Annotated in this window: 230 protein-coding genes, 3 tRNA genes and 1 pseudogene (1 of these 234 cut by a window edge); 124 read left to right on the top strand and 110 right to left on the bottom strand. The window is 65.7% G+C overall.

What is annotated here, in order from left to right:
• On the top strand, positions 1-121 hold the end of the coding sequence (locus N539_RS0102185) for a hypothetical protein (protein WP_028968941.1). 374 nt of this gene lie to the left of the window's left edge; only the last 121 of its 495 coding nucleotides appear in the window; the start codon falls outside the window, past its left edge; it ends in the stop codon at positions 119-121.
• Here the strand turns inward: N539_RS0102185 and N539_RS0102180 are convergent.
• Positions 114-1,457, bottom strand: a complete 1,344-nt coding sequence (locus N539_RS0102180) for a hemolysin family protein (RefSeq protein WP_028968940.1) — start codon at positions 1,455-1,457, stop codon at positions 114-116. The two genes, N539_RS0102185 and N539_RS0102180, sit on opposite strands and share 8 nt — an antisense overlap.
• A 126-nt stretch (positions 1,458-1,583) precedes the next feature.
• Between N539_RS0102180 and N539_RS15000 the strand changes: the two genes are divergently transcribed.
• Positions 1,584-2,249 carry an OmpA family protein gene (locus tag N539_RS15000; protein ID WP_037551711.1) on the top strand — a complete coding sequence of 222 codons (666 nt, stop codon included), beginning with the start codon at positions 1,584-1,586 and terminating at the stop codon, positions 2,247-2,249.
• Positions 2,250-2,252: 3 nt separating this feature from the next.
• On the opposite strand, the gene N539_RS0102170 is transcribed toward N539_RS15000, so the two are convergent.
• Both N539_RS0102170 and N539_RS14995 read right to left on the bottom strand, forming a co-directional pair.
• The gene (locus N539_RS0102170; protein ID WP_037551709.1) at positions 2,253-2,705 is read right to left on the bottom strand and encodes a nucleoside deaminase; all 453 of its coding nucleotides are present in this window, start codon (positions 2,703-2,705) and stop codon (positions 2,253-2,255) included.
• A gap of 49 nt (positions 2,706-2,754) precedes the next feature.
• Positions 2,755-3,033 carry a hypothetical protein gene (locus N539_RS14995; RefSeq protein WP_051531183.1) on the bottom strand — a complete coding sequence of 93 codons (279 nt, stop codon included), beginning with the start codon at positions 3,031-3,033 and terminating at the stop codon, positions 2,755-2,757.
• Positions 3,034-3,234: 201 nt separating this feature from the next.
• On the opposite strand from N539_RS14995, the gene rpmB reads away from it, so the two are divergent.
• Entirely contained in the window at positions 3,235-3,528 is a 294-nt protein-coding gene (gene rpmB / locus N539_RS0102160; protein WP_028968938.1) for a 50S ribosomal protein L28, read from the top strand.
• 219 nt (positions 3,529-3,747) lie between these two features.
• Here rpmB and cobT read toward each other — a convergent pair whose 3' ends face one another.
• Genes cobT through N539_RS0102145 form a run of 3 tightly spaced genes read right to left on the bottom strand, consistent with a single transcriptional unit; the run spans position 3,748 to position 7,288 of the window.
• Complete coding sequence (gene cobT, locus N539_RS0102155) at positions 3,748-5,562, bottom strand: cobaltochelatase subunit CobT (RefSeq protein WP_028968937.1); 1,815 nt, start codon at positions 5,560-5,562, stop codon at positions 3,748-3,750.
• Positions 5,563-5,568: 6 nt separating this feature from the next.
• Entirely contained in the window at positions 5,569-6,576 is a 1,008-nt protein-coding gene (gene cobS, locus N539_RS0102150) for a cobaltochelatase subunit CobS (protein ID WP_028968936.1), read from the bottom strand.
• A gap of 31 nt (positions 6,577-6,607) precedes the next feature.
• Positions 6,608-7,288 carry a winged helix-turn-helix transcriptional regulator gene (locus N539_RS0102145; protein WP_028968935.1) on the bottom strand — a complete coding sequence of 227 codons (681 nt, stop codon included), beginning with the start codon at positions 7,286-7,288 and terminating at the stop codon, positions 6,608-6,610.
• Between the two features lie 91 nt (positions 7,289-7,379).
• On the opposite strand from N539_RS0102145, the gene N539_RS0102140 reads away from it, so the two are divergent.
• The 9 genes from N539_RS0102140 to N539_RS0102100 all read left to right on the top strand — a co-directional run bounded on the left by N539_RS0102140 (position 7,380) and on the right by N539_RS0102100 (position 12,785).
• Positions 7,380-7,772, top strand: coding sequence for a DoxX family protein (locus tag N539_RS0102140; RefSeq protein ID WP_051531304.1), 393 nt, complete (start codon positions 7,380-7,382; stop codon positions 7,770-7,772).
• A gap of 42 nt (positions 7,773-7,814) precedes the next feature.
• Entirely contained in the window at positions 7,815-8,261 is a 447-nt protein-coding gene (locus tag N539_RS0102135) for a VOC family protein (protein ID WP_028968933.1), read from the top strand.
• A 15-nt stretch (positions 8,262-8,276) separates the two neighbouring features.
• Complete coding sequence (locus N539_RS0102130; protein ID WP_028968932.1) at positions 8,277-8,954, top strand: glutathione S-transferase family protein; 678 nt, start codon at positions 8,277-8,279, stop codon at positions 8,952-8,954.
• Positions 8,951-9,688 (top strand): DUF1428 domain-containing protein, encoded by a 738-nt coding sequence (locus N539_RS19155; RefSeq protein WP_028968931.1) that lies wholly within the window; start codon positions 8,951-8,953, stop codon positions 9,686-9,688. The genes N539_RS0102130 and N539_RS19155 overlap by 4 nt, the downstream gene beginning before the upstream one ends.
• Before the next feature lie 37 nt (positions 9,689-9,725).
• Positions 9,726-10,565, top strand: a complete 840-nt coding sequence (locus tag N539_RS0102120) for a VOC family protein (protein WP_051531181.1) — start codon at positions 9,726-9,728, stop codon at positions 10,563-10,565.
• 88 nt (positions 10,566-10,653) lie between these two features.
• Positions 10,654-10,983: a DoxX family protein gene (locus N539_RS14990; protein ID WP_197018317.1), complete on the top strand. Its 330-nt coding sequence runs from the start codon at positions 10,654-10,656 to the stop codon at positions 10,981-10,983.
• Positions 10,983-11,480 (top strand): VOC family protein, encoded by a 498-nt coding sequence (locus tag N539_RS0102110; protein WP_028968929.1) that lies wholly within the window; start codon positions 10,983-10,985, stop codon positions 11,478-11,480. The genes N539_RS14990 and N539_RS0102110 overlap by 1 nt, the downstream gene beginning before the upstream one ends.
• Positions 11,473-12,135 carry a dihydrofolate reductase family protein gene (locus tag N539_RS0102105; RefSeq protein WP_028968928.1) on the top strand — a complete coding sequence of 221 codons (663 nt, stop codon included), beginning with the start codon at positions 11,473-11,475 and terminating at the stop codon, positions 12,133-12,135. The genes N539_RS0102110 and N539_RS0102105 overlap by 8 nt, the downstream gene beginning before the upstream one ends.
• Complete coding sequence (locus tag N539_RS0102100; protein ID WP_028968927.1) at positions 12,132-12,785, top strand: glutathione S-transferase family protein; 654 nt, start codon at positions 12,132-12,134, stop codon at positions 12,783-12,785. Before N539_RS0102105 ends, N539_RS0102100 begins: the two co-directional genes overlap by 4 nt.
• Here the strand turns inward: N539_RS0102100 and N539_RS0102095 are convergent.
• A complete protein-coding gene (locus tag N539_RS0102095; RefSeq protein ID WP_028968926.1) occupies positions 12,782-13,351 on the bottom strand; it encodes a J domain-containing protein in 570 nt (189 codons plus the stop codon). The genes N539_RS0102100 and N539_RS0102095 overlap by 4 nt on opposite strands.
• Positions 13,352-13,373: 22 nt before the next feature.
• On the opposite strand from N539_RS0102095, the gene N539_RS0102090 reads away from it, so the two are divergent.
• Positions 13,374-13,676, top strand: coding sequence for a BolA family protein (locus tag N539_RS0102090; protein ID WP_028968925.1), 303 nt, complete (start codon positions 13,374-13,376; stop codon positions 13,674-13,676).
• On the opposite strand, the gene N539_RS14985 is transcribed toward N539_RS0102090, so the two are convergent.
• Both N539_RS14985 and N539_RS0102080 read right to left on the bottom strand, forming a co-directional pair.
• A complete protein-coding gene (locus N539_RS14985) occupies positions 13,633-14,265 on the bottom strand; it encodes a DUF6445 family protein (protein WP_037551706.1) in 633 nt (210 codons plus the stop codon). The genes N539_RS0102090 and N539_RS14985 overlap by 44 nt on opposite strands.
• A 95-nt stretch (positions 14,266-14,360) precedes the next feature.
• Positions 14,361-17,345, bottom strand: coding sequence for an autotransporter outer membrane beta-barrel domain-containing protein (locus tag N539_RS0102080; RefSeq protein ID WP_028968924.1), 2,985 nt, complete (start codon positions 17,343-17,345; stop codon positions 14,361-14,363).
• Between the two features lie 245 nt (positions 17,346-17,590).
• Between N539_RS0102080 and N539_RS0102075 the strand changes: the two genes are divergently transcribed.
• From N539_RS0102075 to N539_RS0102050, 6 genes are all read left to right on the top strand, one after another.
• Complete coding sequence (locus N539_RS0102075; RefSeq protein WP_028968923.1) at positions 17,591-18,487, top strand: pirin family protein; 897 nt, start codon at positions 17,591-17,593, stop codon at positions 18,485-18,487.
• Entirely contained in the window at positions 18,484-18,936 is a 453-nt protein-coding gene (gene nusB, locus N539_RS0102070; protein ID WP_028968922.1) for a transcription antitermination factor NusB, read from the top strand. The genes N539_RS0102075 and nusB overlap by 4 nt, the downstream gene beginning before the upstream one ends.
• Positions 18,937-18,998: 62 nt before the next feature.
• The gene (locus tag N539_RS18065; RefSeq protein ID WP_081774132.1) at positions 18,999-19,385 is read left to right on the top strand and encodes an endonuclease domain-containing protein; all 387 of its coding nucleotides are present in this window, start codon (positions 18,999-19,001) and stop codon (positions 19,383-19,385) included.
• Positions 19,382-20,344, top strand: a complete 963-nt coding sequence (thiL, locus tag N539_RS0102060; protein WP_028968920.1) for a thiamine-phosphate kinase — start codon at positions 19,382-19,384, stop codon at positions 20,342-20,344. Before N539_RS18065 ends, thiL begins: the two co-directional genes overlap by 4 nt.
• Positions 20,345-20,509: 165 nt before the next feature.
• A complete protein-coding gene (locus tag N539_RS0102055) occupies positions 20,510-22,633 on the top strand; it encodes a sodium-translocating pyrophosphatase (protein ID WP_028968919.1) in 2,124 nt (707 codons plus the stop codon).
• Positions 22,620-23,972: an MFS transporter gene (locus N539_RS0102050; protein WP_231462819.1), complete on the top strand. Its 1,353-nt coding sequence runs from the start codon at positions 22,620-22,622 to the stop codon at positions 23,970-23,972. The genes N539_RS0102055 and N539_RS0102050 overlap by 14 nt, the downstream gene beginning before the upstream one ends.
• On the opposite strand, the gene N539_RS0102045 is transcribed toward N539_RS0102050, so the two are convergent.
• The 4 genes from N539_RS0102045 to N539_RS0102030 form a co-directional block, all read right to left on the bottom strand.
• Positions 23,969-26,281 carry a CDC48 family AAA ATPase gene (locus N539_RS0102045; RefSeq protein WP_028968917.1) on the bottom strand — a complete coding sequence of 771 codons (2,313 nt, stop codon included), beginning with the start codon at positions 26,279-26,281 and terminating at the stop codon, positions 23,969-23,971. The two genes, N539_RS0102050 and N539_RS0102045, sit on opposite strands and share 4 nt — an antisense overlap.
• 93 nt (positions 26,282-26,374) lie before the next feature.
• Complete coding sequence (locus N539_RS0102040; RefSeq protein WP_156029701.1) at positions 26,375-26,749, bottom strand: hypothetical protein; 375 nt, start codon at positions 26,747-26,749, stop codon at positions 26,375-26,377.
• 253 nt (positions 26,750-27,002) lie between these two features.
• The gene (locus tag N539_RS0102035) at positions 27,003-27,758 is read right to left on the bottom strand and encodes an SDR family NAD(P)-dependent oxidoreductase (RefSeq protein ID WP_028968915.1); all 756 of its coding nucleotides are present in this window, start codon (positions 27,756-27,758) and stop codon (positions 27,003-27,005) included.
• Between the two features lie 79 nt (positions 27,759-27,837).
• A complete protein-coding gene (locus N539_RS0102030; RefSeq protein WP_028968914.1) occupies positions 27,838-28,305 on the bottom strand; it encodes a peptidylprolyl isomerase in 468 nt (155 codons plus the stop codon).
• 115 nt (positions 28,306-28,420) lie between these two features.
• Between N539_RS0102030 and mgtE the strand changes: the two genes are divergently transcribed.
• The 3 genes from mgtE to N539_RS0102015 all read left to right on the top strand — a co-directional run bounded on the left by mgtE (position 28,421) and on the right by N539_RS0102015 (position 31,157).
• A complete protein-coding gene (gene mgtE / locus N539_RS0102025; RefSeq protein WP_028968913.1) occupies positions 28,421-29,842 on the top strand; it encodes a magnesium transporter in 1,422 nt (473 codons plus the stop codon).
• Between the two features lie 40 nt (positions 29,843-29,882).
• A complete protein-coding gene (locus tag N539_RS0102020) occupies positions 29,883-30,278 on the top strand; it encodes a DUF1489 family protein (protein ID WP_028968912.1) in 396 nt (131 codons plus the stop codon).
• A 207-nt stretch (positions 30,279-30,485) separates the two neighbouring features.
• A complete protein-coding gene (locus N539_RS0102015; protein WP_081774166.1) occupies positions 30,486-31,157 on the top strand; it encodes a CADD family putative folate metabolism protein in 672 nt (223 codons plus the stop codon).
• Here N539_RS0102015 and N539_RS0102010 read toward each other — a convergent pair.
• From N539_RS0102010 to dinB, 4 genes are all read right to left on the bottom strand, one after another.
• Positions 31,151-31,855 (bottom strand): GIN domain-containing protein, encoded by a 705-nt coding sequence (locus tag N539_RS0102010; RefSeq protein ID WP_028968910.1) that lies wholly within the window; start codon positions 31,853-31,855, stop codon positions 31,151-31,153. The two genes, N539_RS0102015 and N539_RS0102010, sit on opposite strands and share 7 nt — an antisense overlap.
• A 34-nt stretch (positions 31,856-31,889) precedes the next feature.
• The gene (locus N539_RS0102005) at positions 31,890-32,615 is read right to left on the bottom strand and encodes a head GIN domain-containing protein (RefSeq protein WP_028968909.1); all 726 of its coding nucleotides are present in this window, start codon (positions 32,613-32,615) and stop codon (positions 31,890-31,892) included.
• A 120-nt stretch (positions 32,616-32,735) separates the two neighbouring features.
• Entirely contained in the window at positions 32,736-33,269 is a 534-nt protein-coding gene (locus N539_RS0102000; RefSeq protein ID WP_028968908.1) for a CarD family transcriptional regulator, read from the bottom strand.
• Between the two features lie 163 nt (positions 33,270-33,432).
• The gene (gene dinB, locus N539_RS0101995; protein ID WP_028968907.1) at positions 33,433-34,515 is read right to left on the bottom strand and encodes a DNA polymerase IV; all 1,083 of its coding nucleotides are present in this window, start codon (positions 34,513-34,515) and stop codon (positions 33,433-33,435) included.
• 31 nt (positions 34,516-34,546) lie between these two features.
• Between dinB and sucC the strand changes: the two genes are divergently transcribed.
• From sucC to N539_RS0101980, 3 genes are all read left to right on the top strand, one after another.
• Positions 34,547-35,752: an ADP-forming succinate--CoA ligase subunit beta gene (gene sucC / locus N539_RS0101990; RefSeq protein WP_028968906.1), complete on the top strand. Its 1,206-nt coding sequence runs from the start codon at positions 34,547-34,549 to the stop codon at positions 35,750-35,752.
• Positions 35,753-35,845: 93 nt separating this feature from the next.
• Positions 35,846-36,592: an electron transfer flavoprotein subunit beta/FixA family protein gene (locus N539_RS0101985; protein WP_028968905.1), complete on the top strand. Its 747-nt coding sequence runs from the start codon at positions 35,846-35,848 to the stop codon at positions 36,590-36,592.
• Positions 36,589-37,518: an electron transfer flavoprotein subunit alpha/FixB family protein gene (locus tag N539_RS0101980; RefSeq protein ID WP_028968904.1), complete on the top strand. Its 930-nt coding sequence runs from the start codon at positions 36,589-36,591 to the stop codon at positions 37,516-37,518. The genes N539_RS0101985 and N539_RS0101980 overlap by 4 nt, the downstream gene beginning before the upstream one ends.
• On the opposite strand, the gene N539_RS0101975 is transcribed toward N539_RS0101980, so the two are convergent.
• Positions 37,515-38,990 carry a M20/M25/M40 family metallo-hydrolase gene (locus N539_RS0101975; RefSeq protein ID WP_028968903.1) on the bottom strand — a complete coding sequence of 492 codons (1,476 nt, stop codon included), beginning with the start codon at positions 38,988-38,990 and terminating at the stop codon, positions 37,515-37,517. The two genes, N539_RS0101980 and N539_RS0101975, sit on opposite strands and share 4 nt — an antisense overlap.
• Before the next feature lie 173 nt (positions 38,991-39,163).
• On the opposite strand from N539_RS0101975, the gene N539_RS0101970 reads away from it, so the two are divergent.
• The gene (locus tag N539_RS0101970; RefSeq protein WP_028968902.1) at positions 39,164-40,141 is read left to right on the top strand and encodes a UDP-glucuronic acid decarboxylase family protein; all 978 of its coding nucleotides are present in this window, start codon (positions 39,164-39,166) and stop codon (positions 40,139-40,141) included.
• Between the two features lie 7 nt (positions 40,142-40,148).
• Here the strand turns inward: N539_RS0101970 and N539_RS0101965 are convergent.
• The 6 genes from N539_RS0101965 to N539_RS0101945 form a co-directional block, all read right to left on the bottom strand.
• Positions 40,149-40,224: transfer RNA gene (locus N539_RS0101965), tRNA-Phe, on the bottom strand.
• Positions 40,225-40,265: 41 nt separating this feature from the next.
• Positions 40,266-40,457, bottom strand: coding sequence for a DNA gyrase inhibitor YacG (locus N539_RS18060; protein ID WP_081774130.1), 192 nt, complete (start codon positions 40,455-40,457; stop codon positions 40,266-40,268).
• Positions 40,441-41,397, bottom strand: coding sequence for a hypothetical protein (locus tag N539_RS0101960; RefSeq protein ID WP_028968901.1), 957 nt, complete (start codon positions 41,395-41,397; stop codon positions 40,441-40,443). Before N539_RS0101960 ends, N539_RS18060 begins: the two co-directional genes overlap by 17 nt.
• Positions 41,390-41,962 carry a Maf family protein gene (locus N539_RS0101955; RefSeq protein WP_028968900.1) on the bottom strand — a complete coding sequence of 191 codons (573 nt, stop codon included), beginning with the start codon at positions 41,960-41,962 and terminating at the stop codon, positions 41,390-41,392. Before N539_RS0101955 ends, N539_RS0101960 begins: the two co-directional genes overlap by 8 nt.
• A 1-nt stretch (position 41,963) precedes the next feature.
• A complete protein-coding gene (infA, locus tag N539_RS14980) occupies positions 41,964-42,212 on the bottom strand; it encodes a translation initiation factor IF-1 (RefSeq protein ID WP_037551703.1) in 249 nt (82 codons plus the stop codon).
• A gap of 78 nt (positions 42,213-42,290) precedes the next feature.
• Positions 42,291-43,262 carry a quinone oxidoreductase family protein gene (locus N539_RS0101945; protein ID WP_028968899.1) on the bottom strand — a complete coding sequence of 324 codons (972 nt, stop codon included), beginning with the start codon at positions 43,260-43,262 and terminating at the stop codon, positions 42,291-42,293.
• Between the two features lie 197 nt (positions 43,263-43,459).
• On the opposite strand from N539_RS0101945, the gene N539_RS0101940 reads away from it, so the two are divergent.
• On the top strand, positions 43,460-44,101 hold the full coding sequence (locus N539_RS0101940) for a methyltransferase domain-containing protein (protein ID WP_051531298.1): 642 nt from the start codon (positions 43,460-43,462) through the stop codon (positions 44,099-44,101).
• Here N539_RS0101940 and N539_RS0101935 read toward each other — a convergent pair.
• Positions 44,098-45,270, bottom strand: coding sequence for a phospholipase D-like domain-containing protein (locus N539_RS0101935; RefSeq protein WP_028968897.1), 1,173 nt, complete (start codon positions 45,268-45,270; stop codon positions 44,098-44,100). The genes N539_RS0101940 and N539_RS0101935 overlap by 4 nt on opposite strands.
• A 100-nt stretch (positions 45,271-45,370) precedes the next feature.
• Between N539_RS0101935 and rpoZ the strand changes: the two genes are divergently transcribed.
• Positions 45,371-45,712 (top strand): DNA-directed RNA polymerase subunit omega, encoded by a 342-nt coding sequence (gene rpoZ, locus N539_RS0101930; protein ID WP_028968896.1) that lies wholly within the window; start codon positions 45,371-45,373, stop codon positions 45,710-45,712.
• A 101-nt stretch (positions 45,713-45,813) separates the two neighbouring features.
• A complete protein-coding gene (pdeM, locus tag N539_RS0101925; protein ID WP_028968895.1) occupies positions 45,814-46,476 on the top strand; it encodes a ligase-associated DNA damage response endonuclease PdeM in 663 nt (220 codons plus the stop codon).
• On the opposite strand, the gene N539_RS0101920 is transcribed toward pdeM, so the two are convergent.
• Positions 46,473-46,706, bottom strand: a complete 234-nt coding sequence (locus N539_RS0101920) for a hypothetical protein (protein WP_028968894.1) — start codon at positions 46,704-46,706, stop codon at positions 46,473-46,475. The two genes, pdeM and N539_RS0101920, sit on opposite strands and share 4 nt — an antisense overlap.
• Positions 46,707-46,784: 78 nt before the next feature.
• Here N539_RS0101920 and N539_RS14975 point away from each other — a divergent pair, with 78 nt between their 5' ends.
• The 7 genes from N539_RS14975 to N539_RS0101885 all read left to right on the top strand — a co-directional run bounded on the left by N539_RS14975 (position 46,785) and on the right by N539_RS0101885 (position 51,885).
• Positions 46,785-48,044, top strand: coding sequence for a dipeptidase (locus N539_RS14975; protein ID WP_037551700.1), 1,260 nt, complete (start codon positions 46,785-46,787; stop codon positions 48,042-48,044).
• Positions 48,041-48,718: an MBL fold metallo-hydrolase gene (locus N539_RS0101910; protein WP_028968893.1), complete on the top strand. Its 678-nt coding sequence runs from the start codon at positions 48,041-48,043 to the stop codon at positions 48,716-48,718. Before N539_RS14975 ends, N539_RS0101910 begins: the two co-directional genes overlap by 4 nt.
• A gap of 129 nt (positions 48,719-48,847) precedes the next feature.
• Positions 48,848-49,027, top strand: coding sequence for a 50S ribosomal protein L32 (gene rpmF / locus N539_RS0101905; RefSeq protein ID WP_028968892.1), 180 nt, complete (start codon positions 48,848-48,850; stop codon positions 49,025-49,027).
• An 18-nt stretch (positions 49,028-49,045) separates the two neighbouring features.
• A complete protein-coding gene (gene plsX, locus N539_RS0101900) occupies positions 49,046-50,092 on the top strand; it encodes a phosphate acyltransferase PlsX (protein ID WP_028968891.1) in 1,047 nt (348 codons plus the stop codon).
• Positions 50,089-51,048 carry a beta-ketoacyl-ACP synthase III gene (locus N539_RS0101895; RefSeq protein ID WP_028968890.1) on the top strand — a complete coding sequence of 320 codons (960 nt, stop codon included), beginning with the start codon at positions 50,089-50,091 and terminating at the stop codon, positions 51,046-51,048. The genes plsX and N539_RS0101895 overlap by 4 nt, the downstream gene beginning before the upstream one ends.
• 107 nt (positions 51,049-51,155) lie before the next feature.
• Positions 51,156-51,491, top strand: coding sequence for an integration host factor subunit alpha (locus N539_RS0101890; RefSeq protein WP_051531296.1), 336 nt, complete (start codon positions 51,156-51,158; stop codon positions 51,489-51,491).
• A 7-nt stretch (positions 51,492-51,498) separates the two neighbouring features.
• Positions 51,499-51,885 (top strand): MerR family transcriptional regulator, encoded by a 387-nt coding sequence (locus N539_RS0101885; RefSeq protein ID WP_028968888.1) that lies wholly within the window; start codon positions 51,499-51,501, stop codon positions 51,883-51,885.
• Here N539_RS0101885 and N539_RS0101880 read toward each other — a convergent pair.
• The 3 genes from N539_RS0101880 to N539_RS14970 are packed head-to-tail and all read right to left on the bottom strand — an operon-like array spanning position 51,882 to position 56,147.
• On the bottom strand, positions 51,882-52,400 hold the full coding sequence (locus N539_RS0101880; RefSeq protein ID WP_028968887.1) for a SixA phosphatase family protein: 519 nt from the start codon (positions 52,398-52,400) through the stop codon (positions 51,882-51,884). The two genes, N539_RS0101885 and N539_RS0101880, sit on opposite strands and share 4 nt — an antisense overlap.
• Complete coding sequence (locus tag N539_RS0101875) at positions 52,397-55,096, bottom strand: ATP-dependent DNA helicase (RefSeq protein WP_028968886.1); 2,700 nt, start codon at positions 55,094-55,096, stop codon at positions 52,397-52,399. The genes N539_RS0101880 and N539_RS0101875 overlap by 4 nt, the downstream gene beginning before the upstream one ends.
• A gap of 43 nt (positions 55,097-55,139) precedes the next feature.
• Complete coding sequence (locus N539_RS14970; RefSeq protein WP_037551697.1) at positions 55,140-56,147, bottom strand: cupin-like domain-containing protein; 1,008 nt, start codon at positions 56,145-56,147, stop codon at positions 55,140-55,142.
• A 49-nt stretch (positions 56,148-56,196) separates the two neighbouring features.
• Here N539_RS14970 and N539_RS0101865 point away from each other — a divergent pair, with 49 nt between their 5' ends.
• The gene (locus N539_RS0101865) at positions 56,197-57,774 is read left to right on the top strand and encodes a lysine--tRNA ligase (protein ID WP_028968885.1); all 1,578 of its coding nucleotides are present in this window, start codon (positions 56,197-56,199) and stop codon (positions 57,772-57,774) included.
• A 54-nt stretch (positions 57,775-57,828) separates the two neighbouring features.
• Here N539_RS0101865 and N539_RS18055 read toward each other — a convergent pair whose 3' ends face one another.
• Positions 57,829-58,638 (bottom strand): RcnB family protein, encoded by an 810-nt coding sequence (locus N539_RS18055; protein WP_081774128.1) that lies wholly within the window; start codon positions 58,636-58,638, stop codon positions 57,829-57,831.
• A 21-nt stretch (positions 58,639-58,659) separates the two neighbouring features.
• The gene (locus tag N539_RS14965) at positions 58,660-59,184 is read right to left on the bottom strand and encodes a (2Fe-2S)-binding protein (RefSeq protein WP_051531179.1); all 525 of its coding nucleotides are present in this window, start codon (positions 59,182-59,184) and stop codon (positions 58,660-58,662) included.
• 47 nt (positions 59,185-59,231) lie between these two features.
• Between N539_RS14965 and N539_RS0101850 the strand changes: the two genes are divergently transcribed.
• The gene (locus N539_RS0101850) at positions 59,232-60,011 is read left to right on the top strand and encodes an alpha/beta fold hydrolase (protein ID WP_028968883.1); all 780 of its coding nucleotides are present in this window, start codon (positions 59,232-59,234) and stop codon (positions 60,009-60,011) included.
• An 8-nt stretch (positions 60,012-60,019) separates the two neighbouring features.
• Here N539_RS0101850 and N539_RS0101845 read toward each other — a convergent pair whose 3' ends face one another.
• The gene (locus tag N539_RS0101845; RefSeq protein WP_231462816.1) at positions 60,020-61,078 is read right to left on the bottom strand and encodes a pepsin/retropepsin-like aspartic protease family protein; all 1,059 of its coding nucleotides are present in this window, start codon (positions 61,076-61,078) and stop codon (positions 60,020-60,022) included.
• A gap of 112 nt (positions 61,079-61,190) precedes the next feature.
• Entirely contained in the window at positions 61,191-61,982 is a 792-nt protein-coding gene (locus tag N539_RS0101840) for an enoyl-CoA hydratase (RefSeq protein ID WP_028968881.1), read from the bottom strand.
• Between the two features lie 248 nt (positions 61,983-62,230).
• Between N539_RS0101840 and N539_RS0101830 the strand changes: the two genes are divergently transcribed.
• Positions 62,231-64,528: a bifunctional salicylyl-CoA 5-hydroxylase/oxidoreductase gene (locus tag N539_RS0101830; RefSeq protein WP_028968880.1), complete on the top strand. Its 2,298-nt coding sequence runs from the start codon at positions 62,231-62,233 to the stop codon at positions 64,526-64,528.
• On the opposite strand, the gene N539_RS0101825 is transcribed toward N539_RS0101830, so the two are convergent.
• A complete protein-coding gene (locus N539_RS0101825) occupies positions 64,525-64,803 on the bottom strand; it encodes a PilZ domain-containing protein (RefSeq protein WP_037551954.1) in 279 nt (92 codons plus the stop codon). The two genes, N539_RS0101830 and N539_RS0101825, sit on opposite strands and share 4 nt — an antisense overlap.
• A 218-nt stretch (positions 64,804-65,021) precedes the next feature.
• Here N539_RS0101825 and N539_RS0101820 point away from each other — a divergent pair, with 218 nt between their 5' ends.
• Positions 65,022-65,249 (top strand): KTSC domain-containing protein, encoded by a 228-nt coding sequence (locus tag N539_RS0101820; RefSeq protein WP_028968878.1) that lies wholly within the window; start codon positions 65,022-65,024, stop codon positions 65,247-65,249.
• On the opposite strand, the gene N539_RS14960 is transcribed toward N539_RS0101820, so the two are convergent.
• Genes N539_RS14960 through N539_RS14950 form a run of 7 tightly spaced genes read right to left on the bottom strand, consistent with a single transcriptional unit; the run spans position 65,229 to position 75,317 of the window.
• Entirely contained in the window at positions 65,229-67,754 is a 2,526-nt protein-coding gene (locus N539_RS14960; protein ID WP_037551695.1) for a CehA/McbA family metallohydrolase, read from the bottom strand. The two genes, N539_RS0101820 and N539_RS14960, sit on opposite strands and share 21 nt — an antisense overlap.
• A complete protein-coding gene (locus N539_RS0101810) occupies positions 67,751-68,461 on the bottom strand; it encodes a CoA transferase subunit A (RefSeq protein ID WP_028968877.1) in 711 nt (236 codons plus the stop codon). The genes N539_RS14960 and N539_RS0101810 overlap by 4 nt, the downstream gene beginning before the upstream one ends.
• The gene (locus N539_RS0101805; RefSeq protein WP_028968876.1) at positions 68,458-70,032 is read right to left on the bottom strand and encodes an aldehyde dehydrogenase family protein; all 1,575 of its coding nucleotides are present in this window, start codon (positions 70,030-70,032) and stop codon (positions 68,458-68,460) included. Before N539_RS0101805 ends, N539_RS0101810 begins: the two co-directional genes overlap by 4 nt.
• Positions 70,029-71,204, bottom strand: a complete 1,176-nt coding sequence (locus N539_RS0101800) for a DmpA family aminopeptidase (protein ID WP_028968875.1) — start codon at positions 71,202-71,204, stop codon at positions 70,029-70,031. The genes N539_RS0101805 and N539_RS0101800 overlap by 4 nt, the downstream gene beginning before the upstream one ends.
• Complete coding sequence (locus tag N539_RS14955) at positions 71,201-73,267, bottom strand: oxidoreductase (protein WP_037551689.1); 2,067 nt, start codon at positions 73,265-73,267, stop codon at positions 71,201-71,203. Before N539_RS14955 ends, N539_RS0101800 begins: the two co-directional genes overlap by 4 nt.
• Complete coding sequence (locus N539_RS0101790; RefSeq protein ID WP_028968874.1) at positions 73,264-74,595, bottom strand: aspartate aminotransferase family protein; 1,332 nt, start codon at positions 74,593-74,595, stop codon at positions 73,264-73,266. The genes N539_RS14955 and N539_RS0101790 overlap by 4 nt, the downstream gene beginning before the upstream one ends.
• A 32-nt stretch (positions 74,596-74,627) precedes the next feature.
• A complete protein-coding gene (locus N539_RS14950) occupies positions 74,628-75,317 on the bottom strand; it encodes a helix-turn-helix domain-containing protein (RefSeq protein WP_051531178.1) in 690 nt (229 codons plus the stop codon).
• A gap of 127 nt (positions 75,318-75,444) precedes the next feature.
• Here N539_RS14950 and N539_RS0101780 point away from each other — a divergent pair, with 127 nt between their 5' ends.
• From N539_RS0101780 to N539_RS0101740, 9 genes are all read left to right on the top strand, one after another.
• Entirely contained in the window at positions 75,445-77,436 is a 1,992-nt protein-coding gene (locus tag N539_RS0101780; RefSeq protein WP_028968873.1) for a serine hydrolase domain-containing protein, read from the top strand.
• Positions 77,436-78,452, top strand: a complete 1,017-nt coding sequence (locus N539_RS0101775) for a dipeptide epimerase (protein ID WP_028968872.1) — start codon at positions 77,436-77,438, stop codon at positions 78,450-78,452. The genes N539_RS0101780 and N539_RS0101775 overlap by 1 nt, the downstream gene beginning before the upstream one ends.
• Entirely contained in the window at positions 78,449-79,780 is a 1,332-nt protein-coding gene (locus N539_RS14945) for a peptide MFS transporter (RefSeq protein ID WP_051531176.1), read from the top strand. The genes N539_RS0101775 and N539_RS14945 overlap by 4 nt, the downstream gene beginning before the upstream one ends.
• Positions 79,773-80,903, top strand: coding sequence for a dipeptidase (locus N539_RS0101765; protein ID WP_037551687.1), 1,131 nt, complete (start codon positions 79,773-79,775; stop codon positions 80,901-80,903). The genes N539_RS14945 and N539_RS0101765 overlap by 8 nt, the downstream gene beginning before the upstream one ends.
• 62 nt (positions 80,904-80,965) lie before the next feature.
• Positions 80,966-83,323, top strand: a complete 2,358-nt coding sequence (locus tag N539_RS0101760; RefSeq protein ID WP_081774165.1) for a TonB-dependent receptor — start codon at positions 80,966-80,968, stop codon at positions 83,321-83,323.
• 33 nt (positions 83,324-83,356) lie between these two features.
• A complete protein-coding gene (locus N539_RS0101755; protein WP_231462813.1) occupies positions 83,357-84,406 on the top strand; it encodes a DUF1611 domain-containing protein in 1,050 nt (349 codons plus the stop codon).
• Positions 84,394-85,374: a class A beta-lactamase gene (gene bla / locus N539_RS0101750; RefSeq protein WP_028968868.1), complete on the top strand. Its 981-nt coding sequence runs from the start codon at positions 84,394-84,396 to the stop codon at positions 85,372-85,374. Before N539_RS0101755 ends, bla begins: the two co-directional genes overlap by 13 nt.
• Entirely contained in the window at positions 85,371-86,537 is a 1,167-nt protein-coding gene (locus N539_RS0101745) for a YkvI family membrane protein (RefSeq protein WP_028968867.1), read from the top strand. The genes bla and N539_RS0101745 overlap by 4 nt, the downstream gene beginning before the upstream one ends.
• Before the next feature lie 3 nt (positions 86,538-86,540).
• Complete coding sequence (locus N539_RS0101740) at positions 86,541-88,127, top strand: serine hydrolase (RefSeq protein ID WP_037551682.1); 1,587 nt, start codon at positions 86,541-86,543, stop codon at positions 88,125-88,127.
• Positions 88,128-88,138: 11 nt separating this feature from the next.
• On the opposite strand, the gene N539_RS0101735 is transcribed toward N539_RS0101740, so the two are convergent.
• Both N539_RS0101735 and N539_RS14940 read right to left on the bottom strand, forming a co-directional pair.
• Positions 88,139-88,231, bottom strand: a tRNA-Ser gene (locus tag N539_RS0101735).
• Positions 88,232-88,299: 68 nt separating this feature from the next.
• On the bottom strand, positions 88,300-89,178 hold the full coding sequence (locus N539_RS14940; protein WP_037551680.1) for an aldose 1-epimerase: 879 nt from the start codon (positions 89,176-89,178) through the stop codon (positions 88,300-88,302).
• Between the two features lie 127 nt (positions 89,179-89,305).
• Between N539_RS14940 and N539_RS0101725 the strand changes: the two genes are divergently transcribed.
• Positions 89,306-89,629 carry a hypothetical protein gene (locus N539_RS0101725; protein ID WP_028968865.1) on the top strand — a complete coding sequence of 108 codons (324 nt, stop codon included), beginning with the start codon at positions 89,306-89,308 and terminating at the stop codon, positions 89,627-89,629.
• Between the two features lie 3 nt (positions 89,630-89,632).
• On the opposite strand, the gene msrB (N539_RS0101720) is transcribed toward N539_RS0101725, so the two are convergent.
• Positions 89,633-90,115 carry a peptide-methionine (R)-S-oxide reductase MsrB gene (gene msrB / locus N539_RS0101720; protein ID WP_028968864.1) on the bottom strand — a complete coding sequence of 161 codons (483 nt, stop codon included), beginning with the start codon at positions 90,113-90,115 and terminating at the stop codon, positions 89,633-89,635.
• A gap of 74 nt (positions 90,116-90,189) precedes the next feature.
• Here msrB (N539_RS0101720) and N539_RS0101715 point away from each other — a divergent pair, with 74 nt between their 5' ends.
• A complete protein-coding gene (locus N539_RS0101715; protein WP_028968863.1) occupies positions 90,190-91,920 on the top strand; it encodes a cytochrome c biogenesis protein DipZ in 1,731 nt (576 codons plus the stop codon).
• A 2-nt stretch (positions 91,921-91,922) separates the two neighbouring features.
• Here the strand turns inward: N539_RS0101715 and N539_RS0101710 are convergent.
• Positions 91,923-92,013: transfer RNA gene (locus N539_RS0101710), tRNA-Ser, on the bottom strand.
• An 88-nt stretch (positions 92,014-92,101) separates the two neighbouring features.
• Here N539_RS0101710 and N539_RS0101705 point away from each other — a divergent pair.
• From N539_RS0101705 to N539_RS0101695, 3 genes are read left to right on the top strand one after another with little or no spacing between them, the layout of a single operon-like run.
• A complete protein-coding gene (locus N539_RS0101705) occupies positions 92,102-92,512 on the top strand; it encodes a metallopeptidase family protein (RefSeq protein WP_028968862.1) in 411 nt (136 codons plus the stop codon).
• Complete coding sequence (locus N539_RS0101700; RefSeq protein ID WP_028968861.1) at positions 92,509-93,060, top strand: ABC transporter ATP-binding protein; 552 nt, start codon at positions 92,509-92,511, stop codon at positions 93,058-93,060. Before N539_RS0101705 ends, N539_RS0101700 begins: the two co-directional genes overlap by 4 nt.
• Complete coding sequence (locus tag N539_RS0101695; protein ID WP_028968860.1) at positions 93,057-93,674, top strand: heme exporter protein CcmB; 618 nt, start codon at positions 93,057-93,059, stop codon at positions 93,672-93,674. Before N539_RS0101700 ends, N539_RS0101695 begins: the two co-directional genes overlap by 4 nt.
• Here N539_RS0101695 and N539_RS0101690 read toward each other — a convergent pair.
• From N539_RS0101690 to coxB, 10 genes are all read right to left on the bottom strand, one after another.
• Positions 93,671-94,531, bottom strand: coding sequence for a class I SAM-dependent methyltransferase (locus N539_RS0101690; protein ID WP_028968859.1), 861 nt, complete (start codon positions 94,529-94,531; stop codon positions 93,671-93,673). The two genes, N539_RS0101695 and N539_RS0101690, sit on opposite strands and share 4 nt — an antisense overlap.
• Positions 94,528-95,754, bottom strand: coding sequence for a M16 family metallopeptidase (locus N539_RS0101685; RefSeq protein WP_028968858.1), 1,227 nt, complete (start codon positions 95,752-95,754; stop codon positions 94,528-94,530). Before N539_RS0101685 ends, N539_RS0101690 begins: the two co-directional genes overlap by 4 nt.
• Positions 95,751-96,350: an SURF1 family protein gene (locus N539_RS0101680; protein ID WP_037551678.1), complete on the bottom strand. Its 600-nt coding sequence runs from the start codon at positions 96,348-96,350 to the stop codon at positions 95,751-95,753. The genes N539_RS0101685 and N539_RS0101680 overlap by 4 nt, the downstream gene beginning before the upstream one ends.
• Positions 96,347-96,703, bottom strand: a complete 357-nt coding sequence (locus tag N539_RS0101675) for a DUF983 domain-containing protein (RefSeq protein WP_028968856.1) — start codon at positions 96,701-96,703, stop codon at positions 96,347-96,349. Before N539_RS0101675 ends, N539_RS0101680 begins: the two co-directional genes overlap by 4 nt.
• A gap of 7 nt (positions 96,704-96,710) precedes the next feature.
• The gene (locus N539_RS0101670; protein WP_028968855.1) at positions 96,711-97,529 is read right to left on the bottom strand and encodes a cytochrome c oxidase subunit 3; all 819 of its coding nucleotides are present in this window, start codon (positions 97,527-97,529) and stop codon (positions 96,711-96,713) included.
• A gap of 49 nt (positions 97,530-97,578) precedes the next feature.
• Positions 97,579-98,112 carry a cytochrome c oxidase assembly protein gene (locus N539_RS0101665; protein ID WP_269319417.1) on the bottom strand — a complete coding sequence of 178 codons (534 nt, stop codon included), beginning with the start codon at positions 98,110-98,112 and terminating at the stop codon, positions 97,579-97,581.
• Entirely contained in the window at positions 98,109-98,240 is a 132-nt protein-coding gene (locus N539_RS19095; RefSeq protein ID WP_269319416.1) for a hypothetical protein, read from the bottom strand. Before N539_RS19095 ends, N539_RS0101665 begins: the two co-directional genes overlap by 4 nt.
• Positions 98,237-99,145: a heme o synthase gene (locus tag N539_RS0101655; RefSeq protein WP_037551676.1), complete on the bottom strand. Its 909-nt coding sequence runs from the start codon at positions 99,143-99,145 to the stop codon at positions 98,237-98,239. The genes N539_RS19095 and N539_RS0101655 overlap by 4 nt, the downstream gene beginning before the upstream one ends.
• Before the next feature lie 123 nt (positions 99,146-99,268).
• Entirely contained in the window at positions 99,269-100,945 is a 1,677-nt protein-coding gene (ctaD, locus tag N539_RS0101650) for a cytochrome c oxidase subunit I (protein WP_028968853.1), read from the bottom strand.
• An 18-nt stretch (positions 100,946-100,963) separates the two neighbouring features.
• On the bottom strand, positions 100,964-102,043 hold the full coding sequence (coxB, locus tag N539_RS14935; RefSeq protein ID WP_231462810.1) for a cytochrome c oxidase subunit II: 1,080 nt from the start codon (positions 102,041-102,043) through the stop codon (positions 100,964-100,966).
• A gap of 155 nt (positions 102,044-102,198) precedes the next feature.
• Here coxB and pyrE point away from each other — a divergent pair, with 155 nt between their 5' ends.
• From pyrE to N539_RS0101620, 5 genes are read left to right on the top strand one after another with little or no spacing between them, the layout of a single operon-like run.
• The gene (gene pyrE / locus N539_RS0101640) at positions 102,199-102,783 is read left to right on the top strand and encodes an orotate phosphoribosyltransferase (RefSeq protein WP_028968852.1); all 585 of its coding nucleotides are present in this window, start codon (positions 102,199-102,201) and stop codon (positions 102,781-102,783) included.
• Complete coding sequence (locus N539_RS0101635; protein WP_028968851.1) at positions 102,780-103,508, top strand: pyridoxine 5'-phosphate synthase; 729 nt, start codon at positions 102,780-102,782, stop codon at positions 103,506-103,508. The genes pyrE and N539_RS0101635 overlap by 4 nt, the downstream gene beginning before the upstream one ends.
• Complete coding sequence (acpS, locus tag N539_RS0101630; protein ID WP_028968850.1) at positions 103,505-103,912, top strand: holo-ACP synthase; 408 nt, start codon at positions 103,505-103,507, stop codon at positions 103,910-103,912. The genes N539_RS0101635 and acpS overlap by 4 nt, the downstream gene beginning before the upstream one ends.
• Before the next feature lie 3 nt (positions 103,913-103,915).
• Positions 103,916-104,788, top strand: a complete 873-nt coding sequence (gene lepB, locus N539_RS0101625; protein ID WP_028968849.1) for a signal peptidase I — start codon at positions 103,916-103,918, stop codon at positions 104,786-104,788.
• Positions 104,788-105,885, top strand: coding sequence for an AI-2E family transporter (locus tag N539_RS0101620; protein WP_028968848.1), 1,098 nt, complete (start codon positions 104,788-104,790; stop codon positions 105,883-105,885). The genes lepB and N539_RS0101620 overlap by 1 nt, the downstream gene beginning before the upstream one ends.
• Before the next feature lies 1 nt (position 105,886).
• On the opposite strand, the gene N539_RS0101615 is transcribed toward N539_RS0101620, so the two are convergent.
• Together N539_RS0101615 and rpsU are read right to left on the bottom strand one after the other, a co-directional pair.
• Positions 105,887-106,387 (bottom strand): FKBP-type peptidyl-prolyl cis-trans isomerase, encoded by a 501-nt coding sequence (locus N539_RS0101615; RefSeq protein WP_028968847.1) that lies wholly within the window; start codon positions 106,385-106,387, stop codon positions 105,887-105,889.
• Positions 106,388-106,402: 15 nt separating this feature from the next.
• The gene (rpsU, locus tag N539_RS0101610; protein WP_028968846.1) at positions 106,403-106,615 is read right to left on the bottom strand and encodes a 30S ribosomal protein S21; all 213 of its coding nucleotides are present in this window, start codon (positions 106,613-106,615) and stop codon (positions 106,403-106,405) included.
• A gap of 249 nt (positions 106,616-106,864) precedes the next feature.
• On the opposite strand from rpsU, the gene N539_RS0101605 reads away from it, so the two are divergent.
• Entirely contained in the window at positions 106,865-107,527 is a 663-nt protein-coding gene (locus N539_RS0101605) for a murein L,D-transpeptidase catalytic domain family protein (protein WP_037551674.1), read from the top strand.
• Positions 107,528-107,577: 50 nt separating this feature from the next.
• Here the strand turns inward: N539_RS0101605 and N539_RS14930 are convergent, their stop codons facing one another.
• Positions 107,578-108,942 (bottom strand): L,D-transpeptidase family protein, encoded by a 1,365-nt coding sequence (locus N539_RS14930; protein ID WP_197018315.1) that lies wholly within the window; start codon positions 108,940-108,942, stop codon positions 107,578-107,580.
• Between the two features lie 214 nt (positions 108,943-109,156).
• Between N539_RS14930 and N539_RS14925 the strand changes: the two genes are divergently transcribed.
• From N539_RS14925 to N539_RS14915, 3 genes are all read left to right on the top strand, one after another.
• On the top strand, positions 109,157-109,462 hold the full coding sequence (locus N539_RS14925) for a PilZ domain-containing protein (protein WP_051531165.1): 306 nt from the start codon (positions 109,157-109,159) through the stop codon (positions 109,460-109,462).
• A gap of 13 nt (positions 109,463-109,475) precedes the next feature.
• Positions 109,476-109,784: a PilZ domain-containing protein gene (locus tag N539_RS14920; protein ID WP_197018314.1), complete on the top strand. Its 309-nt coding sequence runs from the start codon at positions 109,476-109,478 to the stop codon at positions 109,782-109,784.
• A 126-nt stretch (positions 109,785-109,910) separates the two neighbouring features.
• Positions 109,911-110,144: a hypothetical protein gene (locus N539_RS14915; protein WP_037551672.1), complete on the top strand. Its 234-nt coding sequence runs from the start codon at positions 109,911-109,913 to the stop codon at positions 110,142-110,144.
• A 14-nt stretch (positions 110,145-110,158) separates the two neighbouring features.
• On the opposite strand, the gene N539_RS0101580 is transcribed toward N539_RS14915, so the two are convergent.
• Positions 110,159-111,040, bottom strand: coding sequence for a peptidylprolyl isomerase (locus N539_RS0101580; RefSeq protein WP_028968844.1), 882 nt, complete (start codon positions 111,038-111,040; stop codon positions 110,159-110,161).
• A gap of 60 nt (positions 111,041-111,100) precedes the next feature.
• Between N539_RS0101580 and purT the strand changes: the two genes are divergently transcribed.
• Together purT and N539_RS17525 are read left to right on the top strand one after the other, a co-directional pair.
• A complete protein-coding gene (gene purT / locus N539_RS0101575) occupies positions 111,101-112,273 on the top strand; it encodes a formate-dependent phosphoribosylglycinamide formyltransferase (RefSeq protein WP_028968843.1) in 1,173 nt (390 codons plus the stop codon).
• An 11-nt stretch (positions 112,274-112,284) separates the two neighbouring features.
• Positions 112,285-112,692: a hypothetical protein gene (locus N539_RS17525; protein WP_051531161.1), complete on the top strand. Its 408-nt coding sequence runs from the start codon at positions 112,285-112,287 to the stop codon at positions 112,690-112,692.
• A gap of 15 nt (positions 112,693-112,707) precedes the next feature.
• On the opposite strand, the gene N539_RS0101565 is transcribed toward N539_RS17525, so the two are convergent.
• The 4 genes from N539_RS0101565 to galE all read right to left on the bottom strand — a co-directional run bounded on the left by N539_RS0101565 (position 112,708) and on the right by galE (position 115,985).
• A complete protein-coding gene (locus N539_RS0101565; protein ID WP_028968842.1) occupies positions 112,708-112,977 on the bottom strand; it encodes a hypothetical protein in 270 nt (89 codons plus the stop codon).
• A gap of 62 nt (positions 112,978-113,039) precedes the next feature.
• Positions 113,040-114,749 (bottom strand): ATP-binding cassette domain-containing protein, encoded by a 1,710-nt coding sequence (locus N539_RS0101560; protein ID WP_028968841.1) that lies wholly within the window; start codon positions 114,747-114,749, stop codon positions 113,040-113,042.
• A gap of 20 nt (positions 114,750-114,769) precedes the next feature.
• A complete protein-coding gene (gene ykgO, locus N539_RS0101555; RefSeq protein ID WP_006833921.1) occupies positions 114,770-114,895 on the bottom strand; it encodes a type B 50S ribosomal protein L36 in 126 nt (41 codons plus the stop codon).
• A gap of 97 nt (positions 114,896-114,992) precedes the next feature.
• A complete protein-coding gene (gene galE, locus N539_RS0101550; protein WP_028968840.1) occupies positions 114,993-115,985 on the bottom strand; it encodes a UDP-glucose 4-epimerase GalE in 993 nt (330 codons plus the stop codon).
• 321 nt (positions 115,986-116,306) lie between these two features.
• On the opposite strand from galE, the gene N539_RS14905 reads away from it, so the two are divergent.
• From N539_RS14905 to gpmA, 3 genes are all read left to right on the top strand, one after another.
• A complete protein-coding gene (locus tag N539_RS14905) occupies positions 116,307-117,581 on the top strand; it encodes a calcium-binding protein (protein WP_051531157.1) in 1,275 nt (424 codons plus the stop codon).
• A gap of 147 nt (positions 117,582-117,728) precedes the next feature.
• Complete coding sequence (locus N539_RS14900; protein ID WP_051531155.1) at positions 117,729-118,892, top strand: M14 family metallopeptidase; 1,164 nt, start codon at positions 117,729-117,731, stop codon at positions 118,890-118,892.
• Positions 118,892-119,572, top strand: a complete 681-nt coding sequence (gene gpmA, locus N539_RS0101530) for a 2,3-diphosphoglycerate-dependent phosphoglycerate mutase (protein ID WP_028968839.1) — start codon at positions 118,892-118,894, stop codon at positions 119,570-119,572. Before N539_RS14900 ends, gpmA begins: the two co-directional genes overlap by 1 nt.
• On the opposite strand, the gene N539_RS14895 is transcribed toward gpmA, so the two are convergent.
• Positions 119,569-120,147, bottom strand: a complete 579-nt coding sequence (locus N539_RS14895) for a GGDEF domain-containing protein (RefSeq protein ID WP_197018313.1) — start codon at positions 120,145-120,147, stop codon at positions 119,569-119,571. The genes gpmA and N539_RS14895 overlap by 4 nt on opposite strands.
• Positions 120,148-120,338: 191 nt before the next feature.
• On the opposite strand from N539_RS14895, the gene purE reads away from it, so the two are divergent.
• Positions 120,339-120,821 (top strand): 5-(carboxyamino)imidazole ribonucleotide mutase, encoded by a 483-nt coding sequence (purE, locus tag N539_RS0101520; RefSeq protein ID WP_028968838.1) that lies wholly within the window; start codon positions 120,339-120,341, stop codon positions 120,819-120,821.
• Complete coding sequence (locus N539_RS0101515) at positions 120,818-121,876, top strand: 5-(carboxyamino)imidazole ribonucleotide synthase (RefSeq protein ID WP_028968837.1); 1,059 nt, start codon at positions 120,818-120,820, stop codon at positions 121,874-121,876. The genes purE and N539_RS0101515 overlap by 4 nt, the downstream gene beginning before the upstream one ends.
• 10 nt (positions 121,877-121,886) lie before the next feature.
• On the opposite strand, the gene N539_RS0101510 is transcribed toward N539_RS0101515, so the two are convergent.
• On the bottom strand, positions 121,887-124,679 hold the full coding sequence (locus N539_RS0101510; RefSeq protein ID WP_028968836.1) for a M16 family metallopeptidase: 2,793 nt from the start codon (positions 124,677-124,679) through the stop codon (positions 121,887-121,889).
• A gap of 224 nt (positions 124,680-124,903) precedes the next feature.
• Between N539_RS0101510 and N539_RS0101505 the strand changes: the two genes are divergently transcribed.
• On the top strand, positions 124,904-125,170 hold the full coding sequence (locus N539_RS0101505; protein ID WP_156029697.1) for a hypothetical protein: 267 nt from the start codon (positions 124,904-124,906) through the stop codon (positions 125,168-125,170).
• A 6-nt stretch (positions 125,171-125,176) separates the two neighbouring features.
• Here the strand turns inward: N539_RS0101505 and msrB (N539_RS0101500) are convergent, their stop codons facing one another.
• The 6 genes and pseudogenes from msrB (N539_RS0101500) to N539_RS0101475 all read right to left on the bottom strand — a co-directional run bounded on the left by msrB (N539_RS0101500) (position 125,177) and on the right by N539_RS0101475 (position 129,241).
• Positions 125,177-125,662 carry a peptide-methionine (R)-S-oxide reductase MsrB gene (gene msrB, locus N539_RS0101500; protein ID WP_028968834.1) on the bottom strand — a complete coding sequence of 162 codons (486 nt, stop codon included), beginning with the start codon at positions 125,660-125,662 and terminating at the stop codon, positions 125,177-125,179.
• Between the two features lie 226 nt (positions 125,663-125,888).
• Positions 125,889-126,881: pseudogene (locus tag N539_RS14890) on the bottom strand (anion permease); the annotation flags it as partial.
• Between the two features lie 5 nt (positions 126,882-126,886).
• On the bottom strand, positions 126,887-127,528 hold the full coding sequence (locus N539_RS0101490) for a DUF47 domain-containing protein (protein ID WP_028968833.1): 642 nt from the start codon (positions 127,526-127,528) through the stop codon (positions 126,887-126,889).
• Between the two features lie 107 nt (positions 127,529-127,635).
• A complete protein-coding gene (locus N539_RS14885; RefSeq protein WP_156029695.1) occupies positions 127,636-127,875 on the bottom strand; it encodes a WGxxGxxG family protein in 240 nt (79 codons plus the stop codon).
• A gap of 90 nt (positions 127,876-127,965) precedes the next feature.
• Positions 127,966-128,850, bottom strand: a complete 885-nt coding sequence (locus tag N539_RS0101480) for a PhzF family phenazine biosynthesis protein (RefSeq protein WP_028968831.1) — start codon at positions 128,848-128,850, stop codon at positions 127,966-127,968.
• 10 nt (positions 128,851-128,860) lie between these two features.
• Positions 128,861-129,241: a Rid family detoxifying hydrolase gene (locus N539_RS0101475; RefSeq protein WP_028968830.1), complete on the bottom strand. Its 381-nt coding sequence runs from the start codon at positions 129,239-129,241 to the stop codon at positions 128,861-128,863.
• 75 nt (positions 129,242-129,316) lie between these two features.
• Between N539_RS0101475 and N539_RS0101470 the strand changes: the two genes are divergently transcribed.
• On the top strand, positions 129,317-129,622 hold the full coding sequence (locus N539_RS0101470; RefSeq protein ID WP_028968829.1) for an ArsR/SmtB family transcription factor: 306 nt from the start codon (positions 129,317-129,319) through the stop codon (positions 129,620-129,622).
• A 73-nt stretch (positions 129,623-129,695) separates the two neighbouring features.
• Here N539_RS0101470 and N539_RS14880 read toward each other — a convergent pair whose 3' ends face one another.
• Positions 129,696-132,089, bottom strand: coding sequence for a PAS domain-containing protein (locus N539_RS14880; protein WP_051531151.1), 2,394 nt, complete (start codon positions 132,087-132,089; stop codon positions 129,696-129,698).
• A 115-nt stretch (positions 132,090-132,204) separates the two neighbouring features.
• Here N539_RS14880 and N539_RS0101460 point away from each other — a divergent pair, with 115 nt between their 5' ends.
• The 10 genes from N539_RS0101460 (at position 132,205) to N539_RS18320 (ending at position 138,758) form a co-directional block, all read left to right on the top strand.
• A complete protein-coding gene (locus tag N539_RS0101460; protein WP_028968828.1) occupies positions 132,205-132,507 on the top strand; it encodes a GIY-YIG nuclease family protein in 303 nt (100 codons plus the stop codon).
• Between the two features lie 84 nt (positions 132,508-132,591).
• Positions 132,592-133,416, top strand: coding sequence for a hypothetical protein (locus N539_RS0101455; protein ID WP_028968827.1), 825 nt, complete (start codon positions 132,592-132,594; stop codon positions 133,414-133,416).
• Entirely contained in the window at positions 133,406-133,594 is a 189-nt protein-coding gene (locus tag N539_RS0101450; RefSeq protein WP_028968826.1) for a hypothetical protein, read from the top strand. The genes N539_RS0101455 and N539_RS0101450 overlap by 11 nt, the downstream gene beginning before the upstream one ends.
• Entirely contained in the window at positions 133,591-133,875 is a 285-nt protein-coding gene (locus N539_RS0101445; protein ID WP_028968825.1) for a hypothetical protein, read from the top strand. Before N539_RS0101450 ends, N539_RS0101445 begins: the two co-directional genes overlap by 4 nt.
• Before the next feature lie 39 nt (positions 133,876-133,914).
• Positions 133,915-134,187, top strand: coding sequence for a DUF6894 family protein (locus tag N539_RS0101440; protein ID WP_231462806.1), 273 nt, complete (start codon positions 133,915-133,917; stop codon positions 134,185-134,187).
• A gap of 191 nt (positions 134,188-134,378) precedes the next feature.
• Positions 134,379-135,455 carry a DNA cytosine methyltransferase gene (locus tag N539_RS0101435; protein ID WP_037551662.1) on the top strand — a complete coding sequence of 359 codons (1,077 nt, stop codon included), beginning with the start codon at positions 134,379-134,381 and terminating at the stop codon, positions 135,453-135,455.
• A gap of 3 nt (positions 135,456-135,458) precedes the next feature.
• Positions 135,459-135,914, top strand: coding sequence for a very short patch repair endonuclease (locus N539_RS18050; RefSeq protein ID WP_081774121.1), 456 nt, complete (start codon positions 135,459-135,461; stop codon positions 135,912-135,914).
• On the top strand, positions 135,915-137,417 hold the full coding sequence (locus N539_RS14875) for an ATP-binding protein (protein WP_051531149.1): 1,503 nt from the start codon (positions 135,915-135,917) through the stop codon (positions 137,415-137,417).
• Complete coding sequence (locus tag N539_RS0101425; protein WP_028968822.1) at positions 137,414-138,430, top strand: O-methyltransferase; 1,017 nt, start codon at positions 137,414-137,416, stop codon at positions 138,428-138,430. The genes N539_RS14875 and N539_RS0101425 overlap by 4 nt, the downstream gene beginning before the upstream one ends.
• 175 nt (positions 138,431-138,605) lie before the next feature.
• Entirely contained in the window at positions 138,606-138,758 is a 153-nt protein-coding gene (locus N539_RS18320; RefSeq protein WP_156029693.1) for a hypothetical protein, read from the top strand.
• Between the two features lie 146 nt (positions 138,759-138,904).
• On the opposite strand, the gene N539_RS0101415 is transcribed toward N539_RS18320, so the two are convergent.
• Together N539_RS0101415 and lepA are read right to left on the bottom strand one after the other, a co-directional pair.
• The gene (locus tag N539_RS0101415; protein ID WP_028968821.1) at positions 138,905-139,213 is read right to left on the bottom strand and encodes a DUF6481 family protein; all 309 of its coding nucleotides are present in this window, start codon (positions 139,211-139,213) and stop codon (positions 138,905-138,907) included.
• Positions 139,214-139,427: 214 nt separating this feature from the next.
• Entirely contained in the window at positions 139,428-141,263 is a 1,836-nt protein-coding gene (gene lepA / locus N539_RS0101410; RefSeq protein ID WP_028968820.1) for a translation elongation factor 4, read from the bottom strand.
• Between the two features lie 126 nt (positions 141,264-141,389).
• Between lepA and N539_RS0101405 the strand changes: the two genes are divergently transcribed.
• Positions 141,390-142,157, top strand: a complete 768-nt coding sequence (locus tag N539_RS0101405; protein ID WP_028968819.1) for a CsgG/HfaB family protein — start codon at positions 141,390-141,392, stop codon at positions 142,155-142,157.
• Between the two features lie 122 nt (positions 142,158-142,279).
• Here N539_RS0101405 and N539_RS0101400 read toward each other — a convergent pair whose 3' ends face one another.
• The 3 genes from N539_RS0101400 to N539_RS0101390 are packed head-to-tail and all read right to left on the bottom strand — an operon-like array spanning position 142,280 to position 143,989.
• On the bottom strand, positions 142,280-143,314 hold the full coding sequence (locus tag N539_RS0101400) for a zinc-dependent alcohol dehydrogenase family protein (RefSeq protein ID WP_028968818.1): 1,035 nt from the start codon (positions 143,312-143,314) through the stop codon (positions 142,280-142,282).
• A gap of 20 nt (positions 143,315-143,334) precedes the next feature.
• Positions 143,335-143,574: a tautomerase family protein gene (locus N539_RS0101395; protein ID WP_028968817.1), complete on the bottom strand. Its 240-nt coding sequence runs from the start codon at positions 143,572-143,574 to the stop codon at positions 143,335-143,337.
• Positions 143,575-143,578: 4 nt separating this feature from the next.
• The gene (locus N539_RS0101390) at positions 143,579-143,989 is read right to left on the bottom strand and encodes a (R)-mandelonitrile lyase (RefSeq protein WP_028968816.1); all 411 of its coding nucleotides are present in this window, start codon (positions 143,987-143,989) and stop codon (positions 143,579-143,581) included.
• Between the two features lie 183 nt (positions 143,990-144,172).
• Between N539_RS0101390 and N539_RS0101385 the strand changes: the two genes are divergently transcribed.
• The 6 genes from N539_RS0101385 (at position 144,173) to N539_RS0101360 (ending at position 149,948) form a co-directional block, all read left to right on the top strand.
• A complete protein-coding gene (locus N539_RS0101385) occupies positions 144,173-145,066 on the top strand; it encodes a LysR family transcriptional regulator (RefSeq protein ID WP_028968815.1) in 894 nt (297 codons plus the stop codon).
• A 74-nt stretch (positions 145,067-145,140) separates the two neighbouring features.
• Positions 145,141-146,343, top strand: coding sequence for a hypothetical protein (locus N539_RS14870; RefSeq protein WP_051531145.1), 1,203 nt, complete (start codon positions 145,141-145,143; stop codon positions 146,341-146,343).
• A gap of 78 nt (positions 146,344-146,421) precedes the next feature.
• The gene (locus N539_RS0101375) at positions 146,422-146,715 is read left to right on the top strand and encodes a hypothetical protein (protein WP_156029691.1); all 294 of its coding nucleotides are present in this window, start codon (positions 146,422-146,424) and stop codon (positions 146,713-146,715) included.
• A 177-nt stretch (positions 146,716-146,892) separates the two neighbouring features.
• Positions 146,893-148,524 carry a histidine kinase gene (locus N539_RS0101370; protein WP_028968813.1) on the top strand — a complete coding sequence of 544 codons (1,632 nt, stop codon included), beginning with the start codon at positions 146,893-146,895 and terminating at the stop codon, positions 148,522-148,524.
• Entirely contained in the window at positions 148,521-149,162 is a 642-nt protein-coding gene (locus tag N539_RS14865; RefSeq protein ID WP_051531144.1) for a response regulator, read from the top strand. The genes N539_RS0101370 and N539_RS14865 overlap by 4 nt, the downstream gene beginning before the upstream one ends.
• A gap of 96 nt (positions 149,163-149,258) precedes the next feature.
• Complete coding sequence (locus tag N539_RS0101360; RefSeq protein ID WP_028968812.1) at positions 149,259-149,948, top strand: NADPH-dependent F420 reductase; 690 nt, start codon at positions 149,259-149,261, stop codon at positions 149,946-149,948.
• Here the strand turns inward: N539_RS0101360 and N539_RS14860 are convergent.
• Both N539_RS14860 and N539_RS0101350 read right to left on the bottom strand, forming a co-directional pair.
• Positions 149,945-152,173, bottom strand: coding sequence for a putative bifunctional diguanylate cyclase/phosphodiesterase (locus tag N539_RS14860; protein WP_197018311.1), 2,229 nt, complete (start codon positions 152,171-152,173; stop codon positions 149,945-149,947). The two genes, N539_RS0101360 and N539_RS14860, sit on opposite strands and share 4 nt — an antisense overlap.
• Before the next feature lie 198 nt (positions 152,174-152,371).
• A complete protein-coding gene (locus tag N539_RS0101350; protein ID WP_037551658.1) occupies positions 152,372-154,282 on the bottom strand; it encodes a M1 family metallopeptidase in 1,911 nt (636 codons plus the stop codon).
• A 133-nt stretch (positions 154,283-154,415) separates the two neighbouring features.
• On the opposite strand from N539_RS0101350, the gene N539_RS0101345 reads away from it, so the two are divergent.
• From N539_RS0101345 to N539_RS0101335, 3 genes are read left to right on the top strand one after another with little or no spacing between them, the layout of a single operon-like run.
• A complete protein-coding gene (locus N539_RS0101345; RefSeq protein WP_081774164.1) occupies positions 154,416-155,588 on the top strand; it encodes a sensor histidine kinase in 1,173 nt (390 codons plus the stop codon).
• Complete coding sequence (locus N539_RS0101340; RefSeq protein WP_028968809.1) at positions 155,588-156,391, top strand: LytR/AlgR family response regulator transcription factor; 804 nt, start codon at positions 155,588-155,590, stop codon at positions 156,389-156,391. The genes N539_RS0101345 and N539_RS0101340 overlap by 1 nt, the downstream gene beginning before the upstream one ends.
• Positions 156,392-156,404: 13 nt before the next feature.
• Positions 156,405-156,791 (top strand): response regulator, encoded by a 387-nt coding sequence (locus N539_RS0101335; RefSeq protein ID WP_037551655.1) that lies wholly within the window; start codon positions 156,405-156,407, stop codon positions 156,789-156,791.
• Here the strand turns inward: N539_RS0101335 and N539_RS14855 are convergent.
• From N539_RS14855 to N539_RS0101290, 9 genes are all read right to left on the bottom strand, one after another.
• Positions 156,788-157,792 (bottom strand): sensor histidine kinase, encoded by a 1,005-nt coding sequence (locus tag N539_RS14855; protein WP_051531141.1) that lies wholly within the window; start codon positions 157,790-157,792, stop codon positions 156,788-156,790. The genes N539_RS0101335 and N539_RS14855 overlap by 4 nt on opposite strands.
• A gap of 135 nt (positions 157,793-157,927) precedes the next feature.
• On the bottom strand, positions 157,928-159,472 hold the full coding sequence (locus N539_RS0101325) for an OprO/OprP family phosphate-selective porin (RefSeq protein WP_081774120.1): 1,545 nt from the start codon (positions 159,470-159,472) through the stop codon (positions 157,928-157,930).
• A gap of 104 nt (positions 159,473-159,576) precedes the next feature.
• Positions 159,577-160,614, bottom strand: a complete 1,038-nt coding sequence (locus N539_RS0101320) for a substrate-binding domain-containing protein (RefSeq protein WP_037551653.1) — start codon at positions 160,612-160,614, stop codon at positions 159,577-159,579.
• Positions 160,615-160,731: 117 nt separating this feature from the next.
• Positions 160,732-161,424, bottom strand: coding sequence for a phosphate regulon transcriptional regulator PhoB (phoB, locus tag N539_RS0101315; protein ID WP_028968805.1), 693 nt, complete (start codon positions 161,422-161,424; stop codon positions 160,732-160,734).
• Positions 161,425-161,426: 2 nt separating this feature from the next.
• Complete coding sequence (gene phoU, locus N539_RS0101310) at positions 161,427-162,122, bottom strand: phosphate signaling complex protein PhoU (RefSeq protein ID WP_028968804.1); 696 nt, start codon at positions 162,120-162,122, stop codon at positions 161,427-161,429.
• 14 nt (positions 162,123-162,136) lie between these two features.
• On the bottom strand, positions 162,137-162,883 hold the full coding sequence (gene pstB, locus N539_RS0101305; protein WP_051531290.1) for a phosphate ABC transporter ATP-binding protein PstB: 747 nt from the start codon (positions 162,881-162,883) through the stop codon (positions 162,137-162,139).
• 242 nt (positions 162,884-163,125) lie between these two features.
• Complete coding sequence (gene pstA, locus N539_RS0101300) at positions 163,126-164,379, bottom strand: phosphate ABC transporter permease PstA (protein WP_028968802.1); 1,254 nt, start codon at positions 164,377-164,379, stop codon at positions 163,126-163,128.
• Entirely contained in the window at positions 164,372-165,751 is a 1,380-nt protein-coding gene (gene pstC, locus N539_RS0101295) for a phosphate ABC transporter permease subunit PstC (protein WP_051531139.1), read from the bottom strand. Before pstC ends, pstA begins: the two co-directional genes overlap by 8 nt.
• 16 nt (positions 165,752-165,767) lie before the next feature.
• Positions 165,768-166,805, bottom strand: a complete 1,038-nt coding sequence (locus N539_RS0101290; protein WP_037551651.1) for a substrate-binding domain-containing protein — start codon at positions 166,803-166,805, stop codon at positions 165,768-165,770.
• A gap of 166 nt (positions 166,806-166,971) precedes the next feature.
• On the opposite strand from N539_RS0101290, the gene N539_RS0101285 reads away from it, so the two are divergent.
• The 3 genes from N539_RS0101285 (at position 166,972) to N539_RS0101275 (ending at position 170,203) form a co-directional block, all read left to right on the top strand.
• Positions 166,972-168,630, top strand: coding sequence for a dipeptidyl-peptidase 3 family protein (locus N539_RS0101285; protein ID WP_028968799.1), 1,659 nt, complete (start codon positions 166,972-166,974; stop codon positions 168,628-168,630).
• The gene (locus N539_RS0101280; protein WP_028968798.1) at positions 168,630-169,373 is read left to right on the top strand and encodes an isocitrate lyase/PEP mutase family protein; all 744 of its coding nucleotides are present in this window, start codon (positions 168,630-168,632) and stop codon (positions 169,371-169,373) included. Before N539_RS0101285 ends, N539_RS0101280 begins: the two co-directional genes overlap by 1 nt.
• An 83-nt stretch (positions 169,374-169,456) precedes the next feature.
• Entirely contained in the window at positions 169,457-170,203 is a 747-nt protein-coding gene (locus N539_RS0101275) for an isocitrate lyase/PEP mutase family protein (RefSeq protein WP_028968797.1), read from the top strand.
• Here N539_RS0101275 and N539_RS0101270 read toward each other — a convergent pair.
• Both N539_RS0101270 and N539_RS0101265 read right to left on the bottom strand, forming a co-directional pair.
• On the bottom strand, positions 170,200-171,411 hold the full coding sequence (locus N539_RS0101270) for an ABC transporter permease (RefSeq protein ID WP_028968796.1): 1,212 nt from the start codon (positions 171,409-171,411) through the stop codon (positions 170,200-170,202). The genes N539_RS0101275 and N539_RS0101270 overlap by 4 nt on opposite strands.
• A complete protein-coding gene (locus N539_RS0101265; RefSeq protein ID WP_028968795.1) occupies positions 171,408-172,358 on the bottom strand; it encodes an ABC transporter ATP-binding protein in 951 nt (316 codons plus the stop codon). Before N539_RS0101265 ends, N539_RS0101270 begins: the two co-directional genes overlap by 4 nt.
• 45 nt (positions 172,359-172,403) lie before the next feature.
• Here N539_RS0101265 and queG point away from each other — a divergent pair, with 45 nt between their 5' ends.
• On the top strand, positions 172,404-173,477 hold the full coding sequence (queG, locus tag N539_RS0101260) for a tRNA epoxyqueuosine(34) reductase QueG (RefSeq protein ID WP_028968794.1): 1,074 nt from the start codon (positions 172,404-172,406) through the stop codon (positions 173,475-173,477).
• Here queG and N539_RS0101255 read toward each other — a convergent pair.
• Positions 173,438-173,794, bottom strand: coding sequence for a hypothetical protein (locus N539_RS0101255; protein ID WP_028968793.1), 357 nt, complete (start codon positions 173,792-173,794; stop codon positions 173,438-173,440). The two genes, queG and N539_RS0101255, sit on opposite strands and share 40 nt — an antisense overlap.
• Positions 173,795-173,887: 93 nt before the next feature.
• Between N539_RS0101255 and N539_RS0101250 the strand changes: the two genes are divergently transcribed.
• On the top strand, positions 173,888-174,883 hold the full coding sequence (locus tag N539_RS0101250; RefSeq protein WP_028968792.1) for an adenosine kinase: 996 nt from the start codon (positions 173,888-173,890) through the stop codon (positions 174,881-174,883).
• Here N539_RS0101250 and N539_RS0101245 read toward each other — a convergent pair.
• Positions 174,880-176,523: an amino acid permease gene (locus tag N539_RS0101245; RefSeq protein WP_037551649.1), complete on the bottom strand. Its 1,644-nt coding sequence runs from the start codon at positions 176,521-176,523 to the stop codon at positions 174,880-174,882. The two genes, N539_RS0101250 and N539_RS0101245, sit on opposite strands and share 4 nt — an antisense overlap.
• 79 nt (positions 176,524-176,602) lie before the next feature.
• Complete coding sequence (locus tag N539_RS0101240) at positions 176,603-176,980, bottom strand: histidine triad nucleotide-binding protein (protein ID WP_028968790.1); 378 nt, start codon at positions 176,978-176,980, stop codon at positions 176,603-176,605.
• A gap of 75 nt (positions 176,981-177,055) precedes the next feature.
• On the opposite strand from N539_RS0101240, the gene N539_RS17520 reads away from it, so the two are divergent.
• The 5 genes from N539_RS17520 (at position 177,056) to fumC (ending at position 181,642) form a co-directional block, all read left to right on the top strand.
• The gene (locus tag N539_RS17520) at positions 177,056-177,799 is read left to right on the top strand and encodes a LytTR family transcriptional regulator DNA-binding domain-containing protein (RefSeq protein WP_028968789.1); all 744 of its coding nucleotides are present in this window, start codon (positions 177,056-177,058) and stop codon (positions 177,797-177,799) included.
• A 63-nt stretch (positions 177,800-177,862) separates the two neighbouring features.
• Positions 177,863-178,789 carry a TolB family protein gene (locus N539_RS0101230; RefSeq protein WP_028968788.1) on the top strand — a complete coding sequence of 309 codons (927 nt, stop codon included), beginning with the start codon at positions 177,863-177,865 and terminating at the stop codon, positions 178,787-178,789.
• 38 nt (positions 178,790-178,827) lie between these two features.
• A complete protein-coding gene (locus tag N539_RS0101225; RefSeq protein WP_028968787.1) occupies positions 178,828-179,676 on the top strand; it encodes an LpqB family beta-propeller domain-containing protein in 849 nt (282 codons plus the stop codon).
• Positions 179,677-179,731: 55 nt separating this feature from the next.
• Complete coding sequence (locus tag N539_RS0101220; protein WP_028968786.1) at positions 179,732-180,214, top strand: SspB family protein; 483 nt, start codon at positions 179,732-179,734, stop codon at positions 180,212-180,214.
• Positions 180,215-180,247: 33 nt separating this feature from the next.
• A complete protein-coding gene (fumC, locus tag N539_RS0101215) occupies positions 180,248-181,642 on the top strand; it encodes a class II fumarate hydratase (protein ID WP_028968785.1) in 1,395 nt (464 codons plus the stop codon).
• Here the strand turns inward: fumC and N539_RS0101210 are convergent.
• Together N539_RS0101210 and N539_RS0101205 are read right to left on the bottom strand one after the other, a co-directional pair.
• The gene (locus N539_RS0101210) at positions 181,639-182,154 is read right to left on the bottom strand and encodes an acyloxyacyl hydrolase (RefSeq protein ID WP_156029686.1); all 516 of its coding nucleotides are present in this window, start codon (positions 182,152-182,154) and stop codon (positions 181,639-181,641) included. The two genes, fumC and N539_RS0101210, sit on opposite strands and share 4 nt — an antisense overlap.
• A gap of 57 nt (positions 182,155-182,211) precedes the next feature.
• Entirely contained in the window at positions 182,212-182,769 is a 558-nt protein-coding gene (locus N539_RS0101205) for a DUF2585 family protein (protein WP_028968783.1), read from the bottom strand.
• A gap of 67 nt (positions 182,770-182,836) precedes the next feature.
• On the opposite strand from N539_RS0101205, the gene N539_RS0101200 reads away from it, so the two are divergent.
• From N539_RS0101200 to N539_RS0101190, 4 genes are all read left to right on the top strand, one after another.
• On the top strand, positions 182,837-183,814 hold the full coding sequence (locus N539_RS0101200; RefSeq protein ID WP_028968782.1) for a magnesium transporter CorA family protein: 978 nt from the start codon (positions 182,837-182,839) through the stop codon (positions 183,812-183,814).
• Between the two features lie 76 nt (positions 183,815-183,890).
• The gene (gene acnA, locus N539_RS0101195; protein WP_028968781.1) at positions 183,891-186,569 is read left to right on the top strand and encodes an aconitate hydratase AcnA; all 2,679 of its coding nucleotides are present in this window, start codon (positions 183,891-183,893) and stop codon (positions 186,567-186,569) included.
• Positions 186,485-186,832 (top strand): CBU_0592 family membrane protein, encoded by a 348-nt coding sequence (locus tag N539_RS19150; RefSeq protein ID WP_443027618.1) that lies wholly within the window; start codon positions 186,485-186,487, stop codon positions 186,830-186,832. Before acnA ends, N539_RS19150 begins: the two co-directional genes overlap by 85 nt.
• Entirely contained in the window at positions 186,793-187,461 is a 669-nt protein-coding gene (locus N539_RS0101190; protein ID WP_028968780.1) for a cyclase family protein, read from the top strand. The genes N539_RS19150 and N539_RS0101190 overlap by 40 nt, the downstream gene beginning before the upstream one ends.
• Here the strand turns inward: N539_RS0101190 and ygfZ are convergent.
• Positions 187,443-188,207 carry a CAF17-like 4Fe-4S cluster assembly/insertion protein YgfZ gene (ygfZ, locus tag N539_RS0101185; protein ID WP_028968779.1) on the bottom strand — a complete coding sequence of 255 codons (765 nt, stop codon included), beginning with the start codon at positions 188,205-188,207 and terminating at the stop codon, positions 187,443-187,445. The two genes, N539_RS0101190 and ygfZ, sit on opposite strands and share 19 nt — an antisense overlap.
• A 22-nt stretch (positions 188,208-188,229) precedes the next feature.
• Between ygfZ and pyrC the strand changes: the two genes are divergently transcribed.
• Positions 188,230-189,252 (top strand): dihydroorotase, encoded by a 1,023-nt coding sequence (gene pyrC, locus N539_RS0101180; protein ID WP_028968778.1) that lies wholly within the window; start codon positions 188,230-188,232, stop codon positions 189,250-189,252.
• Between the two features lie 46 nt (positions 189,253-189,298).
• Positions 189,299-189,799: a type VI secretion system tube protein Hcp gene (locus N539_RS0101175; protein ID WP_028968777.1), complete on the top strand. Its 501-nt coding sequence runs from the start codon at positions 189,299-189,301 to the stop codon at positions 189,797-189,799.
• A gap of 5 nt (positions 189,800-189,804) precedes the next feature.
• Here N539_RS0101175 and N539_RS0101170 read toward each other — a convergent pair whose 3' ends face one another.
• The 4 genes from N539_RS0101170 to N539_RS0101155 all read right to left on the bottom strand — a co-directional run bounded on the left by N539_RS0101170 (position 189,805) and on the right by N539_RS0101155 (position 193,069).
• On the bottom strand, positions 189,805-190,563 hold the full coding sequence (locus N539_RS0101170) for a Crp/Fnr family transcriptional regulator (protein ID WP_051531134.1): 759 nt from the start codon (positions 190,561-190,563) through the stop codon (positions 189,805-189,807).
• An 84-nt stretch (positions 190,564-190,647) separates the two neighbouring features.
• Positions 190,648-191,571, bottom strand: coding sequence for a Gfo/Idh/MocA family protein (locus tag N539_RS0101165; RefSeq protein ID WP_028968775.1), 924 nt, complete (start codon positions 191,569-191,571; stop codon positions 190,648-190,650).
• The gene (locus tag N539_RS0101160) at positions 191,568-192,197 is read right to left on the bottom strand and encodes a 2-dehydro-3-deoxy-6-phosphogalactonate aldolase (protein WP_051531133.1); all 630 of its coding nucleotides are present in this window, start codon (positions 192,195-192,197) and stop codon (positions 191,568-191,570) included. Before N539_RS0101160 ends, N539_RS0101165 begins: the two co-directional genes overlap by 4 nt.
• Positions 192,194-193,069 (bottom strand): 2-dehydro-3-deoxygalactonokinase, encoded by an 876-nt coding sequence (locus N539_RS0101155; protein ID WP_231462805.1) that lies wholly within the window; start codon positions 193,067-193,069, stop codon positions 192,194-192,196. Before N539_RS0101155 ends, N539_RS0101160 begins: the two co-directional genes overlap by 4 nt.
• Before the next feature lie 83 nt (positions 193,070-193,152).
• On the opposite strand from N539_RS0101155, the gene N539_RS0101150 reads away from it, so the two are divergent.
• The 3 genes from N539_RS0101150 to dgoD are packed head-to-tail and all read left to right on the top strand — an operon-like array spanning position 193,153 to position 196,485.
• Positions 193,153-194,016 carry an SMP-30/gluconolactonase/LRE family protein gene (locus tag N539_RS0101150; RefSeq protein WP_197018310.1) on the top strand — a complete coding sequence of 288 codons (864 nt, stop codon included), beginning with the start codon at positions 193,153-193,155 and terminating at the stop codon, positions 194,014-194,016.
• Positions 194,017-194,050: 34 nt separating this feature from the next.
• Positions 194,051-195,337 (top strand): family 1 glycosylhydrolase, encoded by a 1,287-nt coding sequence (locus tag N539_RS14845; protein WP_051531131.1) that lies wholly within the window; start codon positions 194,051-194,053, stop codon positions 195,335-195,337.
• Entirely contained in the window at positions 195,334-196,485 is a 1,152-nt protein-coding gene (gene dgoD / locus N539_RS0101140; RefSeq protein WP_028968771.1) for a galactonate dehydratase, read from the top strand. The genes N539_RS14845 and dgoD overlap by 4 nt, the downstream gene beginning before the upstream one ends.
• 9 nt (positions 196,486-196,494) lie before the next feature.
• On the opposite strand, the gene paaD is transcribed toward dgoD, so the two are convergent.
• The 3 genes from paaD to hppD are packed head-to-tail and all read right to left on the bottom strand — an operon-like array spanning position 196,495 to position 199,257.
• Positions 196,495-196,959, bottom strand: coding sequence for a 1,2-phenylacetyl-CoA epoxidase subunit PaaD (gene paaD / locus N539_RS0101135; protein ID WP_028968770.1), 465 nt, complete (start codon positions 196,957-196,959; stop codon positions 196,495-196,497).
• Between the two features lie 10 nt (positions 196,960-196,969).
• Positions 196,970-198,172, bottom strand: a complete 1,203-nt coding sequence (gene pcaF / locus N539_RS0101130) for a 3-oxoadipyl-CoA thiolase (RefSeq protein WP_028968769.1) — start codon at positions 198,170-198,172, stop codon at positions 196,970-196,972.
• Complete coding sequence (hppD, locus tag N539_RS0101125) at positions 198,169-199,257, bottom strand: 4-hydroxyphenylpyruvate dioxygenase (protein ID WP_051531284.1); 1,089 nt, start codon at positions 199,255-199,257, stop codon at positions 198,169-198,171. Before hppD ends, pcaF begins: the two co-directional genes overlap by 4 nt.
• 203 nt (positions 199,258-199,460) lie before the next feature.
• Here hppD and N539_RS0101120 point away from each other — a divergent pair, with 203 nt between their 5' ends.
• Both N539_RS0101120 and N539_RS18315 read left to right on the top strand, forming a co-directional pair.
• A complete protein-coding gene (locus N539_RS0101120; protein ID WP_051531129.1) occupies positions 199,461-199,712 on the top strand; it encodes a 4a-hydroxytetrahydrobiopterin dehydratase in 252 nt (83 codons plus the stop codon).
• A 94-nt stretch (positions 199,713-199,806) separates the two neighbouring features.
• Positions 199,807-199,965: a Flp family type IVb pilin gene (locus tag N539_RS18315; protein WP_028968766.1), complete on the top strand. Its 159-nt coding sequence runs from the start codon at positions 199,807-199,809 to the stop codon at positions 199,963-199,965.
• A 540-nt stretch (positions 199,966-200,505) separates the two neighbouring features.
• Here the strand turns inward: N539_RS18315 and N539_RS17515 are convergent.
• Positions 200,506-201,186 (bottom strand): hypothetical protein, encoded by a 681-nt coding sequence (locus N539_RS17515; protein ID WP_051531126.1) that lies wholly within the window; start codon positions 201,184-201,186, stop codon positions 200,506-200,508.
• Positions 201,187-201,431: 245 nt separating this feature from the next.
• On the opposite strand from N539_RS17515, the gene N539_RS14840 reads away from it, so the two are divergent.
• From N539_RS14840 to N539_RS17510, 10 genes are all read left to right on the top strand, one after another.
• Positions 201,432-202,235 (top strand): phenylalanine 4-monooxygenase, encoded by an 804-nt coding sequence (locus N539_RS14840; RefSeq protein WP_051531124.1) that lies wholly within the window; start codon positions 201,432-201,434, stop codon positions 202,233-202,235.
• Positions 202,236-202,242: 7 nt separating this feature from the next.
• Complete coding sequence (locus N539_RS0101095; protein ID WP_028968764.1) at positions 202,243-202,758, top strand: flavin reductase family protein; 516 nt, start codon at positions 202,243-202,245, stop codon at positions 202,756-202,758.
• 20 nt (positions 202,759-202,778) lie between these two features.
• On the top strand, positions 202,779-204,038 hold the full coding sequence (gene serS, locus N539_RS0101090; RefSeq protein WP_028968763.1) for a serine--tRNA ligase: 1,260 nt from the start codon (positions 202,779-202,781) through the stop codon (positions 204,036-204,038).
• Positions 204,039-204,040: 2 nt separating this feature from the next.
• Positions 204,041-204,730: an alpha/beta fold hydrolase gene (locus tag N539_RS14835; protein ID WP_051531121.1), complete on the top strand. Its 690-nt coding sequence runs from the start codon at positions 204,041-204,043 to the stop codon at positions 204,728-204,730.
• Between the two features lie 101 nt (positions 204,731-204,831).
• Positions 204,832-205,716, top strand: a complete 885-nt coding sequence (locus tag N539_RS14830) for a UDP-2,3-diacylglucosamine diphosphatase (RefSeq protein ID WP_081774116.1) — start codon at positions 204,832-204,834, stop codon at positions 205,714-205,716.
• Positions 205,713-206,801, top strand: coding sequence for a glycosyltransferase family 4 protein (locus N539_RS14825; protein WP_051531117.1), 1,089 nt, complete (start codon positions 205,713-205,715; stop codon positions 206,799-206,801). Before N539_RS14830 ends, N539_RS14825 begins: the two co-directional genes overlap by 4 nt.
• Before the next feature lie 32 nt (positions 206,802-206,833).
• A complete protein-coding gene (locus tag N539_RS18690; RefSeq protein ID WP_231462803.1) occupies positions 206,834-207,559 on the top strand; it encodes an ImuA family protein in 726 nt (241 codons plus the stop codon).
• Entirely contained in the window at positions 207,483-209,024 is a 1,542-nt protein-coding gene (locus tag N539_RS0101065; protein ID WP_197018309.1) for a Y-family DNA polymerase, read from the top strand. Before N539_RS18690 ends, N539_RS0101065 begins: the two co-directional genes overlap by 77 nt.
• On the top strand, positions 209,024-212,305 hold the full coding sequence (locus N539_RS0101060; protein ID WP_028968761.1) for an error-prone DNA polymerase: 3,282 nt from the start codon (positions 209,024-209,026) through the stop codon (positions 212,303-212,305). The genes N539_RS0101065 and N539_RS0101060 overlap by 1 nt, the downstream gene beginning before the upstream one ends.
• A gap of 67 nt (positions 212,306-212,372) precedes the next feature.
• Positions 212,373-212,762: a DUF2147 domain-containing protein gene (locus tag N539_RS17510; protein WP_051531111.1), complete on the top strand. Its 390-nt coding sequence runs from the start codon at positions 212,373-212,375 to the stop codon at positions 212,760-212,762.
• Here the strand turns inward: N539_RS17510 and hutH are convergent.
• The 4 genes from hutH to hutI all read right to left on the bottom strand — a co-directional run bounded on the left by hutH (position 212,755) and on the right by hutI (position 217,822).
• On the bottom strand, positions 212,755-214,263 hold the full coding sequence (hutH, locus tag N539_RS0101050) for a histidine ammonia-lyase (RefSeq protein ID WP_037551644.1): 1,509 nt from the start codon (positions 214,261-214,263) through the stop codon (positions 212,755-212,757). The genes N539_RS17510 and hutH overlap by 8 nt on opposite strands.
• Positions 214,264-214,338: 75 nt before the next feature.
• A complete protein-coding gene (gene hutU / locus N539_RS0101045; protein ID WP_028968759.1) occupies positions 214,339-215,997 on the bottom strand; it encodes a urocanate hydratase in 1,659 nt (552 codons plus the stop codon).
• Positions 215,998-216,009: 12 nt separating this feature from the next.
• Complete coding sequence (locus N539_RS14810) at positions 216,010-216,624, bottom strand: Pr6Pr family membrane protein (RefSeq protein WP_037551643.1); 615 nt, start codon at positions 216,622-216,624, stop codon at positions 216,010-216,012.
• Complete coding sequence (hutI, locus tag N539_RS14805; protein ID WP_037551641.1) at positions 216,611-217,822, bottom strand: imidazolonepropionase; 1,212 nt, start codon at positions 217,820-217,822, stop codon at positions 216,611-216,613. Before hutI ends, N539_RS14810 begins: the two co-directional genes overlap by 14 nt.
• Before the next feature lie 39 nt (positions 217,823-217,861).
• On the opposite strand from hutI, the gene N539_RS0101030 reads away from it, so the two are divergent.
• Complete coding sequence (locus N539_RS0101030) at positions 217,862-218,740, top strand: arginase family protein (RefSeq protein ID WP_028968758.1); 879 nt, start codon at positions 217,862-217,864, stop codon at positions 218,738-218,740.
• On the opposite strand, the gene N539_RS0101025 is transcribed toward N539_RS0101030, so the two are convergent.
• Complete coding sequence (locus N539_RS0101025; RefSeq protein WP_028968757.1) at positions 218,725-219,315, bottom strand: alpha-ketoglutarate-dependent dioxygenase AlkB; 591 nt, start codon at positions 219,313-219,315, stop codon at positions 218,725-218,727. The genes N539_RS0101030 and N539_RS0101025 overlap by 16 nt on opposite strands.
• Positions 219,312-220,322 carry an ATP-dependent DNA ligase gene (locus N539_RS14800; RefSeq protein WP_269319419.1) on the bottom strand — a complete coding sequence of 337 codons (1,011 nt, stop codon included), beginning with the start codon at positions 220,320-220,322 and terminating at the stop codon, positions 219,312-219,314. Before N539_RS14800 ends, N539_RS0101025 begins: the two co-directional genes overlap by 4 nt.
• Positions 220,323-220,350: the final 28 nt, after the last annotated feature.

Genomic DNA, 220,350 nt, shown 5'->3' with positions numbered 1-220,350 from the left:
GGACGGGCAGCTCGGCGCATTCCGCGGCCGCATCTCGCGCGACCGCATCGTCGAGCAGGCCGACTATCTGGCGCGCAACGACCGCGACGGCTTCGAGCAGAGGTTTGGCGCGCTCAGCTGACCTCTGCGGTTTCAGCCTCGGGCTTCTTTTTGCGCGGCCGCGACACGATCAGCTTGTCGATCTTGCGCCCGTCGAGGTCGATGATCTCGAACGACCAGCCGTCGTGCTTGAAGGTCTCGCCCGTCTTGGGGAGGTGCTTGAGCACCGACAATGCAAAGCCCGCCACGGTCGCATAGTCGCGGTCGTTGGGCATTCGAACCCCGAGCCGGTCGGCCAGCAGGTCGGCGCTCGCCGCCCCGGACACCAGCCAGCTGCCGTCTTCGCGCTCGAGCAACGGCGGCTCCTCGCCCTGCTCCACATCGTGGGCGAAGGTCCCGGCGAGCGCCGCGAGGATGCTGCCCGGCGTCACGATGCCCTCGAGATGGCCATATTCGTCGTGGACCAGGGCAAGCGGGACGTCGGCGCTGCGCAGCACCGCAAGCGCGTCCATCGCGTCCATCAGGTCGGGAATGACCGGCGCCTTGCGGCACAGGCGATTGAGGTCGATCGGATCGCCCCGCAGCGTGCAGGCGAGGACGTCGCCGGTCTGGATGACGCCGACGATATTTTCGATCGTCCCCTGCGCAACCGGAATGCGGCTATGGACGGTGTCGATCAGCGCGGCGCGCACCTCATCTTCGGTCGCGTCGACGTCGATCCAGTCGACGTCCGTCCGCGGCGTCATGACTTCACGCACCGGCCGGTCGGCCAGCCGCACGATGCCCGAGATCATCGCCCGCTCGTCTTCCTCGAGCACTCCGGCGGTCTGCGCTTCGGCGACGACCAGGTGCAGCTCCTCGGCAGTCACGTGGTTCCTCGATTCCCGGTCGAGGCCGAGAAGGCGGAAGATGAGCGAGCTCGATTTGTCGAGCAACCAGACGAACGGGGCGGTCACCACCGAAAGCCAGCGCATCGGGCGCGACATGGCCACCGCGATCGGCTCGGGCGAGCGGAGCGCGATCTGCTTGGGCACGATCTCGCCGATCACCAGCGTGGCGAAGGTGGTGAGCACGATCACCACGCCGAAGCCGACGGTGTGCGCGGTGTCGGGCTTGAGGCCGAGCAGTTGCAAGCGTTCGGCGGTGGGCTCGCCAAGGCTGGCTCCCGAAAAAGCGCCGGCGATGACCGACATGAGCGTGATCCCGCTTTGTACGGTCGAGAGAAAACGGCCCGGATCGGACGCGAGCTCGAGGGCGCATTCGGCGCCGCGGCTGCCGCCCTTGGCCAGCGCTTTCAGCCGTGCGTCGCGGGAGGAGACGATCGCGAGCTCACCCATCGCCAGCACGCCGTTCACCAGAACGAGGGCGAAGATGATGAGGACGTCGATCCAGGGAAAGGGTGCCAGATGGTCGCTCATAGGCGGCTGACCGCATGCTTAGCCTCGATTGACGGGCTGCGACAAGTTTGGCAGCCGATGACCCCCGGAACCATGTGGTTCGGGCGCCGGTTTCACGGGTGAGAAATTCTGCTTTGGAGCGGTGAGATGCAGTTTCGACGCTTGTTGTCCGCCGCTGCCATCGGATGCGGGCTGATCGCCTTCGCCTCCTGTTCGACCGCACCACCGCCCGCCCCGATCCTGCCGCGCCCGGCCGAATTCACGCCGCTGGGGCTCGGCGCGCGCTACCTCGCGGGCGACGTCATCGGCGGGCTAAAGGCGCGTTCCGCCAAGATGCGCGCCGCCAAGATCCGCCCGCTCGGCGCATCCGCCGCCGCGCAATATCTGGCATCGACGGAAAGCGAGCTGCGCAGCCAGACGGCGGGTATCGGGCTCGACGTGCTTCGGGTTGGCGACAGCATCCTCATTCGAATCCCCGCTGCGCTGACGTTCGATTCGGGGAGCTCGGCGGTAAAGCCGCAGTTCGACGCGACCCTCAAGGAGATCGCGCGCACTGTCCGCACCCGCAACCAGAGCTTCGTCGACGTCTTCGCGCATACCGACACGTCGGGAACGGAGGCGGGCAACCTGGCCTTGTCGCAAAAGCGCGCGACGGCGGTCGCGACCTATCTTGCCGGTCACGGCGTCGCCAAGGCGCGCATCGCATCCAGGGGCTACGGCGAGAGCGCGCCGCTCTACAACCCCGATGTGACGGAGGGTCAAAAGGCGGCCAACCGGCGGGTCGAGATTCGCCTCGTCGCCTACCGCTCCTGAGCGCTAGCGGCGCTCGGCGAAGAAGTTGCGCAGGAGCTCCGCCGACTCCTCCCCTCCGATCCCGCCGAGAACGTCGGGCCGATGATGACAGGTCGGCTGGGCGAAGATGCGCGCGCCGTGGACCACGCCCCCGCCCTTGGGATCCTCGGCGCCGAAACGCAGCGCCTTGAACCGGGCGAGTCCGATCGCCGCGGCGCACATCGCGCAGGGCTCCAGGGTGACCCACAACGTGCAGTCGTCGAGGCGCGATGTGCCGAGCTTGGCCGCCGCCGCACGAATCGCTTCGATTTCCGCATGCGCGGTCGGGTCGTTCGAGGCGCGCATCGCATTGCGGCATTCCGCAATGATCGCGTCGCCCAAAGTCACTACCGCGCCGACCGGCACGTCGCCGCCCGCGGCCGCCTCGGCGGCAAGGTCGAGCGCGCGGCGCATCGGCGGGGGCAATGGAAAGGTCATGCATCCGCGCCGCTACCGCAGCAGTGCGCGGCTGTCAGCCGAATCGCCGTTACTGGGCGTTGTTGGTCACGGGCGCCGCGCGGTTCTGCGGCGCCTGGACTTCGACGCTGGGGACTTTGACCGTCGCATCCTTGGCCCCGACCTTGACCGATCCGGTCTCGACATCGAACGCCGGCGCCTGGCCGCCCTTCGCGGTGACCCCGTTGGTGGTCGCGGATATGTCGGGCGCCCTGGCGCCGCGGATCTGGTTGATGTTGACAAAACCGGTCGCGACCGCGGCGATGGCGGCGACAATCAATATGATCAGGATGAGGATCAGGGTTCGCATGTCTTTCGCTCAAATTTCGTGACGGGGCACATGGGCTTGTCGCCTGTCCGACAGTTTGTCGAGATTTTATCAACGCAAACATTGTCGTTCGGTTGCCGTCGTACCAAGTGGCGTAACGTTGACGTGGGCGCCCCGAGCCGCTAACGGGCGGCGCTCTTCGGGCCTTGGCTTTAAGGCTCGTTTCAAAATCAGGATTTGACCATGTCGCGGGTTTGCGAGCTGACCGGCAAGGGCCGGCAGGTGGGAAACAACGTTTCCCACGCCAACAACAAGACGAAGCGCACGTTCCTTCCGAACCTGCAGAACGTCACTTTGATTTCCGACGCCCTCGGGCAGGGCGTGAAGCTGCGCGTATCGACGCATGGCCTGCGCTCGGTCGAGCATGTCGGCGGCCTCGACAATTGGCTGATGAAGACCGGCGAGGACAAGCTGTCGCCCAAGGTCCGCAAGCTGAAGCGCGAGATCGCCAAAAAGGCTTCCGAACAAGCCGCTTAGGCTTCGCTCGGCGGCATTGTAAGCCGCTGAAACGCCGCCGAAAATCCTGAACCGCCGCTGCAAGCCGCGTTCAGCACCGATAAGCCGCGATTCGCGCATAACCCTGTCAGCCGGCGGGGTTTCCCCCTTTTCCCCGTCCGTCATAGTTCCCTCGCGTCGCGTATCGAGGGGGGCCCGGTGCGCGTTGTTGCATCGGGCCCATTTTTTTTGGGCTGTCGCTCAGGGGCTTTCGAACAGCATCGCCAACTGGTCGACCATGGCGCCGGCCAGCTGGTCGGCGTCCATGATCGTCACCGCGCGGTCGTAATAGCGGGTCACGTCGTGGCCGATGCCGATCGCGATCAACTCCACCGGCGACTTGCGCTCGATCCACTCGATCACCTGGCGCAAATGCTTTTCGAGATAATTGCCGCCGTTGGCCGAAGCGGTCGAATCGTCGACCGGCGCGCCGTCCGAGATAACCATCAGGATGCGGCGCTCCTCGGCCCGCCCGATCAGCCGGTTGTGCGCCCATAGCAGCGCCTCGCCGTCGATATTCTCCTTGAGCAGCCCCTCGCGCATCATCAGGCCGAGATTCTTGCGGGCGCGGCGGTATGGGTCGTCGGCGCGCTTGTAGACGATGTGCCGCAGATCGTTGAGCCGGCCCGGATTGAGCGGGCGTCCGGCGGCGAGCCACGCCTCGCGGCTTTGCCCGCCCTTCCAGCCGCGGGTGGTGAAGCCGAGGATCTCGGTGGCAACTCCGCAGCGCTCCAGCGTGCGGGCCAGAATGTCGGCGCAGATCGCCGCGATCGCGATCGGCCGCCCGCGCATCGAGCCTGAATTGTCGATGAGAAGCGAGACGACGGTGTCGCGAAACTCGGTGTCGCGCTCGATCTTGTACGACAGCGAATGAGCGGGGCTGACGATGACGCGGGCCAGCCGCGCCGCATCGAGCAGCCCCTCCTCCTGGTCGAAGTCCCAGCTGCGCGCCTGCTGCGCGAGCAGCCGCCGCTGGAGCCGGTTGGCAAGGCGCGTGACGACGTTCTGCAGCCCGCCCAACTGCTGGTCGAGATAGGCGCGCAAGCGCCCCAGCTCGTCCTCGTCGCACAATTCATTGGCCTCGACGGTCTCGTCGAACCGCGTCGTGAACGCTTTGTATTCGGTCTCGGGAGAGGTCTCCCAGTTGCGCCGCCCGGGGGATGCGAAAACGCTTTCGCCGAGCTCGTCGCCGGCTGCGGCGCCCTCGTCGTCCGCCTCCATCTCGGCGGCCTCGCTGTCGTCGCCGGTGCCGTCGTCGGCTTCTTCGCCCCGCGCCTCGACGTCGGAGCCCGGCGAGCTCGCCTCGTCGGACTTGTCGGCGGAATCCTCGCCGCCGTCCTCGTCGGCCTCGTCGTCGTCGCCGCCCTCCTCGGCTTCCTCATCGAACGGCTCTTCGGCGGCAGCGAGGTCGAGGTCCTCGAGCAACCGCCGCGACAGCTTGGCGAAGGCGGCCTGGTCGTCCAGCGTCAGCGCCAGAGCGTCAAGCTCGGCCGCGGCTTTCTCCTCGATCCACGGCGCGACCAGCTTGAGCCCGGGCAGCGCGGCCTTGGGCGGCGCGTCGCCGCTCAGCCGCTCGCGGGCGATCAAGCCGACCGCGCTGGCCAGCGGCACCTCTTCCGCGCTTCGGGCGCGGACCAGCGCATCGCCGCGCACGCGCGCTTCGGTGAGGTGGGTGAGGTTCTGGCGAACTCCGCCCATTGAGCGCGCGCCGAGCGCTTCGACCCGCGCCGTTTCCAGCGCGTCGAACACCGCGCGCGCATCCACGTCGGCGGGCGCGGTCCGCGCATGAAGCCGCGGATCATGGAAGCGCAGGCGAAGCGCAACGGAGTCCGCGGCGCCGCGCGCTTCGGCGACCAGGCGAGGCTCGAGCGCCGGCCCTGGCGAGGGAACGCGTGCGGTCTTTCCCGACGACGGCGCGGCCTCGCTCGCAAACACCACGTCGACGTCGGGATCCTTGGCGATCGCTCGCGCGGCGCCGGCAAGGGAACGGCGGAAAAGGTCGATGCGCTCAGCCATTGCGGCCTAGCCCGCGTTGCCGACCACGCTTTCGGGCAGGTCCTCGCCGAACACGCGCTGGTAATATTCGGCGACCAGCGGCCGCTCGGTCTCGTCGCATTTATTCAGGAATGAGACGCGGAAGGCGTAGCCGACGTTGCCGAAGATGTGCGCGTTCTGCGCCCAGCTGATCACCGTGCGCGGGCTCATGACGGTCGAGATGTCGCCGTTCATGAAGCCTTGCCGCGACAAATCGGCGACCTTGATCATCTTGTCGACGATGTCCTTGCCGCCGGGCTCGTCATATTCGCCCGACTTGGCGAGCACGATCTGCGCCTCGACCGCCGCCGGCAAATAGTTGAGCGTGGTGACGATGTTCCAGCGGTCCATCTGGCCCTGATTGATCGCCTGGGTGCCGTGATAGAGCCCGGTGGTGTCGCCGAGGCCGACGGTGTTGGTGGTCGCGAACAGGCGGAACCAGGGGTTGGGACGGATCACGCGGTTCTGGTCGAGCAGGGTTAACTTACCCTCTGCCTCGAGCACGCGCTGGATGACGAACATCACGTCGGGGCGGCCGGCGTCATATTCGTCGAACACGAGCGCGACCGGATGCTGCAGCGCCCACGGCAGCAACCCCTCGCGGAACTCGGTCACCTGCTGGCCTTCGCGAAGCACGATCGCGTCGCGGCCGACGAGGTCGATGCGGCTGATGTGCGCATCGAGGTTGACGCGGATCATCGGCCAGTTGAGCCGCGCCGCGACCTGCTCGATGTGGGTCGACTTGCCGGTGCCATGATAGCCTTGGACCATCACCCGCCGGTTTTTGGAGAAACCGGCGCAAATGGCGAGCGTCGTGGTCGGGTCGAAGACGTAGGTCGGGTCGAGGTCGGGGACCCGCTCGTCGGCTTCGCTGAACGCCGGCACCTCCATGTCCGAGTCGACTCCGAACAGCTCGCGCACCCTGGCGATCTTGTCGGGTGAGGCCATCAGGGTGTCGGCGCGCGATTCGGGCTGAACGTTGGGGAGGTCGGTCATAGGGGGGCCTTAGAAGAAGGCGTCGCTCGCCTCAACCGACCGCGACTTTCTCCGGTAGAGGGAACAGCGTCCGGAAGCGCTCCGCCAGCTCGAGGTCGCCCTCGACTTTGATCATTTCGATGGGCGCCCCGCCATGGATTACGGCGGCAATTTCGCTCGGCGAACCAATGAATGTGACATCGCAATCGTCCGCATCGCGCCGCTCGACGTCGAGAGCGCCATCATGGACCGTCGTCACGTAACTGGTGTCGCCGAAGCGGAAGCCGACTCGCGCATCGAAGCCCTTGGCCCGCTCGGCCGAAATCAGCGTCTGGAGCGACATCACCACCGACACGTGGCTCATCCGCAGCTCGGGATTGTGCAGCGGACTGCGCGCCGCCCATTTGCCGAGCGAGGCGATGACCGGAACAGCCTCGAGCCCCCATCTGGTCGCTTCATAGACCTGGACCGCGGCCGGCGGCGGCAGCTTCGTCTTGCGCACCAGGCCGCGCGCTTCGAGCTCGGTCAGGCGCTGGGTGAGAACGTTCGCGCTAATTCCTTGAAGGTCGTGCTTGAGATCGGAGAATCGGCGCGAGCCATAGGCCAGCTCGCGCAGCACCAGCATCGCCCAGCGCTCGCCCAGCAATTCCATCGCGTGGGCGAGGCCGCAGGCGTCGTCGAACCGCCGTTTCTCCTCGTTTCCCCGTGCTTTAGTTAGTTTTTGTAACTGCATGGTTGCAATTTATAACCGAGTCGTACAAAAAGCAAGCGAATCGAGTCGCAAGGAGGAAAAAATGGCAACCGCAGCAATCAATGAAGCGCCAATGAGAACGTCGACTTCCAACAAGCTAGGCTGGGCACTCAGCGGCCTTGCCATCCTGTTTCTGGGAACGGACGCGGGGGCGAAGATCGTGGTCCCCGCACTGATGGCGGCCTATACCCCACCGCAGCTCAAAATCCCGACGGACCCTGACTTCTATCGGCTGCTCGGGACGATCCTGGCGTTCAGCACCGCGCTCTATGCGGTCCCGCGCACCGCCGTTCTCGGCGCGCTGCTGGTGACCGCCTACCTCGGCGGCGCGGTCGCGACCCACCTGGCGGCCGGCAGCCCGCTCCTCAGCAGCACATTGTTCGGAGTCTATCTCGGCCTCGCCGTCTGGGGCGGCCTGTGGCTCCGCGAACCGCGCCTGCGGACACTGCTGCCGCTGCGCGACTGACCCCCAACTCCAGCTCAGAGCTCACACATGAAAGGAACGACCATGTCCCGGATGATTTTCGTCAACCTGCCCGTCGCCGACCTCGCGCGGTCGCGCGCATTCCTTGAAGCGCTCGGCGCCGTGAACGAGCCGCGCTTCACCGACGAGACCGCCGCCTGCATGACGCTGTCCGAGAGCATCCATGTCATGCTCTTGACGCACGACAAGTTTAGGCATTTCACGCCGCGGCCGATCGCTGACGCAACTGCGGGGTCCGAGGTATTGCTGTGCCTGTCGTCAGATAGCCGTGAAAGCGTCGACTCGACGGTAGAACAAGCTGTAGCGGCTGGCGGCGCTGCTGATCCGTCGCCCAAACAGGACTATGGGGTGATGTACGGACGTAGCGTTGCCGACCCCGATGGTCACATCTGGGAAATCATGTGGATGGACCCCGCCGCCGCCGCGCAAGGCGCGAGCGCTGTCCATGACGCCATTGCAACCGCGCTTTAAGGGAGGGCTCTCAAGATGCCGATCAGTCCCAATGCCGACATCGAGATCACCGCGTTCCGCTGGGTCCCCGAGTTCGCCCAGGGTGTCGTCCGCGACCTCCGCGCCCGCTGGGCGCTCGAGGAAGCCGGCCTCGACTATAAGGTCCAGCTGCTCGACCAGCAGCGCCCGCCTGAATATCTGAAGGAGCAGCCGTTCGACCAGGTCCCGATCCTTCGCCACGGCGACCTCCAGATCTTCGAGAGCGGCGCGATCGTCCAATATATCGGCGAGAAAAGCGAGGCGCTGCTGCCGCGCGATTCCAAGGGCCGTTTCCGCGCGATCCAGTGGACCTACGCCGCGCTCAACAGCGTCGAGCCGGCGATCCTCAACCTGCTTCTCATCGACGTATTCTACAATGGCGAGGAATGGGCGAAGCTGCGCCGTCCGGACGCCGAGGATTTCGCCAGGCTGAAGCTCAAGCGCCTGTCCGCATGGCTCGGCGACAAGACGTGGCTGGAGGGTGACCGCTTCACCATCGGCGACCTGGTCATGACGACGACTCTGCGCTTCCTGCGCCACTGCGGCCTCGTCGCGGAGTTCCCCAATCTCGTCGAGTTCCTCAAGCGCGCCGAGGCCCGCCCCGCATTTCAGCAAGCCTTGTCCGATCAGCTCGCGACGTTCCGCGAGCACCAACCCGAGGGAGTTGCAGCATGACCTACTTCGAAGGATTCATCGCGCCGGTGCCGGAAGCGAACCGCGACGCTTATGTGAAGCATGCGAGCGAATTCGCTTCGCTTTCGCCCGAGTTCGGAATCGGACGGCATTTCGAAGCGTGGGACGACGACGTCCCCGAAGGCAAGGTCACCGACTTCCACAAAGCTGTCGATGCCAGGCCGGACGAGAAGGCGGTGCTCGCGTTCTTCGAATATCCGAACCGGCAGGCGCGCGACGCCGCGAACGAGAAGTTCATGAGCGACCCGCGCATGGCGGACATGGGCAAGAACATGCCGTTCGACGGCAAGCGCATGATCATGGGCGGGTTCGAGGCCATCGTCGAAGAAGGCTCGGGCGGCGGCAGCTACACCGACGGCTTCGTCGTGCCAGTCCCTGAAGCGAACCGCGATGCCTATCGCGAGCTCGCTTCGAAAATGGCCAAGGTGTTCCGTCAGAACGGTGCGACTCGCGTCGTGGAAGCTTTCTCCGATGACGTGTCGAAAGGCGAAGTCACCGACTTCTATCGCGCGGTGAAGGCCGAGGACGGCGAAGGCGTGGTCTTCTCGTTCATCGAATGGCCGGACAAGGCCACGCGTGACGATGCGTGGAAGGCAATCATGTCCGACGAGAGCCTCAAGCCCGAAGGCATGCCCTTCGACGGCAAGCGCATGTTCTGGGGCGGCTTCGAGAAGATCGTCGACACCGCCGACGCTCGGACGCCCATCAACGCCTGACTCGCCGACACATTTTTAGAAACGAGGAGATCGAACCATGACTGACGTTCGGGACGCTGCAACCACGACCTCGACCAATGACAACGGGCCGAATCCACCGGGCGACTACATCTGGTACGAGCTGATCACGCCCGATCCGGTCGCAGCCAAGGCGTTCTACGACGCGGTCGTCGGCTGGACCATCGAGCCCCAGCCGTCGGGCGAGATGGATTATCGGATGATCGGCCGAAGCGACGGCAGAATGGCCGGCGGCGTGATGCGGCTGACCGGCGAGATGGTGTCGCACGGCGCGCGCCCGATCTGGCTCGGCTATCTCAACGTCGACGACGTCGACGCGACCGTTGCATCGATCGAGCAGGCTGGCGGCAAGGTGCTTTTGGCAGCGTTCGATATTCCGAATGTCGGCCGCATCGCGATGGTCGCCGATCCCCAGGGTGCGCCGTTCTATGTAATGAAGCCGATTCCGCCCGCCGGGCAGGAAAAGCAGGCGAGCGACGTCTTCTCGGTCGACAAGCCGCAGCATGTTCGATGGAACGAACTCGCGACCACCGACCCCGACGGCGCCATCGCCTTCTATCGCGACCAGTTCGGCTGGAGCCAGGAGGGCGACATGGACATGGGCGAGATGGGCAAATACCGCTTCATCCAGAGCCACGGCACGAACATCGGCGCCGTCATGCCCAAGCCGCCGCAGCTGCCGGTCACCAAATGGACCTATTACATCGGCGTCGATGACATCGACCGCGCCGCCGAGGCGGTGAAGTCCGGCGGCGGGCAGGTGGTCAACGGACCGATGGAGATCCCCGGCGGCGAGTTCGCGGCGAACGCGATCGACCCTCAGGGCGCCTCGTTCGGCCTCGTCGGCCCGCGCAAGTAGGCGGCGAGATGAAAACCGCCGCAATCCTGGTCGCGAGGCTGATCTTCGCATTCGTCTTCGGCATGGCCGCCGCGTTCAAGTCGCCCTGATGGGCATGGACGCGACGGCCGCTCAGATCGCAGGAGCGGGCTTCCCCTTCCCGCTCCTGCTGGCCTGGGTCGCGGCGTTCTTCGAGGTTGCGCTGGCGCTCGCGTTCCTGACCGGCCTGTACTTCACCGAGGCCGCGATCGTGGCGATTGCCTACGTGCTGTTTCTCGGCGTGTCGTTTCACGGCCCGGACCGGTGGAGCAACAACCCGATGGAGTTCGGGTTCTTCATAGATCACTTCACCTTCATTGCCGGCCTGTTGTTCGCCGCCGTCCACGGCCCCGGCAACACGCTCGTCCTTCACGCCAAACGCAATTCTAGGAGGAAATAATGACCAGCAAACTCACGACCTGCCTGTGGTTCGACAAGGGCGAAGCCCGCAAGGCCGCCGAATTCTACGCCTCGGTCTTCCCGGACACCCATGTCGGCAAGCCTCATTCGGCGTCATCGGACTTTCCCGGCGGCGAACAGGGCGACGAGCTGACCGTCGACTTCGCCGTCCTCGGCCAATCGTTCGTCGGCCTCAACGGCGGCCCCAACTTCAAACCCAATGAGGCGGTGAGCTTCATGGTCGTCACCGAAGATCAGGCGGAGACCGACCGCTACTGGAACGCGATCACGCAGAACGGCGGCGAGGAAAGCATGTGCGGCTGGTGCAAGGACAAGTGGGGCTTCTCGTGGCAGATCACTCCGCGCGTGCTTCTCGAAGCCATGGACAATCCCGACCGCGCCGCTGCCAAGCGCGCGTTCCAGGCGATGATGGACATGCGCAAGATCGACGTCGCGACGATCGAAGCCGCGCTCGCCGGCGAACCCGCCGATGCGTAAGCTGACCGGCGCCGTCTTCCTGTCGCTGGACGGCGTCATGCAGGCGCCGGGCGGGCCCGAGGAGGACCCGTCCGACGGCTTCAAGTTCGGCGGCTGGGTTCAGCCCTTCTGGGACGAGCACATGGGGCCGTTCGAGCAGATCATCGGCGGCGACTACGACCTGCTGCTGGGCAAGCGGACCTACGACATCTTCGCCGCTTACTGGCCCTACAACCAGGACAATCCGATCGGGGAGAAATTCCAGCGCATCAACAAATATGTGCTGACCCATTCGGATGCGCCGCTGGACTGGGACAATAGCCACAGGCTGTCGGGCAACGGCGTCGACGCCGTCGCAGAGCTCAAGCGAAGCGAAGGGCGCGACTTGCTCATCCAGGGCAGCAGCACGCTCTATGTGCCGCTGCTGGCCGCCGGGCTCATCGACCGGCTGGTGCTGATGACCTTCCCGGTGCTGCTGGGCGAGGGCAAGCGCATCTTCGACGGGTCCGCGGGGCCGGGCGCGTTGAAGCTTGTCGACCATTTCGTGTCGGGGACGGGCGTGGTCACGACGATCTATGAACCGGCTGGAGAGGTTCCGACCGGCAGCTTCGAGACCAAGCCGCCGAGCGAGGCGGAGCTTGAGCGCCGCGGCAAATGGGCGAAAGAGGAGGCATGAGCCTTCAACTCTTCGCGCACCCTTTCTCGTCCTACTGCCAGAAGGTGCTGATCGCGCTCTACGCCAACGGGACTCCCTTCGAGTACAAGCTGCTCGAGCAGGACCATCCGGAGAATTTCGAGGAGCTGAGGCGTCACTGGCCCTTCGGCAAGTTCCCCATCCTCCTCGACGACGGAGAGCCGATCATCGAAACCACGCCGATCATCGAATATCTCGACGCCCATTATCCGGGCGAGAACCGGTGGATTCCGCCGGGCGAGATGGAGCAGCGAGTCCGCTTCCTCGACCGCTTCTTCGACCTTCACGTGATGGAAAACATGTCCAAGATCTCGACCGATCCGCTTCGGCCGGAAGGCAGCCGTGACCATTACGGCGTGGAGAAAGCGCGCGAGAGCCTCAACGTCGCTTATGACTGGATCGAAGGTCAGCTCGGCGACCCGTGGGCGGTTGGCGACAAATTCACTTTGGCGGACTGCGCAGCTGCGCCGTCGCTTTTCTATGCCGACTGGGTGGAGCCGATCCGGGATCAGCAGCCGCAGCTCGCCGCCTACCGCGCGCGCCTGCTCGCCCACCCCGCAGTCGCCCGCGTGGTCGACGAGGCACGCCCGTATCGTCACTATTTCCCGCTCGGCGCGCCCGACCGCGATTAGGCGAAAGCCGCCGCTTTCCTCAGCAACTGATAGGCCTCGATCACCGCGCCGAGGCGTGCCTCGTGCGAGCGGTCGCCGCCGTTCCGGTCCGGGTGATAGCGCCGCACCAGCTGCGAATAGCGCTTGCGCACGGCATGGCGATCGGCGTCCTCGCCCAGGCCCAGGACCGACAGCGCCTGCCGCTCCGCCTTGCCGAAGCGCGATGTCTGGCCGTCCCGCATGCGGCCGAACCGCGTCGAAATCGCATCGAGCGGGTCCGAAAAATCGCTCCACCGCGGCGGCGGGTCGGCGCCGTTGGCCGCGAACTTGCGGCTCGGCAGGTCCCAGCCGGCCAGCGGGCCTTGCGCCTCGCTGATCTCGTCCGGGCTCATGCCCTCGAAGAAATTATACTTCGTGTTGTGCTCGCGAACATGGTCGAGACAGAGGAAGCGCCAGCTTCCAGGCCCATCGAAATCGGATGGCGCCAGCGGCGCCTTGAACTCGCCCGGCGCGCGGCATCCCGGGACCGCGCAATGCGCCCTCGCCCCTTCGACCCGGCCGTGTAATTTGGACTGACGCGATGCCATCGAACCTCCCTATATAAGGGCGATGAACGCTGCGCACCCCGGCCCGGTCGCAACCGAGATGCTCGAGCGGCTCAACTCGGCGCTTTCGCCGACCCGCATCCAGCTGGTCGACGACAGCGAGCAGCATCGCGGGCACGGCGGCTACAACCCCGCCGGCGAGAGCCATTTCTCACTGACAATCGAGAGCCCCGCCTTCGCCGGCAAGTCCCGCGTTGAGCGCCAGCGCATGGTCTATGCCGCGCTCGGCGACCTCATGCGCGAACGCGTCCACGCCTTGTCGATCAAGGCTTCCGCGCCTGAGGAGGATGCAGCGGGGCCGGCCTGAAGAAGAACATGAGGTAGACCAGCCGACCGTTTTCGGCTGAATCCCCGAAGCCGGGACCGGAGGTGTGCCAGAGCCAAGGCCTCAACAGCACCAGGCGGTTGTACCGCATGGGAACCGTCATCGTGAGTTCCCATTTCGATCGGTCGCCCCCGTCCTTCTCGAGTATCTGATGACCCATTTCCGCCGAGGCCGCGTATCCCAGGGCATTGATTTGCTCGACCTTCCTTGGAACCTCGTCCGTGCCCGTTGGAATATGCCGATAGAATTCGGTGCCCCCACGGCAATCTTCGGGACGGCTGAGATAAAGAATTCCCGACCAGACGCTCGGGTCGACGTGGATTCGTCCGGGCTCGTTGTCGCTCGCGAGCGTTAGCCGGCACTTGGCGTGCGATTGCGGCGGAGTTGGCTCACACAGGCGTTCCCGAACGATGAAAGAAACCTCATCCGCGAGGCTTTCGATCTTGATCCGCTCGATCGAGTTGCGTCCAGGATAAGTCCCGGCATTTTCATATTTGAGGCTGAGCGCCCTTTGCCGGAGCACCTCCGGTTCCGCGAGAAAATCGTCGATGATGATGAGCGACATTGCCATTTCGCTACGAACGTAGCGCGAAGGGTTCGATTCCGCCAAGGCAGTCGCGCCGAACGAGTAAGGGGCGGCGATAAGCGCCGCCCCCACCGGCCGGGCTAGAACTGGAAGCTGACGGAGACTCGGCCGCCCATCGACAGCTTGCTCTGCTGCTCCTCGGCGCTGCCTTCGACCGCGACCGACACCGGGGAACCGCCAGCAATGAAGCGGGCCGCGCCGCGCCAGCCGCTGGTGCGCTGCTCGGGGTCGAGGGTGAACGGATCGCCGGTGCCGAACGAGGCGGTGGTCGAGCCGAGCTTGCCGCTGAGGATTTCGCGGCGCCCGCCTTCGAGCTCGAACCTCATCATCCCCGCCTCGGGGTCGCCACTGAAGTCGTAGCCGACGGCGAGCAGGGCGTTGGCCGCAGTCTCGTCGCTCGACCGCTTGCGCACGGTGAGGTCGAACGCCCCGCCGCCGCCGGTCTCGGTGTAGCCCTTCTCGGTCAGCTTCAGATATTCGATCGAAGCGTGCGGGCGCAGGCTGAACCGTCCCATCCGCATGTCATAGGCGATTCCCGCGCTGCCGGAGTAGAGATCCCCGTTCCACTTGCCCTTGGACGTGCGGTTGATGATCGTGCCGCCGACGGTCGAGGCGAAGTTGCGGGTGCTGTCGAAGTTGACGCGCCCGGCAGTCGCCCGGCCCCACAAGCGGAGCGGCCCGGTGCCGCCGCGGAAATAGACGCCGCCCTCATAATGGTTGCTGAAGAGCTCGGTGCCGCCCTTTTCATCGCTTGCCGTCAGCCAGGTCGCGCTCAGGCCGACGCTGCCCACCTTGCCGATCGGCAGGTCGTAGCCGCCGGTGAAGCCCCACCCACCGATGTTGTAGCTGGCGGTGTCGCGGATCGCTTTGCTCGAGCCCCAGACAACCTGCTGGATCCACAAATTGTTGAGCGGGGTCGGGTCGGCGAGGAAGTCGCCGGACAGGCGCGTGCCCTTGGTCGCCGCCTCGAAGGCGCCGCCGGCATGGTCGGGCATCAGTTGCTGAAGCGTGCTCTTGATCGTGCCGCTGTCGCCCGCGGCGAGGAACACCGCGGCAATCGCATTATCCGCATCCGCAGCATCGAGCGCGGCGCCGAGGATCGCGGCCTCGGACCGGTTGAGGCCAAGCTCGCCACTGCCCTTCAGGTGCACATTGAGCTTGACCGCGGCATTCGCCGCATCGGCCGTCAGCGTGCTGGTGAACAGGAACGGCAAAGTGACGATCGAGCTGGTGAGGTTCTCGAACCCGGTCAGCGTTTCCGCATCGATGATCGTGTAGGTCCCCGACGCGGTGCCGACATGGTCGAGCGTCACCAGGATCTTGGTTCCCGTGCCAAAGGCCGCCGCACCGCTGATATTATACAGCGTGTGGCCGTCCTCGCCGATGGTGACGCCGAGCTGACCGCCCGCGGCCGTGGTCAGCGAGGCGAGATTGACCGCCTCCAGGTTCTTGAGGTCGAGGGTGGAGCCGGTCCCGACGGTCACGGCGGCGCCGGCGCTGTTCAGCAGCGTCCCGCGAAACAGTGATGCCCCGGTCAGGCTAAGAACGTCCGCGCCGCCGCCGAAATCGACCTTGCCGATGACCTTGCCGGCCTGGATGTCGAGCGTGTCGTTGCCGGTACCGAACAGGATGCTGCCGGAGATGAGCGGCGCCGCGCCGCCGCTGGCCGCGGCAATCTGGCGCACGACCGCCCCGGTCGCGGTCGCGCGGACGTCGATCGCCGTCGCGTTATCGCCGATGTCGGCGGCGTTGGTGATGCCGATCTGGCCGTTGTTCTGGATCAGGCCCAGCGTTCCCGAGTGATCGACGATGGCCGCGGCAGTGCCGCTGCTCCCCGAGCGGGTCGCGGCGATCGTGCCGCTGTTGGCGATCACGTTCACGGTTGCTCCAGCGTCGATCACGATCGCCTGAGCCGCCGAGCCGCTGGTCCCCGCGCCGGCCGCGGTGACCGTGCCGTTGACGTGAATCTGCGGGACGGTCGCGCCGGCGCCGATATGAATGCCCGTCGCGTTCGTATCGAGCGAGGTCGCGGCCACACCGCCGGTCACCGTCAGGCCCCCGGTGACGTTTACGGCGTGCCCCATTCCACCGATCGAAAGGCCGGTGCCGCTGACTCCGGCATAGACACCGGCGCCGCCGACCGCTCCTTTGATCACGATTCCCGCGTCCGTCGTCGGAACCAGCGCGATATTGATGTCCTGCGTCGCGGATCCGATCACCATCGCCGGTGCCGCGCCGAAGGTCGTGATCGTAGCTGTGCCGTCAATCAGCGCGCCGCCGCCGACGCTGCCGCCCACGACCAGGGCCGAGCCGCCCTGGAGAAGGTCGTCGGCATCGAGCTTGGAAACGTCGGTCGGCGCCGTCGTGCTGCGGTAGCCGGTGGACGCGATGGTTCCCTGGACGATGAGGACACCGCCAATATCGCCGCCGATCTGGGCGCCGACGGAATTCTGGCCCTGGACGGCAATCGCGTTCGCACTTCCGAAGACGACGTTGCCGGCGACAGCGCCGGTGTGGATGCCAAAGCTGTTGTCGCCGAGGACCGTGATCTTGCCGTTCTGGCTGAGCGACCCAAACAACGTGCTGTCGACCGCGATACCGGCAGACTGATTCCCTTCGATCGTGATCGTGCCGCTATTGGCGATGTTGCCGGTGAACAATCCGCCGCCGAGGACATGGATGCCGAAACGGCCGCTGCCCTGGGCGAATGGCCCGTCGAGATCGCCGTCCGTGTCGGTGTCCGTCGGGGTAAAGTCTTCGTCCAGGGTGATCGTGCCGCTGTTGGTGATGTCGCCGGCAAGGTTGGTGTTGGCGAGAATCCCCGTCGAGCCGTTGGCGCCCTTGATCGCGATCGTGCCTTCATTCTTGACGGTGTTCGAGGAGTCGATCGTAACTGCGGCTCCCCCGCTCGGCTTGACCGAGCCGGTGCTGGTAATGTGAATATCGTTGCCGCCGGTCGAAACCGGGTTGGTGACCGCAGTGCTGATCGTCGTCTCGGCGGCGAGGGCGGGGGCAGAGAGTGCGGAGAGCGTGCCGATGGCGGTCGAAGCGAGAAGAAGGCGCATGTGAAAATCGGTCCCTTGTTGGCGTGCGGGTCCGCGTTCCGCGCGGCATGGGGTGCCGGCAGGCAGCGAAAACGGGTTGTATGGCGAGGGAAGAGCAGCGGCCGCCGCCCTCCGTTAGTCCCCCGAAACAACAGCTAAAGCTCAGTTGAGCCTGAAGCCCAGATGAACGATTGTTAAGCTCCTGTAATGTTTGCGGGAACTCGCGGCGGCTTTCGCCCGGCCCATTGCCGGGCTAAGCGCGCGGCATGGATTCCAACTTCGAAATGACGATCGCGCCGGTCACCCACGACCTCGGCGCGTTCAGGGTTCATCGCACCCTCCCATCGCGCCAGCGAACCATGGTCGGCCCGTTCATCTTCGTAGATGAATTCGGCCCGGCGCGCCTGCCGCCCGGGCAGGGCATGGATGTGCGGCCACACCCCCACATCAACCTCGCGACCGTCACCTATCTGTTCGAGGGAGCGATCGAGCATCGCGACAGCATCGGCTCTCACGCGGTGATCGAGCCCGGGGCGATCAACCTGATGACCGCGGGATCCGGCATCGTCCATTCCGAGCGGTCGCCGGAGGCCGTGCGCGCGGACGGCCCGAGCCTTTACGGCATGCAGACCTGGCTTGCTTTGCCCGACGGCAAGGAAGAGCTCGACCCCGCCTTCGATCATGTCGCCGCGGACGGGCTCCCGGTCGTGGAGGATGGCGGCGCCCGCGCTCGAGTGCTCATGGGAAGCCTGTGGGGCGCCACCGCCGCAACGCCCTGCCACTCACCGACGATCTACGCCGATATCGAGCTTGGAGCCGGATCCGACCTCCCAATCGAGGCCGAAGCCGACGAGCGAGCGGTGATGGTGGTCGGCGGCGAAGCGACTCTCGACGGTGCACGCCTCGAGGCGTTCACTCTCTACGTACTTCGACCAGGCCACCAGGCGCGTCTGTCGAGTGACGGCGGCGGCAGGCTGATGCTGATGGGCGGCGGCGCATTTTCGACGCCGCGCCACGTCTTCTGGAACTTCGTCTCCTCGTCGCGCGACCGGATCAACCAGGCCAAAGAGGATTGGAAGGCGCAGCGCTTCCCCCTGATTCCGGGCGACGACCAGGAGTTCATTCCACTGCCGGAGGTTCCGAAGACGGTGAGCTACCCGTGAGCGCAACCGCTCGTTCGAGATCGCGGTCCGCTGCTCGTCTTGCCGCTGTCCAGGCGCTGTACCAGCAGGAAATGGAGGGCACGCCGGTCGCGCGGCTGCTTAAGGAATTCCACGATCATCGCCTCGGGGCGACCATAGAGGACCAGCGATATCACGATGCCGAGCGCGATTTCTTCGACGACATCGTCAGCGGGGTCGACGCTCGGCGCGTAGAGCTCGACCGCCTGATCGCCGCTCGCCTCGCCGAAGGCTGGTCGCTCGAGCGCCTCGACCGGCCGATGCGGGCGATCCTTCGCGCCGGGGCCTATGAGCTGATCGCGCGCCCGGATGTGCCGGTCGGCTCGGTGATCAGCGAATATGTCGACGTCGCCCACGCCTTCTACGACAAGCGCGAAAGCGGCTTCGTCAATGGCCTGCTCGACGCAATCGCGAAGCAGGCGCGGGCATAAAAGCCCTCCCCCTCGATGGGGGAGGGTTGGGTGGGGGTGGCGTCCGTCGTAAAGCGCGACCGATGAAGTATCGCCCGGCAATCGGCTCAACCACTCGCGCTCGCGAATTGCGCGCGAACATGACCGATGCCGAGCGAGCCATGTGGCGATCGCTTCGTGAGAGCTTTTCCACGGCTCGGTTTCGCCGGCAGGTCCCGATCCGCTCTTTCGTCGCCGATTTCGCCAGCCACCGTGTCCAAATCGTCATTGAGATTGATGGCGGTCAGCACACTCAGGAATCCGATAGACATCGAACCTCGCTGATCGAAGCAGAAGGCTATCAGGTTCTGCGATTTTGGAACAATGATGTGCTTGGCAATCCTGACGGTGTGCACTCGGTTCTTGCCGCGGCCCTGCTCGACCGCCACCCCCACCCCACCCTCCCCCATCAAGGGGGAGGGAAGAAGTGAGAGAAGCCGAGGTCATTGCGCGGCTGCAGGCGATCGCCACCGATCCGGCGGCTCGCCACCTGACCGACGATGTAGCCGTCCTCGACGGTCTGATCATCACCCACGACAGCATTGCCGAAGGCGTTCATTTCCTGCCCTCCGACCCGCCGGCGAGCGTCGGCTGGAAGCTGGTCGCGGTCAATCTGTCGGACCTTGCCGGCAAGGGCGCGACGCCTGCCGGGGCGCTGCTGTCGCTGACGATCTGCGGCGACGACGAGTGGGAAGCCGAGTTCCTGACCGGAATCGAGGCCGCCTGCGAGAGCTATGCGCTACCGTTGATCGGCGGCGACACCATCGCGCTGCCAGCCGGTGCTCCGCGCGTGCTCGGCCTGACCGCGCTTGGGCGCGCGGGCGAACGCGTGCCTCACCGCGCCGACGGCAAGCCAGGCGACCGGCTGTGGCTGGTTGGGACGGTGGGCGATTCGACCGCCGGGCTCGCGCAACTTCATGGGGATCCGCGCGCGACTGGGCCGCTCGTCGACGCCTTCCGCCGACCGATCCCGCAGCTCGGCGCCGGCCAGGTTCTCGCACCGCATGCCCATGCAATGATGGACGTATCTGACGGCTTGCTGCTCGACGCTCTGCGAATGGCCGAAGCGAGCGGCTGCGCGGCGGTCGTCGATCTCGACGTTCTGCCGCTGTCCGCCGACTTTCGCGCCGTCCGCGGCGAATCTCGAGAGGAGCGGCTGTTCGCGGCGACCGGCGGCGACGATTATGCCTTGCTCGGCGCCTTTGACCCCGACTTCGACCCTTCAACGCTTAATTTACCAAAAGGCACGAGAATCACCGCGGTCGGGGCGTTCGAAGCGGGCGACCCCGCGATCCGGCTGATCAGCAATGGTCGGCCGGTCGAGCTGCCGGAGAGGTTGGGCCATGAACATCGCGGGTTATCCTCTGCGCCAATGGCTGATCGGCCTTAGCGGGCTGGTCTCGGGCATGACGCTCGCGCTTCTGATCCACTAGTCGCGGTTCAATTCGCGCGGTTGCAAGCCGCGCAAACCACCCCTAAACACGCGCCGATTTCCGGGCGGCCGCCGTTTCTCCGGCCGCGTCCACCTGCCTGCGAAACAGGGAAAATTGAACCGATGAACGTGCTTTATATTGCAATGGCCTGCGGCCTTATCGCGGTCCTTTATGGGATTTTCACAAGCCGCCAGGTGCTCGCCATGTCGGCCGGCAACCAGCGCATGATCGAGGTCGCGGCCGCGATCCAGGAAGGCGCTGGCGCCTACCTCCGCCGCCAGTACACCGCGATTACCATCGTCGGTGTGATCGTTGCCGCCATCATCTTCTTCTTTCTCGGCGGCCTCAGCGCCGCCGCGTTCGTGCTCGGCGCGATCCTGTCGGGCGCCACCGGGTTCATCGGCATGAACATTTCCGTGCGCGCCAACGTCCGCACCGCCCAAGCCGCTCGTCACAGCCTGCAGAGCGGCCTCACCACGGCGTTCCGTGCCGGCGCGATCACCGGCATGCTCGTCGCCGGGCTGGCCTTGCTCGCGATCACCGGGCTGTTCTTCTACCTGATCGGTCCCGCGGGCTTTGCGCCGAATGACCGCCCGGTCGTCACTGCTTTGACCGCACTCGCGCTCGGTGCATCCCTGGTCTCGATCTTCGCCCGTCTCGGCGGCGGCATCTTCACCAAGGCCGCCGACGTCGGCGCCGATCTCGTCGGCAAGGTCGAGGCCGGAATCCCGGAGGACGATCCGCGCAACCCGGCGGTGATCGCGGATAACGTCGGCGACAATGTCGGCGACTGCGCCGGCATGGCCGCCGATTTGTTCGAGACCTATGTCGTCACCGTCGGCATCACCATGGTGTCGGTCGCGCTGGCGCTCGGCTCATCGCCCCTGCTGCTGCCGTTGATGACCCTCCCGCTGCTGATCGGCGGCGTGTGCATCATCACCTCGATCATCGGCACCTACTTCGTGCGTCTCGGCGCCAAGGGCTCGATCATGGGCGCGCTCTACAAGGGCTTCTGGGTCGCGACGATCGGCGGCGCCATCCTGATTCCCGCGGCCATCTGGTATGCGCTGGGCGGAAACCTCAACCAGACGATCACGACGTCGAGCGGGCTCAGCTTCCCGGCGACGAATATCATCTGGGCCAGCTATGTCGGCCTTGCGGTGACCGCGCTGATCGTCTGGATCACCGAATATTACACCGGCACCAACTACCGCCCGGTGCAGTCGATCGCTCGCGCCAGCCAGACCGGCCACGGCACCAACATCATCCAGGGCCTGGCCATCAGCCTCGAATCGACTGCGCTGCCGACCATCGTCATCATCGTCGGCCTGATCGCCAGCTTCCAGCTCGCGGGCTTCCTCGGCGTCGCCTTCGCCGCGTCGGCGATGCTTGCGCTGGCCGGGATGGTCGTCGCGCTCGACGCCTACGGCCCGGTCACCGACAATGCCGGCGGCATCGCCGAAATGGCCGGTCTCGAGGAGGAAGTGCGGCACAAGACCGATGCCCTCGACGCGGTCGGCAACACGACCAAGGCGGTGACCAAGGGCTACGCGATCGGTTCGGCGGGCCTTGCCGCGCTGGTGCTGTTCGGCGCCTACACCGCCGATCTTCGCGAGTTCGGGGGCTCGATCGGCGTTACGTCCGACCTCGACACCCTGTTCAGCCTGTCGAACCCGTACGTCATCGTCGGCCTGCTCCTCGGCGCGCTGCTGCCGTACCTGTTCGGTGCGATGGGCATGACCGCCGTCGGCCGCGCCGGCGGCGCCGTGGTCGAGGAGGTCCGCCAGCAGTTCCGCGACAATCCCGGCATCATGGATGGCTCGGTGCGGCCCAATTATGCGCGCACCGTCGACCTCGTCACCAAGGCCGCCATCCGCGAGATGATCCTCCCGTCCCTTCTTCCGGTGCTTGCCCCGATCGTCGTCTATTTCGCGATCGGCGCCGTGGCCGGCAAGGAGAACGGGCTCGCCGCGGTCGGCGCTCTGCTGCTCGGCGTGATCGTCTCCGGGCTGTTCGTCGCCATCTCGATGACCAGCGGCGGCGGCGCCTGGGACAATGCAAAGAAGTATATCGAGGACGGCAATTACGGCGGCAAGGGCTCGGAAGCCCACAAGGCCGCGGTGACCGGCGACACGGTCGGCGACCCCTACAAGGACACCGCCGGTCCGGCCGTCAACCCGATGATCAAGATCACCAATATCGTCGCTTTGCTGCTGCTCGCGGCGCTGGCGGGTGGCGCTCACTAGGCCGCTGAATGCGCGCCGCTCCGGTCCGTCCGGAGCGGCCGCATCGCATATCGCAGGCACGCGCGGCGTCGGCGCCTCGGCGCTGACCACGTCGCACTTCCTACTTCTATACGCGGCGATGCTGGTCGCAGCGGCGGGCAACACCGCTCTGCAATCCGTCATGCCGGCGATCGGCCGCTCCATCGGCATCGACGATTTCTGGGTCGCCATCGCCTACACCTGGTCGGCGGTGCTGTGGGTCGCGCTCGCGCCGTATTGGGCCGAAAAAAGCGATCATCACGGCCGCAAGGCGCTGACCATCATGGGCGTCAGCGGCTTCATCGTTTCGATGGTGCTGTGCGGCATCGCCTTATACGCCGGCCTTCACCGGTGGATCGGCGGCGCACTCACCTTCGGCCTGTTTGCGATTCTCCGCGCGATCTACGGCGGTCTCGGCTGCGCGACCCCTTCGGCGACGCAGGCTTACCTGGCTTCAAGGACGCGGCGCAGCGGCCGGGTCGCGGCGCTTTCGGCTTTGTCCTCCTCATTCGGCCTCGGCACGATCATCGGCCCGGCCGTCGCGCCCTTGTTCGTGCTTCCGTTGGTCGGCCTGGCCGGGCCCCTGTTCGCCTTCTCGCTGATCGGTCTGGCGGTCGTCATTTCGATCATCCTGTGGCTGCCCAATGACCGGAAAGGCCGGCGCTCCGGGCATGGTGCCGCCATGAGCTATCCGTCGCTGGCGACGCCGCCGACCGGCGCCAGCGTGCTCGCCGCCACGGCGCCGCGCCGCACTCGTCGGCTCAAGTGGAATGACCAGCGAATCCGCCCGTGGATCATCGCGGGCGTGGTCGCCGGCCATGCCCAGGCCGCGATTCTGACCTGCCTCGGTTTCTTCGTCATCGACCGGCTACGCTTGCCGCCATGGGGCTCGGAGGGGCCGATCTCGATCGTCATGATGGCCGGCGCCGCAGCGACGCTGGGGGCGCAGTGGGGCCTGATCCCGCGGCTCAACCTCCGCCCGCGCGCGCTGATCCTCTGGGGAGCCCTCATCGGCGCCGCCGGCCTGGTCGGGACGATGCTGTCGCACGACCTCTACGGGATCACGCTCGGTTTCGCCCTCGCGTCGGTTGGATTCGGCTTCACCCGGCCGGGCTTCACCGCCGGCGCGTCGCTTGCTGTGCCGTTGTCGGAGCAGGGCGCCGTCGCGGGGGTGATCACCGCCGCCAACGGCATCAGCTATGTGCTGGCGCCGACGGTCGGCATCCTGCTTTACGGCCTCAACCACGATCTGCCGTTCGCCGTCTTCGCGCTGATGTTGCTCGGCCTCGCCTGGTTCGGGCGGGCGCGGCTCGCCGGCTAATCCGGCTTGCCGCCTGCCCGTGGGTGGAGCATGCCCGGAAGGACGAAGCCGATCCCGCCCAGCGGGCGCGTCGCCTCGCTCTTCAGCGTCTCCTGAATGCTCTCATATTCCTCGAGCATCTCGGGCGTCACCGATGCCCGGGTCTCGGTCATGGCGGCATCGAAGTCGGCCATGGTGACGGTGGCCGAATCGAGCCCGCGGCGGAGCGCGGTCAGCCCGGCCCGGCGGACAAGGTCCTCGAGGTCGGCGCCGGTGAACCGTTCGCTCCGCTTCGCCAAAGCATCGAGATCGACGTCCTTCCCCAGCGGCATGTTGCGAGTATGGATCGCCAAGATTCGGCGTCGTCCAGCCACATCCGGGGTGCCGACGTAAATCAAATCGTCGAACCGGCCCGGACGAAGGAGCGCCGGGTCGATCAGCGTCGGCCGGTTGGTCGCTCCGATCACGACGACATTCTGCAGTTCCTCGAGCCCGTCCATCTCCGACAATATGGTGTTGACCACCCGCTCGGTGACTTGCGGCTCGCCAAGACCGCCGCCGCGCGCCGGCACCAGGCTGTCGAGCTCATCGATGAAGATGATCGTCGGCGCCACCTGGCGGGCGCGATTGAACAGCCGCGCGATCTGCTGCTCGCTCTCGCCATACCATTTGCTGAGCAAGTCCGAAGACTTGGTGGCGATGAAGTTCGCCTCGCTCTCCCGCGCCGCCGCCTTGGCCAGTAGCGTCTTGCCGGTGCCCGGCGGGCCGTAGAGGAGGAACCCCTTGGCCGGGCGGATGCCGAGGCGCTTGAACGCTTCGGGATGCTTGAGTGGCAGCTCGACGCCTTCGCGCAGGCGATCGCGCGGCTCGTCGAGCCCGCCGATGTCGTCCCAGCCGACGGTCGGCGCCTCGACCATTACCTCGCGCATCGCCGAGGGTTGCACGCGCTTCAGCGCATTGTCGAAATCGCGCAGCTCGACGGATAGCGCATCGAGGATTTCGGTCGGGATCACGTCCTCGGAGAGGTTGATCTTGGGCATGATCCGACGCACCGCCTCCAGCGCGGCTTCGCGGCACAGCGCGGCAAGATCGGCACCGACGAACCCGTAGGTGCGCCGCGCCAAATCATCGAGATTCACGTCCGACCCCAGCGGCATGCCGCGGGTATGGATGCCGAGGATCTCGCGCCGCCCGGGCTGATCGGGGACGCCGACGATGATCTCGCGATCGAGGCGGCCGGGACGGCGAAGCGCCTCATCGATCGCTTCCGGACGATTGGTCGCCGCGATGACCACGGTGTTCTGCCGCGGTTCCATTCCATCAAGCAGAGTGAGCAGCTGGGCGACCAGCCTCTTCTCCGCCTCGCCCGTGACCTGGCCGCGCTTGGGCGCGATCGAATCGATCTCGTCGATGAAGATGATCGAGGGCGCCGACTGCGCGGCCTGCTCGAAGATCTCGCGCAGCCGGCGCTCGCTCTCGCCATAGGCCGAGCCCATGATCTCGGGGCCGGCGATGCTGAAGAACTTGGCCGCGCTTTCGTTGGCGACGGCCCGGGCCAGAAGCGTCTTTCCGGTCCCGGGCGGGCCGTGGAGCAGCACGCCCTTGGGGGGGTCGACCCCCAGGCGCTGGAACAGCTCGGGATGGCGCAGCGGAAGCTCGACCATCTCGCGCAGCGCGTCGATCGTGTCGCGCATGCCGCCCAAGTCATCATAGGTGACGTCGGCGCGGCGCTGGCCATCCTCCGCTTTATATTCGGGAAGCAGCTCGACGATCGTCTTGGCGTCGATATGGACGATGCCCTTGGGCGTCGTTTGCGCGACGACCAACCGAAGCTCCTGGAGCGAGAAGGCGGGCGCATTTAGCAACTGCCTGATATGCTCGGGCATGTCGGCATTGACGCGTTGATGGCCCGCCGTGGCGACCGTGTCGCCCTCGACCAGCGGGCGCCCGGCGAAGGTCCGCTTGAGCGCGTCGGTCGAGCCCTGCAGCCGGATGTTGGCCTGCGCCGGCGCGAACACGACCCGGGTTGCCGCCTTGGATGCCGCCTTGCGCACTTCGACATAATCGGCGGAGCCGACACCGGCGTTGGCGCGCTGCAAGCCGTCGAGCCGAATGATGTCGATGCCTTGGTCCTCGCCATAGGGCGGGATCGCCCGGGCCGCGGTTGCCCGCTTGCCGGTGATCTCGATCACGTCGCCCTCGGCAAGCCCGAGTTCTTGCATCAGCGATTCGGGCAATCGAGCCAGCCCGCGGCCGCTGTCGGCCGGCGGCAGGCTGGCGACCTGGACCTTACGGCTCTTCGCTCGGTCGATGGTGTCTGCTTCAGGCATAAGCTCTCCTGCCCCGGGCCCCTATGAGAGCCTAAAATAGGGAAGGAAAGCGGCGCTACCAGTCGGAAGGTTCCATCGAGCGTCTGTCGGTGGTCACATGCCGCAGCTCGCGGCTTCCATGTACGGCCTGTCCGGGCACCGCAGGAATCCGCGAATAAAGCCAAGCCGCATTGAAGTCTGCCCGGCGACTTTTTCGTATGCGGCAAGCGCGTCCTCGACCTGCTTGCGATCCTTGCGGACAAATCCGAGGTTGGCCGCGACATAAGCCGACCATTCGGCCGCGCTGTCCCGACTGACCGCACTCTCGAAGTGCGGAATGGCTTCCCGTTCACGACCAGACATCGCCAGCGCCTGGCCTACGTGGAAACTGAGCTCGTCGCGCTGCTGAGACGTCATCCGCCCGGCGTCCGCCTTCCGGTAGGCTTGCAGCGTCGCAACCGCGGCATCGACGCAGCCCCGGTCGAGCAAGGATCGCCAGGCGCACGGCGCGCCGCTTGTGTCGAAAGCGTCATAGTCCAGCCCGAAGAGCTCGGAAGCCGGCCTTCCGGGGCACGCTGCGGCGGGCGGGCTGCTCGGCGAGGCCGCCGGCAGAGCAAGGAGGACTGTTAAGCCAAGCAATCCCTTCATCGGCTGGGATCGTGGTCGAAGATCGGCGGGGGTAAAGGTTGAAGGGACGAAGTGATCAGCCGTTAGTCGAAACGGCGCGTCGACGGACGGCGCCTCAGTATTTGATCGATCCCGCTATTTTGCGAGCGATCGGGCGCGGCGCGAAGCGGGTGCTCGCGGCCACCAGCTTGTTCATCCAGCCGGCGACGACCACTGCGCGGTTTCTGTCGAGACCTTTGAGCCCCGCTTCGACGACGTCCTTCGCGTTCATGGCGACGCGATCGAACAGGCCGTTGCCGCCGAACCCGGCGACATCCCCGAACTCGGTCCGCGTCGGCCCGGGGCACAGACAGCTGACCTTGATCCCGTGCGGCTTCAATTCCTCGTGCAGCGCCTCGCTCAGCGACAGCACGAACGCCTTGGTCGCAAAATAGACCGCCATCTTCGGCCCGGGTTGGAAAGCCGCGGTCGAAGCAACGTTGAGGATCGCGCCTGATTTGCGCGCGATCATTCCGGGCGCGACGGAGCGGCACAAATCGGTCAGCGTTCCGACATTGAGGTCGATCATCTGTCGAAGGCGCTCGGCGTCGAGTTCGGCAAATTGTCCGATGAGCCCAAAGCCCGCGTTGTTGACCAGGATGTCGACCTCTTCGCCCGCCGTTTGAATCTCGGCCATGAGCTTTGCGGCAGCGCTCAGTTTCGATAGGTCGATCCCGACGGCGCGTGCGTTGCCGAGCTCCTTCGCCAGCGCGTCGAGCCGATCCGTGCGGCGGGCGGCGAGGACAAGTCGATGCCCGCGCTTCGCCAGGCGCCGGGCAAACTCGATCCCGAGGCCAGCCGACGCGCCGGTGATCAGCGCGACCCTCGTCATTGCGAGCAGCCACAGGCTGCGCGGCAATCCAGTTGCACAAGGCTGGATTGCTTCGCTGCGCTCGCAATGACGATTTCAGTCATTCGCCGGCCTTGTGAGCCGTCGCCTTGAGGATTTTGCCGGGCTCGCGCGGCGGCTCTCCGACCGGGAGCGCGTCGACATATTCCATGCCGCTCTCGACTTCGCCCCAGACGGTATATTGATTGTCGAGGAAGCCGGCGTCGCCGAAGCAGATGAAGAATTGGCTGTTGGCGCTGTCGGGGTTGCTGGTCCGCGCCATCGAGCAGGTCCCGCGCACATGCGGCTCGTCCGAGAATTCGGCCTTGAGGTTGGGCTTGTCGGAACCGCTCGTCCCCGTGCCGGTCGGGTCGCCGCCCTGGGCCATGAAGCCGGGGATGACGCGATGGAAGGCGACACCGTCGTAAAAGCCGCCGTTGGCGAGATCGGTGATCCGCGCGACGTGGCCGGGCGCAAGATCGGGCCGAAGCTTGATGACGACATCGCCGCCGGTCGAAAGGTTGAAGGTCAGGCGGTCGGCGTTGGCCATGGGAAAGCTCCGTCACGAGAGGATACGATGAGCGCGATTTAGGCAGCCGAGGCTGCTTGCGCCAGAGCGGTCGCGACCATAGGAGGGCGCGACCGGTCGCAACGAGGGAAGGCGTATGAGCGAGAGCGATCACATCGCCGCCGCGCCCCCCGTCGACGCGGACCGGGCCAATTCCGTCATGGACGACGAAACCCGGCTCCGGCCGGAGTTCGTCGACAAGGTGCTCGATGCGGTCGAGGCCGGCGACGACGAAACCGCCCGCAAACTGGTGGAGCCGCTTCACCCCGCCGATGTCGCCGACCTGATCGAGGCGGCCGCGCGCGACGAGCGCGAGGGGCTGGTCAAGGCGCTCGCCGGCATCGTCGACGCGGACGTGCTGGCGGAGATGAACGACTGGGTCCGCGAGGGCCTGCTCGACGAGATGGAGCCGCAGCAGGTTGCGGACATCGCCGGCCAGCTCGACACCGACGACGCCGTCGCGCTGATCGAGGACCTCGACAAGGACGAGCAACAAGCGGTGCTCGAGCGGATGGAGCCGGACGACCGCGCCGCGGTCGAGGAAGCGCTCAGCTACCCGGAAGAATCCGCCGGCCGCCTGATGCAGCGCGACGTCTGCGCAGTCCCCGAGCATTGGAAGGTCGGCGAGGTCATCGACTATCTGCGCTCCACGCAGGAGCTGCCCGACGATTTCTGGGAAGTGTTTGTCGTCAACCCCAGCCACCACCCCGTCGGCACCTGCAAGCTCTCGACCATCCTGCGCACGGCGCGGGGGCAAGCGGTCAGCGACATCATGGTCCCGGATCAGACGCTGATCCCGGTCGACATGGACCAGGAAGACGTCGCGCTGCGCTTCCAGAAATATGCGCTCGTTTCGGCCGCGGTGGTCGACGACGACAACCGGCTGGTCGGGATGATCACCGTCGACGACATCGTCCACATCATCCAGGAAGAAGCGGGCGAGGACGTGCTGCTGCTGTCCGGCGTCGGCGACGAAGGCGACATCAACGAGCCGGTGGTCGAGAGCTATCGCTCGCGCGTGCGCTGGCTCGTCGCCAACCTCATCACCGCGCTAGCCGCGGCGACCATCATTCGCCAGTTCACCGACTCGATCGAGCATCTCGCCGTGCTCGCGGCGTTGGGCCCGATCGTCGCCGGAGTCGGCGGCAACGCCGGCACCCAGACGCTCGCCGTGACCGTCCGCGCCTTCGCCACCAACCAACTCACCGGGTCCAATCGCTGGCGCGCCGTGGGCCGCGAGATCCGCGTCGCGATCCTCAACGGGCTGACCATCGCGCTCCTGCTCGGCCTCGGCGTCAGCCTCGTCCTGCAAAGCGTTCCCCTAGGGCTGGTGATCGGGGCCGCGATGATGGTCAATATCATTACCGCGGGCCTCGCCGGCGTACTGGTCCCGCTGACGCTCGAGCGCGCCGGCGCCGACCCCGCCGTGGCGAGCAGCGTGTTCCTGACCATGGTCACCGATTCGATGGGCTATTTCGCCGTGCTCGGCCTCGCCACGGCGTCGGGAATCGTCCACTAAGTCATTGCGAGTTCACGGGCCGCACGCCACTTGGCGCGATGTGCCTAATCTCCATCTGACCAAGGTCGCGTTTGGCTGCCGCACCGTCGAATCGCTCGAAAAGCGCGTCGCCGCGCGCACTCAGGACAGCGAAATGCGGGTCGCCACGCGGATGCGGCCAAAACGGATGGAGGAGCTGATCGGCGGCTCGCTCCACTGGATCGTCAAGCACCGCCTGATCGGCCGCCAACGCATCCTCCGCTTCGAGGATCGCAAGGACGGGCGGATCGACATCGTCCTCGCGGGACAACTCGAGCTGATCCCGCCGGCGCCGAAGCGTGCGCACCAGGGTTGGCGCTACCTTGTCGCCGAGGATTTACCAGTCGATGCCGGCGACGGTCTCGCCGATCTTCCGCCGCGTCTCTACGTCCAGCTCGCCGCACTGGCGCTGGTGTGACCGTTCGCTGCTTACCTGAACAGGATGACCAGGATGATGATCAGCAAAATCAGGCCGCCAATACCGAAATACATGGTTTCACTCCCTTGTTGGTCGATTGGAACTGAAACGAATCCGCGGCGGCTTTGTGCCGCGGATCAAGCGAACGTCGGCTTGCCGACTCCGTGGCCTGTTACTATCGGCGGCTAATCAGCTGAGGAGATGCACATGACAATGGTTTCAACGGCAATCGACACGAAGGTCGCTGACAAAGCCATGCTCAAGCATCCCTTTTACCAGGCGTGGACTGAAGGCCGGCTGCCGCTCGACACACTGCGCGATTACGCCCGCCAATATTTCCACCACGTCGAGGCATTCCCGCGCGCGGTGAGCGCTGTGCACAGTGCCTGCCCCGATCGCGATGGCGGGCGCATGCTCGCCGAAAACCTCGCTGAGGAAGAGGGCCTCGAAGCCGGCAAGCAGGACCACGCAACCTTGTGGCTGATGTTCGCCTGCGGTCTCGGCGAGAGCGAAGAGGCGGTTCGCGCCCAAGAACTCAACCCCGAGACTCAAGGATTGATCGATACGTTCCGCAAGCTTTCACATCGGTCCTACGCGTCGGGCCTCGGCGCGCTCTATGCCTATGAAAGCCAGTTCCCCGGGGTTGCCAGCGCCAAGATCGAGGGACTGATCGAACGCTACGGCATCCGCGACGAGGAGACGCTGCGCTTCTTCCGCGTCCACGAGAGCGCGGACGTCGAGCACAGTGCGGTGTGCCGTGCCCTGCTCGATCGACTTCCTGAGGACCAACGGGCCGAAGCCGTCGCCGCGGGCGAGGAGCTCGCCGGTGCGCTGTGGAATTTCCTGTCGGGTGTGGAGGCGCGCGCCTCAGTTCATTGAGTAGAGCGGCACCCGCTGACGCTCGCCGAGCCCTGCACCTTCAGGGTGCAGGCCGGGCGGCCGCTGAACCTGACCGTCGCCGGCCCCCAAGCGCTGACCTTGGCGGTGTCGGTGACGTTCGCGTCGATGGTCCCGGCGCCGTCGGCGTCGATGTCCGCACTCGGCGTCGCGAGCTGCCCCGCGTTGAGCGATGACACCCCGCGGACGAGAGCGGTGAGCTTGCCCGCTTTGCCGGCAACCAGCGCGGCTGCCGTGCCCTCGAGCGAGATGTTGAGCTCGTCGATCGCACCGTCGTGAATTTCGCCGGCCCCCGATCCCTGGACGGTCAGAGCGAATTTCTGCGCCTTCACGTGATCGATCACCAGGGAGCCGGACCCGATCAGCGAGGCAAAACTGAGCTCGTGCGTCCCGATCGCGACCTCGACGGGCCCCGGATCGGCGCCGGCATAGCCGCCGCCCCACGCCGGGCTCGACTGGACCACCAAAGTGTCGCCGCGGACCTCGACCGCGACGCGGTCGAGCGCGGCCGGAGAGCCGCTGGCCCGCGCGAACGGCGCTACACCCGTCGCCAGCGTAACCCGGTAAGGGCCGCTCACCCGCACCTTGGTGAAGCCGGTGATTCCGAAATTGCGGGTGGCGGCCTCGCTCGGCGCGCTCAGCGCGACGGCGACGACGATGGCAAGAAGGCGGGCGGTCATCCGCCCACCTTCCACGCTCATGGTTAACAGCTCTCTAAGAGCAGCGGACGTCGCCCGAGCCCATCTTGCTTACCGAGCATTTGGCGCCGCCCTTCACCTCGACGTCGCCCGAGCCCACGATGTCGACCTTCGCTGCCCGCGTCGCATGCGCCCGCACATTGCCCGACCCGGCGATGCTGACCTTCAGATCCTCGACGACGATGCGCTCGGCGTCGACGTCGCCGGACCCGGCGATATCATAGTCGGCGCTGCCGGCCTTGCCGGTGCCGGTGACGCTGCCGGCGCCGGCGATGCTGACCTTGAGGCTGCCGACATCGAGCGACTGAATGCTGAGATCGCCGGAACCGGCAATGTCTCCGTCGAAGCTGTCGCCCTGGACCTTGTCGATGTTGATCCCGCCCGATCCGGCCAGCGACGCCGCGCGGAGCTGCGGGACGGTCACGACGATGTCGGCCTTGCCGCGGAGGCCGTGCCAGCCGCCGAACCAGCCATTCTTCTTCTCGGGATGGATCTTGAGCGTGTTGCCGTCGACCTCGACCACCAGCTTGTCGATCAGGCTTTGATTGCCTTTCGCCTGGACACTCGGCCTCGCGCCGGTTCGGACGGTGACGTTGAACGGGCCGGCGGCCTCGAGCTCGGTGAAGTTCCCGACCTGGTAAGCGCGCGCAACGACCGGACCTGGATTTTCGTCACGATCATGGCTGCAGGCCGCGCTCGCGGCGGAAGCGGCAATCAGGGCCGCGGCGATCGACTTGCGCATATTTTCCCTCCGTTACGCTGTATTATGCAACTAATACACAATCGGCGAAAATGGGGCAAGCGCAAAAAGAAAGGGCGCCCCGCGAGGGACGCCCTTTCCGATTTCTCAAGCCAGCCGAGACTATGCGGGCTCTTTCACCGCATGATGGATCACCGCAGCTTTATTGAGGATCTCGAGGATCTTGGCGAGCGCCGACTTCTCGTCGGTCTGCTCCATCGCCCCGAGCTCGCGCGCCAGGCGCGACGAGGCGGCCTCGAAAATCTGCCGCTCCGAATAGCTCTGCTCCGGCGCATCGTCGGGACGGAACAGGTCGCGGGTCACTTCGGCGATCGAGGTCAGGTCGCCCGAGTTGATCTTCGCCTCATATTCCTGGGCGCGGCGCGACCACATGGTGCGCTTGACCTTCGGCTTGCCGGTGAGGGTCGCGAGCGCGTCCTTCATCGTCTTGTCCGAGGAGAGCTTGCGCATGCCGACCGAGTCCGCCTTGTTGACGGGCACGCGGAGCGTCATCTTTTCCTTCTCGAAGCGAAGGACGTAGAGATCGAGACGGCATCCGGCGATTTCGGTGCTTTGCAGCTCGACAACGCGGCCAACGCCATGCTTGGGGTAAACAACATAATCACCGACGTCGAAGCTGAGCGCCTTACTAGCCATTGCTAACCTTTCTGTTGCGGCGGACGGAGCCGACACGTTCGCGTCGCCCCCCAGAACGACCGTTGGTCGTGGCTCGTCGCCTATTTCGAAGCTTCCTTAGAATTTAAGGGCCACAGCTGAATCGCGTGCGGCCCCGTATGACAATTTTATATCACAACCGACCTCAAATTGCGAGTCCGAGTTGAACGGGTGATTCGACCTCGCCCTCGACGAGGTTGTGAAGGCCCAGGCCGAGCAGCCGGATGCCCTTGGGAAGCGGATGGAGGGCAGCGAGCAGCCCGTGCCCGGCGGCCGTGAAAGCCGCCTGGTCGGGCACGTTCGACGCGAAGCTTTTCGACCGGGTGATGATGCTGAAATCGCCGAACTTGACCTTGAGCGTCACCGTGCGCCCGGCGACCTCGGCGCGCTCGACCCGCGCCCAGGCATAGCCGGCGATCCGCTCGAGCTCGGCGGCGAGCCGGTCGGCATCGCGCAAATCCTCGTCGAACGTCCGCTCGGCGCTGACCGACTTGTACGGCCGGTCGGGCCGCACCTCCCGCTCGTCGATCCCGCGGCAGATGCGCCAGTACCAGGAGCCGGAACTGCCGAATTGCGCCTCGAGCGCCGGCAGCGTCCATTCGCGAAGATCGGCGCCGGTCTGGATCCCCAGCCGCTCCATCTTGCGCGCGGTCACCGGGCCGACGCCGTGAAAGCGCGCGACCGGGAGCGAGGCGACGAAGTCCGCGCCCTTTTCCGGCGTAATGACGCACAGCCCGTCGGGCTTGCGATGATCGGAAGCGAGCTTGGCGATGAATTTGCAGTAACTGACTCCGGCCGAGGCGGTGAGCTGGCATTCCTCGCGGATGCGCCGGCGAATGTCCTCGGCGATCGCCCGCGCGCTGCCGAGACCCAACCGATCCTCGGTCACGTCGAGATAGGCCTCGTCGAGGCTCAACGGCTCGACCAGGTCGGTATAGTCGCCGAAGATGCCGCGGATCTGCTGCGAGACCGCTCGATAGACGTCGAACCGCGGCTTGACGAAGATCAGCTCCGGGCAAAGGCGCTTAGCGGTGACCGACGGCAAAGCGGACCGCACCCCGAACGGCCGCGCCTCGTAGCTCGCCGCCGTGACCACGCCGCGATGGCCGCCGCCGACCGCGACCGGCTTGCCCTTCAGCGCCGGGTCGTCGCGCTGCTCAACGGACGCGTAGAAGGCATCCATGTCGACATGGATGATCTTGCGTAAGGGCCGGTCGTTACTTTGCATCACCGCGAGCTTCTGATTAAGGGCGGCGCCAATGAACATCCACGAATATCAGGCGAAAGAGCTCCTCGCGAAATATGGCGTGCCGGTGCCGGCCGGCTATGCCGCGATGAGCGTCGAAGAGGCGGTCGAGGCGGCGCAGAAGCTTCCGGGGCCGCTATGGGTGGTCAAGGCCCAGATCCATGCCGGAGGGCGGGGCAAGGGCAAGTTCAAGGAGCTTGGGCCGGACGCCAAAGGCGGCGTCCGCCTCGCCCACTCGATCGACGAAGTACGCGAGCATGCCGCCGAAATGCTCGGCAAGACCCTGGTTACCATCCAGACCGGGCCGCACGGCAAGCAGGTGCAGCGGCTCTACATCACCGACGGCGTTGACATCGCCAAGGAATTCTATCTCGCGCTGCTGGTCGACCGCGAGACCGGCCGCATCGCGATTGTCGCCTCGACCGAAGGCGGCATGGATATCGAGGCGGTCGCCCACGACACGCCCGAGAAAATCGAGACCATGACCATCGATCCGGCGACCGGGTTGATGCCGCACCACGGTCGCGCGGTTTCCGCCGCGCTCGGCCTGACCGGCGACCTAGCAAAGCAAGCCGGCAAGGTGCTCGCGAAGCTCTACGACGCGTTCCTCGGGACCGACGCGTCGCAGATCGAAATCAACCCGCTCGCAGTCACCGACAAGGGCGAACTGCTGGTGCTCGATGCCAAGGTCGGCTTCGACAACAATGCCGAGTTCCGCCATCCCGACCTCGAGCAGCTGCGCGACCTCAGCGAAGAAGAGCCGATGGAGATCGAGGCGTCGAAATACGACCTCGCCTACATCAAGCTCGACGGCAACATCGGCTGCATGGTCAACGGCGCCGGCCTCGCCATGGCGACCATGGACATCATCAAGCTGGAAGGCGGAGAGCCTGCCAATTTCCTCGATGTCGGCGGCGGCGCTTCGAAGGAGAAGGTCACCGCGGCGTTCAAGATCATTCTCAGCGACCCGTCGGTGCAGGGGATCCTCGTCAACATCTTCGGCGGCATCATGCGCTGCGACATCATCGCCGAAGGCATCGTCGCCGCCGCGCGCGAAGTGCAGCTCAACGATCCGCTGGTGGTCCGCCTCGAAGGCACCAACGTCCAGCAGGGCAAGGACATCCTGGCGAACAGCGGGCTGCCGATCATCGCCGCCAACGATCTCGGCGACGCCGCGAGGAAGATCGTCGCGGAGGTAAAGCAGGCGGTGCCGGCTTGAACTTCCATTGGTCATCCCCGCGAAAGCGGGGACCCAGACGAACAAAGAATCTAGGTTCCCGCTTTCGCGGGAATGACGAAAGAGAGTGAACCGATGAAGTTACTCGTCGCGGTCAAGCGCGTCATCGATTTCAACGTCAAGCCGCGGGTCAAACTGGACGGCTCGGGCGTCGATCTCGCCAACGTCAAGATGAGCATGAACCCGTTCGACGAGATCGCGGTCGAGGAAGCGATCCGGCTCAAGGAAAAGGGCGTCGCGACCGAAATCGTCGCGGTGTCGATCGGCCCCGCCAGAGCGCAGGAGACGCTGCGCACCGCGCTGGCGATGGGCGCCGACCGCGCGATCCTGGTCCAGACCGACGAAGAGGTCGAGCCGCTCGCGGTCGCCAAGATTCTTGCGAAGATCGCGGACGAGGAGAAGCCCGAGCTGGTCATCCTCGGCAAGCAGGCGATCGACGACGACAATAATGCGACCGGGCAGATGCTCGCGGCGTTGCTCGGCTGGCCGCAGGGTACCTTCGCCTCGAAGATCGAGATTGCCGATAGCGCGACCGTCACGCGTGAGGTCGACGGCGGACTCGAAACCGTAAAGCTCAACCTGCCGGCGGTGGTCACCACCGACCTTCGCTTGAACGAGCCGCGCTACGCCTCGCTGCCCAACATCATGAAGGCCAAGTCGAAGCCGCTCGCGATCAAATCCCCGGGCGATTACGGGGTCGACGTCGCGCGGCGGCTGGAGACGCTGAAGGTCGTCGAGCCGGCCAGACGCCAGGCGGGAATCAAGGTCGGCAGCGTCGACGAGCTGGTCGAGAAGCTCAAGGGTATGGGGATTGCGAAATGAGCGTTCTGGTCCTGGTCGAGCACGACGGCAAAGCCGTTAAGGACGCGACTTTGGCGACGGTGACCGCGGCCGCTCAACTGGGCGAGGTCCACGCGCTCGTTGTCGGCAATAACACCGACGCGGTCGCCGCCGAGGCGGGAAAAGTCGCCGGGGTGGCCAAGGTCTATGCGGCGAACTCGCCCGCGCTCGAGCACCAGCTGGCCGAAGCCGTCGCGCCCATCGCGGCGAAGCTGATGGAGAGCCACGACGCCTTCGTCGCGCCGGCGACCACGACCGGCAAGAACATCGCGCCGCGCGTCGCCGCTTTGCTCGACGTGATGCAGATCACCGACATCCTCTCGGTCGAAGGACCCGATACCTTCACCCGCCCGATCTATGCCGGCAACGCGATTGCAACGGTGAAGTCGAAGGACGCTAAGAAGGTCATCACCGTCCGCACTACGGCCTTCGAGAAAGCTGCCCGCGAGGGTGGCTCCGCGTCGGTCGAGCAAGTCGACGCCGGCGGCGATCCCGGCACGAGCAGCTTCGTCTCGCTCGACGCGTCCGAGAGCGAACGCCCGGAGCTGACCAGCGCCAAGGTCATCGTCTCCGGCGGCCGCGCGTTCGGCTCAAGCGAACAGTTCCACGGGCTGCTCGACCCGCTCGCCGACAAGCTCGGCGCCGCGGTCGGCGCATCGCGCGCCGCGGTCGACGCCGGCTATGCCCCCAACGACTACCAGGTCGGCCAGACCGGCAAGATCGTCGCGCCGCAAGTCTATGTCGCGATCGGCATTTCGGGCGCGATCCAGCATCTCGCGGGCATGAAGGATTCGAAGGTCATCGTCGCGATCAACAAGGACGAGGACGCGCCGATCTTCCAGGTCGCCGACATCGGCCTCGTCGGCGACCTGTTCAAGATCGTTCCGGAGCTGACGGAGAAGCTTTAGCGCATCTCCATGATCGCGGCGGCGACGTCGATCGCTCGCCACAAATTGCCGAGCCGCAAATTCTCGTCCTCGGCGTGCTGGTTGTTGTCGTAGTTCGCGAGGCTCACGGTGACCGTCGGCGCGCCGAGCGTCTCGCGGAACACGAACAGCGGCAGCGATCCGCCCGTCGACGGAAGAACGACCGCGCCGAACGGCTTCGCCGCAGCCGCGACGCTCTTGGCCAACGGATCGTCGAGCGGCGTGCGCTCGGCATTGTACCCGGGGCCTACGGTCACCATCGCGATTCTCGGAAAGCGTCGCCGCTCGTCCATCGTCGGCTCGCGGTCGAGCACGGTGAAGCCCTGGCCCTGGATATGCTGGACGAGCTTGTCGACCTGGCGCTTCCAGTCGTTGCCCTTGACCAGCCTGAGGTCGAGCGTCGCCATTGCGACCGTGGGAATGACGTTGCGCGCCTTGTCCCCGACGTCGGCCGCGCGCATCCCGTTGATGTTCAGCGACGGCTGCTGAATCGCGTCGAGCAGCGACAGGCCGTTGCCCTCGGTCCAGCCGAGTCCGAGCTCGGACTTGAGCTGCGCGTCGGCCGCCGGGACCGCACGGATCGCCGCTTGCTCGGCTTCGGTCAGCGGCACGACATCGTCGTACCAGCCGGCAACGGTCACGCGACCGTTCGAGTCTTTCATCGATGCCAGCAGCTGGGCCAGCGTCATGGCCGGATTGGGCGCCCAATTGCCGTAGTGGCCGCTGTGCAGCGGGCGGACGGGGCCATAGACGGTCAGGTCGACATTGACGTCGCCGCGCACGCCGAGCGACACTAGCGGCGCACCGCTCGGATGCGACGGCCCGTCGAAGATCACCCAGCCGTCCGACTTGAGCGTTTCGCGATGCTTCGCGAGCAGCGCCGCGAGGTGCGGCGAGCCCTGCTCCTCCTCGCCCTCGAAGAAGATCTTGAGGTTGTATGCCGGGCGCTTGCCCGCCGCCTTCAGCGCGGCGACCGCTTCGAGGATCGCCATCACCCCCAATTTGTCGTCCGACGCCGCGCGCCCGTAGACGCGCCACTCGTCGGCGATCGGCTGACCGCTCGCCGGAAACGGAAGCGGTTTCCCGCCGCGGTCGAGCCGGTCTGAGTAGAACTTGGGCTCGAACGGCTGGGTCGCCTTCCAATCCTCGGGCGTCACCGGCTGGCCGTCGTAATGGGCGTAGAGCACCAAAGTCCGCTTCGCGCCCGGGACCAGCCATTCGCCGTAGATCGCCGGCGGAACGTCGGCGCTGTCCCCCTCGAGTAGGCGCGGCTTGAGCCCGCGCTTCTCCATCATCGCCATGATGTGGTCGGCATTCCTGCGGATGTCGGGAATGCTCGTCGCGACATTGGGGATGGCAAGCAGCTCACTGAACTCCTTGAGCTGCGCCGCACGATCCGCGGCTTGGACCGGAGCGGCCAGCAGCAGTGCGGCGAAAGCGATCATGACTCTCATTCAAATCCCCCCAGGAACTCGGCGACATTGGCACCGAGCGCTTCGGGCGCGTGGGCCCGTTGGCGCTGGTCCCGAAAGCATCGCATCCATTCCGGTTTAGCGAGCGGACCGAGCCGAGGGAACGCTTCCGCTTCGCAAGCGCTTCCGCCCCCGGGAGTTGAGGGAGTCGAAGCGTGAAGCGCGGTGCACAAGTTGCCCTCGTCGCCGGGGGCGCAGGGTTCATCGGGTCGCACATTTGCGACCGGCTGATCGACGCCGGCGCCTATGTCGTCTGTCTCGACAATTTCCTCACCGGCCGCCTCGAAAACATCGCCCACCTCGAGGGCAATCATCGCTTCAGCCTGATCGAGCACGACGTCGTCGACCCGCTGCCGCGCTGGGCGATGCGCTTCACCCACGTCTTCAACTTCGCCTGTGCGGCCTCGCCGCCGCATTACCAGGCCGACCCCGAACATACTTTGCTCACCAATGTCGTCGGCACGCGCAATCTGCTGCAGGTGGCCGAGCAATGCGGCGCGCGCTTCCTGTTGGCCTCGACCAGCGAGGTTTACGGCGACGCCGAGCAGCATCCGCAGCGCGAGGACTATCGCGGCGCCATCAACTGCACCGGGCCCCGCGCCTGCTACGACGAAGGCAAGCGCGCCGCCGAGGCGCTGACCTTCGACTTCGTCCGCGCCGGCCGGTGCGAGGCGCGGGTCGCCCGCATCTTCAACACCTACGGGCCAAGGATAAGTCCCGACGACGGCAGGGTCATTTCCAACGTCATCTGCCAGGCGCTCGAGGGCCGCGACATCACCATCTACGGCGACGGATCGCAAACCCGCAGCTTCTGCTTCGTCGACGACACGGTCGAGGGATTGCTACGGTTGATGGACAGCACCGGCCCCGCCGCGCCGGTGAATCTCGGCAACCCGGAGGAGGTTTCGGTCCAGGCCCTGGCCGAGCGAATCCTCGCCCTCACCGGGAGCAACTCACGGATCGTCGGACGTCCATTGCCGGAAGACGATCCGCGGCGGCGGCGGCCCGACATCGGCCGCGCGCGGCAGCTTCTGGACTGGCAGCCGACCGTGACCCTCGACACGGGTCTGACGGCAACCATCGCCTGGCTCGAATCGCAGGTCGCGTCCGGGGTGCTGCTCGCCGCCGAATGATCAAAAGTGGTGCCCAGGGGCGGGATCGAACCACCGACACCGTGATTTTCAGTCACGTGCTCTACCAACTGAGCTACCTGGGCTCTCGCATCCGGACCGATCGCCCGTTGGAGCGGAGCGCTCCCTAACTCTCGCCCTCTTCGCTGTCCACCCGGAGATGCTGGTCGTCGGCGGGCGGGCCGGGGATGCGATAGCCGTCGCCGAGCCATTTCAGCAGGTCGCGGTCCTTGCAGCCCTGGCTGCAAAAAGGCGCGTGATCCGGTGTCGGCGGCTTACCGCACAGCGGGCATCCCTTGGATTTAGTTGCTCGTCGCATAGCCACCGGAGATGGTGAGAGAAGGATCGGCCCGCAACCCGATCGCGCCGCCGCACTGCCGGGCGAGCGCATCCAGCCATTCGCGCTTCCCTTCGAGCACCGCGACCACGGCGGGGTGCGCGACCAGTGTCTTCGGCCCCGCCGGCTCGAACGACGCGCGCCGCAGCAACGCCCGCGCCTCGAACGCCGCGCGGTCCTGCGCCAGCTCGAGCAGCGAGGCGCGCCGCCGCGGCCGCACGATCTGGACGAAGCCGAAGCCGTTCACCGCCGTCCGCTCGAACGGCTGCGGCAGGATGGCGTCGATCGCCTCGGCCGCGCGCTGGCGCGCGGTCCGCGACTTGGACGTGGGCAGGTCGATTCCGATCGACCCTCCGATGTCGAGCCGCTGGATCGCCCGCGCCGCTTGGGAGGCGCCAAGCACGGCCAGTTCGTCCGGCGCGAGAGTCCCATCGACATCGATGAGCGTCATCGCCGGCGTTGGCGAGATGCGCAACTCACCGCCGGCGAAGCTGGTGATCCCGGTTCGTGCTTCATCGACAAGATCGCCCCAACCCCCGAGCCGATCGGTCGGAGCCGGGAACTGCAGCTCGAGCGCGTCCGGTTCGAACGCCGGACCAGGTCGCGGAGTATCGTTCGAAACGCGCGCGAGCGGCCGCTTCCACGGCTCGCCGCCGGGGATGGCCTCGCGTATGACCTCGATCGTCAGCGACGCGCCTTGAGTTACGCCGGGTGCGCCGCGCGGAAGCAGGAATTCGATGCCGCCGTCACCAACCGCGATGGCGTTGAGGCCGTCCGTGCCAAGGCTCGCGAGGCGTGCCGGGACGATGCTTCCAGCGGCGATGACCCCATCCAGCATGATGCGCGCTTCGATGATCTCACCGCTGTCGACCAGCACCGCTCGAGTCTCGCCGATCCCGCGCTCGATGAGCCACTCAGGCAAGCGGGTACCCCGCCGACTTCAACAGCACGCGCGTCTCGGCGAGCGGCAGGCCGACGACGTTCGAATAGCTGCCGGCGATGTGCCGGACATAGACTTCGCCATAGCCCTGGAGCGCGTAGCCGCCGGCCTTGCCGCGCCATTCGCCGTGCGATGCGTAATGGTCGATCTCCGCATCGGTCAGGCGCTTCATCGCGATCGTCGTCTCGACCAGCCGCTCGCGAAGGCCGCCACCGGGAAGGACCAGCGCGACGCCGGTGAGCACGCGATGGCGGCGGCCCGACAGCAGCCGCATGCAGGCGCGCAAGGTTGCCTCGTCCTCGACCTTGGGCAGGATGCGCCGGCCGACCGCGACCACCGTGTCGGCGCCCAGCACCAGCGCATCGGGCGCCTTCGTCGCGACCGCCTGCGCTTTTTCCCGCGCCAGCCGCAGCGCATGGTCGCGGGGCAGCTCGCCGCGCGGGACGCTCTCGTCCACGTCCGCCGCCACGACGGCATCCGGAGTCACGCCGATGCGGGCGAGCAGATCGAGACGGCGCGGGCTCGCCGAGGCGAGGACCAGCTTCATCTCATGGGTAGCCGGGCGGTCCTGCGCGTCCGGGCATGAAGCGATAGGTGATACGGCCCTTGGTCAGGTCGTAAGGCGTCAACTCGACCAGCACTTCGTCGCCGGTCAGTACGCGGATGCGGTTCTTGCGCATCTTGCCGGCGGTGTGCCCAAGGATCTCGTGGCCGTTCTCGAGCTCGACGCGGAACATCGCATTGGGCAGCAGCTCGACCACCTTCCCGCGCATCTCGAGTAATTCTTCCTTGGCCAAAAGATCTCCTATTCGTTCCAGGCAAAAAGTCGCGGAGCCTTACTCTGCGATGCGGCGAAAGGGAAGGCGGGCGCGGCCTCAGATGGTGAGGATCGTCGACCCGGTCGTGCGGCGGGCCTGCAGCTCACGGTGCGCCTCGGCGGCATCGGCCAGCGGGAAGCGCTGCTGGACTTCGATCTTGACCTTGCCGCTGGCGACCATCTCGAACAATTCGCCGGCGCTCTGCTCGAGCTGCTGGCGGCTCGCGATATAGTGAAAGAGCGTCGGCCGGGTCAGGTAGAGCGAGCCCTTCTGGGCCAGCACATTGGGCGGGAACGGGTCGGGCGCGCCCGACGCATTGCCGAAGCTGACCATCAGGCCGCGGACCTTGAGGCAATCGAGCGATTTCATGAAGGTATCGCGGCCGACCGAGTCATAGACCACCGGCAGCTTCTCGCCGTCGGTGATGCGCTGCACCTCGGCGACGAAATCCTGCTTCGAATAGACGATCGGGTGCACGCAGCCGTGCGCCCGGACGAGCTCGGCTTTTTCCTCGGTGCCGACGGTACCGATCACGGTTGCGCCCAGCGCGGCGGCCCACTGGCACATGATCAGCCCGACCCCGCCGGCCGCGGCGTGGATCAGGATGGTGTCGCCTTCATGGACCGGGAACACCGAACGCAGCAGCATCTGCGCCGTCATGCCCTGCAGCATCATCGCCGCGGCATGCTCGGCGTCGATCGAATCGGGGAGCTTCACGACGCGGTCGGCATCAATCAGCCGTTCCTCGGCATAGCCGCCGATCGGGCCGGCGTAGGCGACGCGATCCCCCACATTCACATTGGCAACGCCCTCGCCCACGCTTTCGACGGTCCCCGCGCCCTCGACGCCCGGCGTGAATGGCAGCGGCTGCGGATAGAGGCCGGTCCGGTGATAGACGTCGATGAAATTCAGGCCGGCCGCTTCCTGCTTCAGCTTGATCTGGCCCGGGCCGGGCTCCCCGACCTCGACGTCTTCCCACTGAAGGACCTCGGGCCCGCCGACTTCATGGATTCGAATGGCGTGTGGCATTTGCGCGCTTCAACCGCCTTCGAGCGCAAAAGTGAAGCCCATCGGCCATGAATTTCTTTCGCCCCTTCGTCGCGGAAATGGCGCGCTTCACGGCTGTTGGGTGGAACGCCGACGAGGCGTCCGCCTTGGGTAACTTGCAAAGCGGCGGCGCTTTTGCCAACGCTCCGCTCCTTGCCCAGCGCCCAGACGGAGCATCAATGTCCACCTCACCCGCGCGAACGTTGAAAGGTTCACGCCGACTTCAGCGCCGCCACGACCGCCGTTCACCGAGCCCGCAATGGCAATTCCTGCGCGGGTTCCTCAAGAATCCGGTGATGGTCGGCTCGATCATTCCGTCGAGCAAGGTGCTGATCGAGAAGATGCTCGGCCCGGTCGATTGGGCCAACACCCGGGTGTTCGTCGAATATGGGCCCGGCGTCGGGACCTTCACCCGGCCGGTGCTCGACCGGCTCGGTGCCGATGCGACGCTGGTCACCATCGACACCAACCCGGACTTCACCCGCTACCTCAAGGAAGCGATCGACGATCCCCGCCTGGTCGCGGTCCACGGCTCGGCGGCCGATGTCGAAAAGATTCTCGCTGAGCGGAACCTCGGCTCCGCGGATTATGTGCTCTCGGGCCTCCCCTTCTCAACGCTTCCGCCGGGCGTCGGCGAGGACATTGCCGAAGCGACCGCGAACGTGATCCGGCCGGGGGGCGCTTTCCTGGTGTACCAGTTCAGCCCCAAGGTCCGGCAATTCATCGCGCCTTACTTCGATCGTCTGGTGCGCGGATTTGAATGGATCAACGTCCCTCCGGCCGTGCTGTTCTGGGCGTACAAGGGCGAGCCCGCGGCCTAACGTTCCCCGCGGAAGTTCAGCCGCCGGGTCACCGTATAATCCGCGATGTTGACGAGGAAGTGGGAGATTGCCCACTTGATCCGCCGCCACGGGCTGGCGCGCCGCTTGTGGAGCTCGGGCGTGATCCATTTGCAATCCTCGAGCTCGCGTTCGAAATAGGCGCGCATGGCGGCGGCGAAACTCGCGTCCTTGATCCGCAGCATCACCTCGAGGTTGATGTAGAAGCTGCGGTAATCGAAATTCGACGAGCCGATGTGGACGATGTCGTCGACGATCGCGAGCTTGGTGTGGAGCTTGGCCGGCTGATATTCGTAGATCTGGACGTGGCGGCGAAGCAGCCGGCTGTAGCTGTGCCGGGCGGCGGCGATGGTCGCGTTATTGTCGGATTTGGCCGCGACGATGATCCGCGCCCGGCCGCGCCGGCCGATCCGTCCAATCCGCCGCAGCATCGCGCCCGGCGGCGCGAAATAGGCGAACTCCATGTCGAGCCGCGTCGCGCCGTTCATGTCGCGGCCGATGCTCCGCCACCAGCTGTTGCGCATGCTCAAGGGCCCGCTGAACTTCCACTGCAATGGCCCGCGCCATTCGTTATATTCGCCGATCATCCGGCGCAGCGAGCGGAGCGTGGTCCGCTTCCGCTTCGACCAGCGGAAGACCGCGTCGAAATAGCGGCTCCCGACCATTGCCTCCGAACCCTCGATGCGCAGCCACAGGTCGCGCCAATGCTTGGGCCCGACGTCGGTCAGATAGGTGTCGTCGATGTTGGCGCCGCCGAAGATCGCGATACTGTCGTCGGCAATCACCAGCTTCTGGTGGTTGCGCAGCAAATAGCGGCGGCCGTAGCTCGGGTTGAAGACGCAGTATTCGCCGCCGGCCTGGTCGAGGTCGGCGAAGAACTGGGGTCGCGCGTCCGAACCGAAGCCGTCGATCAACAGCTTGACCTCGACGCCGCGCCGCGCCGCCGCCAGTAATGCATCGTGGACCAGCCCGCCGACGTGGTCCGGGTTGAACATGTACATCAGCATCTTGAAGCTGCGCTCGGCGTCCGCGATGAGCTGGAGCAGCGCGTTCAGGCGGGCAGCGCCGGTTTCGATCACCTCGATGCGGTTGCCGGCGATTTCGGCGCGGATCGGCGGATCGGTTACCGGCTCGGTCGGATGGTCCGCCATTCCGGGAGCTTTCCTTGACTTTGCGAGGGACCGCAAGCTATTGGCGCGGCCTTCCTGACATCCCATATTCCCCTTCGGAATAGATTTTTCGGAGCAGCCAATGGCGCGCGTTACAGTTGAAGATTGCGTTGATAAGGTCTCGAACAGGTTCGATCTGGTCCTGATCGCGGCCCAGCGCGCGCGGCAGATATCGGGTGGGGCCGACCTCACCCTTGACCGCGATCGTGACAAGAATCCGGTCGTCGCTCTGCGCGAGATCGCCGAGGAGACGGTGAAGCCCAAAGAACTCGGCGAAGCGATCGTCACCAACCTCCAGAAGGTGCGCATCGACGAGGAAGACGAGACGGAAGAGCTGGCCTCGCTGAGCGATGCGGCCGAGGCGCTGCGCCTGACGGCAGCGGCGCCGCCGCGTCCGACTCCGTCGGGCGGCGATTACGAGTAAGCGCCAAAACACTCGTCATTGCGAGCGTAGCGAAGCAATCCAGTAGCCTCGCTTCAGAATCTGGATTGCTTCGTCGCTTCGCTCCTCGCAATGACTGACTCATGGTTCCCTTTTCGTTCGCAGGCGAAACATTCTTCGCGACCCCCGGCGGGGCCCTGTTCTGGCCCGAGCAAAGCGCGCTGCTGGTTGCCGACCTGCACCTCGAAAAGGCGAGCTGGTTCGCGCGGCTCGGCCAGTTCCTTCCGCCCTATGATTCGCACGCGACCCTGACTGCGATCGGGGATGCCGTCGAGCAGACCGGCGCCGCCCGCCTGTTTTGTCTCGGCGACAGCTTCCACGATTCCTTCGGCTGCGACCGCCTGCCGGCGAATGCCCGCGACCTACTGACGACGTTGACGGCGAAGCTCGACTGGACGTGGATCGTCGGCAACCACGATCCCGGCATTGCCGACCATTGCGGCGGGCGCATCGCGAAGGAAGTCGAGCTCGCCGGCATTATCCTGCGCCACGAAGCCGTGCGCAGCGATCCCCGACCCGAAATGTCGGGCCATTATCACCCCAAGCTCCGCGTTCACCTGCGCGGCCGGCAGGTGTCGCGCCGCTGCTTCGTGGTGTCGCCGACCAAAGTAATCTTCCCCGCCTTCGGAGCGCTGACCGGCGGCCTCGACGCGCACCATCCTGAAATCCTGCGTTCGGTGGGAAGCAACGCTGCGGCGCTGGTGCCAGTCTCCGACCGGCTGCTCCGTTTCCCCCTCGCCGCCTAATCGGCCCGCCGGATCTCGATCGCCATCGCCCCGGTCGGCGACAGCAGCAGCCGCGCGATCGCCGGGTGGCGCTTGCCGAAGGTCGCCGCCTGCAGCTCGTTGCGCGCAGCGTGGCGGTCGAACTTGAAGCCCTGGTTTTCCGCCGAAGTCTTGAGACGGTCGAGATGCATGTCGAGATCGGCGATCCCCTCTTCGGGATCGAACCGCATCACTTCCTCGAGGTCTGTCATCGGTCTCTTCATTGTCGGGGCGGCGACAAAGGGCAAGTACGATTGCGCAGTGCTGCGGCTGTTCCTACACCCCCGTGCATGAAGACAGCCATCCTGTTCGCGGCGACGCTCGCCGCCATCGCCGTCCCTGCGTCCGCTCAGCAGATCGATCCCAAGGTTCGCGCCCGGATCGATCGCATCCTCAAAGCGACGCCGTTGATCGACGGTCACAACGACTTGCCCGGCCAGCTCGGCGATTACTACAAGTCGAGCGTCGAAGGTCTCGCCAGCGGCACGGACAAGCGACCGACCCCACTGATGACGGACATGGCGCGGCTCCACGAAGGAGATGTCGGCGCGCAATTCTGGTCGGTCTTTATCGACGCCGACATCCACGGCGATGAAGCCATCCGCGATACGATCCAGCAGATCGACGTCGTCAAGCGCCTGGTCAAAGCATATCCGGGCGACCTCGCCCTCGCCGGCACCGCGGACGATATCGTGCGCATCCACAAGACCGGGCGCGTTGCCTCGCTGATCGGGATCGAGGGCGGCCATCAGATCGGCGGCAGCATGCCCGCACTGCGCCAGTTCTACGATCTTGGCGCGCGCTACATGACGCTCGCGCATTTCAAGAACAACGAGTTCGCCGACAGCGCCAACGACGACCCCAAATATCACGGGCTCAATGCCTTTGGGGAAGCCGTGGTTCATGAAATGAACCGCATCGGCATGCTGGTCGACCTCAGCCACGTCAGCGCCGACACCATGCGCGCAGCGATCAAGATCAGCCGCGCCCCGGTGATCTTCTCGCACAGCGGCGCGTTCGCGATCGATCACCACCCGCGCAATGTCCCCGACGACGTCCTTCGCCTGCTGCCCGCCAACGGCGGGGTGGTGATGGCCAATTTCTACGCCGGCTACGTCTCCGATGAGTTTCAAGCCTGGAATGTCGCCAAGTCGACCGAGGAAGAGCGCCTCAAGCTGGCGATGCTCGGCCAGCCCAAGGAACGCGAAGACGCGCTGAAGGCGTGGGTTCAGGCCCATCCGGCGCCGGTCGTCACCGTCGCTCAGCTCGCCGATCATGTCGATCACATCGCCCAGGTCGCCGGTTACGATCATGTCGGGATTGGCGGCGATCTCGATGGCATTCCATATGACGAAGCGCCCGCGGGCATGAACAGCGTCAGCGGCTATCCCTTGCTGTTCGCCGAGCTGATCCGCCGCGGCTGGTCGGACGCCAACCTCGCCAAGCTCGCCGGCGGCAACGTCCTTCGCGCGATGCGCCAGGCGGAGGCGGTCGCTGCCTCGATGAAGGACGAACCGCCATCGATGGCCACGCTCGAACCCGCCAAATGAACGAGCCGCCGCTCAAGGATCCTCCTTTGCGAGCGGCGATCATCCCGGTGACGCCGTTGCAGCAGAATTGTTCGCTCCTGTGGTGCACCGCGACGATGCGGGCGGCGTTCGTCGATCCCGGCGGCGACTTGCCGCGGCTCAAGGCCGCCGCCCAGCAGGCTGGGGTGACAATCGAGAAGATCCTCCTCACCCATGGCCACATCGACCATTGCGGCTCGGCCGGCATCTTCGCCGAGGAGCTCGGGGTTCCGATCGAAGGACCGCACGAGGACGATCTGTTCTGGATCGCCCAGCTCCACGAGGATGGCATGCGCTACGGCATCAACGGGCGACCGTTCACTCCCTCGCGCTGGCTGGTCGATGGCGACCAGGTGACGGTCGGCGAGCTGACGCTCGATGTCGCCCATTGCCCGGGCCACACGCCGGGCCATGTCGTCTTCCACCACCCGGAATCGAAGCTCGCATTGGTCGGCGACGTGCTGTTCCAGGGGTCGATGGGTCGGTGGGACTTCCCGCGCGGCAACCAGCAGCAGCTGATCCGCTCCATCATCACCCGATTGTGGCCAATGGGCGACGAAACGGCGTTCGTCCCCGGCCACGGCCCGATGTCGACCTTCGGCCACGAACGCCGGACCAATCCGTTCGTCGGCGACAGGGTTTTGGCCGCCGTCTGACTTGCAACCTCGGGCACAACCGCTATAGGAGCGGCGGTTCGCGACGATCCGGCCGCCGCCGCGGGGTCAGCCCCGCCGGGACATGGCGCAGATCGTCGCAATTTTTATTGATTTCAAAGGTGTGCCGCAATGGCTGTCCCCAAGAGAAAAACCTCGCCGTCGAAGCGCAACATGCGCCGCAGCCATCATGCGCTGACCCCGACGAAATTCCAGGAATGTCCGAATTGCGGCGAATTGAAGCTGCCGCACAACCTGTGCGCGGCGTGTGGCCATTATAACGGCCGCGAAATCGTCCCGACCGAGGCCTAAGCAGCGGACGGCCTCGAGATGGCCGGGGGCCCGCGCATCGCAATCGACGCAATGGGAGGCGACGGCGGCCCGGCCGCGATGCTCGCCGGAGCGTCGCGTGCGCGCCGCCGCGACCCGACGCTCCAGTTTATCGTCTTTGGCGACGAGCGGCGCGTCGGGGATGAGTTGCAGCACCACGGCAACCTCCAAACCGGCGTGATCGTCGTCCATTCGCCGGAAGAGATCGCGGCCAGCGAGAAGCCGACCCAGGCGATCCGCCGTGCGCGCACGACATCGATGGGTATGGCGATCAACGCGGTGAAGGAAAATCAGGCGGATGCCGCTTTGTCCGGGGGCAACACCGGCGCGATGATGGCGATGGCGAAGCTTGCGCTGAGGACCATGCCGGGGATCGACCGCCCGGCGCTCGCCGCCTTGCTACCGACGCTCGGCGAAACCGATATGGTCATGCTCGACCTCGGTGCGAACACGGAGTGCGACGCACAGAACCTCGTCCAGTTCGCGGTGATGGGCGCGGCCTACGCCCGCACCGGGCTGAGCATCGCCAAGCCGCGGGTCAAGCTGCTCAACATCGGGACTGAAGAGCTCAAGGGCACCGACGAGCTCAAGGAGGCTGCAGGCCTGCTGCGCGAGGCGGACTATCTGCCGTTCCGCTTCGACGGCTTCACCGAGGGCGACCAATTGTCGCGTGGCCACGTCGACGTGGTCGTCACCGACGGCTTTTCCGGCAATATCGCGCTGAAGACCGCGGAAGGCACGGCGCGCTTCGTGACCGACCTGCTGCGCCGCGCCTTCAAGAGCTCGCTGCGCTCGAAGGCTGGCTTTGCCCTGTCGCGCCCGGCGCTCAACCTGCTCAAGCACCATCTCGACCCCAACAATCATAACGGCGCGGTTTTCCTCGGGCTCAACGGCCTGGTCGTGAAAAGCCACGGCAGCGCGACTCCCAAGGGCGTCGCCAACGCGATCGGCGTCGCCGCCCGGATGGTTCTGAACGACATCACGCGCAAGATCGGCGAGGATCTCGACAATTTCCGCGCGCACGCCTTCAATGAGGCCGCCCAATGACTCGCCGATCGGTCATCGCCGGCGTCGGCAGCGCGCTGCCCAGCCGCCGCGTCAGCAACGAAGAGCTGGCCCAGACCGTCGACACCACCGACCAGTGGATCGTCGAGCGCACCGGGATCCGCAGCCGCTACGTCGCGGCGGAGGGGGAGACCACTGCCACCCTCGCCACCGACGCCGCTCGCCGCGCGCTCGAGCATGCCGGGCTCCAGGCCACCGACATCGACCTCATCGTGCTCGCCACCGCCACCCCTGACCAGACCTTCCCGTCGTCGGCGACCAAGGTCCAGGCGGCGCTCGGGATCGACGATTGCATCGCTTTCGACGTGCACGCCGTATGCACCGGCTTCCTCTATGCGCTGGCGGTCGCCGATTCGATGCTGCGCTCCGGCAACGCGACCCGGGCACTGGTCATCGGCGCGGAGACGTTCAGCCGCATCCTCGACTGGGAAGACCGCGCGACCTGCGTCCTGTTCGGCGACGGCGCGGGCGCGCTGGTGCTGAGTTCGGAGGAGGGCGAGCGCGGAATCCTCGCCACCAAGCTCCACGCCGACGGCCGCCACAACGACTTATTGTTCGTCGATGGCGGCCCGTCGACGACGGGCACCGTCGGCAAGCTCAGGATGAAGGGCCGCGAGGTGTTCCGCCACGCGGTGGTCAACCTCGCCGGGGTGCTCAACGAAGTGCTGGCGGAAGCGGGCCTGACCACCGCCGAGGTCGATTGGGTCGTACCCCATCAGGCGAATGCGCGAATCCTCGATGCGACCGCGAAGAAGCTCGGCCTTCCCCCCGAGAAAGTCGTGGTGACGGTTGGCGAACATGCCAATACGTCCGCGGCATCCGTCCCTCTTGCGCTCGACACCGCGGTGAAGGATGGGCGAATAAAGCGCAACGATATCGTCGTCCTGGAAGCGATGGGCGGTGGCTTTACGTGGGGAGCGGCTGCGCTCAGGTATTGAAAAATCTCGGATATTCGTGAAAATGTCGAATTGCCGACAGGACTAAAAAACGTTACGAAACTGTAATTGAAATGCCGGGGGGCGCCGGCGCTGCGGGAGAATATTCGATGGCGGATCTCGGGATCGCGCGCCTGAACAATAAAGACTCTGATGCCAACGGGACTTTGACGCGCGCTGACCTGGCGGATGTCGTTCACCGCAAGCTCGGACTGTCGCGGGCCGAATCGGCCGGCCTCGTCGAGCGCGTCCTCCATCACATGTGCAACGCCCTCTCCGAGGGCAAGAATGTGAAGGTCTCGGGCTTCGGCACCTTCATTCTGCGCGACAAGGGGCAGCGCATCGGCCGCAACCCCAAAACCGGCGTCGAAGTGCCGATCGCGCCGCGCCGGGTGATGACCTTCCGCGCCAGCCAGATCATGCGCGACCGGATCGCGAAGGGCTGAACGACGGGTGGCGACCGGAGAAAAAGACCCGGGCGCTCTAAAGACGATTGGCGAATTGTCGCAGGAATTGGGCGTCGCCCAGCACATCCTGCGCTACTGGGAAACGCGCTTTTCGCAGCTCCGCCCGATGCAGCGCGCGGGGAACCGGCGCTATTACCGGCCCGCCGACGTCGAGCTTGCGCGACGCATCCACCGCCTGCTCGATCAGGAAGGCTATACCGTTCGCGGCGTGCAGAAGGTGCTGCGCGACAAGGAAGCGCAAGCGGTCGAGGTCGCCCATGCCGCGCGCGAGACTGCGCACCCGACCAATGAGGCGCCTGACGAGGGCCAGTCGGTCGACGTCTTTCGCTTGATCACCCTGCGCGACCGGCTCGCGGCGGCGCTGGACACCTAATCGGCCAGATCCGCCGGGTAGATCAGCTCGACGATTCGCCCATTCTCCGGCTGAAGATCGGCCCAGCTCTCGACCGGGAGCTCGATCGCGGCCAGCGCCGCGGTCGGAAACTTCTCCTCGACCCGCCTCCGCAAGCCGCCGTCGTCATCGGCCGACAACTTCGCGACCAGCCGCTCCGCCGAGGTATTATGCCCGACCAGCAGGGCGCTGCTCACCTCGTCGGGGATGGTTGCGAGAAGCTCGAGCAGCTCGGCAACGCGCGCCATGTAGATGCGCGGCTCAATCCGAATCGGGACGTTCAGCGGACAATTTTCCTGCACGCCTTCGAGGGTCTCCCGGACCCGGGCAGCCGGGCTTGCGAGCACGATATCGAAGCGTAGCCCGCGGTCCTTCATCTCGAGCCCCACCCGCCGGGCGGCCTTGCGTCCGCGCCCGTTGAGCGGGCGATCGAAATCGTCGATCCCGCGATCCTTCCAGCTCGACTTGGCATGCCTGAGGACCGTCAGCCGCTTCATTCCACCCCCTCCATTTGCCCGGCGGGCTGCACCGTCTGGGCGAGCCTTTCTTCGACTCGCTGGATCGCAATGTCCAGCGGCACGCGGCGCACGGTGACGCCGGGCGGAAATGCCGACAGCAGGCGCGACGGCATCGCCGCCGACAAGATGACGAACAGGCCCTGGTCGCCCTCGCGCCGGATCAACCGCCCGAACCCCTGGGCCAGGCGGGCGCGGACGACGCGGTCGTCATAGGCGCTGCCGCCGCCCGCCATGCGCCGCGCCGCGTGGAGTACCGTCGGGCGCGGCCAGGGAACGCGTTCCATCACCACCAGCCGCAGCGACTCGCCCGGCACGTCGACTCCGTCGCGCAGCGCGTCGGTGCCGAGCAGGGACGCGCGCGGGTCGTCGCGAAAGATGTCGACCAGCGTCCCGGCGTCGATCGGGTCGACATGCTGGGCGAGCAGCGGGTGCCCGCCCCGTGCCAGCCGGTCGGCGATTCGCGCGTGGACGGCCTTCAGGCGCTGGACCGCCGTGAACAGCCCTAGCGTGCCGCCTCGCGCCGCCTCGATCAGCCGCGCATAGGCGCCGGACAGCGTGGCGATGTCGCCCGCCTTCACGTCGGTGACGATCAGCACCTCGGAGCAGCCGGCGTAATCGAACGGGCTGTCGGCTTCGAAGTGCTCGACCGGGCCGGCGACATGCGCGGCGCCGGTCCGCGCCTCGGCCGCCGGCCAGTCCTCGCCGCCGCGCAGCGTCGCCGAGGTAACCAGCACGCCATCGGCTTGCCTGAACACCTGCTCGGCGAGCGGCTTGGTTGGGTCGAGGCAGTGCCGGTGGATGGCGACGTCATACTCGCGCCCGTCGATCCGTTCGACTGCGAGCCAGTCCACGAACTCGGGATCTGCCTCGCCGCCGATACGGCCGAGCAAGGCGATCCACGCCGCAAGCGTCTCTCGCCGCCACGCCAGCCCACGGATTGCGCCCTCGACCCGTGCCCGCGCCTGGCTGTCGAGCCAGTCGGGAGCAGCCTCCAGCACGGCATCAAGCCGCCGCGCCAGAGCGGCGAGCGGCTTTTGCAGCTGGTCGAGGGATTCGCTCGCGGCCACGGCCGCGGACACCAACGCCCCGTCGGGGTCGGCCAGTTCGGTCTCCAGCCCGTAGCCCGCTTCCTGCGCCTTGGCGCGTGCATAAACCATGCCGCGCACCTCGCTCAGCAAGGCTTCGATCGGGCCGAACGGGGACCCTTCGACTAGTCGCTGCAGCCAACCGTCGGAGACGAGGCCGCGCGCCGCTTCGATCGCCGCCTCGAGCGCTCGGCCGCCCTCCTCGTCGTAAGAGGCGACATCCATGAGTCGGGCGGCGAGCCCGCGGCGCCGCCCGCGGGACCGGCCCTCCGGCCCGACGATCCAGCGGCGCAATTCGATCACCTCCTGCCCGCCGAAGGTGATGGAGAAGGTCGAATCGGCGGCATCGAACAAATGATGGCCCTCGTCGAACAGGATCCGGCCCGGCGCGTCCTCGCGGCCGCGCGCGGCATTGACCATCACCAAGGCGTGGTTGGCGATGACGATGTCGGCCTCGCGGCTGGCGTGTTCGGCGCGCTCGATGAAGCAGCGGCGATAATGCGGGCAGCCGGCATAAACGCATTCGCCGCGGCGGTCGGTGAGCGCGGCGGCGCCGGCGCGGCGGAACAGGCTCGGCAGCCAGCCCGGCAGGTCGCCGCCGACCATGTCGCCATCCTTGGAATAGGCCGCCCACCGGCCGACCAGATGCGCGAGGATCGCGGCGCGCCCGGCGAACGCGTCCTGAAGCGCATCCTCGAGGTTGAGCAGGCAGAGATAATTCTCCCGGCCCTTGCGCACGACGATCCGGCGAGCACGCTCCTGCGCGTCGGCGAACAGCTTGGGACCCTCATCATCGAGCTGGCGCTGAAGCGCCTTGGTGAAGGTCGACACCCACACCGTTCCGCCCGACCCCTCGGCCCACAGCGAAGCAGGCGCGAGATAGGCGAGCGTCTTGCCGATGCCCGTGCCCGCCTCCGCAAGGAGCAAATTGGGGACGTCCTTCGCGCGCTTTGGAGCGAACACCGAGGTCGCCGCTTCGGCCATCGCGCGTTGACCTTCGCGCGGCTCGGCGCGGCCGGTCAGCTGGTCGAGCCGGCGCGAGGCTTCGCCTGGATCGACCCGGACCGGGCGCGGGAGCGGCCGCTCGCCCGCCTCCTCCCACTGCTTCAGTCGCGAAAACAGCATCCGCTCGCCCTGGCTGGGCCGCTCGAGCCGGGCGCCGATCAGCGGCGACCATCCCCAGCCGAGCCGATGCAGCGTGACATTGCTGATCCACGCCCCCTCGCGCTCGCGCCACTCCGAATCGGCAAGCACCGCGAGCAAGCGCTCCGCTGTGGTTCGCAACGCCGCCGCCGCCTCGGCCTCGCTCGACGGCGGCTCGAGACCCAGCACACGGCTGAGCCCGGCCGCGGTCGGGACGGCGAATCGTGCCGGGTGAAGGAAGGCGAACAGCTCGAGCAGGTCGAGCCCCGACAATTCGGGATAGCCGAGCCGCTGTCCAACCAGCGGTGCGTTCAACAGGATGTGCGGCGTCTCGGCGGCACGCGCGATCGCCTCGCCCCGGCTCGCCTCACGCACCTCGCCATCGCCGCTCGCCAACCAGATGCCGGCATGGGTTGCGTGGAGGGCTGGGAGCGGGAGAAGACGCACGCACGCACCTTACGGCAAAGCGGAACGAAAATGGAACGCGAAATCAGCCGCTCAGCGCGTCGATCAACAGCTTTTTCACCCGCGCGACCAGCTCCGGCGTGCGCTTGCCGAGCACTCCGCGCGCGTTCTCGGGGAGGTGCTCGACGGGATCGCTGTTCTCGCCGAAAATGTAATGGCCGAACATGTTCCGCCACGCCGCCAGCTCGTGCGGCGGCAGGTCCCGCATCGTGATCACCGCGTGATAAAGCGCGTTGAGCGGGGTCAGCAGCGGCGGCTCGGCGTCGCGCCACCAGAAATTGATCAACGCCCCGAAATCGTCGAGAGAGAGGACGTCGTGCCACCACATCGCCGGAATGTAGAGCGCATCACCGGGACCCAGCTCCGCTCGCAGCGCGGACTTCAGCGCCTCGCTGAAGCGCGGGTAGGTCGCGAGATCGGGGGTGTCGATGTCGACGAGACTGATCGGCTGTCCGGCCAGGGTGAAATCGAGCGGCCCGACATAAAGGTTCTTCAGCTGCTCGGGCGGGAATAACGTAAACCGCCGCCGGCCTGCGACGACGCAGGCGAGATTCTGCGACTGGTCCCAGTGGGTGGCGGTGTGTGTCCGGTTCCCGAGCCACAGCGAGATGAGCGTCTCGCGCGTCATATCGAGCATCGTCACCGGAATATTCGGAATGAGTGGAGGCAGGTGCTTCTGGATCGGAATCCCGCCCGCGTACATTGAATGGGGTTTGTCGTGCCCGAGCTGGCGCAGCAGCAAATCGAGCAGCTGGTCGACCGTCGCCAGCTTCCGCTCGAAGTTGAAGCCGCTGAAGTCGGCATTGTAGTTGAAGCGGCCATCGACCTCAGGCGGAGCAAACCATGCCTGGAACGGCTCGTCGGTCGCGGCGAATTGGAGCATTTGAGCGAGGGCTTCGGGCCCGTCGTTGCCGGCTTTGACCAGTGGCCAGTCGGCGACCAGCCCGCGCAGCACCGCCGGCTCGCCCTTCGGCACGATTTCGCGCTCGAAGCGCTCCCGATCCATCGGTTCATATTCGGCGATCGGCCGCATGTCCTTCGGCTAGCAGCGCCGCCGCCCGTTCGCTAGGAGCGCGGGGCAAATGTCCGACGTCCCCGATCTCCGCAACGCCGCGCTGGCGTCCAAGGCTTGGCCCTATGAGGAGGCGCGCAAGCTGCTGAAACGCTGGCCTGAGGGCAAGCCCGCGGACCAACCGATGATCTTCGAGACCGGCTACGGTCCCTCGGGGCTGCCCCACATCGGTACCTGGAACGAGGTCGCCCGGACGACCTTCGTGCGCCAGGCGTACGAGGAGCTGACCGGCGGCGGCGCCACGCGCCTGATCGCCTTCAGCGACGACATGGACGGACTGCGCAAGGTTCCCGACAATGTCCCCAACCAGGAACTGCTCACCGAGAATCTGGGGCGCCCGCTGACCAGGATTCCCGACCCGTTCGGCACCCATGAAAGCTTCGCACACCACAATAATGCGATGCTGCGCTCGTTCCTCGACCGCTTCGGTTTTGAATACGAATTTGTCTCGGCGACTGATTGCTATACCAGCGGCGAATTCGATGCCGTGATCCGCAAGGTCCTGCACGGCTGGGACGCGATCATGGGCGTGATGCTGCCGACGTTGCGCGAGGACCGCCGCAAGACATATTCACCGGTCCTTCCGATCTCGCCGACGACCGGACGCGTTCTGCAAGTTCCGGTCGAGGTGATCGACGCCGAAGCGGGGCTCGTCGCCTTTGATGACGAGGACGGCGGACGAATCCAGCAATCGGCGTTCGGCGGCCTCGCCAAGCTGCAATGGAAGGTCGACTGGGCGGCGCGGTGGGTGGCGCTCGAGGTCGATTATGAGATGTCCGGCAAGGACCTAATCGACAGCGTCGTCCAGTCAGGCAAGATCGCCCGCGTCCTCGGCGGCCGCCCGCCCGACGGCTTCAATTACGAGATGTTTCTCGACGAGAAAGGCGAGAAGATCTCCAAGTCCAAGGGCAACGGCCTCAGCCTCGAGGATTGGCTGCGCTACGGCAGCGAGGAGAGCCTCGCTTTCTACATCTACCGCGAGCCGAAGCGCGCCAAGAGCCTGCACATCGGGGTCATCCCGCGCGCGGTCGACGAATATTGGCAGTTCCGCGGCAATTATCCGGGCCAGCCGATCGAACAAAAGCTCGGCAACCCCGTCCACCACATCCACAACGGCAAGGTACCCGAAGGCACGCTGCCGCTAACCTATGGGCTGCTGCTCAACCTGGTCAGCCTGCCCGGCGTCGCCGACAAGGACACGGCGTGGCGGTTCGTGCAGCGCTACGCGCCGGGTACGTCAGCCGAAACCGATCCCGAGCTCGACCAGCTAATCGGTCTCGCCGTCAATTACGCCCGCGACTTCGTCGTCCCCGAGCTGCGCCGCCGCCCACCCAACGCGATGGAAATCGAAGCGCTGCGCGACCTCGATTCGGAGCTCGCTACACTTCCGTCCGAAGCCGACGGCGAAGCCATCCAGCACGCCGTGTTCGAGGTCGGCAAGCGGCACCCGTTCGAGAGCCTCCGCGCCTGGTTCCAGGCGCTTTACGAAATCCTGCTCGGCTCGTCCCAAGGGCCGCGCCTGGGCAGCTTCATCGCCCTCTACGGCATCGACAACAGCCGCAAGCTCATTGCCGAGGCGCTTGGCTGACAAGAAAGGGCGCCGCGGCTTCCCGCGACGCCCTCAACCTTGTTACGAAATGACCTACCAGAAGAAGTTGTAGATCACGTCCACGACCTGGCCGCTCCACGTGTCGACGAGAATGGCGTCGTCATAGTAGCGGACCCACCGCGTTCCCGGCGGCGCATAGGGCAGGCGATAGTACCACGGATCGTTGATCCAGAACCGGCTGCTGTAATAGTTCGGCCACATCCGCCACCCGATCTGAAACGGGTTATAGCCCCAGCCAAACGGGTCGTAATAGAAACCGAGGTGGAAGAGCGACCGGTGATGCCGGCGGTGATTCTGCCAGTCGTAGCGGTTGTTGTTACGCCAGTTGCTGCTCCACTGGACCGGCGCGCGGTTGCGCTCGACCCGAAGCGGCGGCTGGGTGCCCGGACGCGGCACGTTGCTGACCACCGGCGGGCGGGTGTGCAGCACCCGCGGCGTCGGCCGCGACGATTGGCGCAGCTCGCGATTGTCGCGCAACTGCTGAAGCCGCTCGGCACGCTGGCCGGCGCGCTCGCTCCGGTCGGCCTGGAGCTGCTGACGCTGGACAGGCGGAGTGTTGGCGCCGCCGCCGAAGTTCGCGTGCCCCTGGCGCTCATATGCAGGCTGAACCTCCTGACGCTCGACCGGCGGCTGCTGGCGCGGCTCGATGTTGCGCGGCTCGGGCCGGCTGTTCGACTCGCTCTGGTTCGACGACGAACGGTCCTCGCGGGCCGACTGGCGATCCTCGCGCGCCTGCTGCCGCTCGGCGCGGGCCTGCTCGCGGTCGGACGGATCGGGACGCTCGGCAAGTGCCGGCGATGCGGCCGCGCTTGCCAGCAAAAGGGAGATCAGGACTTTACGCATGACAGTGACCTTTCAAGTTCATTACAACGGTTTCTGCTCCATTTCAGATGAGCCGCCGCTTAACCGTTTCGGGTCCGTTTGTTCAGGTTTCGAGGACGCCGCCGCCGCTCGCGCGGCGCGCGCGACGGCCTTGCGGATCCGCGGATAGGCGCCGCAGCGACAGATGTTGGGCAAAGCCGCAACCTGCTCGTTTGAAGGATTGGCGGTCGCATCGAGCATTGCGGCGATGGCCATGATGAAGCCCGGCTCGCAATAGCCGCACATCGTCACCTGCTCGGCGAGCCAGGCCTGCTGCACCGGGTGCGACCCGTCCGGTGACAGGCCCTCGATGGTGGTCACGACCGCGCCCTCGAGCGCGCCGATGGCGACGCTGCAGCTGGTCACCGCCGTGCCGTCGATGATCACCGTGCACGCCCCGCAGTCGCGGCTGTCGCAGCCGTATTTGGTGCCGGTCAGGTTCGACGCGTCGCGCAGCGCCCACAACAAAGGTGTCGCCGGGTCGAGCCTGTAGTGAATCGCTTCGCCATTGACGGTCATCCGGGTCATGGCGGTCAGGCTAGCGCGCGCGGGACCCGGCTGCCAAGATGTGAAGCATGGGGCGGGTCCAGACGAGCGCGGGCTATTCGATCGGCTATGACCAAGCTGGCGGTGGCGACGCGACCCCGATCGTCTTCCTGCACGGAGTCGGCTCGGACAAGTCGGTATGGCATCTGCAGCTCCGGCACTTCGCCGCCGAGCGGCGGGCGATCGCCTTCGACTATCCCGGTTACGGCGACAGCGATCCCGCTCCGCGCAGCACCACGCGCGACGATTATGCCACCGCGATCCTGTCCGCGCTGACCGCGCTCGGGGTCGAGCGAGCACATGTCTGCGGCCTGTCGCTCGGCGGCGTGGTCGCCATTGCGCTTCACCATGCGGCGCCCGAACGATGCGCCTCACTGATCCTGGCCGACACCTTCGCCAGGCATCCCGACGGGACCGCAATCTATGAGCGGTCGGTCGCCGCGAGCGAGGACATGCGGGCGTTGGCGGAAGGGCGGGCCGACGTGCTGCTCGCCCAGCCCGCCGATCCGGCGATTCGCGAGGAGGTGGTGGAGACCATGGCGCGGATCGATCCCGCCGCCTTCTGCATCGGCGCCGAGGCAGTGTGGCTCGCCGATCAGGCCGGCCGCGCCGCGGCCATTCAGGCGCCCGCGCTGATCCTGTGCGGCGCCGAGGATAAGGTCACGCCGCCCGAGCTGTCCCGCGAGCTCGCACACATCGTCGGCGGTTCGCGTTATGATGCGATCGAGCATGCCGGGCATCTCACCAATCTCGAACAGCCTCACGCGTTCAACCGCATCGTCGACGAGTTCATCCGGGGGTTCGACTGACGGCGAGCTTAGCTTTGGCAGGCTTCCCGTTCGTTCGCTGACAGACGCGCGAACCCGGCATCCGGAGCGGTGCTGATTGCCACACCGCTTGACGCGCAGCTTTTCAGCAGGAAGCGGACCTTGCGCGCGCGGAAGTCGAGCGAGACCCGGCGGAACGTCCCCAGCAAGTCGGTTCCGAGCAGTAGTGACGGCTGCTTGGAAAGGCCGAATACTTCGAACGGCGGCACGTCGGCAAACGCGATCGGCACATTGTGCAAGGTGATCGGGCCGATCTTGAGCTCGCCGATCAGCGCCATTTGCATGTTTCGCGTCACGCCCGTGACGCCGGTCGCCTCGACCGTCCAGAATTTGTCGCGATTGCCGCGGATGAGCTTGTTGCGCAGCGCGACGTTGCCGATCGTGACTTCCGATCCGGTATCGACGACCGCGTCGAGCGCCAGGCCGGCGGCCTTGACCTGGGTCAGGATCAACTGACCATGCCGGCGGCGCGCGATGATCACGATGGCTCCGGGATCGTATCTCTCGGGAAGCCGCGCGTCCTCGATCCTGACGACCTTCTTTTCGAAATCCATCATCAGCCGCTGATTGACGAGGGCGTCGATCCCAACCATGCCCTCGCCGCCGAGGTCCTGTTCTCGCAGCGCCGGCAGTTCGAGGTCCGTAATCGCGGTCCGGCCGAGCGCCAGCTGGGCGACCTTCACGCGATCGACGATGCTGCGGTCGGTCGTGCCGTTGAGGATTGCGGGCGTGCCGAGCGGCAGCGCCAGATCATGAGCGATGCGAAGGCCGACGACGGACGTGTCGGCGCCGCTATCCACGACGAAGCGATAGGGGCCGCGGCCGTTGACATGCGTGTCCACGGTCATCCTCGTGCCGACCTTGCGCGCGCGGATGTCGTCTCCGCCGATGTCGAGCTTATTGTCGAACGCCGCCCGCGGGAGCGGCGGCACGGTCGACGGCCCGGGCGGGGCCGGCCTGGGCTTGGCGATTTGCGGCGCCTGCGCGGCGGCCATCGCCGACCCGACAAGCGTCAATGCCAGGAGCAAACTGAACCGACGCCCGCGCACTCGCACCCCTTCCCACAATCCCCGCCAGCGTAACCGAGTCAGCGCTGCTGTCCATCGATATAGACGGCACAGGCAGACTGTTCGATGAATGTCAGCAAGTCGTCGAGGATGGCTACTGTTCGCGCCAGACCGGACGACGCTTTTCGAAGAAGGCGTCGATGCCCTCCTCCGCATCGGCAGCCAGCATGTTCTCGATCATCACCCTCGACGTGTGCTCGTACGCGTCCGCCAGTCCCATCGCCGCTTGCGTGCGCACGGCTTTTTTCCCGAGCCGCACCGCGGTCGGCGACTTTGCCGCAATCCTGTTAGCAATTTCCACGACAGCTTCGCTCAGCCCCTCTCGCGGCACGATCCGGTTCACCAGCCCGAATGCCAGCGCGGTTTGGGCGTCGATCATCTCCCCGGTCAGCAGCATTTCCATCGCTCGCTTGCGGTTGATGGCGCGCGTCAGCGCGACCGCCGGAGTCGAGCAGAACAGCCCGACGTCGATCCCGTTCACGCCGAAGCGCGACTGGTCGGAGGCGATGGCAAGATCGCACGACGCAACAAGCTGGCATCCTGCCGCGGTCGCGACCCCGTCCACTTCGGCGATGACCGGCTGCGGCAGGTCGACGATCGATTGCATGAGCCGCGCGCACGCCGCGAAGGTGCGCTCGAAGAACGCCTTGCCGCCGTCGGCATCGGCGCGATGGGCGGTCATCTCCTTGAGGTCGTGACCGGCCGAGAACAGTTTCCCCGCCGCGGCGATGACGACAACGCGCACGGATTTGTCCCTGCCGGCCGCGTCGAGCTCCGCCTGAAGCGCTTCCATGACCCCGAGCGAGAGAAGATTCGCCGGCGGATTCTCCAGCGCCAGCCGAAGCACTGCCCCGCGCCGCTCGGCACCGATCAATGTGTCACTCATTCCCGACAGCTACCTCCGGCGACGTCGGCTTGCCACCCGCAGCAGACATTCCACTGTCCTACAGCCGCGCGGCTGTGGCATGCAGGGGCAATGTCCTTTCGTGCTTACCGATTGAAGATCGTGCCGCCGTCGCGGGTCGCGCACGCGGGCGCGCGCACGCGTACGTTCGCTGCAATCGCTGCGTTTCGACGCTGGCGGTCCCGCGCGCATGATGGCGTCAACTTCGTCAACTTCGTAGGATTTGCGGCGTGAAGATCGCCTGCATCGGCGCCGGGCCGGCGGGACTTTATTTCGCGATCTCGATGAAACTGCGCGATCCTTCGCACGAGATCGAAGTGTTCGAGCGCAACGCGCCGGGCGTGACCTTCGGCTGGGGCGTCGTCTTCTCCGACCAGACCGTCGAGAACCTCACCGCCAACGATCCCACGTCCGCGAAGATCATCGCCGACGAGTTCGCACATTGGGACGACATCGACGTCCACATTCACGGCGAGACCATCACGTCATCGGGCCACGGCTTCATCGGCATCGGCCGCAAGCGCTTGCTCGAAATCCTGCAGGACCGCGCCCGTGAGCTCGGCGTCGAATTGCATTTCAACCAGGAATGCGATCCCGCCGACGTGAAATGGCGCGTGTACGACCTGGTCATCGCATCGGACGGCGGCAACTCGCGCTTTCGCGACGCGCAAGCAGAGGCGTTCGGCGTCGACATCGACGTACGCAAGAACAAGTTCGTGTGGCTCGGCACGTCCAAGGCGTTCGACGCCTTCACCTTCGCGTTCGAGGAGACCGAGCACGGCTGGATCTGGGTCCACGCCTACCGCTTCGCGCCCGATTGCTCGACCTTCATCGTCGAATGTTCCGAAGAGACGTGGCAGGCCTTCGGGTTCGACCGCATGTCGCAAGACGAAAGCATCGCCGCCTGCGAGACTCTGTTCGCCAAATATCTCGACGGCCACCGGTTGCAGTCCAATGCCTCGCACCTCGTCGGCTCGGCCGCCTGGCTCAACTTCCGGCGGATCAAGTGCGAGCGATGGAACGCCGGCAACGTCATCCTGTTGGGCGACGCCGCGCACACCGCGCATTTCTCGATCGGCTCGGGCACCAAACTCGCGCTCGAAGACGCGATCAAGCTCGCGCAGGTTTTGAACCGTTCGGGGCTCTCGCTCGAGGCAGCCCTCGACGAATATGTCGGCGAGCGGAACCTCGAAGTGCTCAAGCTCCAGAACAGCGCGCGCAACTCGACCGAATGGTTCGAGACGCTTGACCGCTATCTCCATTTCGAGCCGCTGCAATTCGCTTACTCGCTGCTCACTCGCAGCCAGCGCATCAGCCACGAAAACCTTCGCCTCCGCGACCGCGAATGGCTCGAGACCGTCGAGCGCTGGTTCTGGGAGAAGGCCGGCGTTTCCGGCAAATCAGCCGCGCCGATATTCGCTCCGTTCAAGCTGCGCGAATTGACGCTCGAAAACCGTGTCACCGTCTCCCCGATGGCGATGTATTCGGCAGTCGACGGCGTGCCCAACGACTTCCACTTCGTCCATTACGGCGAGCGGGCGATCGGCGGTGCGGGGCTGCTCTTCACCGAGATGACCTGCGTCTCGCCCGAGGGCCGCATTTCACCGGGCTGCACCGGCATGTGGAACGCCGACCATGTCGCGGCGTGGAAGCACATCGTCGATTTCGTCCACGCAAATTCGAAAGCAAAGATCTGCCTCCAGCTTGGCCATTCGGGAGGCAAGGGTTCGACGCGCGTGGGCTGGGAAGGGAACGACGTCCCGCTCAATGACGGCAATTGGCCCGTGATGAGCGCGAGCGACGTGCCGTGGTCGCCGGTCAACCAGGTGCCGCGCTCGATGACCCGCGCCGACATGGATGCGGTCCGCGACCAGTTCGTCGCGGCCGTGCGTATGGGGCTGGAATGCGGCTTCGACATGGTCGAGCTCCACGCCGCCCACGGCTATCTTCTCTCCAGCTTCATCACGCCCCTGCAGAACCGTCGCAGTGACGAATATGGCGGCTCATTGGAGAACCGTCTGCGCTACCCGCTCGAAGTGTTCGCCGCGATGCGCACCGCCTGGCCATCGGACAAGCCGATGTCGATCCGCATCTCCGCCAATGACTGGGCCGGCGACAACGGCATCACCCCCGACGACGCGGTCGCGATCGGCGAAGCCTTCGCACGCGAAGGCGCGGATTTGATCGACGTCTCGGCTGGGCAGACCTGGGCCGACGCGCAGCCGGTCTACGGCCGCATGTTCCAAACGCCCTTCAGCGACAAGATCCGCAACGAAGGCAAACTCGCGACGATGGCGGTCGGCAATATCTACGAGCCCGACCATGCCAATTCGATCCTGGCCGCGGGCCGCGCCGACTTAGTCGCGTTGGCGAGGCCGCACCTCCTTGACCCGATGTGGACTCTCCGCGCGGCCGCCGCGCTCGACTATCGCGACATCCACATCCCGCCGCAGTATCTCAATGGCATGAGCCAGCTCGCCCGCAACCTGAAGCGCGAGGCCGAAGCGGCTGCGGCGCTGAGGGTTTAGAGAGCCACCGCGTCGAGCAGCACGCCGCCCGCTTCGAAGCCGTCGGTCCAGCGCACCTCGGCGCGAACAGGCGGATATTTCGGCACGGTCAGGTAGATGTCGTCGCCCTCTTTCAAAGCCACATACGTGCGGACGCGGAAACCGTGCGCCGAAAGGTTCAGAATCTGTGCGGCGATGTCGGCGCCGCCGAGCTCGATGAGCGCATCATAATAGACGTCGATGCGCGTCGGCCGGCGTGCAATTTCCCGGCCTTCGATCTTTCCTTCGAACTTCATCTCGGCCTTGCCCTTCACGCAAAATGCTCACGTCCGCGACGCCGCGCGTCGCCAGCAGATTTTCATGGATGGGAACGGCGTCCACTCCGTTCGCATCGATTCCACGCGAATGGGACAATGACGCAATGGCTTTAACCGCCTGCTCAACAGACAAGGTTTGCGCGGCGTTTACCTCGATCTTGGGCGGAGCGGCTTAAGCGCCTAAACGTTGTGCGGTCATGGTCATGGTCGAGTCCGAAGCCATCGCGGAGATCGATTACCATCCGCCGAGCGACACACTGTGGGTGCGGTTCGTCGATGGCGACTGGTACAGCTACTTCGACGTCCCGCCGCTGGTCCACGCCGCTTTCGTGGCCGCAGAGTCTCACGGCCGCTTCTTTCAGGAGAGGATTCGCCCCAACTACGATTATCGCCGCGGCAAGATCTTACCGTCGAACGACAATTAGGTTCGCATAGCGATTCCGCGCCTTGCGCAGATAAGCGAGCACCATGTCCCGCTCCCCGGCGCTGCGGAAGTCCTTTCGAGCGCCGGCATCGGCAATGACGCGGTCGAGCCAGGCGATGAAATAGTGCGCATCGTCGGGAGCGGCCGGCATTCCGCCCGGAAGCTCGACATAGACCGGGCTGGTCGTCGCATAGAGATAGATGTCGAGCACCTGCGGGTCGGCGCCGTCGTTCCATGCCCGCAGCAGGATCCAGCCGGAGGTGTCGGCGTCAAGCTCGCCCCGGGCGTCGAAATTGCGGCGGTCGCCGGCGAGCGCGAACGCCTTCACAACCTTGCCGTTCTGCACCAGCTCGAGATGGTCGACCGCGACCGGCGAGCGAAGCGCGATGCGGTAGGCGATCTTGCCCGGCGCCGGGCGCGCGATGGTGGCGCCGGGATGCTTGCCGTCCAGCTCCAGCCCGAGCAGCGGCCCGTTGCTGGCGAAGGTGCGACCGGCCTTGAGCGCTGCCTTGAGCGCCGCCGGGCTGGCATCACCTCCGGTCTCGAGGAACACCCGGTTCATCCCGACCGGGCCCCGCGGCGAGGCATAATTGGCCATGGCGTCGGTGCCTGCGCCTGCCGGGATGCGGAAGCCAAGATTGAGCAGGCGGTACCAGACTTGCGCGGTCGACTTGTGATCGGAGAAGCCGACGATCTCCATATAATCGACCTTGCCGTTGGCGACGTCGGCCGGAAGCTCATTGCTGAGCGACTTGTCGTTGACGGGATCGGGAACGGTGTCGAATGGGTGGACGTAGCCGACCAGCGCGCCCTGCGCATGCGCAAGGTCAGCGATCGCGCCATTGTCGGGCCAGGCGCTGGCGAGCGGGCTGTTCTGGTAAGCGACGAAGCCGGGCGTCAGATAATGGTCGGATAGCCCAAGCAAGCCGAGATGACCCCAATAGCTGGTGTGGTATTCCTGGCTGTGCAGGATGGTGACCCCATCGCCGCTGGCGGGGTCCGGATCGGGTTGGAAGTAAGCGATGTCCGGAACCCGCTCCTCCTTGTTGACGAGGAGGTTGTAGATCACCCCGAGATCCTCGGCACGCGCCTGGCGGGCGAGGTTCCCCGGCGTGTTGCGATAATGCCCGCCGTAATTCATGTGGACGTGAAGGTCGGCGCTGGTGAACTTGCCGAACGACGGCGGAAGGTCGTTGAGCTGAAGCGTCACCGGAAGGGTGACAGCCCCTTCCGCGAGCTTCACTGTCTGCTGCCACGGCAGATAGCGGAAGCCGCGCTGAACCCAGACCTTGGTATCGCCCGCGAGAGCCTCGATGGTGCAGGTCGAAGCGCAATCGAAATAGTGGGTTTCGGCCGACTGCAGCGCGCGGTCGAAGCCGTCGTCGGCGTGCATCCAGACGTCGGCCGGCGCTGCGGCGCGCAGATCGCTGCCAAGCACCGCCACCCGCGCCGAGACCGCCCGGCCTTGTTCGTCGCGGATGTCAAGCGTGAAACGGGCACGTGGCACGCTGTAGCGGCGCGTCTTGGCGACGATCGGGATCGTTGCCCCGCCCGCCACAGTCTGCACAATCAGTCTGGTGTTGCCGTGCTCGTTGTCGACGTAGGCGATGCGCTTGCCGTCGGGGGACCAGCGCGCGTTCCAGCGGTCGAACTCGCCGAAGCTCAGCGGCAAGGGCGCGGCGCCACCGGGGGTCGTCACCCACAGCTGCTTCCACTGCCGCCCGTGATAGCTGGCGAACAGCACCAGCTTGCCGTCGGGCGATGTCTCGGGACGCGCGTTCCAGCTGGTCTCCTCTCCGTAGACTTTGCGGCGGTCCGTCGGATTGTCGACGGCGACTGACCAGATGTCGCCCGTGCCCCACGCCACTTCGGGGTTGGAGACGTAGAGGATGCGCTTGCCGTCGGGCGTCCACGACGGGTTCAGCGCATGGTCCCACGTCGAATAATAATAGCGCGAGATCTTGCTCTGCCGGTCGCCGAGGAGCGCGTGTGCATTGTGGATGCCGCCAGCGTCGAGGTCGGCGATGCACAGGTTGAAGTGACCCGTGCCCTGGGTCGAAACCCATGCAATCCGTTTGCCATCGGGCGACAGCCGCGGCTCGACATTGACGTCGCTGCCTAAGGTCAGCTGACGCTCGGCGCCGGTTCCGAGATCGAGGCGCCAGAGCTCGATCCCGTCGCCGTTGTAGCTGCTGAAGACGACGCTTCTCCCGTCGGCGGAAACATCGGGCTGATAGTCGTAGGCGCCGCGCGGATGGGTCAGTTCCGTCGCTTCGTCAGAGCCGATCGCCTGCCGCCACAGCGACCCCGCCATGCTGTAGATCAGCGCCGTGCCGTCGGGGGTGAAGCTCACGCTCGACGGGCCGGTCGTCAGCTGCGGAATGTACAGCTCGCGCCAATAGTAATTGTGCGGCAGGTCGACCTGCTTGAGCACCGGCTCCCGTCCCGCGGCAATCGCCGCGCTCGCCGCGAACAGCAACGCAGCAAAGGCCGCAAACCTCTTCATGCGACCGGGTCTCGCGCCCGCACCGTGCGGAATTCGATGCGCTTTTCGTTGATCGTGCTGCGGACGATCCGGTGCACGAAGATGCCCGGCGTGTGGACGCAGTCGGGGTCGATCTCGCCGGCGTCGACGATCTCCTCGGCCTCGACCACCGTGACCTCGCTCGCGGTTGCCATGATCGGGTTGAAGTTGCGCGCGGTCTTGCGGAACTGGAGGTTGCCCGTCGCATCCGCGCGCCACGCCTTGATGATGGCGAGATCGGCGCGGAGCCACGTCTCGCGGACATACATCCGTCCCTCGAATTCCTCCTGCGGCTTGCCGTCGGCGACCATTGTCCCCGCCCCGGTCGGCGTGAAGAAGGCCGGAATGCCTGCGCCGCCGGCACGGATGCGCTCGGCCAGCGAGCCTTGCGGATTGAGCTCAAGCTCCAGCTCGCCCGACAGATATTGCTGCTCGAACAGCTTGTTCTCGCCGATGTAGGACGCGACCATCTTGCGGATCTGGCGGCTTTCGAGGAGGTGCCAGAGGCCGAAGCCGTCGGCGCCGGCATTGTTGGAAATGACGGTCAGGTGCTTGACGCCCGAGGCCTGGATCTCCGGGATCAGGCTTTCCGGATTGCCGGACAGGCCGAACCCGCCCGACATGATGGTCATTCCATCGCGCAGCAGGCCGTCGAGCGCGGCCTTCGGCGAATCGTAGAGCTTGTTCACAGCGCCCCGAACAGGGTGTGGCTCTGTTCGCGCATGAATTGCGGCACGTACCAGCTGCCGAGCCCGCCTTTGCCCGATGTTCCCGAGCCCTTCCAGCCGCAGAAGGTCTGGAAACCCGGCCAAGCGCCGGTCGTCGCGCCGCTCGCGCGGTTGGCATAGAGGACGCCGGCTTCGATGGTGCCGAGGAAACGGTCCAATTCGGCCTCGTCCTGGGTGTAGATGCCGGCGGTGAGGCCGTAGGCGCTGCGGTTGGCGTCGGCGATCGCATCGTCGAGATCGTCGAACTCGAGCACGCTCAGGAACGGCGCGAACAATTCATCGCGGTTGATCGGATGATCGTGCGGCAATCCGGTGACGATGGTCGGCGCGGCATAAGGGCCGCGGTCGAACAACCCCCCTTCGAGCTGCTTGCCGCCGGCGAGGACGTCGCCGCCCGAAGCCGCCTTCGCACAGGCCCCCGTGTAGCGGTCGAGTGCTTCCTCATTGATCACCGGGCCCATGAACACATCGGCGCGGCGCGGATCGCCGACGACGAGCTTGTTCGTGGCCTCAATTAGCGCCTCGAGGAAAGCGTCCGTCGTGCCTCGCGCAACGTAGGCTTTGGACAAGGCGCTGCACTTCTGCCCCGAAAGGCCGAACGCCGAACGCGCAACTCCGCTTGCGGCAATGGCGAGGTCCGCGCTGGCCGTCACGAACGCCGGATTCTTGCCGCCCATTTCGCACAGCACCGGCCGCATCGCCTGCGCGGACGCCGCCGCGCGCATGATGGTCATGCCGACGGCATTGGAGCCGGTGAAAGCGAAACCGTCGATTTGTGAGTGGCCGACCATCGCCTCGCCCGTCTCGCGCCCGCCCTGGACCAGGTTCAGCACGCCGTCCGGCAGTCCGCCGACCGCCAGCGCTTCGACGACCAGCCGTCCGGTCAGCCCGGCGGAATCGCTCGGCTTGAACACCACACTATTTCCCGCGACCAGCGCCGCCGAGATCATCCCGACCGACAGGGCAACCGGGAAATTGAACGGCGCAATCACGCCGAACACGCCGAACGGCTTGAGCTCGACATAACAACGCTCGGCCGACGAGGCGCCGGCGCGTTCTTCGCGGAAGCCGCCGGTGCGCTCCATTTCATCGCAATAGTGGCGGATGAGGTCGATCGCTTCCTCGACTTCGCCGACGGCTTCCATCCGCGATTTGCCGACCTCGATCAGACACGCGACCGACACGTCCCACTTACGCTGTTCAAGCACGTCCGCGCCTGCGCGGAGGATGGCGGTGCGCCGGGGCCAGCCGAGCTCGCGCCAGGCAGGATATGCCGCGCGCGCCGCCTCCACCGCTTCGTCGACCAGCGCGGGACCGGCCTGCGGAAATTCGCCGAGCAGGATTTCGCGGTCGATCGGGCTGTACGCCTCGACGACCACCCCCTCGTTCCGGTCGCGGCCGCCGATGAATGCCGGACGCGATTTGCCGAGCAACCTTGCCTCGATCTCGGGAATGATGGCGTCGAGATGCGCGTGGACGCCCGAAAAATCCTCGCGGGTGTTCGAGTATGTTACCCGCGGAAGGTCGGTCATCGTGCCGCCCCGTCCAGCCGGTTGTAGCGCTTGAGGATCGCGCGCAATTCGTCGTGCGGGATGCCGAAGATTCGTGTGCCCCTGAAGCCCGTCATGGTCCGGGCGGCGACGAGGGCGTTGACCACCGCTTCCTCCGTCGCCTGCACGGTCGCTTCGAAGATCGGGTTGATCGCCGCATTGGCAACCGGAGTGATTGCGCTCGGTCGCTTCTGGTCTTCGCCATTCACTTCGGCCGGCACCGTCGAGAAGGTGACGATCAGGTCGCCCGAGGAATTGCCCGCGTAGGAGCCGAGACGAGCAAGGCCCATTGCGGCGCGCTTGGCGACGCGGTTCAGCTGAAGCGGGATCAACGGCGCGTCGGTGCCGACGACGATGATGATCGAGCCTTGATCGGGTGGCGCATGCTGCTGCGACGGATCGGCCTGGCATGGTTTCAGGTCGCCATCGCCCTTTCCGAGCTGCGGATCGAAGCACGGCAGCCAGCGCTCGGCCGACTCCTGCCCGACGGGGACGCCGGCGATGCGCAAGGTTTTGCGATCCCCGCTATTGCATTGGACGAGCACGCCGACCGTATAGCTGGCCCCGCCGGCCGAGACGACGCGCGAAGCGGTGCCGATCCCGCCCTTGAAGCCGAAGCAGACCATGCCCGTGCCGCCGCCGACATTGCCCTCCTCGACGGCACCCGGTTTGGCGGCGTCGAGCGCGGACGTCGCCGTGTCAGGGGTGACATGAAAGCCTTCGATGTCGCTCAGGTAGCCGCTCCAGGTCTCGGCCACGACCGGCCAGGTCGCCACGCCAAACGTCTTTGACGACCATATCTGGGTACCCGCATAAACCTGGCCGATCGCATTGGTGTCGCTGATGCCGATCGGGCCCTGGACGATCCCGAAATCCTCCAGATATGCCCGCCCGGTCATCTCGCCGTTGCCATTGAGGTCGAAAAAGCCGCCGTACACGGGCTTGGGATTCGCATGGCCACGCGGAAAGATCACGGTGACGCCCGTCCGAACGTTCGATCCCTCGATCAGCGTCTTTTGGCCGACCTCGACGCCCGGCACATCGGAGATCGCATTCAGCGGCCCCGGCTTCCCCTCGAACGGAACGCCAAGATCGCGGGCGCGTGCACCAGCCTGACTCGCTGCCAGCGCAAGAAGCAGAGCGAGCACTCTCATTCCGTCATCTTCAGGCGACCGGATTCGATCATCGGCAATTCCCGTGGGATGAGGATTTCCGGCGCTTCATCGAGCTCCCGCGCCCATTTGTGACCGCTGTAAACGGCCTGCTGGATCGTGCTCGGGGCCCAGCAGTCGCCGATCCGGGTGACGCTCGCAATGCCTGCCTCGGCCCATCGGTCGCGCAGATCTTCGAACAATCCGTCGATGGGAAGGCGTCCGGTGACGGTGACGAGTGCCGCGGCCGGGCGATCCGTTGTTTCACCCGTGAGAACGCTGGTGAGCGTCGCCGAACCGCCCTCGAAACCGGACACGCTGGTGTACGGAACCACCTCGACACCCATGCGCGCCATGCGCTTGGCGATGGGCAAGGCCTCGAGCGTGTTGACCGTCCATGCCGAGACCGTGGCGGCGGTCGTCACCAACACGACTTCGTGGCCGGCGTAGCGGCACAGCTCGGCGATGACCCCGCCCATGTAATAATGGTCGTCGTCCCAGATGATCACCGGCCCCCCTTCGGGGTCCCGGCCGGACATGATGTCGTCGGGGGTATAGACGAGTGGGCCGTCGAAGATCGGAAAGCCGGAATCGCGGCCGACACCGTCGCGCCGCCACACCGACCCCGTCGCAATCGCGACGTGGCGCGCCCCGAACTCCAGCACGTGCTCGGCTTCGAGCGCGCTGTCGCGATAGATCGAGACGTTGTCCATGCGCTCGAGCTGGTCGACGCGCCAGTCGCGCACCCGGGCCCATTCGGCGAGGCCGGGGAGCTTGCTTTCGCGGGTAACCCGGCCGCCGAGCTCCGACGTCGCCTCGGCAAGGTGCACCTCAAACCCACGCCGGGCCGCTGCGAGCGCGGCTTCCAGTCCTGCGGGCCCAGCACCGACCACCAGCACCGATCCGTCCGACTTCTTCGGCGGGATGATTTCGGGATGCCAGCCGCGGCGCCACTCCTCGCCCATCGTCGGGTTCTGGGTGCAGCGCAGGTTGGTCGAGGTGTAATCGCTCGACACGCAGATGTTGCAGCCGATGCACTCGCGGATGTCGTCGATCCGACCTTCCTCGATCTTCTTGGGCAGGAACGGGTCGGCGATCGAGGGTCGCGCCGCTCCGATGAAATCGAGCACGCCGCGCTTGATCTGCGACACCATCGTATCGGGCGAGGTGAAGCGGCCGACGCCGACTACCGGCTTGGTCGTCAGCTGCTTGACGAAGCGCGTATATTCCTCCTGGAACCCCTCCTTCGCGAAGCGCGACGTCTGGCTGTCGTTGGGCCAATTGGAGATGTTGACGTCCCACAGGTCGGGCAATTCGGCGAGCATCCCGATCACGTCGCGCGCTTCGCCGTCGTGGGTCAGGCCGGCATCGCCCATCAGCTCGTCGGCGCAGAAGCGGACCGCGACGGCGCAGGTGTCGCCGACGGCCTCCTTAGTGTCCTCGATCAATTCGCGAAGCAGCCGCGCGCGATTCTCGAGGCTGCCGCCATATTCGTCGGTGCGGTCGTTCTTGCGCCGCTCGAGGAACTGCTGGGCGATCGAAAGATCGTGAGTCGCATAAATATAGACGATGTCGAAGCCCGCTTTCTTCGAGCGTAGCGCGGCGTCGCGGTGCCAGCGGCGAAGGTCGCGGATGTCCTGCTTGTCCATCGCCCGCGCCTGAACGGGATAATTGTAGATGATCGGCCGGTGCGACGGTGCCATCGGCGCGAGCCGCGTCCCCCAATTCGCGACCGAGCCGCCATGGTGCATGATCTCGATCGCCGCGAGCGCGCCATGTTCGTGGATGGCATCCGCGGTCATGGCGAGCGCGGGGATGTCGCGGTCGTCCCACAGCCGCCCCTCGTGGAACGGCTCGCAGTCGGCACTCGGGTGGATCTCGGTCTCTTCGGTAGCGACGACCGCCCAGCCGCCTTCGGCCTTGATCCCGCGCAGCCGGGCCAGCGTCTCCGGCTGGGTCCAGCCGATCCCCGTGCAATGCGGCACCTGGTAGAAGCGGTTGCGCGCGGTGACAGGACCGATCCGCACCGGCTCGAACAGGATGTCGTAACGCGGATCGCGGCTCATGACGGGAGTACCGCGTCGATCGTCTCGCCTAGCAGGTCGACGATCATGTCGAGCTCGCCGTCGGTGACATTGTAGGGCGGCGCGAGCAGGATGTGGTCGCCCAAGCGGCCGTCGGCGGTTCCTCCGCTCGGATAGATCAGCAGCCCGCGCTCAAAGGCGTCCTCCTTCGCGCGTTGGTGCGTGGTGAGAGCCGGATCGAACGGCGCCTTGGTGGAACGGTCGGCAACCAGTTCAAGCGCGAGGAGGAGCCCCCGGCCGCGGATGTCGCCGATGTTCGGATGATTGCCGAAGCGCTGGTTGAGGAGGTCGGCCAGCCGGTTCCCCGCCTGTCGCACTCGATCAAGCAGTTGCTCTTCCCGGATCACTCGCTGGACCGCGAGCGCAGCCGCGCAGCCGACCGGATGCGCATTGTAGGTCTGCCCGTGCTTGAGCGCGCCCGAGCCGTTGGCGACCGCCTCGTAAACAGCGCGGGTGCAAACCACCGCCCCGATCGGCTGGTAGCCTCCGCCGAGGCCCTTCCCCAAGGTCACCATGTCCGGAACGACATCGTCTTGCTCGCACGCCAGGAACGTGCCGGTCCGCCCTGAGCCGGACATCACCTCATCGAGGATGAGCAGCACGCCGTGTCGGTCGCAAATTTCGCGAACGCGCTTGAGATAGCCCGGTACCGGCGGGACGGCGCCGGCGGTAGCGCCGACGACGGTCTCGGCGACGAACGCCATGACGGTCTCAGGGCCCAGTTCGAGGATTTCCTGCTCGAGTGTATCGGCCGCCCTTTGGCCATAAGCCTCCGGGGACTCTCCGGGCTCGGCAAAACGGTATTCGAAGCAGGGGGCGACCAGCGAAACGTCGATCAGCAGCGGCTGATACGGCGCGCGCCGCCAGGCGCTGCCGCCGGCCGCAAGCGCGCCAAGCGTATTGCCGTGATAACTGAGATGGCGCGCGATCACGCGGCTGCGCGCCGTCTCGCCGCGCTCGAGATGATATTGCCGTGCCAACTTGAGCGCCGCCTCGATCGCCTCAGAGCCGCTGCCCGTGAACCAGACGCGGTCGAGGGCGCCTGGGCACATCTCCGCGATCGATGTCGCAAGCTCCTCAGCGGCATCGGTCGTGAAGAAGCCGGTGTGAGCATATTCGAGTTGGGCGGCCTGTTCCGCGATCGCGGCAACCACGGCCAGATGGCGGTGGCCGAGACAGGATACCGCCGCGCCTCCGCACGCGTCGACATAGCGGCGGCCATCGGCGTCGATGAGGAAGATGCCATCGCCACCAGCGGCAAGCGGAGGCCGCGACCCCGTCGAACGATGAAAAACGTGCCCCCCGGCCATTGCGCCACCCTAACGTCCGTGGCGTGCTTGAGCTAGGCGGCCGTTCGTCTCAAGCGCCGTACGCGAAATGAAGCAGGGGCGGGGATTTCCGTGCGATCATGAGCAAGCGTGGGCTCGTGAATGGTCATGAGCGAGTCCATCAGCCCTTCGTCCGCGCTCGAGCAGACGCCGAGCACGAGTGCCTCGTCGCAACCTTCCGCCGCGACGTACGCGTGGCCCATGTTCGAATCGATGTAGATGCCCTCGCCCGCATCGAGCGTCACCGGGTCGTAGAATTCGCTGTGGACGATGATCGCGCCTTCGAGGACGTGGATATATTCCTCTCCCGAATGCCGCACGAGGTCGCCGAATTCGCTCAGTGATTTCGCGCGGATGCGGGTGAGCACGGGAATCATCCGCTTCCGCCGAAGCTCTGTGCACAAATAATAATAATCGTAGTTGGGCGTCGTCACGCGCACCGAATCGTCGATCCTGCCGATGCTCCGCCGCGCGGTGACGCTTTCCTCCGCCGCTTCGCTTTCTGCGAATAATTCGGACATGCGAATATTCAGCTTTTGGCTGAGCTGGAGCAGTTTGTCGTAGGTCAGGGTAAGCCGGTCATGCTCGACCTTCGACAGCGTCGAGACCGGAATTCCCGCCCGTTCACTCATCTCTTTCAGCGTCCACCCGCGGTTGGCGCGAAGCTCGCGCAGGATCCGCCCGAGGGTCGGATGCCCGCTCACTTTGGCGGTCCTGCAACTGGAATTGACAAGTTTCTAATCAGGATCATATGGTCCCCATCAGGCCAATTGATATACGATAAGGCCAACCGCCCGCATGGGCAAACATATAGGTTGGGGAGAGCCTGAAATGAAGAAATTCGCGCCGCTTGTCGCTGGCGTCCTGGCAGCCTTGGGCCTGTCAGTCGCAATCGCACAACCGACTCTGGTCCCCGCTCCGGCGGCGAAATCGGCCGAGGTCGCGACTGCGCCAGTCACCACCGCCACGGCCGCCGCTCCACAGCTCACCGCGACCGACGTCGATGCCTGGCTTGACGGCTTCATGCCCTATGCGATCGCCAGGGGCGATATCCCTGGTGCCGTCGTGGTCGTCGTGAAGGACGGTCAGGTCCTGGCCGAAAAAGGCTACGGCTATGCGAACGTCGCCAAGAAAATAAAGGTCGACCCGAAGACGACGCTGTTCCGCCCCGGATCGATCTCGAAGCTCTTCACCTGGACGGCGCTGATGCAGCAGGTCGAGCAGGGCAAGGTCGACCTCAACGCCGACGTCAACCGATACATCGATTTCAAGATTCCGCCCCGCGAGGGCAAACCCGTCACCGTCCTCAATCTGATGACCCACACGCCGGGCTTCGAGGAAGCGGTCAAGGACCTGATCACGCTCGGGCCAAAGGAAGTCCCGTTCGAGACGCTGTTGAAGCGTGGAGCGCCGGCTCGAATCTACGCACCGGGCACGACACCCGCCTATTCGAACTACGGCGCGAGCCTTGCCGGCTATATCGTCCAGCGCACCTCGGGCGAGCCGTTCGACGCCTATCTCGAGCGCCACATCTTCGGGCCGCTCGGCATGGCCCACTCGACCTTCCGCCAACCGCTGCCGGCGAACCTCGCCCCACTCATGTCCGAGGGTTATGTCCCAGGCAAGGACGAGCCGAAGGGCTTCGAATTCGTGAACGCCTCCCCGGCCGGCGCCTTGTCGGCGACGGGCGACGACATGGCCAGGTTCATGATCGCGCACCTCCAGAACGGCCAATTCAACGGCCAGCAGATCCTGAAGCCTGAAACCGCCCAACTCATGCATGCGCGCGCGAACTCGCCGTTCGCGGCGGGGGACGGCATGGCGCACGGCTTCTATGAGACGAACATCAACGGGATGCGCGTGATCGCTCATGGCGGCGACACCGAGGCGTTCCACAGCGACCTTCACTTGTTTCTCGATAAGAATGTCGGGATCTATGTGTCGCTGAACAGCGCCGGGAAAGAGGGAGCGGCTCAGCCGCTCCGCGACACTTTGTTCGCGGATTTCGCCGACCGCTATTTCCCGGAGCCGGCGAACGCCGTCAAAGTCGATCCGGCCAACGTCAGGGCTGACGCCGAGAAACTCGTCGGGACCTATTCGACGACCCGCGCCGGGCGCACCAACTTCCTCTCCGCGCTCGACCTGCTCGGCCAGACCAAGGTCACCCTCGACAAGGACGGCAATCCCGAGATTACCGACGCCAAGAATCTGGGTGGCCAGCCGCGCAAGTGGATCCACGTCGGACCGATGACCTGGCGCGATTCCGAGGGCCATGACCTGCTCACCGCCAATGTCGCCGGCGGCAAAGCCACGCGCTTCAGCTTCGGCGAGCTGGCGCCGATCATCGATTTCGATCGGACCCCGACGTACCGCTCGTCAGCCTGGATCCTGCCGCTGCTCTATTTCTCGCTTGCGATCCTGCTGATCACGGCGCTGCTGTGGCCGACACGGGCCCTCGTGCGGCGCAAGTACAAGGCGGAGTTCGGGCTCGAGAAGCGCGAGCTGTGGGCCTATCGCTCAACGCGGATCGCATCGATCGCGATCGTGGCGCTGCTGGTCGGCTGGCTTGTGGCGGCGCAGACGATGCTTGGCGACCTAGCCAATCAGGCATCGTTCAACACGCTCCTCCTCCCGCTCGAGCTGCTCAGCATCATCATTTTCATCGGCGGCTTCGCGGTCATGCTGTGGTACGCCTACACCGCGTGGCGGAATGGCTGGCGCTGGCCGGGCAAGCTTTGGAGCACCCTGCTCGTCATCGCGGCGGGGATGGTTCTCTACATCGCCCTGGTGTTCAAGCTGATCTCGCTCACCACGAGCTATTGATGGCCCGGTTCAGCCTCCACTACCGCGTCGAGACTCATCGTCTCTCCGCGCCGTTCCGGATTTCGGGGTTCACCTTCGAAACTTCGGACGTGGTGGTGGCTGAGCTCTCCGACGGTGAGTTCACCGGAAGGGGCGAAGCCGCCGGCGTTTATTATTTTGGCGACGATTCCGACCACATCGTCGCCGAGATCGAAGCCCACCGGCACGCCATCGAGGACGGCCCCGACCGCGAGGATCTGCGCCGGCTGATGCCCGCCGGCGGCGCCCGCAACGCGGTCGACTGCGCGCTATGGGACCTCGAAGCCAAGCGCGAGGGCGTGCCTGCGCATCGCCTCGCCGGCATCGCCGATCCCAAGCCGCTGATCACCACCTTCACCCTTGGCGCCGATGAGCCGGAAGTGATGGCCGAGGGTGCCCGGCGTTATGCGGACGCGCGCGCGATCAAGGTCAAGCTGACCGGCGAGCTGCGGCTCGACATTGCGCGGGTCGAAGCGATCCGCGCGGCGCGGCCCGACGTGTGGCTCGGCGTCGATGCGAACCAGGGATACACCCGGGATCAGCTCGATCCGCTGGTCGAAGCGCTGAACACGCATCGCGTGTCGCTGCTGGAGCAGCCGCTGGCGCGCGGGCGCGAGGCCGATCTCGAAGGCTATCGTTGTCCGATACCGATCGCCGCGGACGAAAGTGCGCTGACGCTCGACGACGTGGCGGGCCTCGTCGCGCGCTTCGACGTGATCAACATCAAGCTCGATAAGTGCGGGGGCCTGACCGAGGCGCTTCTGATCGCACGGGAAGCCAAAAGCCTCGGGCTCGGGGTGATGGTCGGCAACATGGTGGGGACCAGCCTCGCCATGGCGCCGGCCTTCATCGTCGGCCAGCATTGCGACGTCGTCGACCTCGACGGTCCGACCTTCCTCATCGCCGACCGCGAGCCGAGCGTCGAATATCGCGACGGCATGATCCGCTGCCCGGACGACGTCTGGGGATCGCGCGCCGCACTGCCCGCTGCCGCATGAGCGCGACGGCTCAACCCTCGAGTTGGTTCGGCCAGCCGCGGGGGCTGACCGTCCTCTTCCTCACCAACATGTGGGAGCAGTTTTCCTACTACGGAATGCGAGCGCTCCTCGTTTACTACATGACCTCGACGCTGCTGTTTGGCCAGGAGAAGGCCTCCAGCATCTACGGTTTCTACACGGCTTTCGCCTACTTCACGCCGATCATCGGCGGCACGATCGCCGACCGCTGGCTGGGAAAGAAACGCGCCGTCATCATTGGCGCGGCGGTGATGGCCGCGGGCCATTTCATGATGGCGATCCAGCCGGCGCTCTATTTTGCGCTGGCCACCATCGCGATCGGCAACGGCCTGTTCCTCCCGACCCTGCCTAGCCAGATCAACGACCTCTATCGCGCCGACGACCCGCGGCGGCCGTGGGCTTACAACGTCTATTATGTCGGCGTGAACGTCGGCGCGTTCCTGGCCCCACTCGCCTGCGGTTTCCTCGGCGAGACATACGGCTGGCACTACGGCTTCGGCGCGGCCGGCGTGGGGATGCTCACCGGCCTGATCCTCTATCTCGCCGGGCAGCGTTACCTTCCGCCGGAGCAGGCGGCCGCCGCCCCTGAGACGGATCGGCGCCCCAGTCATCGCGGCCGCGATACGGCGCTGTTGCTGCTCGGCATCGGCCTGGCAGTGACCGTGTTCCGCGCGTCGTACGAGCAGATCGGCAACACCATTGCCCTGTGGATGCGCGACGATGTCGATCGCGTGATCGGCGGCGTCGAAGTCGGCGCGGCGATGTTCTTCTCGCTCAATCCGCTGCTGGTGATGGTCGTGACGCCGTTGTTGCTGGCTCGCTGGCGGCGCCAGGCGGAGCGGGGACGCGAGCTTTCCGTGATGCAGAAGATGGCCGTCGGCGCGCTGCTGGTCGCCGCCTCTTATCTGCTGGTCGCGGCCGCCGAAGCATTTTCCGGCGGCGGTCGCGCGCACTGGCTGTGGCTGCTCGGCTATTTCCTGATCTTCACCGTCGGCGAGCTTTACATCCTGCCGAACGGTCTCGGCATCTTCGCGCGGCTGGCACCGCCTAAGCTCGGCGCGAGCACGGTCGCCGCCTGGTACTTCGCGATCTTTGGCGGAAGCCTTGCGGCGGGCCAGGTCGGCCGACTGTGGAGCCGCGTCGACCACGTCAGCTTCTTCGTCGTGCTGGCGGCAATCGCGACTGCGGCTGCTTTGTTCCTTTACCTGCTCGATCAGCCGACACGGAGGATCCTCGCAAGCGCGGACGCCGACCGTGGCGACGACCTCACCGACGTTGCCGAAGGCATTGCGAGGCCCCTGAATGCGTAAGTTGACCCGCCGCCGAGTCTTGCAGGGCGCGCTTGCAGCGAGCGCTTTCCCGATGATCAACCGCGGCAGCTTCGCCTTTGCCGCGGCGCCTGGCCGGACCTATTCGGCGCGCGCGATCAAGGTCGTCCACGACAGCCTCGTCATCGACATGCTCGCGCCGCTCAAGCTCGATTTCGATCCCAAGTTCTTCGACCAGCCGTTCGGACCCAAGGACATCGCCGAGTTCAAGGCTTCGGGGATTACCGGCTTCCATCACAGCATCGGCATCGGCGCGCCGGGCGCGAAGACCCAGGCGCTTGATTTCCTCGCGTCATATCAAGGCTGGGTCGGGCGGCAGGCGGATTATTTCACGCTGGTCGGCACCGCGGCGGACATCGACCACGCCAAGGCCGAGGGCAAGTACGCGATCATCATGGGGCTGCAGAACGCCGACCAGTTCGAGACTGCCGAGGACGTCAAATATTTCTACCGCCTCGGGCTTCGCTGCGCGCAGCTCACCTACAACAGCCAGAATTTGATCGGCTCGGGATCGACGGACCGCATCGACGGCGGCGTCAGCGACTTCGGCCAAGAGATCATCACCGCGATGAACAAGACCGGCATGCTGATCGACACATCGCATTCGGGCGAGCGAACCACGCTCGACGCGATCGCGCTGTCCGCTAAGCCGATCGCGGTCACCCATTCCAATTGCAAGGCGCTCAATCCGCACCCGCGCAACAAGAGCGACGAAGTGATCCAGAAGCTCGCCGCCAAGGGCGGAGTAATGGGCATCACGGGCGTTCGCATGTTCATCAAGGCGACCGATCCGACGACGGTCTCCGACATGGCCGACCACGTCGATCATGTCGCGAAGCTGGTCGGGATAGAGCATGTCGGCATCGGCTCGGACGCCGACTTGAACGGCTACGACGACATGCCGCCGGACCAGTACAAGCAGCTGAAGGCGGGCTACAAAGCGAGCTACGCTTTCCGCGACAAGATCGACATCGACGGCTTCGATCACCCCCAAAAGATTTTCGACCTAACCGAGCAGCTGATCAGGCGCGGCTACTCGGACGACAATATCCGCCTGGTCCTTGGGGGAAATTTTCGCCGGTTGCTCGGCGCGACGTGGAGCTGACGCTCGATGGGCGCGAAATGAAGGGGAGAATGGGAATGCTAGTGGGAACGAAAACGCAGCTGATGGCATCCGCCGCGGCGGGTCTCGCCGTCTGCACGCCGGCCTATGCGCAGGACGCTCCGTCGTCGCCGGCGACGGCGGTCAGCGAAGCGACCAACGCGACGCCCGCCAACCAGAGGGTCACGGATGACAATTCGCAGGGCATCATCGTCACCGCGCAGAAGCGCGCACAGGTGCTACTCGAGGTTCCCTCTTCGGTGACGGTCATCGGCGGAGATACACTGGAGCGGCATCAGGCAACCAATTTCCAGGACTATCTCTCGCTCGTCCCGGGATTCAGCATCAATGGAAGCACCGCCGGCGTGACGCGCATCACGTTGCGCGGCGCGAACACCGGAGGAGTTGCCTCGACCGTCGCCATATTCATGGACGATGTGCCATTCGGATCGAGCACCGGACTAGCGAACGGCGCCATTCTTTCGGGCGACTTCGATCCGTTCGACCTCAATCGCATCGAGGTCCTCCGCGGCCCGCAGGGCACTTTGTACGGTGCAAGCTCGTTTGGCGGCGTTCTGCGGTACATCACCACTGCGCCCAAACTGGGCCGGTTCGAGGCGCGCGCCCAGACTGGCATCGAGACCACCGCGCACGGTGGAATGGGATACAACGGTGCCGCGGTCGTGAACGCTCCGCTCGGCGACAAGGCCGCCATTCGCATCAACGGATTCTACCGTAAGGATCACGGATACATCGATTCGATCGGCAACAACCCGATCGCGAACTTCCTCGGCGGAGAACTCGGTCGCACCCTCGTCAAGGACGACATCAACGACAAGAAAAGCTTCGGCGGCCGCGCCTCGCTGCTGTTGAGTCCGACCGAGGCGGTTTCGGTCCGTCTGACAGCATTCGCGCAGAACTTGAATTCCGGGGCAAGTGACGCGTTCGAAGCCGATCCGGATACCTTGAAACCGCTTTACGGCGACTACGTCCAGTCACGCTATCAGCCCGAGCCGACGCGGATCAAATATCGGGTCTACAACGGGACGCTCGACTGGGATCTCGGTTTCGCCAACCTCTTCTCATCGACCGCCTATTCCACGTTCTCCGAGAAGTTGGAAACCGACGCGTCGTTCATTCAGGACCTCGCGGCAACGATCAGCTTCCTGGCGGCGATCGGCAATCCGCTGGTCGTCGATGCGCCGGTTACGCGCCCGCTTGGCCTCGAGCTCTTCCAACAGACGGCGACGGACAAGTTCACGCAGGAATTTCGTTTATCGTCGCCCAACAACGAGCATTTCGAATGGCTGATCGGCGCTTTCTACACGCATGAGAAGTCGGCCATCGATCCGCAAAACTACTTCGCGACGGAATTCGGCACGGACATCATCGCGCCCGACGTGAAGCAGATCGCGAACATCTTCCTTCATTCGAAATATACCGAGACCGCCGGCTTCGCGAACGCGACCTGGCACGCGACCCCGCGCTTCGACGTGACGGTCGGCGGCCGGCTCGCCCACAACAAGCAGCGGGCGGACCTGCTGATCGATTCCGACCTGCTCGGCAACGCCGAGGGCAACGACCTTCACTCTTCCGAGACGGTGTTCACTTACTCGGTAGCGCCGCGATATGAGCTGAGCGATCACGCGTCGGTCTATGCACGGGTGGCCAGCGGCTATCGCCCCGGCGGCCCGAACGTCATACCTGTAGGAAGTCCGCCCGGCGTGCCGGCGACCTATGACGCCGATCGCCTCACCAACTGGGAGGCGGGGATCAAGGCTGAAGCCCCCGATGGCCGGCTGTGGTCGGCGGAATTGGCGCTCTACCACATCGACTGGAGGAACATTCAGATCTTCGCCCGCGTCAACGACACAGGCATCAACGGCAACGGCGGCAAGGCACGGGTCAACGGTCTCGAGTTTTCGGGCGCACTGCGGCCAGCGCCCGGGCTCACCCTGACTACCAACGGCGCATATACGAACGGCAAGCTCAAGGAAGACACGCCGGAGGACACGGGCGGATTACGCGGCGACCCGCTTCCGTGGGTGCCGAAGTGGAGCGGTGCTCTCCACGCCGACTACGAATTCTCGCTGGGAGGCGGCACCGAGGGCTTCGTGGGCGCGAGCGCCAACTATGTCGGGAAGCGGACCACGGAGTTCGGCGAGCGGCGTGAAGACGGCTCGCTGGTCAAGATTCCGAGCTATACCGAGGTCGATCTTCGCGCCGGTGTGACCATTGACCGGTTCAGGATTGAAGCGTTCGCGCACAACCTGTTCGACAAGCGCGGGATCACAGACGCCTTCGCGTTCCCCGACTTCATTCCGCCGATCAATTCGCCCAGCTTCCCGAACAACGCCGCCGCGGTTTCCGTCATCCGTCCGCGGACCATCGGCCTCACTCTCACGGCCAATTTCGATCGTTAGGATCAGTCAAGTGCAAGCAGGAAGCAGGAGGTAGTGGCAAGCGTGCGGAGCCTGGGCTCGCCAGCATCTGACGAGCTGGACCTTCCCCAGCCCTACCTCCTGTTCTTGGGGGATACGACCGAACCCGGTTACGCCAAGACCGCGTTCGGGCTTCGCGACTGGGCGGGGGACAAGTGCGTCGGGGAGTTTGCGTTGCCTAGCGCGACGGTGACGACAGGCCTCCCGCGCCTGTCGCCCCGGGAAGCCAAGGCCGCCGGCGCGCAAGCGCTGGTGATCGGTGTCGCAAACTCCGGCGGGTTCATTGCCGACGCTTGGCTTGCGGCCCTTGTCGAAGCGCTGGAAGCGGGCCTCGACATCATCAGCGGGATGCACGCGCGGTTGGGCGACTTGCCCGCGCTTCGCGATGCCGCGGCCAAGTCGGGGCGACAGCTGATCGACGTTCGCCGGCCGCCCGCCCGAATCCCGATCGCAACCGGATTGAAGCGCGGCGGCAACCGGCTGCTGACGGTCGGGACGGATTGCGCCCTGGGCAAGAAATATACGGCGCTCGCGATCGCCCGCGCGCTTCGTAAGCGCGGCATCGACTCCGACTTTCGCGCAACCGGGCAGACCGGGATCATGATCGCCGGGCGCGGCATCCCGCTGGACGCGGTGGTAGCGGACTTCGCCGCCGGCGCCGCTGAAATGCTCAGTCCGGAAGCGGCGGACGATCATTGGGACGTGATCGAGGGCCAAGGCTCGCTGCTCCACCCGGCTTTTGCCGGCGTCTCCCTCTCGCTGCTCCAGGGAAGCCAGGCGGACGTCTTCGTCGTCTGCCACGACCCGAGCCGGGAGCGCCTGCTCGGCGATGAGGCGTTCGCGGTACCGAGCGTCGAGGAGATCATCGACCTGACGATCATACTTGGTTCGCGCACCAACCCTGCGATCCGCCTCGGCGGCGTCAGCTTTAATACGGCTTCGCTCGACGCGGACGAAGCGCGCCAGCTGATGGAGCAGGAAAGCTTGCGCTTAGGCGTGCCTGTCGCCGACCCGATGCGCGGCGGAAGCGAGTTCGAAAGGCTGGTCGATTCATGCGTACGTTGATCCTCGCGCTGATGATCGGTTTCTCGTCACCGGCCCTGGCGGCCGAGCCGACGCAGGCGCTGCAGTCGGAGCTTTCGCATCTAGCGAAGCCCGCCGAAGGCGTTGTCGGCATTGCCGCCTGGCGGCTCGATGGCGCGGGGCCGCGCGTGCTCGTCAACGCCGACCAGGGCTTCCCCATGGCGAGCACTTTCAAGGTCGCGGTCGCGGGAAAAATTCTGGCGGATGTCGACGGTGGAAAACTCTCGCTCGACCAACTCGTGCCGGTTCCGCACGCGATGATGGTCGAGTCCGAAGGACTTGCCTCGACCTTCCGCTACGACGGCGTCAGCGTGTCGGTCAGGAACCTGCTCGAGTTGATGCTGACGGTCAGCGACAACACCGCGACCGATGTACTGACCAAGCTCGCCGGCGGCCCCACCGCAGTCACGGCATGGGTGCGCTCCCAGGGCATCGAAGGCCTGCGTGTCGATCGCGACACCGCGGGTCTCATCCGCGACTTTTACGGCCTGCCGCCGGGCCCGTCGTTCCCCGAATCGCTCGAAGCAGGCTTGAAGGCGAATCCCAAGCTCGAAGACATCGGCGACAAGCCCGATCCCAAGTTCGACAAGGATCCCAAGGATACTGCGACGCCACTCGCCATGGGCACGCTCCTCCAGCGCATCTTTACCGGCAAGGCGCTGAGCTCTGCGAGCACCAAGCTCCTGACCGGGATCATGGAGCGCAACACGACGGGCAAGGCGCGCATTCGCGCCCGGCTGCCTGAGGACACCGTGGTCGCCGAGAAGACCGGGACGATCGGCGGCTCGGTCAACAATGTCGGGCTGGTCACGCTGCCGGGCGACGGCGGCAAAGTGATCATGGCGATCTTCATCAAGGAAAGCCGACAGCCGTTCGAGGTACGCGAGCGAGTGATCGCCGACGTCGCCCGGGCGCTATACGATTATTTCCTGTTCGGGGCCGCGCGATGAGCGAGCGGCCGAGCTGGTTCAATCGCCTCCTCCTCCCCGGCCTCGGCGTCAAAGCCGTTGTGATCGGAGGCGGCTACGCGACCGGCCGCGAGCTTGCCGAGTTCTTCCTCTCAAACGGGCCTTGGGGCGGGCTCTATGCGATCCTGTTCGCAACCTTGCTGTTCAGCATCTTCTGCGCGCTCACCTTCGTCCTCGCGCGGCGCTTCCAGACCTTCGATTACCGGAGCTTCTTCAAGCGGCTGATGGGCCCCGCCTGGCATTTGTTCGAGCTCGCCTATGCCCTTTTCGTGGTGCTGATCCTCGCGGTTTACGGCGCGGCGGCCGGAGCGATCGGCAATGCCGTCTTCGGTGCGCCGGTGTGGGCCGGGACGGTCGTCCTCGCGGCATGCATCGCGGGCGTCGTCGCGTTCGGCAACAAGGCCGTCGAGCGGCTGTTCCGCGACGTCTCCTACTATCTGTACGCGATCTACGCGGTGTTCATTGTCCTCGCCTTGTGGAAATTCGGCGCGCGCGTCCCGGGCGGCTTCGCGACACATCCGCAAACGTCCGGGTGGGCGCTGAGCGGGCTCACTTATTTCGGCTACAACATTATCGGCGCGGCCGTGATCCTCCCCGTGTTGCGGCACCTGGTCAGCGATCGCGATGCGGTCGTTGCGGGCGTCGTCGCGGGCCCACTCACGATGATCCCTGCGCTTCTCTTCTTCATTCCGATGGTGGCCTTCTATCCCGAGGTCCAAAGCGCGACCCTGCCCGCGGACTTCATGCTTCAGCGCATCGGCATTCCAGCCTTCCACCTGTTGTTCCAGCTGATGATTTTCTCGGCTCTGCTCGAGAGCGGGACCAGCTCGGTCCACGCCATCAACGAGCGGATCAACCATGTCGTCCTCGCTCGCCGCGGCGAGCCTTTGTCGCGTCGTGCACGCCTCGCCATCGCGCTCGTCCTGCTCGTCGGCTGCATGTTCCTCGCGAGCCGCTTCGGCCTCGTCGCGCTGATCGCCACGGGGTATCGCGCGCTGGCTTACGCGCTACTTGCCACCTTTATCCTTCCGCTGGTCACGATTGGGATCTGGCAGCTCTCACACACCAAGGAAGTGCTTGGAACCGCTCCCGATCCCGACGCCCCGACCCCGCGTCCCCACGGCGTTGCCGAAGCCCAGGAGTAAATCATGCTGAAACCCGCCGGTTTCGCCCGCGCGTCCATTGCCCTTGCCGCGTCCTTGCTCGCCTCGGTCGCGGCGGCCGCGCCGCCGGCCGGGTTCGAGCAGCGTGTCGAGCAGCTGCGAAAGCAGTTCGGCGTCCCCGGAGTGACGATCGCGATCGTGGAGGACGGCCAAGTCACGCTCGCCCACGGCTGGGGCGTCCGCGACATCTCGACCAACCAGCCGGTGGACGCCGACACGATCTTCTTCACCGGATCGACCGGCAAGGCCTTCACCAACGCGGCGCTCGCGACCCTGGTCGATGCCGGCAAGCTCAAATGGGACGACAAGGTCATCGATCACATGCCCGATTTCCGCATGTGGGACCCGTGGGTGACGCGCGAGATGACGATCCGCGACCTCCTCGTCCACCGCAGCGGATTGGGTCTCGGCCAGGGCGACCTGCTGTTCCTTCCGAACAGCACCTTGTCGCGCAAGGAGACGGTGCGGCGCATTCGCCATTTGAAGCCGGCAACCAGCTTCCGCAGCGATTATGCCTACGACAACATCCTCTACATGGCGGCGGGCCAGTTGATCGAGGAGGTCAGCGGCGAGACCTGGGAGCAATATGTCCGGAACCGCGTCTTCGCTCCGCTCGGAATGAGGAATTCGACCGACACCGACGCGGATTATCAGGCGAACCCCAACCATGCCCGGCCGCACAGCCGCTTCGGCGGGGCGATCGTCGGGCTCGGCACGCAGACGCCGCTCGATGAAAATGCGACCATCGCGCAGAACTCCGCGCCGGCCGGCGGCCTCGCCATCAGCGCCAACGACATGAGCAAATGGCTGCTGACCCAGCTCGGCCGCGGCAAGATCCCGGGCAGCGACAAGCGGCTGTTCTCCGAGGAACAGTCCGACGTGATGTGGACGCCGTTGGTGATCCAGCCGATCCCGCATTATCCGGCGGAGTTCGCGGCGGCCCAACCGCACTACAACCTCTACGCTTTGGGCTGGGACCGGACCGACTATCGCGGCGCGCATTTGGTGGCGCACGATGGTGCCGTGCTCGGTTCGCAAGCGACCGTGACGCTGATTCCGGACAAGAACGTCGGGATCTACATCGCGGCGAATAGCGAAGATGGGGAGATCATCCGCGGCCTCGAGTACGAGCTTCTCGACCACTATCTCGGACTTCCACGGTACCAGTGGCCGGAGAAGTGGCATGACTACAAGATCGACAAGCTCAACCAGGCCGCGAAACAGGTGCAGGCGGCCGCAGCGAAGCCCGCGGGCGTCGGCCCTTCGCTTACGCTCGATCGCTACGTCGGCGACTATGCTGACCCGTGGTACGGCACGATCAAGGTGCGCCAGGCCGGCGCGGGCCTGACCATCGACTTCCCGCACTCGACCGGCATGCAGGGGCCGCTGACCCACTATCAATACGACACGTTCAAGACGAACCCGGCGCTGAAATGGGTCGAGCCCGCTTATGTGAGTTTCTCGATCGACGCGGACGGCAAGGTCGACCGGGTAACGATGAAGCCGGTGTCCCCCACCGCCGACTTCAGCTGGGATTATCAGGACCTGCTGTTCACCCGCGAAGGGTCCTGACGCGCGCTAAATGGCGGAGACGGAGGGATTCGAACCCTCGGTAGGGGAATACCCCCTACGGCGGTTTAGCAAACCGCTGGTTTCAGCCACTCACCCACGTCTCCGTTAAGCGGCCCCCGATTGGGGAGACGCGCCTATATAGGCGAGATTCCCCGGCTTCAACCTGAACGGCTCAGGCAGCGACAACCTCCAGCCGCAGGTCGAGCCGCATCGCTTCCCCCGGCTCGAGTACTCGCATGCCGAGCTCGGCCCATTGCTCCTCGGGCGCGTTGAGCGCGGCATTGGCGTGAGTCACCGGCTCGGCGACGAAAATGCCCCCATCGACCGGCGAATAAAGCTGGAAGAAGCGCGCCTCGAGCGAGGACAGCGTCACCGCGTAGGGCCAACCTGGATCGGTCAGCCTTGCTTCCCCGTTCCACCCGCCGAAGCCGTTGTCGAGGTCCTGGCCGCACACCAGGCGCTCCCGCAAATCGTAGCGGCCGTCAGCGACAACCTTGTCGACCGGCAAGACATGCTGATCGATCGTCCACGCATGAGTCACGCGGGTGTCCAGCTGCGTCTCCGGACCGCATGGGAAATACGGGTGCTGGCCAAGCCCGCAGGGCATCGGTTCCTGGCTCCGATTTCGGCAGATCAGTCCCACCGAAAGGCCCGTCTCGTCGAGCACGAACTCCTGTTGCGCGTCATACTCCCACGGCCATTCACCGGCGGGGTGATGAAAGCTCAGCAGGGCCCGATCTTCCCTTGCCTCTTCGACTGTCCAGGAATTGAGCCAGCCCTGGCCGTGCAGCGGACTGGGGTCGCCCGGCATGTTGGGCGCGATCCGCACCTGCCGGCCGCGGAAAGTGAAACGCCCCTCGCGGATTCGATTGACGTAGGGCACGAGGGGAAAGCTGGCGGCTTCGAGGACGTTTTCGGAACCGCTGTGGCATTTGCGCAATATGGGTCGCGCGTTATCCCCATCGTCCCATTCAAATGCCGAAATACTGCCACCGACTGAAGGACTTAGCGCCAGTCGCAGCCGGCCGCACGACAATGTGAGCCGATCCATTCCTGCAGGTTGCCTTTCAAAACTATTCACAAGGAGGAAACTTCGTTGGGGATAAATCGGCTCCCAGCATTGCGCGCCGAATCGCGCCAAAGGTATTTAACGCCCCGGGGGCCGGGGAGGGTCACGAATGAGTAGACGCGTCAAAGAGTTCGTCGATATCGGCGATCATGTTCCGCTCGACGAGCTGATCGAAAAACTTGCTGAAGTGCGCGGCAGCCTTCCCGACCATGCCGAAGCCGAGCTGAGGCTGCGCGGCGACGACGTGTTCGGCCGCCGGATCACCATCACCTACATGCGCGATCAGACGGCGGAAGAGGCGGAGTGCGAGAAGCGCTACGCCGAGGCCGAGAAAGAGGCCAAGGCGAAGGAGCTCGAGCGGCTCCAGGCCGAGCTGGGCGTGGTGTGCTACGCCGCGCCGGGTAAGCGCGGGAAACTGCGCATCGTCGGCTGACGCTCAGGCTGGCCTGAACTTCAGCGCCAGCCCGTTCATGCAATAGCGAAGACCGGTCGGCCTTGGCCCATCGTCGAAGACGTGGCCGAGGTGGCCGCCGCAGCGCGCGCACAGCACTTCCGTGCGCTCCATCAGCAGGCTGCGATCGGCGCGCTCGACGACGGCGTGCGGCAACGGCCGCCAGAAGCTTGGCCAGCCGGTGCCACTCTCGAACTTCGTCGCCGAATTGAACAGCGGTAGCGCGCAGCCCGCGCAGACGAACGTGCCCTTGCGGTGCTCGTTCAGCAGCAGGCTGGTGAACGCGCGTTCGGTCCCCGCCTCGCGCAGCACGTGATACCGCTCCGATCCGAGGATCTGCCGCCATTGCGCGGGGCTGCGGTTGACGGCGAAATGCAGGTTCGCAGCTGCGCCGCTCGATCGGCCGAACAGCAGCAGGCTGACCGCCCCCGCGCCGGCAATGCCCAAAAACATCCTGCGGTCGTTCATTCTTGGTTATAGCTCCGAAACGTTATGCGTCCGTCGACTAGCCGACTCGACCTGAATGGAGCCAGACTCCCCATATGCTGATCATCCTTCTCGCCTATCTCGGCGGCATCCTCACCATTGTCAGCCCGTGCATCCTGCCCGTGCTGCCGTTCGTCTTCGCGCGCGCCGGACGGAGCTTCGCCCGCAGCACGCTGCCGATGCTCGTCGGCATGGCCGCGACCTTTGCGATCGTCGCCACGCTTGCCGCGGTCGGCGGCGGCTGGGCCGTGCGTGCCAATGAGATCGGGCGCTGGGCGGCGCTGATCCTCCTCGCCCTGTTCGGCATTGCTCTCGTCTTCCCATCCATCTCGGACCGCATGACCCGGCCGCTGGTTGCGCTCGGCTCGCGCCTGTCGGAGCGGCAGCCCGGCGAAAAGGAGAGTATCTGGTCATCGGCCGTGCTGGGCGTCGCCACGGGCCTGCTGTGGGCGCCGTGTGCGGGTCCGATCCTCGGCATCATCTTCACCGCCGCGGCATTCCAGGGGGCCAGCGCCACGACGTCGCTGTTGCTGCTGGCCTATGCGCTCGGCGCCGCAACCTCGCTCGCCCTTGCGCTGCTGGTCGGCGGCACCGTGTTCGCGCGGATGAAGAAGTCGCTCGGGGCCAGCGAGCGCATACGCCAAGTGCTCGGCGTCCTCGTGCTCATCGGCGTCGGCGCAATCGCGCTCGGTTTCGACACCCGAGTCCTGTCCAAGCTGTCGAGCGCCCAGACGGCGAGCCTCGAATCAAGCCTCGCGCGCAAGCTCGGCGCGAGCCAGCAGATGAACGAGACGACTGCTCGAACGGGCAAGATGGGAGAGCTGATCCTCCCGGTCGAGGGCGCGCTTCCCCCACTCGACGGGCTGGGACCATGGTTCAACACCAGCCCGCTGACCCGCGAGCAGCTCAAGGGCAAGGTCGTGGTGATCGACTTCTGGACCTACAGCTGCATCAATTGCCTGCGCTCGTTGCCATATGTGAAGGCGTGGGACGAGAAATACCGCAAGGACGGCCTCGTCGTCATCGGCGTCCATGCGCCGGAGTTCGCCTTCGAGCGTGAGCCGGCCAATGTCGAGCGAGCGATCCACGACCTCGGCGTCCGCTACCCTGTCGCGCTCGACAATGGCTATAATTTGTGGCGCGCGCTCAAGAACAACTATTGGCCCGCGCATTACTTCGTCGATGCGCAGGGGCGCGTTCGCTACCATCATTTCGGCGAAGGCGATTATGCGATGTCGGAACGCGTCATCCGCCAGCTTCTTGCCGAGGCCGGTCACGCGCCCGCAGGCTCGCTGACCGGTATCAGCGCCGCCGGCGCCGAGGCGGCGGCGGCTCGCAACGACATCGGCTCACCCGAAACCTATATCGGCTATGCCCGCGCCGACCGCTTCGTCTCGCCGGGCGGGCTCGTTCACGACCAGGCGAAGAACTACGCCGCGGCGCCGCTGGCCCGGAACGACTGGACATTCGAAGGCCAGTGGTTGGACGGACGGCAGAGCGCGCGATCGCTGGCGGCGGGCGCGAAGATCAGCTTCCGCTTCCACGCCCGCGACCTTCACCTCGTGCTCGGCTCGGCGAGCGGCAAGCCGGTGCGCTATCGCGTCACCCTCGACGGTCAACCGCTCGGCTCCGACACAGGCATGGACGCGAAGGCCGACGGTTCGGGCACAGTGACAGCTCAGCGCCTCTACCAGCTGGTCCGGCAGAAAGGCCCGATCCGCGACCGCACCTTCACGATCGAGTTTCTCGATCCGGGCGCCGAGGCCTTCTCCTTCACCTTTGGCTGAAGTGGCGGAGCGGGAGGGATTCGAACCCTCGATACGGTTTTGCCGTATACTCACTTTCCAGGCGAGCGCCTTCGACCACTCGGCCACCGCTCCGCATATCGCTGGAAGCGCGTTCCTCTAGGGATCGACGTTCGGCTGGGCAAGGTTGCCGGGCCTAGCGACGCTCCCTAGTTGCGCATCCATGACACCCGCCGAGCGCCTCTCCGGCCGAAGGCCGAACGACGACGAGATCGAGGCGATTGCGAGAGCCACGCTCCGGCGCCTGCCGTCGCCCTTTCGCGAGAGCCTCGGCGAGATTCTGCTGTTCATTGAGCCGGTCGCCGATGCCGAGACTGCGCGCCGCGTCGGCTTGCGGCATCCGATGCAATTGAGCGGCCTCTACGAAGGCGTGCCCCTCAACCATCAAAGCGTCAGCTACCCCACCATCCTGCCCGAGCGCATCACCCTCTACAGCCGGCCGATTCTCGCCGAGTGGCAGGGGACCCGGGTCAGCCTCGATCAGCTCGTCTCGCACATCGTCATCCACGAGGTCGGGCACCATTTCGGATTTTCCGACGACGACATGCATGCGCTCGAGGACAGCGCCGAGTGACGCCGCTGCTGCGCTTCGAAAATGTCGCGTTGCGCCGCGGCGGGCGGCTGCTGTTCGATGGCCTCGATCTCGAGCTCGGGCCCGGCGAGCGGTTGCAGGTGGCGGGCCCGAACGGAAGCGGCAAGTCAAGCCTGATCCGCCTTGCGGCCGGGCTGCTGCACGCCGAGGCCGGCGGGGTCGAGCGCTCGGCGGTCGCGCTAGATGATGACCATGTGGCGCTCGACCGCGACCTGCTCCTGAGGCACGCTTTGGGGTTCTGGGGTGGCGGTATCGAACAGGCGATGGTCGCGCTCCGCATCGATCATCTCGCCGAGATTCCGATCAGGCTGCTGTCGTCCGGACAGATCAAGCGCGCGACGCTGGCCCGCGTCGCCGCCTCGGGCGCGCCGTTATGGCTGCTCGATGAGCCCCTCAACGCGCTGGACACCGACGGCAGGAGGCGGCTGGGCGCACTGGTCGAGCGGCATCTCGAGGGCGGAGGAGCGGTCCTCGCAGCTTCACATCAGCAGCTTGGCGGCGACTGGCGCAAGCTGGAGCTCGGCCGATGATCTGGGACCTGATCACTCGCGACCTGCGCCGCGGCTTTACCGGCGCGGCGTGGCTGCCGATCGCCTTCTTCCTCCTGGTGGCGACGCTCATCCCGTTCGCGATCGGGCCGGACGCGCGGCTGCTGGCGCGCATCGGTCCCGGCGTCCTGTGGATCGCCGCGCTGACCGCCGCGCTGTTGCCGATCGAGCGCCTGGTCGAGCCCGACCGCGCCGACGGAGTGCTCGACCAGCTCGCGCTCCACGGCCTCGCCGAGGAGAGTGTCGCCTTCGCCAAGATCGCCGCGCACTGGCTGACCTTCGCGCCGCTGCTGATCATCGCGGCGATCCCCGCCTCGGCGCTGCTGGCGACGGACGGCGCATCGCTTGCCAAAGCCGAACTCGCGCTGGCGATCGGAACTCCAGGTCTTGCAGCGCTGGCGGTCGCGGTGGCCGCGGTCACTGCCGGCCTGCCGCGCGCCGGCTCGCTCGCCGGGCTGCTGCTGCTTCCGCTCGCCGTCCCGTTGCTGATCTTCGGCGCGGCGAATGCTTTGCTGCTCGAAGCGGCCGTGTCGCTGCTGCTCACTGCCGGCGCGCCGTTCGTCGCCGGCGCCGCGATCCGCGCCTCCAGGACCTAGCGGCTCCACCTCGCGAAAATGGCGGTCGGCAGCAGCAATCCGCGAGATTCCTCGCGCACCGCCATCTCGCCCATTTCGACCATTCCGCCCAGATCAGCGAGAGTCTGCTTGACCAGCTCGCCGATCGCCAAGGCCGACATGCGAACGGCATAGATCGTCAGCACGAGGAAGCGGCTGTCTGCGTCGAGCAGCTTCCGGCAATCGGCGAGCAGCGGCGCCAGATTCTCCTCCAGCCGCCACACCTCGCCTTCTGGGCCTCGGCCGAACTTCGGCGGATCGAGCAGGATTCCATCGTAGCGGCGCTTGCGGCGAACCTCGCGGGCGGTGAACTTGCCGGCGTCATCGACGATCCAGCGGATCGGGCGATCGTCGAGGCCCGAGAGCTTCGCATTCTCCCTGCCCTGTTCGACAGACTTCTTCGATGCGTCGACATGGACCAGGCTCGCGCCGGCGTCGCTGAGGAGGAGCGACCCGACGCCCGTGTAGCCGAACAGGTTCAGAACGTCGGCATCCGCCGCTCGCTTTCGCATCCAGTCCCACTGCGGCGCCATGTCGGGGAAAAAGCCGAGGTGGCGGAATGGCGTCAGCGATGCGTTGAAGGTGACGCCGTCCCGCGCGAGCTGCCACTGCCGCGGGACCGGCCGGTGCTCGACCCAACGGCCCCCGCCCTCCTCGTCCGAGCCGGGAACGAAGGTAGCGTCGGGATCCCAATCGTCGCGCCCCGGCCGCCACATCGCCTGGGGTTCCGGCCGAACGACCTTGAACGGCCCGTAGCGTTCTTGCTTCAGGCCGTTGCCGCAGTCGATCAGCCCCCAGTCCGCCCACGGCTCGGCGACGATGGTGGAGAGATCGCTCACGCCGCACGGACGGCGGGAACGCCGATCGTCGCCGTCGCGCGGGGCCCGCCGAGCATCCTCCCACCCGCCGAGCAAACCTCCTGAAGCGTCACCTTGGCAAGCTGCACCAACACTTCCGCGGGCTCGACGAGCCGGCCGTACACCGCCAGCTGCCGCGCCGCGTAGGAGGCCTGTCCCCACGGCGTCTCGAGATGCATCAGCAGGCCCGCCGCTGCACGGGTGCGCACTCGCTCGACCTCGCGCTCGGCAATCGTCTCGACGCTGTCGCGAAGGATTTCGCCAATCAGGTGTGACGTGGCGGCAGCTTCGCGCGGCGAGGTCGAGGCGTGAACGTAGAACAGCCCGACATCGCTGAACGGGTGGAGCGACGCACCGACACTGTAGGCGAGCCCGCGTTCCTCGCGGACCTCGTGGAACAGCCGTGACGAAGCGCCGCCACCGATGACATCGGCGAACAGACGGGCCGCGAAATAATCATCCGCGCGTTCGGCCGGGCCTTCGAACCCGAAGGTAAGGTGTGCCTGCTCGCTTGCCACGCGGCCGATCCGCACGCCGCCGGTGAAATTGGCCCGCTCGCCAATCTCCGCCTGGCCGGTCGGAAGCTCGCTAAAGTGCCGCTCGGCAACTTCGACCAGCGCGTCGTGCGACACCTTCCCGGCGGCGGCGAGAATCAGATCCTGCCCCCGATATTGCTGTTCGCGCCAGTCGTGGAGGTCGGCCGGGGTAACCCGCCGAATGCTCCCTTCCTCACCGAGGATCGAGCGGCCGAGCGGCTGGTCGCCGAATGACGCTGCCCACAGCTCGTCGAAGATCAGGTCCGACGGGGTGTCGCCGACCTCCGCCAATTCCTGCAGCACGACCTCTTTTTCGCGCTCCAAATCGTCGGCTGAAAAGTGCGGACGGAGCAGCAGGTCGGCGATCAGCTCGACCGCCAGTGGCACATGCTCGGCCATCACCGCCGCAGTGAAGGACGTGCCGTCGCGCTCGGTAGCGGCGTTGAGCTCGCCGCCGACGTCCTCGATCGCTTCGTTCAGCTCGCGCGCCGAGCGGCCGCCCGCGCCCTTGAACACCATATGCTCGAAGATATGCGCGAGCCCGTTCAAGTGGGCAGGCTCGTCGCGGGCACCGCAGCGCGCGAAGACGCCCACCGAGGCGGTTTCGAGACCCGGCATGTCGCGGCTCACCACACGCAAGCCATTATCGAGAGTGGTCAGCTTCATCATTGGGGAGGCGGCGTTTCCTTCAGCCGTTTCCTCACCGCCAGCGCGTAAATCAGCAAGGCGATTGCGGCGAACGCAAACCATTGCACAGCATAAAACCGATGATTGTTGGGGATCGCCGATAAGGACGGCGGCGCGCTCGGCTCGAGCCCCGTCGGCGCGCTTCCCGCCACCAGCCGCATCGCCGTCCGCCGGTCGGGCGCGATGACCCCGCTGACTGGTCCGCCGGGCCAATTGACCCTGGCGTTCGGATTCTTCGACCAGCCGACCTCCACGCTCATGCCCGGCCCTTCGGCGCCGGTCACGCAGTCGACGATATGGACATAACCCGGCTCGCCTGCACGATTCTCGCCCGCAACGGCGCGCTGGCCGACCGGCCTCAGGCAGACGCCCGTCGCATGACGGAACAGCGGGAGCAGGTCCTGGCGGAGCGGCACCGTCGGCCACACGATCGGCGGCTGGCGGTCGGCGTTGGCATAGCGGGCGAGAAGCCCCTCTTTCCATCTCGCGCGCTGGATCTGCCAGAACCCCAGCCCGACCATCAACGCCGCCGCGGCAACGACAACGATCGTTGGCAGGATGGGCAGGCGGCGGATCATTCGCTGATGCGCCCTTCGCGCGCCCGGTGCTGATATTCCTGGCCCAGCAGCCACGCCTTGCCGAGCCCCAGGCCGAAGATCGTCAGGCCGGTCGCGACCGGAATCCACACCAGATGCACCCACCACGGCGGCTCGGCGGCAAGCTCGAGCGTGATCGCCCCAATTGTGACGATCGCGCCGACGATCAGGATCAGGAACGCCGCTGGCCCGTCGCCGACGTTAAAGCTGTGAAAGTCTAGCCCACAGGCCCGGCACTTGGGCGCGAAGCGGACGAGGCCGTCGAACAGGCCGGGCGCTCCGCACTGCGGGCAGCGTCCGCCAAGCGCTAACGCAACAGGCGACGGCTCCGCCATCGCATCCCTAGCCGTGGACCGGCGCGCCCCAGCCGCCCCAGACGTAGATCGAGGTGAACAGGAACAGCCAGACGACGTCGACGAAATGCCAGTACCAGGCGGCCGCCTCGAACCCGAAATGCTGCCTCGGCGTGAAGTCGCCCTTGTAGGAGCGGATCAGGCACACGCTCAGGAAGATGGTGCCGACGATCACGTGGAAGCCGTGGAAGCCGGTCGCCATAAAGAAGGTCGCGCCGTAGATATTGCCTTTGAAGGCGAACGGCGCGTGCGCATATTCCCACGCCTGTATGCTGGTGAACAGCAGGCCGAGCAAGATCGTCATCCACAGCCCGAGCTTGAGCCCGGCGCGGTCGCCGTGGATCAGCGAATGGTGCGCATAGGTGACCGTCGTACCGGAGCACAGCAGGATCATCGTGTTGAGCAGCGGGAAGCCCCACGGGTTCAGCACTTCGATGCCCTTCGGCGGCCATTGCCCGCCGACCGCGTCCACCGCCGACGGGAACAGCGAGCTGTCGAAGAACGCCCAGAACCAGGCCAGGAAGAACATCACCTCGGAGGCGATGAACAGGATCATCCCATAGCGCAGGTGAAGTTGGACGACCGGTGTATGATAGCCGGTGTGCGCCTCGTCGATGGTATTCTTCCACCAGCTGATCATGGTGATGATCACGCCGGCGAAACCAAGAACCATGACGGGGACGCCGTAGCGGTTGGAGTGGAACCACATCACGGCCCCGCTGAACAGCAGGCCGCCGCAGATCGCGCCGATGATCGGCCACGGATCCGGGTCTACGAGATGGTAGTCGTGGTTCTTCGTCGCGGCCATTTATGCGGCTTTCCCTCGTTGCTCGGCACGGCTCTAGCGGCCCGTTTGCTCAACTTCCAGTCGGGTAGAAAGTGTAGCTCAGGGTAATCTCGTCGATGTCCTTGGTGTCCGGATCCTTGGTGATCTGGGGATCAACGAAGAAGACCACCGGCATGTCCTTGGCCTCGCCCGCTTTGAGCGTCTGCTCGGTGAAGCAGAAGCATTGGATCTTCTTGAAATATTTGCCGACCTGGTCGGGGCTGACGTTGAACACGGCCTGCCCGGTGATCGTCTTCGCGCTGAGGTTCTGGGCGCGATAGAAGATTTGCGTCCGCGCGCCGGGCTTGACCCGGACAGTGGTCTGCTCCGGCTCGAACCGCCACGGCAGGCCGGGGTGGACGTTGGCGTCGAAGCGCACGCCGACCTGGCCGGCCACCGCGCCCGGCGCCTTCTCGGCCCGCTGGGGGGTGCCGGCAAATCCCGTCGCCTCGCAGAAGATGCGGAACAGCGGCACGCTGGCGAAGGCCAGTCCGATCATCGCGGCGACGATCACGGCCATGATCAGCGCAGTCTTGGTATTCCGGTTGTGGGCGAGTGCGGTCACCAGTTGATCCCCGTCTTGGCGATGGTGATGAAGAACAACAGGACGACGAAGCCGCCGAGCAGCCAGGCCATGATCCTCGCTCGCTCGCGCTGGCGCTTGCGGACGACCTCGTCCTCGAGCCTGGTCATGCGAGGAACCGGTCGACCACGAGCACCATGAACAACGCGAAGAGATAGAAGACGGAATAAGCGAACAAATGCTTCTCCGGGCCCATCTGGGCGGGCTCGGTCGACCGGTTGCCCATGACGCGCGCGGCGAGCACGACAAACACCAAACTCAGGATTGCCGCACTGATTCCGTAGATCGGCCCGGCGAGTGCCATCGGCCACGGCGCGAGCGCCGCGGCCGTCATCACCAGGCTGTAGGCGAAAATCTGGCGACGCGTGTTCTGTGGCCCCGCCACCACCGGCAGCATCGGAATTCCGGCCGCCGCATAATCGGAGCGCACGAACAGCGACAGCGCCCAGAAGTGAGGCGGAGTCCACAGGAACACGATCACGAACAGCAGCAGCGGAAGCACGTCGACACGCCCGGTTGCGGCGACCCATCCGATCAGCGGCGGAAAGGCGCCCGCCGCTCCGCCGATGACGATATTCTGCGCCGTGCGCGGCTTCAGCCACACCGTGTAAACCAGCACGTAGAACAGGATCGACACCGCCAGCAGGACGGCCGCCAGCCAATTGGTCGCGAGGCCCATCAACAACACCGAGAAGGCGCCGAGACCAACCCCGAACTGCAGCGCGACGTCGCGGTCCATCCGCCCGGCGGGCAGCGGACGTTTGGCCGTGCGCCGCATCTTTGCGTCGACATCGACCTCGTACCATTGGTTGAGCGCGCCGCATGCGCCCGCCCCGAGCGCGATGCAGAGGATCGCGGTAAAGCCGAGCGCCAGCGGCGGCGTGACCGGCGCGGCGAGCATTCCGCACAATCCCGTGAACACGACCAGGGACATGACGCGCGGCTTGGTCAGCGCGAGGATATCGCGCCAGTCGGCCGGAAGCGCGGCTGGATTGCTCATCTCAATGGCGGGCATTGACGCGCCCTATAAGGGCTTGGGCCAGAGGCGAAAAGCCCCTCCCACCACCTCTCCTGCACGCGGCGATAAGAAAACGCCCCGGCCAACGGACCGGGGCGCTCTTGAACACGTTCGCTTTGCCTAGTCGATCTTCGGCAGCGTCGAATATTGATGGAACGGCGGCGGGCTCGGCAGCGTCCACTCGAGCGTCGTCGCGCCCTCGCCCCACGGATTGTTCGGCGCTTTCTTGCCGGCCGCCAGCGACCAGAACAGGTTGACGAAAAACACCGCGACCCCGGCGATCGTGATCATATAGCCGATCGTCGCGACATAGTTCCAATAAGCGAAGGCCGGCGTGTAGTCGGGAATGCGCCGCGGCATTCCGTCGAGGCCGAGGAAGTGCATCGGGAAGAACACGACGTTGACGCCGATGAACATCAGGAAGAAGTGCACCTTGCCGAGGAACTCATTGTACATCTTGCCGCTCATCTTCGGGAACCAATAATAGAAGCCGCCGAAGATCGCGAACACCGCGCCGAGGCTGAGCACGTAGTGAAAGTGGGCGACCACGTAATAGGTGTCGTGCATGTAATTATCGACGCCGCCGTTGGCGAGGATGACGCCGGTGACGCCGCCCACGGTGAACAGGAAAATGAACCCGATCGCCCACAGCATCGGCGTCTCGAAGGTGATCGAGCCGCCCCACATGGTCGCGATCCAGCTGAAGATCTTCACGCCCGTCGGCACGGCGATGATCATCGTCGCCGCGGTGAAGTACATCTTCTCGTCGACGTTCATGCCGGTCGTGAACATGTGGTGGGCCCAGACGACGAAGCCGATCACGCCGATCGCGACCATCGCGTAAGCCATGCCGAGATAGCCGAACACCGGCTTGCGGCTGAACGTCGCGACGATCTGACTGACCATGCCGAAGCCCGGCAGGATCATGATGTAGACCTCGGGGTGGCCGAAGAACCAGAACAGATGCTGGTAGAGGACGACGTTGCCACCGCCCGAGGCGTCGAAAAAGGTCGTGCCGAAATTGCGGTCGGTGATCAGCATGGTGATCGCGCCGGCGAGCACCGGCAGCGCGAGCAGGAGCAGGAAGGCCGTGACCAGGATCGACCATACGAACAGCGGCATCTTGTGCAGGGTCATGCCCGGCGCGCGCATGTTGAAGATGGTGGTGATGAAATTGATCGCGCCGAGGATCGAGCTGGCGCCGGCGAGGTGGAGCGAGAAGATTGCCATGTCGACCGCGGGGCCCGCCGAACCACTGGTCGATAGCGGCGCATAGACGGTCCAGCCGGTGCCGGCGCCAAGGCCGCTGCCGCCGGAGACGAAGCTCGAGCCGAGCAGCAGGCAGAACGCCGGGATCAGCAGCCAGAAACTGATGTTGTTCATGCGCGGGAACGCCATGTCCGGCGCGCCGATCATCAGCGGCACGAACCAGTTGCCGAACCCGCCGATCATCGCCGGCATGACCATGAAGAAGACCATGATCAGCCCGTGCGCGGTGATCAGCACGTTCCAGTGGTGCAGCTGCTCATCGAACGTCGCCGCGCTGCCGGCGCCGATCGGCCAGACATGGTTGAGCACCTGGATGCCCGGCTCCATCAGCTCCCAGCGCATGATCCCGGAAATGCCGCCGCCGATCACGCCCGCGACAATGGCGAAGATCAAATAGAGCGTGCCGATGTCCTTGTGGTTGGTGGACATGAACCAGCGCGTGAAAAAGGCCGGCTTGTGATCCGCGTCATGGTGCGCGTCATGCGCCTCGTGGGGCCGGAGATGGAGGGAGTCGGCGGTGGTGCTCATGAATACGCTTTCCGGTCCTTAATTCTGTGCGGTCGCGGCTTGGTTGGTCGCGGGCTGTTCGATCGCGGCGGCCGCCTGGGGCTGGGCGGCGGCCGGCGTCGTCGCGGCGGGCGCGGCGGCAGCAGCCGGCGGGGTGGCGCCCTTGAGATGGCCGCCCTTGGACGCGACCCAGGCCGCGAACTGCGCCGGCGGGACGGCCTCGACGCCGATCGGCATGAAGCCGTGGCGGGCGCCGCATAGTTCCGAGCACTGGCCGAAATAGACGCCCGGCCGGTCGACCTTGACCCAGGTTTCGTGCAGCTGGCCGGGGTTGGCGTCCTGCTTGATCCAGAAGGCCGGTACGGCAAAGCTGTGGATGACGTCGTCGGCGGTGATCATGAACTTCACCACCTTGCCGACGGGAACCACGATCCGCTCGTCGACCGCCAGGAGCGGCGGGCCGTCGTCGTCGGTGCGGGCGCGCTGGTTGGCCTGGCGCGTCGGGTCGCCGGCTTCCTTCAGCATGTAGCTGTCGAAGCCGACGCCGTTGTCGGGATATTCGTAGCTCCAATACCATTGGTGGCCGGTCACCTTGATCGTCACGTCGGCGGGCGGCGGGCTATATTGAGCGCTGAGGAGGCTGATTGACGGGACGGCGATGCCGACCAGGATCAGCACCGGGACCAGGGTCCAGATTATCTCGATCAGAGTATTGTGCGAGTTGCGCGATGGAATGGGATTCCTGCCGCGACGATAGCGGTACATGGTCCACAGCAGCAGGCCTAGAACGACGATGCAGATGATCACCGCGATCCACATCAGCGGCCCGTTGTGGAACCGCGCCGCGCGTTCGCCGAGCGGGGTAACCTGATACTGGATGCCCTTGCGGCCGTCCGGCTCCCCGATGCCCGGCGTTGGGATCATGTGCCCAACGCTGCCCGGAACGATCGCCGGCTGGGCGGCGTCGGGCTTGGTCGCGTCCTGCGCGGTGCTGGCGGGCGGCGTCGCCGAGGGCGCGGCGGCGGTGCTGGCTGGAGCAGTCGTACTCGGCGGGGTTTGCGCGGCCGCGGGTGTCAGCCCCGCCATGGCCAAGGCGATCGCCCATCCAATCAGTCTCATCTTCACCCCTGGCATGCGTTGGGACTGGAGGCGCGAATGCGCGTCCCCTCTAGATTTGCTCGGCTCTATAGGCGCCGGTTTTCCGAGCCTCAAGCGGTTCATCCCGGCAATGGTTGAAGGGCCGTCCGGCGCAGCCTAATGGCACGGTCACGATGATGAGCGACGACGAAATCCTCGCCGAATTCCGCGCCGCCGATGCGTTGCTGGAAGGGCATTTCATTCTCTCCTCCGGCCTGCGCAGCCCGCGCTACCTCCAGTGCGCCCGCGTGCTGATGGACGGCGTCCGTGCGGGGCGGCTGGCAAGCGAGCTGGCATCGCGCATCCCGGCTGAGCTGCGCGAGCGGATCGACGTCGTCATCTCCCCCGCCATGGGCGGCGTGATCATCGGCCATGAGATGGGCCGAGCGCTTGGCCGTCCCGCAATGTTCGTCGAACGGCCGCAGGGCGTGTTCGAGCTTCGCCGCGGCTTCCACCTCAATCCGGGCGCCAGGGTATTGATGGTCGAGGACGTGGTAACCACCGGCCTGTCGTCGCGTGAGGCGATCGAGGCCGTGCGCGCGGCCGGCGGCGACGTCGTTGCCGAGGCGGCGCTGGTCGATCGCTCGGGCGGCAATGCCGACCTTGGCGTGCCGTTCTTCCCGCTGATCCAGATCGACGTGCCGACTTACGAGGCCGACGCGCTTCCGCCGGACCTGGCGTCGATCCCCGCGGTGAAACCCGGGAGCCGCGCCGCCGCGTGACCGGCCGACTCCGCCTCGGCGTCAACATCGACCACGTCGCGACCATCCGGAACGCGCGCGGTGGCGACCATCCCGATCCGGTCCGTGCCGCGCATATCGCGGCCGAGGCCGGCGCCGACGGGATCACGGCGCATCTGCGCGAAGATCGGCGTCACATCACCGACAACGACATCGACCGCCTGATGGCCGAGATCGATCTGCCGCTGAACCTCGAGATGGCGGCGACCGAGGAGATGCTGGAAATCGCGCTCCGGCATCGGCCGCATGCCGCATGCATCGTTCCCGAGAAGCGCGAGGAGCGCACCACCGAAGGCGGGCTCGACGCCGCCGGCCAGCACAACCACCTCGCTTATTATGTCGACAAGCTGGGAGCGGCGAACATCCGCGTCAGCCTGTTCATTGAGCCGACCGAACAGCAGGTGGCGGCCGCGGTCCGCCTCGGCGCGCCGGTCGTCGAGTTCCACACCGGTCGCTACGCCCACGTCGAGGGCGAGGAGCGAACGGCCGAGTTGAAACGCATCGCCGATTACGCGGCGCTCGCGGCCAAGAATGGCATCGAGCCCCACGCCGGTCACGGCCTGACCTTCGATAATGTCATACCGGTCGCTGCGATTCCCCAGCTCGCCGAACTCAACATCGGCCATTTCCTGATCGGCGAGGCGATCTTCACCGGCCTCGACGCCAGCGTGCGCCGAATGCGCAAGTTGATGGACGAAGCGCGGTGATCGTCGGCATCGGTTCGGACCTCTGCAACATCGAGCGGATCGAGAAGTCGCTAGCGCGCTGGAGCGACAAATTCCTCCAGCGGGTCTTCACCGAGACCGAGCGCGCCAAGGCTGCCTCGCGCCCACACACCACCGCCGGCACGCTGGCCAAGCGCTTCGCCGCCAAGGAAGCCTTCTCCAAGGCCGTCGGAACCGGGTTCAAGCGCGGCGTCCATATGAAGGACATCGGCGTCGTTAATCTGCCGTCCGGGAAGCCCACGCTACAGCTCACCGGCGGCGCGAAGGCTCGGCTTGACGCTCTTGCGCCGGACGGCCACGCCGTCGACATACATCTGACGATGACCGACGATTACCCCTGGGCGCAGGCCTTCGTGATCCTGACCGCCCGCAAGCTGGAGCCCTGAGTGTTGAGCGATACCGTGCCTGAGGCGAGCGCCGAACCCGAAGCCCCGCCAGCCGAGAAGAAGGACGAAGGCTCCGCGCTGTGGCGCGAGATCAAGGGCCTGCTGTGGGTACTGGTCGCCGTGCTCGCGTTCCACAGCTTCATCGCCAAGCCCTTCTACATTCCATCCGAATCGATGATGCCGGGCCTGCTGACGGGCGACCGGCTGGTGGTAACCAAATATCCCTACGGCTGGTCGTGGGTCAGCCCGAGCTTCCACGTCGTCCCGCCGATGCAGGGGCGAGTGTTCGGCAGGCTGCCCGAGCGCGGCGACATCGTCATCGTCACGCCCCCCGGCACGCGCACCGACTACATCAAGCGCGTCATCGGCCTCCCCGGCGACGTGATCCGGATGGTCAACGGCACCCTCATCATCAACGGCGAGCCGGTGAAGCGCGCAAAGCGCGCACCGACGCTCGTGCCGGTCGACGTCAACTCGCCATGCGGAGCGGGCCAGGACGACAAGCTGCTGCCCTATCGCATGCCCGGCAAGGACGGCGGCATGGTCTGCCAGGTGCCGACGATCCGCGAGACGCTGTCCAACGGCCGCTCCTACGACACGGTCGAGCTCGGCCTCACTCCGGAGGACAATTTCGGACCGGTGCACATTCCCGCCGGGCACCTATGGCTGATGGGCGACAACCGCGACGACAGCGCCGACAGCCGCGTGCCCGAATGGCAGGGTGGGCTCGGCGGGCCGGTGCCGTGGGAGAATATCGGTGGCCGCGCCGAGTTCATCACCTTCTCGCTCGACGGGTCGACCAAATGGTGGAACCCGTTGACCTGGCTTGAAGCGCTGCGCCCCGGCCGCGCCGGAAAGTCACTCAGGAACAGCTGATGGCGACGCGGAAAGCCCCGCCGACCACCGAGCCGCATGTCGAGCGGCCTGGTCCGGCGGAGTTCCGCGACCCCCTGGTCAGGCGCGAGATCGCCAAGGCCGCGGTGTGGCTCGGCATGGCGCTGGCGATCGTCGGCGTCATCGTCCTCGCCCAGCCGCTGCTGCTGATCGTCGGCGGCGCGATCTTCGCCGTCTTTCTCGATGGCGGCGTCCGGCTGCTCGGCCGCTTCCTTCCCATACCGCGCGGCTGGCGCCTGCTGCTGACGCTGATTCTCGGCTTCGGCTTCCTCGGCTGGGTGTTCTGGTTTGCCGGCACGACCATCGCCGCCCAGGCCGAGGCGCTGCGCCTCGTCGTCACCGAGCAGTTCAACCGGGTCATCGCCTTCGTCGCCTCGCTCGGGCTGATGCCCACGAGCCAGCCGACCAACATCGGCAGCCAGCTGCTGGGATCGGTCGGCCGGCTGACGACCGCGGTGGGCAGCGCGATCGGTGCGGTCGCGAGCTTCATCGCCATGCTCGTGATCGGCATCTTCCTGGCCGCCGAGCCGCGCATCTACGACCGCGGCATCGCCTGGATGCTCCCGGTGCGGCACCGCGCCGGCTTCTACCGCATTGCCGAACATGTCGGCTTCACCCTTCGGCGGCTGCTGTTCGGGCGCCTCGTGGGAATGATCTTCGAGGGCGTCTTCACCTGGATCATGCTGATGATCGGCGGCGTCCCGATGGCGGCTCTGCTCGGCCTCGTCACCGGCGTCCTTGCGTTCATCCCGAACATCGGCGCGATCACTTCTGGCGTGCTGATGGTCGCGGTCGGTTTCTCCGCCGGGCCGCATCAAGGCCTCTATGCGATCTTCGTCTACTTCTTTGTCCAGAATATCGATGGCTATCTGGTCGTCCCCTACATCGCGCGGCGGACGGTCGACCTCGCGCCCGCGATCGTGCTGGGCATGCAGCTGCTGATGGGCGCCCTGTTCGGGGTCCTCGGCGTGCTGTTCGCCGATCCCGTGCTGGCGACACTGAAAGTGGTGCTGGTCGACCTCAGCCGGCGCGAGGCGGCGGAAGAGGGCGAAGGACCGGAGGTCGTCGCCTCCGATTAGCTTACTGGCCGGGCGCGCCCTGCTGCATCATCGCCGCCCCGCCGCGCACGATCTTGCGCACCCGCACCTCGAAGGTCAGCGGGCTGCCCTTGGGCCAGCCGGGGGGCGTCGAGCCGCCGGTGAAGGCGAGGCTCTCGGGCATGGTGAAGCGGTACTGCCCGCCCTCCTTCATCCGGGTCATCGCTTCGGCGAAGCCGGGGAAGACCTGGTCCATGGCGAAGGGCTGGGCGCCGCCGTGGCTCTCGCTGCTGTCGAACACGTTCCCGTCGTTCGCCATCAGCACATAGTCGAGCATCGCCGCGTCCGTCTTGCCGATGGGCTCGCCGCTGCCGGCTTTGACGGTGCGGAACTGGAGGCCGCTCGAGGTCACTTCGGGCCGCAGCGAGCCCGCGCCGATCCAGGCAAGGCCCACGCCGGCTGCGATGACGATCAGGAACGCCAGCCACAGCTTGACCGCCCGGCCGGTGTTGGCGGGTCGATGGGCGGCTTCGGCGACGGACATGCGATTGGGCTGAGGTTAGGAGCGAGCCGTGCCTTCGCGCTCGGCGCGCTTGCGCTCGAGCTTGCGGGCGCGGCGGATCGCGGCGGCGCGCTCGCGGGCGCGCTTTTCCGACGGCTTCTCGTAATGACGGCGCAGCTTCATCTCGCGGTAGACGCCTTCGCGCTGCAGCTTCTTCTTGAGCGCGCGCAGCGCCTGCTCGACATTATTGTCGCGAACGATGATCTGCATAAAAGCCCGTCACAATCCTTCCAGGGAATAGGGTAGCGGCCTCCGGAGGCGAACCTCGGCGGCGCGCGGCCTGTAGCAGGGCGCTCGAATGCATTCAACCCGTTGCAAAATTGTGCCTTGTGCGACGAACCGAGCAGTCGAAACGATGGGCCGAGCAACCTTAACATTTAGGTTATCGGCGGTTAACCCATTGAATGTTAGACCATCCGCTTCAATCGGAGGGTGGGAATGTCATTGAATCGAAGAGATATGCTGCGTCTTGGCGCCTATGGCGCTGCCGGAGCGATCCTCTCTTCAGCCGCGAGCTCGAGCACGGTGCCGTCGCTGTTGATGCCGACGAGCCCGCTCTCCGGCGCGCCCAATCCGACACCGCTGATCCAGCCGCAGGCGCCCAGCTCGCCGATCGGCGTCGACCCGCAGCTGTTCGCCCGGGCCAAGGCCGCGCTCGACAGCCACAAGATCTACGCCCGCGACACGATCGGGATCGTCGATTTCTCGAAGCCGTCGAGCGAGCCGCGCTTCCACCTCGTCGACATGGCCAGCGGTGCGGTCGAGAGCTTTCGCGTCGCCCACGGCCGCGGCTCCGACCCCGACCATTCGGGCTTCGTCGAGAAGTTCTCGAACAATTTCGGCTCCTACGCGAGCTCCAACGGCGCATACACGACCGCCGATTATTACGACGGCAAGTACGGGCTTTCGATGAAGGTCCGCGGCCTCGACTGGTCGAACTTCAACGCCGAGCCGCGCGCGATCGTCATCCACAACGCTTGGTATGCCGAGGACGACATGATCTCGGTCCACGGCAAGCTCGGCCGCTCCGAAGGCTGTTTCGCGATGAGCCGCGAGAACCAGTACAAAGTGATGCGCAAGCTCGCCGGCGGAAGAATGATTTACGCGGATAAGCTGGCGTAACAAACAACCAGGCGAGCTTCAAAAGCCCCGGCCATCCGCCGGGGCTTTTTCTATTTGGACGCCACTTCCTGCTTCGGCTTGGGTGGCACCAGGCTCGCTCCGCCGTCCTTCATGTTGAGCGCGACCATCGCTTTGGGGTCGCGGCCGTAAAGGTCCTTGTAGTCGACGATCGAGCCGTCGAGCAGCGCGGCCGCGCTGAAATAGACGATGTAGACCGGCAACGGCTTCACGAAATTGGCCTGGACCGTCTTCTTGCTCGCCAGCGTCGCCTCGATCTTGTCCGGCGTCCACTCGCCCTCGTCGTCGCCCAGCAGCTCGGTTGCGAGGCCGAGGATGTGCTGGGTGCGCACGCAGCCGTGGCTGAGCGCCCGCGTCGAATCGTTGAAGCGGCTGCGCGCATTGGTGTCGTGAAGGTAGATCGCCTTCGAATTGGGCATCACGAACTTGATTTGGCCGAGCGCGTTGGTCGGCCCCGGCGGCTGGCGCCAGCGCTGGATCTTGCCGTCCTCACCCTTGACCGGGACGAAGCCCTTCTTGCCCGCGGCTTCCTTCTCGATGCTCTTGGGCACTTCCCACCAGGGGTTGAGGATCACGCCGACCGCGGTCGCATTGAGCTGCGGCGTCGGGGTCGACAGCTTGCCGGCGATCGCCCGCTGCTTCCAGCGGTTGACGCCGTTTTCCACCAGAGTGGCGTGGAAGCCGGGCACGTTGACGATGATGTACTTGTCGCCGAGCTCGCGCGGCAGCCACCGCCAGCGGTCCATGTTCAGCCGGATGTGGTTGATCTTCGACGCCTGGGTCGGCGAAGACTTCGCCAGCGCCGCCTTCAACGCCGCATATTGCGGATGGGTCGGCAGCAGGCTGTTCAACGCCTCGGTGATCTGGTGAGTCGCGAGCGCGCTGCGGAGGAGCGAATCCTGCCTCGCCGAATCGAGGTCCTTGTCGACGACGAACCAGTCGATGCGCTGCGAACGCTTGACGTGCCCGAACGCGAGGTCGGACGAGACGCGGTTGAAATGCTCGGTCGCGACCTGCGACATGCGCGCCGGATCGCCCGACTGCAAAGCGGCGGACAGCCCGTCAGGATCGTAGTCGGCGGGGTTGAGCCCCTCGACGCCGATCTGCCGAATGTAGGCGAGCAGCTGCTCGGCGCTCGCCACGTCCCAGATGGCAGGAGGCAGCGGCGGCGGAACCGGCACCGAGCCCGGGGTTTGCACGATCTCGGGTGTGTAATCGGGATTTCCCGGAACCGGCGCGCCGGGCTGGGCCGCGGCGGCGCCGCTCGGGCTGGGCGCGGGGATGGCCGGCGGCAGCGGCCGGGCCACGACTGGCGCCCGCAGCGGCGGCGAGGGCCGCACGGCGGGTACCTGCGCCAAAAGCGGTTGCGCGGCCATCGCCGCTGCCGTGGTGGTCACAAACCAAGAAGTCGCCCGCGTGCCCGATGGCACCCTCAACCCGTTCATTTTAAACGAATACCCCAAGAGTTCGACAATATTACACCGGTTGCGAACCGCCCGCCAGTCGCGCCGGGGCAACAGTGCGGGAAGTTCGTTATCCAACGATTTTCGCAAACCAATCCTTAAGCGAGGCTGGCTAAGACAGAATTAGCTTTGTGGGAGCCGATTGGACGTGGCGTCCGGATATTTTCTCGACGGCGGGATGATCCCGCGCAGCGAAAAGCGCACGATCGACGAGCGCACCGAGCTTCGGCACCCGTCGGTGTCGAGCACGGCCATGCTCGAGTTTCGCGGGCGCAAGCATGTCGTACGGCTGATCAACGTCTCCGCTTCGGGCGCGATGCTCATCTTCCCTCACACTCCGAACATCGGCGAACGCTTGCAGCTTCACCTGCTTGACCAGGGTCTGGTCACGGCACAGGTGCGCTGGGTGAAGGACGGACGTGTCGGCCTGTCTTTCGCAATTCCGCTGGAGTAATTAGCGGATGGAGATGAGCTTCGTGAGCATCAAGGCCCGCATTGCCGAGGACGACCGCGACCGGCGCCGTTCGTCGCGCCTGCCCGTCGATCTCGGCGCGACGGTGCGCGAGCTCGGCGCGAGCGGAGTGGAGGCGCGCGTGCTCAATATCTCCGAGACCGGCTTCATGGCCGTCGCCGAGGGGCCGTTCGAGGTCGGCTCGCGGGTGTGGCTGATCCTTCCCGGCCGCGACCGCGCCAACGCGGTCGTCAAATGGATCGCTGGCGACAAGCTCGGCGCCGAGTTCGCCGAACCGATCGAGCTCGAGGGTCTGCGGGCCTAACGCTTCGGCTGGTCCGGGGCCAGCCACATCTCAGCTTGGACTTCCCTGTGCCTGTGCCGGGCGCTGCCCGACTCGTGAAACCGGCCTTCACCTCACTCGTTGGGCGCGGCGGAAGGAAGGTTCGCGATGGCGACGAGCTTGGTGCCCAGCAGGCTTTTTGAGCGCGGCTATTATGCCGTTTACCGGGATCATGAGGTCAATCACTGCCCCGGCTGCGGGCGCACCCACTGGATCATTGGGCGGGTCTCGGCGGAATGCGCATTCTGCGCGACGGCACTGCCGCTGGCCGAGGCGAGCCGGCCGACCGGCCCGGTCATCATCCAGCACAAGAATCGCGACGCCCACGCCTGGGCAGCCTAGCAGCCGATCCGGCGCTAGCCTTTCCGCCGGACCGGAACCTGCACGTTGCAGACATCGACGCCGCCCGCCGGACGGACGTAGAAATCATCATGCCGGTTCGCCCGCAGGCGAAGATAATTGGCGAAGGTCCGGCTTCCCGTATCCATCACCTCGAACGACGGACGATCCGCGGCGGGCATGTCGCTTGCCAGCCGGATGGACGCGATCGGGACATATTGCGCTTTGTCCTTGTAGAAGCCGAGCGCCTCGGTGCCGCGCGGCAGCGAGCTCAAGCGGTCGATGCCCTCGACCACGCGGCCGACGATGGCGATGTTGCGGTCGAGCTGGCGCGGCGCATGGCCGATGACGGCATAGAGCTCGCCGCCGGTGCCGGTGTCGGGCGAAAGGTCGCGGCCGACGCCGACCGTGCCGTAGCAGTGGGTCAGGTCGGCCCAGCCGGCCTTGCGATCGAACGCCATCGGCCAGCCGTTCACGAACCCCGCGCCGGCGGCATAGGGGTCAGCCGACCCGAGCGGCGTGATCGAAAGCCCCTTCACGGACCGTGTATATTCGGCCGGCGGCTTGGCGACGACGTCGGCCGGAAAACCCTTGTCGCTGTCATTCAGACCCCATTGCGCGACATAATTGTCCTGCAGCCGGTAGATCGTCGCCCCGTCCCAGTAGTTGCCCCGGGCGAGGGCGCGGATGTTGGCGACGTGGACCGGCGCGAACTGCGGCGCGAGCTGGATGATCACCCGCCCGCCGCGAGCGAGGTCCATAACCAGCAGATCGTTGGGATCGATCGCTTTCCACGCGCTCGCCGGGGATTGCGCGACGATGTCATTGGGCGTGAGCTTGGCCGCGGGCGCGGCGCCGATCAGCAACGCGGCAGCGGCGACAAGTAATGGAAGTTTCATCGGCTCCCCCTTCGTGGCGCCGGTCTAGCCGAGCATTCGTGGCGGGGCTATCGCCAAGCCATGTACACCGCCGCCTTGATGCTGCTCGGCTCCGGCGAGCTCGGCCGCGAGTTCGCCATCGCGGCCAAGCGCCTCGGCTGCCGGATGATCGCCTGCGACCGCTACGCCAATGCCCCCGCGATGCAGGTTGCGGACGCGTTCGAGGTGTTCCCGATGCTCGACGGTGCGGCACTCCGCGCCGCGGTCGAGAAGCACGAGCCCGACGTCATCCTTCCCGAGATCGAGGCGATCGACACGGCGACGCTCGCCGAGCTCGAGAACGAGGGATGGCGGGTCGCGCCGTCCGCCAAGGCGGTGCAACTGACCATGAATCGCGACGGAATTCGCGATTTCGCGGCCACCAAGCTTGGCCTGGTCACGTCCAGATACCGTTTCGCCGAAAGCCGCGATGAGGCGCTCGCCGCGGCCGGCGAGGTTGGGCTGCCGTGCGTCGTCAAGCCGGTGATGTCCAGCTCGGGCAAGGGCCAGACCACCGCCAAAACGGCCGCGGAGGTCGGCACGGCCTGGGATTATGCGGTCGAGAAGATGCGGGGGGACCGGCCGCGTGTGATCGTCGAGGAATTCATCAAGTTCGACAGCGAGATCACTTTGCTCACGGTGTCGACCAAGGACGGCATCCTGTTCTGCGCGCCGGTCGGCCATCGCCAGGACGCGGGTGATTATCGCGAGAGCTGGCAGCCGGCGGCGCTATCCGAGGGTGCGCTGATGTCGGCCCGTCACCAGGCCCGCAAGGTGGTCGAGGCGCTTGGCGGCCACGGTATTTTCGGCGTCGAATTCTTCATCTGCGGCGACAAGGCGATTTTCTCGGAGCTCAGCCCGCGCCCGCACGACACCGGCATGGTCACCCTGATTTCGCAATTCCCCAACGAGTTCGAGCTTCACCTGCGCGCGATCCTCGGCTTGCCGATCCCGGCAATCGAGCTGATCGGTCCGTCCGCTTCCGCGGTGATCCTCGCCGATCGGGAGAGCGATAGCTTCGCGTTCGAAGGCCTCGCCGAAGCGCTTGCGCTCGGCGCTCCGCGTAATCCCGTCGACCTCAGGATCTTTGCCAAGCCCATGACGCTCCAGAATCGGCGCATGGGCGTCGCGCTGGCGCGCTGCGCAAGCGCCGATGACGCGGTCGAACGCGCCAAGGCTGCAGCTTCGCGCGTCAAGATTCGTTACTCCGTCTGAAGGAGGCGCGCATGCACCGGAATTTGACGATCGCAGTCCTGGCAGGCCTTTGCCTCGCCGGCTGCGACGAAACTCAGCCGGCTCAGCAGCAGACCAAGATCAAGGTCCGCAGCGCCGAGCAGAATCGGCTTCACCAGCTGGACGCGTTCAATCTGGCGATCGGGCTCAAGCACGCGATCTACGACGCGGGCTACACCTGCAAGCGGATCACCGGCGCGGGCTTTGTGGCTGAGTGGAACAACCTCGACATGTGGACGGCGCACTGCGTCTACGACAACGGCTCGCAGCGCGACTGGGCGATTTTCGCCGGCCCCGACGGCAGCGCTCAGGTTCGCGATTGCAAGGATGTCCCCGGGTCGGGACTTCCGGCCTGCGTCATCAAGGTGAAGCCGAAAGGCAGCTTCACCGAGCTCAAGTAGGGCGAAACTGGTCCGCTAGCGGGGATTGCACTGGCGAGTTTCCTTATACTCGCCAGACGCCGACTTTTCCTTGATCGTAACGCAATTGCCCTGGCGGACTTCCTCGCGCCAGCTGCCGTCCGGATTGGTGACGCGATCGCCCTTGGGCACGCGCTTGCCGTCCTTGATCTCGTAGCTCCACCCCTTGGGCGTTTTCTGGTCCTGAGCGGACGCAGCGGTCGCGAAACCGGCAGCCGCGATCACCGCGACCCCGCCAAGCACCAGCAGTCCTTTGCCGATACGCATGTTCACACGACTCCTCATGTTTATTTGTAGCACCGACGACGTGAACCGGGGCTGACGGCGACTCAACCGGCCAGGCCGCTCGCTTTGCCCGATTTCTCTTCTTGATGTCGGATCGACACCACCGAATCGCAATGGGCGAGGGTGCTCGGGCGATGAGCGATCACCAGCGCCGCCGGGCGCGGCTCGACCGCTCGGAGCCGCTCGAACAGCTCGCCTTCGCCGCCGCTATCGAGCGCAGCAGTTGCTTCATCGAGGATCAGCAATGTCGGCGAGCGCAGCAGGCCACGGGCGAGGACCAGGCGCTGCCGCTCGCCCCCTGAAAGCTGGCTCCCACGATCGCCGACGGGTTCGTCGAGCGCGCCATCGAATGCGCGAACGCGCTCCGCAAGCCCCACCAACTCGAGCGCGCGCCACACGATTTCATCGTCTCGGACGGCCGCTCCGGCGAGCAGATTGCCGCGGACGCTGTCGTTGAAGACCGTTCCGTCCTGGCCGACGTAGGCCAGCCCCCCGCGCCACTGTTCGAGCCGGCTTCCGACGAGCGTTTCGCCGTCTACCCGCATGTCCCCGGCGTCTGGCGGAAGCAGCCCGGCGATGATGTCGATGAGAGTGGTCTTGCCCGCCGCGGACGGCCCTTCGATCCCGATCCATTCGCCCCTCCGCAAGACGAGCGAGCAGGCGCTTAGCCCGCGCCCCGGCCGGTGATCGAACGCGACCTGATCGAGCCGCAGCTCGCGCCAATCCAGTGGCGCGGCTGAAGCGTCCGCCGTGGCGTTCGGCTGCAGCGTCCCGAGCCGCCGCTGAATGGCTGCGAAGGACTGAGCGTAGGTCGCGACATATTGCATGGACTGCTGGATCACTTGCGCCGGCGGGACCATGCGCGCGAACAACGCCAGCGCGGCGATCAGGATCGGGAACGGCAGCGCCAGCACCCGGACACCGACGAACAGCAGCAAGGCCGCCGCGATCGCAGCCGCGAACGCCGCCCATTGCCGAGCGCGATTGAGGTCCTTCGAGAAGCGCACGGTTTCATCGCGAGCCCCGGCGAGACTGGCCGCATATTCGTCGAGGAATTGGGGAACGCTGCCCTGCGCCAGGGCGGCCTTGAGCCCGGCGTGAAGCCGAAACCCGGAGCCCGTGCTTTCTTCCGATCGCTCCGTAAGCGCGATCCCGGTGGCCCCTCCGCGCCTCGCCCAGGCGGCGGCGACCAGCGAGCCGGACAGGAGGATCGCCAGTGCGATCAGCGCAAGCGGCGGCGACAGGACCAGCGTCAGGGCGAGCTGCACGGCGAGCATCACGATCGCCACCGCCATTTGCTGCGCGAAATCGACTGCGAGCGCCGCGCGCGGCACGTCGGTCAGCAGTAGCGATTGCATGCCCGCCTGGCCGATCCGGCTGGCGAAGGGCCACCCCCGACCGGAAAGGGTCGCGGCGGCGCGAAACCTCAGCGAGGCCTCATAGTCCGCATGCAGCCGGGCCAGCGTCACCTCGCGCGCGTAAAGAAGCAGCGACCGCGCGGCCATGAACGCGACGAACAGCGCCAGCGCGACCAGGAACCGCACATCCTCGGGAATGAAGGCGAACCGCGACAGCCACGCGCTGCCCTCGCCAGTCGCGATCGACGCGAGCGGGACGATCATCAGGAGGCCGAAGCCCTCGGCGAGCGCGCCGAGCAGCATGAGCGCGAGCGCCGCCCACAGCCGCGGGCCGGCGAATGTGCGATAGTCGTGAAGCAGCGTCGCGGCGCTGCTGCTGCCTTCAACCCGGCTCATGACCGGGCGAAATAGCAGAATTAGCCCTGGCGCGCTTTGAAGCGGCGGTTCGTCTTGTTGATGACGTAGGTGCGCCCGCGACGGCGGATGACGCGGCAGTCCCGGTGGCGCGACTTCAGCGACTTTAGCGAATTGCGAATCTTCATGGCCGGGCGCCTGCTCGTCTCTTGATCTAGGTTGTCGGAAGGTTCGTTAAAACCGCTGGTCCCCCTAGAGAGACGCGCCATTCAAGTCAAGGAGTGGTCACCGTTCGAGCAGCGTATGCTCCCATGAGAGCGCATCACGCACGATGGTGTCGATGTCACCGTAAGCCGGACGCCATTCGAGCTTGTCGAGCATCCGCGCATTCGACGCGACCAGTTGCGGCGGATCGCCGGCGCGGCGCTCGGCGAACTCGCGCCGAACGGGCGTGCCGTTGGCGCGGTCGATCGAGTCGAGCACTTCGAGCACCGACAGCCCTTTGCCGTAGCCGCAATTCACGACCAAATTCTCGTCCGGCCGCTCGGTCAGCAGTTCGAGCGCGGCGACGTGCGCGGCAGCAAGATCGCTGACGTGGATATAGTCGCGGATGCAGGTCCCGTCCGGGGTCGGATAATCTGTGCCGAACACGGCGACGTGATCGCGCTTCCCGACGGCTGCTTCGGCGGCGATCTTGATCAGGTGGGTAGAGCCCTTCCCCACCTGCCCGCTGCGGCCCTGCGGATCGGCGCCTGCAACGTTGAAATAGCGCAGGGCGCCATAGTTGAAAGGATGCGCGGCCGCGGCGTCTTCGAGCATGCGCTCGGTCATCAGCTTCGACGCGCCGTACGGATTGATCGGGAGCTTGGGATCGTCCTCGTCGATCGGTACGCGCTCCGGCGCGCCATAGACGGCGGCGGTCGACGAAAAGAGGATGTGGCGCACGTCCGCCGCGACTGCCGCGCTGACCAGTGCATGGCTGGCGACCGTGTTGTTGCGGTAATAGTCCAGCGGCTTTTCGACCGATTCCGGGACAACGATCGACCCCGCGAAGTGCATGATCGCCTCGACGCCATGCTCGGCGAAGATCCGCGTCACGAGCGCGCCGTCGGCGACCGACCCGTCGTGGAACGGCACCTCGTCCGGGACCAGCTCGCGGGAGCCGTTCGAAAGATCGTCGACGACGACGACCGGCCAGCCGCCATCCTTGAGGGCAAGGACGGCGTGGCTGCCGATATAGCCGGCGCCGCCGGTGACCAGAACGGGGACTTTGCTCATTCGCCGGCGCTAGCGAGGCTCAGCCGCGAATGCCAGCGCGCCGACACGCCCGATCAATCCTTCGATCATCTTATCGACCACGTCACTCAATCGAAGGATTTGCGGCGTTTCGGTCAATCTATCCGGCGGATCGGTCATAACGGCTGCACGCGCCCTCCGCCTAGATGCCCTCGCCGCGTCCCAAGTCCAACTTCAAACGCTGCCTGTACGCATGAAACCCACATTCGAACGTCGCTGACTCGCGTGATCTCCGGTGGACTTAGCCCATGACCGGGGCGGATCGCTGACAAGATAACGGCGCTCAAGACATGGAGAACTTACGTGAGCCTTCGAGGAAAATTTGAGTCTGCCGCAAGGCATCTGACGTTTACTGGCGACGAGCATGACAATTCGATCGTTATCAGCCGCGATGCCGCCGGCCACATCCTGGGCAACGGCGGCGCGATCCCCATCCACTCCGGAGACCCGACCGTTGCCAATACCGACCTGATCCGCGCCTTTGGCGGGGCCGGCAACGACACCATCAGGCTCGACGAGACCAATGGGCCGCTGACCGCCGCCGCGCTGTTCGGCGGACAAGGCAACGACGTCCTGACCGGGGGCAGCCGCGATGACCAGTTGGCCGGCCAGCAGGGGAACGACACGCTGTCCGGCGGCGGCGGGAACGATTTGCTGCTCGGCGGCGCCGGCAACGACACGCTGCTTGGCGGCGCCGGCGTCGATCACTTCTTCGGCGGTGACGGCAACGACCGCATGATCTGGAACCCCGGCGACGGCACCGACACCTTCGAAGGCGGCGACGGAATCGACGTCGCGGAAGTCAACGGCGGCGCGGCCGACGAAACCTTCACGGCGGCCGCAAACGGCACGCGCGTCGACTTCGACCGCGTCAGCCCGGGGCCGTTCTCGATCGATATCGGCAGCACCGAGAACCTGGCACTCAACATGGGCGGCGGGAACGATAGCTTTTCCGCAACCGGCAATCTCGCCGGCCTCATTCACCTGACCGTCGACGGCGGTGCCGGCAACGACACCATCAACGGCGGCAACGGCGACGACACTCTGATCGGCGGGGACGGCAACGACTTCGTCCACGGCAATGCCGGCAAGGACGTCGGCCTGCTCGGCGCCGGCGACGACGTGTTCCGCTGGGATCAAGGCGACGGCAGCGACCGCGTCGATGGCGGCGCAGGCACGGACGAGCTGCTGTTCAACGGCGTTGCGGGTGCCGAAGCCTTCGTCTTCACCGCCGACGGGACCAATGCATCACTCACGCGCGACGCGGGCAACATTCTCATGAACCTGACGGGCATCGAGAAGATTACCCTCAACACCCTCGCGGGCGCCGACAAGATCACCGTCAACGATCCGTCGGGAAGCGGACTTCACGAGTTCGACATCAACCTTGGCGTCGGCGGCCTCGGCGACGGATTCTCCGACACCATCGCCATCAACGACGACGATGACGTGCAGGTCACGAACCTCGGCAAGGGGAACCTGACGATCGCCGATGTCTCGGGCGCCGTGATCCACATCACCGGCTTCGAGGCGGGCTCCGACCATCTGCTCATCAACGGCGACGTCTTCGCCATCTGAGGCGAACCGTCACGGCTGCACATCGTCCAACCGGGCCGGCACGCCCGTGCGGACGATGTGCAGCTTTTTCGCCCGCCGCGCCGTTTGCGTGATCGGCGGAGCCGCACTATCAGCCGCCCGGATTCCACCCAAGCCGAGTGACAGTGCATGACCCTCACGATTTCAAGTTCGTTCGACGCCGGCAATATTCGCGTCGTCAGTCAGGATGGCGACCGCGTCGACCTTGAGATCGTCAAGGATCACGAGTCAGATTTTTATCAATGGTTCTATTTCCGCGTGGCCGGCGCGGCGGGCCGCGAAGTGACTCTGCGCATCACCAATTGCGGCGCCTCGGCCTATCCGCACGGCTGGCCCGACTATCGCGCTTGTATGTCGCTCGACCGCGAGGATTGGGTCCGCGTGTCCGAGACCAGCTACGCCGACGGCGTCCTCACGGTTCGGCTGACGCCGCCCCAGGACGTCGTCTGGATCGCCTATTTCGCGCCTTATTCGATGGAGCGGCATCACGACCTCGTCTCGACGATCGCCGGGCTTCCCGGGGTCCGTTACCGGTCGCTCGGCAAGACCCTCGACGGACAGGATATGGATTGCCTGACGATCGGTGAGGGACCGCTCCACGTCTGGCTCTATGCCCGCCAGCATCCGGGCGAGAGCATGGCCGAATGGTGGATGGAAGGCGCGCTCGACAAGCTCACCGACGAGGACGATCCCGTCGCCCGGGTGCTGCGCAAGGAATGCACCTTCCGGGTCGTGCCCAACATGAACCCGGACGGCTCGCGCCGCGGCCACCTCAGGACCAACGCCGCCGGGGCCAACCTCAACCGCGAATGGCATGCGCCGACCGCGGAGCGGAGCCCGGAAGTACTGTGCGTCCGCAATGCAATGGACGAAACCGGCGTCGACTTCGCCATGGACATCCACGGCGACGAGGCGATCCCCGCCAACTTCCTCGCCGGCTTCGAGGGCATTCCGTCGCACACCGACCGCCAGCAGAAATTGTTCGAGCTGTTCGGTGAGACGCTCGAGCGCCTGTCGCCCGATTTCCAGCGCGAGCAGGGTTATGAGCTCCCCGCTCCGGGTCAGGCGAACATGTCGATGTCCACGACCCAGCTGGCCGAGCGCTACGGCTGCGTGTCGATGACCTTGGAAATGCCGTTCAAGGACAATTTCAATCTGCCGGACGAGGTCTACGGCTGGTCGCCGCAGCGCTCCAAATATCTCGCGCACGCCTGCCTCGACGCGCTCCACGCGATCGTGCCGGACCTCAAGGCCAAGGCGAAGGCGGAGCCGCGGGAAAAGGTCGAAGCCTGATGCCGACTTTGGTCCTGCTGCGCCACGGGCAGTCGCAGTGGAACCTGGAGAATCGCTTCACCGGCTGGTGGGACGTCGACCTCAGCGACAAGGGCATCGCCGAGGCTCGCGCCGCCGGCGCGCTGCTCCGCGACAAGGGTTTCGATTTCGATTGCTGCTTCACCAGCGTCCTCACCCGCGCGATCCGGACGCTTCATTTGGTGCTCCACGAGATGGACCGGCTGTGGCTTCCCGTCGCCAAAGACTGGCGCTTGAACGAGCGCCACTATGGCGGGCTCACCGGCCTCAACAAGCAGGAGATGATCGACAAGGTCGGCGAGAGCCAAGTCAAGATCTGGCGGCGCTCCTACGACATTCCGCCGCCCCCGCTGCCCGAAGACGACCCCTACGACGTCAGCCGCGACCGCCGCTACGCCGGCATCGAGGTGCCGCGCACCGAAAGCCTCAAGGACACGATCGCCCGCGCGCTTCCTTATTATGAGGCCGAAATCGCCCCCGCATTGAAGGCCGGCAAGCGCGTGCTCGTCGCGGCTCACGGCAATTCGCTGCGCGGGATCATCAAATATCTATCCGGCATCAGCGACGAGGACATCGTCGGGCTCGAAATCCCGACCGGCGAGCCGATCGTCTATGAGCTCAACGACGACCTTAGCGTCGAGAGACGCTATTCACTGACTTAAGCCGCGGCCTTCCGGCGGTACATCTCCTCGTCGGCGCGCTGCATCACCGCGTGCGGCTCGTCGTCGCCGTCGATCATGCCGACGCCGATCGCCACGCTCAGCGGCAATGCATCGCCGTCGTGGGTGAATTCGCAGCCGCAGATCAGGTCTTCGAGCCGGGCCGCGGTCTCATGCGCGCTCTGCTCGGTCGCGTTCTCCAGCAGCACGGCAAACTCGTCGCCGCCGATCCGCGCCACGACGTCGCTCCGGCGCACGCCCTTGGCCAGCATGTCCGCGACCTGGATCAGGGCCTCGTCGCCGGCGCGATGACCGAAGGTGTCGTTGATCATCTTCAGCCCGTCGAGGTCGACGAACAGCATCGCCGCGCCATGATCGTAGCGCCGCGCCCGGTCGATCAGCCGTTCGAGCTCGCGCATGAAACCGCGCCGGTTGGGGAGGGAGATAAGCGTGTCCTGGTGCGCCAGCTCGTCGAGCTGCTCGACCCGCGCCTGCAGCTGCGACACCTGGCCGCGCAGCCGGCCGATCTCCTCGATCAGCCGCTCCACATCCGGCGAAACTCCCGGACCATCCGTCATTTGGTCAGACATTGCCCCCGAGTCCGCCCCGTCTTTCGGCTTCGACATAGCGCGATTCCAAAGCCCTGAAAATCCAGAGACTTGCCGCGGAATTCGCACTTTACGAATTCCTCGCGGCGCCCCCCTCATTGCCTAGCCAGAATCCGCACCTTAAACGAGCCGCCTTCCTATCACTGGTTCAAGGCGGGACAATGACGAAGCCGCTGGTCGGCATCATCATGGGCAGCAAGTCCGATTGGGAGACGATGCGCCATGCCGCCGAGATTCTCGATCGGCTCGAGGTTGCGCATGAGACGCGCGTCGTCTCGGCGCACCGCACGCCCAAGCGCCTCTACGACTATGCGCATTCGGCGAAGGAGCGCGGCCTCAAGCTGATCATCGCCGGCGCCGGCGGCGCCGCTCACCTCCCCGGCATGGCCGCATCGATGTCGTCGCTGCCGGTGCTTGGCGTGCCGGTCGAAACCCAGGCGCTGAAGGGCATGGATAGCCTGCTTTCGATCGTTCAAATGCCTGCCGGAATCCCAGTCGGCACGCTGGCGATCGGCAAGCCCGGCGCGATCAACGCCGCGTTGCTTGCCGCCGCCATGCTGGCGACCAACGACGAGGCGCTGGCGGCACGGCTCGACGCGTGGCGAGCGGCGCAAGCCGGGTCGGTGGCCGAAGCGCCCGAATGACCATCCCGCCCGGCTCCACCATCGGAATATTGGGGGGCGGCCAGCTCGGCCGCATGCTTTCCATCGCGGCGGCCCGGCTCGGCTACAAATGCCACATCTTCGATCCGCACGAGAGCCCGTGCGCGGCCGACGTTGCTGCGGCGCATACCCGCGCCGCGTTCGACGACGTCGCCGCACTGGAGCGCTTCGCGAGCGAGGTCGATGTCGTCACCTACGAGTTCGAAAATGTGCCCGTCGGGCCGCTCGAGGCGATCGCCGACAAGCTCCTGCCGAGCACGCGCTCGCTCGCCATCGCCCAGGACCGGGCGAGCGAGAAGGAGTTTCTCGAGCGATGCGGCGCGCGCGTCGCGCCGTGGCGAGCGGTGTTGACCCTGACCGACGTCGCTTGCGCCGCCTCGGAGCTCGGCATGCCGATCGTGCTCAAGACCCGGCGCTATGGCTATGACGGCAAGGGTCAGGCGTGGATCGCCTCGGGCGACGTGACCGAGCAATCGTGGCAGGCGATCGGCGCCCAGCCCGCGGTCGCCGAGTCCGGCATCAGCTTCGAGTCCGAGTTCTCGGTGATCATCGCCCGCTGGGCCGACGGCCTCCACGCCGTCTGGGACCCGGCGGAGAACGAGCATGGCGAAGGCATCTTGCGCCGCTCGACCGTCCCGACGTCCGATGCCGTCGCGGTCCAGCTTCCAGAAGCGTGCGAGGTTGCCGTTCGAATTGCCGAAGCGCTCGATCACGTCGGCGTGCTGACGGTCGAGTTCTTCGCCAGCGAAGACGGCCCGCTGGTCAACGAGATCGCGCCGCGCGTCCACAATAGCGGTCACTGGACGATCGAGGGCGCCGTCACGTCGCAGTTTGAGCAGCATATCCGCGCGATCTGCGGCCTTCCGCGGGGCACAACCGACCTCATCGGCGCGGGCGCGACGATGGACAATCTGATCGGCGATGACGTGGATCGCTGGCCCGAGCTCGTCGCGGACCCCGGCGCTCACGTCCACATCTACGGCAAGGACGAGGCGCGCCCCGGCCGCAAGATGGGCCACGTTACGCGCCTTCGCTAACCGGGTCTGCTTACTGCGGCTGCATTACCTCGACCGGCACGCCGAGCTTGTCGAGCTGCGGCTTCACCTTTGCCGCATCGCCGACGACCACGAACGTGAATGCGTCGGGGTTGATCGCCGCGCGGACGGCCTGGTCGACCCCGGCCGTGTTGAGCGCGCGAAACCTGGGCGTCAGCTGCTCGTAATAATCGTCGGGCCGCTTGAGCAACGCCAATTGCTGCATCGCGCTGAGCACGGCGGTGCCGGTCTCGAACTGGCCCGGAAGCCCGCCGACTTCGGTCGCCACCGCCTGTGTCAGCTCGTCGGCGGTCACGCCGTTGGTCCCGGTGATGCCTTTCACCTGCTTGAGCAGCTCGGCGACTGAATCACCGGTGCGATCAGCCTGGACCGGCGCGATGAGCAGGTAAGGCACGGCATGCTCGGTCAGCTGCGGAAAACCGTAGGAACCGTATGACCAGCTCTTCTCTTCGCGCAGGTCCATATTGATGCGCGACGAGCTGGCGCTGCCGAGAACATCCGAGCCGGCGGAAAAGGCGGTCACGTCGGAGGTCGGATCGACCGGCGTCAGCTGGCCCGCAAGAATCACCGATTGCGGCGAATCCGCGCGATCGATGAGGACGATGCGCGATCCCGCCGGCTTGGGCGGCGTCACGTTGAACGCCTTGATGCCTTTGGCGACCGCGGGAGCCTTCCAGCTCGCGAATGCCGCCTCAAGCTGCGGCTTCAGCGTCGCCAGCGGCACGTTCGAGACCACGAACAGCTCGGCATTGTCGGGCCGCAGCCAGGCGTCCTTGAAGCCGACCAGCTGGGCGCGGGTGAAGCCCTTCACTGTTGCCTCGGTGCCCGACGACGAGCCGCCGTACGGATGGTTGGGACCGAACAGCAGCCCCGGCAGCGCGCGCGAGGCGATGCCGTTGGGGTCCTTCATCGATTGCGCGATGCCGGTCAGCAACTGGCTGCGGATCCGCTCGATGTCTCCATCGGCGAAGGCCGGATGCTCGACCACGTCGGTCATCAGGTCCAGCGACGGGGCAAGGTTGGCGGTGAGCGCCGACAGGCCGACGGTGCTGCGGTCGCCTCCGCTCGACGTCGACAAATTGGCGCCGAGGCGTTCCTTGTCCTCGGCAATCTGCTGCGACGAGCGCGTGGCGGTGCCTTCGTCGAGCATGGCCATGGTCATGTTCTGAAGGCCGCGCGCGGTCGGCTGGTCCGCCGCCGCGCCGGCGTCGAAGCTCAAGACGACGTGGGTCAGCGGGGCAGCGGTGCGCTGCGCATAAGTGACCTTGAGGCCGTTGCCGAGCGTCGTCCGTTCGATCGTCGGGAAGTCGAGGGTCTCGGGCGCGCCGGCACCCGGCATCGTCCGCTTGACCGACGGCACTTTGATGTCGGCGGTACTCGTCTGCTTAGCGCTATCTGCGTCCTGGTAAGGAGGACGCTCGCCAGGCTCGAGCATGACCGTGAACGCCGGCCGCCCGATCCATTGCTTCATCGCCGCCTGGACCTTCGCCGGAGTCAGCGCGGCATAAGCAGCAAGCGTCTTGCGGTAGAAATTGGCGTCGCCGGCATAGAGCTGCCCCGAGGCCAGCGTCGACGCCTGCCCGCCATCTTCGCCGGTCTTCTCGAGCGCGCGGATCTGGCCCGCCGCCGCGACCGTCGCCGCACGCCTGACCTCGTCGGCGGTCGGTCCCTTGGCAAGATAATCGGCGACGATTTCGTTGAGCCGCTTGTCGACCACCGCGGGATCGACGCCCGGCTTCACCACCGCGTCGATCTCGAACAGGCCGATGCGGTGGAACGGCTGCAGGCCGGTGCTGACGCCGACCGCCAGCTTCTCGTTGCGCACCAGGATGTTGTCGAGCCGCGAGCTGCTCAAGCCACCGAGGATCGCGGCGCCGACCTGGAGTGCCGGGCGCTGCGGCGACAGCAGGCCTGGAACCGCCCAATGCCGCTGGATCTGGGTCGCCGCGACGTGGTCCTTCATGACGATCGTCTTGGCCGAAGCGAGCGTCGGCACGTTGGCTTGGGCGGGCGTGTTGACCGGCCCGCGCGGAATGCTTCCGAAATATTTCGTCATCAGCGTCCGCGCTTCGGCGGGCGTGATATCCCCGGCGAGCGCGATCACCGCATTGTTCGGGCCGTAGCGGTCCATGAACCAGTGCTTCACGTCGGCCAGGCTGGCCGCGTCGAGGTCGGCCATCGAGCCGATCGTCTCGTGATGATAGGGGTGGCCTTCGGGAAACAGCGTGGAGTGCACTTCGTAATCGACCAGGCCGGCGGGCTGGTTGTCGCCCTGCCGCTTCTCGTTCTGGACAACGCCGCGCTGGAGGTCGAGCCGCTTCTGGTCGACCGCCGGGAGCAGATAGCCCATCCGATCGCTTTCCATGAACAGCGCCCGCTCGAGCTCGCTCTTGGGCACCGTCTCGTAATAATTGGTGCGGTCGAACCAGGTCGACCCGTTCCAGTCGGTCGCGCCGATCCTTTCGAGGAAGGGCATGATCGGCTCGCGCACATTGTCGGAGCCGTAGAACATCAGATGCTCGAACAAATGGGCAAAGCCGGTCTTGCCCGCCGGCTCGTCCTTGGAGCCGACGTTGTACCACACGCTGACCGCGACGACGGGCGCCTTGTGATCCTCGTGGACGATGACGGTGAGGCCGTTGCTCAGCTTGAAGATCGAGTGCGGCAGCGAGACCTGGCTGACCAGCGTCGAGATCGGCGCCGGCTTCGGCGCGGGCGCGGCCAGGGCAGGAGCAGTAAGCGCCGTTGCGGCGGCAAGCAGTGCGAAGCAGCGAAGTGCGCGCATAGTATTGAAATCTCCGGAGAATATTTACGGCCGGCGGCGATCTTTAGCGGTTGCTCGCCGCTGCGCAACGGGACTCGGCCAAAATGCCCGCCCTTTCGACCAACGGCGGACGAAATGTAATGTCGGTGCCGATCCAAGCCGAACCGCGCCTTTCGCGCGCTCGCCCGAACTTCAACGCCGCCCGTTCCGCGCGCTATCCTCACGCTTTTGGCGGAGACGAATCGATGGGCTGGCACATTGGCCGAACCGAAGCTTTGACCGATCCCGCGGCAGCGCGCCGCAAGGCGCTCGACCATCTCCGCGGGCTGGCCGAGCTGGACGACCCGGAAGCCCTGGTCGTGCCGATCCTGCTCGACGCGCTGCTGATGGTCGAATCCTACCGTGGCGCGCGCCATCAGATCAGCTTCCTCCCCGAGCTGACGAGCAAGGTCGATGCGCTGCTGCGCGAGCTCACGATTATCGAGAAGACCAAGGAATGGGCGAACGGCTGAGCGCGCTCAGCCGCCCGACGGCTCGCCTTCGGGCGCCCCCCGGCCGAGCTTGTCGGGCAGAGCCTCCCCGTTCGGGGTGAACTCGAGGCTGACCGAGTTGATGCAATAGCGCTCGCCGGTCGGCGGCGGCCCGTCGGGGAAGACATGACCCTGGTGCGATCCGCAGCGCGCGCACACGATCTCGGTCCGGATCATCCCGTAGCTGTCGTCGCGGATCGTCGTCAGGTGATCCTCGGCGAACGGCGAGGTGAAGCTCGGCCAGCCGGTGCCGCTCTCGAACTTCTGCCCGCCGTTGAACAGCGGCAGCCCGCACAGCCGGCAGGTGTAAACGCCCGGCCGCTTCTCATCGAGGAACACCCCGCAGAACGGCGCCTCGGTACCATGCTCCAGAAGCACGTGCCGCTCCTCATCGCTGAGGTCGGCGACGAGCCGCTGCTTCTGATCCTCGCTCGGCGGCGTCAGGTCAAATTGAAGAGTGGCGGCGTCATCCATGAGATCGCTCCTGGCGAGTCCCTCTAGCACATGCAGGCGCCTAGTTCGCGACTCCGTAAAGCAGGATCATCGCGGCGGTGATGAAACCTAGAACCCCCAAGCCCGCGGCGAGCCGGCCGTAGTGGTCGCCTTGGGCCCTGAGCTCGCGCCACGCGAACATCGCGAACCCGACCAGGGCGATGGCCTCCATCGCCAACAGGCCGCGGCTGAGGTCGGTCACCGCCCAGTAAAACAGCGCCGCGACAATCGCCGACGCGGGGATCGTGATCACCCAGGCGACCATCACGCTGCGCGCGATGCCCCAGCGCACCGCCGACGCGCGCCGCGCCGCGCCGGCGCCGATCACACAGCCGGTGATGGTGTGCGTCGTCGAGACCGGTATGCCGAGATAGGATGCGGCGAACAGCATCACCGAGCCGCCCGCCGAAGCGCTGAAGCCCTGATGCTGCGACAGCTTGGTGATGCGAGTGCCCATCGTTTCGATGATCCGCCAGCCGCCGCTTAGCGTGCCCAGGCCGATCGCGACGTAGCAGCTCAGCGCGACCCAATGCGGCACGTGGAATTCGCCGTGCAGGTAACCGGTCGAATAGAGCAGCACGGTAATCACGCCCATCGTCTTCTGGGCATCGTTGAGGCCGTGCCCGAGCGAATAAGCGCCGGCCGAAACCAGGTGCAGGCCGCGGAACGTGCGCTCGGCGCCGCGCGCGCTGGCCCGGGTCCCTCCCCAACTCGTGGCGAGCATGATGGCCATCGTCAGGATGAGGCCGAGCGTCGGCGACAGAACGATCGCAATCAGGGTCTTGTTGAGGCCGTCCCATTGAATCCCGCTGATCCCGGCGTGCGCTACTCCGGCCCCGATGAGTCCCCCGACCAAAGCGTGGCTGGATGACGACGGGATGCCCTTCACCCACGTCACCACGTTCCAGAACATCGCCCCGACGAGCGCTCCGAAAACCACCGCGGGGGTGATCAGGTCCTTGTCGATCAGGCCCTTGCCGATGGTATCGGCGACCTTGTGCAATTGCGGCCACTGAAGCGCCAGGAAGTAAGCGGCGAAGTTGAAGAACGCCGCGAACGCCACCGCCGCCGCCGGGCTCAGCAGCCGCGTCCCAACCACCGTCGCGATCGAATTGGCGGCATCGTGGAGACCGTTCAAAAAGTCGAACGCCAGCGCGACGATGATCAGGCCGATCAGCAGCGGGAAGGCGAGCTGGTACATCCCGCTCAGGCGTGATCGATGACGATGCCGTCGATTTCGTTCGCGACATCCTCGAACGCGTCGGTGATGCGCTCGAGGTGCTTGTAGATTTCGCGCGCGACGATGAACTGCATCGGTTTGTCCGAATATTCCTCGAACGCTTTCTTGAGGCCCGCCGCGTGGACATCGTCCGCGGCGCCCTCGAGGCGGACGATCTTTTCGGTGATCTCGTGGATGCGGGCGCCATTGCGGCTGATGTCGCGGAGCAAGCGCGTGGCTTCCTCGGTGAGCGCGGCCGCCTCGGCCGTCATGCGCACCATTTCCTTCATCTCGGGCTCGAAGCGGCGCAGCTCGTAAAGATCGATCGCCACCGCGGTCGAATGCATCTCGTCGATCGAATCGTCCATCGCCGCGATGAGCGAGGTGATCGCGCCGCGATCGAACGGGGTGAGGAAGGTCCGCCGGACTTCGGTCAGCACCTGCCGCGTGATGTCGTCCGCTTCATGCTCGCGGATTTCGATTTCGGCGATGTGCTCGGTGTGCACCGTCGCGCCGTCGACCAGCTTGGTCATCGCCGCCGCCGCCGCGACCAGCGTCACCGCATGCGCCTCGAACATGCCGAAGAAGTCGCCCTTGCGCGGAAGCAAGCGCTGGAACCAACCAAACATCCCGAAAAGCCCCTCTCAGCCACCTCTATCGAGATGCGACAGTTTCATGACAGGCTTTTCGCCGAGCGCAAGGGCGCCCCAAGCGAACGAGCGTCTGCCGGCCGGGGCTACTCGAACGAGGAGGGGTGGTAGCTGTCTTCGTCGTGGCCCTTGCGGGTGCCCAACACTCCGAACAGTCCGATCAGCCCAAGAACGTTCCACAGCCAGCCGTTGTCCGACTTCGCCGCGGCGCGCTCCTGGGTCTCGGTTCTGACGCCACCGCGTTCTTGCTGCGCCGGCGCCGCCGACGGCGGTGCGAGCAGGATCATGCCGAAGAGAAGAGCAACCGTTCTCCGATGGGTACGCATCATCGCCTCCATCACCGAGCAGACTGAGGCGACGGCTATACGCTTTTCGGCCCCGAGTCGCGAATCTGGTCGCGAATCTATCGGGCTCCGCTACCGCTCGAGATAGTCGTCGGGCACCTCGATCGACCCCTCGGCGATCAGCGCGCAGGAGCCGCCGACCTCGATCGCGCGGACTTCGCCGTTTTCCGCGGCCGCCGATGCGTCGATCGAGCTCGGCCGGCCCATCCGGACGCCCTGGGTGATGCGGAGGTTCAGCGACCCCGAACGGCTCGCCGCGACGCCGACGATCGCCGCGGCGGCGGCTCCCGTCGCCGGATCCTCGGCGATGCCGAAGCCCGGCCCGAACATGCGCGAATAGATTTCGCCGCGGTCCTTGAGGTCGCCGGCGAACATATAGACCTGCGACGCGGGGTGGCTGGACAGCAAGCGCCGCCACGCGTCGAGGTCGAGCTGGCATTGGTCGACGGCCTCGCGCGAGCGCAGCTGGACGTAGGTGAAATTGACGCCGACGCTGGCGCTGAACACATCGACGATCTCGTCCGCCTCGAGCGACAGGATCGCGGCCATGTCGCCGGCCGAGGGCGCGTCGAACATTTGCGGCGCTCGGTCCAGCCTGAACCGGGCCGAATATGCGTCGCCATCCCGGGCGGTACTGACCGGCACCGGGCCGACGCCTTCCTCGAGGACGATGTCGCCGATCGGAACTTGTTCCAACATGGCCAGCGCGCACGCCGTCCCCACCGTCGGGTGGCCGGCAAACGGAAGCTCGACGGCCGGCGTGAAGATCCGCACTCGGCAGGCATGCGCCGGATCGTCGGCGGGCAGCACGAACGTCGATTCCGGGAAATTGAACTCGCGCGCGATCGTCTGCATCGCTTCGCTCGTCAGCCCGCGCGCATCCGTCAGCACCGCGAGCTGGTTGCCGCCGAACGGCTTGGCGGTGAAAACGTCGAGGATCATGAAATCGTATCGCATTGTCCGCCCCCTAAGCCTGGACCAGAAGTTCGATCTCGATCCGCGCGCCAAGCGGCAACGCCGCGACCGCGACCGTGGTCCGCGCCGGATAGGGCGCCGTGAAATGCTCGGCATAGATTGCGTTGATTGCCGCGAAGTCGGCGATGTCGGTCAGGAACACGCTGGCCTTGACGACATCGGCAAAACTCTTGCCCGCAGCTTCAAGGAGCGCGCGGAGGTTCCCGAACAGCTGCCGCGCCTCGGCTTCCACCCCGCCTTCGACGAGCTTGCCCGTCGTCGGGTCTTGCCCAACCTGCCCGCTGAAGAAGATCGAATGGCCCGACCGGATGGCGGGCGAAAAAGGGCCGACCGGGGGCGACAATTGGTCGGAATGGATGGCGTGGATGGTCATTTGGCACTCCTCGAGACCCCTGGCCCTTGCCGCGGCGGAGCTAGGAATGTTATTGTCATATTGCAATAGAACGATATGAAACACCCAAGCGAACATCGGCTCAAGGCCCTCGCCAACCGGCACCGACTTCAGATCCTCGAATGGCTGAAGACGCCGACCGCGAACTTCCGTCCCCAAGTCGACGGCGACCTCGTCGATGACGGCGTGTGCGCGCTGCTGATCGAGGAAAAGCTCGGCCTCGCCCAGCCGACCACCGCCCAACACCTCAAGGTCCTCGTCGAGGCCGGCTTCCTGGTCCCCAAGCGGATCAAGAAATGGACCTTCTACAAACGCGACGAGCGCGCGATTTCGGACTTCATGGCGAAGTTGACGGCGATTTAGCGGCGGATCATCCCGCTTTGCGACTGTCCAACATCTAGGCAGAATCTAGGCATTAACCAGGATTGCGCAGGCATTAACCCTGGGTGCTGAGCAGGCCGCGCACCGCGCGCTCCAGGGCTTCGGCGCGGAACGGCTTGGCGAGGACTTGGGCGTCGGGGGCGATGCTCTTGACCGCGTCGGTCTCGCTGTAGCCGGAGACGAACAGGATCGCCTGGTCGCCGCGATCGACGAGCAGGCGGCTGGCGACCTCGGCCCCGGACAGGCCCGGCATGATGAAGTCGAGGATGACGAGGTCAGGCTTCTCGCGCTTGGCTTCCCTGATGCCTTGCGCGCCGTCGGCGGCCTCGCGGACGCGGTAGCCGCGCTCCTCCAGCGCGGTGACGATGAATGCGCGGACATCGGGGTCGTCGTCGATCACCAGCACCGATGCCGGCTCGCCTTCGGCCGCCGCTTCGGTTTCATGACGATCCTCGACGGGGACGTCGGCGCTCGCTTCGGCGGCCCGGAACAGCAGCCTGACGGTGGTTCCCTCGCCCGGCCTGCTGTCGACCCGCGCGGTGCCGCCCGATTGGCGCGCCATGCCATAGACCATCGACAAGCCGAGCCCGGTGCCCTTGCCGACTTCCTTGGTGGTGAAGAAGGGCTCGAACGCGCGCTCGAGGACGTCGGGCGCCATGCCCTCGCCGGTGTCGCTGATGCTGAGCTCGATGAAGTCGCCGTCCTCGACCTCGGGGTCGCCGGCGACGCTGACCTTGCGGCTGGCGAAGTGGAGCACGCCGCCGTCGGGCATGGCGTCGCGGGCGTTGATGGCGAGGTTGAGCACGGCGACCTCGAGCTGGGTCGGGTCGGCCATCACCGGGAGCATCTCGCGGTCGAGGTCGAAGGTCTTCTCGATGCCCGGGCCGAGCACGTTCCTGAGCAGCGGCAGCATGCCCTCGATCAGCAGCCGCACGTGGGTCGGGCGCACCTCGAGGCGCTGGACGCGGCTGAAGGCGAGGAGCTGGCCGGTCAGGCGCGCGCCGCGTTCGGCGGCGGCCAACGCATTCTCCGCATACCGCCGCACCTTCGAATCGTCGGAGCGTTTGACGATGATGTCGAGGCCGCCGACGACCACCGTCAGGAGGTTGTTGAAGTCGTGGGCGATGCCGCCGGTGAGCTGGCCCAGCGCCTCCATCTTCTGGCTCTGCCGGAGCTGCTCCTGCGCGGCCTTGAGCTCGGTGATGTCGCGCGCCTCGAACAGCAGATAGACGATGCCTCCGTCGGGGTCGCGCACCGGCTGCACCGAGACGTCGAGGTAGGCGGTCTGGACCCCCTCGCGCTCCATCTTGACCTCGGTCGTGAACACCCCGCCCGCGGCCGCGGTGGCGATCCCCTCCTGCATGACCGCGCGGTGCTGGGGATATTTGGCGAGCGTCGGCGCGTCCCACAATTTCTGCCCGAGCGCCTCCTGGGGATTGGGGTGGCGCCACAGCTCGCGGCGGTTGTTGACCGCGAGCACCGTGCCGTCGGGCTCGAGCAGCACCATGACCTCGAGCGCAGCCTCGAACACCGCGCGGAACTGCGCTTCGCTCCGCGTCAGCTCGGCGGTCTGCGCCTCGACCGTCCGGCGCAGCTCGAGCTCGGCCTCCTTGGACAGCGTGATGTCGCCGGCGACGCCGATGAACCCGACCAGCTCGCCGTCCGGCCCGAAGCGCGGCTGCGACACGCTGCGCAGCCAGCGCCACTCGCCGTCGTGGCGCCGGTAGCGGCCCTCGAGCGTGAACGGCGCGCGGCTCGCCTCGCCGGCAATGCTCTCGGCGACGATCCGCTCGACGTCGTCGGGGTGAATGCGCGAGCGCCAGTCGATCTTCTGCGCCTCCGCCCGGTCCCCGTCGGGGCCGCACACGAACTCGACATAATGATCGTTGACGAAGTCGCGGACGCGATCGAGCCGGGTCACCCACATCATCGCCGGGGCCGAGTTGGCGATTCGGCGGAAGCGCTCCTCGCTCTCGCGCAGCGCCCGCTCGGTGACGCGCTGCTCGGTGACGTCGGTGACGACGACCACCAGCCCCTCGACCGCGCCGCTCTCCGGGTTGAGCCACGGCGTATAGTCGGTCTGGGCGGCGACGGTGCCGCGCTCGGGATGGTCGAAGGTGGCGGCGAAATACTGGCGCTCCCCGGCCAGCGCGGCGCGCAGCATCGGCTCGCGCGCGGCGAAATTGGCCTCGCCCAGCACCTCGCTCATAGGGCGGCCGATGCACTCGCGCCGCGGCTTGCCCAGCCACTCGGCCAGCGGCTTGTTCATGAAGCGGTAGGTGAAGTCGCGGTCGAGGTAAGCAGTCATCACCGGCAGCAGATCGGCGAGCGCGAGCAGCCCGGGCCCGGTGAACATCGCGGGCGGCAGCGCGAGGGTGAGCGGCGCGTCCGTCGCCGCCGTCACCGACTTCACCGACTTCTTGCTCTTCTTGCGCCCGTCCTCGGCCATGCCGTTACGAATAAGCGGTTTTGATGCGGAGTCGATGACATGGATTGTGCTCCTGCGAAGGCAGGAGCCCAGACCGCGACTGGAGCTTTAGCGAAAGTCGCGCCAAGCTGCACCGATGCGAGCCGGATATGTCTACATCATGGCCAGCGGCCGCAACGGCTCGCTGTACATCGGCGTAACCAGTGATCTGCTGAAACGCGTCTGGGAGCATCACAACGGTCTGGTCCCAGGCTTTACCCGGAAGCACGGATGCAAAATGCTCGTCTGGTACGCAGCCTATGACGATCTACAGGAGGCCCGGCTCCGCGAGCTGCAGATGAAAAAATGGAAGCGAATCTGGAAACTTCGCGAAATCGAGCAGATGAACCCTGATTGGAACGATCTCTATCCGGCGTTGCTTGGAGCAGACTTGCGCTGAAGCTCCAGTCCGCGTCTGGGCCCCTGCCTTCGCAGGGGAACAAAAGACTTTCCTATTAGGATTTCATTTGCTCCACGCTGGTGGATGAGCGATTCTCCACAACCGGCGACCGACGTCGCCTACCCCGCCGCCGAAAATACCGCCGACCCCGAAATTGCCGCTTTGCTCGCGTTCGAGCCGGTGCCGCGCAAGCGCATCGTCGAGGGCGGGTGGACGCCCGACCTGCAACGCGAGTTCATCGCCAGGCTGGCCCTGGGCGGGTCGCCGGGCCGGGCGTGCGACGAGATGGGCAAGAACCTGACCGGGATGATGAAGCTCTATCGCTCCCCGCTGGCGGCGAGCTTCCGCGCGTCGTGGCATGCGGCGGTCGAGATCGCCAAGCGGCGCCAGGCGGAGCAAGCGGACATGGACTTTGTGGCGCCCGGTACCCGGCCGCCGTCGATCGACCATCGGCGCAAGCATGCCCCCTCCCCCTGGCCCTCTGCTGCTGAAGGGGATGAGGGGATGGTGATGAACGAATATGGCGAGTGGGAAGACGAGGCCTCCTACCACCGCCGGGCCGAGGAAGCGCGGGAGAGCATCGCCGGCAAGCTGCTGCGCATCCGCCGCATCTATCTGCAGGAGATCAGCGCCAGCGCCGCCAAGCGCGCCGCGTTCGAGATCCTGACCGAGCTGCCGATCGACTGGGACAAGGCCTCCGCGCTCGAGGCCCAGGCCGACGAGCCGTGGCGCAGCTCCAACCAGCGCCAGCCCGACATGGTGCTGCTCGCGGAAAGCGGCTGGTCGTACGGCGAGTGCGGCTACGGGCCCGACAAGAAAGCGGAGATGCGGGCGGCGATCGATGAGTATCGGTCGAAGCAGGGATTGGAGGCCGTCAATTGGGATGAGGGAGATGGGAATGAAGACTGAGCCTGAGCAGCCGAGCGCGCCCAACATGCGCACCTTCTCGCTCAACAGCCGCGAGTTTGCCGAGGCGGTCCGCGAGCGAGGAACCCGGGCGTGGATCCCCAACGGCGCGCTGCCGAGGGAGCCGAGATCGCGGCGACCGGAGGTGATTGTTGAGCCGAGGATTGGGGGAAGCCGGTGAGCATCGAAGACACGACCCGCGCCTTGCTCGCCGCCGCCGCGCGCCCAGCGGAGTGCAAGCAGGCGCGCTGCGCCTGGGTGCGCAAGACCGCGGCGGCGTGGCGCGAGGCGCAGCGGCGGATGGACGAGCGCTGCGGCGAAGCGGCCGAGCGGCTGAGCGAGAAGGAATTCGAGCGGCTGTTCGACGAGGAGGAGGCGAAGGTCGACGCATTCCGGAAGCCGCTGAAGGACGCGGCCGAGCGGGACGTGTGGCCGCGCGAGCTGCATTTCGGGGGGATTTGAGCCTGGACCGCATTGCCTTCGTCGACCTTGACTTACCTTATGGCAAAGGCGGGCGCGCCTGTGTACGCGCGCGCCATGCCGCTATACTATTTCAACCTCTACAACGACGCCGTGACCATGGACGACGAGGGCGTTGAACTCGCCGACCCCGAGGCGGCGCGAGCCCACGCCATCAAGGAAGCGCGCCACATGGCCGCCGACAGCGTCCTCCAGGGGCACTTCGCCTGCAGCCACCGCATCGAGTTCGTCGACGGGGAGCGGGCGCCGGTGGGGGCGGTGCGGTTCGACGAGGCGGTGGAGGTTCGCGCGTAGCACCGAGCGCAGGTGAGGGATTGCGGACACCGGGGAGCTGGGATGCCGCGCGGGCATGGCCGCGGCATGTGGAGGCGGGGCGGATTCGGAATACTAATTAGCACCTACCCACAGAAATTTTTCCGCGCGATCGTGTCATTGACAATTCCATGTTATTCTGTCTCGCGCCGGATCGTTTGCGAGGGGTAGAAATGCGAGCGATCGATCTATTTTGTGGAGCGGGCGGATTCTCTCGCGGCGCACATGCGGCTGGCTTCGACGTCATCGCTGCATTCGACAAGGATCCAATCCTCACGTCGTCGTTCAAAACGAATTTTCCCGAGACGAAGCTCGTTCTTGCGGATCTCTCAGAAACGCCCGGTGGCGAACTCTTTATCGCTGCTGGTGGAGAGGTTGACCTCATGTTCGGTGGTCCGCCTTGTCAGGGCTTCAGCTCTATAGGCCGTCGCGACAAGTCCGATCCACGTCGTACGCTGCTCGGACACTTCTTTCGCCTGGTCGCTGAAGCGAAACCGCGTGCGTTCGTAATGGAGAATGTTCAGGGGCTCGCATTTGCAGATGCCCTCCCGGAACTTGAATCAGCAATCGGGTCTCTTCCCACCGATTATTTTCTAGTGAAGCCCTTGGTTTTGGACGCGGCAGACTTCGGTGCCGCTACAAGCAGGAAGCGCATGTTCGTGGTCGGATACGATCCGGCGCGATGCGACTCGATTTGGCCGGATGATTTCGAGCTTGCGAAGTCTTCGCCAGCTACCGTTGCCGATGCTTTTTCCGGGCTCTTCAATGCAACGAAGCTTGCAACAGACGATTGCAATGATCGTTGGAAGATACCGCCGTCCGTGACGCTTTCCGATTATGCGGCTGCTCTTGTGGCGCCCGATGGCATTTTCACGGGGAACCAGAGAACGCGACACACTGCCAAGGTCAGTGGTCGTTTTTCGAAATTGGCGCCGGGCAAAATCGACCCGGTTGGAAGGCATCCGCGATTAACTTGGAATGGGCAGTGCCCGACACTGCGCGCCGGCACCGGCGCAGACATGGGCTCATATCAATCGGTTCGGCCGATCCACCCCGAAGAAGACAGAGTGATCACCGTCAGGGAAGCGGCGCGCCTTCAAGGCTTTCCGGACGATCATCTCTTCCATCCAACGATCTGGCACAGTTTCCGAATGATCGGAAATAGCGTCTCGCCAATTATCGCCGAGGCAGTGCTCCGGGTCGTAGCGGAAAAGCTTGAAATTGCGGAGGAATCTAAGAAGGCTGCCTAACCGGTGGTCGATCACATTTCTCCGGAACGCCGCTCGTGGCTCATGTCGCGGGTGCGCGCCAAGCACACGAGCCCTGAAATGCGCGTGAGACGAGCGACGCATCGGCTTGGACTGCGATTTCGGCTCCACCGGAAAGACCTTCCTGGCAAACCGGACTTGGTTTTCCCAAAGCACCGCTTGGCGTTGTTCGTTCACGGATGTTTTTGGCACCGGCATCCGGGGTGCCCGAAAGCCTCGACGCCCAAATCAAGGACTGAGTATTGGCGTGCAAAGTTCGATTCCAACGTCGATCGTGACGCAAAGATGAGCGCGGCATTAGTCAACTTGGGATGGTCGCCTGCGATCATTTGGGAGTGCGAGACCAAAGACGACGCGCAACTTGCAAACGCGCTCAAACGAATATTCAATGAAGCAGGCCCGGCGCTCGGCGGACCGTCGAAGTCACGGAAGGGTAAGTGAATGACTGTCAAGCGAGTGGCTAAACGGCAGATCGCGATCAGGTCGAATAGGCGCATCGCGATGGCCAGTGCTGGCGCAAAACGAGGAAGAACGGCCAACGCGTCCCCTACAAAACAATTCTTCGTCGACATGTTGGTTCGAGATATCGAGCTTAAAGACACCATCCTTGACCTGCTGGACAATTGTGTTGACGGTATCTTGCGCTCCGTAAATCCAGATCTGAAGAAGCGGACACCTTACAGGGGTTATAGAGCCGACATCGTTGTCTCCGGCGACCAGTTTATCATCGAGGACAACTGCGGAGGAATCCCCATCAAAATAGCCGAGAAGTCGGCTTTCGCCATCGGCAAACCCGATCCAATCAAAGGCGCGGACGCGATCGCAACAGTGGGTATGTACGGGATCGGTATGAAACGTGCCATTTTCAAAATTGGCACCGACGCTACTGTGGATTCATGGAATGATGACGCGTTCCGCGTTCGGATCACTCCGTCATGGCTGCGAGCTGAAGATTGGAAACGGCTGCCCATGCTTCGGTTGCCTCCCGGCGTACTGACAAAGGGCCGAACTCGCATTGTTATCGAGCGTCTCAATCCGGCTGTGAAGGCGGAGTTTGAGAGCGAATATTTTGCGCGCGATCTTCGCGAAGAGATTGCGCGCAATTACGCGCTTATCATGGATAAGGGCTTTGCCGTTACAGTCAGAACGTCCTCCGATCAGCCAGTGCCGGACGCGATCGATCCCAACGAATTCAAACTTTTGCGCAAGCGCGGCCTAGCGGAAGACCAAGACGGCATTGCGCCGTATCTCTACGTGGGGGAGCTCGATGGCGTTCAGATCGAAATTTATGCCGGTCTTTATCGCGAGCTCCCTTCGGAGGAGGAACGGGAACGAGAAGAGGAGACGAGAGGATCAACTGACGACGCGGGTTGGACTGTCGCTTGCAACGATAGGGTGATCGTTTGGAAAGATCGTACGCGCTTGACCGGGTGGGGCGAGGGGTCCGTACCAAATTATCACGGCCAATTTATCGCAATTACCGGCCTTGTTTTGCTAAAGTCCGCGAATCCGGAGTTGCTGCCGCTTACAACTACAAAGCGGGGAATCGATGGAACGTCTTCGCTCTATTCAAAGGTCAAGGACCTTATGAAGGAAGCGACCAAGGGACTGACCACGTTCACAAATAAATGGAAGAAGTTTGAGGAGGGTCTAGAGGCGCTCTACCAAGGCTCTGAGTACATCTCGCTCGCTGATCTCCGTGCTTCGCTCAAGAGAGCGCCGATGCGCGCAACGCATAAATTCTCAACGGTAAGGCGTTTTGCGCCGAAACTGCCCGTTCCGGCTGCAGAAAAGACAAAAAGTCGCGTGAGTTTTGTAGCGCTCAAGTCCCATCTCAGTACATTGGCGATTGCGTACTTTGACGATGTGGCGGTTAAACCCGCGGAAGTAGGAGAAGAGGCCTTTCGTCGCGAGGTGGCCCTCTATCAGGAAGCGGCCGAATGAGCGGTGCTGCGCTGCCCTATCGCCTTAGGCCGAACAAAGCCGTCGACCGCCGTCTTTTCATGGATCTGCTGCTGCGGTGTGAGCGCTACGGGGACATGGTCGATCACGCCTATGTCAGCATGGCGGCGTACGCATTGGAGGACCAAAAGCTCGTTCATCGGCTGCTAGGAATCACCCGTCTTTTGGCATTCGATATGGACGCCGGAATCGTCGCCAGGCAGGAGTGGAATAGGCCTATCGATGAGTGCAAATGCCGACAGTTCACTTCGGGCGCACTGGTCGCGGACGTGGATTCCGCTTTGCAATCATCCGGTATAAACGATGCCGAGGGATACATCGTTTGGTTGGATTACACGGCACCGAAGGATTTGTTTGTCCAAATACGCGAATTCGAGACGCTCGTGGGCCAATTTAAGCATCGCGATGTCGTTCGCGTGACAGTCAATGCCGAGTATGGCTACTGGTCGGGCCCAAACCGCATTGCCGGTAAACCGGTCGCTAAAGAGCAGCTCCAGAAAAATGCTTTCGAGAGGATGAAGAGCGTACTTGGGGAGTATTTTCCGAGCAACGCGAAGGAACAGGACATGGGGCCCGAACTCGTGGCTTCGATCATATCTCGTGCATTCGGAAAGGCAGCCGGGAATGCCGTGTCGGCAACGACTGGCGACGTTCTCGAGCCGCTCTCGATCACGAGGTATGCCGACGGCCAGCAGATGTTATCAATGACAGCGATGCGCGCGAACCTTCTTGAAGCATCGCTGATGCGAGCGAGGCTGGGATTGTCCGAATGGCCATTCGCGTCATCTGCCTGGTCGGACGTGAAGTACCTAGCCGTTGCCGATCTCACGATAAGGGAGCGGCTATATTTGGAGCGTAACTCATCAAAATCGGCGTCACAGATTGAGAGCGACGTTGGCTTCAACTTCGACGTTGTCACTGAAATGCCTGGGTTTTTGGAGAACTTCAAAACTTATTATCGCCATTACCCGGCGCTCACCCCCGTCGAGCTGTGATCTACGAGGGTCACTCCTCCCCATTCTCAACACGGCGAAAACGCCTCCTGCGGAATGCTGACGCGACGGTACCCCTATTCTCTTGTCGTCTTCACTGACCGCGCGTCTCGCTACTCCCGTCGTTCTCGTGCTGCTAAGGACGAACCGCCGAATCGTCCGCAATGGGGAGCGGATGATGGATACCTGGGAAGTGCACTTTCGCGACAAGAGCCGGCGGCGCTCCGCGCGGCGCATGCGCGTGCCGCTGATGAAGGCGGCCGTGCTCGCGCTGCTGTTCGGCGGCATCGGGGCTGCCGCGTTCATGATGGTGGCGGGCTATCCCAGATGAGTGCTCCTGCGGAGGCAGGAGCCTAGACTCTTCATTCCAGGACTGGCCCCCCGCCTGCGCAGGGGAACGGAAGGACTCGATCCCGGCGCTGGATCGCCACGCCGCAGACGTGCCTCGCGATGACGAACCTCGGACGCGGAACGCCGCTATTTCCTGTTTTTCCTCTTCGCGTAACGTTCGTCCCGCGCGGCCTTGAGCTCGGCCTCGCTCTTCGGCGCTGCGGCGGCCGCCTTGGCCGCGTCCTCCGCCGCCTGCGCTTGCGCCGCCGCCTGGCGCTCGGCCTTCTTGCCCGCCGCTTTCTCGGCCTTGGCCGCCTGCCGCTGCTGCTCCGCGGCGAGGCGCTCGGCGGCCACCTTTTCGTCGACTTGGGGGCGCGCGCGGTATCGCTCGAGCGCCTTCTGCTTGGCTTCGGCGGCCTGGCCGGCGCGGTCCTGGAAACTGTTGTTGTAGGTCATGGGTGCGATGGTCTTTCGTGTCGAGTGTGGCGGTTGGTGTAACGGTTACGGGTGAAGGAAGGGGCCGAGGTGCGAGGATAGGAAGGTTTTGTCACGCGGAGTAAATCCGACGTGACGTCGATCACCTCTCGCTCCGCTCGGGTGTCGGCCGGAATGCGCCGGCACTACGCGCTGCTAACGATTGCAGCGCAATCGCTTCGCTACGCTCGGCGGCTTATTCTTCCCCCATTCTCAGCGCCGCAATGAACGCCTCCTGCGGTATCGAGACGTTGCCGTATTCGCGCATGCGCGCCTTGCCCTTCTTCTGCTTCTCGAGGAGCTTGCGTTTGCGGGTGGCGTCGCCGCCGTAGCATTTGGCGGTGACGTCCTTGCGCATGGCGCTGATCGTCTCGCGGGCGATGACCTTGCCGCCGATCGCGGCCTGGATCGGGATCTTGAACAGATGGCGCGGGATCAGCTCCTTCAACCGCTCGCACATGCCGCGGCCGCGCGCCTCGGCGGTGCCGCGGTGGACGATCATGCTCAAGGCGTCGACCGGCTCCTCGTTGACGAGGATGCTCATCTTGACGAGGTCGCCCTCGCGGGTCCCGATCTGCTCATAGTCGAAGCTCGCATAGCCCTTGGAGATGCTCTTCAGGCGGTCGTAGAAATCGAACACCACTTCGTTCAGCGGCAGCTCGTACTTGAGCAGCGCGCGGGCGTGGCTGCCGGTGCCGACATAGCTCAGCTCGCGCTGGACGCCGCGGCGGTCCTGGCACAGCTTGAGGATGCCGCCCAAATATTCGTCGGGGGTGTAGATGGTGGCGAGGATCCACGGCTCCTCGATGCTGGCGATGCGGTTGGGGTCGGGCATGTCGGCGGGGTTGTGGAGCTCGATCGTCTTCGCGTCCTCGCTCTTCGAATGGGTGAGGTGCATCTTGTAGACGACGCTCGGCGCGGTGGTGATGAGGTCGAGGTCGTACTCGCGCGTCAGCCGCTCCTGGATGATCTCGAGGTGGAGGAGGCCGAGGAACCCGCACCGAAACCCGAAGCCGAGCGCGGCGCTGCTCTCGGTCTCGAAGCTGAACGAGGCGTCGTTGAGGCGCAGCTTGTAGAGGCTGTCGCGGAGCTTCTCGAAGTCGTTGGCGTCGACCGGAAACAGGCCGCAGAAGACGACCGGCTGGACCTCCTTGAAGCCGGGCAGCGCCTCGCGCGCGGGACGCTTGGCATCGGTGATGGTGTCGCCGACGCGAGTCTCGGCGACCTCCTTGATCTGCGCGGTGATGAAGCCGATCTCACCGGGGCCGAGCTCGCTCAATTGCTCGATCTTGGGGCGGAAGCAGCCGACGCGGTCGACGAGGTGGGTGGTGCCGGCGGCCATGAACTTGACCTGCGCGCCCTTGCGCAAGCACCCGTCGATGACCCGGACGAGGATGACGACGCCGAGATAGGGGTCGTACCAGCTGTCGACGAGCATCGCCTTCAAGGGCGCGGCGGCGTCGCCTTTGGGGGGCGGGATGGTATCGACGATCGCCTGCAGCACGTCGGCGATGCCGATGCCGGTCTTGGCGCTGGCGAGAACGGCGTGGCTGGCGTCGAGGCCGATGATCTCCTCGATCTCCTGGCGCACGCCCTCGGGGTCGGCGGCGGGGAGGTCGATCTTGTTGATGACGGGCACGATCTCGTGGTCGTGCTCGATGCTTTGATATACATTGGCCAGGGTCTGCGCTTCGACGCCTTGGGCGGCGTCCACGACCAACAGCGCGCCCTCGCACGCGGCGAGGCTGCGCGACACCTCATAGGCGAAGTCGACGTGGCCGGGCGTGTCCATGAGGTTGAGCTCATAGGTCTCGCCGTCGGCCGCCTGCCACTCCAGCCGCACGGTCTGCGCCTTGATGGTGATCCCGCGCTCGCGCTCGATGTCCATGTTGTCGAGCACTTGCTGGTTGCCGCTCATCTCGCGGTCGGTGAGCCCGCCGGTGGCCTGGATCAGCCGGTCGGCGAGCGTCGACTTTCCATGGTCGATGTGGGCGATGATCGAGAAATTACGGATGCGGTCGATTTTGGTCATGGGCTTTTTCAGTGGGTTTGGGGGGCCGCTAGCAGGCGTCGCCAAGAAGCGCGAGCGGCAAGCGCCGACGCTTCCGACTCAAACAAATTCCTGTTAAACGTCGGCTATCCAACACGGGGGATAATCATGACCAGATATGCGCTTCTGAGCGGCGCCGCGCTCGCGCTCGTTTCGACCTCGGCCGCGGCCGATCCCAGCTCGGGCCGCAAGGACCAGGTCCGCGGCCAGATGGAGATCCCGGTGTGCACCCACCGCATCGGCACGCTGGCGATCGTCGAGCCCGACAAGCAATGGTGGCGGGAATTGAACCTCGGCAGCCCGGAAGCGATCATCAAGGTGTTCGTCCAGCAATCGGGCTGCTTCACGATGGTCAACCGCGGCCGCTCGATGCAGAGCCGGGCGATGGAGCGGGCGATGGCCGAGCAGGGCGAGCTGCAGCGCGGCTCGAACATGGGCGCCGGCCAGGTCAAGGCGGCGGATTACTTCCTCGAGCCCGACATCGTCAGCGCCAACCGCAATTCGGGCGGCGGCGGGGTCGGCGCGGCGGTCGGCGGGGTGCTCGGCCATTTCGGCGGCTGGGCCAGCACCGTCGGCGCGGTCGCCGGCGGGATCAATATCAAGAAGGGCGAGGCCAACGTCACCCTCTCCCTCGTCAACGCCCGGACCACCGAGGAAGAGGCGCTGACCGAAGGCTATTTCCGCAAGACCGACTTGAGCTGGGCGGGCGGCGGCGGCGGCGGCTGGTGGGGCGGCTTCGCGGCGGCGGGCGCCTCGGGCTACCAGAACACCGAGATCGGCCAGGTCATCGTCCTCGCCTATCTCGACGCCTACAAGAAGCTGGTCACCCAGCTCGGCGGCTACCAGGTGGTCCCGGCGGCAGCGCCCGCGCGCTGAGCTTCAGCTAAGGTTGGAAGCGGCGTTCTCGCATCGAACGGGGGCGCCGTTTTCTTTGGCATAGGGTTAATGCCTGCGCCCAAAGGGTTAATGCCTAGAGTTTGCCTAGCCTTGCCTTGGAGCTAGGGCCTGACCAGCACCTTGAAGGCCTCGCGATCGTTCATCGCGCGGTAGCCGTCGGGCACGCCGTCGAGGTCGACGGTGCGGTCGAACACCCGGCCAGGCTCGATGCGGCCTTCGAGCACGTCGGGCAGCAGCTCCTCGATATAGGCGCGAGTCGGTGCCGGGCCGCCGCCGACGATGACATTGTCGTAGAACATCTGCTGCGCGCCCTTGATCGCCTCGTAATGCGGGACGCCGACGCGCCCGACCGCGCCGCCAGCGCGGACGATGCCCATCGACGTGTCCATCGCCTGCTCGGTGCCGACGCATTCGAGCACCGACTGAACGCCGAGGCCCTGGGTCAGCTCGCGCACCCGGGTGATCCCGTCCTCGCCACGCTCGCCGACCACGTCGGTCGCACCGAAGTCCCTGGCCAGTGCGATGCGCTGGTCATGCCGGCCCATGATGATGATCTGCTCGGCGCCAAGCCGTTTGGCCGCGATCACTCCGCACAGGCCGACCGCGCCGTCGCCGACCACCGCGACCGTCCCGCCCGGGCGGACGCGGGCGGTTACCGCCGCATGGTGGCCGGTGCCCAGCACGTCCGACAGCGTCAGGAGCGACGGCATCAGCGCGTCGTCCTCCGCGACATCGATCGGGAACAGTGTGCCGTCCGCCATCGGGATCCGCAGTGCCTCGGCCTGCGCTCCGTCGAGCTCGCCGCCGTTGCCGAAAAAGCCGCGATGAATGCAGGCGGACGGCAGCCCCTCCTCGCAGAACAGGCAGGTCCCGTCGGAGTTAACGAAGGGCATGATCACCACTTGGCCGCGCTTGATGCGCTGGACCTCGCCACCGATTTCCTCGACCACGCCGATCGCTTCGTGGCCCATCCGCTGGCCCTCGACGTTGGGGCCGCCGTTGTAGGGCCACAGGTCGCTGCCGCAGATGCAGGCCCGGGTGATGCGGATGACCGCGTCGGTCGGCTCGATAATGGCGGCGTCGGGGATATTCTCGATGCGCACCTCGTGCGCCTTGGGCATGACGGTTGCGCGCATGGCTTATCCTTTTCTGAAGGTCAGGTGAGGTCGGAGGCGCCGTAGCCGGGCGACTTGATGAGCTGATCCCGGCGGCCGACGATGTCCGGCTCGTAAACCTTGCTCTTCCAGTCCCGCGCCGAAACCTCCTCGAACGCCACGGAAACAGACTCGTCGCCATAGTTGAGGATGCTTGTCACGTCGCGGACGATGGCATCCGACAGGCGCTGCTTCTGATCGTCCGACTTTCCGGGCCAGAGCTTCACGATGACGTGCGGCATGATCTCACTCCACCGGCTGCGCCGCCAGATACTGCTCGTCGGTTACCTTCTCCATCCAGGTGACGTTCGTGCCGTCTTTCGCCTCCTGGATCGCGATATGGGTCATTCCCTGATGCGGGGTCGCCCCATGCCAGTGCTTGTGCTCGGGCGGGCACCACAGGATATCGCCGGCGTAGAATTCCAGAACCGGGCCATCTTCGACCTGGGTCCAGCCGACGCCTTCGGTGACGATCAGCGTCTGGCCGAGCGGGTGCGTGTGCCATGCGGTGCGCGCGCCCGGCTCGAAATGGACGATTGCGCCGGTGACGTGCGACGGCGCCGCGCGCTGGAACTGGCCCGTGATCGTCGCCCTGCCGGTGAAATATTCGGCCGGGCCATCGACCGTCTTCAATTCCGATTTGCGTGAAATTTCCATTTGCTGTGCTCCTATCGGGGACTGCGCCCGCTGTGCTGTCGAAGGGGATGCGGCGACCAAGCAAGCGCATGCGAAGGCCGCTGCGCCTCGAAGAAATTTCGCCGGCATGACGCCCATTTAAGGGCTGCGCTTAGCCGCGATTAGACGCTATAATGCGCATGAATCTGTAAGTAAGGCTTCACAATCGCACGCCCGCCCATCGCCGAAATCGCTGCTTTCCTCGCCGTTGCTCGCGAACGCAGCTTCACCCGCGCCGCCGCACAGCTCGGCGTGTCCCCATCGGCGCTGAGCCAGACCATGCGCGCGCTCGAGGAGCGGCTCGGCGTGCGCCTGCTGACGCGGACGACGCGCAGCGTCGCCCCCACCGAGGCGGGGGAGCGGCTGGTGGCGACGGTCGGCTCCCACGTCGAGGAAATCGAAGCCGGCCTCGCTGCGTTGTCCGAGCTCCGCGACAAACCGGCTGGGACGATCCGCATCACAACGGTCGACCATGCCGCCGAAACGGTGCTGTGGCCCAAGCTCGCCGACTTCCTCACCGAATATCCCGACATCAACGTCGAGCTCGTCATCGACAACACGCTACGCGACATCGTCAGCGAGCGCTTCGACGCCGGCATCCGCATGGGTGAGCGGGTCGCGCGCGACATGATCGCGGTCAAGGTCGGCCCGGACATCCGCCTGGTGGCCGTCGCCACGCCCGCCTATTTCGCGCCGCGGAGCAAGCCGCAGACCCCGCAGGACCTCGCCCACCATTCCTGCATCAACCTGCGCCTGGCGACCCTTGGCGGAGTCTATGCCTGGGAGTTCCAGAAAGGCTCGCGTGAGATCAACGTGCGGGTCGACGGGCAACTGACCGTCAACGACATTGCCGTCATCCGGAAGGCGGCGCTGAGCGGCCTCGGGATCGCCTTCATTCCCGAAGATGTCGTCCAGGCGGACGTGGCGGCGGGACATCTGGTGCGGGTGCTCGACGATTGGAGCCCGCCCTTCCCCGGCTATTACCTCTATTACCCAAGCCGGCGCCAGCAATCGCCGGCGTTCGCGCTGCTGGTCGAGGCGCTGCGCCACCGCGGCTGAACGGTCACCGAAGTAAGGGAGCTTGTCCGCCGCGCGCGAAGAGGCTTAATTTCGGCGCAGCAGGGGGTGGTTTCATGACACGGATCAGTTTGTCGGTTGCAGCGGTGGGGGGGGCCGCGTTTGGTGGGACGCTTTATGCAGCGTCGGCTAAGGCGCCCGCGAAGGACCCGCCGCCGATTGCCAATTACTGGATGGACGTCGCGACGGCGAGCGGCATGGGCGGCGGAATGGCGCCGGGCGGGCGGCCGGACATGGGCCAGATCATGCAGATGATGCAGGGCGGCGGAGCGAGCGTCGCCCACACGCTCGACCTCCGGCTCGCGTCGCGGACCAGGCCCGCGGGCGCAGGCGAGGCGGACCATTTCATTCCCGCCGTGCTGCAGATGGGACCGAGCCTGCCGCTCATTACGCCCGTGCGGGAACCGCCGGCGACGTCCGGGATGCCGTGGCAGCAGCCCAAGGGCCGGATGCTGATCTACTGGGGCTGCGGCGAGCATGTCTCGGCGGGCCAGCCGACGGTCGTCGATTTCTCCAAGCTCGCGGCGGGCCAGGCGCCGCCGGGCGTCGCCGCGATGGCGGCCATGGCGCATGCCGTGAGCGGGCCGAGCGGAGCGCCGGGGTTCGGACGCTGGCCCAACGACCGCGACCACCGCGCCGTCCCCGCGGGCGGCTCCTTGCTCGGCGCGCACAGCGTCAAGGGCAATTACTCGCCGGAGATCGGGTTCAGCCTCGGCAACGGGCAGGATTTTATGCCGGGGCTGGGGCTGCGCGAGGCGGGGCCGCTGCCGTCGGGCGCGAGCCAGCTGACGTGGCAGCCGGCCGCTATGGCGACCGGCTATGCGCTGGCGATGTTCGGGGCCAACCCCAATAACGATTTCGTGATGTGGAGCTCCTCGAAGAGCGCGACGATGCCGGCACTCGACTATCTCGCGCCGTCCGAAGTCAGGCGGCTGGTCGCGGCGGGATCGGTGCTGTCGCCCGGCACCAGCCAGTGCGTTCTCCCGGCCGAGGTCGCCGCCGCCGTTCCGGCGGGGATGGTGACGATGATCGGCTACGGCCCCGAAGCGAATTTCGCCGAGATGCCCAAGGCGCCCAAGTGGGTCGCCAAGGTGCGCTACAAGACGACGGCGTCGGTGATGCATGGAATGGGCGGGATGATGGACGGGATGGGCGCCGCCGAAGCCGACCAGCAGCAGCAGGACGCGCAGCAACCGCCGGTCAAGAAAAAGAAGAGAGGCCTGGGGCTCGGCGACCTCATCGGAGCCGTGCCTCACTGAGCTGAAGCGGGCGCTCGCTCGGTTGAACAGGATTCCGGCTCGCGCGTTGGGGATGCGCGGGGTGGGATGGAGTTCGGCATGGTCCTTCCGCTGTTGCTGTTATCCGCCGCCGCGGCCGCTCAGTCAGTGACCGAGCCGACGCCAGCGAGCATCAGCACCGCGCCGGCGGCGGCGCAGCTGTTCGAGCGCGATTGGGTGCTGATGAACTGGGCGCTGAAATTCTACGACCGCGACCGCGACATATTGCTCGAACCCAGCGAGGCGCAGGCAGCGGCAATCGAGTTCCGCAGGATCGCCGATGGCGACGGCGACGGGCGAGTCACGCCGCACGAATATCGCCAGGCGCGCGAGTTCATCCTGGCGAGATACTGAGCACAAAAGTAGAGGAGCAGAGGCGGGCGAGCCCCTGCTCCTCAAGGGAAGGTTTTGTGACCCAGAGCTTGTAGGCCGGCCGCGCCCGCAGGCGAAGATATCGAAGGAGAGCTTACCCAAAGATAGGATTGGCCATGACGGCTGTCCGCCGGGCGCCCGATCCTGTATCCACGGCGCGTGGGGCGGGGGTTCCGACATCCTTCGGCGCGGATCATCGCGCTCGGGCGGCTATTCCTGGCCGCGCTGTTCCTGCTCGCGATCCTCGTCGACGCCAGCCAACCAACCAAGGCGCCGACGATCACCTACGCCGCACTTGGCGGCTATGCCGCGTTCGCCGCCGTGCTGGTGGCGCTGACGTGGAACGACTGGTGGCTCGACGCCAAGCTGGCCGGCCCGGCGCATGCGCTCGACATCTTCATGTTCGTCGTGCTGGTGTTCGTCACTGAAGGGCACACCAGCCCGTTCCTGGTCTTCGTCGTGTTTCTGCTGCTGTCTGCGGCGATCCGTTGGGGCTGGCGAGCGACAGCACTGACCTCGGCGCTGCTGACTTTGTTGTTCCTCGGCACCGGGCTGTTCGTCGCCAACCTCGACAGCGACAACGACGCTCCGCTGTTCGTGGCGCGAAGCGCGCAGCTGGTCATCGTGTCGCTGATCCTGATCTGGTTCGGGGCCAATCAATGGCGGGCGCGCTTCGCCGTCGACAACCGTGAACTTCTCGCCGAGCCGTCGCTCGACAAGTCTCCGCTGGAGACGGCGCTGCGGGCGGCAATGAGCGATGTCGGCGCGCGCGCAGGGGCGATCGTGTGGCGCGACCACGGCCTCAAAGGAGCGCGGGCGATCGTGATCCGCGAGGGCGAGCGCACGGACGTCAAGGTCGCACGTCCGTTGCTCGACGGGCGGGCGGCGACGCCGGTCCTGTACGACGTCGCCAAGGGACACGCGCTGGTCCGCGACGCCGAGCGCAACCTCCGCGCGGTCGATCCCGTCGCTGCCATCGGCGAGGAAACGGCGGCGGCGGTGGACCCGGTGGCGGGGCTCGCGCTGCCGCTCCATATGGACAAAGGCGACGGCGTCATGTTCCTCGAGCAGGTGCCCAATCTGTCGACCGACCATATCGACCTTGGCGAGCAGATCGCCTCCGAAGCTTCCGCGCACATCCAGCGCCACGCCTTGCTCAAGGCGGCGGAGGACAGCGCCGAAGCAAGGTCGCGGCTGGTCCTCGCGCGCGACCTCCACGACAGCGTCGTCCAGTTCCTCGCCGGCGCCGCTTTCCGGATCGAGGCGATGAAGCGCTCAGAAGGGTTTGGGCGGCCGCTCGAGCCCGAGCTCAACGAGCTCAAGCAATTGATGATGCAGGAGCAGAACGAGCTCAGGTCGTTCATCACCGCGCTGCGCAGCGGCCCCGAAGTCACGCTCCGCGACCTGTCCCGCGACCTCGGCGCGCTCACCGAGCGCCTGTCGAGGCAATGGGCGATCGACTGCACCTTCGCCGGTGCCGAGAGCGACCTCGCGATCCCGTCGCGGCTGCACCTCGACGCGCACCAACTGATCCGCGAAGCCGTCGCCAATGCCGTTCGCCATGCCGGCGCCAAGTCGGTCCGCATCGCGCTCGACGCGAGTGCCGAGGCCCTGCGCATCGATCTCGTCAACGACGGCACCGATTATCCCCGCTTCGGCGAGGTCATGGTGCCGCCGCAAACGCTCCAGGAGCGGGTCGAGCAATCGGGCGGCGCGGTCGAGGTGTCGCGCGGCATGGACGTCACCAAACTGTCGATTTCCCTGCCGGTACGAGGAGGCAATAGCGCGTGAAGATCCTGATTGCCGATGACCATCCGATGATCCGGACCGCGATCGAAGTCCTGCTTCGCGACACCGGCCTGACCATCGTCGGCAGTGCCACGACCGGCGAGGAAGCGATGCGCGCGGTCGAGGAGCTGAAGCCCGACGTCCTGCTGCTCGACGTGCAAATGCCCGAAGGATCGGGGCTCGACGTCCTCCGCACGCTGCGGGCCGAACGCCGCAAGGTGCGCATCATCCTGCTCACCGCGGGCATCGAGGACCCGGCGCTGATGGAAGCGCAGGCGCTGAAGGTCGACGGAATGGTGCTCAAGAACTCGGACCCGGCCTATCTCCTGGAATGCCTCGACGCGGTGCGCGCCGGGCGCAGCTGGCTCGATCCCGAGCTGCGCGAGCGAATAGCGCGGCTGGCCGCAATCACTCCGGTGGAACGGCCCGCCCTCGCGCCGCGTGAGCGCGAGCTGATCAAATGCGTCCGCCAGGGCCTGCGCAATCGCGAGATCGCCAGCGAGCTCGGAGTGACCGAGGGGACGGTCAAGGTCTATCTCCACAACGTGTTCGAGAAGCTCGGGGTCAAGAACCGCACCGAGCTGGCGATCCGCGCCGACGAATTCCTGGCCGGAAGCTATCTCCGGCAGGCGAGGCCATAAGCGCAGCTTATTGGGCTGGATCGGGCATTTGTTAGCGCTCCCGCTTTGGTGAGCGTAGCTGCCCGCGTCGAACCGATCCCACCACAAAGGAGAGAGATGTTGACGCAATCAGGCCAAGGGCTGGCCGATCTTGGCGTGCTTGGAACCGGGAAAATGGGTCCGCGGCTGGCGGCGATGTTCGCGCGCGCCGGGCGCAAGGTGATCCTCGCTTCGCGCGACCCCGACCGCGCCCAGGCAATCGTCGACGAACTCGACATTCCGGGCCTTCGCGCCGGCAGCTACGCCGACGCCTTGTGCACGCCGGCGATCCTTCCCGCGATCTTCATCCGCGACGGCCTGTTCGACCTGCTCGACCGGTCGTGCCGGAAGCTGACCGGCAAGCTGCTGGTCGACATCAGCAATCCCTACAACGCCGACTATAGCGACTTCGTCACGCCATGGGATTCGAGCGGCGCGGAGGAGCTTCAGCGGCGCTTCCCGCAGGCCAAGGTGGTCGGCGCGTTCAAGAACGTCTTCTGGGAGGTCTTTGACCATCCCGAGTTCGGCGAAACGCTGAGCGATGTGCTGATCACCGGCAACAATGAGACCGCCAAGGCGCGGTTCCTCGAGCTCGCGGACGGAACGCCCTTCCGCTATCTCGACGCGGGGCCGCTGATCAACAGCCGGACCGTCGAGCGGCTGACGATGATCACCGGCAACCTCGGGCGCCAGCTCAACTCCTATCCGCGAATGAATTGGCGACTGCTGACCCAGCCGCACCCGGAAGCGATGGGCGCGGTAAGCTAACCCGCCAGCCGCTTGGCGCCGAGGCCGACGACCATCTGGTTGGCGCGATCGTAGGCGAGGGGCTTGCCGAACAGATAGCCCTGGATGGTGTCGCAGCCGAGGTCGCGCATGCGCTCGAAATCCTCGGCGGTTTCGACGCCTTCGGCGGTGACCGACATGCGGAAGCTCTTGGCGAGCTGAACGATCGACTGGATGATCGCGACGTTCTCAGGCCGGGTGCCCGCCTCGCGAACGAAGCTGCCGTCGATCTTGAGCTTGTGGAACACGGCCTTGTTCAAATAGCCGATCGACGAATAGCCGGTACCGAAGTCGTCGAGCGCGATGCCGACGCCGAGCGCGCGCAGGCGCTTGAGAACATCGAGGGTCGAGCCGTTGTCGCCGAGGAACACGCCTTCGGTAACCTCGAGCTCGATCCGGTTGGCCGCGAGCTTGCAGCGGGACAGTGCTTCGCTGACGATGTTGGGGAGCGCGGGAAGGATTTGCTTTGGACTGATGTTGAGGGCGACCGTGATCGGCTCCGGCCAGCTTGCCGCGGCCTTGCACGCCTCCTCGATCACCCACTCGCCGATCACCGGCATGAGCCCGCTTTCCTCGGCGACCGGAATGAAGACGTTGGGCGGGACGAAGCCGCGCTGTGCGTGGTTCCAGCGGATCAGCGCCTCGAAGCCGATCAGCTTCTGGGTCTTGGCGTTGATCAGCGGCTGGAAGGCAAGGTGGAACTGCTTCGAGGCAACCGCCGCGCGAAGGTCGGATTCGAGGCGGACGCGATCTTCCTGCTCCGACTGCAGCTCGGACGAGAAATAGCGGGCGCAGCCGCGGCCGGCATCCTTGGCCTGGTAAAGCGCAAGGTCGGCCTTGAGGATCAGATCATCGACGGTGGCCCCATCGATCGGGCCGAAGGCAGCGCCGATCGAGACGCCGATGCGGATCTCGGTCTGGTCGATCAGGTAGGATTCCTTGATCGAGTTGATGATCCGCTCGGCAAGCATCTCGACCTGCTTGCGGCTCTGGGCGTCGGTGATGACGATGGCGAATTCGTCGCCGCCCATGCGGCCGACATGGCCGTCGGGCCCGACTTCGTCGACGAGACGCTTGGCGACGGCGCGAAGCACGGCATCGCCTTTCGGGTGCCCGAAGGTATCGTTGACCGGCTTGAAGCCGTCGAGGTCGAGGAACATGATCGCGCAGGGAACACTCGAGGTGGTCGCTCCGCGGAGCGCTTCGCCGAGCAACTGGCGGACGCGGCCGCGATTGGGCAGGCCCGAGAGCACGTCGACGTTGGCGAGATGGGTCAGGCGTTCCTGCGTCTGGCGAATCTCGGTGATGTCGGAGCCGACCCCGCGAAAACCTTCGAAGCGGCCGGCGGTGTCGATGATCGGGTCGCCGGCGATCGAAATCCAGCGCGAGCCGCGCGGGGTGTCCAGCTCCATCTCGAGCGAGTTGAACGGCTGCCGCTCGAGAAGGACGCGGCCGAGTTCGGCATTGCCCCCAAGCAGCGCAGGAAGCGAATGGCCGAGAAGCTGACCGCCCGGACGCCCGAGCAGCGTGCTCATGCGCGAGCTGATGTAGGTGACACGGTTTTCGCCGTCGACGGCCCACAGCCAGCCGACACCGCGCTGCTCATATTCCTGGAGCAGCAGGCTGGCGCTTTCGCTCTGGCTGCCGACGTCGGCGTTGGTCTTGAGCTGGTGGAACGCCCAGCGGGCGACGGCCAGGACACCGAAGATGGCGACGCCGAGAGTGAAGATGATCGACAGCATATGCTGGAACGGCACGCTGTTGCGGCCGATCAGCAGGGCGCCGCCGACCCCGGCCGTGAACGCGATCATCCACGCCGTGACACAGGGCGGAACCACGACCAGGCCCAGCGCACCGATGCCGAGGCCGGCCATGATCGAGGCCGCAATCACCTGTTGGCTCGGATCGAGCGACGGGAAAAGGTAGAGCGGAAGGCTGAGCCAGACCACCGCGCGAACGGCGACTTCCCCGACCATCAGCCAGTTTGGGACGCGATGGCCGGACCGGCCGACGTGGGTGATCGATTGAGTGCGCGCAAGATGCATCGCGCCAAGGTTGACCGCGCCGACGGCGACCGCCCAGGGCAAGAGCCAGGTGGCTTCCTTGAAGCCCCACAGGCTGGCGACCATCATCAATGCGGCGATGATATTGGCGGCGGCGAAGAATGGCGCGAGCTGGGCCCGCGAAATCAGCTGAACGTCGCGCAACGGCGAGCTTTCGCCCTCGGGCGCGCGCGACGCCAGCCCGGCCGACTCCCCTCCCGGAAGCCTGGCCGAAATCAAGCGCTTATACCTGTCAGGAGCCTTGTACATCCACCCGCCGTGTCACGTGTCCGTGCGGCGGGATAACCAAAGAGCGTTTAAGGCCGGTTAAGGGCGCCTATTTCCTCCTGCGCTGGAAGAAATTCAGAGCTTCAGCTTGTCGAGATCGCGGGTCACCAGCGGGTGGTAGAGCGGCCGCGCCTCGGCGTAGATCCGTTTGGCGATCGGCTTGCCCCAGGATTCGTCCTCCGCGAGCGCCCGGATCAGCGGCTTCACGAACTTGCCGCGACCCTGCGAGGTCAGGAATCGCTCGAGCGAGGCGAGAGCCGGATCGTAGCGGTTCGAAACCGCGAGATCGAGCCAGGCGAAGCGAATCTCCATGTTGGAGGCGCCGTTAAGATCATAGGCCGACTCTAGTGCATCGAGGCGGCTCTCGGGCAGCTTTCGCGGCAAGCGATTGAGGAAACGCAGTCGTTCTTCGGTATTCCAATCCGCCCAGGCCGACGGCGCCGCGCCGCGCAAGGCAAAGGCCGTCGTCGCCCTGTCTTGTTCGGCGAAGGTGTTCGCGGGCGGACGAACCAGGTTCGGTGGAACACCCGGCCGATAGACCCAGCGGTCGAGCATCAGCTTGCTCTCCAGCGCCTTGTCGCCCTTGATGAGATTCTGGCGGATATCGGCGAGGAACATTGCCGACGTCACCGGCTGAAAGGCATGGCGGTCGAACCAGCCCTTGAGCCAGGCGTCGAACCGGTCACGGCCGACGTTGGCTTCGATGGTGCGGAGGAATTCGGCGCCCTTTTCGTAGGCGATGTCGCTGGTGCCATCGTCGGGGTGGCGGCCCTTGAGGTCGAGGTGAAGCCGGGTGTCGGCGCCGCCCGGGCCGCCATTTTCCGCGACCGCCTTGTTCATGGCGTCAATGCTGAGCGCGGCGTGCTCCGCTGCCGCCTTCTTGCCGTAGAGCTCTTCGATGATGCGCCCCTCGGCGTAGGTGGTCATGCCTTCGTTGAGCCAGAAATCGTTCCACACCGCGTTGGTCGCGAGATTGCCCGACCAGCTGTGGGCAAGCTCGTGCGCGACGAGACTGACGAGGCTCTTGTCGCCGGCGATGAAGGTCGGCGTTAGGAAGGTCAGGGTCGGGTTCTCCATTCCCCCCAGCGGATAGGAGGGCGGAAGGACGATCACGTCATAGCGGCCCCAGCGGTAGGGGCCGTAGAGCTTCTCCGCCGCGGCGACCATTTTCTCGGTGTCGGAAAGCTCGCGCGCGGCAGCGTCGATAGTCGGCGGCTCGGCCCAGACGCCGGTGCGCGGGCCCAAGGGCTTGAACGCGAGGTCGCCGACGGCGATCGCGATCATGTAGGACGCGACGCTGTGATCCATGCGGAAGTTGAACACGCTTTCGCCCCCCTGGGTGAGCGGCTGCTCGATCCGCGGCGCGCTCATCACCGCGGTCACGCCGGCAGGCACGTGAATCGTCGCTTCCCAGGTCTGGCGGACGGCCGGCGAATCCTGGGTCGGAATCCAGCTGCGGTTTTCGATCGATTCGCCCTGGCTGAACAGGAACGGCGCCTTCTTCCCGGCGGTTTGCTGGGGCGTCAGCCATAATAGCGCTGGGGCATCGGGCGCGCTCTTGTAGGTGATGAGGATGCGCCTGGTGTCCGGCTGAAGCGCGATGATCAAAGGCGCGCCGAGGTTGACGTCCTTGGCGGCGACCTTGAACGCCAGCGGATGCTTGCCGGCGTCGGTGACGCTCTCGATTTCAAGCCCATTGTCGTCGAGCACGATTTCCTTCGCGTCGGGCTTGCGATCGACGTCGAGCGCCGCCGTGCCGGCGATGCGCCTGGTGTCGAAATCGACGGTGAGGTCGAGCGCGACGTGGGTCACGCGGGCCTCGAGCGGCCGGGCGTAGCTGTGCGTGTCGATGGCGTCGGGCGTGGCGAGGATCGGAGCGATCGCCGCCTCGGCAGCTTGCGGCTGCGCCTGATTCGCTTGATCGCTCGCACGGCAGCCACCGAGCAGGAAAACGCCGGCGAGTGCGAAGCGGGCAAGACTATGCATCGAAATTGGTCCTCCAGGCGGTCCGATCGTCCAACGCCGGATCGGCGCCTCGGTGCCCGCTAGAGCGAGGATCGTCCAATCGGCAAGCCTTGCGGCTCGCAAAGAAGCGGGTCGCCTTCTATATCCCCCGATGATGGCGACCGACAGCGCGACCTTCGACCGGCGAGCCGCCACGTCCCGGCGCACGACCGATCCGCCCGCGATTCAATCGCCCGCGGCGCCGATCGCCCGCGGGATCGGTCTCGACCGGCCGTTCTTCGACGACAAGAACCGCGCGTTCTGGATCCTCCAGTCGGTCGGCTGGAGCGGCTATTTCTTCCTTCGCTCGCTGTCCGGCTTTGCCAATTCAATGGGCTGGATGTGGCTGATCCACACCCTGCTTCTGACCGCCACCGGCTACTCGCTCACCTTGCTGCTGGCGTCGCTGTTCCGCCGGTTGATCAGGATGCGGCCGCTGTGGACGATGGTCCTGTCGCTCGCGGTCGTTGGCATCGCCTCGATGGCCTTTTCGGTGATCGAGACGTGGAGCTACGCGACCTTCCTGAAGCCGGACGCAAAGCCGGAGGGAGTCGAGTATCTCGGCGCCATCCTGCTCAATTTTTCGCTGCTCGCGGCGTGGGCCGCGCTCTACTACGGGATCAATTACTTCCTGCTGCTGGAAGCCGAGATCCGGCAGCGCGAGCAGCTCGAAGGCCAGGCCTCGACCGCGCAGCTGGCGATGCTTCGCTACCAGCTCAACCCGCACTTCCTGTTCAACACGCTGAACTCGATCTCGACGCTGGTGCTGCTGAAGCAGACCGAGCGCGCCAATGCGATGCTGGCGCGGCTGTCGTCTTTCCTGCGCTACACTTTGGTCAATGAGCCGGCGGGGAAGGTCACGCTTGCGCAGGAGGTCGAGACCCTGAAGCTCTATCTGGAGATCGAGAAGATGCGGTTCGAGGAGCGGCTGCGACCGCACTTCCGGATCGAGTCGGAGACGATCGGCGCCCGCCTGCCCTCCCTGCTGCTCCAGCCGCTGATCGAGAATGCGATCAAATATGCCGTGACGCCGGCCGAAGGCGGCGCCGATATCTGGCTCACCGCGCGCCGCGAAGGCCAGGCGGTGCGGATCGAAGTCGCCGACAACGGCGACGGGGATGGGGCGGAGCTGGCGGCGAGCCCATCGACCGGCGTCGGTCTGGCGAACATTCGCGACCGCCTGGCGCAGGCCTATGGCGCGGCGCACTCGTTTAAGACCACAAAGAACGAACGCGGGGGGTTCAGCGTTATCATCGAAATTCCATACGAAAGCGGAGACAAGGCCTGATGACCATCCGGACCGTGCTGGTCGACGACGAACCTCTCGCGACCCAAGGCCTCCAGCTCAGGCTGCAGGCGCACGAGGACGTGGACGTGGTGGCGACCGCCGCCAACGGACGCGAGGCGATCCGCCAGATCAAGACCAACAAGCCCGACCTGGTATTCCTCGACATCCAGATGCCGGGGTTCGACGGCTTCTCGGTCATCCAGGGCCTGATGGATGTCGAGCCGCCCCTGTTCGTGTTCGTCACCGCCTACAGCGACCACGCCTTGCGCGCGTTCGACGCGCAGGCAGTGGACTATCTGATGAAGCCGGTCGACGAGGACCGGCTGGCCGCGACCCTCGACCGCGTGCGCCAGCGGCTATCCGAAAAGCGCAGCGCCGAGGAGGCTGGGCGGTTGAAGGAAGCGCTGGTCGAGCATGCGCCCGAAGCCGCCGAGGAACTGGCCGAGGCATCGCCGGAAGGCCCCGCGCAATCGCGCTTTGAAAAGATGATCAACATCAAGGACCAGGGCCAGATATTCAGGGTAGACGTCGACACCATCGAGCGCATCGATGCGGCAGGCGACTACATGTGCATCCAGACCGGCGACAACACTTTGATCCTCAGGGAAACCATGAAGGATCTGGAGAAACGCCTCGACCCGCGCCGTTTCCAGCGCGTCCACCGTTCGACCATCGTCAATCTCGACCTGGTGCGCCAGGTGAAGCCGCACACCAACGGCGAATGCTTTCTCGTGCTCGATTCGGGAGCCCAAGTGAAAGTTTCGCGTTCGTATCGAGATGTCGTCGCCAGATTCGTCCACTGAGGTCCAGCCTCGGGTGAGCGGGGAAGCTCCGCTCCACGGCTATCGCATCCTCGTCGTCGAGGATTCGCCGGTGGTCGGACCGTTCACCGCGGAATTGCTCAGCGACCTCGGCTGCACGGTGATCGGGCCGGCGCCGAACATGGCCGCGGCGCGCGAGTTGCTCGATGGCGATGCCGAGATCGACGCGGCGATGATGGATGTGCACATCCGCGGCGAACGCGTCTTCCCCCTGTGCGACGCGCTCGATGCGAAAGGCGTGCCGTTCGTGCTGACCAGCGGCTACGCGGACTGGCAAATGCCCGACAAATGGGAGGATCGGCCGCGGTTGGCGAAGCCCTACACGATCGACCAGGTCGAGAAGGCGCTGGCGGCGCTGCTGGATTCTGCGAATACGGCCTAGCCGGCGGCCGGCAACCGAACGGTGACGCTGGTCCCGACCCCGACAATGCTCTTGATCTCGAGCGTGCCTTTGTGGCGCTCGACGATGTGCTTGACGATCGCGAGGCCAAGCCCGGTCCCGCCCGACTCGCGGCTGCGGGCCGCGTCGACGCGATAGAAGCGCTCGGTCACCCGCGTCAGGTGCTCGCGCGGGATGCCCGGCCCCTGATCGGAGACGGTCAGGGCCACCCATCGTCCATCCCGCTTCGCCGACACCTCGATCTTCGCGGCGGGCCCCTCGCAGCCGTAGCGCACGGCATTGCTAATCAGATTGTCGAGCACCTGGACGAGCTGAGCGCGGTCGCCGCGAACCGGGGGCAAATCCTGGCGAGCGTCGACGAGGAACTCGCAGCGAGCGATCCGCAGGCTGGCCGCATTCGCAACCGCAGTGCCAATGACCTGGTCGATGGAAACGCTGTCGTTCGGCGCGAGAAAGCGGTCGGCCTCGATACGCGACAGGCTCATCAAATCTTCGATGATGCGCAACATCCGGCGCGCCTCGTCACGGATCGTGCGCCCGAAATTCGCGCGGAGATCGGCGGGTAGATCATTCTCTTCCGCCAGCGTCTCGGCATAGCCGAGCACGGTCGACAACGGGGTGCGCAGCTCGTGGCTGGCGTTGGCGACGAAGTCGACCCGCATCTTCTCCGCCGAAACGGCGTCCGATCGATCGACCATTCGAACCAGGACCGACGTCGGGCCGAGCCGGCGGATGTGAAGCCGCCACGATCGCCCGGGATCGACGATGCCGGTGACGTCGATGTCGCCCGAACGGTGCCCGAGGATATGCTCGAGCGCTTGCGGATGCCGGATTGCCAGCCTGAGATCGCGGCCCTCGATCGACTTGCCGAGCAGCCCCAGCGCGGGCGGATTGGCGAGCCGCACGATGGCTCCCTCGACGATGAGCGCCGGTTCGTCGATCGCGTCGACGAGTGCGCGTTCGCTGAGGCTAAACGGAGGCATCGCAGGCTGTGTAGCCGATTGGTCGTCTGGAGCCACGCCTGGAGCCAGAGAGGCCCCCTCGCAGCGAGGACGAGGGGGCCGCCTTTCGAGCCGAAGGGGAGAGAGGGACCGAAAGGCTATTTCAGGCTTCACTCACTAGAAATCGATCTGCGCGCGCATCGAGAGCACGTCGCTGTCGAACTCGCGCTTGTTGGCCGGATCGGTGAGGTCGTCGCTGAGCGCGTTGCGCGGGCCGCCGGTCACGTTGATGTGCGAATATTGGGCCATGAGGCGGACATAATCCGTCGGGTTCCAGATGCCGCTCAGCTGATAGGCGATCTGTTTGCCGCCGTTCACGTAGAAGGGCGCGGTCAGCAAGGCGGAGCTGCTGTCGACGTCGTCGCTGAGGTTCACATAGTCGACGCGGCCGTTGATCTGAAACGCGCCCCAGCCGCCATCATTAAACGGATGGAGGACCTTCACGCGGCCGAAGCTGCCGCCCTTGTAGGCGCGGGTTTCGCCGGTGAGGTAGAAGCCGGCTTCGACATAGCCGCCCCAGAAGCTGGGATTGCTGTTGAGCGCGGTGCCATTCGGCGTAGTGTTGGTTCCCTGATCGAGCAGAATGGCGGCCTGCTCCGCCGGCGTGTAGGTTCCGCGCACCCACACTTTTTGCGCTTCCCCGGCGACGTGGAAGCTCTTCATGATCGCCGCGACCTCGAGCCCGGCGACGTCGTCGCCCTTGGCCGAGAGGGCGCCGGTGGCTGCGAAACGCTGGTCGGTCAGCTGCGTCATCGGCCGGACCTGATAGTTCCGGCTCTGCGCTTCACGCTTGTTCTCGCGGTGCTCGAAGTTCGCGCCGAGGTGCAGGCGAATGTTGCCAAGCGTCGGGGAGAAAACGCCGCGGACCGCCGCGTCCCAGCCCGTGCGGTTGAGGTCGGTGTTATTCATTTCCTCGCTGAAGATACCGGCCTGGAATGTCCATTTGTCCGTGGCCTTGTCGGTAGCGGTCAACGCGGCGCCGATGCGGCGATTGTGGCTGAAGGCGTCGGTTATGCCGGCGCGCTCCATGAACGATGTATACTTGGAGCTGGTCATCGTCTCGAGGCTGGCGAACGGATAGAAGTATCCGACCTGGGCCGTCAGCGGCGAGTTCTTGAAGTCATAGGCAATCAGCACGTCCTCGAAGTCGACGCCGGCCTGCGCGAAGTTGAATTCGGCGCTGTAGCGGAAGCCACCGGGTAGCGTGCCGTCGGCGCCGAGAGTCAGGCGTCGGGCGCGGGTGTTCCAGCCGAGGTTGCCGAAGTTCAGGCCGGCGACGGTACCGCGGCGTTCGTCGCCGTTGGGGAAGCCGACATAGCCCGCGTCATATTGCAGCAGGCCCTTGGGCTTGAAGCTGAAACCGGCTTCCTTGTCATCCCACTGCGGGCCGCCCTTCCACGAGGGCGTGACCTTGGTCATCGAGCTCTTCACCTGCTCGATCGACGCCTGGAGCGCTTCGACCTGCGCCTGCAACAGCTCGATCTTGGCCTGCGCGTCGTCGACGGCCTGCGCATTCGCGATCGCCGCATCAGCGGTTGCATCCGACGGGTCGGGCTCGGTCGAATCGGGGGCCGCCTGAGCCGCCGGATCCTGCGCCAATGCAGGTGTCGAGAAACAAATCGCGCTTCCAGCAAGGAGCGCAGCGACAAACTTCAACTTCATGTTCTTTCCTTCCCCCCTGGGTTCGGCGGAGCCGCGGCGATTCGCTCGCCGCGGTCCCTCTATCCAGATACTCTAGTGATTGACTAGGGTTTATGCGACCAACGCTATTTGAGGCTCGCCAGGTTGAGTGGGGCGAGCGCCCTCGCCGCCTGCTGGCTGCGCGCGCGAATGGTGTTCGGCGCCGAGATCAGGCCGGCTTTGAGAAGGTAGCCGTTCGGGCCGAACGCGCTCTCCTTGGTGAACTCGGCAGCATACGCGCGCACCGCCGGGATTGCGCCGGCGTGGGCATTCTTGATGTAGATATAGAGCGGACGAGCACCGGGATATTTGAAGCTGCTGATGGTCTGATAGCTCGGCCCGACGCCGTTGATCTGCAGACCCTTCACGCGATCGGCGTTCTCTTCGAGATAGGAATAGCCGAAGATGCCAATCGTCCCCGGATTCGCCTCGATCTTCTGGACGATGAGATTGTCGTTCTCGCCGGCTTCGATGTAGCAGCCGTCCTCACGCATTCCGGTGCAAATCGCCTTGTATTTGGTCTCGTCCGCCTTCTTCACGGCGGCCATGCCGGGGTTGCTGTCGCAGCCGGCGGTCATGATCAGCTCGCCCAGCGCGTCGCGCGTGCCGCTGGTCGGCGGGGGCCCGTAAACGCGGATCGGGAGGTTGGGCAGCTTGCCGTTGACGTCGCGCCAGGTCTTGGCGCGGTTCGGCTTGCCGAACGGCGTCTTGGCGAGCGCCAGATAGATGTCGCGGGTGGTGACGTTCTGAAGCGGCGAGCTCTTCGCGGTCGCGAGGCTGATGCCGTCGATGCCGACCTGGATCTCGGTGATCGCGCTGACGCCGTTCTGAGCGCACAGCTTGGCTTCCGAAGCCTTCATCCGGCGCGAGGCATTCTCGACGTCGGGGAAGCGCTCGCCAACGCCGGCGCAGAACAGCTTCATGCCGGCGCCCGTGCCGGTCGATTCGATGATCGGCGTTCCGAGCCGCGGGTTAGCGCGGGCGATTCGCTCGGCTACGATCTTGGCGAACGGATAGACGGTGGACGAGCCGACCGCGCGCATCTGCGAGCGGGCGTCGGCGGTGGTTGAAACAGTAAGCGCCATCACCGCCGTCGCGGCGAGGCCCAGTGGTTTGAAAGCCATTTTAGTACCCCGAAAAAGGACCTCGATTCCGGTCCGCTGAGTCGGAGTGCTAGGCTGGCGCCGCGACGGTTGTTTGACGCCGATGTTTCACTTTTGTGACTGTGGCCGCGTGGCCACTCAGCCGTCGCAATCGAGCGAATAGCCGGCCGAACGGACGGTTCGGATGAGATCGGAACGCCCTTCCGAGTTCAGCGCCTGGCGCAACCGGCGGACATGCACATCGACGGTCCGCGCGTCGATGTCGGGATCGTGCGACCACACCGCATCGAGCAAGCGCTCGCGCGAGAACACCCGGCCGGGATGCTCGAGGAAATGCCGGAGGAGCCGGAACTCGGTCGGGCCCAGGGGAACCTGATGCCCGCTGCGGCGAACGCGGTGCGCGGCAACGTCCATTTCGACGTCCGCATAGGCGAGTTGCTCGCCCGCCAAAGCCGGCCTCACGCGGCGCAAAACCGCCGCGACTCGCGCGACCAGCTCGCGCGGGCTGAACGGCTTGGTCACATAATCGTCGGCGCCGGTCTCGAGCCCGCGGATGCGGTCGCTTTCCTCGCCCCTGGCGGTTAGCATCATGATCGGGACGTTGGCGGTCGTCGCCCGGCGGCGCAGGCGCCGGCAGACTTCGATCCCGCTGATTCCTTCGATCATCCAGTCGAGCAGGACGACGTCCGGCTTGACCTCGTCGACCAGGATCAGCGCCTCTTCGCCATCGCCGGTGCGCGTGACGTCGTAGCCGGCCCGCTCGAAATGGAAGGTGACGAGGTCAGCGAGCGAACGGTCGTCCTCGACCAGCAACAGGCGCTTATTGGCCATCATCACGGCATTGCCGACTTGCCGGGCCGATCCGCCATGTGCTCGCCGGTCGCGGCATAATAGACCATCTCCGCGATGTTCGTCGCATGGTCGCCCACGCGCTCGAGATTCTTGGCGACGAACAACAGATGGGCGGACTGGCCGATATTGTGCGGATTTTCCATCATGTGAGTCAGCAGCGCGCGGAAGATGGAATCGTAGAAATCGTCGACCGCCTGGTCGCGCTCGCAGACCCGGACCGCCGCCGGCGCATCCCGTTCGACGAAGGCGTCGAGGACGTCGTGTACCATCGAGGTCGCGATCCGCGCCATTTCCGGAAGCAGCGACAAGGGCTCGATCTTGCCGGCGGTCTCGAGCATCGGAACGCGCTTGGCGATGTTCTTCGCATAGTCGCCGATCCGCTCGACGACGCCCGAGATCTTCAGCGCGGCGACGACATCGCGAAGGTCGCCGGCCATCGGCGCGCGAAGCGCGATGAGCTGCACCGCCCGGCGCTCGGTCTCGATTTCGAGGAGATCCAGCTTCTTGTCGTCAAGGATGACCTTGCTGGCGCCGTCGACGTCGCGCTGGACGAGACAGCGCATGGCTTCCCCGATCGAATGTTCGGCGAGGCCGCCCATCTCGCTGATCAGCGCGCGCAGCCGTTCGATGTCCTCATCGAACGCCTTGATCGTGTGCCCGCTAGCTTGCTGCTGCATTGGTCCTGCTCCGATCAGCCATAACGGCCGGTAATATAGTCCTGGGTGCGCGATTGGCGCGGGTTGGTGAAGATCTCCGACGTCTTGCCGTATTCGACCAGCTCGCCGAGATGGAAGAAAGCGGTCCGCTGCGAGACGCGCGCCGCCTGCTGCATATTGTGGGTGACGATCGCGATCGCGTAGCGGCCGCGCAGCTCGTGGATCAGCTCCTCGATCTTGGCGGTGGCGATCGGATCGAGCGCCGAGCAGGGCTCGTCCATCAGGATGACCTCGGGATCGACGGCGATCGCGCGAGCGATGCACAAGCGCTGCTGCTGCCCGCCGGACAGCGCGGTGCCGCTTTCCTGCAAGCGGTCCTTGACCTCGTCCCACAGGCCGGCGCGCTTGAGCGAGGTTTCGACGATCCCGTCGAGCTCGGATCGCGAGCTGGACAGGCCGTGGATGCGCGGACCGTAAGCGACATTCTCGAAGATCGACTTCGGGAACGGATTCGGCTTCTGGAAGACCATCCCGACCCGCGCGCGAAGCTGGACGACGTCCATGCTGGAGGTCGTGACGTCGTCGCCATCGAGTTCAATGCAGCCGGTTACCCGCGCGGACGGGATCGTATCGTTCATCCGGTTCAGGCACCGCAGGAAGGTCGACTTGCCGCAACCCGAGGGACCAATGAAGGCAGTGACGAGATCCTCGTAGATCTGGATCGAAACGTCCTTGAGCGCCTGCTTGTCACCGTAGAAGACGCTGACATTGTTGGCGCGCATCTTGGGCTCGCTGCCCGGCGCAACTTCTTCGTCCGATGTGTCCTGAATATTGGACAGCTGCGACAAAGACAGGTTCGGAAGCGGCTTGTCGGGCGCATCGCGAGCAACGTCGCTATCTTTCACGGTACTTGCCTGGTCGTCCATCATCGATGGTCCCTTGCGATTGGCGTCCGCTCCGATGGCCGTCGACGTCGTCGGCACCGGCGTCACGGGCGTGATCGGTTGTTTCTCTTTCATCAGCATCACCAGCGGCGCTCAAAGCGGTTGCGAAGATAGATTGCGAGGCCGTTCATCAACAGCATGAACAGCAACAGGACGATGATCGCCGCGCTCGTCTTCTCGACGAAGCCGCGGTCGACTTCGTCGGACCACAGGAAGATCTGAACCGGGAGAACGGTCGCGGGCGCGGTGAAACCGCTCGGCGGGGCGGCGATGAAGGCGCGCATGCCGATCATCAGCAGCGGCGCGGTCTCGCCCAGCGCACGGGCCATGCCGATGATGGTGCCGGTTAGGATTCCGGGCAGCGCGAGGGGAAGGACGTGGTGGAACACCACCTGCATCTTCGAGGCGCCGACCCCGAGCGCGGCGTCGCGGATCGACGGCGGCACGGTCTTGATCGCGTTGCGCCCGGCGATGACGATGACCGGCATGGTCATCAGCGCAAGGGTCAGCCCGCCGACCAGCGGCGCCGATCGCGGCAGGTTCATGACGTTGAGGAACACCGCGAGGCCAAGCAGGCCGAAAATGATCGAAGGGACCGCGGCGAGGTTATTGATCGAGACCTCGATCGCGTCGGTCCAGCGGTTTCGGGTAGCGAATTCCTCGAGATAGACCGCGGCCAGGACGCCGATCGGAAAGGCCAGACCCATGGTCACCAGGATGGTCAGGAACGTGCCCTTGAGGGCGCCCCACACACCCGCCGACGACGGATCGGTCGAGTCCGACGAGGTCAGGAAGTCGGCGTTGAAAGTCCGCCGCAGCGCGTGACGCGATTGAAGCATGTCGACCAGCTTCTCGTTGGCGGCGTCGCTGTCGCCCTTCGCGGCAACGTCGAGCTTGCTGCCGACCGGAAGCCACAAGGTCGAGGTGCCGCCGAGCATGGCCGGATCGGCGAGGATCGCCTTGGTCAGCCTGGTGATCGCCGCATCGCCGAACATCTCTTCGGCGCCCGGACCGTAGGCCGCGACCGCCGCTTTGGAGATCGCGGTTTCGAGGTCGGCCGAAGCGACCGTCTGAGCGGCGTCTGGGCCGCGCAACGTGGCGGGATCGAGGAACAGATCGCTGCGCGTGAAATCGATCGGGAGCGATGCCTCGTAGTGGCTGAACCCGCCGAGGCCCTTCGAGCCCATGTTGAACAGCAGGAACGCGAGGAACAGAACCGACAGCGCAACGGCGGCAAAGCCGACGCCTCGAAACCAGCGCTCGACAATGTAACGGCGCCGCACGCGCTGGTGCATCGCCACGTCGCTCCAGCGAGAGGGCGCGCGGCTATTCATATTGCTCCTGGAAGCGGCGCACGATGCGCAGCGCGATGAGGTTCAAAAGAAGCGTGATCAGGAACAAGGCTAGGCCAAGCGCGAAGGCGGCCAGAGTCTTGGCGCTGTCGAATTCCTGGTCGCCGGTCAGAAGCTGAACGATCTGTACGGTCACGGTGGTGACGCTGGCGAACGGGTTGGCGGTGAGGTTGGCAGCGAGGCCCGCGGCCATCACCACGATCATCGTCTCGCCGATCGCGCGGCTGACGGCGAGCAGGATGCCGCCCATGACTCCGGGCAGAGCCGCCGGAAGAAGCACCCTGCGAATGGTTTCCGACGTCGTCGCGCCCATCGCCAGGCTGCCGTCGCGCATCGACTGCGGGACCGCGGCGATCGAATCGTCGGCCATTGAGCTGATGAACGGAATGATCATGATCCCCATCACCAGCCCGGCGGCGAGCGCGCTCTCGCTGCTCGCCGATTCGACGCCGAGCCGAAGGCCCAGGTCGCGGACGACGGGAGCGACCGTCAAAGCGGCGAAATAGCCGTAAACGACGGTCGGCACCCCGGCGAGGATCTCGAGGATCGGCTTGAGCCAGGCGCGTACGGTCGGATGCGCATATTGAGTCAAATAGATCGCGGACATCAGGCCAAGCGGGACCGCGACCACCATGGCGATAATCGCGCCGATGAAGAACGTGCCCCACAGCAGCGGGATCGCGCCGAAGGCCCCGGACGAGCCCGCCTGGTCGGCGCGGATCGCGGTCTGCGGGCTCCATTCAAGCCCGAACACGAACGACTGAAGCGGGTAGAGCCGGAAGAAGCGCAGGCTCTCGAACATCAGCGAGAGCAGGATTCCGAGCGTCGTCAGGATCGCGATCAGCGAGGCCGCGAACAGGACGATCATCACCCATCGCTCGACGCCGGCGCGGGCGCGGAACTGAGGCTTGCTGCGGCGAACGGCCAGCGCCGCCGCGGCCAAGGCGACGAGGATCGCCGCAACGCCGCCCATCATCGCATAGCGCTGTTGTTCGGAGCGGATGCGAGGCGCCAGGCTGGAGGACTGCGGGTTGAAGCCCTGCTCGCGCTCGCCGTCGGCGATCTCCTGCGCTTCCGACATGATCGACTCGCGCTGCATATCGAACTGCGGAAGCGCGCGGCCTTCGGGGCTCGCGAGCACGGCCTGGTTCACCATTTGCGACTGGAACGGGGCCCACGCCGCAAGCAGGAGGAGCGCGGGGATGGCAGCCCACAGCGCCGCATAGGCGCCGTGATAGACCGGCAGGGAGTGGAGCCGGCCGGCGGTGCGCAAGCGGCGTCCGCGCGCGAAGCCGACCCAGGCTGCCGCGAACGCGACGACCAGGACGGAAACGAACGCGAGACCGAGGCTCATCCCCGCCCTCTCCCGCTTACTTGAGCCCGCTCGGGTCGAGCAGCTTGAGGTCCGCCGCTTGCTGCGATGCGGCGGTGGCGTCGGCGCCCCCGAAGGGAACCAGGCCGACCCGCTCGAGCGCGCCGCCCATGCCCCACATCTTCGCATATTGAGCGACGAAGTCACGCATCTTGGGCTTCGCCTGCAGGTGCTCGCCCTTCAAATAGATGTAGAGCTTGCGCGCGCCGGGATAGGAGAGGTTGGCGATCGTCTCTTCGGATGGCGTGATGCCGGCGATCTGGACCGGCCGGACCTTGTCGGCGTTCTCGTCGAGATAGGAGAAGCCGAGGATGCCGAGCGTGCCGGGATCGACCGACACCTTCTGGACCATCAGATTGTCGTTCTCGCCCGCTTCGACGTAGGCGCCGTCCTCGCGGATCTTGGTGCAGACCTGCTTGTGCTGGTCCTCGTTGCTCTTCGCGAGCGCCTTCATCGCCGGATCGGTGTCGCAACCCTTGGTCAGGTAGAGGTCGGCGAGACTGTCGCGCGTGCCCGAGGTCGGCGGCGGACCGAGGACACGAATCTTCACCGCCGGAAGCGCCGGATTGACGTCCTTCCAGGTTTGCGCCGTGTTGGCGCCCTTGCCGAACGGATTTGCGGCGAGCGCCTTATAAATGTCGGCCTGGGTCAGGTTCATTGCCGGGCCGTTTTTGGCTTCGATGACCGTCAGGCCGTCGATACCGACGGGCACTTCGATGATCGTCTTGACGCCGTTCTGGACGCAGGTGTCGTATTCGCTCTTCTTGATTGCGCGCGACGCGTCCGTGACATCGGGGAACTTGCTCCCGACGCCGGCGCAAAACAATTTCATGCCGGCGCCAGTGCCGGTCGACTCAACCGTCACGGCAACCCCCGGGTTGGCGCGCATGAAGTCTTCCGCGACCGCCTTGGTGAAGGGGTAGACAGTGGACGATCCGACGATGTGGATGTCGCTGCTGCTGCCGCCCCCGCTGGAGCCGCCGGTCTTCGACCCGCAGGCAACGAGCAGGGCCGCGAGCGGCAATGCGATAACCATCCTGTTCACAGGCTTCACTCCTTGTCGATTTTTCCGGATGCGATGGTGACCGGCCCTAGCGGCTGTTCGGCGTATGCCGTGTGACGCTTCTGTTACCGTTTTGTGACAAGGCCCTCGCCGGCGGCCGATTGATACGCGGCCGCTACGGCTGCTAGAGGCCCGGCCCATGAGCAACCTTCGTTGGCTCGCGGCCGCTGCCGCGCTTTCGCTCGTCGCCTGCCAGGCGGCCACCACCAACCAGCAGGATAATGCCGCCGGCGAAGCCCCCGGGCAGGGCGCCGCCGACAAGCTTGCCCGAGTCGAGATGAAGGCCGACACGAGCTACCTGACGGGCGAGGAGCGCCAGGTCGTCAACCTCCTGATCCAGGCCGCGGACCTGCTCAACCCGATCTACCTGCGCCAGGTCTCGGCCGACAATCCACGGCTGCGCGACGAGATCGCCAAGAGCGGCAACAAGGCGCTGCTCGACCGTTTCGATACGTTCATGGGCCCGTGGGACGAGGTCGATAACGACAAGCCGTTCTACGGCAATGCGCCGCGTCCCGTCGGCGCCGGTATCTATCCGGCCGGCCTGACCAAGGAGCAGTTCGACGCCTATCTCGCCAAGCATCCCGACGAGGTGAAGGCGCTGACGGACCCGTACACGGTCGTGAGGCGGCAAGGCGATAGACTGGTCGCGGTCCCCTACAGCCAGGAATATAAGGAGTGGCTGGAGCCCGCCGCGCAGAAGCTGGAGCAGGCCGCGGCGATCACCACCAACCCGAGCCTCACGAAGTTCCTGACCCTTCGCGCCAAGGCCTTCCGGAGCGACGATTATTACGACTCCGAGCTCGCCTGGATGGACTTGAAGGACACGCCGATCGAGATGGTGATCGGCCCGTACGAGACCTACACCGACAATCTCTACGGAGCGAAAACCGCGTTCGAAGCCTATGTCGTGCTGCGCAACCCCAAGGAATCGCAAGCGCTCGACATCTACAAGAGCCACTTGCGCGAAATGGAAGCGAACCTGCCCGAGGACGAGCAGTACAAGAACTTCAAGCGGGGGTTTGCGTCGCCGATCTCGGTCGGGGATCAGATCCACGCCGGCGGCGACAGCAACCACGGCATCCAGAGCGTCGCCTTCAACCTGCCCAACGACGAGCGAGTGCGCGAGGCGAAGGGTGCGAAAAAGGTGATCCTGCAGAACGTGCTCGGCGCCAAATACGACCGCATCCTGCAGCCGATGGCGAGCCTGGTGCTGGTGCCGGCAGACGCGGCGAACGTGAACCGGCGCTATATGTACATGGAAACCTTGTTCCATGAGCTCAGCCACAGCCTCGGGCCGGGATCGATCACGGTCAACGGCCGCAAGACCAGTGTCGACAAGGAGCTGAAGGACGTCGGCGGCGGCTTCGAGGAAGCCAAGGCCGACGTGATGGGCGCGTACAACGTGCTGTTCATGATGGACAAAGGCGTGCTCCCCGCCACCGAGAAGCCGCAAATCCGAGCCGCTTACGTTGCCGGCCTGTTCCGCGCAATGCGCTTCGGCGACACCGATGCCCACGGGCGCGGAGCAGCGATGCAATACCGTTACTTGCGCGACAAGGGCGGGATCGTGTGGGACGCCAATGCCAAGCGCTACCGGATCGACCCGGCTAAGCTGGATGCCGGCATCCGCGACCTTGTCGGCGACATCATCCGGCTCCAGGCGACCGGCGATTACAACGGCACCAAGGCGTTCCTCGCCAAATGGGCGGTGATGGACGCGGAGGCCAAGCAGGTGACGAGCCAGATGGGCCATATCCCGGTCGACATCCATCCGATCTACCCGGACCACGTGTGATGGCCGGCAGCTTCGAGAGCTTCGCCGCGCTCCACGTCCCCGGCGATCCGGTCGTGCTCTACAACATCTGGGACGTCGGCAGCGCGCTTAGCGTTGTGAAGGCCGGCGCCAAAGCGCTTGCCACCGGCAGCCATCCCGTCGCCGACGCCAACGGCTGGCCCGATGGCGAGCAGGTGCCGATGGAATTCGCGTTCGCCAATGCGAAGCGCATCGCCGATGCCGTCGAGATCCCGCTGACGGTCGACTTCGAAGGCGCCTATTCGGCCAACCCCGAAGACGGCGGCGAGAACGTCCGGCGGCTCGCCGAGACCGGCACGGTCGGCTGCAACTTCGAGGACCAAGTGATCGGCGGGGAGGGTGTGCATCCGCTAGAGCTGCAAGTGAAGCGCATCGCCGCGATCCGCCGCGCGGTGGGCGACCGCTTCCACATCAACGCGCGGACCGACCTGTTCCTCAAGACCCAGACCTATGACGACGCGCTGGTCGACCAGGTGGTCGAGCGGGGCAAGGCGTTCGCGGACGCCGGCGCGAGCGGCTTCTTCGTCCCGCGCCTTGCCGATCCGGCGCAGATCGAGCGCGTCGTGCGCGAGGTCCCGCTGCCGCTCAACGTCATCGCTTTCCCCGGCGCGCCCGACAAGCAAGTATGGGCGGCCGCCGGCGTCGCGCGGATCAGCCACGGCCCCTTCCCGCACCGCGCGCTGATGGCGACGCTCGAGGACATGGCGCGAGCGGCGATAAGCTGAGCTTGGGTGTTGAGCGCAAGATTTCGGGAGCCTCATTGCACCGCTGGTTCCATAATCCGGCTCCAAGCGGAGGCTGAAATCCAATGAGCAGGTTCGACGACTTTGTAGCGCTTCATGTCGCCGGCGACCCGGTGGTGTTGTTCAATATCTGGGACCCCGGCAGCGCCATCGCCGTCGTCAAATCCGGGGCAAAGGCGATTGCCACCGGCAGCGCCTCTGTGTCGATGGCCACCGGCGTCGGCGACGGTCAGGAAGTTCCGCTCGACCTCGCGCTAGCCAACGCTGAGCGCATCGCGAAGTCGGTCGATCTTCCAGTCACAGTGGATTTCGAAGGCGGCTATGCCACCGACGCCGAGGGTTTGGCCGCGAACGGCCGCCGCCTCGCCGCGACCGGAGCGATCGGCTGCAACTTCGAGGATCAGATCGTCGGGACCGACCGCTTGTATGACGTCGCCGATCAAGCGGCCCGGATCGCGGCGCTGCGCGCTGGCGTCGGCGATGCCTTCTTCATCAATGCCCGAACCGATTTGTTCCTGAAGGCGCCGGCGGCCGCGCATGATTCAGCGCTTGCCGACCAGGCGATCGAGCGTGGCAAGACCTACGCCGACGCCGGGATCAACGGCTATTTCATTCCCGGGCTGGCCGACCTCGCGCTGGTCGAGACGATCTGTGGAGCGCTCAGCGTGCCGATCAACGCGATGCACCTGCCCAACGGACCGAGCCGCGCCCAATGGGCGAGCGCCGGTATCGCCCGCGTCAGCCACGGGCCATTCCCGTACATGGACCTGATGGCGAAGTTTGAAGAGATGGCGCGCGAAGCGATCGGTTAGGCGCCAGACACCCATTCGGCTCGCTTGAACCACCGGCGCGTACGCGGGCCGGACTTGAGCACGGTCTTGCGGAACATGCGCGCGCCGAGCTTGAGGATCAGCGTGACCCACAGCGCCTGCCATGCCAGCGCGGCGATGTGCGGCCACCAGTCGGGCCGCTCCGCGGCGCGCGCGATCATCACCATCGGCGAGGACAGTGGGAAGATCGCGGCGGCAATCGCGTCGGGCGCGTCGGGCGATCCGATCGCGGTGGCGGCGAAGCCGAACAGCAGGACCTGCCCGAAGGTCACCGGCATCGACATGGTCTGAACCTCGCGCACCGTCGCCGCCTGCGCGCCGATGGTCAGGAACACCGCGCCCAGAAGCAGATAGTTCATCCCGAAATAAGCGATCGCGAGCAACAGGAAGCCGGGCCAGCCGACTGCCGGCGGTGGCAGCATCTGGACGCCGCCGTGCATGGCGAGCTGGATGAGAAGCGCGCCCGCGCTGAGCCAGACGACGATCCCGACCACCGACGCCGCGAGCATCGCGAACAGCTTGCCGACGAACAAAGCATCGATCGGCACCGCGGCGGCAATGACCTCGATGATCTTGTTCGATTTCTCCTCGATCAGCTGGGACAGCAGCATGCCCGAGAGGAGGATGGTCAGGAAGAACAGCAGCATCTGGCCGATCTGGCCGGTCAACGCGCGCTCCTTGACCAGCGCGCCGGACGACGTCTTTGCCGGAGAGACAAGCAGTGGCGGCGACGAAAACTGCGGCGTAACCGCGTCGTGGAGGATCAGGCCGAGCTGCCGCGCGGTCGGATCGCCCGGCCGGACGTTGCCCGCGACCTTGGGATCGCCGAGCCATCCGCTGACGACCGCCTGGATCGGTGGGTCCCCGTGGCGGAGCAGCTGCCGCTGAAGGCTCGGCATATCGGGCTGCGGGGCATAATAGACCAGGCTGACGACCGCCTCATCGCCCAGCCCATCCGCCAGGCGAGCGCGCGCCGCGGCGATCTGGGCGGCGTCCGCGCGGTGCATGACGACCGCCACGACCGGGCGTTCGGTTCGGCTGGCGACGCGCGCGCCGATGCTTCCGAAGGCGCCGCCGAGAAGCAGGGGGAACAGCGGGCCGAGGAGGAAGAACAGGAACGTTTTCGACAGCACCGTCGCGCTGAAGTCGCGGCGGGCGATGACGAACGCCGAGCGGATGAATTTCATCATTCCACCGGCTCCACGGCGGTCATTTCGGCGGCGGCGCTGTTGCCGGCGATGGCGACGAAGGCGTCGTGCAGCCCGGGGCGCTCGATCGCCAGCGTCTCGATGCCGGCATCGCCGTCGATCAGGGCCTTGAGCAATGGCTCGGGACCGCCCTTGGGCAGCTCGAACACCCATTCGCCGCCATCGCGGCGCGCGTCGGACGGAATGGCTGAGCGCCACGGACCGTCGTCGGCGCGGGTCCGCAAGCGGACGATCGGGCGCAACTTGCTGCGCGCCTCGTCGACACCACCCTCGAACGCCACCTTGCCCTTGGCGACGATCGCGATCCGTTCGCACAGGCGCTCGGCGTGGGCGATGACGTGGGTCGAGAAGATGATCGTCGCGCCCTCGCGCGCCTTGCGCCGGATGAGCTCTTCGAGCCGGCCCTGGTTGATGGCGTCGAGTCCCGCGAACGGCTCGTCGAGCACGATCAGCCGCGGCCTGTGGACGATGGCGCCGAGCAGTTGGACCGTCTGCGCCATGCCTTTCGAGAGGTTTCGGATCGGCTTTCGCGCCCAATCGCCAAGGCCATGCGCCTGCAGCAGCTCATCCGCGCGGCGGCGGCCCTCGCGGAGCGGCAGGCCGCGCAACGCTCCGACGAAGGCGATGGCGTCGCGCGCGTGCATCGCCGGATAAAGGCCGCGCTCCTCCGGCAGATAGCCGACTTCGGCGGCGGCATCGAGCGGATGCTCACGGCCGAGGATCCGCCGCGTGCCGCTCGACGGGTCGATGATTCCGAGCAGGATCCTAAGGATCGTGGTCTTGCCCGCGCCATTGGGCCCGAGCAGCCCGTAGATCGACCCTGCCGGGACCGCGAGGCTAACGCCGTCGACCGCGCGGGTTTTGTCGAAATCCTTGACGAGGTCGACCGCTTCGACTGCGTTGGCTTGGTGCTGAGCTTGTCGAAGCACTGAAATTCCTACGGAAATCCACGCGGACGGTGTAGTGGCGCCGCCGTGGATAAGGGCCAAAGCCTTGAGGAAGCAATAAGGAGCGAAGCGGCGCGGCTGGGTTTCGCCGCCTGCGGCTTCACGCGCGCCGATGCGGCGGACTCCGCCGGACGCGAACTCAGAGAATGGCTCGAAGCCGGACGCCATGGAACGATGGGCTGGATGGAGGAGCGCGCGCATCATCGCGTGTCGGCGCAGGCGCTGTGGCCCGAGGCGAAATCCGCGATCGCGCTGGGGATGAGCTATGCGCCGGCGGCCGATCCGCTGGCGCTGGCCGCGCATCCAGAGCTGGGGCGCATCTCGGTCTATGCCCAGGGCGGTGACTATCACAAGACGGTCAAGAAGGCGCTGAAGGCGCTGGCGCGCTTCATCGTCAGCCAGGCGCCCTCCGATCTCAAAGTGTTTGTCGATACCGCGCCGGTAATGGAAAAACCCTTGGCCCAGGCCGCGGGCATCGGCTGGCAGGGCAAGCACACCAATTTGATCAGCCGCGAGCATGGCAGCTGGCTGTTCCTCGGAGTGATCCTGACCAGCCTGGAGCTGGTACCCGATCCGCCGGCGGACTCCGGACAACATTGCGGCAGTTGCCGGCGCTGCCTCGACGCCTGTCCGACGGACGCATTCGACGACCCCCATCGGATCGATGCCCAGCGCTGCATATCTTATCTGACGATCGAGCATGACGGCGCGATCCCGCACGAATTCCGCGCCGCGATCGGCAACCGCATCTACGGCTGCGACGATTGCCTTGCGGTCTGCCCCTGGAACCGGTTCGCGAATGCCGCGGCGGCGAACCGCGCGTTCCTGCCGCGCGCCGAGCTGGCCGCGCCGCGCCTCGCCGACCTGCTCAAGCTCGACGAGGCCGCGTTTCGCGAGATGTTCGCGGGCTCGCCGATCAAGCGGATCGGGGTCAAGCGTATGATCCGCAATTGCCTGATCGCGGCGGGAAATACCCGAGATGCCTCGCTCGCGCCATCGATCCGCGCCCACGTCGATGGCCCCGATCCGGTTATCGCCGAGGCCGCCGGCTGGGCGCTTGCTCAGCTCGGATTTTCGAGCGCGGAGACGCAGGCCGCCTGATTGTAATCGATGCCCGACGGCGCACGGGTGTCGACATGGGTCACGCGCAGCGCGCCGGCGCCGCTGCCCGATGGATAGAGGTAGGCGTCGAGCACGCACAGCCGGCCGCGGAACTGCAGCTTGAGGCTGGTCCCTTCGCGGATCTGCATCGCCGGCGTGCCGAAATGATGCATGAGGTCGCTCGAGGTCATGCCGATGAGGCCGCGCGGTTGCTGCGGCTGCGACACCACCGGCGGCGGGGGCACGGTCTCGGGCTGCTGCGGCCGGGTCGCGCAGGCGGAAACGAACAGAGCAGAGGCGAGGATTAAGCGGCGCATAAACGGACGATGGCCGCGCGCAATCGCGGAGGCAAGGTTGCCGCCCGCTGAACACGCCGCTAGGCGCGCGCTTTCCCTGCAACCGGAGACGTGATGCCCGACCGCCGCCTCGACGTGCTCGCCATCGGCAATGCGATCGTTGACGTAATCGCCGACGCCGACGACGACTTCCTCGCCGCGCACGGCATGCACAAGGGCGCGATGCAGCTGATTGACGAGGCGCAGGCGGCGCGCCTCTACCAGGCGATGGGCCCGGCCCGGGAGGCGAGCGGCGGCTCGGCCGCCAACACCGTGGCTGGGCTGGCTTCGCTGGGCCTCAAGGCCGGGTTCATCGGCCAGCTCGGCGACGACCAGCTGGGATCGATCTTCAGCCACGACATCCGCAGCCTCGGCGTCGAGTTCGCGACGCCGCCACGCAGCGGGATCGGCGCGACCGGCAGCTGCCTGATCCTCGTCACTCCAGATGCGCAGCGGACGATGAACACTTTCCTCGGCGCCGCGCAGGTCCTGGAGCCCGACGCCGTCGACCTGGCCCAGGTCGCGGACGCGGCGATCCTCTATCTTGAGGGCTATTTGTGGGACCCCGAAGGACCGCGCGCCGCGATGTACAAGGCAATGGACGCGGCGCGCGAAGCCCGGACCAAGGTCGCCTTCACTTTGTCGGACAGCTTCGTCGTCGATCGTCATCGCGGCGACATGCTGCGCCTGCTCGAGGAGGGCCGGATCGATATCCTGTTCGCCAACGGGGTCGAGATCCTGCAGCTCGCGGGATCGGACAGCGTCGACGAAGCAGTCGCCACAGTTGCGCCTCAGGTACAGACGCTGGTGGTGACGATGAGCGAAAAAGGGGCGCTTGCGGTCCGTCGCGGCGAGCGGGCCAACGTGCCGGCGGAGCGCATAGAGCGGCTGATCGACACGACCGGCGCCGGCGACCTGTTTGCTGCCGGCTTTCTGGCCGGCGAAGCGCGCAACCTGGGGCTCGAACCATCGTTGCGTCTTGGCGCCATCTGCGCCGCCGAGGTCATCCAGCACTACGGCGCGCGACCGGAGGCCGACCTCCGGTCGCTCGCTAAGGGTCTGTTCGACTAGCCGCGGTCGTCCGGCGGCACCGGAGCGCCGGGCATCGGCGCGACTCCAATCGATCCCGGCGCGTCAGGCGCAAGCTCCGGCACATCAACGATGCCGCGCGCGAGGTTGCTGTGGCGATATCCGTAGAGGAAATAGAAGATGAGTCCGATCAGCGTCCACGACAGGAACAGCAGCTTGGATTCCATGTTCAGGTTCACGAACAGGAGCAAGCAGCCGGCGATCGACAGCGGCGCCAGGACAAACAGCGCCGGCGTCCGGAACGGACGCGCTCGGCCGGGGTCCCTCTTGCGCAGGATCATCACGCCAAGCGACACCGCCGCGAAGGCGAACAAAGTGCCGGCGTTCGAATAATCGGCCAGCGTACCGACCGGCAGGAAAGCGGCCGCAATGGCGACGAAGAAGCCGGTGACGATGGTGACGACATAGGGCGTCCGGAATCGCGGATGGACCGCCGACAGCCGCTCCGGAAGCAAGCCGTCGCGCGCCATGACGAAGAAGACGCGAGTCTGGCCGAACATCATCAGCAGCACGACCGACGGCAGCGCGATCGCCGCGGCGAGGCCGACGAGGTTGCCGAACAGCGGGTTCGACACTTCGCGAAGGATGTGCGCCAGCGCCTCCTTCGAGCAAACGGTCGGCGCATGGGCCGCCTGGCAGGCAGCGGACGCATAGAGTTCCGGCGAGCCTTCCTTGAAGGCGAGCCCGGTCGCCGGATCCATCAATGGCTGCGCGCCATAGGCGCCGACCACGCCGCCGGCGACGAGCAGGTAGAAGACCGTGCAGATCAGGAGGCTTGCGATCAGTCCGATCGGCACGTTGCGCTGCGGGTTCTTGGTTTCTTCAGCGGCGGTGGAGACCGCGTCGAACCCGACGTAGGCGAAGAAGATCGACGCCGCCGCCCCGAGGATGCCGGTCCCCGAGGAGCTGAGCGGGTTGCCCCATCCGCGCGGCGCGAATGGCTCGAAATTGGCGGCGTGACCGCTGATCATCGGCAAAGTGATGATGAGGAACAGGGTGAGCGCGGTAATCTTGATGACCACCAGGACCGCGTTGAAGGTGGCGCTTTCCTTGGTTCCGATCACCAACAAGGTGGTGACGAAGGCAACCACGAGAACCGCCGGCAGATTGATCAGCCCGCCGACCTCACCGCCCTGGAGAAACCCCCATTGGATCGGCGGCCCGACCTTCAAGGCATGGGGTATGTGCACCCCCACCGAATCGAGCAGGCCGCTCATAAAGCCGGACCAGCCGACCGCCACCGCGGACGCGCCGAGCGCATATTCGAGGATCAACGCCCAGCCGACGAGCCAGGCAACCATCTCCCCCATCACCGCATAGGAATAGGTGTAGGCGGACCCGGCCACCGGGACCATCGAGGCCAGTTCCGAATAGCACAGCGCGGCCAGGGCGCAGACGGTGCCGGCGACGATGAAGCTGACCATCATGCCCGGACCGGCTTTTTGGGCGGCGGTCGCGGTCAGGACGAAAATGCCGGTGCCGATGACAGCGCCGATCCCCAGCAGGGTGAGCTGGAACGCGCCAAGCGAGCGCTTGAGGGACTTCTTTTGCGCAGTCGCGAGAATCTCGTCGAGCGACTTGATCCGTCCTCGTCCGCCCTGTCGCGGTGCAATGCTAGCCATATCACTCCCCTAAAGCGTTGTGTTTGACCCTAACGGCTGGCGGGCCAAGGGCAATCCCTCTTCGACCGCTGCTTTCCGTCTAGCTGGACAGCATCGGGCCGAGCGGACGGCCGCCGAAGATATGCACGTGTAGGTGCGGGACTTCCTGGCCCGAGTTCAATCCGGCGTTGGCAAGCAGCCGATAGCCTGGCTCGACCAGCCCGCAGTCGCGCGCCACCTTGCCGACCGCCCGGACGAACCCGGCGATCTCCGCATCGGAGGCCGTGGCCGAAAAATCGTCCCACGACACGTAAGAGCCCTTAGGGATCACGAGGATGTGGGCCGGCGACAGCGGATTGATGTCGTGGAAAGCGAGCGCGTACTCATCCTCGTAGACCGTCTTCGAGGGGATTTCGCCGCGCAGGATCCGGGCGAAGATGTTGCTGTCGTCATAGGGTTGGGTGGCGTCGATCGGCATGAACCCGATTCTGGCTTCGACACGCGGCCCGTCAAGGCAATTGTGCCTTGTTGCGAGCGTAGGTATCCTTGCACCATGGCCTCGATCGCCCCGCGCCTGAGTCTCTCGCGATTCTTCTTCGACCCGATTCGGGGCACGGCGTTGATCGTCTGCGGCCTCGTCGTCTGGCTGGCGGGCGCGAGCTATTGTCACGGCTACCAATACCTCCTGACGGGGCAAGAGCCGGGCGCTTGGTCGGGCAGCCTGACCTGGTCGGCGATCGCGGTCGTCCCCTGGTTCGCCTTGTTCGAATGGTCGAAAGAGCCCCAGGGCCTGGAAGCGACGCGGCGCCCGGCGACGCTGGTCGCGCTGGTGCTCGGCATTGCCGCTCTTTCGATCAACGTCGAATATCTGGTCGACTTCTGCGTCGGCGACGTCACCGACCGCTTCGGGCTGCTGGTCATGCGGCGGGTGCCGGCGATCGGCATCAGCGTGCTCCTGATCGCGCTCACCCGGAAGGCGGCGCTGCGCCGTCCGCCGAACCCGGCGACGGTCGAGCTCGGCACGATTGCAGGAGCGATCGACTGGATCGAAGCGGCGGACAATTACATCGAGCTGCATGTCGGCGGCCGCACGGTGATGCGGCGAATGACCATGCGCGATGCCGAACGGTTGCTGCTGGGACGCGGGTTCATCCGGATCCACCGCCGCTTCCTCGTCAACCGCGAGCGGATCGAGACGATCGCCGGATCAAACGGCGACCGCGTCGTCAGGCTGGTCGACGGCACCGAGCTCGCCGTCGGCCGCGCCTTCGCACCGAATCTGTCGCGCCTCGGTTAGGACTTCGCCACTTCGCCACAAACTGGTTCCCCGCAGCACTGGGTGGGGACGAGCCTTGCGCGCATGATGTTCATGCAAATGCTCGCCGCGGTGACCGCTGTGACCGGGGTTCACGATTCCTATCCGGCACTGTCGCCCGACGGCGCAACGCTTGTGTTCTCGAGCAATCGCTCGGGTCGCCAAGCCCTGTGGTTAGCCGCCCCGGACGGCAGCAATCCGCGCATATTATTCGACGAGCCCAGGAGCGGCACGGAACCCGGGACCGCACAATGGTCGCCGGACGGGAAAACCATCCTCTTCGGGATGCGGCCAGCCGGCTCAACCGACGAGAACGAGTCGGAGATCTATCTGATCGACGTCGATGGGCGCGGCCTCAAGCGGCTTACTACCGTTCCCGGCGACGATTCCCATCCTCACTGGTCGAACGACGGCAAACAAATCTTTTTCAACTCGGCCCGAGCCACACCGGACCTGAGCGCGGATTGGTCGAAGCAGTGGATCGACATCTACAGCATGGGGGCTGACGGAGGCGATGTCCGCAAGCTGACCGATTGTCGCTCGGTGTGCACTTATCCGGTGCCTTCTCCGGACGGCCGGATGATCGCATACCGTTACGTCATCGCGACGCCCGGCTTGACCTGGGAGCTCGATCCCGGCGCGCGCAATTCCGAGGTGTTCGTTAGCGCCGTCGACGGCGCGCATCCGGTCAACGTAAGCAACAGCGGTGCCTATGACGGCTGGCCGATGTGGTCGCCCGACAGCCGCTGGGTGGCCTTCGCGTCGAACCGCGATCATGTCCCCTCCGTCGGACAGATCTACCGCGTGCGGCCCGACGGGACCGCGCTGGAGCGTCTTACCGACGGCCCGCTAAGCCACGTCCAGCCCAGCTTCAGCCGCGACGGCAAGGCACTCTACGTCTATCGCCTGACCGAGGAAGGCGGCGGCGAGATCGGGGGAATCGCCAAGATCGACCTGGAGTCCGGCCATTGAGACCGAGTGTAACCCGCTTGGCTGGACTTGGCCTCCTATTGCTGGCTTCCGCGGCGGACGCGCAATTCCGCGCCATCGCCCTGCCGATCACTTATTCGCAAAACTACGACCCCAGCCTGTCGCCTGATGGCAAGCAGATGGTGTTCCTGAAGGCGCTCGAAGGCCGAGAGACTCTATTTATCGCCGGCACGGACGGGCGCGGCGAACGCCAATTGCTCAAGGACAGCGCCGACATCGAGGATCCGGCGTGGTCGCCGGACGGCCGGCAGGTCGCCTATGTCCGCATCGAGAACGGCCGCAACGGGCTCTACGTGATGAACATCGACGGCAGCGGCAGCCGGCGGCTGACTCCGCCGACGCAGAGCCCGATCCACCCGGCATGGATGCCGGACGGCAAGTCGATCCTCTATTGCACCAACGACGACCTCGACCCGCCGCGCAAGAATGCCGCCGAAGTCTATCGGATCGACGTCGCCAGCGGAAAGATCGCGACGGTCATCAGCGGGGGCGTCAACACCTATCCCGTCCCCTCGCCCGACGGACGCAAGATCGCCTTTCGCAAGATGCTCGATATTAACAGCGAGGTCTTCGTTGCGGATGCGGACGGGACGAACCTCAAGAACCTCACCGACCACCCGGCGTTCGAAGGCTGGCCCGCCTGGTCGCCCGACGGCAAGCGCATCGCCTTCGCTGCGAACCGCAACTCGAGCTACCAGATCTTCGTCATGGACGCGGACGGGAAGAACGTCACGCTGGTCGCCAACACCGAGGGGCGCGCGACGGCGCCAAAATGGGCCCCGGACGGCAAAACCATCTATTTCACCAATTGCTGGAAGACCGGGCTGTCGGGCGCCTGTGAGATATTGATGGCCGCCGCCCCACTCTAGCGACGTCGCCGAGTCGCTTGACCGGGAAGCGGCGCTCGCTACCACTTTGAAAGCGATGACCGACGAGAGCCCGGAAAGCCTGATCCCCTACGACGAGATCGTGCAAGACGCGCTGCGAGCGGTGGTCGGACGGGTGCTCGGCGAAGTCGAGCGCTCGGGCGGGCTGCCCGGCGACCATCATTTCTACATCACCTTCAAGACCCGCTCGCCCGGCGTCTCGATCCCCAAGCATTTGATGGAGCGCTTTCCCGACGAGATGACGATCGTCATCCAGCACCGCTTCTGGGACCTCAAGGTCGAGGACGACGACTTTACTGTCGGGCTGTCCTTCGGCGGCGTTCCCGCGCTCCTCCACGTGCCGTTCGCCGCGGTCACCCAGTTCCACGATCCGGCGGTGGAGTTCGCGTTGACGTTCCAGGCCAATGCCGCCGAGGAGCCGCCCGAAGAGCATGAGGAAGCGGAGAATGACGCGCCCAAGAGCGAGGGCGCGGAAGACGGGTCGAATGTCGTCAGCGTGGACTTTACCAAGAAGAAATAGCAGGAGCCGCTTCACGTGAAGTGAAGAGGGCCAATGTCGACCGATACCCGCACCGAGACCGACAGCTTCGGGCCGATCGAAGTCCCGGCCGACGCGTACTGGGGCGCGCAGACCGAGCGCTCGATCGAGAATTTCCCGTTCGGGCCGCGCGAGCAGATGCCGCTCGAGATCGTTCACGCGCTCGGCTTCATCAAGCAGGCGGCGGCACGGGTGAATGCGCGGATCGGCGGGCTCGATCCCAAGCTCGCGGAAATCATCCAGCAGGCCGCCGGCGAAGTCGCCCGGGGCGATCTCGACAGCCAGTTCCCGCTGGTCATCTGGCAGACCGGCTCCGGCACGCAATCCAACATGAACGCCAATGAAGTGATCGCCGGCCGGGCCAACGAGATCCTGATCGGCAAGCGCGGCGGCAAGGAGCCGGTCCACCCCAACGACCATGTCAACAAGAGCCAGTCGTCGAACGACAGCTTCCCGACGGCGATGCATATCGCCGCCGCCCGCGCCGTCACGAGCCGGCTGATCCCCGCCCTCGAAACCATGCAGGCGCGCCTGGCCGACCAGGCGCGGCGGTGGGATTCGATCGTCAAGATCGGCCGCACCCACCTGCAGGACGCAACCCCGCTGACCCTCGGCCAGGAGTTCTCGGGCTATGCTGCGCAGGTTCAGGACTGCATCGAACGCGTCCAGTCGGTGATGCCGCGGGTGTTTAAGCTCGCGCAGGGCGGCACCGCGGTCGGGACCGGCCTTAACGCGCCGCAAGGCTTCGGTGCGGAGTTCGCGAAGGAAGTCGCCAAGCTCACCCAGCTGCCGTTCACCTCGGCGCCCAACAAATTCGCCGAGCTCGCCGCGCATGACACGCTCGTCGAGCTGTCGGGCGTCCTCAACACGGTCGCGGTCGCGCTGAGCAAGATCGCCAACGACATCCGCCTGCTCGGCTCCGGCCCCCGTTGCGGCCTGGGCGAATTGAAGCTGCCCGAGAATGAGCCCGGGAGCTCGATCATGCCGGGCAAGGTCAACCCGACCCAGGCCGAGATGCTGACGATGGTTGCCGCCCAGGTCATCGGCAATCACGTCGCGGTGACCATCGGCGGGCTCCAGGGTCATCTCGAGCTCAACGTGTTCAAGCCGCTGATCGGGGCCAATGTGATCCGCTCGATCAACCTGCTGTCGATCGGTATGGAGAGCTTCACCGAGCGGCTGCTCGACGGCGCCGAGCCTGACGAGAAGCGCATCGGCGAGCTGATGAACCGGTCGCTGATGCTGGTCACCGCGCTCGCGCCGGAGATCGGCTACGATAATGCCGCCGCGATCGCCAAGCACGCGCACAAGACCGGCCAGACGCTGAAGGAAGCGGGACTCGAGCTGGGTCTCGTCGACGAGGCGACCTTCGATCGCGTCGTCAAGGCGGAGAAGATGATCGGGCGCTAAAGCCCGAGGTTCAGGCGCACGCCGAGATTGTCGATTCCGGGATTCTGCCGGCCGAACAGCTGGGCGTGGCTCATGTGCACCCAGCTCGCCTCGACGCTGAGCCGGCTGTTGACCTGGAACCCCAGGCCAAGCTCGGGCTCGAACAGCACGCGGCTGCCGAAGTCGATCTTGCCGTTGGTCGGGTCTTCGAAGTTCCTCGCCGAGCCGTTGTGAATGGCGATCCCGACGCCGGGGCGGATGTAGACCTGCCTGCCAAACCTCGCCGACAGGCCGACGGCGGCGTAGCTCGTCTCGCCCGCGGTGTTGATCGCGCCGAACGCGTACGGCTGAAGCGGGGTGTGTCCGATGCGCCCGCCGCGATAGCCGACCTGGACGTCGGCGCCGCCTTCGACACCGCTGATGGTAAGCGGCGTGTCGACATCATGCACGTAAAGGCCGCCGAACACTTCGCCGGCCTGAACCGGCGCGGCCATCGCCGCCGCCGCGAGCGCGAAGATCATCAGATGTTTCACCAGGGCTGCTCCCGAAAAGGTCGCCGTATCAATGCTTCGGACAAGGATTGGTGCCGGTCAGTGGCGCGCCTGCCAGGCGGCGACCGCGGGGTTCGAGGCGAGCAGGTTCCACACGTTGAGCGTCAGATTGTCGCGGATGACGAACAGCGGCACGACTTCGAGCACGATCAGCAGCGCGACCGAGGCCCAGATCGGAAGCTTGCGCGCGATCAAGAAGCCGGCGGCCATCATCAGAATGTCGGACAGCGAGTTGATGACGCTGTCGCCGGTGTAGCCGAGCGCGGCCGTGGTCTCGCGATAGCGGTCGATGATGAACGGCGTGTTCTCCGTCACCTCCCATGCCGATTCGATGATCAGGGCGATCAGGAAGCGCCACTCGGGGAGCAGACGCCGGGCGACCAGCCATAGCGCCGCGTAGAACAACAGGCCGTGGACGATGTGGCTGAGGCTGTACCAGTCCGCGAGCATCTGGCTCGTCCTGGCGCTGTCCCGTTCGCCGACCCACAGGTCGATCGTTCCGCAGGTGCACATTGGATTGCGGCCCATCGCCAGCAGGATCGCGGCCGCGGCAACGAGGATGAGGATTGCCGCAAACGCGGCGCGGCTGCGGGTCATGCCTTTGCAAGGGTAGCAGAGCAAACCGGCTTGCAAAGCCGTGTCGATCATCGGACACACGCGCCCGATGCTGCGCACTTACGGACCGGGCTGCGACGGAAGCGTGATCGACCCTGAGGTCGAGCGCATTCCGGACGGGGCCACGTGGATCGACCTCGAAGAACCGACCAAGCAAGAAGAAGCGCTGGTCGAGCGCTGCATCCAGGTCGGCATCCCCACCGAAGACGAGATGAAGGAGATCGAGCCTTCGAGCCGGCTCTATGAGCGCGACGGCGTGCTCTACATGACCGTCAGCGTCCTTTACGGCGTCGCCGACGGAGCCCCGTCCACGACCCCCGTCGGTTTCGTGCTCGCCAACGGCCGCCTGGTCACGATTCGCTACGCGACGCCCAAGCCCGTGCTGGCGTTTGCCGGGCACGTTCAGCGCGAGCCCGGTCTTGCGCGCGATTCGGTGACGGTCCTGGTCCGCTTGCTCGACGCGATCATCGATCGGCTCGCCGACGAGCTGGAAAATGTCGGCGCGGAGATCGAGCAGATCTCGTCGCACATTTTCGCGCGCGACCTCGAGGCGAGGCGAATTCCCGCGACCCGCCTCACGGCCCTGCTGACCCGGATCGGGCGAGCGCAAACCCTATTGGCGAAAATCCGCTATTCGGCGGTGAGCTCGAACCGGATGCTGAGCTTCCTTGGCGGTTCCAACCTGATGCATGCCAAGGAGCAGGTCGACGCCCGGCACCACCTCACCAGCCTGACGACGGACATCACGTCCTTGAGCGAACATTCGAGCTTCCTGTCCGACAATCTCACCTTTCTGCTCGACGCTTCGCTCGGCCTCATCAGCATCGAGCAGAATGCCGCGATGAAGCTCTTTTCCTGGGCGGCGGTGGTGTTCCTGCCGCCCACGCTGGTTGCCGGCATCTTCGGCATGAACTTCCATCACATGCCGGAGCTCGAGTGGATGTGGGGCTATCCGGCATCGCTGGTGCTGATGCTCGCCAGCATGATCCTGCCCTATCTGTACTTCAAACGGCGCGGCTGGATCTGAGCGGCGGTTTGCCGCTTGCAGCGGTGGTTGCTAAGGGCGCGCACGCCCCGTCACCCGCTCGAAACCAAGGACGCCGATGATCCCCTCCGGCCAGGACAGCCTCAGGACCCGTTCAACCCTCGAGGCGGCGGGCAAGAGCTACGCTTATTATTCGCTGGCCAAGGCGGCCGAGACGCTCGGCGACATTTCGCGGCTTCCGTTCTCGATGAAAGTCCTGCTGGAGAATCTGCTGCGCTTCGAGGACGGCAAGACGGTCACCCGCGACGACCTCCAGGCGATGGCCGACTGGCAGAAGGAGCGGAAGATCTCGCGCGAGATCCAGTACCGTCCGGCCCGCGTGCTGATGCAGGACTTCACCGGAGTTCCGGCGGTGGTCGACCTCGCCGCGATGCGCGACGCGATGACCGGGCTCGGCGGCGATCCGCAGAAGATCAATCCGCTCGTGCCCGTTCACCTCATCATCGACCACAGCGTGATGGTCGACGAGTTCGGCACCCCGCGCGCGTTCGGCAAGAACGTCGAGCTCGAATATCAGCGCAACGGCGAGCGCTATGAGTTCCTGAAGTGGGGCAGCCAAGCGTTCGACAACTTCCAGGTGGTTCCGCCCGGCACCGGCATCTGCCACCAGGTCAACCTCGAATATATCGCTCAATGCGTGTGGGCCGGCGAGGATCAGTCCGGCGAAATGGTGGCGTATCCCGACACTCTGGTCGGTACCGACAGCCACACGACCATGGTCAACGGCCTCGGCGTCCTCGGCTGGGGCGTCGGCGGGATCGAGGCCGAGGCGGCAATGCTCGGCCAGCCGGTCAGCATGCTGATCCCCGAAGTCGTCGGTTTCCGCTTATCGGGCGGGCTCGGCGAAGGGATCACCGCGACGGACCTTGTCCTGACGGTCACCCAGATGCTGCGCCAGAAGGGCGTCGTCGGCCGTTTCGTCGAATTCTACGGCCCCGGACTCGACGCGCTGACGCTGGCCGACCGGGCGACGATCGCCAACATGGCGCCGGAATATGGCGCGACCTGCGGTTTCTTCCCGATCGACCAGCGGACCATCGACTATCTCGAGCTGACCGGCCGCGACGCCGACCGCATCGCTCTGGTCAAGGCCTATGCCCAGGCGCAGGGCTTGTGGCGCGACGCGGGATCGCCCGAGCCGTTGTTCACCGATACGCTCGAGCTCGACATGGCGACGATCGAGCCCTCGCTGGCGGGCCCGAAGCGGCCGCAGGACAAGGTTCTTCTGAAAGACGTCGACGACCAGTTCAACGCCGAGCTCGAGGGGACCTACAAGAAGCACAATGATCCCCGCGTGCCGGTTGAAGGCGCGGACTATGACGTCGGCAACGGCGACGTCGTGATCGCCGCGATCACCAGTTGCACCAACACCTCCAACCCGTCGGTGCTGGTCGCGGCCGGCCTGGTCGCGCGCAAAGCGCGCGAGAAAGGGCTGACGACCAAGCCATGGGTCAAGACCAGCCTCGCGCCCGGAAGCCAGGTGGTCACCGATTATCTCAAGGCCAGCGGGCTTGCCGAGGACCTCGATGCGCTCGGCTTCGACCTGGTCGGCTATGGCTGCACTACCTGCATCGGCAATAGCGGTCCGCTCGCCGAGCCGATCAGCAAGGCGATCAACGACCGCGACCTGGTCGCCGTCAGCGTCCTGTCGGGCAATCGCAACTTCGAGGGCCGCGTGTCGCCCGATTGCCGGGCCAATTACCTCGCGTCGCCGCCGCTGGTGGTCGCCTACGCGCTCAAGGGAACTGTCAGGTCCGACATGACGGCCGAACCGCTCGGCACCTCGCCCACCGGTGAGCCGGTGTTCCTTAAGGACATCTGGCCGAGCAACGAGGAAGTGCGCGCGCTGGTCGATGCACACGTCCATTCCGACATGTTCCGCAGCCGCTATGCCGACGTCTACCGCGGCGACGACCGCTGGCGCGCGATCGAAGTCAAAGGCGGCGCGACCTACGGCTGGCCGGCCGGCTCGACCTACATTCAGAACCCCCCGTACTTCACGGGGATGACGATGACCGCGAAACCGCCCGAGGACATCAAGGACGCGCGGACGCTGGCAATGTTCGGCGATTCGATCACGACCGATCACATCTCGCCGGCGGGCGCGATCAAGCCCGACAGCCCGGCCGGCCGCTACCTGCTCGAGCATCAGGTCAGCCGCGCCGAGTTCAACAGCTATGGCGCGCGGCGCGGCAATCACGAGGTGATGATGCGCGGCACCTTCGCCAACATCCGCATCCGCAACCGCATGCTCGACAATGTCGAGGGCGGCTTCACGCGTTATGCCCCGACGGGCGAGATCCTCCCGATCTACGATGCGGCCATGGCCTACGAGCATGACGGCACGCCGCTCATCATCCTCGCCGGCAAGGAATATGGCACCGGCAGCTCACGCGACTGGGCGGCGAAGGGCACGCTGCTGCTCGGCGTCCGGACCGTCATCGCCGAGAGCTTCGAGCGCATCCACCGCTCCAACCTGGTCGGCATGGGCGTGCTCCCGCTCCAGTTCCGCGATGGCGAGAATGCCGAAAGCCTGGGACTCGATGGAAGCGAATCCTTCAGCATCTCGGGCGTTGCGGCGATCGAACCGCGCCAGGATGTCGAGGTTCATGTCACGAAGCAGGACGGCACCACCAGCAGCTTCACCGCGCGCTGCCGCATCGATACCTACAACGAGCTCGAATATTTTCGCTCGGGCGGAATCCTTCAGTACGTGCTGCGGAGACTGGCCGCCTGAGCCCGATCCAGCTCACGGTCGAAGTCGTCGGCTGGGCGGGCGCGCTTCTGATCCTTGCGGCCTATGGGCTGCTGTCGGCGGGCAAGCTGACAGGGCAGTCGCGGTTGTATCAGTGGATGAATGTGTTCGGCGCCGCCGGGTTTGTGGTCAACGGCTGGTGGCACGGCGCGTTACCGTCGACGACGCTCAATGTGGTCTGGATGCTGATCGGGGGAATTGCTTTATGGCGGATCGCGCGGAGATCATCGACCTCAGCCATGTGATTGAGGACGGGATGACCACGTACAAGGGCCTGCCCGGGCCGCATATCTGCGACTTCTGGGAGCGGACAAGCACGGCGGCCAATTACGATGACGGCTCGACCTTCCAGATCGGGCGTATCGACATGGTCGCCAATACCGGCACTTATCTCGACAGCCCCTTTCATCGTTATGCCGACGGCGCCGACTTGTCCGAGCTGGAATTGCCGTCGCTGGCCGATGTGCCCGGCATCGTCATCCGGCGGCCGTGGGAGAATGGCCTCGCGATCGAGCCGCAGCATCTCGAAGGACACGAGGTCGCCGGAAGAGCCGTGCTTTTCCACACCGGCTGGGACCGCCACTGGCGAAGCGACGCCTATTTCGGCGAGCATCCTTATGTCACCCCCGAGGCCGCGGACTGGCTCGTCGACCATGGCGCGCGAATCGTCGGCATCGACAGCTGCAACATCGACAACATGCACGTCCGCGCCCGGCCGATTCACACCCGCCTGCTCGGCGCCGGCATTCCGATCTGCGAGCACATGACCGGGCTCGGCGCCCTGCCCGACGAGGGCTTTCGCTTCTCCGCGGTGCCGCCCAAGGTGAAGGGCATGGGAACCTTCCCGGTGCGTGCCTATGCGGTGCTTGGCTGAGCGAGCGAGCGAGCGAGCCAAGCGGGAATGATGGTGCCGTCGAGGTCGTCCGTGCGGCGATGTTCGACAGCCAGGCCGAGCCCCGGATAGGCAATGCGCAGGCGCGGGCCTTCTTCGCGACTCTCGACCACGACCAGCCGGCGGTTGACCTTGGCACGCCAATTCATCCGCGCCGTATTCTCCTGCCCGACGAAGCAGCCTTTCGAGAAGCTCACGCCGTTAAGCTCGACCGCGTTGCATTCGAGCCAGAGCACGTCGCCGAGCTCGGCGCGGCCCTCGGTGATCCCGAGGCGCAGCCGATGCTCGAGCCACTTGTGCTCCTGCGAAGGCAGGAGCCCAGACTCTTTTTGTTCGGACTGGACCCCTGCCTTCGCAGGGGTACTAGGCTGGAGCCAACGCCGGCCAAGGTCCGCCAGGCGCGGATCGGGAACGCCCTCGGCGCCCTCCACCGACCAGTGCACCGCGAGCGACAAATCGCGTTCAATCGTGATCGGCCGGCGCAGACGGTAGATCGTCAGCCGCTTGATCAGGTCATCAGCGGCCGCGGCCTCGCAATCGAGCAGGAGGTCCCCGCCATCCGCCCACACCAGGAAGTCGAACAGGCACTTGCCTTGAGGCGTGAGGAGCCCGGCCCACACCGGCAGCGTGCCGGTCACATCGTTCGTCACCAGGCCCTGCATAAACCCGTGCACGTCCTCGCCGGACAGTCGAACGAGCGCGCGGTCGGTCAGGGTGGTCGCCAGCATATCCGTCAGTTAGGTAGCCCGCGTGGCAAATGAAACACTGACGATCCGCCGGCCCGACGACTGGCACGCGCATTTGCGCGACGGCGAGATGCTGAAGGCCGTGGCACCCTTTACCGCGCGCCAGTTCGCGCGGGCGATCGTCATGCCCAATTTGGTGCCGCCGATCGCTACGCCGGAAGAAGCAAGCGCCTACCGCGCGCGGATCGTCGACGCGACCGGGCCGGGCTTCACGCCGCTGATGACCTGCTACCTCACGGATTCGACGAGCCAGGATGAGCTCGCCCGCGGGTTCGAGACCGGCGCGTGGATCGCCGCCAAGCTCTATCCGGCGGGCGCGACCACCAACAGCGCCAGCGGGGTCACCGACATCCGCAACATCTACCCGGTGCTGGAGCGGATGGAGCGCATCGGAATGGTGCTGTGCGTCCACGGCGAGGTCACCGATCCGCGCATCGACGTGTTCGATCGCGAAACCGTGTTCATCGAGCGCGTGCTCGCACCGGTGACGCGCGACTTTCCAGGACTGAAGATCGTGTTCGAGCACATTACGACCGCGCAGGCCGTTCAATTCGTGCTGCAGGCGGGGGACGGCTTGGCCGCGACCGTCACGCCGCAACATCTGATCCTCAATCGCAATGCGATTTTCGCCGGTGGCTTGAGGCCGCATGCGTACTGCCTGCCGGTCGCCAAGCGCGAGGAGCATCGCCTGGCCGTGCGCAAGGCCGCGAGCTCGGGCTCGCCGAAATTCTTCCTCGGCACCGACAGCGCGCCGCACAGTCGCGAGGCGAAGGAATCATCGTGCGGCTGCGCCGGGATCTTCAATGCGCCGTTCGCGCTCGAAAGCTATGCGACGGTGTTCGAGGAAGAAGGCGCGCTCGATCATTTCGAAGCTTTCGCGTCAGAGAATGGGGCGCGCTTCTACGGCCTGCCCCTCAACGAGGGGAGCGTGACGCTGGAGCGCAGTGAGGCCCGCGTTCCGGACGAACTCGCGGGAGTCGTGCCGTTCCAGGCCGGCGAAGTGCTGGGCTGGAGATTGCTTGCCTGAAGTCCAATCGAGGCGCATCCTGCGCGCCTCCCGGGGGAGATTGGTCATGCGCACATTGCAGTTCACGACGGGCGTTGCCTTGCTGTTGTCCACCGCCGCGACTGCCGCCAGCGCGGATTATTACCTCAAGATCGACTCAGTCGCGCGCGAGACTCCGCAAGGCTTCATCTATCTCAAGGCGAAGAGCACCGGCGATCTCGACGGCGACGGGCGTCCGGACACGGCGGTCATCCGGTTGAATTGCGCCGCGGGCGTCATTCATGCCGCCCAGTACCAGGTGATCAGTCCGCGTGATCAGGCTTCGGGCCAGGCGACCGGCAAGCGAATGCACAAGCCGTTCACGATCGTGAAGGAGTGGGACGCCGCGACCCCGCAGCTGATGGCCATGAAGGCGGGCTACGACATCAAGAAAGTCGAGGGCACGGGAGCGCGGATGATGGCAACCGACGACTGGTCGCCGATCACTCTCACCGAGAGCGAGCCGCTATGCGCGGAGGCATCCGCTGCGGCGGCCGTCAAAACGCGTTCGAACATTCAAAACAACTAACCGGATCAGCCCCTTCGGGCGCCAATTCCGGTGGTGCCAATGACCGCGCCGAAATGATCCTCGAGCGTCCGGTAGCATTCGCACGCGCGACGCTTGAGGCCCGCGCGGTCGGCGACGCGGACGACTCCGCGCCCCGTCGTCACCAATCCTTCCTCCTGGAGCTCGCGGATGACGGCATTGACCGTCGTGCGCTGGACGCCGAGCAGCGATGCGAACGCCTCCTGCGTGAGCTCGATGCGGTCGCCCGCGCGATCCTGCGCATGGAGCAGCCAGCGCGCGGCTCGCTCGGGGATGGAATGAAAAGCGGTGCAAGCGGCTGATTGCATGACCTGCGACAGCAAATAGTCGGAAAAGCGGCAGAACAGGTTGGCGATGAAGGGCGAGCGCCCCTTGGCCTCTTCCAGGGCTTTCATCGGGACGCGGAATGCCGACCCGCCGATCAATACTTCGGCGCGTGAAAAAGCGGGCGCGTGACCGCAGCTTACGATTCCTCCGACCGCCCCTTCGCGGCCGACTGATGCGACTTCGATCGACCGTCCGCCCGACAATTCGACTCCCATCGAGATCATCGTCGACCCGACCGGGAACAGGCTCGCCTCGACCTCATCGCCGCGCCGCAGCACTTCCTCGCCTTCGGCAAGGGCAACCAGCGTTCCGAACGGCTCGATCAAGCCGCGGGCCTCCGCCGAGAAGGTCGACAGCAGGCGGTTACCGGCGAATGCCTCGTCAGCCTGAATCAGCTCATCGGCCATGACCTCGGCCATTTCGTCTCCCAGGCGCGGCGCCCCGCCGTCATTACGCGCGCGAGCCGATCGCGTTCCACGCCGCGATCCGGCTCAATGCCCGACTTAAACTGGATCGACCTCGATCCTGCGGCCGACGAGGAGGCAGTCGGCGACAAGCCGGAGCGGCGCGACGTCGACGAGGCTGCTGCGTTGGTCGATCAGGTCGACGAAGGTCGAATAAATGTCGGGATATTCGCCCGGCCCGTGGTCCTCGTGAACGTCGCCATTGAGGACCAGCCTTGCGCCGCCGTCTTCCAGACGAAGCGATGTGCCGTCGGTAGTCCCGACGGCAATGGTCCATTCCTCGTCTTCGCTTCGACGCCAGTCGAGACTTGCGGTCAGTGGACCATCGGCCTCGGGGCTGAAAAAGCCGATGTCGGCGGCGATCGGCGTTTGACTGTTCCGCGGCACGCTGAGGTCGGCCGAGCGCACGAACAGGCCGCCGGGGAAAATCTTCGTCGCGATCGAAAAGGCGTTGATCCCCGGATCGAACACGCCGAACCCGCCCGGCTCCCAGATCCATTGCTGGCCGGGGTGCCATTTATGGAAGTCCTCGTGCCAGTGGATCGCCATCGACCGGATGCGCTTGCCGGCGAGCGCCTTGGCGGCCGCATCGACCGTCGCATGGTGCTGGGCATGCCAGGTGGTGAACAAGGTCCGCTGTTCCGCTTGCGCCAGGCAATCGAGATCGGCGATCTCGGCGGTTCCGGTGGTAGGCGGCTTTTCGAGCAGGCAGTGAAGCCCGGCGAGGAGACATTCGCGCGCCATGTCGTAGCGCGGTTCGGGCGGCGTGGTGATCGCCACCGCCTCAAGCCCATCGACGGCGCCGATCAGCTCGCGCCAGTCGGTGAATCTCTGCGCGACGCCCTCGCCGGACCGGCTCGACGTCGCGAGCAGGTCGAACCGCGGATTGGCCTCGATGGCAGGAACATGCTGATCGGCGGCGATCTTGCCGAAGCCGAGGATCGCAATCTTGATCGGCTTCAAGACCGCACCCCGGCGACATAAGCGTGTGCCTTTTCGAGTGTCTCGGCCGGCGATTGGCCGGGCTTGTACAGGCCTGACCCGAGCCCGAAGCCGGCAGCGCCGGCGTCGATCCAGGGCTGCATATTGTCCGGAGCGACGCCGCCGACGATCAGCACGGGCACATCCTTGGGAAGCACCGCGCGCTGGGCCTTCAGCACTGCGGGCGATGCGCCCTCCGCGGGGAACAGCTTGAGCGCCGTCGCTCCCGCCTCGAGAGCGGCAAACGCTTCGGAGGGCGTGAAATAGCCCGGGCAAGACACCAATCCGGCTTCCGCTGTCGCCGCGATCACCTCGCTGTTGGTGTTGGGCGAGACCACGAGCCGGCCTCCCGCAGCCTTGACGTCATGAATCTCGCTCCAGCGAAGCACGGTCCCGGCGCCCACCAGTATCTGCTCGCCAAATTTTGCAGCCAGCCGCTCGATGCTTCCGAATGGGTCCGGCGAATTCAGGGGCACTTCGATAATCCGGATGCCGCCCTCGTAAATGGCGTCGCCAATCGCCTCGGCCGCGTCGGGCGTCACCCCGCGGATGATCGCGATCAGCGGGCATTGCACGAGATAGTGGCGCAGGGTTTCGGTCGGGCTCATGAAATCCTCTTCGCGATCTCCCCAATGCCCGCGAGGAAGCAGCGTTCCCCGTCGAGCTCGATCGTTTCGCGACCGGATTCCGCGATCGCCGCCGCATAGAGCCGGGTCAGCTCGGGGCGTCCCATGACGGCGATCTGCGCCGTCAGCGGCCAGGTGAGGCCAATGCGCACGTCGGTTCCGATCAGCAGCCCGCTGGTGTAGGACGGCGCGTCTTCCTTGGGCTTCTGGCCAAGGAGCACAGCGGCACGGATTCCGAACAGCGACGCGGGAAGCAATTCGCGCTCCATCGCGTCGCGCACCCCTTGCCTGAAGGCGTCGTTGACCTCCACCGGTCCTTGCAGGAGGTCGCACAGGATGCTGTGCTCCTTCAGCAGGTTGAACAGCTCGCCCGTCATCACGGTGCCGAAGGTCTGCAACTTGCCATGGCGCAGCAATGCCCATTTGTTGTGGGTGCCTGGGTGGCAGACGAAGCCCTCGGGATCGACCAGGCCCGACGCGACGCCGCCCAGCAGCTGCACCTCCTCGCCGCGCATCACGTCGGCACGCCCTTGGCCGACATAGGACATGCCAGGCACGATCGCCTCGCGCTCGCCGGGCCAGACCAGCGCCGCCGCCAGCTCATCGATTCCTCCCGGGCAGGGCACGTAAGGCGCCTCGACCCAGCCGCGATTGGATCCGATCATGCCGGCGAGAAGAAGCGGATGATCGCCGAGCCGCTCGCGGATTTCCGCGACCGCAGCCGGGAAGCCGCCGCTGGGCACCGACAAAATGCCCTTGCCGTCCTCGAACTCGCCTGGGCATTCGCCCGACGAATCGATCCGGTAGCCGCGCCGATTGGTCGTGCCCCAGTCGACCGCAATAAATCCGTCCATCCAGCGCATGGCCTCGCCCATGGGGCCAACAACTGCGCCCGCGCAACTTCGCTCCACCGACATTGTTGTCTAGGGCAATGCGAATGGCGGAGGTGCAATGCATCGCGGACGTTCACGCCGTGCTCGGAGAAGGGCCGGTCTGGGTGACGCGCGAGTCGGCGCTTTACTGGCTCGATATCAAGGGCCGGAAAATCTTCCGGCTCGACGGGGACGGCCGGCTGGCCGAGTGGCCGACGCCGCTGCGCATCGGCTCGCTGGCGCCGAGGAAAAGCGGTGGGTTCATTGCCGGGACGGAAGACGGCATCGCCCTTGTCGATCCGGCCGCGGACCGGTTCGAGATCATCGCCAAGCCCGAGGAGCAGCTTCCGGATAACCGCTTCAACGATGGGAAAGTCGACCGCCGCGGGCGGTTCTGGGCGGGCACCATGGACGATAGCGAGCGGGCCGCGACGGGAACGCTTTACTGCGTGGCGCCAACTGGCTGGGCCGCCGTAGATAGCGGCTACAAAGTAACCAACGGCCCGGCCTTCAGCCCGTCCGGCGACATCATGTACCACAGCGATTCCGCGCGGCAGGTGACGTATGCCTTCGACCTCGGCGCCGATGGCCAAGCCGCCAACCGCCGCACTTTCCTCCAATTCGGCCCGGGCGACGGCTACCCCGACGGAATGACCGTCGACAGCGACGGCTGCCTGTGGATCGCCTTCTGGGACGGCTGGTGCATTCGCCGCTTCTCGGCGGCGGGCGAGTGGGTCGAGACCGTCAAAATGCCCGTCCAGCGCCCCACCAGCTGCGCCTTCGGCGGACCCGATCTCGACCGGCTGTACGTTACTTCGGCGAGCATTGACCTCGATCAATCGGCCCTGGAAATGCAACCAAATGCCGGGGGGTTGTTTATGACGGTTCCAGGGGCGAGGGGACTGGCTGACGTCCCCTATGACGGCTGACGAGACCTTAGGAGACTAGGCCATCGCCAACTTCATGTTCGCGACCGGGATCGAAAACAGCATCCCGACGATCAACCACGGCAAGATCCGCATCGACGAGATGGACGTCTGCGGCCATTACGAGCGTTGGCGCGAGGACTTCGACTGCGTCCAGGAAATCGGCATCAATTTCCTCCGCTATGGACCGCCGATCCACAAGACTTACCTTGGGCCGGGCAAGTTCGACTGGGAATTCGCCGACCTCACCTTCGCGGAGCTCAAGCGACGCGAGATCACGCCGATCGTCGACCTCTGCCATTTCGGCGTGCCCGACTGGCTCGGCAACTTCCAGAATCCCGATTTCCCTCGGCTGTTCTCCGACTATGCCGGGGCCTTCGCGGAACGCTTCCCATGGGTGCAATTGTACACCCCGATCAATGAGATGTTCATCTGCGCGGTGTTCTCCGCGAAATACGGCTGGTGGAACGAGCAGTTGAAGGACGACCGCTCGTTCGTCACCGCGATCAAGCACCTCGTCAAAGCCAATGTCCTGGGGATGATCGAGATCCTCAAGCGCCGCCACGACGCGATCTTCATCCAGTCGGAATCGTCGGAATATTACCACGCCGATTCGCCCGCCGCGATCGGCCGCGCCGAGGTCCTGAACCAGATGCGGTTCCTCAGCCTCGACCTCAATTACGGACGGCGGGTCGATAGCGGCATGTACCAATATCTGCTGGATAGCGGGATGACCCGCGAGGAATATGAGTGGTTCCTCGACCACCGCCTCAAGCAGCATTGCATCCTCGGCAACGATTATTACCAGCTCAACGAGCACCGCGTGTTCGCCGACGGCCACACCGTCGCCGCCGGCGAGACCTTCGGCTATTCCGAGATCACCCGCCAATATTACAACCGCTACCGGCTTCCGGTGATGCACACCGAGACCAACCTGTGGGAAGGCCCGCACGGCGACGAAGCGGTCAAATGGCTGTGGAAGGAGTGGGCGAACGTTCTGAGGCTGCGCAACGTCGGAATCCCGACCGTGGGCTTCACCTGGTATTCGCTGACCGACCAGATCGACTGGGACACCGCGCTTCGCGAGCAGAACGGCAACGTCAACCCGCTCGGGCTGTTCGATCTCGACCGCAAGATCCGCAATGTCGGCCGGGCGTACAAGCAATTGATCGCCGACTGGCGCAACGTGCTGCCGGCTTCGAGCGTGTGCCTCGTGGTGCCCATCAAGCGCGTCGGCGAGCATCCGGACGAAGATGACGATGACGCGGCCGGGCGTCGCTTCGGCGGCAGCGGGACGCAGGCGGCCAAGGCGGAGGAAGCATGACGACGCGCAAGATCGGCCGAATCGAGACCTTCTATGCGCCGCCGCGCTGGCTATTCGTCCGCGTCGAGAGCGAGGACGGCGCCTTCGGCTGGGGTGAAGCGAGCCTCGAAGGCTGGGCCGAGGCGGTCGACGGGGCGTTCGAGGCGCTGCGCGACCGTTTCATCGGCGTCGACCCGTTCAACATCGAGGACATCTGGCAGGTCGGTTACCGCGGCGGCTTCTACCGCGGCGGCGCGGTGCTGATGAGCGCCCTCGCCGGGCTCGAGCAGGCGCTGTGGGATTTAAAGGGCCGCGCGCTCGGGCTGCCCGCTTGGCAGATGCTCGGCGGCAAGGTGCGCGACAAGGTCCGCTCCTACGCCTGGATCGGCGGCGATCGGCCGCATGAGATCGCGGAGGCCGCGGAGGTTCGTCGCAACCAGGGCTTCACCGCGGTCAAGATGAACGCCACCGCTGACCTCGATTGGATCGGGACTCCAAAACTGTTCGACGACGTCATCAAGCGCGTCGAAGCGGCTCAGGCGCTGGGCATGGACGTCGGGCTCGATTTCCATGGCCGCGTCCACCGCCCGCTGGCCAAGCAACTGGCGAAAACGCTGGAGCCGCTCGGCCTCCTGTTCATCGAAGAGCCATTGCTCTCGGAGAACCCCGAAGGCCTGGCGCAGATCGCCGCGCTGACCTCGACCCCGATCGCGCTTGGCGAGCGATTGTTCAGCCGGTGGGACTTCAAGCCCTTTTTCGAAGCGGGCGCGGTCGACATCATCCAGCCCGATTTGAGCCACGCCGGCGGCATCCTCGAGGTGCGCAAGATCGCGGCCATGGCCGAGGCCTATGACATTGCGGTCGCGCCGCATTGCCCGCTGGGGCCGCTGGCGCTCGGCGCCTGCCTGCAGATCGCGGCCTGCACGCCCAACCACGCGATCCAGGAAATCAGCCTCGGCATTCACTACAATACCGGCGGGCACGACCTTCTGAACTTCTGCACCAACCCGGAGGCGCTGACCCCGGTCGGCGGGTACCTGCCGGTGCCGGAAGGCCCGGGCCTCGGCGTCGACATCGACGAGGCCGCGGTGCGTGAGGCCGACAAGGACCGCCACCGCTGGCGCAACCCCATCTTCCGCACCGCCGACGGCAGCTTCGCCGAATGGTGAGCTAGCCGCTCAGTGGCATTTGAAGCGCTCGAATGGCTCCAGGCAGGATTTACAGCGCCATTGGGCTTTGCACGGAGTGGCGCCGAAGCGGCTGACCTCCTCGGTATCGGCCGAGCCGCATTGCGGGCATTCGGCGAGCGCTGACGGGTTCGGCGGCGCGATCCCATAGGCCTTGAGGCGTTCGCGGCCGCGCTGCGTGATCCACTCGGTGGTCCAGGGCGGGAACAGCACCCGCTCGATGTGAACCGCTTGAAAGCCTGCTTTGTCGAGCGCCTCGCGGATCGAATGCTCGATCGCCACGGTGGCCGGGCAGCCGGTATAGGTCGGGCTTACACGGACCCGCGGCGGATTGGCGACGAAGCCGCGAATGATGCCGAGGTCGCCGACCGTCAGAACCGGGATTTCCGGATCGGGAACGTCGGCGATCGCGGCCATGATGGCCGCTTCGTCGAGGATCGTGGCCGCAGTCGCCATGACGGGGATGTTACACCCGTTCGAGCGCGAGCGCGATTCCCTGGCCGACGCCGATGCACATGGTGGCGAGCGCGAGCTTGCCGCCGCTGCGCTGCAACTCCTCGGTGGCGCTCAGCGCGAGGCGTGCGCCGGACATGCCGAGCGGATGGCCGAGCGCGATCGCGCCGCCGTTGGGGTTCACGCGCGGATCGTCGTCGGCGACGCCCAGCCGGCGGAGCACCGCGAGCCCCTGAGCGGCGAACGCCTCGTTCAGCTCGATCACGTCGAAGTCGGCGATTTTGAGACCGAGGCGCTTCATCAATTTCTCCGTCGCGGGGGCCGGGCCGATGCCCATGATCCGCGGCGGGACGCCGGCGACGGCGGCGCCGAGCACGCGAGCGCGGGGCGTCAGGCCGTTGCGCTTCGCCGCCTCCTCGGAGGCGATGATGATGGCGGCGGCACCATCGTTGACGCCCGAGGCGTTGCCTGCCGTGACGGTCCCATCCGGACGAACGATCGGTTTCAACCTGCCCAGCGCTTCGAGCGTGGTCGCGCGCGGGTGCTCGTCCTTGTCGACTACGATTGGCTCGCCCTTGCGCTGCGGAATCTCGACGGCGACGATCTCGGCCGCGAGGCGGCCGTTGCCTTGCGCTGCCGCCGCCTTGTCCTGGCTGCGCAGCGCGAAGGCGTCCTGGTCTTCTCGGCTCACCTGGAACTCCTGCGCGACATTCTCGCCCGTGCTCGGCATGGTGTCGTCGCCGTAGGCGTCCTTCATCCTCGGATTGACGAAGCGCCAGCCGATGGTGGTGTCATACATCTCGACGTTGCGGTCGAACGCGGATGTCGCCTTAGCGATGACGAACGGCGCCCGGCTCATGCTCTCGGAGCCGCCGGCGATGATCATCTCGGACTCGCCGCCGCGGATCGCCCGCGCCGCCATCGCCACCGCGTCGAGGCCCGAACCGCATAGGCGGTTCAAGGTCACTCCGCCCGAGCTGTCGGGCAAGCCGGCGAGCAGGCCCGCCATCCGCGCTAGGTTGCGGTTGTCCTCACCGGCCTGGTTGGCGCAGCCGAGGATCACGTCGTCGAGCTCGGACCAATCGACGCCGGGGTTGCGCTCGATCAGCGCCCTGATCGGGATCGCCGCGAGGTCGTCCGCGCGCACGCTCGACAGCGCACCCGCGTAGCGGCCGATTGGCGTACGAATGTAGTCGCAGATGTAGGCTTCGGTCAGAGCACGCCCCTGCGCATCTGATCGAGCTCGATGCTCTCGAACAAGGCCTTGAAATTGCCTTCGCCGAAGCCTTCGTTGCCCTTGCGCTCGATGATCTCGAAGAAGATCGGGCCGATCACGTTCTGGGTGAAGATCTGCAGCAGCAGTCCCTGACCCTCGGTCGGCGCGCCGTCCATCAGGATTTGCCGCTTCTCGAGCTCGGGGATGCTCTCGTCATGGCCTTGGATGCGCTCGGGCAGCAGCTCGTAATAGGTGTCGGGCGTGTCCTGGAACGGAATGCCCCGGGCGCGGATGATGTCGACGCTGTCGTAGATGTTCGAGGTCCCGAGCGCGATGTGCTGGATGCCCTCGCCTTTGTACTCGCGCAGGAACTCCTCGATCTGGCTCTTGTCGTCCTGGCTCTCGTTCAACGGAATGCGGATCTTGCCGCACGGGCTGGTCATCGCCTTGGAGAACAGACCGGTCGATTTGCCCTCGATGTCGAAGTAGCGGATCTCGCGGAAGTTGAAGAGCCGCTCGTAGAAGTCGGCCCAGACGCTCATCCGCCCGCGGTTCACGTTGTGAGTGAGGTGGTCGATGTAGGTGAGCTTGGAGTCGGCGTCCGCCATCCGCTGCTGCCAGTCGGGGTGGAAGTCGAAGTCGACCTCGTAGATCGAATTGTCGCCGTAGCGGTCGACGAAGAACAGCCGCGAGCCGCCGATGCCCTCGATCGCCGGAATATCGAGCTCGCCGTCGCCCTTGCTCACTTCGATGTTGGTGGCGCCGAGCTTGAGCGCCCGCTCGTGCGCGGCCCTGGCGTCCTTGACCCGGAACGCCATCGCGCAGGCGCTCGGCCCGTGCGCCTTGGCGTAATCCTCGGCGTAGGAGCCGGGCTCGGCGTTGATGATGAAATTGCAGTCCGCCTGCTTGTGCAGCGTGACGTTCTTGCTCTTGTGCCGCGCGACCTCGGGGAAGCCCATCCGGGTGAACAGCGAGCGCAACAGCTCGATGTCCGGCGCGGTATATTCGACGAACTCGAAGCCGTCGGTGCCCATCGGGTTGGCAAACCCGGTGACGGTATTCTCGTCGGCGACTTGCGTGGCCATTCTATTCTCCTTCGCGCGCCAGTTGCGCTTCGCGTCCCAGCTTTTCAAGCGATCCGAAACGCAGCAAACGCAGCGGTCCCACGCGTGCGCGCGTGTGGCGCGCGCGAAAGGGCGGCTGCGGGCGGCGCTTTCGGGTGAAGCTGGAAGCGGGTCATTGGCGCCGGCATAATCGCACGCAGGGCTTGTAGGACAGGAGAATCGCGATGGACGCTCCCGAAGGATGGACGCTCGAGGACGGCGGCAAAGCGCTGGTGCGGACCTTCAAGTTCAAGGATTTCAGCGAGGCGTTCGGCTTCTTAAGCCGGGTCGCACTGCACGCCGAGAAGGCCGACCACCATCCAGAGTTCACCAGCGTCTGGAACCGGGTCGATTTCCGCCTGACCAGCCACGATGCCGGCGGCGTCACCGACCGCGACGTGGCTCTCGCGGAGGCGATCAACCGCCTGGCCGGTTAACCATTGCCGGCAAGCCTTTGGCAGCCTTCTCAAGAGCAGAATCGTCCCCGAACCGGGTCGAGTGGACACGCCCGCGTTAACCAGGGAGTGGACGATGCGACGATTAACGCAAATTGTGCGATGCGAGCGCGGAGCGAATGCGATCGAATATGCCTTCGTCGCCACGCTGATCGCGATCGCGGCCCTGGGCGCGTTTCATGCGCTGGGAGACAAGATCGACACGATGTACGGCAACGTGTCGAACCATCTCTAGCAGTTGCTCAGGCCAACGGGTAATGGCTGCTTTGGGTGGAAAGCGGACATCACGTGGCGCATCGACGAGACGTATGGAGCGACCCGTCCCGCCACCTCTCTAGTCGGATTGTGCGTGTCACGCGCACCAAAGTAACAATGTTCCTCTGCACTGGTCGGACGGCTCTTGGCGTGTCGCCAGCCTCCCCTTGCGTTTCAACCGTTGTAAAGAGCCGGTTCCCGCGAAGCGTCCACCGCCCCTCTGTCTCCGACGTCCCGTAAGTTCCATCAGCTCTGTAGATCGCAGCGGTGTCCCCTTCACATGAACCGCCGTCTAGGGTCCAAACCCCAATCAATCTCGCCTTTTGGACCGTGCCATTAGCGGCGTAAGCGGGTCTGCCGGTGACGAAGGCGATTGCGGCTAGGACCAAGAACGTTCGGGGCATGGTCTCATCAAGCTGCCCGAATGGCCTAATGTCTGCAATGGGTGGAAAGCGGACGCTGGTCCGATCAGCTGAGCGGCGGCTGCCACCGCGCCGTGGCGGATATTCTGCGCGCGCGACTATGCAGGTTTCGTTTGCAGGGGCCGACACAAATCACGCCAATAGTGGCTTGGGACATCCGTCGTGTCGAGTTTGACGCCGAGCTTCACACCTTCCTTTGGCAGGTCTTGTTGCCAGTTGAGTTCAATTGATCGATCGATGTCGCGAGCTTGCGTGATCAGCGCGTGCAAGTCGAACTGACGTTCCGGACTGATCGCGGCAGCGCCTTCATACCCACGGATACCAATCCAAACCGTTTTCTCCTGCAGACGCAGCAGGTCGTAATTGCGGAGCTCACTGTAGATGGTGCCATAGGCAATTCGCTGTTTGAGGGGCATGTTTGTCAGCGTGTCGCCGGCCTGTTCCCAAGCGGTGGTGTCGAGCGCGAACCCCAACGGGCGATCAATCGGGCTGGTGAGTTTGGTCGGCCTGCCGCTATGCTGCGCCGCCAGCCAGCCCTCAAGCTCGGCCAGTCTGCGCCGTGCGCAATCGCCCTGCGCGATCCGCAGGCGATATGCGTCCAGGCTTTGGCCCAGCTCCATATTCAGGGATTGGCGAAGGTCCGCTACGGCGGCACGGGAGCGCCAGCGATCCACAAGTTGCTGAGCCCATAGGGCGATCAACACACCCAGGATGACCACGACGAGCTCGGTGCCGAACGCGCGCCACCCGTGCTCCGGCCGTAGTGTGCCGAATCTCATGTTTCTGCCCCCGCGGGGAGATGTCACACAGGCGGCAGATGTCCGCAATGGGTCGAAAGCAGACATTGCGCGTTCAGGCCTGGAATGAGATACGGACGCGCAATGACCCGCCGCACGATCAGCGCCGTTTATTACTATCCCGACGAGGTTGGGACCGGCTGACGCGCGCATAGCTCAGACGACCAACCTCGACCCGCTCGGCTCCCGCCCGGCGGGTTTTTTATTGCTCACGAGAAGGACGAAGAATGCTCGACATTGAAGACAAGGCCCCTCCACCGTCCTCCGGACGGTCCCCCTCCCCGAGCGAGCTCGGGGAGGATTGGGAGAGCTACGTTGTCCCGCAGAACTGGGAGGCGTTCACCGCCGAGGACCATGCGGTGTGGGACCTGCTGTTCGCGCGGCAGGTGGAGCTGCTTGGCAGCCGCGTGGTGTCGCCGTTCCTCGACGGGATCGACCTGCTGCGCCTGTCGCACCCGGGCGTTCCGGACGTCGAGGGGCTGAACGCGATCCTCGAGCCGCGGACCGGGTGGCGGACGGTCGCGGTGCCGGGGCTGGTGCCGGACGACGTCTTCTTCGCCATGTTGGCCAGCCAAGTGTTCCCGGTCGGCAATTTCATCCGCACCCGCGAGCAGCTCGATTACCTCGAGGCGCCGGACTGCTTCCACGACATGTTCGGCCACATCCCGATGCTCGCGCACCATGAGTATGCCGACATGACCCGGCACATCGGCGAGCTCGGCAGCGCAGCGATCGCCGCCGGTCAGGGGCACAAGGCGGCGCGGCTCTACTGGCACAGCGTCGAGTTCGGGCTGGCACTGGAAGCAGGCGAGCTGAAAATCCTCGGTGCGGGGCTCGCTTCGAGCTTCGGCGAGGCTCATTTCAGCCTGGAGAGCGAGGCGGTCGAGCGGGTGCCCTTCTCGGTCGAGCAAGCGGTCGACACGCCCTACAAGCACGACGCCTTTCAGCCGCGCTACCTGGTATCGGAGTCGCTCGAGGGGACCATAACCGATGTGATGACTTTGACTCGGGAGCGGTTGCTGGCGTTATAGCCCCAGCATGACCGATCAGCGGGTGAAGGGCGAATATCGCAGCGGACATGATCCCCGCACGCTGCGCGATGCGCTTGGCTGCTTCGCGACCGGAGTGACCGTGGTCACCTGCCTCAACGAAGCCGGCGAGCCCGCGGGGCTGACGGTCAACAGCTTCACCTCGGTGTCGCTCGATCCGCCGCTGCTGCTGGTGTGTCTGTACAAGCAGGCGGCTAGCGCGACCGCGCTGACCAGCGCGACTCACTTCGCGATCAACGTGCTCCAGACCGGGCAGCAGCCCGCCTCGATTACCTTCTCGACCCGCGTCGAGGACCGTTTCGGACAGACGCCCTGGTCGTGCGGGGAAGCGGGTGCGCCGATCTTCGAAGACTCGCTCGGCGTGTTCGAGTGCGAAAATTACGCGGTCTATGACGGGGGCGATCACCACATCCTCGTCGGCCGCGTGGTCAAGGCGAGCTTCGATGCCAGCCTCGACCCCTTGCTCTATTTTCGCGGCCGCTACCGGCGTTTGCACTTCGACTAGTCTCGGCTAGGCACGCGGCCATGCTGGCACTGGATTTCATCAAGGCAAACCGGGACACGGTCGAGCGCGCGATCCGCGACAAGGGCGTGGACGTCGATCTCGACGTGCTGCTGACGCTCGATGCCGAGGTGCGTGGAGCGAAGACCGAGATCGAGCGCCTGCGCGCCGAGCGCAACGCGATCAGCGCCCAATTCCCGAAAGCGGCGCCGGAGGAAAAGGCCGAGCTCGGCCGCAAGGCCAAGGAGGCAGGCGCCCGCGCCTCGGAGCTGGAGAATGACCTCGCCGCCAAGGAAGGCGAGCTGTCGCTGCTGATGCTTCAGCTTCCGGGCATCCCTTACGAAGGCGCTCCGGTCGGGCCGGACGAGAGCTACAACACGGTCATTCGCACGGAGGGCTCGCCCCCGAGCTTCGGGTTCGAGCCGCTCGACCATGTCGCACTGATCGAGAAGAACGACTGGGGCGATCTGTCGCGCGTCACCCAGGTTTCGGGATCGCGCACCTATTGCCTCAAGGGCCGCCTCGCACTGCTTGAGACCAAGTTGATGGGTTGGGCGCTCGAGAAGATCGCCGCTGCGAATTTCACGCCGATCACGGTGCCCGCGATCGCCCGCGAGCAGGCTTTTCTCAACCAGGGCCAGTTTCCCGGGCACCGCGAGGAGACGTACCAGCTACCCAACGACGATCTATGGCTCGCCGGGACCGCCGAGGTAGTGCTGACCTCGCTCCATTCGGGCGAGATCATCGAACACGACAAGCTGCCGATCCTCTACGCCGGTTACTCGCCGTGCTTCCGCCGCGAGGCGGGAAGCGCCGGCAAGGACGTGCGCGGCCTGCTCCGCGTCCACCAGTTCGTGAAGGTCGAGCAATATGTGATCTGCGAGGCCGACGGCGCGCAGTCGGCCGAGTGGCACGCGACGCTGCTCGGTCTTGCGGAGGAGCTGCTGCAGGCACTCGAAATCCCCTATCAGGTGATCGAGACCTCGACCGGCGACATGGGCCTCGGCAAATATCGCATGAACGATATCGAGAGCTGGGTCCCGAGCCTCGGCAAATATCGCGAGACGCATAGCTGCTCGACGCTGCACGACTGGCAGGCGCGGCGCGCCAACATCCGTTACCGCGGCAGCGACGGGAAAGTGCGCTTCGCCCACACGCTCAACAACACCGCACTCGCGAGCCCGCGCATCCTCGTTCCGCTGCTCGAGAACCACCAGACCGAGGACGGACGGGTGCGGCTGCCCAAGGCGCTGCAGGAGCTGATGGGAGGCGAGTTCCTCTGAGCGTGGAGTGGGAAGGCGACGACGCGCCACCGACGCGCAACCTGGGCGAGATCGCCTGGAACGTCGGCCGGATGATCGGGACGTTCCGCAAACGCGGGCCGCGCGGACCGCTCGACGGCCAGCCGGTGCTGGTGATCCCGGGCTTCCTGTGCGGTGATCAAACCACCTTCTCGTTGCGGCGCGAGCTCGCTCGCGCGGGCTTCCGGGTGCACGGCTGGAAGCAAGGCTGGAACTTTGGCGCGCGGCCGGACACGCTCGAAAAGCTCGGGGAGCGCATCCATAGCCTCGGCCATGACCGGGCCATCGTCATCGTTGGCTGGAGCCTCGGCGGCCTTTTCGCGCGCGAATATGCGCGGCACCATCCGGAGCAGGTAAAAGCGGTCATTACGCTCGGGACTCCTTTTTCCGGTGACCCGCGACAGAACAACGTGTGGCGGCTCTATGAGTGGGTTGCCAAGCATCCGGTCGACGACCCTCCGATCCCGCGCATCACCGACAAGCCGCCGGTCCCGCACCTGGCAATTTGGTCGCGGCGGGACGGGATGATCGCGCCTCGTGCGGCGCGCGGGCTCGATCATGAACGCGATGAGGAGGCCGAGCTCGACTGCCATCACATGGCGTTTGCAATTTCGCCACGCGCAGCGCGCGACGTGGTGCGCGAGTTAAAAAGGTTCCTCGAGGACTACGCCTAGCTTCACTGGTCGTGTCACCAGGCGGTCGCTATTCTGTCACGTTCAAGTCTTGCCCCTCATCGATAATGTTTGCGCATCGACAATGATCGCAGGGGATCGGAATGGCAGCGAAAGTGCCGGCTGGGACAGCCAGCCTTGCGCGGACGCCAACGGCAACGTGGATCGAGGAGCCGGCGCATTTCGAGCCGACCCGGCCCAAGTTCGCCTATCGAACGATCTGGGTTTCCGACACCCATCTCGGCACCGCCGGATGCAAAGCGGAATTGCTGCTCGATTTCCTGAAATCGACCGATTGCGAAACGCTGTTCCTGGTCGGCGACATCGTCGATGGCTGGCAGCTCCGCAAAGGCTGGTACTGGCCGCCGCGCCACAACGACGTCGTCCGCTGCGTGCTGAAAAAGGCCAAGCACGGGACGCGCGTGATCTATGTCCCGGGCAATCACGACGAAGCCTTCCGCGGCTATGTTGGGCTTAATCTCGGCGGCATCGAGCTGGTGCCCGAGGCGATCCACACAACCGCCGACGGACGACGCCTACTCGTCCTGCACGGCGATGAGTTCGACGGGGTCGTGCTCTACGCCAGATGGCTCGCCCTGCTGGGTGACAATGCTTACACCCTGCTGCTGCAGCTCAATCGCGTCCTCAATTGGATCCGGCGCAAGCGCGGCCTGCCTTATTGGTCCTTGGCCGCGCACCTCAAGAAGAAGGTCAAGAACGCCGTCCAGTTCATCTCCAGCTTCGAGGAGGTGGTTGCGCATGCCGCGGCGGAGCGCGGCGCCGACGGTATCGTCTGCGGCCATATCCATTCCGCCGAGGTCAGGCAGATCGGTGCCGTGACCTATTATAACGACGGCGATTGGGTGGAGAGCTGTACGGCGCTCGTCGAGCATTCGAATGGGCGGATGGAGATCATCGACTGGGCCGAGCACAGGCGCGCCCAGGCAGAGCTGGCACGGGCCGAGCGCAAAGAGCAAGCGGCCGCGTGAGGATCGCGCTCGCATCGGATGCCTGGCATCCGCAGGTCAATGGCGTCGTTCGTTCACTTTCAACCACGGTGGAGGGGCTGCGCCGAAGCGGCCACGAAGTCGAAGTCATCGAGCCGTCGCGCTTCGTCACGGTGCCCTGCCCGACCTACCCCGAAATCCGCCTGTCGCTGGCCTGCGGACGAAAGGTGCGCAAAATCCTCACCGAGACTCAGCCCGACAGCATCCACATCGCGACTGAAGGACCGATCGGCTGGGCGGCCCGCAGCTGGTGCATCAGGAATGAGCGCAGCTACACGACCGCCTTCCACACGCGCTTTCCGGATTATGTCTCGATCCGCACGGGAATCCCGGTGCAGTGGTTGTGGAAGATGATGCGCCGTTTCCACGGCTGTGCCGAACGGACGTTTGCGGCAACGACGTCCTTGGCCGAGGAGCTGAATTCCCGCGGCATCGAACGGATTCATATCTGGCCGCGCGGCGTCGACCTCGACCAGTTCAACCCCAAGGTTCCGCCGCATCCGGCGATGGCCAGCTTGCCGCGGCCGATCCTCCTCAACGTCGGGCGGGTGGCGCCGGAGAAGAACATCGAGGCGTTCCTCGACCTTGAGCTCGAAGGCAGCAAGGTCGTGGTCGGGGGCGGGCCGGCGCTTGAAAGGATGAGGGAAGCCTATCCCGACGTGCTGTTCCTCGGTCCCAAGCATGGGGCGGAGCTGGCCTCTGCCTATACGGCTGCCGATGTGTTCGTGTTTCCCAGCCGCACCGACACGTTCGGCCTGGTCAATATCGAAGCCCTGGCCTGCGGCCTTCCAGTCGCGGCTTATCCGGTGGCCGGGCCCATCGATATCCTCGGCGGCGACGGATGTGGAATCCACGGCGGATCGGCATGCATTGGCGCGGTGGACGAGGATCTTGCCAAGGCGGTAGCGCGGACGCGGACCGCCGATCGCCGCGCCGCCGCGACCGAGGCGACGCATTATAGCTGGGACCGTTGCACCCGTTTGTTTGTCGAGGGCCTGGTCAGCTCGGCGGCTCGCAAGAAGGGCGGCGAAATGGCTTGGACCCGAGTCGCGCGATTGACTCCGTGAGCGGACTCGCGAGATAAGAACAAAAGTAGAACATGAGCGTTGTGAGTCGTGTGGCGAAAGGCTTGTCTTTGGTCGCCGGCGGAGCTGTCTCCGCGCAGGTCCGGCCGGCCTTACCTGATCGTCTCCCCACGGGGTTGGACGAGCGCTGGCACCTGCCTGCTCCGTCCAGCCCCACCCTGTCCGAAATCTTCGCCGCGCACCCTCGCGACGGCGGCTGGGCCGGGTTCCTGCTCGCCCAGCTCGACCGGGACAAACCATTACTGTGGATCCAGGACCGGATGGCGATCCTCGAAAGCGGGCGGGTCCACCCGCCCGGCCTGCCCAGCCAAAACCTCATTCACGTCGAGGCGCGCGACGCCAAAGACGCGCTGTGGGCGATGGAGGAAGGGGTAAGATGCGCCTGCCTTTCGGCCGTGATCGGCGAATTGTGGGGCGACCCGCGCGCGCTCGACTTCACCGCGACGCGGCGGCTGGCGGTCGCGTCGGAGCGCAGCGGCACGCCCTGCTGGCTGGTGCGGCTCGGCGGCATCGCGAATCTGAGCGGTGCGCGGATGCGCTGGCGGATCGGATCCGCACCGTCGTTGCTCAATTCGCTCGACGGGCGGGCGCCGGGCTTGCCGGCCTGGGACGCCGAGCTGTTCCGCGCGCGTGGGGCTCCGCCCGGCCGCTGGAGTATCGCCTGTGAGGCGGATCATTTCCATCTGGTTGCCGCATCTGGCGATCGAGCGCTGGGCGAAGTCGAGCGATTGCGAGCCTGACGCTCCGGTCGTCCTCACCGTCGAAGGGCCGCACGGACTCCTGATCCACGCGGTGACCCAGGCGGCGGCGGCACGCGGCGCTCAAGCCGGCGCGCGGCTGACCGACGCGCGCGCGCTCGAGCCGAGCCTGATCGCAGTCCCCGCCGACCCCCAAGGCGACGCAGCGCTGGTCGCCACGCTCGCGCGCTGGGCCGGGCGCTGGTCGCCGCTGGTCGAGGTGGATGGGGCCGATGCGCTGCGGCTCGACGTGACCGGAGTCGCGCATTTGTTCGGGGGTGAGCGTGGGCTGGTGCGCGATATCGAACGATGCTTTGCGAGGATCGGAGTGACGGTGCGCACGGCGATCGCTCCGACTGCGGCAGCGGCCTGGGCGCTGGCGAGATGCAGCCGCTCTGCGGGAGAGGGGCTACCGGAGCAGCTCCCATCGCTGCACGTCTCCGCCCTCCGCCTCGCCCCCGACACGGCGCGCACGCTTGAGCGGTTGGGGCTGAAGACGATCGGCGCGCTGCTCGACATGCCAAGGCTGGCGCTGGCCCGGCGTTTCCGCGGCGGCGAGGATGTCGTCGATGCACTCGACCGGCTGACGGGACGCAAGGACGAACCGCTGACCGCCGCGCCGGTCGATCCGCCCCCGCGCGCCGCGCTTCGGTTGGAAGAACCGGCGACGCACCCCGAAGCCGCCGCGCAGGCGCTCGAACGGTTGATCCCCAGGCTCGTCCGCGAGCTGCAGGAGCGCCACCTCGGCGCGCGGCGGCTGTCGCTGATGGGCTTTCGCGTCGACGGCAGCGTCGCGGTGGCCTCGGTCGCAACCTCGATTGCCAGCCGCGACCCAAAGCACCTCAATCGCTTGCTCTCCGATAAGGCGGCGACGCTCGATCCCGAATTCGGCTTCGATGCCTTCGCGCTGCAGGCCGACTGGACCGAAGACCTGGGCGCGGCGCAGGACAGCCTGGTCGAAGAGCCCTCCGGGACACGCGATATCGCCCGGCTGGTCGACCGGCTGACGGTCAAGCTCGGGCCGCGCGCGGTGCGCCGGCCGCAGGCGGAGGAAAGCCATGTGCCCGAGCGGGCGAGCGGGTGGGTGGCGGCTGTTTCGTCATTGCGAGCGAAGCGAAGCAATCCAGACAAGAGAAAGCTGGATTGCCGCGCCCCTTCGGGGCTCGCAATGACGGCAAGACCGCAGCACCTGCTCGACCGGCCCGAGGCAATCGACGTCATCTACGCGACTCCCGAAGGCATGCCGCGGCGGTTCGTGTGGCGGCGCGCGGTGCATGACATCGCCCGCGCCGAGGGGCCCGAGCGGATCGCGCCCGAATGGTGGCGCCAGCCGTCCTCGGCCCGGCTGCGCGATTATTACCGCGTTGAGGATGCGACCGGCCGCCGCTACTGGATCTACCGCGAAGGCGTGATCGGGGACGGCCGCGGCGGGTTGCCCAATTGGTTCATCCACGGGTTGTTTGGGTGATGCCCGAAAGGCCCGGATTCTCACGGTTGAAGCTGGTGCGGCGGGCGGACATGCCGCCGCCGCCGGCGAGCCCATCACCCTATGTGGAACTCGGCGTCAGCTCGCCGTTCTCCTTCCTGCGCGGAGCATCGGACGCGATCGAGCTGGTGATGACGGCCTTGGGCCAAGGCTATGACGCGATCGGCATTGCCGACCGCAACACGCTGGCCGGGGTGGTCCGGATGCACAGCGCCTGCACCGGCGCCGGGTTGAGGCCGCTGATCGGCTGCCGGCTCGACCTGGCCGACGCGCCCAGCCTGCTCGCTTACCCGATCGACCGCGACGGCTACGGGCGATTGTCGCGGCTGCTCAGCCTCGGCAAGATGCGCGCGGAGAAGGGCGAGTGCGAGCTGAGCCTCGCGGACGTCGCGGCGCACGCCGAGGGCATCGCTTTCATCGCCTGGCCGCAAGACGATCTCGGCGCCTTCGAAGCCGAGCTGCCACGGCTGCGCGACGCCATTCCCTCACTCCGCCACATCGCCGCGAGCTGGCCCTATCGCGGCGGCGATGCCGCGCGGATCGAGCGGCTCGATCGCCTGGCGAACCGCCACGACTGTACGATCCTCGCGACCAACGACGTATATTACCACGCGCCCGAGCGGCGGCCGCTGCAGGACGTCGTCACCTGCATCCGCGAGAAAGTGACGATCGCGACCGCCGGCTATCTGCTCAACCCCAATGCCGAGCGACATTTGAAATCGCCCGAGGAGATGGCGCGGCTGTTCGCGCGCTGGCCGCACGCGATTTCGGCGACCCGCGAGTTCGCCGACTTGCTGCATTTCAGCCTCGACGAGCTGCGCTACGAATATCCGAGGGAGACGGTGCCCGACGGCAAGTCGCCGCAAGACTATCTGGAACAGCTGACCTGGGAGGGCGCGAAGGAGCACTGGCCCGACGGCATTCCCGCCAAGGTGCTGAAGCAGCTCAATTACGAGCTCCCGCTGATCGCGAAGCTCGACTTCGCGCGCTATTTCCTGACGGTCCACGACATCGTCGCCTTCGCCCGCAGCCTCGATCCGCCGATCCTGTGCCAGGGCCGCGGCTCGGCGGCCAACAGCGCGGTCTGCTATTGCCTAGGCATCACCGCGGTCGATCCCTCGGTCAACGAGCTCCTGTTCGAGCGCTTCATCTCCGAAGAGCGGCGCGAGCCGCCCGACATCGACGTCGACTTCGAGCACGAGCGGCGCGAGGAGGTGATCCAGCACATCTATCAGCAATACGGCCGCGAGCGGGCTGGGATCGCCGCGACCGTGATCCACTATCGCCCGCGCTCGGCGATCCGCGAAGTGGGCAAGGTGATGGGCCTCAGCGAAGACATTTGCGCCGCGCTCGCCTCGACCATCTGGGGCAGCATGGACCCCGAGCTCGAGGATGCGCGCGCGAACGACGCCGGGCTCGACCTTTCCGACCCGCACCTCAAGCGAACGATGAAGCTTGCCGAGCAGCTGATCGGCATGCCGCGCCATTTGTCGCAGCATGTCGGCGGCTTCATTCTGACCGAGCGGGCGCTGACCGAAACGGTGCCGATCGGCAATGGCGCGATGGATGACCGCACCTTCATCGAATGGGACAAGGACGACATCGAGGAATTGGGCATCCTCAAGATCGACGTGCTCGCGCTCGGCATGCTGACCTGCATCCGCAAGGCGTTCGATTTGATCGAGCAGCACCACGGCGAGCGGTGGGAGCTGGCGACCGTCCCGCGCGAAGTTCCGCAAGTTTACGACATGTTGTGCGAAGGGGATTCGCTCGGCGTGTTCCAGGTCGAGAGCCGGGCGCAGATGAACATGCTGCCGCGCCTCCGCCCGCGCTGCTTCTACGACCTTGTGATCGAGGTCGCGATCGTCCGCCCCGGGCCGATCCAGGGCGACATGGTCCATCCCTTCCTGAAGCGCCGTAGCGGCAAGGAGGCGGTGACCTTCCCCTGCCCCGATCCCGAGCATGGCGAGCCCGACGAGCTGGAGAAAATCCTCGGGCGGACGCTCGGCGTGCCGATCTTCCAGGAGCAGGCGATGAAGATCGCGCTCGACGCGGCGAAGTTCAGCTCGGAGGAGGCGAACCAACTGAGGAAGGCGATGGCGACCTTCCGCTCGAAAGGCGACATCAGCATTCTCGAGGACAAAATGGTCGGGCGGATGGTCGGGCGAGGGTACGACCCCGCGTTCGCCCAGCGCTGCTTCGACCAGATCAAGGGCTTCGGCGAATATGGCTTCCCCGAAAGCCATGCCGCGAGCTTCGCGCACCTCGTCTACGTGTCGAGCTGGCTCAAATGGAAATACCCCGCGGCCTTCGCCTGCGCGTTGCTGAACTCGCAGCCGATGGGCTTTTACGCGCCCGCGCAGATCGTCCGCGACGCACACGAGCATGGGGTCGACGTGCGCGAGGTAGACGTGAATCGCAGCGAGTGGAATTGCACGCTGGAGGACGGAGCGATGCGCCTCGGCCTGCGTCAGGTCGATGGGCTGCGCAGCGCCGATGTCGAGCGGCTCGCGGCGGCCCCTCCCTACGCCAGTGTCGAGGACGTGCGCCGGCGCGCCCGTGTCCCGGCCCACGCGATCCAGCGGCTCGCAGCAGCCGATGCGTTCCGCTCGATGGGCCTCGACCGGCGCGCCGCGCTGTGGGATTCGCGCGCGCTCCGCCAGGCGCCCGACCTGCCGCTGTTCGCTCATGCCGAGGCTGCGGACGAAGGCGTGGAAGGGCAGCCCGCGGCGCTTCCGGTAATGCCCTTGGCCGAGCATGTCGTGAACGATTACCAGACCGTGCGGCTGTCGCTGAAAGCGCATCCGATGGCGTTCCTGCGCGAGCATTATGCCGGGCGGAAATTCATCCCCGCCGATCGGCTCAAGACCATCCGCGACGGCAAGCGCCTGTCGCTGGCCGGCCTGGTATTGATCCGCCAGCGGCCGGGCAGCGCCAAGGGCGTCGTCTTCATCACCGTCGAGGATGAGACCGGAATCGCCAACCTCGTCGTCTGGCCCGACGTGTTCGCCAGGCAGCGCAAGATCGTCATGGGGGCGCGGCTGATGGCGGTGCACGGCATCGTCCAGCGCGATGAGGACAGCGACGTCATCCATGTCATCGCGCGCAGCGTCGAGGATGATAGCCACATGCTGCGCCACCTGAGCGACGAGGCCCTGCCCTCCACCCGCAACCCCGGCGACGCCGCAGGAAGCTGGCGGCCGCCCGCCGCGCGCCACCCACGGGACGTCGAAATCATCCCCAAAAGCCGCGATTTCCACTGATTCCGGTTCATCTGGAGGCAAGCTCGGCGTGCCATTTCCGCCACAAAATTCGGCTAGAGGCGACGGCATGAAACGGATTCTCACAAAAATCGCGCTGGTCGCCGTTGCCGCGACCGTTCCCGTCATGGCCTCGGCCCAGGCGGCGCTCGAAGGACGCTGGGCGAACCCCCACCGCAGCGTCATCGTCAACGTGACGCGCTGCGGCGAGGCTTATTGCGGGACGGTCGGCTGGGCCAACGCCAAGAACCGTGCAAAAGGCGTTGGCGCCGGCGCGCGCGTGCTGAGCGACCTCAAGCCGTTGGGCGGCGGGCTCTACAAAGGCCGCGCCTACGAGCCCAAGCGCGGCATCAGCGGATCGGCGACCGTCCACCAGGTCGGCCCCAACGTCATGGTGGTGAAGGGCTGCGCGGTCATGGGGCTGTTCTGCAAGGAACAGCGGTGGACGCGCGTCAGCTGAGCGCGACTCCCTCCGCGCCGATGGACCCAGCCAGCACGGCCGCCTGAAGCCCGCTGATTTCGTCGGCCCAATAGCGGTCGGCGGTGAAGTGCGGCGATAGCGCGCGCACCTGCGCATGGATCGCTTGCAGCTTTTCGGAGGTCTTCAAGGGCGCGTGGTAGTCGATGCCCTCGGCCGCGGCCATCAGCTCGACCGCGATCACGCCCGCGGCATTGCGCGCGATCGTCCCCGCCTTGCGCGCGGCGATCGGCGCCATCGACACGTGGTCCTCCTGACCGGCCGAGGTCGGAATTGAATCGACGCTCGCGGGGAAGGCGAGGCTCTTGTTCTCACTGACCAGCGCGGCGGCGGTGACCTGCGGGATCATCAGGCCCGAGTTCACCCCCGAATCCTCCGTCAGGAAGGCGGGCAGGCCGCTCATCTTGGGATCGACGAGGACGCTGACCCGGCGCTCGGAGATGCTGCCGACCTCGCACAGGGCGATGGCAATGATGTCGGCGGCAAAGGCGACCGGCTGAGCATGGAAGTTCCCGCCTGAAATGGCCTTGTCCTCATCGGGGAAGACGATCGGATTGTCGGTCACCGCGCCCGCTTCGATGGTCAGGGTCCGCGCCGCATTGATCAGCAAGTCGAGTGAGGCACCCATCACCTGCGGCTGACAGCGGAAGCTGTAGGGATCCTGCACGCGGCTGCAGGCGACGTGCGAGGTCAGGATTTCGCTGCCGTCCAGCAAGCCGTGGATCGCGGCGGCGACCCGAATCTGGCCGGGCTGGCCACGAAGCTCGGAAATGCGCGGGTCGAACGGCTTGCCCGATCCTTTGAGCGCATCCACCGACAGCGCGCCGGCGGCGATCGCGGCCGCGAACACCCGCTCCCCTTGGAACAAAGCGTCGAGCGCCAAGGCGGTGCTCGCCTGCGTGCCGTTGATGAGTGCGAGGCCTTCCTTCGGGCCGAGCTGAAGCGGCTCGAGGCCAATGCGCTTGAGCGCATCGCCAGCCCCCAGGATGTCGCCCGCAACGTCGATCCGGCCATAACCCATCAGCGCCGAGATGAGGTGCGCTAGGGGCGCAAGATCGCCCGATGCCCCGACGCTGCCCTGCGAGGGAATGAGCGGCATCGCGTCCCGGTCGAGCAGCGCCTGGAGCGTCTCGATCACAAGCGGGCGGACGCCAGAATAGCCGCGGCCGAGACCGAGCAGCTTCAACACGATCATCAGCCGCGTGACGTGGCGCGGCAGCGGATCGCCAAGGCCGGCGCTGTGCGACAGGATCAAGTTGGTCTGGAGCTCCGCGAGGCGGTCGTCGGGAATGCGCGTGTTGGCGAGCAGGCCGAACCCGGTGTTGACGCCATAGACCGTCTCGCCGCCGGCGACGATGCGGTCGACCGAGGCTGCGGCTTCGGAGACGCGCTGCATCGATGCGTCGTCGAGTGACGCTTCGGCCCCGGCCCACAGCCGGCGGAGTTGGTCGAGCGAGATGTTTTCAGGATTGAGTTTTAACATTCTCTTTCGTCATTCCCGCGAAAGCGCAACCTAGCAAACAAAAAGACTGGGTCCCCACTTTCGCGGGGATGACGATTAGGGAATCATGGGCAGATCGAGGCCCTGCTCGCGGGCGCAGTCTATGGCGATCTCGTAACCGGCGTCGGCGTGGCGCATGACGCCGGTGGCGGGGTCGTTCCACAGCACGCGCTCCAGCCGCCGCGCGGCGTCGTCGGTGCCGTCGGCGACGATGACCATTCCGGCGTGCTGCGAATAGCCCATGCCGACCCCGCCGCCGTGGTGCAGCGAGACCCAGGTCGCCCCTGAGGCGGTGTTGAGCAAGGCATTGAGCAGCGGCCAGTCGCTGACCGCGTCGCTGCCGTCCTTCATGCTCTCGGTCTCGCGGTTGGGGGAGGCGACGCTGCCGCTGTCGAGATGGTCGCGGCCGATGACGATCGGGGCGGAGACTTCGCCGCTGCGCACCATCTCATTGAAAGCGAGGCCGAGCCGGTGGCGCTGGCCGAGGCCAACCCAGCAGATCCGCGCGGGAAGACCCTGAAAGGCGATCCGTTCGCGCGCCATGTCGAGCCAGCGGTGGAGGTGCGGGTCGTCGGGAATCAGCTCCTTCACCTTGGCGTCGGTGCGATAGATGTCCTCGGGATCGCCCGATAGCGCGACCCAGCGGAACGGGCCGATGCCCCGGCAGAACAAGGGCCGCACATAAGCCGGAACGAAGCCAGGGAAGTCAAAGGCGCGGGTCACGCCCTCATCGAGCGCCTCCTGGCGGATGTTGTTGCCGTAATCGAAGGTGGGGACGCCCATGTCCTTGTAGGCGAGCATCGCTTCGACATGGGCGGCGATCGACTCCCGCGCCGCGGCGGCGACTTCGGCCGGGTCGCGCTCGCGCATCTCTTGCCACTTGGCGACGCTCCAGCCCGCGGGACAGTAGCCGTTGGCCGGGTCGTGCGCGCTGGTCTGATCCGTGAGCGCATCGGGGCGGATGCCGCGCCCCAGCATCTCGGGGATGATCTCCGCGGCATTGCCGAGCAGGCCGACGCTGGTCGGCTCCTCCGCGGTGCGGATGATCTCCAACGCCTCGTCGATGCCGGTCGCGCGGCGATCGACGTAGCGGGTCTCGAGCCGCTTCTCGATCCGGCTTTCCTGAACCTCGATGGCGATGCAGTGGGCGCCGGCCATCACCGCCGCCAGCGGTTGCGCGCCGCCCATGCCGCCGAGGCCGGCGGTCAGGATCCATTTGCCCTTGAGGTCGCCGCCATAATGCTGGCGGCCCATCTCGACGAAGGTCTCGTAGGTGCCTTGGACGATGCCCTGCGTGCCGATGTAGATCCAGCTGCCGGCGGTCATCTGGCCGTACATCATGAGGCCCTTGCGATCGAGCTCGTTGAACACCTCCCAATTGGCCCATTTGGGCACGAGATTAGAGTTGGCGATGAGGACCCGGGGTGCATCGCGGTGGGTGCGGAACACCCCGACCGGCTTGCCCGACTGGACGAGCAGGGTCTGGTCCTCCTCCAGCCGCTCCAGGGTCTCGACGATCTTGTCGAAACACTCCCAGTTGCGCGCGGCACGGCCGATGCCGCCGTAGACGACCAGGCTCTGGGGGTCCTCGGCGACCTCCTCGTCGAGATTGTTCATGAGCATCCGTACCGCGGCTTCGGTGGCCCAGCTCTTGGCCACGATGTCGCTCCCGCGCCGGGCGCGGATATGGCGGCTGTTATCCCGTCGTCCGGTCATTACGCAGCCGCTCTAGCGGGTGGAGGGGCTCGACCCAAGGGGACGCCAACGATCGAACCACATCAGCGCGAAGCCGGCCAGGATGAAGCCGAGCGCGATCCCGCCGACGTTCAGCGCGGCCTGGGTCCAGCCGAGCTTGCCGACGTCCAGGAACGGATAGGGGTATTTGTGGTCGAAATGCCCGCGCGCGAGCGCATAGACGAGGTAGGCGACGGGAAAGGCCGACCACCAGATCGGCGCGCTCCACCGCAGCTTCGCGCGGGGCGCGAACAGTAGCCACCATAGGGCCATCGCCACCGGCGAAACTTTGTGGAGCAGGGTGTCGGCGACGAGTGCAAGGCCGCTTAGGGTGTGAAGTCCACGGAGCAGGAAGAAGTACACGATCCCGACGAGCAGGATCGCCAGCGTCACGCCGCCAAGCACGCTCGCCGAAACGCGGCCGCCGGTCGCGACCCGGCTCATGGTCGCGGCGAGAACGAGGTTGGCGAGAATGGTGAAGAAGCGCGCGATGATCCACAGCGACGCGATGACGTCGTGCTGCTGGCCGTAGGTCACCGCGAATTGAGCGGCGAGGCCGACCCAGCAGACAATCGCGACCAGCGCCGCCGCGAGCCTAGCCGTCGACACCGGCGAAAATCCTCCTCTCCGGTCCCGGCAAGCCGATCCAGTAGCCGAGCTCGGTCAGGCTCTCCAGACGCCACACGGCGAGGTCCGCGATCTTGCCCGTCGCGATGGTGCCGATTTCGAGCTCGAGCCCGAGCGCGCGCGCGGCGTTGACGGTCATCCCGGCTAGCGCTTCTTCGGGGGTCAGCCCGAACAAGGTGCACGCCATGTTGATTGCCAGCGTCGGCGACAATAGTGGGGACGTGCCCGGGTTGCAGTCGGTCGCAACGGCCATCGGCACGCCGTGCGCGCGGAACAAGTCAATTGGCGGCTTCTTGGTCTCCTGGAGGGCGTAGAAGGCGCCCGGGAGCAGCACGGCGACAGTCCCCGCCTGCGCCATCGCTTCGACCCCCGCCTCGTCGATATGCTCGAGGTGATCTGCCGACAGCGCTTTGTAGCGCGCGGCCATCTTCGCACCGCCGCGGTTGCTCAGTTGCTCGGCGTGGAGCCGGACCGGCAAGCCGAGCTCGGTCGCGGCCGCGAACAACCGCTCGGTCTCGGCAAGGGTGAAGGCGATCGTATCGCAATAGGCATCGACGCTGGCGGCGAGCTGGTCGCGCGCTACCGCGGGCAGCAGCTTGTCGATCATCTCGCCGACATAATGGGCGCGGCGGTCCCGGCTGCCGGCGGGCAATGCATGAAGCGCCAGCAGGGTCGGAACGATGCGCACTGCCTCACCCTCGCCGAGTGACTCGGCGATCTTGAGCAGCCGGATCTCGCTCTTGGGGTCGAGCCCATAGCCGCTCTTGATCTCGATCGTCGTGCAGCCGCCGCGCATCAGCGCATGGAGGCGGGCCCGGCTCTGCTCAAGCAGCTCGTCGTCCGACGCCGCTTTGGTCCTTTCGACGGTCGAGGCAATCCCGCCGCCGGCCTTGGCGACTTCCTCATAGGTCGCGCCGGCGCGGAGCATTGCATGCTCGTCGGCGCGATTGCCGCCGAAGACGAGGTGGGTGTGGCAATCGATCAGGCCCGGCGTGACCCAGGCGCCGTCGAGCGCGTCGACCTGTTTGGCGCGAGTGCCGGCAAGCTCGGTCCGCTTGCCGACGCGGACGATCTTGCCGTCGGTGATCCCGATCGCGCCATTGTCGATGATGCCGAGCGGGTCGCCCGGCCGCGCCTGGAGCGTCGCGATTTTGCAGTCGACGAGCAGCCGGTCCCACATGGCGTCGCCTTAGGCGAGCAGCAATGCTAGCGTAAAGCGATGGCGGGCTGGCCCAATCTCAGCGACCTCATCGTCGAGCGGAAGCCGGCGGCGGTCGGCCTGCTCGGCGCGCCGCTCGCCGTAGGATCGGTCACTCCGGGCGCGTGCGACCAAGCGCCGGCACTGCTGCGGCGGACCCTGCGCCGGATCGGGCTGTACGACGTCGAAACCGGGCGCGAGCTTGCGACCGGAGTCGCCGACCGCGGCGACGTCGCGCTCCCCGGTTCGACGATCGAAGCGGCGATGCCGCTGATCCGTGAGGCAGTTGCCGCCAGCACGGAAGCGCATGCGCTGACGCTGCTGGTCGGTGGCAACAATGCGATTACACGGCCGGCGGTGCTCGGGCTCGGCGGCGCCCTCGACGAGATCGGACTGATCACGCTCGACGCGCATTTCGACATGCGCGAGCTCGACGAGGGCCTCAGCAACGGCAACCCCGTCCGCGCGCTGATCGAGGATGGCTTGCCCGGCGCGAACATCGCCCAGGTCGGGCTCGCCCCGTTCGCCAACAGCCGCGCGATGCATGAGGATGCGATCGCCGCCGGAAACCTGGTGATCACCATCGGCGACGTGCGGGCACAGGGGATCGCCCAGGCCATCCAGCACGCGCTCGATCATGTCGCCCACTGCGATGCGCTCGTCATCGACTGCGACATCGATGTCATCGACCGCGCGCAGCTTCCCGGCGCGCCAGGCGCGCGGCCGGGCGGCATGGCGGCCCACGATTTCTTCTGGGCGGTGCGCAAGCTGGCGTCCGATCCCCGGGTCAGGGTGGTCGACCTCACCGAATGGGACCCGTCGCTCGATGCGAGCGATCTCAGCGCCCTCACCGCCGCCCGCTGGGTCGCCGAATGCCTCGCCGGCTACGAGTTGCGCTGACCTGCGGCGATCCTTCGCCCTTTCTCGGACAGCGTTCGGAAAGTGATCGAGAAGCGCAGTTGCTCGCCGGGTACGATCCGGTGCTCCCAAGCCCATCGGGAATCCGCCGACAGCAAATAAGCCGAGCGCGGCAGGAGTTCGAGGCTGGCGCGGCGGAAGCCGGTTGCGGTTCGCTGGCGGAAGCGAAGAATGGTGGGCGTGGCGAGCGAGATGCCGACGACCTGGTCGAATACGTCGCGGTCGCGATGCCAGCCGATGCCCGCTCCGGGATCGTAGCGGGCGAGTAGGACATGCGCGAAATCCCGCGCCTCCAGGCGGGCGAAAGCGGCAGCCTTCTCGCGAGGCGGGACGAGCCAGTCGGGGATCGGCTCACCCGGGGCGAAGGAGGAGTCGTCGAAATCGTAGCGCCAGCCGAAGCTCTGCGTCTTGCGGTTGCCGAGCCAGCCATGGAAGCGAAAAGGGGTCAGATCGAGCTGCTCCAGTCGCGCGATCAGCGCCTGCTCCTCGGCTCGGCTGATCAGCTCCTCTCGATAATCGAGGCCGGCGATCAGCGGCTCGTGGAACAGCAAGCTCATTTCCCGAACAGCTCCTTGAGCTCGGACGGCTTGAGCTCGGGCGCGAGCTGATCGAACGTGCATTGCCTCGGGTCCTTGTCGGGGCGCCAGCGGACGAAGCCGGTGCCGTGGCGGAAGCGGCGGCCGGTGACCTGGTCGTATTTGACCTCGACCACCAGCTCCAGCCTGAGCGGCTGCCATTGCGTGGTGCGCTCGGTGTTCCAGCGGCTCGGTCCGCCGGGTGCATTGCCGGTGAAGCCCGGCGCCTCCACCAGCTTCTCGAGATCCTTCGTCAGCCGGGGCCGCTCCTTCGCCGGAATTGCGGACGTGAAGCCGACGTGATGAAGCAAGCCGTGGTCGTCGTAGAGGCCGAGCAACAGCGACCCCACGACCTTTTTCTTCTCGGCATAGCGAAAGCCGCCGACCACGCAGTCGGCCGTCCGCTGTTGCTTGACCTTGATCATCGCCCGCTCGCCGGGGTGATAGGAATCGTCCAGCCGCTTGGCGATGACGCCGTCGAGCGCCCCGCCGCTGCGCTTCAGCCAATCGGTGGCGACATCGCGGTTTTGCGTCACAGGCGATAGCTGAAGCCCCAGCACAACGTTCTTCGCGAAGAAGCGCTCGAGCGCATCGCGGCGCTCGACAAGCGGCTTACCGGTCAGCCTCTTGCCGTCCAGTTCGAGCAGGTCGAACAGCATCAGCTCGGCCGGAGTTTCCTTGGCGAGCCGGCGGACGCGGCTCTCGGCCGGGTGCAGCCGCAGCTGCAGCGCTTCGAACGACAGCGCGTGGCTCAATGGAATGATGAGCTCGCCGTCGAGCAGGAAGCGTTTTGCCTTCACTCGAGCTAGGATGTCGATCACTTCGGGGAAGTAGCGGCCGAGCGGCTTGCCCGACTTGGAGGTGAGCGTGATCTCTGCTCCGTCGCGGCGGGCAAGGCAGCGGAAGCCGTCCCACTTGGGCTCGAACTGCCAGCCGTCGCCCTCGGGCAGCTCGGCGGCGAGTAGGGCTTCCATCGGGGCCAGCGGCATAGTCATCCGGCGTGAACGATTCACATGG

The organism is Sphingomonas sp. URHD0057 (assembly GCF_000620665.1).
Classification (GTDB): Bacteria; Pseudomonadota; Alphaproteobacteria; order Sphingomonadales; family Sphingomonadaceae; genus Sphingomicrobium.
The sequence above is the reverse complement of the archived record's forward strand: the minus strand, read 5'-3'. Positions and strand labels throughout refer to the sequence as shown.

Excerpts from the sequence above, each read along its gene's own strand:
- N539_RS0102180 (WP_028968940.1), bottom strand. The coding sequence starts at position 1,457 with ATGAGCGACCATCTGGCACCCTTTCCCTGGATCGACGTCCTCATCATC.
- N539_RS15000 (WP_037551711.1), top strand. The coding sequence starts at position 1,584 with ATGCAGTTTCGACGCTTGTTGTCCGCCGCTGCCATCGGATGCGGGCTG.
- N539_RS0102170 (WP_037551709.1), bottom strand. The coding sequence starts at position 2,705 with ATGACCTTTCCATTGCCCCCGCCGATGCGCCGCGCGCTCGACCTTGCC.
- N539_RS14995 (WP_051531183.1), bottom strand. The coding sequence starts at position 3,033 with ATGCGAACCCTGATCCTCATCCTGATCATATTGATTGTCGCCGCCATC.
- rpmB (WP_028968938.1), top strand. The coding sequence starts at position 3,235 with ATGTCGCGGGTTTGCGAGCTGACCGGCAAGGGCCGGCAGGTGGGAAAC.
- cobT (WP_028968937.1), bottom strand. The coding sequence starts at position 5,562 with ATGGCTGAGCGCATCGACCTTTTCCGCCGTTCCCTTGCCGGCGCCGCG.
- cobS (WP_028968936.1), bottom strand. The coding sequence starts at position 6,576 with ATGACCGACCTCCCCAACGTTCAGCCCGAATCGCGCGCCGACACCCTG.
- N539_RS0102145 (WP_028968935.1), bottom strand. The coding sequence starts at position 7,288 with ATGCAGTTACAAAAACTAACTAAAGCACGGGGAAACGAGGAGAAACGG.
- N539_RS0102140 (WP_051531304.1), top strand. The coding sequence starts at position 7,380 with ATGAGAACGTCGACTTCCAACAAGCTAGGCTGGGCACTCAGCGGCCTT.
- N539_RS0102135 (WP_028968933.1), top strand. The coding sequence starts at position 7,815 with ATGTCCCGGATGATTTTCGTCAACCTGCCCGTCGCCGACCTCGCGCGG.
- N539_RS0102130 (WP_028968932.1), top strand. The coding sequence starts at position 8,277 with ATGCCGATCAGTCCCAATGCCGACATCGAGATCACCGCGTTCCGCTGG.
- N539_RS19155 (WP_028968931.1), top strand. The coding sequence starts at position 8,951 with ATGACCTACTTCGAAGGATTCATCGCGCCGGTGCCGGAAGCGAACCGC.
- N539_RS0102120 (WP_051531181.1), top strand. The coding sequence starts at position 9,726 with ATGACTGACGTTCGGGACGCTGCAACCACGACCTCGACCAATGACAAC.
- N539_RS14990 (WP_197018317.1), top strand. The coding sequence starts at position 10,654 with ATGGGCATGGACGCGACGGCCGCTCAGATCGCAGGAGCGGGCTTCCCC.
- N539_RS0102110 (WP_028968929.1), top strand. The coding sequence starts at position 10,983 with ATGACCAGCAAACTCACGACCTGCCTGTGGTTCGACAAGGGCGAAGCC.
- N539_RS0102105 (WP_028968928.1), top strand. The coding sequence starts at position 11,473 with ATGCGTAAGCTGACCGGCGCCGTCTTCCTGTCGCTGGACGGCGTCATG.
- N539_RS0102100 (WP_028968927.1), top strand. The coding sequence starts at position 12,132 with ATGAGCCTTCAACTCTTCGCGCACCCTTTCTCGTCCTACTGCCAGAAG.
- N539_RS0102095 (WP_028968926.1), bottom strand. The coding sequence starts at position 13,351 with ATGGCATCGCGTCAGTCCAAATTACACGGCCGGGTCGAAGGGGCGAGG.
- N539_RS0102090 (WP_028968925.1), top strand. The coding sequence starts at position 13,374 with ATGAACGCTGCGCACCCCGGCCCGGTCGCAACCGAGATGCTCGAGCGG.
- N539_RS14985 (WP_037551706.1), bottom strand. The coding sequence starts at position 14,265 with ATGGCAATGTCGCTCATCATCATCGACGATTTTCTCGCGGAACCGGAG.
- N539_RS0102080 (WP_028968924.1), bottom strand. The coding sequence starts at position 17,345 with ATGCGCCTTCTTCTCGCTTCGACCGCCATCGGCACGCTCTCCGCACTC.
- N539_RS0102075 (WP_028968923.1), top strand. The coding sequence starts at position 17,591 with ATGGATTCCAACTTCGAAATGACGATCGCGCCGGTCACCCACGACCTC.
- N539_RS18065 (WP_081774132.1), top strand. The coding sequence starts at position 18,999 with ATGAAGTATCGCCCGGCAATCGGCTCAACCACTCGCGCTCGCGAATTG.
- N539_RS0102055 (WP_028968919.1), top strand. The coding sequence starts at position 20,510 with ATGAACGTGCTTTATATTGCAATGGCCTGCGGCCTTATCGCGGTCCTT.
- N539_RS0102045 (WP_028968917.1), bottom strand. The coding sequence starts at position 26,281 with ATGCCTGAAGCAGACACCATCGACCGAGCGAAGAGCCGTAAGGTCCAG.
- N539_RS0102035 (WP_028968915.1), bottom strand. The coding sequence starts at position 27,758 with ATGACGAGGGTCGCGCTGATCACCGGCGCGTCGGCTGGCCTCGGGATC.
- N539_RS0102030 (WP_028968914.1), bottom strand. The coding sequence starts at position 28,305 with ATGGCCAACGCCGACCGCCTGACCTTCAACCTTTCGACCGGCGGCGAT.
- mgtE (WP_028968913.1), top strand. The coding sequence starts at position 28,421 with ATGAGCGAGAGCGATCACATCGCCGCCGCGCCCCCCGTCGACGCGGAC.
- N539_RS0102015 (WP_081774166.1), top strand. The coding sequence starts at position 30,486 with ATGACAATGGTTTCAACGGCAATCGACACGAAGGTCGCTGACAAAGCC.
- N539_RS0102010 (WP_028968910.1), bottom strand. The coding sequence starts at position 31,855 with ATGACCGCCCGCCTTCTTGCCATCGTCGTCGCCGTCGCGCTGAGCGCG.
- N539_RS0102005 (WP_028968909.1), bottom strand. The coding sequence starts at position 32,615 with ATGCGCAAGTCGATCGCCGCGGCCCTGATTGCCGCTTCCGCCGCGAGC.
- N539_RS0102000 (WP_028968908.1), bottom strand. The coding sequence starts at position 33,269 with ATGGCTAGTAAGGCGCTCAGCTTCGACGTCGGTGATTATGTTGTTTAC.
- dinB (WP_028968907.1), bottom strand. The coding sequence starts at position 34,515 with ATGCAAAGTAACGACCGGCCCTTACGCAAGATCATCCATGTCGACATG.
- sucC (WP_028968906.1), top strand. The coding sequence starts at position 34,547 with ATGAACATCCACGAATATCAGGCGAAAGAGCTCCTCGCGAAATATGGC.
- N539_RS0101985 (WP_028968905.1), top strand. The coding sequence starts at position 35,846 with ATGAAGTTACTCGTCGCGGTCAAGCGCGTCATCGATTTCAACGTCAAG.
- N539_RS0101980 (WP_028968904.1), top strand. The coding sequence starts at position 36,589 with ATGAGCGTTCTGGTCCTGGTCGAGCACGACGGCAAAGCCGTTAAGGAC.
- N539_RS0101975 (WP_028968903.1), bottom strand. The coding sequence starts at position 38,990 with ATGAGAGTCATGATCGCTTTCGCCGCACTGCTGCTGGCCGCTCCGGTC.
- N539_RS18060 (WP_081774130.1), bottom strand. The coding sequence starts at position 40,457 with ATGCGACGAGCAACTAAATCCAAGGGATGCCCGCTGTGCGGTAAGCCG.
- N539_RS0101955 (WP_028968900.1), bottom strand. The coding sequence starts at position 41,962 with ATGAAGCTGGTCCTCGCCTCGGCGAGCCCGCGCCGTCTCGATCTGCTC.
- N539_RS0101945 (WP_028968899.1), bottom strand. The coding sequence starts at position 43,262 with ATGCCACACGCCATTCGAATCCATGAAGTCGGCGGGCCCGAGGTCCTT.
- N539_RS0101940 (WP_051531298.1), top strand. The coding sequence starts at position 43,460 with ATGTCCACCTCACCCGCGCGAACGTTGAAAGGTTCACGCCGACTTCAG.
- N539_RS0101935 (WP_028968897.1), bottom strand. The coding sequence starts at position 45,270 with ATGGCGGACCATCCGACCGAGCCGGTAACCGATCCGCCGATCCGCGCC.
- rpoZ (WP_028968896.1), top strand. The coding sequence starts at position 45,371 with ATGGCGCGCGTTACAGTTGAAGATTGCGTTGATAAGGTCTCGAACAGG.
- pdeM (WP_028968895.1), top strand. The coding sequence starts at position 45,814 with ATGGTTCCCTTTTCGTTCGCAGGCGAAACATTCTTCGCGACCCCCGGC.
- N539_RS0101920 (WP_028968894.1), bottom strand. The coding sequence starts at position 46,706 with ATGACAGACCTCGAGGAAGTGATGCGGTTCGATCCCGAAGAGGGGATC.
- N539_RS14975 (WP_037551700.1), top strand. The coding sequence starts at position 46,785 with ATGAAGACAGCCATCCTGTTCGCGGCGACGCTCGCCGCCATCGCCGTC.
- N539_RS0101910 (WP_028968893.1), top strand. The coding sequence starts at position 48,041 with ATGAACGAGCCGCCGCTCAAGGATCCTCCTTTGCGAGCGGCGATCATC.
- rpmF (WP_028968892.1), top strand. The coding sequence starts at position 48,848 with ATGGCTGTCCCCAAGAGAAAAACCTCGCCGTCGAAGCGCAACATGCGC.
- plsX (WP_028968891.1), top strand. The coding sequence starts at position 49,046 with ATGGCCGGGGGCCCGCGCATCGCAATCGACGCAATGGGAGGCGACGGC.
- N539_RS0101895 (WP_028968890.1), top strand. The coding sequence starts at position 50,089 with ATGACTCGCCGATCGGTCATCGCCGGCGTCGGCAGCGCGCTGCCCAGC.
- N539_RS0101890 (WP_051531296.1), top strand. The coding sequence starts at position 51,156 with ATGGCGGATCTCGGGATCGCGCGCCTGAACAATAAAGACTCTGATGCC.
- N539_RS0101880 (WP_028968887.1), bottom strand. The coding sequence starts at position 52,400 with ATGAAGCGGCTGACGGTCCTCAGGCATGCCAAGTCGAGCTGGAAGGAT.
- N539_RS14970 (WP_037551697.1), bottom strand. The coding sequence starts at position 56,147 with ATGCGGCCGATCGCCGAATATGAACCGATGGATCGGGAGCGCTTCGAG.
- N539_RS0101865 (WP_028968885.1), top strand. The coding sequence starts at position 56,197 with ATGTCCGACGTCCCCGATCTCCGCAACGCCGCGCTGGCGTCCAAGGCT.
- N539_RS18055 (WP_081774128.1), bottom strand. The coding sequence starts at position 58,638 with ATGCGTAAAGTCCTGATCTCCCTTTTGCTGGCAAGCGCGGCCGCATCG.
- N539_RS14965 (WP_051531179.1), bottom strand. The coding sequence starts at position 59,184 with ATGACCCGGATGACCGTCAATGGCGAAGCGATTCACTACAGGCTCGAC.
- N539_RS0101850 (WP_028968883.1), top strand. The coding sequence starts at position 59,232 with ATGGGGCGGGTCCAGACGAGCGCGGGCTATTCGATCGGCTATGACCAA.
- N539_RS0101840 (WP_028968881.1), bottom strand. The coding sequence starts at position 61,982 with ATGAGTGACACATTGATCGGTGCCGAGCGGCGCGGGGCAGTGCTTCGG.
- N539_RS0101825 (WP_037551954.1), bottom strand. The coding sequence starts at position 64,803 with ATGAAGTTCGAAGGAAAGATCGAAGGCCGGGAAATTGCACGCCGGCCG.
- N539_RS0101820 (WP_028968878.1), top strand. The coding sequence starts at position 65,022 with ATGGTCATGGTCGAGTCCGAAGCCATCGCGGAGATCGATTACCATCCG.
- N539_RS14960 (WP_037551695.1), bottom strand. The coding sequence starts at position 67,754 with ATGAAGAGGTTTGCGGCCTTTGCTGCGTTGCTGTTCGCGGCGAGCGCG.
- N539_RS0101805 (WP_028968876.1), bottom strand. The coding sequence starts at position 70,032 with ATGACCGACCTTCCGCGGGTAACATACTCGAACACCCGCGAGGATTTT.
- N539_RS0101800 (WP_028968875.1), bottom strand. The coding sequence starts at position 71,204 with ATGAGAGTGCTCGCTCTGCTTCTTGCGCTGGCAGCGAGTCAGGCTGGT.
- N539_RS14955 (WP_037551689.1), bottom strand. The coding sequence starts at position 73,267 with ATGAGCCGCGATCCGCGTTACGACATCCTGTTCGAGCCGGTGCGGATC.
- N539_RS0101790 (WP_028968874.1), bottom strand. The coding sequence starts at position 74,595 with ATGGCCGGGGGGCACGTTTTTCATCGTTCGACGGGGTCGCGGCCTCCG.
- N539_RS0101780 (WP_028968873.1), top strand. The coding sequence starts at position 75,445 with ATGAAGAAATTCGCGCCGCTTGTCGCTGGCGTCCTGGCAGCCTTGGGC.
- N539_RS0101775 (WP_028968872.1), top strand. The coding sequence starts at position 77,436 with ATGGCCCGGTTCAGCCTCCACTACCGCGTCGAGACTCATCGTCTCTCC.
- N539_RS14945 (WP_051531176.1), top strand. The coding sequence starts at position 78,449 with ATGAGCGCGACGGCTCAACCCTCGAGTTGGTTCGGCCAGCCGCGGGGG.
- N539_RS0101765 (WP_037551687.1), top strand. The coding sequence starts at position 79,773 with ATGCGTAAGTTGACCCGCCGCCGAGTCTTGCAGGGCGCGCTTGCAGCG.
- N539_RS0101760 (WP_081774165.1), top strand. The coding sequence starts at position 80,966 with ATGGCATCCGCCGCGGCGGGTCTCGCCGTCTGCACGCCGGCCTATGCG.
- bla (WP_028968868.1), top strand. The coding sequence starts at position 84,394 with ATGCGTACGTTGATCCTCGCGCTGATGATCGGTTTCTCGTCACCGGCC.
- N539_RS0101745 (WP_028968867.1), top strand. The coding sequence starts at position 85,371 with ATGAGCGAGCGGCCGAGCTGGTTCAATCGCCTCCTCCTCCCCGGCCTC.
- N539_RS0101740 (WP_037551682.1), top strand. The coding sequence starts at position 86,541 with ATGCTGAAACCCGCCGGTTTCGCCCGCGCGTCCATTGCCCTTGCCGCG.
- N539_RS14940 (WP_037551680.1), bottom strand. The coding sequence starts at position 89,178 with ATGGATCGGCTCACATTGTCGTGCGGCCGGCTGCGACTGGCGCTAAGT.
- N539_RS0101725 (WP_028968865.1), top strand. The coding sequence starts at position 89,306 with ATGAGTAGACGCGTCAAAGAGTTCGTCGATATCGGCGATCATGTTCCG.
- msrB (WP_028968864.1), bottom strand. The coding sequence starts at position 90,115 with ATGAACGACCGCAGGATGTTTTTGGGCATTGCCGGCGCGGGGGCGGTC.
- N539_RS0101715 (WP_028968863.1), top strand. The coding sequence starts at position 90,190 with ATGCTGATCATCCTTCTCGCCTATCTCGGCGGCATCCTCACCATTGTC.
- N539_RS0101705 (WP_028968862.1), top strand. The coding sequence starts at position 92,102 with ATGACACCCGCCGAGCGCCTCTCCGGCCGAAGGCCGAACGACGACGAG.
- N539_RS0101695 (WP_028968860.1), top strand. The coding sequence starts at position 93,057 with ATGATCTGGGACCTGATCACTCGCGACCTGCGCCGCGGCTTTACCGGC.
- N539_RS0101685 (WP_028968858.1), bottom strand. The coding sequence starts at position 95,754 with ATGATGAAGCTGACCACTCTCGATAATGGCTTGCGTGTGGTGAGCCGC.
- N539_RS0101680 (WP_037551678.1), bottom strand. The coding sequence starts at position 96,350 with ATGATCCGCCGCCTGCCCATCCTGCCAACGATCGTTGTCGTTGCCGCG.
- N539_RS0101675 (WP_028968856.1), bottom strand. The coding sequence starts at position 96,703 with ATGGCGGAGCCGTCGCCTGTTGCGTTAGCGCTTGGCGGACGCTGCCCG.
- N539_RS0101670 (WP_028968855.1), bottom strand. The coding sequence starts at position 97,529 with ATGGCCGCGACGAAGAACCACGACTACCATCTCGTAGACCCGGATCCG.
- N539_RS19095 (WP_269319416.1), bottom strand. The coding sequence starts at position 98,240 with ATGACCAGGCTCGAGGACGAGGTCGTCCGCAAGCGCCAGCGCGAGCGA.
- N539_RS0101655 (WP_037551676.1), bottom strand. The coding sequence starts at position 99,145 with ATGCCCGCCATTGAGATGAGCAATCCAGCCGCGCTTCCGGCCGACTGG.
- ctaD (WP_028968853.1), bottom strand. The coding sequence starts at position 100,945 with ATGAGCACCACCGCCGACTCCCTCCATCTCCGGCCCCACGAGGCGCAT.
- coxB (WP_231462810.1), bottom strand. The coding sequence starts at position 102,043 with ATGAGACTGATTGGATGGGCGATCGCCTTGGCCATGGCGGGGCTGACA.
- pyrE (WP_028968852.1), top strand. The coding sequence starts at position 102,199 with ATGAGCGACGACGAAATCCTCGCCGAATTCCGCGCCGCCGATGCGTTG.
- N539_RS0101620 (WP_028968848.1), top strand. The coding sequence starts at position 104,788 with ATGGCGACGCGGAAAGCCCCGCCGACCACCGAGCCGCATGTCGAGCGG.
- N539_RS0101615 (WP_028968847.1), bottom strand. The coding sequence starts at position 106,387 with ATGTCCGTCGCCGAAGCCGCCCATCGACCCGCCAACACCGGCCGGGCG.
- rpsU (WP_028968846.1), bottom strand. The coding sequence starts at position 106,615 with ATGCAGATCATCGTTCGCGACAATAATGTCGAGCAGGCGCTGCGCGCG.
- N539_RS0101605 (WP_037551674.1), top strand. The coding sequence starts at position 106,865 with ATGCTGCGTCTTGGCGCCTATGGCGCTGCCGGAGCGATCCTCTCTTCA.
- N539_RS14920 (WP_197018314.1), top strand. The coding sequence starts at position 109,476 with ATGAGCTTCGTGAGCATCAAGGCCCGCATTGCCGAGGACGACCGCGAC.
- N539_RS14915 (WP_037551672.1), top strand. The coding sequence starts at position 109,911 with ATGGCGACGAGCTTGGTGCCCAGCAGGCTTTTTGAGCGCGGCTATTAT.
- N539_RS0101580 (WP_028968844.1), bottom strand. The coding sequence starts at position 111,040 with ATGAAACTTCCATTACTTGTCGCCGCTGCCGCGTTGCTGATCGGCGCC.
- purT (WP_028968843.1), top strand. The coding sequence starts at position 111,101 with ATGTACACCGCCGCCTTGATGCTGCTCGGCTCCGGCGAGCTCGGCCGC.
- N539_RS17525 (WP_051531161.1), top strand. The coding sequence starts at position 112,285 with ATGCACCGGAATTTGACGATCGCAGTCCTGGCAGGCCTTTGCCTCGCC.
- N539_RS0101565 (WP_028968842.1), bottom strand. The coding sequence starts at position 112,977 with ATGCGTATCGGCAAAGGACTGCTGGTGCTTGGCGGGGTCGCGGTGATC.
- N539_RS0101560 (WP_028968841.1), bottom strand. The coding sequence starts at position 114,749 with ATGAGCCGGGTTGAAGGCAGCAGCAGCGCCGCGACGCTGCTTCACGAC.
- ykgO (WP_006833921.1), bottom strand. The coding sequence starts at position 114,895 with ATGAAGATTCGCAATTCGCTAAAGTCGCTGAAGTCGCGCCACCGGGAC.
- galE (WP_028968840.1), bottom strand. The coding sequence starts at position 115,985 with ATGAGCAAAGTCCCCGTTCTGGTCACCGGCGGCGCCGGCTATATCGGC.
- N539_RS14900 (WP_051531155.1), top strand. The coding sequence starts at position 117,729 with ATGACCCTCACGATTTCAAGTTCGTTCGACGCCGGCAATATTCGCGTC.
- gpmA (WP_028968839.1), top strand. The coding sequence starts at position 118,892 with ATGCCGACTTTGGTCCTGCTGCGCCACGGGCAGTCGCAGTGGAACCTG.
- N539_RS14895 (WP_197018313.1), bottom strand. The coding sequence starts at position 120,147 with ATGACGGATGGTCCGGGAGTTTCGCCGGATGTGGAGCGGCTGATCGAG.
- purE (WP_028968838.1), top strand. The coding sequence starts at position 120,339 with ATGACGAAGCCGCTGGTCGGCATCATCATGGGCAGCAAGTCCGATTGG.
- N539_RS0101515 (WP_028968837.1), top strand. The coding sequence starts at position 120,818 with ATGACCATCCCGCCCGGCTCCACCATCGGAATATTGGGGGGCGGCCAG.
- N539_RS0101510 (WP_028968836.1), bottom strand. The coding sequence starts at position 124,679 with ATGCGCGCACTTCGCTGCTTCGCACTGCTTGCCGCCGCAACGGCGCTT.
- N539_RS0101505 (WP_156029697.1), top strand. The coding sequence starts at position 124,904 with ATGGGCTGGCACATTGGCCGAACCGAAGCTTTGACCGATCCCGCGGCA.
- msrB (WP_028968834.1), bottom strand. The coding sequence starts at position 125,662 with ATGGATGACGCCGCCACTCTTCAATTTGACCTGACGCCGCCGAGCGAG.
- N539_RS0101490 (WP_028968833.1), bottom strand. The coding sequence starts at position 127,528 with ATGTTTGGTTGGTTCCAGCGCTTGCTTCCGCGCAAGGGCGACTTCTTC.
- N539_RS14885 (WP_156029695.1), bottom strand. The coding sequence starts at position 127,875 with ATGCGTACCCATCGGAGAACGGTTGCTCTTCTCTTCGGCATGATCCTG.
- N539_RS0101480 (WP_028968831.1), bottom strand. The coding sequence starts at position 128,850 with ATGCGATACGATTTCATGATCCTCGACGTTTTCACCGCCAAGCCGTTC.
- N539_RS0101475 (WP_028968830.1), bottom strand. The coding sequence starts at position 129,241 with ATGACCATCCACGCCATCCATTCCGACCAATTGTCGCCCCCGGTCGGC.
- N539_RS0101470 (WP_028968829.1), top strand. The coding sequence starts at position 129,317 with ATGAAACACCCAAGCGAACATCGGCTCAAGGCCCTCGCCAACCGGCAC.
- N539_RS14880 (WP_051531151.1), bottom strand. The coding sequence starts at position 132,089 with ATGGCCGAGGACGGGCGCAAGAAGAGCAAGAAGTCGGTGAAGTCGGTG.
- N539_RS0101460 (WP_028968828.1), top strand. The coding sequence starts at position 132,205 with ATGCGAGCCGGATATGTCTACATCATGGCCAGCGGCCGCAACGGCTCG.
- N539_RS0101455 (WP_028968827.1), top strand. The coding sequence starts at position 132,592 with ATGAGCGATTCTCCACAACCGGCGACCGACGTCGCCTACCCCGCCGCC.
- N539_RS0101450 (WP_028968826.1), top strand. The coding sequence starts at position 133,406 with ATGAAGACTGAGCCTGAGCAGCCGAGCGCGCCCAACATGCGCACCTTC.
- N539_RS0101440 (WP_231462806.1), top strand. The coding sequence starts at position 133,915 with ATGGCAAAGGCGGGCGCGCCTGTGTACGCGCGCGCCATGCCGCTATAC.
- N539_RS0101435 (WP_037551662.1), top strand. The coding sequence starts at position 134,379 with ATGCGAGCGATCGATCTATTTTGTGGAGCGGGCGGATTCTCTCGCGGC.
- N539_RS14875 (WP_051531149.1), top strand. The coding sequence starts at position 135,915 with ATGACTGTCAAGCGAGTGGCTAAACGGCAGATCGCGATCAGGTCGAAT.
- N539_RS0101425 (WP_028968822.1), top strand. The coding sequence starts at position 137,414 with ATGAGCGGTGCTGCGCTGCCCTATCGCCTTAGGCCGAACAAAGCCGTC.
- N539_RS18320 (WP_156029693.1), top strand. The coding sequence starts at position 138,606 with ATGGATACCTGGGAAGTGCACTTTCGCGACAAGAGCCGGCGGCGCTCC.
- N539_RS0101415 (WP_028968821.1), bottom strand. The coding sequence starts at position 139,213 with ATGACCTACAACAACAGTTTCCAGGACCGCGCCGGCCAGGCCGCCGAA.
- lepA (WP_028968820.1), bottom strand. The coding sequence starts at position 141,263 with ATGACCAAAATCGACCGCATCCGTAATTTCTCGATCATCGCCCACATC.
- N539_RS0101405 (WP_028968819.1), top strand. The coding sequence starts at position 141,390 with ATGACCAGATATGCGCTTCTGAGCGGCGCCGCGCTCGCGCTCGTTTCG.
- N539_RS0101400 (WP_028968818.1), bottom strand. The coding sequence starts at position 143,314 with ATGCGCGCAACCGTCATGCCCAAGGCGCACGAGGTGCGCATCGAGAAT.
- N539_RS0101395 (WP_028968817.1), bottom strand. The coding sequence starts at position 143,574 with ATGCCGCACGTCATCGTGAAGCTCTGGCCCGGAAAGTCGGACGATCAG.
- N539_RS0101390 (WP_028968816.1), bottom strand. The coding sequence starts at position 143,989 with ATGGAAATTTCACGCAAATCGGAATTGAAGACGGTCGATGGCCCGGCC.
- N539_RS14870 (WP_051531145.1), top strand. The coding sequence starts at position 145,141 with ATGACACGGATCAGTTTGTCGGTTGCAGCGGTGGGGGGGGCCGCGTTT.
- N539_RS0101375 (WP_156029691.1), top strand. The coding sequence starts at position 146,422 with ATGGTCCTTCCGCTGTTGCTGTTATCCGCCGCCGCGGCCGCTCAGTCA.
- N539_RS0101360 (WP_028968812.1), top strand. The coding sequence starts at position 149,259 with ATGTTGACGCAATCAGGCCAAGGGCTGGCCGATCTTGGCGTGCTTGGA.
- N539_RS0101350 (WP_037551658.1), bottom strand. The coding sequence starts at position 154,282 with ATGCATAGTCTTGCCCGCTTCGCACTCGCCGGCGTTTTCCTGCTCGGT.
- N539_RS0101345 (WP_081774164.1), top strand. The coding sequence starts at position 154,416 with ATGGCGACCGACAGCGCGACCTTCGACCGGCGAGCCGCCACGTCCCGG.
- N539_RS0101340 (WP_028968809.1), top strand. The coding sequence starts at position 155,588 with ATGACCATCCGGACCGTGCTGGTCGACGACGAACCTCTCGCGACCCAA.
- N539_RS14855 (WP_051531141.1), bottom strand. The coding sequence starts at position 157,792 with ATGCCTCCGTTTAGCCTCAGCGAACGCGCACTCGTCGACGCGATCGAC.
- N539_RS0101325 (WP_081774120.1), bottom strand. The coding sequence starts at position 159,472 with ATGAAGTTGAAGTTTGTCGCTGCGCTCCTTGCTGGAAGCGCGATTTGT.
- N539_RS0101320 (WP_037551653.1), bottom strand. The coding sequence starts at position 160,614 with ATGGCTTTCAAACCACTGGGCCTCGCCGCGACGGCGGTGATGGCGCTT.
- phoB (WP_028968805.1), bottom strand. The coding sequence starts at position 161,424 with ATGGCCAATAAGCGCCTGTTGCTGGTCGAGGACGACCGTTCGCTCGCT.
- phoU (WP_028968804.1), bottom strand. The coding sequence starts at position 162,122 with ATGCAGCAGCAAGCTAGCGGGCACACGATCAAGGCGTTCGATGAGGAC.
- pstB (WP_051531290.1), bottom strand. The coding sequence starts at position 162,883 with ATGCGCGCCAACAATGTCAGCGTCTTCTACGGTGACAAGCAGGCGCTC.
- pstA (WP_028968802.1), bottom strand. The coding sequence starts at position 164,379 with ATGAATAGCCGCGCGCCCTCTCGCTGGAGCGACGTGGCGATGCACCAG.
- pstC (WP_051531139.1), bottom strand. The coding sequence starts at position 165,751 with ATGAGCCTCGGTCTCGCGTTCGTTTCCGTCCTGGTCGTCGCGTTCGCG.
- N539_RS0101290 (WP_037551651.1), bottom strand. The coding sequence starts at position 166,805 with ATGGTTATCGCATTGCCGCTCGCGGCCCTGCTCGTTGCCTGCGGGTCG.
- N539_RS0101285 (WP_028968799.1), top strand. The coding sequence starts at position 166,972 with ATGAGCAACCTTCGTTGGCTCGCGGCCGCTGCCGCGCTTTCGCTCGTC.
- N539_RS0101280 (WP_028968798.1), top strand. The coding sequence starts at position 168,630 with ATGGCCGGCAGCTTCGAGAGCTTCGCCGCGCTCCACGTCCCCGGCGAT.
- N539_RS0101275 (WP_028968797.1), top strand. The coding sequence starts at position 169,457 with ATGAGCAGGTTCGACGACTTTGTAGCGCTTCATGTCGCCGGCGACCCG.
- N539_RS0101270 (WP_028968796.1), bottom strand. The coding sequence starts at position 171,411 with ATGATGAAATTCATCCGCTCGGCGTTCGTCATCGCCCGCCGCGACTTC.
- N539_RS0101255 (WP_028968793.1), bottom strand. The coding sequence starts at position 173,794 with ATGCGCCGCTTAATCCTCGCCTCTGCTCTGTTCGTTTCCGCCTGCGCG.
- N539_RS0101250 (WP_028968792.1), top strand. The coding sequence starts at position 173,888 with ATGCCCGACCGCCGCCTCGACGTGCTCGCCATCGGCAATGCGATCGTT.
- N539_RS0101245 (WP_037551649.1), bottom strand. The coding sequence starts at position 176,523 with ATGGCTAGCATTGCACCGCGACAGGGCGGACGAGGACGGATCAAGTCG.
- N539_RS0101240 (WP_028968790.1), bottom strand. The coding sequence starts at position 176,980 with ATGCCGATCGACGCCACCCAACCCTATGACGACAGCAACATCTTCGCC.
- N539_RS17520 (WP_028968789.1), top strand. The coding sequence starts at position 177,056 with ATGGCCTCGATCGCCCCGCGCCTGAGTCTCTCGCGATTCTTCTTCGAC.
- N539_RS0101230 (WP_028968788.1), top strand. The coding sequence starts at position 177,863 with ATGATGTTCATGCAAATGCTCGCCGCGGTGACCGCTGTGACCGGGGTT.
- N539_RS0101220 (WP_028968786.1), top strand. The coding sequence starts at position 179,732 with ATGACCGACGAGAGCCCGGAAAGCCTGATCCCCTACGACGAGATCGTG.
- fumC (WP_028968785.1), top strand. The coding sequence starts at position 180,248 with ATGTCGACCGATACCCGCACCGAGACCGACAGCTTCGGGCCGATCGAA.
- N539_RS0101205 (WP_028968783.1), bottom strand. The coding sequence starts at position 182,769 with ATGACCCGCAGCCGCGCCGCGTTTGCGGCAATCCTCATCCTCGTTGCC.
- N539_RS0101200 (WP_028968782.1), top strand. The coding sequence starts at position 182,837 with ATGCTGCGCACTTACGGACCGGGCTGCGACGGAAGCGTGATCGACCCT.
- acnA (WP_028968781.1), top strand. The coding sequence starts at position 183,891 with ATGATCCCCTCCGGCCAGGACAGCCTCAGGACCCGTTCAACCCTCGAG.
- N539_RS0101190 (WP_028968780.1), top strand. The coding sequence starts at position 186,793 with ATGGCGGATCGCGCGGAGATCATCGACCTCAGCCATGTGATTGAGGAC.
- ygfZ (WP_028968779.1), bottom strand. The coding sequence starts at position 188,207 with ATGCTGGCGACCACCCTGACCGACCGCGCGCTCGTTCGACTGTCCGGC.
- N539_RS0101175 (WP_028968777.1), top strand. The coding sequence starts at position 189,299 with ATGCGCACATTGCAGTTCACGACGGGCGTTGCCTTGCTGTTGTCCACC.
- N539_RS0101170 (WP_051531134.1), bottom strand. The coding sequence starts at position 190,563 with ATGGCCGAGGTCATGGCCGATGAGCTGATTCAGGCTGACGAGGCATTC.
- N539_RS0101160 (WP_051531133.1), bottom strand. The coding sequence starts at position 192,197 with ATGAGCCCGACCGAAACCCTGCGCCACTATCTCGTGCAATGCCCGCTG.
- N539_RS0101155 (WP_231462805.1), bottom strand. The coding sequence starts at position 193,069 with ATGGACGGATTTATTGCGGTCGACTGGGGCACGACCAATCGGCGCGGC.
- N539_RS0101150 (WP_197018310.1), top strand. The coding sequence starts at position 193,153 with ATGGCGGAGGTGCAATGCATCGCGGACGTTCACGCCGTGCTCGGAGAA.
- N539_RS14845 (WP_051531131.1), top strand. The coding sequence starts at position 194,051 with ATGTTCGCGACCGGGATCGAAAACAGCATCCCGACGATCAACCACGGC.
- dgoD (WP_028968771.1), top strand. The coding sequence starts at position 195,334 with ATGACGACGCGCAAGATCGGCCGAATCGAGACCTTCTATGCGCCGCCG.
- paaD (WP_028968770.1), bottom strand. The coding sequence starts at position 196,959 with ATGGCGACTGCGGCCACGATCCTCGACGAAGCGGCCATCATGGCCGCG.
- hppD (WP_051531284.1), bottom strand. The coding sequence starts at position 199,257 with ATGGCCACGCAAGTCGCCGACGAGAATACCGTCACCGGGTTTGCCAAC.
- N539_RS0101120 (WP_051531129.1), top strand. The coding sequence starts at position 199,461 with ATGGACGCTCCCGAAGGATGGACGCTCGAGGACGGCGGCAAAGCGCTG.
- N539_RS18315 (WP_028968766.1), top strand. The coding sequence starts at position 199,807 with ATGCGACGATTAACGCAAATTGTGCGATGCGAGCGCGGAGCGAATGCG.
- N539_RS17515 (WP_051531126.1), bottom strand. The coding sequence starts at position 201,186 with ATGAGATTCGGCACACTACGGCCGGAGCACGGGTGGCGCGCGTTCGGC.
- N539_RS14840 (WP_051531124.1), top strand. The coding sequence starts at position 201,432 with ATGCTCGACATTGAAGACAAGGCCCCTCCACCGTCCTCCGGACGGTCC.
- N539_RS0101095 (WP_028968764.1), top strand. The coding sequence starts at position 202,243 with ATGACCGATCAGCGGGTGAAGGGCGAATATCGCAGCGGACATGATCCC.
- serS (WP_028968763.1), top strand. The coding sequence starts at position 202,779 with ATGCTGGCACTGGATTTCATCAAGGCAAACCGGGACACGGTCGAGCGC.
- N539_RS14830 (WP_081774116.1), top strand. The coding sequence starts at position 204,832 with ATGGCAGCGAAAGTGCCGGCTGGGACAGCCAGCCTTGCGCGGACGCCA.
- N539_RS18690 (WP_231462803.1), top strand. The coding sequence starts at position 206,834 with ATGAGCGTTGTGAGTCGTGTGGCGAAAGGCTTGTCTTTGGTCGCCGGC.
- N539_RS0101060 (WP_028968761.1), top strand. The coding sequence starts at position 209,024 with ATGCCCGAAAGGCCCGGATTCTCACGGTTGAAGCTGGTGCGGCGGGCG.
- N539_RS17510 (WP_051531111.1), top strand. The coding sequence starts at position 212,373 with ATGAAACGGATTCTCACAAAAATCGCGCTGGTCGCCGTTGCCGCGACC.
- hutH (WP_037551644.1), bottom strand. The coding sequence starts at position 214,263 with ATGTTAAAACTCAATCCTGAAAACATCTCGCTCGACCAACTCCGCCGG.
- hutU (WP_028968759.1), bottom strand. The coding sequence starts at position 215,997 with ATGACCGGACGACGGGATAACAGCCGCCATATCCGCGCCCGGCGCGGG.
- hutI (WP_037551641.1), bottom strand. The coding sequence starts at position 217,822 with ATGTGGGACCGGCTGCTCGTCGACTGCAAAATCGCGACGCTCCAGGCG.
- N539_RS0101030 (WP_028968758.1), top strand. The coding sequence starts at position 217,862 with ATGGCGGGCTGGCCCAATCTCAGCGACCTCATCGTCGAGCGGAAGCCG.
- N539_RS0101025 (WP_028968757.1), bottom strand. The coding sequence starts at position 219,315 with ATGAGCTTGCTGTTCCACGAGCCGCTGATCGCCGGCCTCGATTATCGA.
- N539_RS14800 (WP_269319419.1), bottom strand. The coding sequence starts at position 220,322 with ATGCCGCTGGCCCCGATGGAAGCCCTACTCGCCGCCGAGCTGCCCGAG.